The organism is Microbacterium sp. AC132, assembly GCF_979258525.1.
This window is the reverse complement of sequence record NZ_OZ409862.1, coordinates 3,435,030-3,659,166: the sequence shown is the minus strand read 5'-3', so window position 1 is coordinate 3,659,166 and position 224,137 is coordinate 3,435,030. Positions and strand designations below refer to the sequence as shown.

219 protein-coding genes, 5 tRNA genes and 11 pseudogenes (2 of these 235 only partly in view) are annotated in these 224,137 nt (G+C 66.9%); 103 read left to right on the top strand and 132 right to left on the bottom strand.

The window, feature by feature from the left end:
• The 3 genes and pseudogenes from smc to ACZZZQ_RS17770 form a co-directional block, all read left to right on the top strand.
• Positions 1-1,655: the 3' portion of a chromosome segregation protein SMC gene (smc, locus tag ACZZZQ_RS17780; protein ID WP_463508044.1), read on the top strand. Its footprint begins 1,885 nt before the window's first position; only the last 1,655 of its 3,540 coding nucleotides appear in the window; its start codon lies off the left edge, out of view; the stop codon is at positions 1,653-1,655.
• A 24-nt stretch (positions 1,656-1,679) separates the two neighbouring features.
• Positions 1,680-2,551, top strand: a pseudogene (gene ftsY, locus ACZZZQ_RS17775) (signal recognition particle-docking protein FtsY).
• 44 nt (positions 2,552-2,595) lie between these two features.
• Positions 2,596-3,096, top strand: a complete 501-nt coding sequence (locus ACZZZQ_RS17770) for a DUF2004 domain-containing protein (RefSeq protein ID WP_463508043.1) — start codon at positions 2,596-2,598, stop codon at positions 3,094-3,096.
• Positions 3,097-3,112: 16 nt separating this feature from the next.
• Here ACZZZQ_RS17770 and lipA read toward each other — a convergent pair whose 3' ends face one another.
• Positions 3,113-4,102: a lipoyl synthase gene (gene lipA / locus ACZZZQ_RS17765; protein ID WP_053095923.1), complete on the bottom strand. Its 990-nt coding sequence runs from the start codon at positions 4,100-4,102 to the stop codon at positions 3,113-3,115.
• A complete protein-coding gene (gene lipB / locus ACZZZQ_RS17760; protein ID WP_053095925.1) occupies positions 4,099-4,752 on the bottom strand; it encodes a lipoyl(octanoyl) transferase LipB in 654 nt (217 codons plus the stop codon). The genes lipA and lipB overlap by 4 nt, the downstream gene beginning before the upstream one ends.
• Positions 4,753-4,845: 93 nt before the next feature.
• Between lipB and ACZZZQ_RS17755 the strand changes: the two are divergent.
• The 3 genes and pseudogenes from ACZZZQ_RS17755 to ffh form a co-directional block, all read left to right on the top strand.
• Positions 4,846-4,968 (top strand): annotated as a pseudogene (locus ACZZZQ_RS17755) (TetR family transcriptional regulator); the annotation flags it as partial.
• Between the two features lie 88 nt (positions 4,969-5,056).
• On the top strand, positions 5,057-5,467 hold the full coding sequence (locus tag ACZZZQ_RS17750) for a hypothetical protein (RefSeq protein WP_463508117.1): 411 nt from the start codon (positions 5,057-5,059) through the stop codon (positions 5,465-5,467).
• Positions 5,468-5,480: 13 nt separating this feature from the next.
• On the top strand, positions 5,481-7,034 hold the full coding sequence (gene ffh, locus ACZZZQ_RS17745) for a signal recognition particle protein (protein ID WP_463508042.1): 1,554 nt from the start codon (positions 5,481-5,483) through the stop codon (positions 7,032-7,034).
• Between the two features lie 9 nt (positions 7,035-7,043).
• On the opposite strand, the gene ACZZZQ_RS17740 is transcribed toward ffh, so the two are convergent.
• A complete protein-coding gene (locus tag ACZZZQ_RS17740; RefSeq protein ID WP_463508041.1) occupies positions 7,044-7,952 on the bottom strand; it encodes an EamA family transporter in 909 nt (302 codons plus the stop codon).
• Between the two features lie 78 nt (positions 7,953-8,030).
• On the opposite strand from ACZZZQ_RS17740, the gene ACZZZQ_RS17735 reads away from it, so the two are divergent.
• The gene (locus tag ACZZZQ_RS17735) at positions 8,031-8,966 is read left to right on the top strand and encodes a LysR family transcriptional regulator (protein ID WP_463508040.1); all 936 of its coding nucleotides are present in this window, start codon (positions 8,031-8,033) and stop codon (positions 8,964-8,966) included.
• 2 nt (positions 8,967-8,968) lie between these two features.
• Here ACZZZQ_RS17735 and glpK read toward each other — a convergent pair whose 3' ends face one another.
• The 3 genes from glpK to ACZZZQ_RS17720 form a co-directional block, all read right to left on the bottom strand.
• Entirely contained in the window at positions 8,969-10,483 is a 1,515-nt protein-coding gene (gene glpK / locus ACZZZQ_RS17730) for a glycerol kinase GlpK (protein WP_053095934.1), read from the bottom strand.
• A gap of 29 nt (positions 10,484-10,512) precedes the next feature.
• Entirely contained in the window at positions 10,513-11,265 is a 753-nt protein-coding gene (locus ACZZZQ_RS17725) for an MIP/aquaporin family protein (protein WP_053095936.1), read from the bottom strand.
• 92 nt (positions 11,266-11,357) lie between these two features.
• Positions 11,358-13,067: a glycerol-3-phosphate dehydrogenase/oxidase gene (locus ACZZZQ_RS17720; protein WP_463508039.1), complete on the bottom strand. Its 1,710-nt coding sequence runs from the start codon at positions 13,065-13,067 to the stop codon at positions 11,358-11,360.
• Between the two features lie 100 nt (positions 13,068-13,167).
• On the opposite strand from ACZZZQ_RS17720, the gene ACZZZQ_RS17715 reads away from it, so the two are divergent.
• Entirely contained in the window at positions 13,168-14,139 is a 972-nt protein-coding gene (locus ACZZZQ_RS17715) for a sugar-binding transcriptional regulator (protein ID WP_053099094.1), read from the top strand.
• A gap of 2 nt (positions 14,140-14,141) precedes the next feature.
• Here the strand turns inward: ACZZZQ_RS17715 and ACZZZQ_RS17710 are convergent, their stop codons facing one another.
• Positions 14,142-15,293, bottom strand: a complete 1,152-nt coding sequence (locus ACZZZQ_RS17710; RefSeq protein WP_072592271.1) for a glutamate--cysteine ligase — start codon at positions 15,291-15,293, stop codon at positions 14,142-14,144.
• Positions 15,294-15,502: 209 nt separating this feature from the next.
• Here ACZZZQ_RS17710 and rpsP point away from each other — a divergent pair, with 209 nt between their 5' ends.
• Genes rpsP through trmD form a run of 4 tightly spaced genes read left to right on the top strand, consistent with a single transcriptional unit; the run spans position 15,503 to position 17,508 of the window.
• Entirely contained in the window at positions 15,503-15,937 is a 435-nt protein-coding gene (gene rpsP, locus ACZZZQ_RS17705) for a 30S ribosomal protein S16 (protein ID WP_053095939.1), read from the top strand.
• 6 nt (positions 15,938-15,943) lie between these two features.
• Positions 15,944-16,174 (top strand): RNA-binding protein, encoded by a 231-nt coding sequence (locus ACZZZQ_RS17700; protein ID WP_053095941.1) that lies wholly within the window; start codon positions 15,944-15,946, stop codon positions 16,172-16,174.
• A complete protein-coding gene (rimM, locus tag ACZZZQ_RS17695) occupies positions 16,167-16,778 on the top strand; it encodes a ribosome maturation factor RimM (RefSeq protein WP_053095943.1) in 612 nt (203 codons plus the stop codon). Before ACZZZQ_RS17700 ends, rimM begins: the two co-directional genes overlap by 8 nt.
• A 19-nt stretch (positions 16,779-16,797) precedes the next feature.
• Positions 16,798-17,508, top strand: coding sequence for a tRNA (guanosine(37)-N1)-methyltransferase TrmD (gene trmD, locus ACZZZQ_RS17690; protein ID WP_053095944.1), 711 nt, complete (start codon positions 16,798-16,800; stop codon positions 17,506-17,508).
• On the opposite strand, the gene ACZZZQ_RS17685 is transcribed toward trmD, so the two are convergent.
• Positions 17,505-18,077: a histidine phosphatase family protein gene (locus tag ACZZZQ_RS17685; protein ID WP_320488174.1), complete on the bottom strand. Its 573-nt coding sequence runs from the start codon at positions 18,075-18,077 to the stop codon at positions 17,505-17,507. The two genes, trmD and ACZZZQ_RS17685, sit on opposite strands and share 4 nt — an antisense overlap.
• An 87-nt stretch (positions 18,078-18,164) precedes the next feature.
• On the opposite strand from ACZZZQ_RS17685, the gene ACZZZQ_RS17680 reads away from it, so the two are divergent.
• Both ACZZZQ_RS17680 and ACZZZQ_RS17675 read left to right on the top strand, forming a co-directional pair.
• The gene (locus ACZZZQ_RS17680; protein WP_056278669.1) at positions 18,165-18,902 is read left to right on the top strand and encodes a class I SAM-dependent methyltransferase; all 738 of its coding nucleotides are present in this window, start codon (positions 18,165-18,167) and stop codon (positions 18,900-18,902) included.
• Positions 18,899-19,375, top strand: a complete 477-nt coding sequence (locus ACZZZQ_RS17675) for a pyrimidine dimer DNA glycosylase/endonuclease V (RefSeq protein WP_053095948.1) — start codon at positions 18,899-18,901, stop codon at positions 19,373-19,375. Before ACZZZQ_RS17680 ends, ACZZZQ_RS17675 begins: the two co-directional genes overlap by 4 nt.
• Here the strand turns inward: ACZZZQ_RS17675 and map are convergent.
• Complete coding sequence (gene map / locus ACZZZQ_RS17670; protein WP_053095949.1) at positions 19,355-20,137, bottom strand: type I methionyl aminopeptidase; 783 nt, start codon at positions 20,135-20,137, stop codon at positions 19,355-19,357. The genes ACZZZQ_RS17675 and map overlap by 21 nt on opposite strands.
• A 121-nt stretch (positions 20,138-20,258) precedes the next feature.
• On the opposite strand from map, the gene ACZZZQ_RS17665 reads away from it, so the two are divergent.
• From ACZZZQ_RS17665 to ACZZZQ_RS17610, 12 genes and pseudogenes are all read left to right on the top strand, one after another.
• Complete coding sequence (locus ACZZZQ_RS17665; RefSeq protein ID WP_463508038.1) at positions 20,259-20,747, top strand: MFS transporter permease; 489 nt, start codon at positions 20,259-20,261, stop codon at positions 20,745-20,747.
• Positions 20,748-20,926: 179 nt separating this feature from the next.
• Positions 20,927-21,274 (top strand): 50S ribosomal protein L19, encoded by a 348-nt coding sequence (rplS, locus tag ACZZZQ_RS17660; protein ID WP_053099097.1) that lies wholly within the window; start codon positions 20,927-20,929, stop codon positions 21,272-21,274.
• A 118-nt stretch (positions 21,275-21,392) separates the two neighbouring features.
• Positions 21,393-22,127 carry a signal peptidase I gene (gene lepB / locus ACZZZQ_RS17655; RefSeq protein ID WP_053095952.1) on the top strand — a complete coding sequence of 245 codons (735 nt, stop codon included), beginning with the start codon at positions 21,393-21,395 and terminating at the stop codon, positions 22,125-22,127.
• Positions 22,124-22,783: a ribonuclease HII gene (locus ACZZZQ_RS17650; RefSeq protein ID WP_053095954.1), complete on the top strand. Its 660-nt coding sequence runs from the start codon at positions 22,124-22,126 to the stop codon at positions 22,781-22,783. Before lepB ends, ACZZZQ_RS17650 begins: the two co-directional genes overlap by 4 nt.
• Positions 22,784-22,830: 47 nt before the next feature.
• Positions 22,831-23,157 (top strand): DUF2469 family protein, encoded by a 327-nt coding sequence (locus ACZZZQ_RS17645; RefSeq protein WP_042541663.1) that lies wholly within the window; start codon positions 22,831-22,833, stop codon positions 23,155-23,157.
• A gap of 101 nt (positions 23,158-23,258) precedes the next feature.
• The gene (locus ACZZZQ_RS17640; RefSeq protein WP_053095956.1) at positions 23,259-23,621 is read left to right on the top strand and encodes a YraN family protein; all 363 of its coding nucleotides are present in this window, start codon (positions 23,259-23,261) and stop codon (positions 23,619-23,621) included.
• Complete coding sequence (locus ACZZZQ_RS17635; protein ID WP_463508037.1) at positions 23,618-25,147, top strand: YifB family Mg chelatase-like AAA ATPase; 1,530 nt, start codon at positions 23,618-23,620, stop codon at positions 25,145-25,147. Before ACZZZQ_RS17640 ends, ACZZZQ_RS17635 begins: the two co-directional genes overlap by 4 nt.
• A gap of 245 nt (positions 25,148-25,392) precedes the next feature.
• On the top strand, positions 25,393-25,887 hold the full coding sequence (locus ACZZZQ_RS17630; RefSeq protein ID WP_463508110.1) for a DNA-processing protein DprA: 495 nt from the start codon (positions 25,393-25,395) through the stop codon (positions 25,885-25,887).
• Between the two features lie 732 nt (positions 25,888-26,619).
• Positions 26,620-26,892, top strand: a pseudogene (locus ACZZZQ_RS17625) (FAD-dependent oxidoreductase); the annotation flags it as partial.
• 33 nt (positions 26,893-26,925) lie between these two features.
• Positions 26,926-27,360 carry a hypothetical protein gene (locus tag ACZZZQ_RS17620; RefSeq protein ID WP_463508109.1) on the top strand — a complete coding sequence of 145 codons (435 nt, stop codon included), beginning with the start codon at positions 26,926-26,928 and terminating at the stop codon, positions 27,358-27,360.
• 129 nt (positions 27,361-27,489) lie between these two features.
• Positions 27,490-28,059, top strand: a complete 570-nt coding sequence (locus ACZZZQ_RS17615) for a TlpA family protein disulfide reductase (RefSeq protein ID WP_463508036.1) — start codon at positions 27,490-27,492, stop codon at positions 28,057-28,059.
• Positions 28,056-28,817, top strand: coding sequence for a cytochrome c biogenesis CcdA family protein (locus ACZZZQ_RS17610; RefSeq protein WP_463508035.1), 762 nt, complete (start codon positions 28,056-28,058; stop codon positions 28,815-28,817). Before ACZZZQ_RS17615 ends, ACZZZQ_RS17610 begins: the two co-directional genes overlap by 4 nt.
• Before the next feature lie 94 nt (positions 28,818-28,911).
• On the opposite strand, the gene ACZZZQ_RS17605 is transcribed toward ACZZZQ_RS17610, so the two are convergent.
• The 20 genes from ACZZZQ_RS17605 to ACZZZQ_RS17510 all read right to left on the bottom strand — a co-directional run bounded on the left by ACZZZQ_RS17605 (position 28,912) and on the right by ACZZZQ_RS17510 (position 46,289).
• Positions 28,912-30,270, bottom strand: a complete 1,359-nt coding sequence (locus ACZZZQ_RS17605) for a M23 family metallopeptidase (RefSeq protein WP_463508034.1) — start codon at positions 30,268-30,270, stop codon at positions 28,912-28,914.
• Between the two features lie 193 nt (positions 30,271-30,463).
• On the bottom strand, positions 30,464-31,147 hold the full coding sequence (locus ACZZZQ_RS17600; RefSeq protein WP_463508033.1) for a copper resistance CopC family protein: 684 nt from the start codon (positions 31,145-31,147) through the stop codon (positions 30,464-30,466).
• Complete coding sequence (locus ACZZZQ_RS17595) at positions 31,144-33,105, bottom strand: cytochrome c oxidase assembly protein (RefSeq protein ID WP_463508032.1); 1,962 nt, start codon at positions 33,103-33,105, stop codon at positions 31,144-31,146. Before ACZZZQ_RS17595 ends, ACZZZQ_RS17600 begins: the two co-directional genes overlap by 4 nt.
• Positions 33,106-33,181: 76 nt before the next feature.
• Positions 33,182-33,553, bottom strand: coding sequence for a DUF3515 family protein (locus ACZZZQ_RS17590; protein ID WP_463508031.1), 372 nt, complete (start codon positions 33,551-33,553; stop codon positions 33,182-33,184).
• A complete protein-coding gene (gene lnt, locus ACZZZQ_RS17585; RefSeq protein WP_463508030.1) occupies positions 33,538-35,142 on the bottom strand; it encodes an apolipoprotein N-acyltransferase in 1,605 nt (534 codons plus the stop codon). Before lnt (ACZZZQ_RS17585) ends, ACZZZQ_RS17590 begins: the two co-directional genes overlap by 16 nt.
• Positions 35,126-36,076: a cytochrome c oxidase assembly protein gene (locus ACZZZQ_RS17580; protein ID WP_463508029.1), complete on the bottom strand. Its 951-nt coding sequence runs from the start codon at positions 36,074-36,076 to the stop codon at positions 35,126-35,128. Before ACZZZQ_RS17580 ends, lnt (ACZZZQ_RS17585) begins: the two co-directional genes overlap by 17 nt.
• A 25-nt stretch (positions 36,077-36,101) precedes the next feature.
• On the bottom strand, positions 36,102-36,437 hold the full coding sequence (locus tag ACZZZQ_RS17575; protein ID WP_463508028.1) for a DUF6804 family protein: 336 nt from the start codon (positions 36,435-36,437) through the stop codon (positions 36,102-36,104).
• Complete coding sequence (gene lspA / locus ACZZZQ_RS17570; RefSeq protein WP_463508027.1) at positions 36,434-36,946, bottom strand: signal peptidase II; 513 nt, start codon at positions 36,944-36,946, stop codon at positions 36,434-36,436. The genes ACZZZQ_RS17575 and lspA overlap by 4 nt, the downstream gene beginning before the upstream one ends.
• A 19-nt stretch (positions 36,947-36,965) precedes the next feature.
• Complete coding sequence (locus ACZZZQ_RS17565) at positions 36,966-37,634, bottom strand: copper resistance CopC family protein (RefSeq protein ID WP_463508026.1); 669 nt, start codon at positions 37,632-37,634, stop codon at positions 36,966-36,968.
• Positions 37,627-38,541: a cation diffusion facilitator family transporter gene (locus ACZZZQ_RS17560; RefSeq protein ID WP_313366409.1), complete on the bottom strand. Its 915-nt coding sequence runs from the start codon at positions 38,539-38,541 to the stop codon at positions 37,627-37,629. Before ACZZZQ_RS17560 ends, ACZZZQ_RS17565 begins: the two co-directional genes overlap by 8 nt.
• 9 nt (positions 38,542-38,550) lie before the next feature.
• Positions 38,551-39,537, bottom strand: coding sequence for an NAD(P)-binding domain-containing protein (locus ACZZZQ_RS17555; protein ID WP_463508108.1), 987 nt, complete (start codon positions 39,535-39,537; stop codon positions 38,551-38,553).
• Positions 39,537-40,202 carry a DsbA family protein gene (locus tag ACZZZQ_RS17550; protein ID WP_134352971.1) on the bottom strand — a complete coding sequence of 222 codons (666 nt, stop codon included), beginning with the start codon at positions 40,200-40,202 and terminating at the stop codon, positions 39,537-39,539. The genes ACZZZQ_RS17555 and ACZZZQ_RS17550 overlap by 1 nt, the downstream gene beginning before the upstream one ends.
• Positions 40,203-40,273: 71 nt before the next feature.
• Complete coding sequence (locus ACZZZQ_RS17545; RefSeq protein ID WP_463508025.1) at positions 40,274-40,747, bottom strand: hypothetical protein; 474 nt, start codon at positions 40,745-40,747, stop codon at positions 40,274-40,276.
• Between the two features lie 66 nt (positions 40,748-40,813).
• Entirely contained in the window at positions 40,814-41,149 is a 336-nt protein-coding gene (locus ACZZZQ_RS17540; protein ID WP_168442832.1) for a hypothetical protein, read from the bottom strand.
• Positions 41,150-41,359: 210 nt separating this feature from the next.
• A complete protein-coding gene (locus ACZZZQ_RS17535; protein WP_045278977.1) occupies positions 41,360-42,226 on the bottom strand; it encodes a F510_1955 family glycosylhydrolase in 867 nt (288 codons plus the stop codon).
• A gap of 60 nt (positions 42,227-42,286) precedes the next feature.
• Positions 42,287-42,886 carry a DUF305 domain-containing protein gene (locus ACZZZQ_RS17530; RefSeq protein WP_029259139.1) on the bottom strand — a complete coding sequence of 200 codons (600 nt, stop codon included), beginning with the start codon at positions 42,884-42,886 and terminating at the stop codon, positions 42,287-42,289.
• Positions 42,887-42,971: 85 nt separating this feature from the next.
• Entirely contained in the window at positions 42,972-43,433 is a 462-nt protein-coding gene (locus ACZZZQ_RS17525) for a DUF6153 family protein (protein ID WP_051671013.1), read from the bottom strand.
• 51 nt (positions 43,434-43,484) lie between these two features.
• A complete protein-coding gene (locus tag ACZZZQ_RS17520; protein ID WP_200935185.1) occupies positions 43,485-45,596 on the bottom strand; it encodes a heavy metal translocating P-type ATPase in 2,112 nt (703 codons plus the stop codon).
• Positions 45,597-45,652: 56 nt separating this feature from the next.
• Complete coding sequence (locus tag ACZZZQ_RS17515) at positions 45,653-45,976, bottom strand: heavy-metal-associated domain-containing protein (protein ID WP_029259143.1); 324 nt, start codon at positions 45,974-45,976, stop codon at positions 45,653-45,655.
• Between the two features lie 31 nt (positions 45,977-46,007).
• Positions 46,008-46,289 (bottom strand): metal-sensitive transcriptional regulator, encoded by a 282-nt coding sequence (locus ACZZZQ_RS17510; RefSeq protein ID WP_029259144.1) that lies wholly within the window; start codon positions 46,287-46,289, stop codon positions 46,008-46,010.
• 234 nt (positions 46,290-46,523) lie between these two features.
• On the opposite strand from ACZZZQ_RS17510, the gene cmtR reads away from it, so the two are divergent.
• The 5 genes from cmtR to ACZZZQ_RS17485 are packed head-to-tail and all read left to right on the top strand — an operon-like array spanning position 46,524 to position 50,195.
• Positions 46,524-46,883 (top strand): Cd(II)/Pb(II)-sensing metalloregulatory transcriptional regulator CmtR, encoded by a 360-nt coding sequence (gene cmtR, locus ACZZZQ_RS17505; RefSeq protein WP_134352973.1) that lies wholly within the window; start codon positions 46,524-46,526, stop codon positions 46,881-46,883.
• Entirely contained in the window at positions 46,880-48,796 is a 1,917-nt protein-coding gene (locus tag ACZZZQ_RS17500; protein WP_134352974.1) for a heavy metal translocating P-type ATPase, read from the top strand. Before cmtR ends, ACZZZQ_RS17500 begins: the two co-directional genes overlap by 4 nt.
• The gene (locus ACZZZQ_RS17495; protein ID WP_262002263.1) at positions 48,796-49,401 is read left to right on the top strand and encodes a cadmium resistance transporter; all 606 of its coding nucleotides are present in this window, start codon (positions 48,796-48,798) and stop codon (positions 49,399-49,401) included. Before ACZZZQ_RS17500 ends, ACZZZQ_RS17495 begins: the two co-directional genes overlap by 1 nt.
• Positions 49,398-49,931 carry a signal peptidase II gene (locus ACZZZQ_RS17490; RefSeq protein ID WP_262002264.1) on the top strand — a complete coding sequence of 178 codons (534 nt, stop codon included), beginning with the start codon at positions 49,398-49,400 and terminating at the stop codon, positions 49,929-49,931. Before ACZZZQ_RS17495 ends, ACZZZQ_RS17490 begins: the two co-directional genes overlap by 4 nt.
• 54 nt (positions 49,932-49,985) lie before the next feature.
• The gene (locus ACZZZQ_RS17485) at positions 49,986-50,195 is read left to right on the top strand and encodes a hypothetical protein (RefSeq protein ID WP_029259149.1); all 210 of its coding nucleotides are present in this window, start codon (positions 49,986-49,988) and stop codon (positions 50,193-50,195) included.
• A gap of 175 nt (positions 50,196-50,370) precedes the next feature.
• On the opposite strand, the gene ACZZZQ_RS17480 is transcribed toward ACZZZQ_RS17485, so the two are convergent.
• Positions 50,371-50,682: a thioredoxin family protein gene (locus ACZZZQ_RS17480; protein ID WP_081860107.1), complete on the bottom strand. Its 312-nt coding sequence runs from the start codon at positions 50,680-50,682 to the stop codon at positions 50,371-50,373.
• A gap of 461 nt (positions 50,683-51,143) precedes the next feature.
• On the opposite strand from ACZZZQ_RS17480, the gene ACZZZQ_RS17475 reads away from it, so the two are divergent.
• Complete coding sequence (locus tag ACZZZQ_RS17475) at positions 51,144-51,488, top strand: hypothetical protein (protein WP_463508024.1); 345 nt, start codon at positions 51,144-51,146, stop codon at positions 51,486-51,488.
• Positions 51,489-51,763: 275 nt separating this feature from the next.
• On the opposite strand, the gene ACZZZQ_RS17470 is transcribed toward ACZZZQ_RS17475, so the two are convergent.
• Entirely contained in the window at positions 51,764-52,207 is a 444-nt protein-coding gene (locus ACZZZQ_RS17470) for a hypothetical protein (RefSeq protein ID WP_463508023.1), read from the bottom strand.
• Positions 52,208-52,366: 159 nt separating this feature from the next.
• Here ACZZZQ_RS17470 and ACZZZQ_RS17465 point away from each other — a divergent pair, with 159 nt between their 5' ends.
• Both ACZZZQ_RS17465 and ACZZZQ_RS17460 read left to right on the top strand, forming a co-directional pair.
• Positions 52,367-52,651 carry a helix-turn-helix domain-containing protein gene (locus ACZZZQ_RS17465; protein ID WP_082297799.1) on the top strand — a complete coding sequence of 95 codons (285 nt, stop codon included), beginning with the start codon at positions 52,367-52,369 and terminating at the stop codon, positions 52,649-52,651.
• Between the two features lie 214 nt (positions 52,652-52,865).
• Positions 52,866-53,108, top strand: coding sequence for a helix-turn-helix transcriptional regulator (locus ACZZZQ_RS17460; RefSeq protein WP_463508022.1), 243 nt, complete (start codon positions 52,866-52,868; stop codon positions 53,106-53,108).
• Between the two features lie 2 nt (positions 53,109-53,110).
• Here ACZZZQ_RS17460 and ACZZZQ_RS17455 read toward each other — a convergent pair whose 3' ends face one another.
• From ACZZZQ_RS17455 to ACZZZQ_RS17440, 4 genes are all read right to left on the bottom strand, one after another.
• The gene (locus ACZZZQ_RS17455; protein WP_463508021.1) at positions 53,111-53,533 is read right to left on the bottom strand and encodes a hypothetical protein; all 423 of its coding nucleotides are present in this window, start codon (positions 53,531-53,533) and stop codon (positions 53,111-53,113) included.
• Positions 53,530-54,240: a hypothetical protein gene (locus ACZZZQ_RS17450; protein ID WP_463508020.1), complete on the bottom strand. Its 711-nt coding sequence runs from the start codon at positions 54,238-54,240 to the stop codon at positions 53,530-53,532. Before ACZZZQ_RS17450 ends, ACZZZQ_RS17455 begins: the two co-directional genes overlap by 4 nt.
• A gap of 1,382 nt (positions 54,241-55,622) precedes the next feature.
• Complete coding sequence (locus tag ACZZZQ_RS17445) at positions 55,623-56,501, bottom strand: hypothetical protein (RefSeq protein WP_463508019.1); 879 nt, start codon at positions 56,499-56,501, stop codon at positions 55,623-55,625.
• A 905-nt stretch (positions 56,502-57,406) separates the two neighbouring features.
• Complete coding sequence (locus ACZZZQ_RS17440; protein ID WP_463508018.1) at positions 57,407-58,933, bottom strand: tyrosine-type recombinase/integrase; 1,527 nt, start codon at positions 58,931-58,933, stop codon at positions 57,407-57,409.
• Positions 58,934-58,996: 63 nt separating this feature from the next.
• Here ACZZZQ_RS17440 and ACZZZQ_RS17435 point away from each other — a divergent pair.
• Positions 58,997-59,641, top strand: a pseudogene (locus tag ACZZZQ_RS17435) (DNA-processing protein DprA); the annotation flags it as partial.
• A gap of 35 nt (positions 59,642-59,676) precedes the next feature.
• Complete coding sequence (locus ACZZZQ_RS17430; RefSeq protein WP_053095992.1) at positions 59,677-60,579, top strand: tyrosine-type recombinase/integrase; 903 nt, start codon at positions 59,677-59,679, stop codon at positions 60,577-60,579.
• A gap of 16 nt (positions 60,580-60,595) precedes the next feature.
• Here the strand turns inward: ACZZZQ_RS17430 and ACZZZQ_RS17425 are convergent, their stop codons facing one another.
• On the bottom strand, positions 60,596-61,123 hold the full coding sequence (locus tag ACZZZQ_RS17425; RefSeq protein WP_463497102.1) for a murein hydrolase activator EnvC family protein: 528 nt from the start codon (positions 61,121-61,123) through the stop codon (positions 60,596-60,598).
• Between the two features lie 305 nt (positions 61,124-61,428).
• Between ACZZZQ_RS17425 and rpsB the strand changes: the two genes are divergently transcribed.
• The 9 genes from rpsB (at position 61,429) to ACZZZQ_RS17380 (ending at position 68,147) form a co-directional block, all read left to right on the top strand.
• Positions 61,429-62,373 (top strand): 30S ribosomal protein S2, encoded by a 945-nt coding sequence (gene rpsB, locus ACZZZQ_RS17420; protein WP_053095994.1) that lies wholly within the window; start codon positions 61,429-61,431, stop codon positions 62,371-62,373.
• Between the two features lie 44 nt (positions 62,374-62,417).
• Positions 62,418-63,245: a translation elongation factor Ts gene (tsf, locus tag ACZZZQ_RS17415; protein ID WP_053095995.1), complete on the top strand. Its 828-nt coding sequence runs from the start codon at positions 62,418-62,420 to the stop codon at positions 63,243-63,245.
• 90 nt (positions 63,246-63,335) lie between these two features.
• Complete coding sequence (gene pyrH / locus ACZZZQ_RS17410; RefSeq protein ID WP_056278675.1) at positions 63,336-64,052, top strand: UMP kinase; 717 nt, start codon at positions 63,336-63,338, stop codon at positions 64,050-64,052.
• 66 nt (positions 64,053-64,118) lie between these two features.
• Positions 64,119-64,673: a ribosome recycling factor gene (gene frr / locus ACZZZQ_RS17405; RefSeq protein ID WP_053095997.1), complete on the top strand. Its 555-nt coding sequence runs from the start codon at positions 64,119-64,121 to the stop codon at positions 64,671-64,673.
• Positions 64,674-64,678: 5 nt separating this feature from the next.
• The gene (locus ACZZZQ_RS17400) at positions 64,679-65,818 is read left to right on the top strand and encodes a phosphatidate cytidylyltransferase (RefSeq protein WP_320488199.1); all 1,140 of its coding nucleotides are present in this window, start codon (positions 64,679-64,681) and stop codon (positions 65,816-65,818) included.
• A complete protein-coding gene (locus tag ACZZZQ_RS17395) occupies positions 65,818-66,402 on the top strand; it encodes a DivIVA domain-containing protein (protein WP_072591233.1) in 585 nt (194 codons plus the stop codon). The genes ACZZZQ_RS17400 and ACZZZQ_RS17395 overlap by 1 nt, the downstream gene beginning before the upstream one ends.
• 48 nt (positions 66,403-66,450) lie before the next feature.
• Positions 66,451-67,134, top strand: coding sequence for an aggregation-promoting factor C-terminal-like domain-containing protein (locus ACZZZQ_RS17390; protein ID WP_320488201.1), 684 nt, complete (start codon positions 66,451-66,453; stop codon positions 67,132-67,134).
• Positions 67,135-67,143: 9 nt separating this feature from the next.
• Positions 67,144-67,431: a hypothetical protein gene (locus tag ACZZZQ_RS17385; protein WP_082297804.1), complete on the top strand. Its 288-nt coding sequence runs from the start codon at positions 67,144-67,146 to the stop codon at positions 67,429-67,431.
• Positions 67,432-67,433: 2 nt separating this feature from the next.
• On the top strand, positions 67,434-68,147 hold the full coding sequence (locus ACZZZQ_RS17380) for an alpha/beta hydrolase (RefSeq protein WP_463508107.1): 714 nt from the start codon (positions 67,434-67,436) through the stop codon (positions 68,145-68,147).
• Here ACZZZQ_RS17380 and ACZZZQ_RS17375 read toward each other — a convergent pair.
• Complete coding sequence (locus ACZZZQ_RS17375) at positions 68,144-69,205, bottom strand: AI-2E family transporter (protein ID WP_053096001.1); 1,062 nt, start codon at positions 69,203-69,205, stop codon at positions 68,144-68,146. The genes ACZZZQ_RS17380 and ACZZZQ_RS17375 overlap by 4 nt on opposite strands.
• A 179-nt stretch (positions 69,206-69,384) precedes the next feature.
• On the opposite strand from ACZZZQ_RS17375, the gene ACZZZQ_RS17370 reads away from it, so the two are divergent.
• Both ACZZZQ_RS17370 and ACZZZQ_RS17365 read left to right on the top strand, forming a co-directional pair.
• Positions 69,385-71,403, top strand: coding sequence for a glycosyl transferase (locus ACZZZQ_RS17370; protein ID WP_463508017.1), 2,019 nt, complete (start codon positions 69,385-69,387; stop codon positions 71,401-71,403).
• Positions 71,400-72,329, top strand: a complete 930-nt coding sequence (locus ACZZZQ_RS17365) for a tetratricopeptide repeat protein (protein ID WP_072591237.1) — start codon at positions 71,400-71,402, stop codon at positions 72,327-72,329. The genes ACZZZQ_RS17370 and ACZZZQ_RS17365 overlap by 4 nt, the downstream gene beginning before the upstream one ends.
• A gap of 68 nt (positions 72,330-72,397) precedes the next feature.
• Here ACZZZQ_RS17365 and glgB read toward each other — a convergent pair whose 3' ends face one another.
• The 3 genes and pseudogenes from glgB to glgX form a co-directional block, all read right to left on the bottom strand.
• Entirely contained in the window at positions 72,398-74,602 is a 2,205-nt protein-coding gene (gene glgB / locus ACZZZQ_RS17360) for a 1,4-alpha-glucan branching protein GlgB (protein ID WP_463508016.1), read from the bottom strand.
• Positions 74,599-76,661, bottom strand: a pseudogene (locus ACZZZQ_RS17355) (alpha-1,4-glucan--maltose-1-phosphate maltosyltransferase). Before ACZZZQ_RS17355 ends, glgB begins: the two are co-directional and overlap by 4 nt.
• A gap of 76 nt (positions 76,662-76,737) precedes the next feature.
• A complete protein-coding gene (gene glgX, locus ACZZZQ_RS17350) occupies positions 76,738-78,810 on the bottom strand; it encodes a glycogen debranching protein GlgX (RefSeq protein WP_400340975.1) in 2,073 nt (690 codons plus the stop codon).
• Positions 78,811-78,905: 95 nt separating this feature from the next.
• On the opposite strand from glgX, the gene ACZZZQ_RS17345 reads away from it, so the two are divergent.
• Genes ACZZZQ_RS17345 through ACZZZQ_RS17330 form a run of 4 tightly spaced genes read left to right on the top strand, consistent with a single transcriptional unit; the run spans position 78,906 to position 84,019 of the window.
• Positions 78,906-80,081 carry a cysteine desulfurase family protein gene (locus ACZZZQ_RS17345; RefSeq protein WP_056278682.1) on the top strand — a complete coding sequence of 392 codons (1,176 nt, stop codon included), beginning with the start codon at positions 78,906-78,908 and terminating at the stop codon, positions 80,079-80,081.
• A gap of 9 nt (positions 80,082-80,090) precedes the next feature.
• Positions 80,091-81,188, top strand: a complete 1,098-nt coding sequence (mnmA, locus tag ACZZZQ_RS17340) for a tRNA 2-thiouridine(34) synthase MnmA (RefSeq protein ID WP_072591240.1) — start codon at positions 80,091-80,093, stop codon at positions 81,186-81,188.
• A gap of 42 nt (positions 81,189-81,230) precedes the next feature.
• Complete coding sequence (ligA, locus tag ACZZZQ_RS17335) at positions 81,231-83,546, top strand: NAD-dependent DNA ligase LigA (protein WP_463508015.1); 2,316 nt, start codon at positions 81,231-81,233, stop codon at positions 83,544-83,546.
• Entirely contained in the window at positions 83,543-84,019 is a 477-nt protein-coding gene (locus ACZZZQ_RS17330) for a hypothetical protein (RefSeq protein WP_171821915.1), read from the top strand. The genes ligA and ACZZZQ_RS17330 overlap by 4 nt, the downstream gene beginning before the upstream one ends.
• A 102-nt stretch (positions 84,020-84,121) precedes the next feature.
• Here the strand turns inward: ACZZZQ_RS17330 and ACZZZQ_RS17325 are convergent, their stop codons facing one another.
• Together ACZZZQ_RS17325 and ACZZZQ_RS17320 are read right to left on the bottom strand one after the other, a co-directional pair.
• A complete protein-coding gene (locus tag ACZZZQ_RS17325; RefSeq protein WP_463508014.1) occupies positions 84,122-85,966 on the bottom strand; it encodes a DEAD/DEAH box helicase in 1,845 nt (614 codons plus the stop codon).
• A gap of 47 nt (positions 85,967-86,013) precedes the next feature.
• Complete coding sequence (locus ACZZZQ_RS17320) at positions 86,014-87,714, bottom strand: long-chain-fatty-acid--CoA ligase (RefSeq protein WP_463508013.1); 1,701 nt, start codon at positions 87,712-87,714, stop codon at positions 86,014-86,016.
• A 67-nt stretch (positions 87,715-87,781) separates the two neighbouring features.
• On the opposite strand from ACZZZQ_RS17320, the gene gatC reads away from it, so the two are divergent.
• From gatC to ACZZZQ_RS17290, 6 genes are read left to right on the top strand one after another with little or no spacing between them, the layout of a single operon-like run.
• Positions 87,782-88,081, top strand: a complete 300-nt coding sequence (gatC, locus tag ACZZZQ_RS17315; RefSeq protein ID WP_053096012.1) for an Asp-tRNA(Asn)/Glu-tRNA(Gln) amidotransferase subunit GatC — start codon at positions 87,782-87,784, stop codon at positions 88,079-88,081.
• Positions 88,078-89,595 (top strand): Asp-tRNA(Asn)/Glu-tRNA(Gln) amidotransferase subunit GatA, encoded by a 1,518-nt coding sequence (gatA, locus tag ACZZZQ_RS17310; RefSeq protein ID WP_053096013.1) that lies wholly within the window; start codon positions 88,078-88,080, stop codon positions 89,593-89,595. The genes gatC and gatA overlap by 4 nt, the downstream gene beginning before the upstream one ends.
• A complete protein-coding gene (gatB, locus tag ACZZZQ_RS17305) occupies positions 89,595-91,109 on the top strand; it encodes an Asp-tRNA(Asn)/Glu-tRNA(Gln) amidotransferase subunit GatB (protein ID WP_447647755.1) in 1,515 nt (504 codons plus the stop codon). The genes gatA and gatB overlap by 1 nt, the downstream gene beginning before the upstream one ends.
• Before the next feature lie 47 nt (positions 91,110-91,156).
• Complete coding sequence (dinB, locus tag ACZZZQ_RS17300) at positions 91,157-92,413, top strand: DNA polymerase IV (protein ID WP_463508012.1); 1,257 nt, start codon at positions 91,157-91,159, stop codon at positions 92,411-92,413.
• A 37-nt stretch (positions 92,414-92,450) separates the two neighbouring features.
• Positions 92,451-92,768: a hypothetical protein gene (locus tag ACZZZQ_RS17295; protein WP_053096016.1), complete on the top strand. Its 318-nt coding sequence runs from the start codon at positions 92,451-92,453 to the stop codon at positions 92,766-92,768.
• Complete coding sequence (locus ACZZZQ_RS17290; RefSeq protein ID WP_072591246.1) at positions 92,752-93,333, top strand: nucleoside/nucleotide kinase family protein; 582 nt, start codon at positions 92,752-92,754, stop codon at positions 93,331-93,333. Before ACZZZQ_RS17295 ends, ACZZZQ_RS17290 begins: the two co-directional genes overlap by 17 nt.
• 1 nt (position 93,334) lies before the next feature.
• On the opposite strand, the gene ACZZZQ_RS17285 is transcribed toward ACZZZQ_RS17290, so the two are convergent.
• From ACZZZQ_RS17285 to orn, 6 genes are all read right to left on the bottom strand, one after another.
• Positions 93,335-93,826, bottom strand: a complete 492-nt coding sequence (locus ACZZZQ_RS17285; protein WP_463508011.1) for a DUF2017 family protein — start codon at positions 93,824-93,826, stop codon at positions 93,335-93,337.
• Entirely contained in the window at positions 93,823-94,116 is a 294-nt protein-coding gene (gene clpS / locus ACZZZQ_RS17280) for an ATP-dependent Clp protease adapter ClpS (protein ID WP_053096019.1), read from the bottom strand. Before clpS ends, ACZZZQ_RS17285 begins: the two co-directional genes overlap by 4 nt.
• Complete coding sequence (locus tag ACZZZQ_RS17275; RefSeq protein WP_053096020.1) at positions 94,113-94,460, bottom strand: metallopeptidase family protein; 348 nt, start codon at positions 94,458-94,460, stop codon at positions 94,113-94,115. The genes clpS and ACZZZQ_RS17275 overlap by 4 nt, the downstream gene beginning before the upstream one ends.
• Positions 94,461-94,496: 36 nt before the next feature.
• A complete protein-coding gene (locus ACZZZQ_RS17270; protein WP_463508010.1) occupies positions 94,497-95,126 on the bottom strand; it encodes a LysE family transporter in 630 nt (209 codons plus the stop codon).
• Positions 95,127-95,251: 125 nt separating this feature from the next.
• Positions 95,252-95,327: transfer RNA gene (locus ACZZZQ_RS17265), tRNA-His, on the bottom strand.
• Between the two features lie 36 nt (positions 95,328-95,363).
• Positions 95,364-95,990: an oligoribonuclease gene (gene orn, locus ACZZZQ_RS17260; protein WP_053096022.1), complete on the bottom strand. Its 627-nt coding sequence runs from the start codon at positions 95,988-95,990 to the stop codon at positions 95,364-95,366.
• 59 nt (positions 95,991-96,049) lie between these two features.
• On the opposite strand from orn, the gene ACZZZQ_RS17255 reads away from it, so the two are divergent.
• Positions 96,050-96,125, top strand: a tRNA-Arg gene (locus tag ACZZZQ_RS17255).
• A gap of 24 nt (positions 96,126-96,149) precedes the next feature.
• Here the strand turns inward: ACZZZQ_RS17255 and ACZZZQ_RS17250 are convergent.
• On the bottom strand, positions 96,150-96,419 hold the full coding sequence (locus tag ACZZZQ_RS17250; protein ID WP_053096023.1) for a hypothetical protein: 270 nt from the start codon (positions 96,417-96,419) through the stop codon (positions 96,150-96,152).
• Positions 96,420-96,621: 202 nt separating this feature from the next.
• Here ACZZZQ_RS17250 and ACZZZQ_RS17245 point away from each other — a divergent pair, with 202 nt between their 5' ends.
• The 4 genes from ACZZZQ_RS17245 (at position 96,622) to ACZZZQ_RS17230 (ending at position 100,011) form a co-directional block, all read left to right on the top strand.
• Complete coding sequence (locus tag ACZZZQ_RS17245; RefSeq protein WP_463508009.1) at positions 96,622-97,167, top strand: single-stranded DNA-binding protein; 546 nt, start codon at positions 96,622-96,624, stop codon at positions 97,165-97,167.
• Positions 97,168-97,248: 81 nt separating this feature from the next.
• The gene (locus ACZZZQ_RS17240; RefSeq protein ID WP_072591251.1) at positions 97,249-97,752 is read left to right on the top strand and encodes a DUF6993 domain-containing protein; all 504 of its coding nucleotides are present in this window, start codon (positions 97,249-97,251) and stop codon (positions 97,750-97,752) included.
• A gap of 83 nt (positions 97,753-97,835) precedes the next feature.
• On the top strand, positions 97,836-99,515 hold the full coding sequence (ettA, locus tag ACZZZQ_RS17235) for an energy-dependent translational throttle protein EttA (RefSeq protein WP_053096025.1): 1,680 nt from the start codon (positions 97,836-97,838) through the stop codon (positions 99,513-99,515).
• A gap of 7 nt (positions 99,516-99,522) precedes the next feature.
• Entirely contained in the window at positions 99,523-100,011 is a 489-nt protein-coding gene (locus tag ACZZZQ_RS17230; protein WP_056278694.1) for an acyl-CoA thioesterase, read from the top strand.
• 29 nt (positions 100,012-100,040) lie between these two features.
• Here the strand turns inward: ACZZZQ_RS17230 and ACZZZQ_RS17225 are convergent, their stop codons facing one another.
• Entirely contained in the window at positions 100,041-100,928 is an 888-nt protein-coding gene (locus ACZZZQ_RS17225; protein WP_053096027.1) for an acyl-CoA thioesterase, read from the bottom strand.
• A gap of 51 nt (positions 100,929-100,979) precedes the next feature.
• Here ACZZZQ_RS17225 and ACZZZQ_RS17220 point away from each other — a divergent pair, with 51 nt between their 5' ends.
• Positions 100,980-101,645 carry a hypothetical protein gene (locus tag ACZZZQ_RS17220; protein WP_187249618.1) on the top strand — a complete coding sequence of 222 codons (666 nt, stop codon included), beginning with the start codon at positions 100,980-100,982 and terminating at the stop codon, positions 101,643-101,645.
• Positions 101,646-101,657: 12 nt separating this feature from the next.
• On the opposite strand, the gene ACZZZQ_RS17215 is transcribed toward ACZZZQ_RS17220, so the two are convergent.
• From ACZZZQ_RS17215 to pepN, 4 genes are all read right to left on the bottom strand, one after another.
• On the bottom strand, positions 101,658-103,316 hold the full coding sequence (locus tag ACZZZQ_RS17215; protein WP_072591253.1) for an FAD-binding dehydrogenase: 1,659 nt from the start codon (positions 103,314-103,316) through the stop codon (positions 101,658-101,660).
• Positions 103,313-103,804 carry a globin gene (locus ACZZZQ_RS17210; protein WP_222839269.1) on the bottom strand — a complete coding sequence of 164 codons (492 nt, stop codon included), beginning with the start codon at positions 103,802-103,804 and terminating at the stop codon, positions 103,313-103,315. The genes ACZZZQ_RS17215 and ACZZZQ_RS17210 overlap by 4 nt, the downstream gene beginning before the upstream one ends.
• Positions 103,759-104,832, bottom strand: a complete 1,074-nt coding sequence (locus tag ACZZZQ_RS17205; RefSeq protein ID WP_187249620.1) for a mechanosensitive ion channel family protein — start codon at positions 104,830-104,832, stop codon at positions 103,759-103,761. The genes ACZZZQ_RS17210 and ACZZZQ_RS17205 overlap by 46 nt, the downstream gene beginning before the upstream one ends.
• A 73-nt stretch (positions 104,833-104,905) precedes the next feature.
• Positions 104,906-107,458: an aminopeptidase N gene (gene pepN / locus ACZZZQ_RS17200; protein ID WP_463508008.1), complete on the bottom strand. Its 2,553-nt coding sequence runs from the start codon at positions 107,456-107,458 to the stop codon at positions 104,906-104,908.
• A gap of 124 nt (positions 107,459-107,582) precedes the next feature.
• Between pepN and ACZZZQ_RS17195 the strand changes: the two genes are divergently transcribed.
• The 5 genes from ACZZZQ_RS17195 to ACZZZQ_RS17175 are packed head-to-tail and all read left to right on the top strand — an operon-like array spanning position 107,583 to position 112,448.
• A complete protein-coding gene (locus ACZZZQ_RS17195) occupies positions 107,583-108,767 on the top strand; it encodes a ferrochelatase (protein ID WP_372983567.1) in 1,185 nt (394 codons plus the stop codon).
• A gap of 37 nt (positions 108,768-108,804) precedes the next feature.
• Positions 108,805-109,290 (top strand): ribose-5-phosphate isomerase, encoded by a 486-nt coding sequence (locus tag ACZZZQ_RS17190; protein ID WP_053096034.1) that lies wholly within the window; start codon positions 108,805-108,807, stop codon positions 109,288-109,290.
• Position 109,291: 1 nt separating this feature from the next.
• A complete protein-coding gene (locus ACZZZQ_RS17185; RefSeq protein ID WP_463508007.1) occupies positions 109,292-110,290 on the top strand; it encodes an Fpg/Nei family DNA glycosylase in 999 nt (332 codons plus the stop codon).
• Between the two features lie 23 nt (positions 110,291-110,313).
• A complete protein-coding gene (locus tag ACZZZQ_RS17180; protein ID WP_463508006.1) occupies positions 110,314-110,955 on the top strand; it encodes an FMN-binding negative transcriptional regulator in 642 nt (213 codons plus the stop codon).
• Complete coding sequence (locus ACZZZQ_RS17175) at positions 110,952-112,448, top strand: amidohydrolase (RefSeq protein ID WP_463508005.1); 1,497 nt, start codon at positions 110,952-110,954, stop codon at positions 112,446-112,448. Before ACZZZQ_RS17180 ends, ACZZZQ_RS17175 begins: the two co-directional genes overlap by 4 nt.
• A gap of 57 nt (positions 112,449-112,505) precedes the next feature.
• Here the strand turns inward: ACZZZQ_RS17175 and ACZZZQ_RS17170 are convergent, their stop codons facing one another.
• Positions 112,506-112,991, bottom strand: a complete 486-nt coding sequence (locus ACZZZQ_RS17170) for a Dps family protein (RefSeq protein WP_053096038.1) — start codon at positions 112,989-112,991, stop codon at positions 112,506-112,508.
• A gap of 140 nt (positions 112,992-113,131) precedes the next feature.
• Here ACZZZQ_RS17170 and ACZZZQ_RS17165 point away from each other — a divergent pair, with 140 nt between their 5' ends.
• Both ACZZZQ_RS17165 and ACZZZQ_RS17160 read left to right on the top strand, forming a co-directional pair.
• Positions 113,132-113,668 carry a gamma carbonic anhydrase family protein gene (locus tag ACZZZQ_RS17165; RefSeq protein ID WP_463508004.1) on the top strand — a complete coding sequence of 179 codons (537 nt, stop codon included), beginning with the start codon at positions 113,132-113,134 and terminating at the stop codon, positions 113,666-113,668.
• 29 nt (positions 113,669-113,697) lie between these two features.
• Positions 113,698-113,771, top strand: a tRNA-Ile gene (locus ACZZZQ_RS17160).
• Here ACZZZQ_RS17160 and ACZZZQ_RS17155 read toward each other — a convergent pair.
• From ACZZZQ_RS17155 to ACZZZQ_RS17130, 6 genes are all read right to left on the bottom strand, one after another.
• Complete coding sequence (locus ACZZZQ_RS17155) at positions 113,753-114,379, bottom strand: hypothetical protein (protein ID WP_463508003.1); 627 nt, start codon at positions 114,377-114,379, stop codon at positions 113,753-113,755. The genes ACZZZQ_RS17160 and ACZZZQ_RS17155 overlap by 19 nt on opposite strands.
• Complete coding sequence (locus tag ACZZZQ_RS17150) at positions 114,376-115,209, bottom strand: endonuclease/exonuclease/phosphatase family protein (RefSeq protein WP_463508002.1); 834 nt, start codon at positions 115,207-115,209, stop codon at positions 114,376-114,378. Before ACZZZQ_RS17150 ends, ACZZZQ_RS17155 begins: the two co-directional genes overlap by 4 nt.
• Positions 115,206-116,036, bottom strand: coding sequence for a glycosyltransferase family 2 protein (locus ACZZZQ_RS17145; protein ID WP_463508001.1), 831 nt, complete (start codon positions 116,034-116,036; stop codon positions 115,206-115,208). Before ACZZZQ_RS17145 ends, ACZZZQ_RS17150 begins: the two co-directional genes overlap by 4 nt.
• Before the next feature lie 77 nt (positions 116,037-116,113).
• Positions 116,114-116,446, bottom strand: a complete 333-nt coding sequence (locus ACZZZQ_RS17140) for a DUF7882 family protein (protein WP_056278704.1) — start codon at positions 116,444-116,446, stop codon at positions 116,114-116,116.
• 86 nt (positions 116,447-116,532) lie between these two features.
• Positions 116,533-117,471: a helix-turn-helix transcriptional regulator gene (locus ACZZZQ_RS17135; RefSeq protein WP_053096041.1), complete on the bottom strand. Its 939-nt coding sequence runs from the start codon at positions 117,469-117,471 to the stop codon at positions 116,533-116,535.
• A complete protein-coding gene (locus ACZZZQ_RS17130; protein ID WP_463508000.1) occupies positions 117,452-118,204 on the bottom strand; it encodes an exonuclease domain-containing protein in 753 nt (250 codons plus the stop codon). The genes ACZZZQ_RS17135 and ACZZZQ_RS17130 overlap by 20 nt, the downstream gene beginning before the upstream one ends.
• An 80-nt stretch (positions 118,205-118,284) precedes the next feature.
• On the opposite strand from ACZZZQ_RS17130, the gene ACZZZQ_RS17125 reads away from it, so the two are divergent.
• A complete protein-coding gene (locus tag ACZZZQ_RS17125; protein WP_053096042.1) occupies positions 118,285-119,184 on the top strand; it encodes an alpha/beta fold hydrolase in 900 nt (299 codons plus the stop codon).
• Here ACZZZQ_RS17125 and ACZZZQ_RS17120 read toward each other — a convergent pair.
• Entirely contained in the window at positions 119,156-119,629 is a 474-nt protein-coding gene (locus tag ACZZZQ_RS17120) for an Lrp/AsnC family transcriptional regulator (protein ID WP_053096043.1), read from the bottom strand. The two genes, ACZZZQ_RS17125 and ACZZZQ_RS17120, sit on opposite strands and share 29 nt — an antisense overlap.
• 168 nt (positions 119,630-119,797) lie before the next feature.
• On the opposite strand from ACZZZQ_RS17120, the gene pdhA reads away from it, so the two are divergent.
• The 3 genes from pdhA to ACZZZQ_RS17105 are packed head-to-tail and all read left to right on the top strand — an operon-like array spanning position 119,798 to position 123,287.
• Positions 119,798-120,913, top strand: coding sequence for a pyruvate dehydrogenase (acetyl-transferring) E1 component subunit alpha (gene pdhA, locus ACZZZQ_RS17115; RefSeq protein WP_320488242.1), 1,116 nt, complete (start codon positions 119,798-119,800; stop codon positions 120,911-120,913).
• Positions 120,914-120,915: 2 nt separating this feature from the next.
• Positions 120,916-121,926: an alpha-ketoacid dehydrogenase subunit beta gene (locus ACZZZQ_RS17110; RefSeq protein WP_463507999.1), complete on the top strand. Its 1,011-nt coding sequence runs from the start codon at positions 120,916-120,918 to the stop codon at positions 121,924-121,926.
• A complete protein-coding gene (locus tag ACZZZQ_RS17105; RefSeq protein ID WP_463507998.1) occupies positions 121,923-123,287 on the top strand; it encodes a dihydrolipoamide acetyltransferase family protein in 1,365 nt (454 codons plus the stop codon). Before ACZZZQ_RS17110 ends, ACZZZQ_RS17105 begins: the two co-directional genes overlap by 4 nt.
• Here the strand turns inward: ACZZZQ_RS17105 and ACZZZQ_RS17100 are convergent.
• Positions 123,280-123,873, bottom strand: coding sequence for a TetR/AcrR family transcriptional regulator (locus ACZZZQ_RS17100; protein ID WP_053096047.1), 594 nt, complete (start codon positions 123,871-123,873; stop codon positions 123,280-123,282). The genes ACZZZQ_RS17105 and ACZZZQ_RS17100 overlap by 8 nt on opposite strands.
• A gap of 112 nt (positions 123,874-123,985) precedes the next feature.
• Here ACZZZQ_RS17100 and ACZZZQ_RS17095 point away from each other — a divergent pair, with 112 nt between their 5' ends.
• From ACZZZQ_RS17095 to ACZZZQ_RS17075, 5 genes are read left to right on the top strand one after another with little or no spacing between them, the layout of a single operon-like run.
• The gene (locus ACZZZQ_RS17095; protein WP_463507997.1) at positions 123,986-125,539 is read left to right on the top strand and encodes a carboxyl transferase domain-containing protein; all 1,554 of its coding nucleotides are present in this window, start codon (positions 123,986-123,988) and stop codon (positions 125,537-125,539) included.
• 5 nt (positions 125,540-125,544) lie between these two features.
• Complete coding sequence (locus ACZZZQ_RS17090) at positions 125,545-127,467, top strand: acetyl/propionyl/methylcrotonyl-CoA carboxylase subunit alpha (protein WP_463507996.1); 1,923 nt, start codon at positions 125,545-125,547, stop codon at positions 127,465-127,467.
• 2 nt (positions 127,468-127,469) lie between these two features.
• Positions 127,470-128,618, top strand: coding sequence for an acyl-CoA dehydrogenase family protein (locus ACZZZQ_RS17085; protein ID WP_230100808.1), 1,149 nt, complete (start codon positions 127,470-127,472; stop codon positions 128,616-128,618).
• A gap of 41 nt (positions 128,619-128,659) precedes the next feature.
• The gene (locus tag ACZZZQ_RS17080) at positions 128,660-129,145 is read left to right on the top strand and encodes a MaoC family dehydratase (protein WP_400341005.1); all 486 of its coding nucleotides are present in this window, start codon (positions 128,660-128,662) and stop codon (positions 129,143-129,145) included.
• Positions 129,142-129,948: an HpcH/HpaI aldolase/citrate lyase family protein gene (locus tag ACZZZQ_RS17075; protein WP_463507995.1), complete on the top strand. Its 807-nt coding sequence runs from the start codon at positions 129,142-129,144 to the stop codon at positions 129,946-129,948. Before ACZZZQ_RS17080 ends, ACZZZQ_RS17075 begins: the two co-directional genes overlap by 4 nt.
• A 26-nt stretch (positions 129,949-129,974) precedes the next feature.
• On the opposite strand, the gene ACZZZQ_RS17070 is transcribed toward ACZZZQ_RS17075, so the two are convergent.
• Positions 129,975-130,562 (bottom strand): histidine phosphatase family protein, encoded by a 588-nt coding sequence (locus ACZZZQ_RS17070; protein WP_053096051.1) that lies wholly within the window; start codon positions 130,560-130,562, stop codon positions 129,975-129,977.
• Entirely contained in the window at positions 130,559-131,398 is an 840-nt protein-coding gene (locus tag ACZZZQ_RS17065; protein WP_053096052.1) for a Sir2 family NAD-dependent protein deacetylase, read from the bottom strand. The genes ACZZZQ_RS17070 and ACZZZQ_RS17065 overlap by 4 nt, the downstream gene beginning before the upstream one ends.
• A gap of 97 nt (positions 131,399-131,495) precedes the next feature.
• On the opposite strand from ACZZZQ_RS17065, the gene ACZZZQ_RS17060 reads away from it, so the two are divergent.
• Positions 131,496-132,299, top strand: a complete 804-nt coding sequence (locus ACZZZQ_RS17060; protein ID WP_463499907.1) for a TrmH family RNA methyltransferase — start codon at positions 131,496-131,498, stop codon at positions 132,297-132,299.
• A gap of 23 nt (positions 132,300-132,322) precedes the next feature.
• Here the strand turns inward: ACZZZQ_RS17060 and ACZZZQ_RS17055 are convergent, their stop codons facing one another.
• Positions 132,323-133,150 (bottom strand): SGNH/GDSL hydrolase family protein, encoded by an 828-nt coding sequence (locus tag ACZZZQ_RS17055; protein ID WP_053096053.1) that lies wholly within the window; start codon positions 133,148-133,150, stop codon positions 132,323-132,325.
• A gap of 147 nt (positions 133,151-133,297) precedes the next feature.
• On the opposite strand from ACZZZQ_RS17055, the gene ACZZZQ_RS17050 reads away from it, so the two are divergent.
• Both ACZZZQ_RS17050 and ACZZZQ_RS17045 read left to right on the top strand, forming a co-directional pair.
• Positions 133,298-135,040 carry a DEAD/DEAH box helicase gene (locus ACZZZQ_RS17050; RefSeq protein WP_463507994.1) on the top strand — a complete coding sequence of 581 codons (1,743 nt, stop codon included), beginning with the start codon at positions 133,298-133,300 and terminating at the stop codon, positions 135,038-135,040.
• Between the two features lie 125 nt (positions 135,041-135,165).
• Positions 135,166-136,263, top strand: a complete 1,098-nt coding sequence (locus ACZZZQ_RS17045) for a VIT1/CCC1 transporter family protein (RefSeq protein ID WP_072591270.1) — start codon at positions 135,166-135,168, stop codon at positions 136,261-136,263.
• A 122-nt stretch (positions 136,264-136,385) separates the two neighbouring features.
• Here the strand turns inward: ACZZZQ_RS17045 and ACZZZQ_RS17040 are convergent.
• Positions 136,386-136,468, bottom strand: a tRNA-Leu gene (locus ACZZZQ_RS17040).
• A gap of 113 nt (positions 136,469-136,581) precedes the next feature.
• Between ACZZZQ_RS17040 and ACZZZQ_RS17035 the strand changes: the two genes are divergently transcribed.
• Together ACZZZQ_RS17035 and ACZZZQ_RS17030 are read left to right on the top strand one after the other, a co-directional pair.
• A complete protein-coding gene (locus tag ACZZZQ_RS17035) occupies positions 136,582-137,877 on the top strand; it encodes a M20/M25/M40 family metallo-hydrolase (protein WP_056278716.1) in 1,296 nt (431 codons plus the stop codon).
• Positions 137,878-137,922: 45 nt separating this feature from the next.
• Complete coding sequence (locus ACZZZQ_RS17030) at positions 137,923-138,747, top strand: undecaprenyl-diphosphate phosphatase (protein ID WP_463507993.1); 825 nt, start codon at positions 137,923-137,925, stop codon at positions 138,745-138,747.
• Between the two features lie 18 nt (positions 138,748-138,765).
• On the opposite strand, the gene ACZZZQ_RS17025 is transcribed toward ACZZZQ_RS17030, so the two are convergent.
• Entirely contained in the window at positions 138,766-139,614 is an 849-nt protein-coding gene (locus ACZZZQ_RS17025; RefSeq protein WP_053096058.1) for a PAC2 family protein, read from the bottom strand.
• Positions 139,615-139,705: 91 nt separating this feature from the next.
• On the opposite strand from ACZZZQ_RS17025, the gene ACZZZQ_RS17020 reads away from it, so the two are divergent.
• The 9 genes and pseudogenes from ACZZZQ_RS17020 (at position 139,706) to lnt (ACZZZQ_RS16980) (ending at position 149,420) form a co-directional block, all read left to right on the top strand.
• Entirely contained in the window at positions 139,706-140,389 is a 684-nt protein-coding gene (locus tag ACZZZQ_RS17020) for an HAD family hydrolase (RefSeq protein ID WP_072591272.1), read from the top strand.
• Positions 140,386-141,405 (top strand): tRNA (adenine-N1)-methyltransferase, encoded by a 1,020-nt coding sequence (locus tag ACZZZQ_RS17015; RefSeq protein ID WP_053096060.1) that lies wholly within the window; start codon positions 140,386-140,388, stop codon positions 141,403-141,405. The genes ACZZZQ_RS17020 and ACZZZQ_RS17015 overlap by 4 nt, the downstream gene beginning before the upstream one ends.
• Positions 141,406-141,415: 10 nt before the next feature.
• Complete coding sequence (locus ACZZZQ_RS17010; RefSeq protein WP_053096061.1) at positions 141,416-142,333, top strand: hypothetical protein; 918 nt, start codon at positions 141,416-141,418, stop codon at positions 142,331-142,333.
• Positions 142,333-143,328 (top strand): helix-turn-helix transcriptional regulator, encoded by a 996-nt coding sequence (locus tag ACZZZQ_RS17005; protein ID WP_295102629.1) that lies wholly within the window; start codon positions 142,333-142,335, stop codon positions 143,326-143,328. Before ACZZZQ_RS17010 ends, ACZZZQ_RS17005 begins: the two co-directional genes overlap by 1 nt.
• Positions 143,325-144,314 carry a helix-turn-helix transcriptional regulator gene (locus ACZZZQ_RS17000; RefSeq protein WP_295102627.1) on the top strand — a complete coding sequence of 330 codons (990 nt, stop codon included), beginning with the start codon at positions 143,325-143,327 and terminating at the stop codon, positions 144,312-144,314. The genes ACZZZQ_RS17005 and ACZZZQ_RS17000 overlap by 4 nt, the downstream gene beginning before the upstream one ends.
• Positions 144,315-144,341: 27 nt before the next feature.
• Positions 144,342-144,599, top strand: coding sequence for a Sec-independent protein translocase subunit TatA (gene tatA / locus ACZZZQ_RS16995; protein WP_053096064.1), 258 nt, complete (start codon positions 144,342-144,344; stop codon positions 144,597-144,599).
• 54 nt (positions 144,600-144,653) lie between these two features.
• Positions 144,654-145,412, top strand: coding sequence for a twin-arginine translocase subunit TatC (gene tatC / locus ACZZZQ_RS16990; protein WP_463508106.1), 759 nt, complete (start codon positions 144,654-144,656; stop codon positions 145,410-145,412).
• A pseudogene (locus tag ACZZZQ_RS16985) lies at positions 145,409-147,885 on the top strand (DEAD/DEAH box helicase). The gene tatC and the pseudogene ACZZZQ_RS16985 overlap by 4 nt, the downstream one beginning before the upstream one ends.
• A gap of 11 nt (positions 147,886-147,896) precedes the next feature.
• Positions 147,897-149,420: an apolipoprotein N-acyltransferase gene (gene lnt, locus ACZZZQ_RS16980; protein WP_463507992.1), complete on the top strand. Its 1,524-nt coding sequence runs from the start codon at positions 147,897-147,899 to the stop codon at positions 149,418-149,420.
• Here lnt (ACZZZQ_RS16980) and ACZZZQ_RS16975 read toward each other — a convergent pair.
• The 4 genes from ACZZZQ_RS16975 to ACZZZQ_RS16960 all read right to left on the bottom strand — a co-directional run bounded on the left by ACZZZQ_RS16975 (position 149,417) and on the right by ACZZZQ_RS16960 (position 152,105).
• A complete protein-coding gene (locus tag ACZZZQ_RS16975; RefSeq protein ID WP_053096068.1) occupies positions 149,417-149,800 on the bottom strand; it encodes an RNA polymerase-binding protein RbpA in 384 nt (127 codons plus the stop codon). The genes lnt (ACZZZQ_RS16980) and ACZZZQ_RS16975 overlap by 4 nt on opposite strands.
• 125 nt (positions 149,801-149,925) lie before the next feature.
• Positions 149,926-150,699 (bottom strand): glycerophosphodiester phosphodiesterase family protein, encoded by a 774-nt coding sequence (locus ACZZZQ_RS16970; RefSeq protein WP_463507991.1) that lies wholly within the window; start codon positions 150,697-150,699, stop codon positions 149,926-149,928.
• Positions 150,696-151,622 carry an SPFH domain-containing protein gene (locus ACZZZQ_RS16965; RefSeq protein ID WP_053096070.1) on the bottom strand — a complete coding sequence of 309 codons (927 nt, stop codon included), beginning with the start codon at positions 151,620-151,622 and terminating at the stop codon, positions 150,696-150,698. The genes ACZZZQ_RS16970 and ACZZZQ_RS16965 overlap by 4 nt, the downstream gene beginning before the upstream one ends.
• 9 nt (positions 151,623-151,631) lie before the next feature.
• Positions 151,632-152,105 carry an NfeD family protein gene (locus ACZZZQ_RS16960; RefSeq protein ID WP_053096071.1) on the bottom strand — a complete coding sequence of 158 codons (474 nt, stop codon included), beginning with the start codon at positions 152,103-152,105 and terminating at the stop codon, positions 151,632-151,634.
• A 120-nt stretch (positions 152,106-152,225) separates the two neighbouring features.
• Here ACZZZQ_RS16960 and ACZZZQ_RS16955 point away from each other — a divergent pair, with 120 nt between their 5' ends.
• Positions 152,226-152,990: an SDR family oxidoreductase gene (locus ACZZZQ_RS16955; protein WP_056278725.1), complete on the top strand. Its 765-nt coding sequence runs from the start codon at positions 152,226-152,228 to the stop codon at positions 152,988-152,990.
• Between the two features lie 63 nt (positions 152,991-153,053).
• On the opposite strand, the gene ACZZZQ_RS16950 is transcribed toward ACZZZQ_RS16955, so the two are convergent.
• A complete protein-coding gene (locus ACZZZQ_RS16950) occupies positions 153,054-153,653 on the bottom strand; it encodes an HdeD family acid-resistance protein (RefSeq protein ID WP_053096073.1) in 600 nt (199 codons plus the stop codon).
• 137 nt (positions 153,654-153,790) lie between these two features.
• On the opposite strand from ACZZZQ_RS16950, the gene ACZZZQ_RS16945 reads away from it, so the two are divergent.
• The 3 genes from ACZZZQ_RS16945 to ACZZZQ_RS16935 are packed head-to-tail and all read left to right on the top strand — an operon-like array spanning position 153,791 to position 157,024.
• Positions 153,791-154,231: a helix-turn-helix transcriptional regulator gene (locus ACZZZQ_RS16945; RefSeq protein ID WP_463507990.1), complete on the top strand. Its 441-nt coding sequence runs from the start codon at positions 153,791-153,793 to the stop codon at positions 154,229-154,231.
• A 5-nt stretch (positions 154,232-154,236) separates the two neighbouring features.
• Positions 154,237-154,647: a VOC family protein gene (locus ACZZZQ_RS16940; protein ID WP_056279056.1), complete on the top strand. Its 411-nt coding sequence runs from the start codon at positions 154,237-154,239 to the stop codon at positions 154,645-154,647.
• A 25-nt stretch (positions 154,648-154,672) separates the two neighbouring features.
• Entirely contained in the window at positions 154,673-157,024 is a 2,352-nt protein-coding gene (locus ACZZZQ_RS16935; RefSeq protein ID WP_463507989.1) for an ATP-binding cassette domain-containing protein, read from the top strand.
• Between the two features lie 66 nt (positions 157,025-157,090).
• Here ACZZZQ_RS16935 and ACZZZQ_RS16930 read toward each other — a convergent pair whose 3' ends face one another.
• Positions 157,091-157,936 carry a class I SAM-dependent methyltransferase gene (locus ACZZZQ_RS16930; protein WP_463507988.1) on the bottom strand — a complete coding sequence of 282 codons (846 nt, stop codon included), beginning with the start codon at positions 157,934-157,936 and terminating at the stop codon, positions 157,091-157,093.
• Positions 157,937-158,036: 100 nt separating this feature from the next.
• Between ACZZZQ_RS16930 and ACZZZQ_RS16925 the strand changes: the two genes are divergently transcribed.
• Positions 158,037-158,363, top strand: a complete 327-nt coding sequence (locus ACZZZQ_RS16925) for a hypothetical protein (protein ID WP_463507987.1) — start codon at positions 158,037-158,039, stop codon at positions 158,361-158,363.
• Between the two features lie 120 nt (positions 158,364-158,483).
• Here ACZZZQ_RS16925 and ACZZZQ_RS16920 read toward each other — a convergent pair whose 3' ends face one another.
• Genes ACZZZQ_RS16920 through ACZZZQ_RS16905 form a run of 4 tightly spaced genes read right to left on the bottom strand, consistent with a single transcriptional unit; the run spans position 158,484 to position 160,917 of the window.
• On the bottom strand, positions 158,484-159,593 hold the full coding sequence (locus ACZZZQ_RS16920; RefSeq protein ID WP_372983547.1) for a GNAT family N-acetyltransferase: 1,110 nt from the start codon (positions 159,591-159,593) through the stop codon (positions 158,484-158,486).
• Positions 159,594-159,627: 34 nt separating this feature from the next.
• A complete protein-coding gene (locus ACZZZQ_RS16915; RefSeq protein WP_463507986.1) occupies positions 159,628-159,960 on the bottom strand; it encodes an ArsR/SmtB family transcription factor in 333 nt (110 codons plus the stop codon).
• A gap of 27 nt (positions 159,961-159,987) precedes the next feature.
• Positions 159,988-160,533, bottom strand: a complete 546-nt coding sequence (locus tag ACZZZQ_RS16910; RefSeq protein WP_463507985.1) for a GNAT family N-acetyltransferase — start codon at positions 160,531-160,533, stop codon at positions 159,988-159,990.
• Positions 160,534-160,548: 15 nt separating this feature from the next.
• A complete protein-coding gene (locus ACZZZQ_RS16905) occupies positions 160,549-160,917 on the bottom strand; it encodes a VOC family protein (protein WP_053096079.1) in 369 nt (122 codons plus the stop codon).
• Between the two features lie 96 nt (positions 160,918-161,013).
• Between ACZZZQ_RS16905 and ACZZZQ_RS16900 the strand changes: the two genes are divergently transcribed.
• Together ACZZZQ_RS16900 and ACZZZQ_RS16895 are read left to right on the top strand one after the other, a co-directional pair.
• Positions 161,014-162,339 (top strand): MFS transporter, encoded by a 1,326-nt coding sequence (locus tag ACZZZQ_RS16900; RefSeq protein ID WP_463507984.1) that lies wholly within the window; start codon positions 161,014-161,016, stop codon positions 162,337-162,339.
• A gap of 79 nt (positions 162,340-162,418) precedes the next feature.
• Positions 162,419-162,568, top strand: coding sequence for a hypothetical protein (locus ACZZZQ_RS16895; protein ID WP_285365548.1), 150 nt, complete (start codon positions 162,419-162,421; stop codon positions 162,566-162,568).
• Between the two features lie 16 nt (positions 162,569-162,584).
• Here the strand turns inward: ACZZZQ_RS16895 and ACZZZQ_RS16890 are convergent, their stop codons facing one another.
• From ACZZZQ_RS16890 to polA, 6 genes are all read right to left on the bottom strand, one after another.
• Positions 162,585-163,325, bottom strand: a complete 741-nt coding sequence (locus ACZZZQ_RS16890) for a formylglycine-generating enzyme family protein (protein ID WP_053099112.1) — start codon at positions 163,323-163,325, stop codon at positions 162,585-162,587.
• An 11-nt stretch (positions 163,326-163,336) separates the two neighbouring features.
• Positions 163,337-164,095, bottom strand: a complete 759-nt coding sequence (locus ACZZZQ_RS16885) for an SGNH/GDSL hydrolase family protein (RefSeq protein WP_056278756.1) — start codon at positions 164,093-164,095, stop codon at positions 163,337-163,339.
• A 37-nt stretch (positions 164,096-164,132) separates the two neighbouring features.
• Positions 164,133-165,485 carry an MFS transporter gene (locus tag ACZZZQ_RS16880; protein WP_072591281.1) on the bottom strand — a complete coding sequence of 451 codons (1,353 nt, stop codon included), beginning with the start codon at positions 165,483-165,485 and terminating at the stop codon, positions 164,133-164,135.
• A 42-nt stretch (positions 165,486-165,527) separates the two neighbouring features.
• Complete coding sequence (locus ACZZZQ_RS16875; RefSeq protein WP_056278758.1) at positions 165,528-166,562, bottom strand: LLM class flavin-dependent oxidoreductase; 1,035 nt, start codon at positions 166,560-166,562, stop codon at positions 165,528-165,530.
• A 53-nt stretch (positions 166,563-166,615) separates the two neighbouring features.
• A complete protein-coding gene (locus ACZZZQ_RS16870) occupies positions 166,616-168,292 on the bottom strand; it encodes a DUF885 domain-containing protein (RefSeq protein ID WP_053096084.1) in 1,677 nt (558 codons plus the stop codon).
• A 102-nt stretch (positions 168,293-168,394) separates the two neighbouring features.
• Positions 168,395-171,028: a DNA polymerase I gene (gene polA / locus ACZZZQ_RS16865; RefSeq protein ID WP_463507983.1), complete on the bottom strand. Its 2,634-nt coding sequence runs from the start codon at positions 171,026-171,028 to the stop codon at positions 168,395-168,397.
• Between the two features lie 45 nt (positions 171,029-171,073).
• On the opposite strand from polA, the gene ACZZZQ_RS16860 reads away from it, so the two are divergent.
• Entirely contained in the window at positions 171,074-171,502 is a 429-nt protein-coding gene (locus ACZZZQ_RS16860) for a hotdog fold thioesterase (RefSeq protein ID WP_056278760.1), read from the top strand.
• Here ACZZZQ_RS16860 and ACZZZQ_RS16855 read toward each other — a convergent pair.
• The gene (locus ACZZZQ_RS16855; protein ID WP_463507982.1) at positions 171,477-171,962 is read right to left on the bottom strand and encodes a GNAT family N-acetyltransferase; all 486 of its coding nucleotides are present in this window, start codon (positions 171,960-171,962) and stop codon (positions 171,477-171,479) included. The two genes, ACZZZQ_RS16860 and ACZZZQ_RS16855, sit on opposite strands and share 26 nt — an antisense overlap.
• A gap of 81 nt (positions 171,963-172,043) precedes the next feature.
• Positions 172,044-172,664 (bottom strand): ANTAR domain-containing response regulator, encoded by a 621-nt coding sequence (locus tag ACZZZQ_RS16850; RefSeq protein WP_042536652.1) that lies wholly within the window; start codon positions 172,662-172,664, stop codon positions 172,044-172,046.
• A 101-nt stretch (positions 172,665-172,765) separates the two neighbouring features.
• Here ACZZZQ_RS16850 and ACZZZQ_RS16845 point away from each other — a divergent pair.
• Positions 172,766-172,848: transfer RNA gene (locus ACZZZQ_RS16845), tRNA-Leu, on the top strand.
• A 16-nt stretch (positions 172,849-172,864) separates the two neighbouring features.
• On the opposite strand, the gene ACZZZQ_RS16840 is transcribed toward ACZZZQ_RS16845, so the two are convergent.
• The 45 genes and pseudogenes from ACZZZQ_RS16840 to ACZZZQ_RS16620 form a co-directional block, all read right to left on the bottom strand.
• Positions 172,865-173,407, bottom strand: coding sequence for a hypothetical protein (locus ACZZZQ_RS16840; RefSeq protein ID WP_463507981.1), 543 nt, complete (start codon positions 173,405-173,407; stop codon positions 172,865-172,867).
• 76 nt (positions 173,408-173,483) lie between these two features.
• Complete coding sequence (locus ACZZZQ_RS16835) at positions 173,484-174,143, bottom strand: esterase/lipase family protein (protein WP_463507980.1); 660 nt, start codon at positions 174,141-174,143, stop codon at positions 173,484-173,486.
• A 136-nt stretch (positions 174,144-174,279) separates the two neighbouring features.
• Positions 174,280-175,731, bottom strand: a complete 1,452-nt coding sequence (gene pyk, locus ACZZZQ_RS16830; protein ID WP_053096089.1) for a pyruvate kinase — start codon at positions 175,729-175,731, stop codon at positions 174,280-174,282.
• 55 nt (positions 175,732-175,786) lie between these two features.
• On the bottom strand, positions 175,787-177,253 hold the full coding sequence (locus ACZZZQ_RS16825) for a glutamate synthase subunit beta (protein WP_463507979.1): 1,467 nt from the start codon (positions 177,251-177,253) through the stop codon (positions 175,787-175,789).
• Positions 177,246-181,768: pseudogene (gene gltB, locus ACZZZQ_RS16820) on the bottom strand (glutamate synthase large subunit). The gene ACZZZQ_RS16825 and the pseudogene gltB overlap by 8 nt, the downstream one beginning before the upstream one ends.
• Before the next feature lie 135 nt (positions 181,769-181,903).
• Positions 181,904-182,932, bottom strand: a complete 1,029-nt coding sequence (gene lgt / locus ACZZZQ_RS16815) for a prolipoprotein diacylglyceryl transferase (RefSeq protein WP_463507978.1) — start codon at positions 182,930-182,932, stop codon at positions 181,904-181,906.
• 10 nt (positions 182,933-182,942) lie between these two features.
• Positions 182,943-183,745 (bottom strand): annotated as a pseudogene (gene trpA / locus ACZZZQ_RS16810) (tryptophan synthase subunit alpha).
• Entirely contained in the window at positions 183,742-185,010 is a 1,269-nt protein-coding gene (trpB, locus tag ACZZZQ_RS16805) for a tryptophan synthase subunit beta (protein WP_463507977.1), read from the bottom strand. Before trpB ends, trpA begins: the two are co-directional and overlap by 4 nt.
• Positions 185,010-185,780: an indole-3-glycerol phosphate synthase TrpC gene (gene trpC / locus ACZZZQ_RS16800; protein WP_072592282.1), complete on the bottom strand. Its 771-nt coding sequence runs from the start codon at positions 185,778-185,780 to the stop codon at positions 185,010-185,012. The genes trpB and trpC overlap by 1 nt, the downstream gene beginning before the upstream one ends.
• 2 nt (positions 185,781-185,782) lie before the next feature.
• On the bottom strand, positions 185,783-186,028 hold the full coding sequence (locus tag ACZZZQ_RS16795) for an HGxxPAAW family protein (protein ID WP_053096098.1): 246 nt from the start codon (positions 186,026-186,028) through the stop codon (positions 185,783-185,785).
• Between the two features lie 48 nt (positions 186,029-186,076).
• Positions 186,077-186,667 (bottom strand): Trp biosynthesis-associated membrane protein, encoded by a 591-nt coding sequence (locus ACZZZQ_RS16790; RefSeq protein ID WP_053096100.1) that lies wholly within the window; start codon positions 186,665-186,667, stop codon positions 186,077-186,079.
• Between the two features lie 7 nt (positions 186,668-186,674).
• Positions 186,675-187,022, bottom strand: a pseudogene (gene hisI, locus ACZZZQ_RS16785) (phosphoribosyl-AMP cyclohydrolase); the annotation flags it as partial.
• On the bottom strand, positions 187,019-187,780 hold the full coding sequence (hisF, locus tag ACZZZQ_RS16780; RefSeq protein ID WP_053096104.1) for an imidazole glycerol phosphate synthase subunit HisF: 762 nt from the start codon (positions 187,778-187,780) through the stop codon (positions 187,019-187,021). The pseudogene hisI and the gene hisF, both read right to left, overlap by 4 nt.
• Positions 187,780-188,622 (bottom strand): ATP phosphoribosyltransferase, encoded by an 843-nt coding sequence (gene hisG, locus ACZZZQ_RS16775; RefSeq protein WP_053096106.1) that lies wholly within the window; start codon positions 188,620-188,622, stop codon positions 187,780-187,782. The genes hisF and hisG overlap by 1 nt, the downstream gene beginning before the upstream one ends.
• 38 nt (positions 188,623-188,660) lie before the next feature.
• On the bottom strand, positions 188,661-188,924 hold the full coding sequence (locus tag ACZZZQ_RS16770) for a phosphoribosyl-ATP diphosphatase (protein WP_017202142.1): 264 nt from the start codon (positions 188,922-188,924) through the stop codon (positions 188,661-188,663).
• Complete coding sequence (gene rpe, locus ACZZZQ_RS16765) at positions 188,921-189,601, bottom strand: ribulose-phosphate 3-epimerase (RefSeq protein ID WP_053096108.1); 681 nt, start codon at positions 189,599-189,601, stop codon at positions 188,921-188,923. The genes ACZZZQ_RS16770 and rpe overlap by 4 nt, the downstream gene beginning before the upstream one ends.
• Positions 189,602-189,604: 3 nt before the next feature.
• Positions 189,605-191,167, bottom strand: a complete 1,563-nt coding sequence (locus tag ACZZZQ_RS16760) for an RsmB/NOP family class I SAM-dependent RNA methyltransferase (protein ID WP_400341022.1) — start codon at positions 191,165-191,167, stop codon at positions 189,605-189,607.
• Positions 191,164-192,083, bottom strand: a pseudogene (gene fmt, locus ACZZZQ_RS16755) (methionyl-tRNA formyltransferase). Before fmt ends, ACZZZQ_RS16760 begins: the two are co-directional and overlap by 4 nt.
• A 68-nt stretch (positions 192,084-192,151) precedes the next feature.
• Entirely contained in the window at positions 192,152-194,134 is a 1,983-nt protein-coding gene (locus ACZZZQ_RS16750; protein ID WP_463507976.1) for a primosomal protein N' family DNA-binding protein, read from the bottom strand.
• Positions 194,135-194,141: 7 nt separating this feature from the next.
• Positions 194,142-195,335, bottom strand: a complete 1,194-nt coding sequence (metK, locus tag ACZZZQ_RS16745) for a methionine adenosyltransferase (protein ID WP_187249656.1) — start codon at positions 195,333-195,335, stop codon at positions 194,142-194,144.
• A gap of 93 nt (positions 195,336-195,428) precedes the next feature.
• Complete coding sequence (gene rpoZ / locus ACZZZQ_RS16740) at positions 195,429-195,686, bottom strand: DNA-directed RNA polymerase subunit omega (RefSeq protein WP_042536631.1); 258 nt, start codon at positions 195,684-195,686, stop codon at positions 195,429-195,431.
• A gap of 65 nt (positions 195,687-195,751) precedes the next feature.
• On the bottom strand, positions 195,752-196,660 hold the full coding sequence (gmk, locus tag ACZZZQ_RS16735) for a guanylate kinase (protein ID WP_463507975.1): 909 nt from the start codon (positions 196,658-196,660) through the stop codon (positions 195,752-195,754).
• Complete coding sequence (gene pyrF, locus ACZZZQ_RS16730) at positions 196,653-197,498, bottom strand: orotidine-5'-phosphate decarboxylase (protein ID WP_463507974.1); 846 nt, start codon at positions 197,496-197,498, stop codon at positions 196,653-196,655. The genes gmk and pyrF overlap by 8 nt, the downstream gene beginning before the upstream one ends.
• The gene (carB, locus tag ACZZZQ_RS16725; RefSeq protein WP_463507973.1) at positions 197,495-200,782 is read right to left on the bottom strand and encodes a carbamoyl-phosphate synthase large subunit; all 3,288 of its coding nucleotides are present in this window, start codon (positions 200,780-200,782) and stop codon (positions 197,495-197,497) included. The genes pyrF and carB overlap by 4 nt, the downstream gene beginning before the upstream one ends.
• The gene (gene carA / locus ACZZZQ_RS16720) at positions 200,782-201,927 is read right to left on the bottom strand and encodes a glutamine-hydrolyzing carbamoyl-phosphate synthase small subunit (protein WP_463507972.1); all 1,146 of its coding nucleotides are present in this window, start codon (positions 201,925-201,927) and stop codon (positions 200,782-200,784) included. The genes carB and carA overlap by 1 nt, the downstream gene beginning before the upstream one ends.
• Positions 201,924-202,451: a PH-like domain-containing protein gene (locus tag ACZZZQ_RS16715; RefSeq protein WP_320488322.1), complete on the bottom strand. Its 528-nt coding sequence runs from the start codon at positions 202,449-202,451 to the stop codon at positions 201,924-201,926. Before ACZZZQ_RS16715 ends, carA begins: the two co-directional genes overlap by 4 nt.
• Positions 202,448-203,752 carry a dihydroorotase gene (locus tag ACZZZQ_RS16710; RefSeq protein ID WP_463507971.1) on the bottom strand — a complete coding sequence of 435 codons (1,305 nt, stop codon included), beginning with the start codon at positions 203,750-203,752 and terminating at the stop codon, positions 202,448-202,450. The genes ACZZZQ_RS16715 and ACZZZQ_RS16710 overlap by 4 nt, the downstream gene beginning before the upstream one ends.
• Positions 203,749-204,714: an aspartate carbamoyltransferase catalytic subunit gene (locus ACZZZQ_RS16705; protein WP_053096128.1), complete on the bottom strand. Its 966-nt coding sequence runs from the start codon at positions 204,712-204,714 to the stop codon at positions 203,749-203,751. Before ACZZZQ_RS16705 ends, ACZZZQ_RS16710 begins: the two co-directional genes overlap by 4 nt.
• The gene (gene pyrR, locus ACZZZQ_RS16700; RefSeq protein WP_056278772.1) at positions 204,711-205,241 is read right to left on the bottom strand and encodes a bifunctional pyr operon transcriptional regulator/uracil phosphoribosyltransferase PyrR; all 531 of its coding nucleotides are present in this window, start codon (positions 205,239-205,241) and stop codon (positions 204,711-204,713) included. The genes ACZZZQ_RS16705 and pyrR overlap by 4 nt, the downstream gene beginning before the upstream one ends.
• A 68-nt stretch (positions 205,242-205,309) precedes the next feature.
• Positions 205,310-205,843, bottom strand: a complete 534-nt coding sequence (locus ACZZZQ_RS16695) for a hypothetical protein (protein ID WP_463507970.1) — start codon at positions 205,841-205,843, stop codon at positions 205,310-205,312.
• Between the two features lie 52 nt (positions 205,844-205,895).
• A complete protein-coding gene (locus tag ACZZZQ_RS16690) occupies positions 205,896-207,473 on the bottom strand; it encodes a Rieske 2Fe-2S domain-containing protein (protein ID WP_463507969.1) in 1,578 nt (525 codons plus the stop codon).
• A 75-nt stretch (positions 207,474-207,548) separates the two neighbouring features.
• Entirely contained in the window at positions 207,549-210,848 is a 3,300-nt protein-coding gene (locus ACZZZQ_RS16685) for a DEAD/DEAH box helicase (RefSeq protein ID WP_463507968.1), read from the bottom strand.
• A 56-nt stretch (positions 210,849-210,904) separates the two neighbouring features.
• Entirely contained in the window at positions 210,905-211,315 is a 411-nt protein-coding gene (nusB, locus tag ACZZZQ_RS16680; protein ID WP_053096135.1) for a transcription antitermination factor NusB, read from the bottom strand.
• Between the two features lie 3 nt (positions 211,316-211,318).
• Positions 211,319-211,879 (bottom strand): elongation factor P, encoded by a 561-nt coding sequence (gene efp / locus ACZZZQ_RS16675; protein WP_053096137.1) that lies wholly within the window; start codon positions 211,877-211,879, stop codon positions 211,319-211,321.
• Between the two features lie 75 nt (positions 211,880-211,954).
• Complete coding sequence (gene aroQ / locus ACZZZQ_RS16670) at positions 211,955-212,392, bottom strand: type II 3-dehydroquinate dehydratase (RefSeq protein ID WP_372983530.1); 438 nt, start codon at positions 212,390-212,392, stop codon at positions 211,955-211,957.
• Positions 212,389-213,477, bottom strand: coding sequence for a 3-dehydroquinate synthase (gene aroB, locus ACZZZQ_RS16665; protein WP_463496985.1), 1,089 nt, complete (start codon positions 213,475-213,477; stop codon positions 212,389-212,391). Before aroB ends, aroQ begins: the two co-directional genes overlap by 4 nt.
• Entirely contained in the window at positions 213,474-213,992 is a 519-nt protein-coding gene (locus ACZZZQ_RS16660) for a shikimate kinase (protein WP_320488332.1), read from the bottom strand. The genes aroB and ACZZZQ_RS16660 overlap by 4 nt, the downstream gene beginning before the upstream one ends.
• The gene (gene aroC, locus ACZZZQ_RS16655) at positions 213,976-215,151 is read right to left on the bottom strand and encodes a chorismate synthase (RefSeq protein ID WP_463507967.1); all 1,176 of its coding nucleotides are present in this window, start codon (positions 215,149-215,151) and stop codon (positions 213,976-213,978) included. The genes ACZZZQ_RS16660 and aroC overlap by 17 nt, the downstream gene beginning before the upstream one ends.
• Positions 215,055-216,071 carry a hypothetical protein gene (locus tag ACZZZQ_RS16650; protein WP_463507966.1) on the bottom strand — a complete coding sequence of 339 codons (1,017 nt, stop codon included), beginning with the start codon at positions 216,069-216,071 and terminating at the stop codon, positions 215,055-215,057. The genes aroC and ACZZZQ_RS16650 overlap by 97 nt, the downstream gene beginning before the upstream one ends.
• Positions 216,068-217,606 (bottom strand): endolytic transglycosylase MltG, encoded by a 1,539-nt coding sequence (gene mltG / locus ACZZZQ_RS16645; RefSeq protein ID WP_463507965.1) that lies wholly within the window; start codon positions 217,604-217,606, stop codon positions 216,068-216,070. The genes ACZZZQ_RS16650 and mltG overlap by 4 nt, the downstream gene beginning before the upstream one ends.
• Entirely contained in the window at positions 217,606-218,082 is a 477-nt protein-coding gene (gene ruvX, locus ACZZZQ_RS16640) for a Holliday junction resolvase RuvX (RefSeq protein WP_463507964.1), read from the bottom strand. Before ruvX ends, mltG begins: the two co-directional genes overlap by 1 nt.
• Positions 218,079-220,739 carry an alanine--tRNA ligase gene (gene alaS, locus ACZZZQ_RS16635; protein ID WP_363520662.1) on the bottom strand — a complete coding sequence of 887 codons (2,661 nt, stop codon included), beginning with the start codon at positions 220,737-220,739 and terminating at the stop codon, positions 218,079-218,081. Before alaS ends, ruvX begins: the two co-directional genes overlap by 4 nt.
• Positions 220,740-220,818: 79 nt before the next feature.
• Positions 220,819-221,007 carry a hypothetical protein gene (locus ACZZZQ_RS16630; RefSeq protein WP_053096155.1) on the bottom strand — a complete coding sequence of 63 codons (189 nt, stop codon included), beginning with the start codon at positions 221,005-221,007 and terminating at the stop codon, positions 220,819-220,821.
• Positions 221,008-221,113: 106 nt separating this feature from the next.
• Positions 221,114-221,743 (bottom strand): 30S ribosomal protein S4, encoded by a 630-nt coding sequence (rpsD, locus tag ACZZZQ_RS16625; RefSeq protein ID WP_052677824.1) that lies wholly within the window; start codon positions 221,741-221,743, stop codon positions 221,114-221,116.
• A 161-nt stretch (positions 221,744-221,904) separates the two neighbouring features.
• Positions 221,905-223,235 (bottom strand): annotated as a pseudogene (locus tag ACZZZQ_RS16620) (replication-associated recombination protein A).
• A 112-nt stretch (positions 223,236-223,347) separates the two neighbouring features.
• Between ACZZZQ_RS16620 and ACZZZQ_RS16615 the strand changes: the two are divergent.
• On the top strand, positions 223,348-223,644 hold the full coding sequence (locus ACZZZQ_RS16615; RefSeq protein ID WP_053096157.1) for a hypothetical protein: 297 nt from the start codon (positions 223,348-223,350) through the stop codon (positions 223,642-223,644).
• Between the two features lie 65 nt (positions 223,645-223,709).
• Here ACZZZQ_RS16615 and ACZZZQ_RS16610 read toward each other — a convergent pair whose 3' ends face one another.
• Positions 223,710-224,137, bottom strand: the end of a protein-coding gene (locus tag ACZZZQ_RS16610) for a uroporphyrinogen-III synthase (RefSeq protein ID WP_053096159.1). It continues 700 nt past the right edge of the window; only the last 428 of its 1,128 coding nucleotides appear in the window; its start codon lies off the right edge, out of view; it ends in the stop codon at positions 223,710-223,712.

Below are 224,137 nucleotides of genomic sequence, written 5' to 3'. Positions count from 1 at the left end.
CCGCCGGCGACGTCGTCACCGCTCAGACTCTGCGCACGGGTTCCGGCGGCGAACGCTCGCGCCTCGAGCTCGCCGCCGAACGAGACGCGGCGAACGACCGCCTGGCCGAAGTGCAGGTCATCGTCGATTCGCTGCGGGAGGCGCGTGAGGACGCGAACGAGTCCGTCGAGACATCCCGTCGTCTGGCGAAGGACGCGCTCCGGGCGCTCCGCGAGCACGATGCCGCGCTGGCGACGCACGCCGAGCAGGTCAACCGCATCACGGTCACCCACGAGTCGGCGGTCGCCGAGTGCGAGCGACTCGAGAACGGGCTCGCGCAGGCGCAGAGCGCGGTGCAGGAGGCCGAGGCCGCGTCGGAGGCAGCCAAGGCCGAGTGGGACGCCGCTGTCGCGGCGCCGCGGCCCGTGCTCGACGCCTCAGCGCGTGACGGACTGCTCGAAGCGCTCGAGATCGCACGCGAGGGCGAGGTCAGGGCTCGCCTGGAGATCGAGACGCTGCGTGAGCGCGTGCGCGCTGCCCAGTCCCGGGTCGTCGGTCTCGAGCGGCAGCGCGAGCAGGAGCGGGACGCGGCTGCCGAGGCAGCGCGCCGGGCCGTCATCCGCCGTGCGCAGCGCGAGGCGGCATCCGGCGTCGCGCTAGAGCTCCCGCGCATCCTCGATTCGATCGATCGGTCCGTCACCGAGGCACGCGTCGCGCTGGCCGAGGCGGAGTCGGCGCGATCGGCGCAGAACCAGGAGTTGACGGCTCTGCGCGCGCAGGAGACCTCGCTCCGGGAGAGGTTGGCCGGCCTCACCGAGAGCGTCCACGGTCTCGAGCTGCAGATCCATGAGAAGAAGCTGCACCTCAACAGCCTCCTGGAGCGGGTGGCGTCGGAGCTCGCGCTCGACGAAGATATTCTCGTTGCGGAATATGGTCCCGACCAGCTCCTTCCGCGCGACCCCGCTGCGGAGACCGCCGATGACGAGCAGCTCGACACGGCGATCCCGTTCGATCGACGGATTCAGCAGCGCCGACTGGCTGATGCGGAGCGCAAGCTCGCTCAACTCGGACGCGTGAACCCGCTCGCGCTGGAGGAGTTCGCGGCACTCGAGCAGCGCCATGCATTCCTCACCGAACAGCTCGCCGACCTGACCCAGACCCGTCAGGATCTGCTCACGATCATCGCCGATCTCGACGAGCGGATGCAGACGATCTTCGCGAGCGCGTTCGAAGACACGAGGATCGCGTTCGGAGAGGTCTTCCCTCTGCTGTTCCCCGGCGGATCCGGAAGCATCTCGCTGACGGATCCCGAGAACATGCTCACCACGGGCATCGAGGTGTCGGTGCGTCCGGTCGGCAAGAAGATCGAGCGGCTCTCCCTGCTCTCGGGAGGTGAGCGCTCCCTCGCCGCGGTCGCGCTGCTCGTCGCCATCTTCAAGGCGCGCCCGAGCCCCTTCTACATCCTCGACGAGGTCGAGGCGGCGCTCGACGACGCCAATCTCGGCCGCCTGCTCACCGTGTTCGAGCAGCTTCGCGAGAGCTCGCAGCTGCTCGTCATCACGCACCAGAAGCGAACCATGGAGATCGCGGACGCTCTCTACGGTGTGTCGATGCGTCAGGACGGCGTCTCTGCGGTCGTCGGGCAGCGCGTGGGCGACCGCGCGGCCGCCGTCTGACGGCGCTACCCGTAGGCTGGAGTCATGGCGGAGAAGTCGTGGTCCCTCACTCGCGCGCTGCGCGGGATGTTCGTCAAGCCCACTATCGACGAGACGACGTGGGAGGACCTCGAGACCGCTCTCATCACGGCTGACTTCGGTCCCGACATCAGCGAGAGGGTCGTCGAGGAGCTTCGAGAGAAGGTCGAGCGCTACCGCACGACCGATCCGCAGGATCTCCAGCGGATGCTGCGCGAGACGCTCGAGGAGCACTTCGCGAAGTTCGACACCACCCTGAAGCTCACCGAGCGACCGGCGGTCGTGCTCGTCGTGGGCGTCAACGGCGTCGGCAAGACCACGACGATCGGCAAGTTCACCAAGTTCCTCCGCGGGTTCCAGCGCAGCGTGGTGGTCGGCGCAGCCGACACGTTCCGTGCGGCGGCCGTCGATCAGCTCGCCACCTGGGCGCAGCGCGGGGAGCGGCGATCGTCCGTCCCCAGCAGGAGGGCCAGGATCCGGCATCCGTCGCCTACCAGACGATCGAGTTCGCCCAGCGTGAGGGCATCGAGATCGCGATCATCGACACGGCCGGTCGTCTGCACACCAAGGGCGGGCTGATGGATGAGCTGGGAAAGATCCGTCGCGTGATCGAGAAGCAGGCGCCGATCAGCGAGGTCCTTCTCGTGCTCGACGCCACGACCGGGCAGAACGGAGTGATGCAGGCCGAGGCCTTCCTCCAGCATGCCGGCGTCACCGGTCTCGTCCTGACCAAGCTCGACGGATCGGCGAAGGGCGGTTTCGTCCTCGCCGTGCAGGAGCGCACCGGCATCCCCGTCAAGCTCCTCGGGCAGGGCGAGGGCATCGATGATCTGACCGGATTCACCCCCCATGTCTTCGTCAAGTCGCTCGTCGGCTGACGACGGGACTACCGCCGCGAGCACGAGGCTGGTTTCATAGCGTTATGGCGATCGAACACGACTACTTCGGACTCCTGTCCTCAGGGCCCGACGGCTCGATCTTCTGGTCCGAGACGGTGGAGCTCGGTGACCAGAGCGTCACCGTCGACCTCACGGCTCCCGACCAGGACGATGTCTCTGCCGACGCGCTCGACATCGCCGCTTCGCTCATCGCGGGGATCGAGAACGTCGACGCGGTCTCGCGGCGGGGCATGCTCGCGGAGGTCGACGATCGCACGAGCGAGGTCACCGAGTACATCCTTCAGCAGCAGGAGGCGTATGGTGACGAGCTCGAAGACATCCTCGTCGACGTGAGCGGTGACGCCGCCGTCGACATCATCCGATCGCTCCGGCTCATGAGCATGACGATTCTCGCCGACGAGCACGGTGGATCCGAGCCCTTCGCCGTGTTGGAGTACGCGCTCGACGCCACCACCACCGACGACGTCCTGCTCGTGAACCTCGGCTCCGACGGCAGCGTGCAATCCGTGATGAGCGCGGACTGACCGTTCCCGCCTCAGTTCAGACGGCTTGGGCGAAGCCGAGGTCTGCACTCTCGGCGATGTGCGCCAGGTGCGGCGGGATCTCGCGTCCTTTCGACACCATCGACTGCGCCCACAGCCGGCCGGCGCGGTAGGACGAGCGCACGAGGGGGCCTGCGAGCACGCCGAGGAAGCCGATCCGCTCGGCCTCCTCCTTGAACTCCACGAACTCCGTCGGCTTGACCCAGCGTGCGACAGGCAGGTGACGAGGAGACGGCCGCAGATACTGCGTGATGGTGATGATGTCGCAGCCGGCGTCGTGCAGGTCGTTCAGCGCCTGGACGACCTCCTCCGGTTCCTCGCCCATTCCGAGGATGAGGTTGGACTTGGTGATCAGTCCCGCGTTGCGTGCCTGGGTGATCACATCGAGCGAGCGCTCGTACCGGAATGCAGGGCGGATGCGCTTGAAGATGCGCGGCACGGTCTCGACGTTGTGGGCGAAGACCTCGGGGCGTGCGTCGAAGATCTGGCCGAGGAAGGCCGGATCGGCGTTGTGCTCGTTGGCGAGCAGCTCTACTCCGGTGTTCGGGTTGAGCTCGTGGATCTTCCGGACGGTCTCGGCATTCAGCCAGGCTCCGGTGTCCGGGAGGTCGTCGCGGGCGACGCTGGTGACCGTCGCATAGCGGAGGTTCATCCGCACGACGCTCTCGGCGACCCGGCGCGGCTCGTCCGTGTCGTAGGCGTCGGGCTTGCCGGTGTCGATCTGGCAGAAGTCGCACCGACGGGTGCACTGCGACCCGCCGATGAGGAAGGTCGCTTCTCGGTCCTCCCAGCATTCGAAGATGTTCGGACACCCCGCCTCCTGGCACACGGTGTGGAGGTCCTCGCTTTTCACCAGCGAGTGGAGTGCGGTGTACTCGGGCCCCATCTTCGCCTTCGTCTTGATCCATTCCGGCTTGCGCTCGATGGGCGTCTCGGCGTTGCGGATCTCGAGGCGGAGGAGCTTGCGTCCCTCGGGTGCGGCGGTCATCTGGAGGCTCCTACACGGTCGGCGGTCGAGTATTCGGCGAGGAAGGCGGCGGACACGGAGGCGCTGATGTCGGCGGGGGAGACGTCAGCACCGACCACCTCGCTCACCGTCGTCACGCCCGCGTCGGTGATCCCGCACGGGATGATGCCGCCGAAGCCCGCGAGAGTGTTGTCGCAGTTGATCGCGAAGCCGTGCATCGTGACGCCCTGCTGCACACGCACCCCGATCGCCGCGACCTTGTCCTCCGAGAGCGGGCGGCGGACCCATACGCCGCTGCGTCCCTCGACCTGGTACCCGTCGACGCCGAGCGGACGGAGCACGTCGATCAGGATGCGCTCGAGGCGGCGGACGTGAGCGACGACGTCCATCGGCTCGGGCAGTCGGACGATCGGGTATCCCACGAGCTGGCCGGGGCCATGCCAGGTGATCTTCCCGCCGCGGTCGACGTCGATCACCGGAGTGCCGTCGTGGGGGCGCTCCTGCGGCTCGGTCCGCTTGCCGGCGGTGTACACGGCCTCATGCTCGAGGAGGATGAGCGTGTCCGGACGGGTGCCGGACACGACGTCGGCATGGATGCTGCGCTGCAGATCCCAGCCCACGGTGTAGGGGACGTACGTCGGGGCGAGACCCGCCGTCAGTATCTCGAGCATGGAGACCACTCTCGTCAATAGATGGATTGCGTCTAAGAATACTCCTCCGCACTGACGGCGGCGCGCCGCAGCGACGCGCGGTAGCGTGTTGACATGAGCAGCACGAGCCGAGCAGGGCGGCCGAAGGCGTCTTCGCGGGAGACTCTCGCCGAGGCTGCCTGCGAGCTGTTCCTGGAGCAGGGGTACGACGCCACCTCGGTCGCCGACATCACCCAGCGAGCCGGAGTGAGCCGCTCGAGCTTCTTCAACTACTTCTCGTCGAAGAGCGACGTGCTCTGGTCCGGTCTCGACGACCGCATCGGTCGTGCGGTCGAAGATCTGGTCGCGGTGCACGAAGATCGTGACGGCGCGCACGTCGAGACGCATCCTCTCGGCTCTCGTCGACGACTTCGCACCCGACAGCCTCGCACTCGCGATCAACAACTCGTCCGCGATGGGGCTCGACGACGAACTCGAGCAGGACGCCGCACGGCGACAGGCGCGTCTGGCTGCGACCCTCGCCGATCTCGCCCGGCGCTCCGGCGTCCCCGCGCTCACCGCCGACATCGCGGCAGCGACGTGGGCCGCCGCGGTTCTCGCTGCGGTGCGAGCCTGGGCCGAGAGCGGCGCAGGTCGCGGTTCGGTCAGCGATCGATTCGCCGACGCTGTGCGCGCGATCGCGCGGTTGCCGTGGACCGCGGCAGCGAGCGCGGAGAACGGGTCAGGATTCGCGTAAACTCGGTGTCACCATGGCTACCTTTGGCACGCTCTCCGATCGGCTCACCGAGACCTTCCGCAACCTTCGCACGAAGGGAAAGCTCACTGCGGCCGACGTCGACGGCACAGTGCGCGAGATCCGGCGCGCGCTGCTCGACGCCGACGTCGCGCTCACGGTCGTCAAGGACTTCACCGCGAAGGTGCGCGAACGTGCCCTCGGCGACGAGGTCAACAGGGCACTGAACCCGGCCCAGCAGGTCGTGCAGATCGTCAACGAGGAGCTCGTGCAGATCCTCGGAGGCGAGCAGCGTCGTCTCCAGTTCGCCAAGACCGCGCCGACGGTCATCATGCTCGCAGGACTCCAGGGTTCGGGTAAGACGACGTTCGCGGGCAAGCTCGCGAAGCAGCTCGAGGGGGAGGGGCACACTCCTCTGCTCGTCGCGGCGGACCTCCAGCGCCCGAACGCCGTGAACCAGCTCCAGGTGGTCGCCGAGCAGGCCGGTGCCACCGTCTACGCACCCGAGCCGGGCAACGGCGTGGGCGACCCGGTCAAGGTCTCGCGCGACGGTGTCGAGCATGCGCGACGTCACCAGCACGACGTGGTCATCATCGACACCGCCGGACGCCTGGGTGTGGATGCCGAGCTCATGAAGCAGGCATCCGACATCCGCAAGGCCACCGACCCCGACGAGGTTCTCTTCGTCATCGACGCCATGATCGGCCAGGATGCGGTGAACACCGCTCGTGCGTTCCAGGAGGGTGTCGACTTCACCGGCGTCGTGCTGTCGAAGCTCGACGGAGATGCCCGCGGTGGTGCGGCGCTGTCCGTCGCCTCCGTGACCGGACGCCCGATCATCTTCGCATCGACCGGTGAGCGCCTCGAAGACCTCGAGCCGTTCCACCCCGATCGCATGGCCAGCCGGATCCTGGATCTCGGCGACATCCTCACCCTCATCGAGCAGGCCCAGCAGGCCTTCGATGAGGAAGAGGCCGTCAAGATGGCCGAGAAGCTCGCGACCGAGCAGTTCACACTCGAAGACTTCCTCGACCAGCTTCAGCAGATGAAGAAGATGGGATCGATGAAGAAGATGCTGGGAATGCTTCCCGGCATGGGGCAGATGAAGCAGCAGCTCGAGGACTTCGACGAGCGCGAGATCGATCGCACCGAGGCGATCATCCGCTCCATGACTCCCGGTGAGCGCCGCAATCCGAAGGTCCTCAACGGCTCTCGTCGCCTGCGTATCGCCCGCGGTTCGGGAATGACGGTCACGGATGTCAACCAGCTCGTCCAGCGCTTCGATCAGGCCGCGAAGATGATGAAGACCGTCGCGCGCGGCGGCACCCCGAACATCCCCGGCATGGGGTCGATGCCCGGCATGGGCAAGCCCGGCGCGTCGTCGAAGCGCAGCAAGAAGGGCAAGTCCTCCGGCGGTTCGCGTTCGGGCAACCCCGCCAAGCGCGCCGCCGAGAACGCCGGCCTCGCTCCGACGTCGACTCCGACGGGTTCGGGTTTCGGTCTCGGGGGCGCGAAGGCGCCGAGCGAAGCCGACCTCGCGGAGATCCAGAAGCTCTTCGGCAAGAGCTGAGGCGTCCCTTCAGAGTCGGCGCGCGGGCAGCGCCGGTTCCGGAACACGTGACGACCGGCGGGGTCGCCGGAGCGCGGTCAGCTGTCCTCCGACGAGGGCGACCAGGACGAGAACGACTCCGACGACCTGAGCCGTCGTGAACCTCTCGCCGGCGACGAGTGCGCCCAGCAGAGTCGCCACGACGGGGGAGAGCAGAGCGAGCAGCCCGGGTGCGATCACCGGCAGCTGCTGGATGCCTCGAAACCACAGTATGTAGGCGAGCAGGCCTCCCACCGATCCGAGCCAGACGTACCCGAGCGCTGCTCCGCCGTCGACGGTCGGGGGAGTGCCTTCGAACAACAGGGCGAGGGGCAGCAGGATCAGCCCGCCCGCAGTCAGCTGCCACCCCGCGTAGGCGACGGCCCCCACGCCTGCCGGGCGCCCCCAGCGCTTGGTGAGGATCATGCCCACCGAGGTCGCAGTCACCCCGCCGAGTGCCGCCAGGATGCCGAGGGCATCGAGCTGGGCTGCTGGTCCGAGCACGACGAGAGCGACGCCTCCGGCACCCACGGCGGCAGCGATTGCCGTGACAGGGCGGATGCGGTCTCCGAGCAGCAGAGCACTCAGTCCGAGGATGGTCAGCGGTTGGACACCCGCGACGGCGGCGGCGACTCCGCCGGGCAGCCTTTCCGCGGCGATGAACAGGAGCGGGAAGAATGCGCCGATGTTGAGGGTTCCGAGTGCGAGAGATCTCAGCCACCAGGCTCCGCGCGGCAGAGCGCGACCGATCGCCATGGCGACGAGTCCCGCAGGAAGCGCGCGGAGGAGTCCTGCGAAGAGGGGATGACCGGTCGGGAGCAACTCCGTCGTCACGAGGTAGGTGGTGCCCCACGAAAGAGGGGCCAGCGCGGTGAGCAGCAGCAGGGCGAGGCGGTTCATTCCTTCAGCCTGAATGCCCATCAGCCATGAGTCCAACGCATGGTTCTCACTTGACACATGAACTGCGATCATGAATGCATGGATCTGCAGCAGTTGAGATACGTCGTCGAAGTCGCGTCGTCCGCCAGTTTCACGCGCGCCGCCGAGCGCTGCTTCGTGACGCAGTCGGCGCTGAGCCACCAGATAGCTGCTCTCGAGCGGGAACTCGGGCAGCGGCTGTTCGTCCGATCGAGCCGCAGCGTACGCACCACCGAGGCGGGTGAGGCATTCCTCGTCCATGCGATTCGGGCGGTCAGAGCAGCGCACGATGCGCGTGACGCTGCGGCTGCCACGGCCGGCCGCGTCGTGGGCACCCTTCATCTCGGTGTCATCCCCACGGGCAGCGCCGTCCCTGTCCCGCAAGCGATCGCACGGTTCCGCGCCGCTCATCCGGATGCCGCGGTCGAGCTCACGGTCGGCAACAGCGACACGCTGGTGGAGGCCGTTCGGCGCGGCGACCTCGATGTCGCTCTGCTGGGACTGCGAGAGGGCGTCGAGCCTCGGAGCGTGGCATTTCGTGCACTCGCCCGCGAACGCCTTGTCGTCGCGGCATCCCCTGCTCACCGCATCTCCGGGCATGTCGGCGTCAGCCTCGCCGACCTCGCGGATGAGGTCTTCGCGGACTTTCCCGCGGGCACATCTGGCCGCGCCCAGGCGGACGCTGCCTTCGCGGCAGCCGGCATCACACGTGACGTGCCCTTCCAAGCGGACTCGTCTGAGCTGATATTGGGTCTCGTCTCCCAGGGGCTCGCGATCTCACTGCTGGCACCGGGGGTGATCGCTACGTCGTCCTTCGACGTCGCGGCGGTCGATCTCGTCGATGGTCCCGTACGGGTTCAGTACGTCGCCTGGGACGATCGCGCCCCGCGCAACGTCACGTCCGCCTTCCTCCGCGTCGTCGAGTCGATGACGTCGCGCCGGAATCATGAAGCGGGCCCGGAGGAATCCTCCGGGCCCGCCCACTCAGGTATCTGAGGTCACTTCACGTCTTCGTCGACCCAGTCCATCGACTTGCTGACGGCCTTGCGCCACAGACGCAGCTGGCGATCGCGCTCTCCGTCTTCCATGGAGGGCTCCCAACGGCGGTCCTCCTGCCAGTTGGCGGAGAGGTCGTCGAGTCCGTTCCAGAATCCGACGGCGAGACCGGCCGCGTAAGCGGCGCCGAGCGCTGTCGTCTCCGCCACGACGGGGCGAACGACCGGCACACCGAGCACATCGGCCTGGAACTGCATGAGCGCGTCGTTCGCGACCATCCCGCCGTCGACCTTGAGTTCCGTGAGGTCGACTCCGGCATCCGCGTTGACGGCGTCGAGCACGTCGCGGGTCTGGAATGCGACCGCCTCGAGCGCTGCGCGAGCGATGTGATTCTTGTTCGCGTAGCGGGTGAGGCCCACGATGGCGCCGCGGGCGTCCGGACGCCAGTAGGGCGCGAACAGACCGGAGAACGCCGGGACGATGTACACGCCGCCGTTGTCGTCGACCTGCTTCGCGAGTTCTTCGACCTCGGGAGCGGAGCCGATGATGCCGAGCTGGTCGCGCAGCCACTGGATCAGGGATCCGGTGACGGCGATCGAGCCCTCGAGCGCGTAGTGCGTCGGTCCGTCGCCGAGCTTGTAGCCGACAGTGGTGAGCAGGCCGTTCTTCGAGTGGACGATCTCCTCACCCGTGTTGAAGATCAGGAAGCACCCGGTGCCGTAGGTGTTCTTGCTCTCGCCCGTGTTGAATGCGGCCTGGCCGAAGGTCGCGGCCTGCTGGTCGCCGAGGATGCCGGCGATCGGCGTCTCGCGCAGCAGTGACGAGTCCTCGGCTGCGCCGTAGACCTCGGAGGAGGAGCGGATCTCGGGCATCATCGAGCGGGGAACGCCGAACGCCTCGAGGATGTCGTCGCGCCACTCGAGCGTCTCGAGATCCATGAACATCGTGCGCGAGGCGTTGGTGACGTCCGTCACGTGGACGCCGCCGTCGACACCGCCGGTGAGGTTCCAGAGCACCCAGCTGTCCGTCGTGCCGAAGACGAGGTCGCCGGCATCCGCCTTCTCGCGAGCGCCCTCGACGTTCTCGAGGATCCAGGCGATCTTGGTGCCGGAGAAGTAGGTGGCGAGGGGGAGGCCCACGATGGGCTTGAACCGCTCGACCCCGCCGTCGGCCGCGAGGCGGTCGACGATCTCCTGCGTACGGGTGTCCTGCCAGACGATGGCGTTGTAGACGGCCTTGCCGGTGGTCTTGTCCCAGACCACAGCGGTCTCGCGCTGGTTCGTGATTCCGACCGCGGCGATGTCGTGGCGCGTCAGGTCGGCGCGACTCAGTGCGAGTCCGATGACCTCCTGCACGTTGCGCCAGATCTCAGCGGGGTCGTGCTCGACCCAGCCTGCCTTGGGCAGGATCTGCTCGTGCTCCTTCTGACCGGTCGCGACGATGCTGCCCTTCTTGTCGAAGATGATCGCGCGGCTGGAGGTGGTGCCCTGATCGATGGCGATGATGTAGTCGGCCATTGTGTTCTCCTTTGAAGTCAGGTTCGGGTTCAGGCGAGGTTGAGCAGTACCGGCGCAGCGACGGCGGCGAGGACACCACCGATGAGCGGACCGACGACCGGGACCCACGAGTAGGACCAGTCGCTGGAACCCTTGCCCTTGATCGGGAGGATGGCGTGGGCGATGCGGGGGCCGAGGTCGCGTGCCGGGTTGATCGCGTATCCGGTCGGTCCACCGAGCGATGCACCGATGGCGACCACGACGAGTGCGACGGGAAGGGCGCTGAGCGGGCCGAGGCCTCCGGGGACGCCGATCTCGATGTCGCCGTAGTCAGCGAACGCGAAGACCGCGAACACGAGGACGAACGTGCCGATGACCTCGGTGACGAGGTTCCAGCCGTACGAGCGGATCGCGGGACCGGTCGAGAAGACGCCGAGCTTGTTGGCGGGGTCGGGCTCCTCGTCGAAGTGCTGCTTGTAGGCCAGCCAGGTGAGGATCGCACCGACGATCGCGCCGAGCAGCTCAGCACCGGTCGCGACCGCGAACTGAGAGAAGTCGATCTTGCCTGCGACGAGAAGGCCGATGCCGACAGCAGGGTTCAGGATGGCGCCGGAGTAGGCGGAGGCGAGGACACCCACGAAGACCGCGAGACCCCATCCCCAGTTGACCATCAGGAAACCGCCGCCGAAGCCCTTGTTCTTGGCTAGTGCGACATTGGCGACCACACCACATCCGAGGAGGATCAGCAGCGCTGTGCCGACGAACTCCGAGAGGAAGTAGAGACCGAGATTCACTTCAGTCATGTCTTCATTGACCTTTCTTGAGTGCCAGGGCCCCTTAGCCCTGGCACTTGTTGGGAATTACACCGCGTGGAGGGCGGTGTTCGGATGTCTCGTCAGCCGCGTGCGCGTGACGAGATCTGGAGTCCATGGCGTTCGTTCAGCAGCGCCCGCGTCTGCTCGAGTTCGGCATCGTGCCGTGCGCGATCCCAGTCGAGCAGAGGAGACAGCGCGTCTGCAAGCTCTTCGAGCACATCCGCGTCGGCGTTGCCGGTGAAAGCGATGCTGGTGCGGCGCAGAACGACGTCCTGCAGTCGCGCGACCATCTCGTTCTCGACCATCCATGCCAGCTCACGCGTCGAGAGGTCGCCGCCGACCAGAGGCGCGTCGTCTCCCTGCTCGATGAACTCCCAGACCTGCGCGGCGCGGGTTCCGTATCGGGCGAGAAGACGCTCGGCGCGATCGCCGGCTCCGGGCAGGTTCTCCTGGATCCAGATGCGACGTGCCTTCTCGGTGCGCGGGAAGTCACGGCCTCCGCCGATGGCGCGTCCGGCGGTGGACACGGTGCGGGTGCGACCGATCAGACCGAGCACCACGTCGGAGAGCGATTCGCCGAGGGCTCGGAAGGTGGTCCACTTGCCTCCGACGAGGCTCACGAGAGGGGCGGCACCCTTCTCGTCGACTTCGATGCGATAGTCGCGAGAGACGAATCCCGGTGCGGTGTCCTCGTGCCGGGGGAGCGGACGGATCCCCGAGAAGTTGAAGACGATCTGCTCGCGGGTCACGTCGATCGTCGGGAAGACGTGGTGGATGAGGTCGAAGAAGTAGTCGATCTCCTCCTCGGTGCACACCGGGACCTCGCGGGGGTCTGCATCGATGTCGGTCGTTCCCACGAGAACGCGACCCTTGAGCGGGTAGATCAGGACGATGCGACCGTCGGAGTGCTCGAAGAAGATCTCGCGTCCGCGCGTCGCCTCGAGGAGCTCGGGGTGGTCGAGGACGATGTGGGATCCCTTGGTGCCGCCCATGAAACGCGTGTCGTTGCCCAGCGCGTCGTTGGTGAGATCGGTCCACGGACCGGATGCGTTCACGACGACATCGGCGGTGACGGTGAACTCGGTCCCGCTCTCACGATCGCGGAGGACGACCTTCTCGCCGTCCCGCGCGATCGCCTCGACGTAGTTCAGTGCAACGGCGCCGGGGTGTGCGGAGCGTCCGTCCTGCAGGACGTCGAGCGCGAGGCGCTCCGGGTCGTGCATCGACGCGTCGTAGTAGGTGGCCGTGTACTTGATGTTCGGGTCGAGCGAGGGGAGCTCGGCGAGCGAGCGCTTGCGACCCAGGAACCGGTGACGGGGCACCATGCCGCCGTCGCGGGAGAACGTGTCGTAGATCGTCAGTCCGACCTTGATCAGGAACGCTCCACGCTCCTGGGGCTTGCCGCTCTTGTGCGTGAGGAAGCGCAGGGGAGCGGACAGGATGCCGGAGAAGGTCGAGTAGATGGGGATCGTCGTCTCGAGCGGCTTGACGTAGTGCGGGGCGATCTTCAGCAGCCCGTTGCGCTCTTCGACCGATTCGCGCACGAGTCGGAACTCGCCGTTCTCGAGATAGCGGATGCCGCCGTGGATCATGTGGCTCGACGCCGCCGACGCGCCGGAGGCGAAGTCGCCTCGCTCGACGAGCAGTACGTCGACGCCCTGCAGCGCCAGATCACGGAACGCGGAGATCCCGTTGATCCCGGCTCCGATGACAAGGACGCTCGTGCGTCCGGACTCACGGACGGCGCGGACTGCCGCGCGTTCCGGTGATGAGTGTGTCGACTCGATCATCTTCGACCCTTCTCTGTGCGTGCTCCCAGCTTCGACCTGATCGCCCACCACGCGCAAGCCCGTTGCACATATGTGCAAAGATCGACTCGAGGAGGTCGTCATGCGCCAGTCTGACGCGGGATCGCGCGATTCCAAGCTGATCGCCGCGCTCACCGCGGCACAGCTCTACTACATGCAGGACAAGACCATGGAGGTGATCGCGCAGGAGCTGAAGACCTCGCGATCATCGGTGTCGCGCCTGCTCAGCTTCGCCCGCGAGAGCGGACTCGTGGACATCCGCATCAATTCCCCTCTCGAGCGACTCGGCATGCTGGAGCAGCGCATCCGGGACAGGCATCGCCTCGTGGCCCACGTCGTGCCCATCCCCGAGATCGTCAGCGAGGTCGAGAGGCTCGAGCGGGTGGCCCTGACCGCAGGGCGACTGCTGTCGCAGTTCGTCGACTCGAACATGATCGTGGGTGTCGCGTGGGGATCCACGATCAGCGCGGTCAGTCGTGGTCTCACGCAGAAGGAGACGCACAACACGACGTTCGTGCAGTTGAACGGTGCCGGGAACACGCAGACCAGCGGGGTCGAGTACTCGAGCGACATCCTCCAGCGCTTCGGCAGCGCGTTCGGTGCGCAGGTGCAGCAGTTCCCCGTGCCCGCTTTCTTCGACGATCCCTCGACGCGCGAGGCGATGTGGCGAGAGCGGAGCACTCTGCGGGTGCTCGACCTGCAGTCGAAGATGGACATCGCCGTGTTCAGTCTCGGCTCTCCGGCCGCGGAGGTTCCCAGTCGCGTGTACGTCGGCGGCTATCTCGGTCGCGACGACTACCGGAGCCTCCGGGAGGACCATGCGATCGGCGACGTGGCCACGGTCTTCTTCCGCGCGGACGGGTCCTGGAGGGACATCCGTGTCAACGCACGGGCGACGGGTCCGGGTCTCGACAGGCTGCGGCGGGTGCCCCGACGCGTGTGCGTGGTGTCCGGTGTTCCGAAGCTCGCCAGCCTCCGCGCCGCCATCGCCGCCGACCTCATCACGGACGTGGTGCTCGATGAAGGACTCGCGCGCAGGCTCGTCGAGGACTGACCCTACGGCTCGTCGGTCGAGGATTCCGGGCCGGAGCGGAACTCTCGGATCAGATGCTGGACGACTGCACCGAGGTCGCCGCCCGTCGCGTTCGCGATCGTCAGCTGACGCTCGTAGCTCGCGCCGTCCGTGAGGATCGTCTCGATGCTGCCGAACTCACGCACGCAGCCGAGTTCGACCGCGACCGGGGCGAGCTCCTCGAGCACCTCCGAAAGATGCTCCCGCACGGGACGCTGGGTTCCGGCGGCGTCGACGATCACCCGCGCGTCCAAGCCGTAGCGCGCGGCGCGCCACTTGTTCTCCCGGTGGTACCAGGCGGGCATCTGCGCGAGGGGGAGTCCCTCGTCCATCTGACGCGAGAGATGCTCGACCAGGACCTGCACGAGCGCGGCCACTGCCGCGAGCTCCGGCAGCGTGGAGAGCCCGTCGCATGCCCGCACCTCGATCGTCCCCCACCGCGGTGCGGGCCGGATGTCCCAGCGCACTTCGGTGGCGTCCGCCATCACACCGGTGCGCACCATGTCGTCGAGGTAGGCCTCGTACTCCGACCAGTCCTGCAGCGGCCACGGGAGCCCCGCAGTGGGCAGCTGCTGGAACACCAGAGCACGGTTCGAGGCGTATCCGGTGCGCTCACCGGCCCAGAACGGACTCGAGGCGGAGAGAGCCTGCAGATGCGGGAGATAAGCGGCGAGGGCGTTGATGATCGGGATGACCTTGCGCTGATCCTCCACGCCGATGTGGACGTGGATCCCCCAGATCATCATGTTCCGACCCCACCACTGGGTGCGCTCGATCAGGGTGTGGTAGCGCGTCTTGTCGGTCACTTCCTGGTGGTACCACTGCGCGAACGGGTGACTGCCGGCCGAGAGCAGCTCGATGCCGGCCGGATCCGTCGCCGCACGAACAGCGGTGATCGCGTTGGCGATGTCGTCCACGGCATGGGCCACGGAATCGCCGATGCCGCTGGTGACCTCGATCGTGTTGGTGAGGAGCTCGCCCGTCACGGTATGCCGTTCTTCTGCACTCTCATCCTCGAGTGCCGACAGCAGCTCGGGGGCGCGGCCGACGAGATCACCGCTCACCGGATCGGCGAGCATGATCTCCCACTCGAGACCGACGGTGGACCGGGCCGATGGCGCGAAATCGAGCTTCACGAGCACAGTCTGACACGCGCTGTCGGCGACACGGCAACCGTCGTGTCGCCGCGTTTCGCTCCTGGGCCGCGGATCTGGCAGAATAGAAGGTCGGACGACGTGCTCGACCCTCTATCCAGCACTCGTCCTCCCTATTTGAGCTTCCGCCGGGTGTGCACCCCACTCTCCAGGCGATCGGTTCGTTACCTTCCACACAATTCAGGAGAATCGTGGCTGTCAAGATTCGTCTCAAGCGCCTGGGCAAGATCCGTGCGCCGTACTACCGCATCGTCGTCGCCGACTCGAAGACCAAGCGCGATGGTCGCGTGATCGAGGAGATCGGCAAGTACCACCCCACCGAGGAGCCCTCGTTCATCGAGATCGACTCCGACCGTGCGCAGTACTGGCTCTCCGTCGGCGCTCAGCCGACCGAGCAGGTCGCTGCTCTGCTCAAGATCACGGGCGACTGGGGCAAGTTCAAGGGTGACAAGGACGCGAAGTCCACGCTGAAGGTCAAGGAGCCCAAGGTTCCGTTCGAGATCGACGCGTCCAAGAAGTCCGTCGTCAAGCCCAAGGCCGAGAAGAAGGTGGAGGCCCCCGCTGAGGAGGCTCCCGCCAAGGCCGACGCGGAGGCCGCAGAGGCTCCCGCCGCCGACGCAGAGTAATTCGTCGTGCTCGCCGCCGCGCTCGAACACATCGTCAAGGGGATCGTCGATCACCCTGAAGATGTCCGCATCAACGCTTCCACGACGCCGAGAGGCGACCTGCTCGAGGTGCGTGTGCACCCCGACGACCGTGGTCGAGTGATCGGGCGCGGCGGCCGCACCGCAAAAGCACTGCGCACGCTCATCGCCGCTCTCGCGGATGGGCGGCGTGTCCGGGTCGACGTCGCGGATGACTGACGTGGTGTCCAAGGACCGCAACCAGGGCAAGAACCAGCTGCGGGTGGGGCGCCTCGTCAAGGCCCACGGCCTCAAGGGCGCTCTCAAGCTCGAGCTGTACACCGACAACCCGGAACGCCGATTCACTCCGGGAGCCGAGTTCACGTTGCAGGTGCCTGAGGCATCTCCGTGGCACGGCAAGACCGTCGTCGTTCGCGAATACCGCGTGATGAACGGCAACCCCGTCGTCTTCCTCAAGGATGTCGACGATCGCGAGGGCGCAGAGACTCTCGTCCGAGCCATCCTCTGGATCGATCAGGACAACGACGAGGTCGAGGACAACGCGTGGTTCGACCATCAGCTCGTGGGTCTCGACGTCGTCCGTGACGGCGTCGTCGTGGGCAAGGTGGCTCGCGTCGAGCATTTCCCTGCGCAGGATCTGCTCATCGTCAGGTCCGGCGAGCAGGACATCATGGTGCCGTTCGTCCAGGCGATCGTTCCCACGGTCGACATCAGCGCCGGGCGCGTCATCGTCACGCCGCCTGCGGGCCTCTTCGAAGAGCTCCCTGACGCGTCCGATGCGACGGAGGCGGGGGAGTCCTCCGACTCCGACGCCACTGACTGATCCCTCGTTCGGCCCGCCAGTGCGCATCGACGTCCTCTCGATCTTCCCGTCGTACTTCGACGGTCTGACGCTCTCCCTGCTCGGGAAGGCGCAGAGTACCGGCATCCTCGACCTGCGTGTCCGAGACCTCCGCGAGTGGACGTCTGATCGTCACCGCACCGTGGACGACACCCCCTACGGGGGCGGGGCGGGGATGGTGATGAAGCCGGAGCCCTGGGGGCTCGCGCTCGACGAGCTGGCATCATCTGCTCCGTCCGAAGAGGGCAGTCGGCCCACGATCATCTTCCCCTCGCCCGCAGGCGAGGTCTTCACGCAGGCCACCGCACGCGATCTCAGCACTCGCGACCACCTCATCTTCGGATGCGGTCGATACGAGGGGATCGACGAGCGGGTGTTCGAATACGCCTCATCGCTCGGCGAGGTGCGGCTCATCAGTCTCGGCGATTACGTCCTCAACGGCGGGGAAGTGGCGACGATGGCGATGATCGAGGCCATCGGTCGCCTGATCCCCGGTGTCGTGGGAAATCCGGCGAGCCTCGTCGAGGAGTCTCACGAGGACGGACTCCTCGAGTACCCGTCTTACACGAAGCCGTCGGTGTGGCGAGAGCGACCGGTGCCGGACGTGCTGCTGAGCGGCAATCACGGCGTGATCGCTTCCTGGCGGCGGGATCAGCAGATCGAACGGACGCGACGTCGGCGCCCGGATCTGCTGCCGGACGACGACCGCTAGACGATCCGTTCGATCCCCGAGTCGATCTCGAACACCACGCCCTGAGGGTGCCGCAGCGAGAGCGCGGATGCGGGGGCCAGGCCCCGGAGCTCCGCACGCAACAGCCGACCGATCATCTCGTGACTCACCAGCAGCGGGATCCCGGACGAAGCCCACCCGCACACCGACAGTGCCCGGCGGGCACGTCCCTTCGCCTGGGCGTAGCTCTCACCTCCGGGAAATGCCCAACCATATCGGTTCTCAGCCCGGTCCTCGCGGGCGGTGGGGAATCGTTCATCGATCTCGGACCAGGTCAGGCCGGCCATCTCACCGTGATGGAGCTCGGCGAGCTCCGGTACCTCCACGAGATCTGCGCCGATCCGATCGGCGACGATGACCGCGGTCCGGAGCGCGCGGCCGAGCGGGCTGGAGCACACGGTGGTGATGCCTCGGTCGACGAGGCGCGCGGCGACGCTCTGCGCCTGAAGGATGCCGTCCTCGGTCAGAGGCGAGTCGAGTTGTCCGTGCAGCCGATGATCGAGGTTCCAGCAGGTCTGCCCGTGCCGCACCAGGAACAGGTGTTCTGGCACATGCCGATCCTCCGGAATCATGGACTCAGGATGGCATAGCCGCGTCGCCTCCGTACTGGCGGAATCGGCGGCTGATAGCGTCGCACCATGGTCGATGAGGTGCTGGCGAAGTCGTTCGAGACGATCGGGGCGGATTACGACCGCTACCGTCCCGGATTCCCCGTGGAGGCGGTCGAGCTCATCGCACCACAGCGCATCGGGACTGCGCTGGACCTCGGCGCGGGCACCGGGAAATTCACGGAACTGCTGTCGGCCCGAGCGGAACGCGTGATCGCTGTCGAGCCCTCCGAGCAGATGCTGTCGGTTCTGCGAGCCAAGCTGCCGGATGTGGAAGGCCTCATCGGCAGTGCCGAGCGGATTCCGTTGCCGGACGGCACGGCGGATGTCGTCGCCGTCGCGCAGGCGTTCCATTGGTTCGATCGGGAGTCGGCCTGTGCGGAGATCTCGCGCATCCTCACGCCGGGCGGAACTCTCGGGCTGGTCTGGAACCACTCGGATCCGTCGAGTTCGTGGGATCGAGCAGCGCACCGTATCGCGCACCCCGCGGTCGCTGACACGGACGGAACGACCAGCACCGCCGCGGCGGAGCTCCCCGGATTCACGTTCGTGACGAGCGAATCGATCCACTGGACGGAGCAGATCAGCCGCGAGGCATACCTCCGTCGCTGGTCGACGGTGAGCACCTTCCTCGTGGCCGACGACCATGCCCGTTCGGTGATGTCGACCGCCATCGAAGCGGTGCTCGACGGGGACCCGGACACACGCGGGCGCGAACAGCTCGAGTTGCCGATCATCACCGACGTGTTCGTCTATCGGCGCGCATGAGGATCTGGTCACTGCACCCGCAGTACCTCGATCGCCAGGGTCTGGTGGCCTGCTGGCGGGAGGCGCTGCTCGCTCAAGCGGTGCTCGCCGGGCGAACCCGTGGCTACACCGGTCACCCCCAACTGGAGCGGTTCCGTGCCTATCCCGATCCGCTCGATGCCATCGGCGCGTACCTTCGGGGCGTCGCCGTCGAGGCGGACGTGCGCAGCTATACCTTCGACCGATCGCGAATCGATCGACCGGATGCGAGAGGTGAGTCGATCCTGTCCGTGACCACCGGCCAGCTCGCGCTGGAATGGTCGCATCTCAGCGCGAAGCTCGCGGAGCGCAATCCCGACGTGCTCGGACTCTGGTCCGCGGTCTCGGTGCCCGAACCGCATCCTGCTTTCCACGTCCTCGAGGGTCCGGTCGCCGCGTGGGAACGCGCGCTGCCGCCGGCTGAGCCCCGCGGGTCAGCGAACGCCGAGGAATGACCTGTCGGTGAGGACGATCGGGCCATCGGCCGTCACGGCCACGGTGTGCTCCGAATGCGCGCCCCTGGAACCGTCCACACTCCGCAGGGTCCATCCGTCGGGATCGGTCACGAGTTCGTCCGTGGTCTCGAGCAGCCACGGTTCCAGCGCGAACACGAGGCCCTCGCGCAACGGGAATCCACGTCCGGCGCGACCGTCGTTGGGGACGTGGGGGTCGCCGTGCATGATGCGTCCGACACCGTGACCGCCGAAGTCGGTGTTGATCGAATACCCCTCGCCGTGTGAGATCGCGGCGATGGCGGCTGAGATGTCACCGATCCGGTTGCCGACCACGGCAGCGTCGATGGCCGCAGCGAGAGCGCGCTCTGTCGTCTCGATGATGCGGAGGTCCTCGTCGCGGGGAGTGCCGACGACGAAGGACACCGCGGAGTCGGCCACCCATCCGTCGACGGAGACGGCGAAATCGAGCGACACCAGGTCGCCGTCTCGCAGCGTGTAGTCGTGGGGGAGGCCGTGCAGTACAGCGTCGTTGATCGAGGTGCAGATCACCTTGCCGAAGGGACTGGCGCCGAAGGACGGGTGGTAGTCGATGTAGCAGGACTCCGCTCCGGCCTTGCGGATCATGTCGTGCGCTCGGCGATCGATCGACAGCAGGTTCGTGCCGACCTTCGTCTCGTCGCGCAGGGTTGCCAGGGTCTCGGCCACGAAGCGACCGGCGGCGCGCATCTCGTCGATCTCGGCAGGGGTGCGCAGTTCGATCATCGGGTGTCCTCTCGTCCTCTCCATTCTCCCCGATCTCCGGGTGACGGACGTCCGCCTCGAGGCCGCGTGCTCAGAGCGAACACCTGGATCATCGGCCGCACGCCGTCGTACGATTTGTGACATGTGGTTGCGTCAGGCGTTCTTCCGGTGGCTCATTCCGGCAGCGTTCCTCCTGCCGCTCTGGTTGCTCGTGGGGTGGGGCGTCTTCCAAGGCGGTTGGGCCATCCTCTGGGTCCTCTTCATCGCGGTCCCCTCCGTGTTCGTCGGCCAGCTTCTTCTCACACTCCTGACTCGGTCTCGCCCGTCGGTGCGGGTCGAGAGGGCAGTCTCGTGGTGGGATGTCGGCGGTTTCACGCTCTGGCACGGGCTGACCATCGCTGTCGGATGCTTCATCGACGGCGCGTTCGGCTGGCTTCTCGCCGCCGCCGTCGTCGTCGGCATCGGTCTGGTCTGGCTGCAGCTCTGGCAGCTGTGGAACGAGGCGAAGGGAAGCGGAGCACGGATCCGCGAGACCATCTCGTGGTCCACCGTTCCCGGCGTCGACGAGCCCGCGGCGGAGACCCGCGTGCGAGAGGTCTTCGTCATCCGGGAGAAGGACTCGCCGGAGTGACGGCAGCGCAGGCGACGTTTTGGCCGTGTGCGGCATCCATGGCAGAATGAGTGTTTGTGCCGTGACCGGTTCTGCCTCAGGGGAGCCCACGGACGCTTCGGCGCCGTTCAGCACACACTTGTTCTTATTCCTACTTACAGCATGCAACCGACCTGAGGCGAGTGCAGAGAGAGACGATCATGCAGATCCTCGACGCCGTCGACGCAGCATCCCTGCGTTCAGACGTTCCCGTCTTCCACCCCGGTGACACGGTCAACGTGCACGTGAACATCACCGAGGGCACCCGCTCGCGTATCCAGGTCTTCAAGGGCGTCGTCATCGGCCGCCAGGGCGACGGCGTGCGCGAGACCTTCACCGTTCGCAAGATCAGCTTCCAGGTGGGCGTCGAGCGTACGTTCCCGGTGCACTCCCCGGTGATCGACCACATCGAGGTCGTCACCCGCGGTGACGTGCGTCGCGCGAAGCTCTACTACCTCCGTCAGCTGCGGGGCAAGAAGGCCAAGATCAAGGAGAAGCGCGACAACTGACGCGCAGGCTCTCCACAGCACCCCGGGACACGATGTCCCGGGGTGCTGTGTTCTCCCCGGGGTGTGCGACCCTTGATACTGCCGTCTCCGTGCGGTGCGAGACTGTGAAGGAAACCCCATGACGACTGACTCCGCCGCCGCGTCCGCTCGACCGACGAAGCGGCGTCGTGGGTTCCTCGTGTTCCTGCGCGACGTCCTCGTGATCGTCGTCATCGCGGCGCTCGTCTCCTTCGTCGTCAAGACCTTCATCGTCCGCTCCTTCTACATCCCGTCCGCGTCGATGGAACGAACTCTCCTGGTCAACGATCGGATCCTCGTGGACGAGCTGACGCCGCGGTGGACCGCCTACGAACGCGGCGACGTCGTGGTCTTCAAGGACCCGGGCGGGTGGCTCGACGGCCAGCCGCAGACTCCTGCGCAGCCGCCTCTCGTCGAGGCTTTCGACTGGATGCTCAACGTCGTCGGGATCTCGGCCACGGATTCGCAGGATCACCTCGTCAAGCGTGTGATCGGTCTCCCGGGTGACCACGTCGTCTGCTGCAACGCGCTCGGACAGATCACGGTCAACGGAGCGCCCATCGACGAGCTCAGCTACCTCAACCTGCCAGACGGCGACACTGCAGCGTCGAACGATCCGTTCGACGTGGTCGTGCCGGATGGGTCGCTGTGGCTCCTCGGAGACAACCGCGATCGCTCGCGCGACTCGCGGGCGCATCAGGATCTTCCGAGCGGCGGCTTCGTCCCGATCGAGAACGTCGTGGGCAAGGCGTTCTTCACCACGTGGCCCTTCGACCGTCTGGGCACGATCGACGGCCACCATGACAGCTTCAACGGCGTCCCGGATCCGGAATGACCGTCGTCGCTCCGAAGCTCACTCTGGAGCGCAGGCTGCTGAGCGAGTGCGATCTGATCATCTCCCTCGATGAGGTCGGACGCGGTGCGCTTGCCGGGCCGGTGGCGGTCGGAGCTGCCGTGATGGATGCGGCAGGGGCGCGCCGCCGCGTTCCCGAAGGGCTTCGGGATTCGAAGCTGGTCACCGAGCGGCGTCGGCCCGATGTCGCTGCGCGAGCCGCGGCATGGGTGCAGGCTTCTGGAGTCGGTTGGGCCAGCGCGGCCGAGGTCGACGAGGTGGGCATCATGCGAGCGCTCGGTCTGGCGGCGTCGCGCGCCGTGCAGAGCGTCGTCGATTCGGGAGTTCGCCTCGACGGGGCTCTGGTGCTCCTCGACGGCAACCACGACTATGTCTCGCGGGTGCATCCGGTGCCTCTACGGGTGCGACCGGTCGTCAAGGGCGACCGCGACTGCGCGTCGGTCTCGGCGGCATCGGTGATCGCGAAAGTGGCGAGGGACACCTACATGGCGGAGCTCCACGAGGGTCATCCCGCGTACCAGTGGGACCGGAACAAGGGATACGCGAGCCTCGAGCATCGCGATGCGATCCGCAGCCTCGGGCTCTCTCCACACCACCGATCATCCTGGGCGATCGCGGATGTCCCGACTCTGTTCTGAGCCTGCGTGCGGCATCGACGCGTCGCCGACTCTAGGATGGAGTGATCATGGATGAGGAAGCCTTCGACGACTACGACCGCGAGCTCGAGCTGGCGCTGTTCCGCGAATACCGCGATGTCGTCGCGCAGTTCCAGTACGTTGTCGAGACGGAACGCCGGTTCTACCTCGCCAACGAGGTGAACGTCGTGCGTCGTGACACCGAGCACGACTTCTACTTCGAGATCTCGATGAGTGACGTCTGGGTGTGGGACATCTATCGTGCCGACCGCTTCGTGAAGGCTGTGCGCGTGCTGACGTTCAAGGACGTCAACGTCGAAGAGCTTCAGCGCCGCGAGTTCGAGCTGCCCCAGGAGCTGTCGCTCGACGGGGAGTGACCACTTCTGCACAGTCCGGCTTTCTGATGGGCTGTCCCCGCACTCCGCAACGTCCCCACTCCTGAAGCGCGGTCGTCGATCCCGATCGACAGGCTGTCTTCATGGCAGCGAAAGACGAGCTCGGTAGATCCGGCGAAGAACATGCGGTTCGGTATCTGACCGGCATCGGATATGTGGTCCTCGACCGCAACTGGCGATGTGCGCAGGGCGAGATCGACATCGTCGCCTGTCGCGGTCACCACCTCGCCATCGTCGAGGTCAAGACACGACGGACGATCTCCCACGGACACCCGTTCGAGGCCGTGGATTCCCGCAAGATCCGACGACTGTGGCAATTGGCTCATGCGTGGGCGGCCGACCATCCCGAAAAGGCGGTCGGCCTCGTGATCCGGATCGAGGCGATCGGGATCATCGGAGCCGACCCGCAGCACAGCACCCTCGAACATCTCGTGGACGTGTCGTGAAAACGGCCCGCACGTGGGCGGTCGCGCTCACCGGGGTCGACGGGCACATGGTCGAGGTCGAAGCCGACATCTCGAACCAGACCCCCGACTTCAAGATCATCGGCCTGCCGGACAAAGCGCTCGGCGAGGCGGTTCAGCGGGTTCACAACGCCTGCAAGAACACGCAACTCGATCTTCCGCGCCGCCGCCTCACGGTCAACCTCTCGCCCGCCAGCCTCCCCAAGCAGGGAGCCGGTTTCGACCTGAGCATCGCGGTCGCCGCTCTCGCGGCAGGGGGAGCGCTGTCGACGCGGTCGATCGCGGGAACGGTGCATCTCGGCGAACTCGGACTCGACGGCCGGCTCCGTCCCGTGCCCGGGGTGCTCCCGTCCGTCTTCGCCGCTGCGCGTGCGGGGTTCGACACCGTGATCGTGCCGTGGGGCAACGAGGCGGAGGCGAGGCTGGTGCCCGGAATCGAGGTTCGCGCAGCAGCGAGTCTTTCGCAGGTCGCCGTCTGGCACGGCGCGGAGATCGAAGTGCTCGATGCCGATCCGGTCGCCTCGGCGACACTCGCGCCGGAGCATCGCGAGAGGCTGGACCTCGCGGACGTCGTCGGCCAGGACGAGGCGGTCGAGGCGCTGATCGTCGCGGCAGCAGGAGGCCATCACATGCTGCTCAGCGGCCCGCCAGGCGCAGGCAAGACCATGCTCGCGCGGCGACTCCCCGGCATACTTCCGAGTCTCTCCGACGACGAGGCTCTCGAAGTGGCCTCGATCCGCTCACTCACCGGCGACGCTGTGCGGGCTCTCGACGCCACGCCGCCGATGGAGTCGCCTCACCACAGCGCCTCGGTTGCGGCGCTCGTCGGAGGCGGCACGAGGTCTGTTCGTCCTGGCGCCATCTCTCGAGCGCACCGAGGTGTGCTCTTCCTCGACGAAGCAGCGGAATTCTCGAGAGTCGCGCTCGACGCACTGCGGCAGCCGCTCGAGTCCGGCGTCATCGAGGTGAGTCGATCGGGCGTCACCGCGCAGTTCCCGGCACGCTTCCAGCTGGTCCTGGCGCTCAATCCGTGCCCGTGCGGCAATTACGGGGTGCGCGGTGCGGAATGCACATGTCCGTCGTTGGCGATCCGGAGATACTCGACCCGACTCTCCGGTCCGCTTCGCGACCGGGTCGATATCGAGCTGCATGTCTCGCGCGTGTCTGCTGCTCGGGCCATGATCGGCGACCGTACGGAGGTGACGAGCGAGCGAGCTCGAGCGAGAGTCATGCAGGCGCGTGAGCGGGCCGTCTCGCGGTGGCGGGGGACACCGTGGGTCCGCAACAGCGAGGTTCCGGGCGCCCGATTGAGACAGCTCGATCTGCGGATCGCCGCAGAGGCAAGGGCGCCCCTGGATAGGGCTCTCGAGCGGGGAGCTCTCACTCTTCGCGGCTATGACAGGGTTCTGCGGCTGGCTTGGACCATGGCGGACCTCGCCGAGGTCGACAGTCCAGGTCGGGAAGAAATAGGACGGGCACTGTTCTTGAAGAGGGGATACCTATCGTGATCGAGTCTCTCAGAGGCGATGCGGCGGTGCGGCGATCGCTGCGACAGGTGCGACTAGTCGATGACCTGGACGAGGCGCTGGCACGAGTGTCGTGGTCAGTCCTCACCGAGCCGGGGGACGGAGTCGCCGGCGCGCTCATCGCGGAGCGGGGCGCAGTGGCATCACTGGGGCTGGCGATCGGCGGAGGGGCCGTGGCGAGTTCGGAGGTCAGTGAACGGACTCTCGCCGAGGGACGAGCCAGGTGGATGGTCCGCGCGGATGCGCGCAGCGTTCTCGATGCGATCCGTGCAGCAGCCGAGGTCGGCGCTCGGCTGCTTCTGCCGGGGGACGACCTCTGGCCGAGATCTCTCGACGACCTTGGGGTGCATGCGCCGACAGTGCTCTGGGTTCGCGGAGACGCGGCGCTGCTCACGGCTCCGAGCCGAGTCGCGATCGTGGGCGCGAGGGCGGCCAGCGGTTATGGAGAGATGCTCGCCGGTGACTTCGCCGGCGAGCTCGCAGCCACCGGCACGGTCGTCGTATCCGGCGGAGCGAACTTTCTCTCACCTACAACCTGTTGTTGCTTGCCCGGAGCGAACATCGCTCGGTCCGCAACCTCCTCTCTTCGCCGGTTTGAGGCCTGGTGGCTCGTTCCTGACGCGAGCAGTACCCCTAACTCGATGTGGCGGGGATCGCCCGCTACTGCCATGGTGGGAGCTAGGGGGCGACTTGCATGTCCTCGTGAGTTGCGGAGGGCTTAATGCGGTTGTGTCACATTGAGATCCGGAACGTTGCCCGATTTCCTGACTTGAGTTTCGAAGTGCGCGATCTTCTCGTTCTCGTCGGAGTGAACGATGTAGGGAAAACATCGCCACTTGACTGCTTGAATCTGTTGCGGGGATGGTCGAACTCGACGTCACTAGACGTGGCCGGGCCAATGGAACAAGTGCCACACCGCTGTGTCGAGGCTCAAGTCGGCCTCCGGGATGCTCCGTGTTCGATCTGATCGGGCTCTTCGCGGGGCATGTAAGTCGATGGCTCGGTTGGACGACGCTCGACATCCGAGCAATATACAGCGTGAAGAAGCAGGCGCGCGCTGAGGGGATTGACGTAAGTCAACGCGTTCTCCGGAACCACCTCGACGCCGTTCGATTCATCGAGGCGCTGAGCACTGCGGAGGGTCGTGCTCGCGTCCGTGAGTCGCTGACGGCGGTCACCCAAGGCGATAGGCAGCAAGCGAACCGCCTCTTCGTTCTCCTGGATGCGGCGATCACCAAGCGATCGGAGCCCGTCGCGGCCACAATGTCGGTCGGGGCTGCGATTCAACGCACGGTAGCGGACGTCAACGACGATCGGGCGCTCTGGGAGAACCGTTTAGCAAAGCTGAAGCCAATTCGTGCCCTAACGGCAAGGGAGGCCAGCGGTGTGTGGTCGCAAATGCCGATGTTGCTGCGATTGCTTGATCGCGGCGAGCGGCGCACCATCGCGTCGAAGCTGTCACCCGTGAAGCCGGACGAATCTCCGTTGTCGGAACCCGCGACGGTGAACCGTTCTCCCGCACCGCTGACGTGGTGCTCGTCGTCGTCGGCGTGCGACCCAACACCCGCCTTCTCACCGCAGCCGGCGCAACCACCGGCGCGGGCGGCGCTGTCATCGTCGACGAACAGATGCGCACCGGCCTACCGAACGTGTGGGCGGCCGGCGACGGGGTAGTCACCCACCACCGCCTGCTCGGCGTCACATACCTTCCTCTCGGCACCACGGCGCACAAGCAAGGACGCGTCGCAGGAGAGAACGCAATCGGTGGGGATACACGGTTCGCAGGGAGCCTCGGCACGCAGGTCGTAAAAGTCTTCGACGTCGTCGCCGCACGCACAGGGCTCCGCGACCACGAAGCGACAGCCGCCGGCTTGGCCCCGCACAGTCACACCACGATCGCAGACGACCACAAGCGGTACTACCCGGGCGCCACATCAATCAGCATCCGCATCACCGGAGACACCAACGACGGCCGTCTGCTCGGCGCGCAGCTCGTCGGCACCCGCGGTGCAGAAATCTCCAAACGCGTCGACACCTACGCCACGTCCCTGCACCACGGGATGACCGTCGCAACGATGAGCGACCTCGACCTTTCCTACACGCCACCGCTCGGCTCCCCCTGGGACGCCGTGCAAATGGCAACCCAAGCATGGGAGCGCGAAACGCGCTTATCGGCGGCGTTCAAAGTGTCCTAGCGGCGCTTGGATTGCGGTCGCGACATCGCGACATAGTTGGGGCTCGGCGGAGGCATAGGTGATCTGCATAGAATGCGAAATGTGCCTCGAGACCCACGCTTTCGTACCGTTAGTGGTGCGGCGGGAATCATGCTCGCTGCGGTGTTCGCGATCGGTCTGAGCGGGTGTGCGCCGGATCCGGTCAGCGATTCCTTCCTCAAGGGTGAGAACACCGGGTATGTAGCCGCCGACGGCGCGATCGTCGAGATCCCGATCGCGGAGCGGAGCGAACCGGTCGACTTCAGCGGCATCACTGAAACTGGTGATGATTTCGACAGCGCCGACAACGCCGGCAAGGTCACGGTGGTGAACTTCTGGTACGCGGGGTGCGCGCCGTGCCGCATCGAGGCGAAGGATCTCGAAAGCGTCTGGCAGGAATACGGCGGCGAGGATGTAGCTTTCATCGGCATCAATACGCGCGACCAGGCCGACACTGCCCAGGCTTTCTCTGACGAGTTCGGCATCACCTACCCGAGCCTGATCGACGTGAACACGGCCGAGGCGAAACTCGCTTTCTCCAAGGCCGTGCCGATCCAGGCGACGCCGACCACTCTCGTGCTCGACAGACAGGGCCGTGTCGCCGCCCGCATCATCGGACCCATCGACGGCACCTCGATCCTCTCGACCCTCGTCAAAGACGCTCTAGCGGAGACGTCATGAACGCCGACATCATCATCGGGTCCGGTGCGCTCTGGCTCGCAGTCCCCGTCGCGATGCTCGCCGGTCTCGTGTCGTTCTTGTCGCCCTGCGTGCTCCCGCTGGTCCCCGGCTACCTCGGCTTCCTCGGCGGAGCGGTCGCGCCGCGCTCGAAGGGTGACGCGACGAACGCAGTCGCGCCTGAGCGCCGTCAGCTCGTGGTCGGCGTGCTGCTGTTCATCCTCGGCTTCAGTGTCGTCTTTGTTCTCATCACTGCGCTGGGCGGCACGGCCGGCGTGTTCTTCCTACGCTGGGGTGACCTGGTCACGCGTATCCTTGGAGTCGTCGTCATCCTGATGGGGCTCGTCTTCCTCGGGTTGTTCAGTTTCGCCCAGCGGGAGGTCCGCTTCCACGTCGGCTCCCGGGCCGGGATCGTAGGGGCGCCGCTACTCGGAGTGGCACTCGGTATCGGCTGGGCGCCGTGTATGGGGCCGACGCTTGCCGCGATCATCGCGCTTTCGTTCAACGCCGGCGACCCTGTCCGGGCTGGCTTCCTTGGTCTCGCGTATTCGCTTGGCCTCGGCATCCCGTTCCTGCTGGTCGCGTTCGGGTTCGGTTGGGCGGCGAAGACGGTCGAGTTTCTCCGTCGTCACATCCGGGTGCTGAATGTCTGCGGCGGCATCCTGCTGATCGTCCTCGGCCTCCTGATGGTGACAGGGCTGTGGACCGACATCATGTCGCGGCTGACGGCGGTGATGGGCAGCGTCATCCTCCCTCTCTGAGATCCCTAGCAAGGATGTCGGGAGTGCCGACTGGAGCAGCCCTCTCTACCCCACTGCTCATGTCGACGGCGCTTCGTGATCCCGTGTCGCAGCCTTAGATATAGACGCCGCGGTCTTCCATGAATCGGACGGGGTTGATGTAACCACCATTGATGTAGACCTCGAAATGCAGATGGCAACCAAAGGAGCGTCCAGTGTCACCCGCGTAAGCGATGACCTGGCCGGAATTGACCCACTGCCCCCGGCCGACGACGATGCCACCGGGTTTGATGTGCGCGTACCCGGTGCTGACGCCCGCGCCATGTTGGATGCGGACGTAATTGCCGTAGTTACCGTTGGCGCCGGCGTAGTCCACTGTTCCGGAGTTGGCGGCGTAGATCGCCGCTCCGCAGCCGTTGGCCATGTCCGCGCCGTAGTGGTAGCTCGAGGAGCAGCCCTGCGACCCGCAGATCGGGGTCCGCGGGCCGTAGCTTGAACTTCGGCCGCCCCCGTGGGGCCGAACCCAACCGCCGCTCCCGGCAGAGCCCCCGCCGCCACCGTTGCCGCCACCGTTGGCTGCCGCTTCGGCGGCCTCTCGTTCGCGACGGGCTCGCTCTTCGGCCTCGCGTGCGGCTACACCCGCCTGGTAGCCAGCGACCGTCTGCGTGGTGGTGTCTTTCAGCGCGGCGAGCTGCGCCTGCATCGTCTCGAGGTTCGCGGCTTGCTCGTCGAGCGCGGCCTGTGCGGCGTCGGCCGCTTCTTGTGCGGCAATCATCTTCTGCTCCGCGACCTGCTGCAGCCGGTCCCGTTCGTCGCGGGCGACCTTCGCCTGATCGGTCAGCGATTGGGCGGTGTTGCGCGCCGAGATTGCGTCATCGTAGACCGACCGGTTGTACTCGAGCAGCTTGTCCATGGTGCCCAGCCGGGACAGGAGCTCATCGGCGTTGGCCGCGGAACCGGAGAAGAACAGTTGCAGTGCTGAATCGTCCCCACCGTTGCGGTACAGCTGTGCCGCAACTTGACCGGCCCTTCGCGCAGAGGTTTCGGCAATCGCTGATTGTTCGTCGGCCTGCGCCTGCAGGATCTCGGCTTCCGTGATCGCAGCGAAGTATTCCTGTTGTGCTGCGTAGAACTCGTCGGAGGCTGTATCGGCGGCCGCCTGAGTCTCAGCGACCTTCTGCGTCAAGGACTGGATCAGCCCTTCGATCCGGGTGATCTCGGCAGCCTTGGCAGCTTCATTGTTCTTGGCGCGCTGGACATCGTCCCAGCTCGGGTACGACGCAGCGTACGCAGCTGAGACGCCGGAGCCGATACCGAAGGCAACGAATGCAGCGACGCCGAGGGCGCCGAGTCCGAAAGCGCCACGTCGAGTAACACTCAGCTTCCAGAATGAGTCGCGTTCGGCGGGCGTGGGTGCACACCCACATTCTTCAGCCGCCTCCGTAGCAGCCGCGGAGACGCTTCGTCCGTTCACTGTGCCCTCTCCTCGAGCTCGGCTTCGTGGATTCTGCTGCCATGGGCGCGCAGATTGGCCATGCTCGCGTTGCCCGCCGTCTGGTCTATCGTCCGTTCGTGGGGGCCGAAGTCGCGCCGACTCGCCCGTGATCTCTGATCTGTGGCCCATATCTGACGCACCGAACTTGAGTTCGACTGCCCTGACACGAAGCTCACTCTTTCGGGTCCGTGTGGCCGTCGGCGCTCAACCCGTTGCGTTTCTTCTTCTTTACTTGCCGTACGACAACGGTGGCGGTGATCACCGCGGCACCTATGACAGCAACGGCGATGATGAGCGGGATCGCGATTGAATCCACCTCGTTCTCGCCTGCAGATGCCGCCGGGGGAGGGGTGTCCGCTGCTGGAGGTTCGGTGGTTGGCGCGGCGGAGGGCGACGCCTTTGCCGGTTGGATCCGTGATTGTTCGTTCCCGCATGCGGGTGTGTCCCATCCAAGTCCCGGCTCGATGCCGGTGGGAGCGTATGTGAACGTGAAGCTCTCGGAGATGGGGTGACCGTCGCTGGAGACGGCGTTCCACAGCACGGTGTAGACGCCCGGTTCTCCGAGTGCGACCGGGGTGGTGAGGATATTGCGGTCGATGGTGGAGCAGCTGGATTCGTAGAAGAGGCCGTCGGGTCCTTGCACTTGGGCGAAGCTGGCCTGGCTGAAGTCAATGAGCTCCCCGCTGAACGTGAGAGCGATGTCGTCAAGTTGGGCGACGGTTTCGTCTGCCCCGGGCACGGTGTCCAGGAGGTTGTCGTGCGCGAGAGCAGCGGGGGCCGGTGTAGCCAAGATTCCCAGTGTGATGAGGGCAAGAAGTGTGCTGGCGAGCCAGCGGGTGCGGTGGGTGGAGGTCACAGGTGTGGATCCTTTCGTACGGCGGGCACGGGGGTGCTACCGGTAAGTCGGTTGTTGCGTTTCGTGTGGAGAACGGAGATGCCGGTGAGGATTGCGAGCGTTCCCGCGATCATCAAGGTGGCGCCTCCGGCGAGGGCCTGGTCCTGGAGAGGGGTGGGTCCCCACGTCCGCCCCATGGCGCCAAACCACTCCGCGACGATGAGGTCGGAGCGAGTGATCGTGGCGATGCCGAAGAAGGCCGCCACGCCTGTGAGCGCAATGAGTGAGGCGAAACGCCACCGCCCCTCGGGGGTCGTGGACGTGCTTAGGGAAAGCGATCGTACGAAGAGGCACCCGGTGACGAGGAGCTGGCTGATCATCCATTCCGCTCCGAGCTGGTCGTAGAGCGACCAGCGGAACAGGTCGGAGTAGTGGATCAACCACAGCGATGTGGCGAAAAGAGACGCCGCGACGACGGGGCGCAGAGTAAACCGTGCCAGCGGGCTGTGGGCGGCCCAGAGAAGCCATTCCCGCGGTCCTCGGCTTCCATCCTCCCGTGGATGGATGACCAAGGTTGCGAGGGTCACGGGCGCCGCGAAGACAAGGAGCAAGGGGATTGCGAGACTGAGGAGAGCGAAGGAGAGGAATCGCATACTGATGAGCGAGTCGTCGTAGGCGGCGAGCGGTCCACTGGTCGTCCACAGAAGCACCCCCATCCCCGCAATCCAGCTAATCGTCCGCCTGGCTGGCCACGGATACCCGCGGCGCCGTGCGCGTTGGACGCCGACGAGGTAGAAGACGATTCCGAAACCCGCGACGAGCACCCAGAGCAGGTCGGGGCTCCACGCCGTGAACCATCTCTGCAGCGTGAGTTCGATCGGGACAGGTGCGTCGGTGAGGATCTCCGCGGCGGTGGTCTGCGGGAGTGTGACCGTATCGGCGGGGGCGGCGGTGCGGGCGAGAGCTGCGGCGGCCCCGCTCGCGATACCCATGAAACCAAGTTCGACACACACGATCATCCAGAAGGCGCCACGGCCCTCGCTGGCTTTCGCGAGGAGTCGACGGCGGTAGGCGGCACCCAGGACGCCCATGATCAGAAGCGCGCCGATCTTTGTGAGAAGGATGATGCCGTATGGTGAGGCCAAATCCTCCCACCGGCCGAGGGCAGTGAGCGTCCGCGCGTATCCCGAGACGGCGACGCCGATGAACGCGATGAGCGCCACCGTCGAGTACCGGCGGAGCAGGTTCTCGAGTTCACGCGGAGAGCTGATCGGTCGCGCGACGACGAGCAGGATGAGACCTCCGAGCCATATTGCCGCTGAAATGACGTGCAGGACGAGGGACATGACCGCGGGATCGTGGTTGGCGAGCTCACCCGAATGACCTTGGGTGGCCATGGGTATCAGGCTGATGATCGCAAGCACGGTTGTGATCATCACCGCCCCATAGCTGCGCACAGCGAATGTGAGGACTGTCACGACCGAGGCGAGGATCGCGGTAATGAGCCATGATCGTCCCAGCTCGGTGTCGAGGAGGAAGCGGCCGAGCTGCGCACCGAACTCGGCGCCCAGGCTCACTTGCGGATTGAATGAGGACAGGAAGGTGAGGAAAGCCACCACCCCGCTTGCGATGGTGAGGATGGCGGCGCCGGCAGAGGCTATATCGAGCGCGACGGTGAACGGTTTCTCTCCCGAGGGGAGAGCAAACACCGCCAGTACCAGAGGCCCGAGCATCGCCGCACCGGAAAGATTGACAAACAGCTTCGCGGCCGGGAGCCCCCATCGCACGAGCGCTCCAGGGTCGCTGGTGAGTCTCGGTGCAGCTCCTCCACCGATCACGAGCCCGACCACCACAGCGACGAGTGCGGCGACAACGAGAATCGTCGGTCCAACGATCCGGAGAACAACGGGATTCATGGAGTGGTATCTCCCGTCACAGTGCCAGGAGCGTCCGGGTCTTCCGTCACAGGTGCCGTGCATTCACCGGTCTTGGGGAGCTGCTGGATCGCCCCGGCGAGAGATTCAAGAACCGCATCTGCCGACAGGGTGGTCGTGTCTACGTACACCTGGGCAGCTGGATCTCGGCCGTAGGTTGTGAGCCGCAGATTCGGGGTCTCCTCCTCGTCGACGATCCAGTCGACGCCCCCAAGCTGACACATTGCAGCGTGGTGGGGGCCGGGGGCTCCAACCCGCAGGTGAGGAGCACGCTGCTGGGGGTGCCCCATCCTGCGGTGGCCTGAGCGTCCGTCCACACGCGAGCCTGGTCGCCAATCGAGTCCGGTAGTCGTACGGTGACCTCTGCGCACAGCGGGTCATTCGCGTTTGCTGCGGGCTCGAGGTGGACGGTGGGTGCGCAGCTGCTGAGCACAAGCAGTGCGCACAGTGCTGCGACAGAGGTCAGAATCTTGAGCTTCACAACTTCATCCATCCGTCTTCTTGGGAGTCAGCATGCGATCGCCGCTGTCGGACCGACATGATGAGCAGCGCTAGTACGGTTCCGATACTGAGTGTCCAGCCGAGCCACGGCATCAGCACGACGGCGAGGGTCGTGCCGGTGCGGAGGGGGACCTCGGTGATCTTCGCCGCGGTCGTGTCCACCGCAACCTGAGCCAACACTTTTCCATCGCGGCCGATGACTTGACTGGTCCCGGTGGTGGAGACGTTCACCGCAGTTCTCCCGGTTTCGAGCGCGCGCATGCGGGCGATGGCCAGCTGTTGGAGGTTCTCGTCGGTGCCTCGGAAATCCGCATTGTTGGTCTGAAACACGAACATCTGCGCGCCAGAGGCCCCGCTCTGGTGGATGACGTCGTCGTAGATGACGTCGAAACAAATCGCCAGACCGATGGGCACATCGCCAACGTGCACGAGGGGTGTGTTGGAGCCGGGCGTGTACTCGCGTTGTATCAATCCGATGAGGTCGGGGGCGACCGCTTCGTAAAACCAACGGTCCGGGACGTATTCGCCGAAAGGGACGGGGTTGGCCTTGTCGTGGAGCTGCTGCGGCCCGGCGCTGGTCCACAGCATCGTGGTGTTGAACGTGTCGGCTCCACGAGTGGTCGCCGCGTTCACCAGTGCCGGAGCGCCGGCACCCTGCACGAGTCGATCAAGGCGGCCTGCGACGGCGACATCGCGCAGGGGATCGGCGTCGACGGCGCCTTCTGGCCAGACGAGAAGGTCCATCTCACGGTCCAGAAGAGGAGCGGTCGCTTCTTCCTGCGCGCGCATGATGTCGCCTGTTGTCCTGGTGTCGAAGTAGCCGCTAGGCCCGTTGCCCTGCACCCATCCGACGCGCATCATTCCCGCTTGCTCGGTGGGGAACAGAGGGACGGCTATCGCGGCAACGACGATGACCGCCGCTGCTGCTGCTGGCTCCCATCGGCGGAGGATGAGGGCCTCCACGACGCTCGCGCAGACGAGAACCGTCAGGAAGGACAGCCCGGTGGTCCCCACCCATGAAGCGGCCTCCGCGAGCGGGCTCTCGGCGAGGCTGAAACCGACGCGCGCCCACGGGAAACCGGTGTACGGCGTACTCCCCATCAGCGTTTCTCGCAGCACCCACACCCCGGCGACCAGCACGGGAGTGATCGCGCGATACCCGTATCGCGCCCGGGTAGTGGCGACACGATAGGCAAGTGCGATCAGCACGCCACCGGCACCGAACACCACGGATTCCAAGCCAGCCAGCGCGACCCACGGGATCGGCCCCAGAAACCGTGACACCCAAACCAAGTGGGTGAAGTAGAAGGCCGCGCCGTAAACGAGGGAGATTAGGAACGCCCCGGGGAGAGAACGTCCGCGGAGCGTCCACAGCCCGATGGTTACGCTCACGAACGCGGCAGGCCACCACCCGTATGCGGGGTAGGCAAAATCCAGCATTCCTCCCGCGATGGCGGACGCGACAATCGCTACGGGGAAGGGCACCGCGGCTGGCAGGCGCGCGTTGTGCTCTCTGGGGTTGCCGCGCCTCGATCGAACGGAGAGGGCGTGTCTCACCAACGGGTCAGCGGTCACGGTCATGAGAGCTCAGTTTTTTGAGGTAGGCGTTGTACGAGTCGAGGTCGGCGTTCCCGTGCACGTCGGCGTACCGGTCCGCCGCCGCAGCACGAGCGGTGTCGCTGCGGAACCAACGATGCATCACGTAGATCAACATCAGCACGGTCGGCGCTTCACCGTAGGACCATGCCAGAGCACCGGCTAGCTGCTGATCGGCGAGGGGATCGATGCCCAGCGCCTCTGTGGGGGCGACGAATGAGCCGACCAGGATCGTACTGGCCATCATGAGGAACACCCCGAAGAACGCGTGCAGCGCGGCTTCAGCAAACACGTCCAGTGCACGCGCACCATGACCCAACCTGACCGGCAGAGGATCGGAGGACAAGATGGGGATGGTGAACAGCATGCCGGCGAGGAGGAACCCGACCTCGAGCGCGACGTGACCTCCGGGCGCGGTGAGGATGACGTCGGCAGCACCCGCAAGGTAGATGCCGTAGAACGCGAACAGGTAGAGCGGGACAGTGGCCCACGGGCTGAGTACCCATCTCGCGGCCGGGCTTCGAAGAGCACCGTGGGCCACTGTGAGGACTACCCGTCCCGCTCCGTGATGCGGTGTTGCTCGCAGAAGAAGGGTTCCGGGTGAGCCGAGGACCAGTAGCGGCGGCACCATCATCATCAGAGTGAGCTGCTGGAACATGAAAACGGACACCAGCGCCTGGCCATACGTTTCAACGCCCAGACCGGTGACCGCCGCGAGGAGAACGCACCCAAGAAGGAAGCTGACCGTCCGCCACACGGGCCAACGACGCCCGTGCGTCCACAACCGGATCGCTCCGACGAGATACAGCGCAGCGAGGATCCCCGCGACGATGGGTAGCACCGGAAGCGGAATGTCGGCCGGTGCGAGGAATGTCTGCAGAGACGGGGGACTGCTGGGGATCTCGCCGCTCACACGCATGGTCGTGACACGAAGATCGCGCAGTTCACTTCCGGACCACCTTGATCGTCGCCCCCGCTGCCAGGAACACCACGGCCGCGATGGGCTGTGCTGTGGTCCACACGACACCGGAGAACGGGAACGGCATCACCGGATTCCAGAGCACGGCGATCGCGAGGAAGACCGGGATCCACCACCAGTGGCGTGCCTGTAGCGCAAACCACGCGACGATCAGCCCGAAAATTGAGGCGATGAAGAGGACGAGGGGCGCCCAATTCGTCTGGAAGAGCGCCGGGGCGAGGAACAGGATCGCGGCGGCGACGAGGCTGGGGGCCAGGGCGTTCCGCTGGTACGTGGAGGGGACACGTTCTTTGGGACTCATGGGTGAACCGTTTCTTCGGCGGGTACAGTGTCGACTGGATCGGGGCGGGACGTGGGGTCTTGCCGGCGACGGCTTGTGCGCAGACCCGCGACGATGAGGCACACGGCGCCTATGCCGAGAGCGACATCGGCGAGGTTGCCGATGAACAGGTTCCCGTAGGCGAGGAAGTCGGTGACGTGCCCGATCCCGAACGCGGGCGGCGAGAACAAGCGATCGATCAGGTTTCCGATCGCTCCGCCCACGATGAAACCGAAACCAACCGCCGACCACACGTTCCGGGCTCGGGTAGCGGCACCGATGAGGGCCGCGGTGACAGCGAGCCCGACGACGGTGATGACCCATGTGGAGCCTTCCCCGAGCGAGAAGATCGCCCCGGGGTTGAAGGCCAGTTGAAGACCGAGCCAGTCACCGATCAGCGGTATACGCGCATCTTGCCGCAACGTGTTCAGAGCAAGAGTCTTGGTGCCTTGATCGATCAGGATGACGATGGCGGCGACGATGAGCATCACGGCCGACCGGCGGACTCGATCACGCATCGGCGTCTTTCTCCGTAGCTGCGGCATCCTTGGCGGCCTGTGCGCGGTCGCGCTGGTGGCGCTGGCGCCCGGCCATAACTACTCCCACGACGCCGATCCCCAGAATCAGTGCCAGACCCGAGAGGAAGAACAGGGGTAGCAGTTCGAAAGCACCGCCGCCGGATGCCGTGCCACCGTATGTTTGGGCGGGTCGGGCCGGTTCCGGCTCCTCGGTTGGGGAGGTTTCAGGGGTGGGGCTTGTGGTCGGAGTGCTGGGTTCCGTGTCCGTCGCGGGCGTGACCGTGTACACATACTCCCCGTTTATCGGGTGTCCGTCGGCGGAGACGGTCTTCCAGCGGACGGTGAAGATGCCGGTTGCGGCGTCCGGGGAGAGGTGTTGGGTGATCGAGTCACTGCTCACCGTTGGCGGGTCGACGGCGACGTTTGCTCCGCTTTCATCGATAACCTCGACGACCGTTGCGTCGTCACCACCGGTGACGGTCCCGGTGAACATCAGAGAGATCTCGTCGGGGGAGCCGTTGATGGTCGAGTCGGCGGTGGGGTACGACGAAACGAAGTCGTCATGAGCGGCGGCCGGAGATGCAGTCCCAAATAGGACGGATGCCGACAACAACAGGGTGGTGAGGACGGCAGTGGTGCGTGCCGAGAGGCGTTTATGCATGGGTGTCGTGCTCTCCGGGGTGGGATTCGGGTTCGATCTGGAAGGTGGAGTGTTCGATGCTCACGGCGAAATGTTCGCTGACGCATTGCTGAAGTGATGTCAGTAGTGCGGCGGAAGCTTCCATCGTGACGGTGTCATCGACCACGACGTGGGCGGTGAGCGTGGGGAGGTCGGTCGAGACCTGGGTCGCGTGGAGGTCGTGCACAGCGACCACGTGCGGAAGGGCAAGGATGTGGCGGCGGACGTCCTCGAGGTCGAGGCCGGCGGGTGTGGACTCCATCAACACTCGGCCGGATGCTCGCAACAGGATGAGGGTGCGGGGAATGATGAGCAGCGCGATCAAGACGCCCGCGACGGCGTCCGCCTGATACCAACCGAAAACGGCGATGAGGATGGCGCTGGCGATGACGCCGACGGAACCGAGGGCATCGTTGACGACCTCGAGGAACGCGGCGCGCATGTTGAGATTACGTCCGCGGCCGCTGAACAACACGAGCATGGAGGCGATGTTGGCGACGAGACCGACGATGCCGAAGAACAGCAGACTTCCCGAAGCGATCTCAGGGGGCTCGAACAGCCGTCGTACGCCTTCCACGAGCGCGAAGATGCCCACTCCGAGCAGCAGAGCTGCTTGAGCGAGCGCTCCGAGCACCTCCGTGCGTTGAAGGCCGAAGGTGTATTTGGGAGTCGGGGGACGGTTCATCAGATGCGCAGCCGTGACGGCCATCGCCAATCCGATGACATCGGTGAGCATGTGTGCAGCATCAACGAGCAGTGCGAGGCTGCCTGTGATGATCGCGCCGATCACTTCGATGATGAAGACCGAGGAGGTGATCGCGAACGCTATGACCAGGCGATTGCGGGGAGTGGCGTCACCAATACCGTGACTGTGCCCTGTTTCTGTCATGGTGCTCCTTTAGGGTCGTCCAACGATGAGCCGGGCGACGGTCGCCGCATCGCGACTCATCCCAGCGAGGGTGTCAGCGTCCGCGCGGGAGTATCGCGGCATGCCAACAGTGAACAGTCCGGGGATGCGTGCACTGACGTGCAATGGCTGCCCGGGCGGCTCCGAATCGGGCAGCCATGTGTCTGCTGGCCTGTATCCGGTCGCAAGGATCACGGAATGCGGCTTCATGGACGCCCCATCGGCGAACATCACGGTGTCTCCGTGAATCTCCGTTACGGCGGCGGCATGAGTGACGTCTGTCGAAGCTACGCGGGGGCGTGCCTCGGACATCGGACCCTTACGTCGCAGCCTTGACCAGATGGGCCGCTCTGATACTCGTGAGGGTTCCGCTCGAGTGGAGAGGGTGACGTCGTGGGAGGAAGCGAGTTCTTCAGCAATCTCCACTCCGCTGTATCCGCCGCCAACAACCAACACGGGGCCGGGGGGTACCTGCGCGGGGTAGAGGTACTGGCTGGAATGCAGCACAAAACCGGGTACTGCTAGTTCCTGGCGCCACCCCGGTATGCGCGGCACGGCGGCAGCTCCCGTTGCGCAGACCACATTTCGGGTTTGCACTTCCCCGGCGGAGGTCGACAGATGCAGCGTGGATCCGTCGCCCAACCGGTTGACTCCAAGAGCTCGTGTGCTCCACACGGTTTTCACACCGATGGCTTTCTCCACCGAAGACAGGTAGTCGGACATCTCATCCGCACTCGGATGACGGTCTTCATCGCCCGGGAAAGGGAACCCGCGGACGACACTGTGGCGTGCCGCACTGCGTAGTTTCATCGACTGCCGCCGTGTGACCCAGCTTCGTTGACCGGGGGTTGCAGAATCGATGATCACGAAGTCTTTCTGTGGCTCAAACCCGGAGGACCTGAGCGCGGCGGCTGTCGCCAATCCGGAGTGCCCGGCGCCAACGATGATGACGCGACGGTGCGATAGCGAATGCGCCATCATTCAGCACCGTTCACCGCGGCTTCAATGCTGTCCTCCAGATCGGTCCACGTCTCCAGTACGACAGGCTCCCCATCGATGAAGAACGAGGGGGTACTGCTGACACCGAGCTGCTCACCCTCGTCTAGATCAAATTGAACCCGTTCTGCTGTCGCAGGATCAGCGACAGCCTCATCGAACGCGGCCATGTCCAATCCGAGTTCCTCCGCAAACCCCCGGAACAGGTCCGCCCGCGACTCTTGAGCCTCACCCCATTGAGGCTGCGTCTCGAACAGGCGGTGATACATGTCTTCGAGGCGGCCCTGCTGCGCTGCGGCTTCGGCAGCGATCGCGGCGTTCTTCGAGTTGAGGTGACCCGGCAGCGGGAAGTAGCGGATCACGTAAGTGATCTCGCCATCGAACTTGCCGCGGAGATCCTCGACGAGGGGATAGAAAGCACCGCAGGCCTCGCACTCGAAATCGAGGAACTCGACAACCGTCACCGCCCCTTCCCCTCCGTCATCGAGGACATGCGAGTTCTCACGGACGACCTGTGGACCATCAGCGGGCCCCGTCTCGGGTGCGGCAGCTTGATTCTGATTGATGAGGACGAAGACCAGCGCGACGACCAGCAACACCACGGCAAAAGCCACGGTGACAAGTACCGCTTTCACGGAAGATTTCATAGACACTCCAAACACACACAACGAACGAGGACGACCAGGGGAGCGCCATCGAAAAGATGGCGCCGCCAGGGTCAGGTCCGCGACAGAGAAAGCTGTGTGAGAGAAGGAGGCAATGCGAACAGGCGCCCCGTCATGGCCGCCAGTGATGGTGCGCGCGGCAAACGTTCGCGAATGCGAGAAGAGGGGACGTGACGGAGGAAGGTCCGCGTGACGATGAGCACCAAGAAGCAGCAGATGATACCCAAGAGGCACCCGGCAACACCGATCATGATGTCGTTTGCTGTGTCCCCGGTCACGAATTGTTCGGCGGTCGCGCCGGCAACGCTTTCACCCGAACCCGCCGAGACATGGCCGGCGGAAGGCGTTCCTAGTGACGACGAGGATGTCGTGCTCAGATACGGAGTCGCGTCCGTCGCGTCACGGTGGCCGCCCGGCCATGCTCCGACAACGAGAAGAAGCGCCAGCCCGAGGGCTGTAATGATCTTCGTTATCAGGAAATCGTCGGCGCGGCTGACGCAGTTGCGAGTGCGACCGTGAACGACCATGACCTCAGGATGCTACCAGCCCCACCAATCAAGATTCCTTGCGAACTCGTGAGCCACGCGCTGGTTCTACCGGCGAAACGAGGAAGTCTTGGGACGTCCGCTGAGCCAGCCCATCGCCCATTCAACTGGGCCAGTTCCGGCGAAGCGCCACCACAGCCAACCCACCACGATCATGCCCGGAACGATCACCAGCCAGCCCAAGTAGAAGTTCTCTGCAGAGCGGCCATACGCGTTACTCCAGAGCGCGATGAGGCCGCCATGCAGCAAGTACAGGGACAACGCCACCCGACCGCACGCGCACAGGGGAACAAAAGGGGTCTGCTGCTCGGCGCGCAGCTCGTCGGCACCCGCGGTGCGGAGATCTCCAAGCGCGTCGACACCTACGCCACGGCTCTGCACCACGGCATGACCGTCGCAACGATGAGTGACCTCGACCTCTCCTGCACGCCCCCGCTCGGCTCCCCATGGGACGCCGTGCAGCTCGCAACGCAGGCATGGGAGCGCCAAACTCGGACGAGCACTTTGGTGTAAGTAACCCCTGGGATCGGCTACCTCAGCCCAAGTCGTTGCTGCGATCCGAACCCGGGAAAGATTGTGACCGTTCGGGGCGGCCTAGCGGGGCAGCGCAGTGAGTCCGCTCTGATCGAAGACCAAGATGTCGCCGCCGTTCGTGATGGTGATCGCTTGTGCGGAGCCGTGGGTTGTGCCGGCGGGAACCCACTCCGCGCCTGATGCGGGTCTGACCCAGATCTGTCCGCCGTTGCCGACACCGACGAGGCGCTTGCTATCGGGTGAAGCGGCGAGGAGGTAGAGCAGCGGTGCATCGTTCACGGTGGTGAACGTGGCGCCCTCATCCGCGCTGACTTGCAGCCCGTCGGGTGTGGCGGCGAACAGTTGCCCTGCGGCGTCGATGGCGAGGTTGACCGCGACGACTTCCCCGGCGGGCGACCATGTCTGTCCGGTGTCGTCGCTGCGGAGCAGTTCGATGGAGTCTGACGCAAGCCCGTACAGGCTCTCGTCCGGGCCGGCGGCGAGAGCGTGGAAGTCCTTCTCTCCGGTGAGCGAGACCGGTGACCAGGATCGGGCGCTGTCGTCGCTTCGGATGATTCCGAGGTTGGGGGAACCGAGTTCGGGGGCAGTCGTTCGCCCGGGGTGTCCAGACGCGATGAGGGTATCCCCGATGGCGGTGAGGCCCATCGCGTCAAAGTCGGTGTTCTGGACGCGGTCGCCAATTTCGCCGTCAAGCGTGGCCGTGTAGATCCCGTCGTGGGCGCCCAGTAGGTAGCCGTCTCCTGAGGGGTCAGGCACGATCGCGTGGACGTGTTCGATGGTGGTGGCGTGGTCGTGTCCGGTGGTCGGCTCGGCAGGTGCTGTGCACCCGGCGAGCACGATGCTGGCCGCGATTGTCGTAGCGATCGTGAGTGCTCCGCGACGTCGCAGGCGGGAAGTAGGCAGGGTGAAGTTCTTGAGGGTTCGCATGATGGTGTCCGCAAACAGATCTATGGGTGGGGTGCGGGAGTCCCGCACCCCACCCGTGGATCACGGAGTTGCGAGGATCTCCTTCATGGTGGCGATCTCTTCCGTTTGCGTGTCGATGATGGTCTCGGCCAGTGCGACGGCGTCGCTGTTCTGACCGTTGTCGACTTCGTCTTGCGCCATGTCGACGGCACCCTCGTGGTGCTGGATCATCTGCTCGAGGAACAGACGCCCCGCATCGGGACCGGCGGCATCTTCGAGGGCCTGCATGTCCTCTTCGGACATCATGCCGCTGCCGTGATCCATGCCCTCCATGCTGTCCATCTCCGCGCCCCAGTCTTCGAGCCACTGGTCCATCTGCTGGATCTCGGGCTCCTGAGCGGCTTTGATTTCTTCGGCGAGAGAGACGACGCGCTCGTCAACGCCGTCCTTGCTGAGGAGGACGTCGGACATCTCGATGGCCTGTGCGTGGTGTTCCTTCATCATGCTGGCGAACATGATGTCGGCGTCATTCGCATCTGCTGTCTCTGCGGGCGCGGACGAGCTGCCGCCGTGGTCCATGCCTTCCATGCCGTTGTCGGATCCGGTGGTTCCCGCGCAGCCGGCGAGGGCGAGCAGTGCGGTGAGGGTGAGTGCGGCGATCGCCGCGGGTCGAATCTTCATGAGGGTTCTCCAAGGGTCAGTGATGGGGCCCGGCGGCTGCCGGTGCCCGAGGGTGCGTTGCCCGCCAGAGCGGGCTAGCGCGTGATCACGTGCGACTGATGCAGAGAACCGTGAGAGATGGAGGCGGGGGAAGGGCGTGAGCGCGGGCGGGCCCGCGTGTTGTCGCGGGCGCGCGGGTCGCAACCAAGAGGGTGTGCCGCCAGCCGAGCCCGATCCGCCTGAGAAGGATGGTGGCCACCAGGAGCGCGAGGACGCACGCCATCCACGTCATCGAATCTCCGGCCCCACACGTCGCGCATCCCGCCTCCTGTGTCGGCGCGGCTGGCACGAGGGCGGTCGCGGAGGCGTCGGGGTGATGGGCGGATACTTCGGCCTGAGTGCTGACGGTGACGGTGTCATGGTGACCGGCGGCCGTCGCATGCGAGTTGAAGGAGTGCATCGCCAGTAGGCCGGCGATAATGCCCACGGCGATCGCGAGGACGGCCAGGACGGTGTGGGTGAGCGTGCGCGGTCCGCGCACCTGTTGTGAGACCTTGATCAGCGACATACTCACCTCCCGTTCGCCCCAGCCTACGTCCGTCGACCTAACTGTTTCTCGCTACTTACCGGCCACGGCGTCCGGGCGCAGATCCAGTCGGCGCAGCAGCTGCGCGTTGAGCGCGACGACGATGGTTGACAGGGACATCAGCAGCGCGCCCACGGACATCGGGAGCACGAACCCGATCGGGGCGAGCACTCCGGCGGCGAGGGGGACGGAGAGCAGGTTGTAGCCGGCGGCCCACCAGAGGTTCTGCTTCATCTTCCGGTAGCTGGCCCGCGACAGTTCGATCACCGAGAGCACCGACCGGGGGTCGTCGCTGGCGAGGATGACGCCCGCGGACGCGATCGCAACATCCGTCCCGGCGCCGATGGCGATGCCGACGTCGGCCTGCGCGAGCGCGGGGGCGTCGTTGACACCGTCTCCGACCATCGCGACCTTGCGCCCTTCGCCTTGCAGCTCTTTCACCTTCGAGGCCTTGTCTTCGGGTCGGACCCCGGCGAAGTACCGGTCGATGCCGAGCTCGCCCGCGACGGAGGCTGCGACCGCGTCCGCGTCACCGGTGATCATGACCACCTGCACGCCACGCTCGTGGAGGGCCTCGACGGCGTGACGCGACTCCGAGCGGATCTCATCCGCCAAGCGCAGGGCACCCGCGACCTGTCCGTCGACGAGCACGTGGAGGATGATCGCACCCTCACGGCGCCACTCGTCGGCGACCGGTAGCTCGGAGGCGTGTTCCTGCTCGAGCATGTACGGGCCACCGACCTGCACCACGCGCCCATCGACACGTGCACGGACCCCGACCGCCGGGGACGATTCGAAATCGGCTGACGAGGGGACCGTGAGGGTCTTCTCTTTCGCCGCGTTGACGATCGCGCGGGCGAGGGGGTGTTCGGAGTCTGCTTCCGCGGCCGCGGCCCAGGCCAGCAGCTGGTCAGGGTCGGTCCCGGAGACGGGGTCGATCGCGGTCACGGCGGGGGTGCCCTTGGTGAGCGTGCCGGTCTTGTCGAACAGGACGGTGTCGACGGTGCGCATGCTCTCCAGCGCGAGACGGTCCTTGATCAGCACGCCTCCGCGAGCGGCACGCTCGGTGGCGATCGACACGACGAGCGGGATCGCCAGACCGAGCGCGTGCGGGCAGGCGATCACCAGCACGGTGATCGTGCGGATCACGGCGGCGTCGGGCATGCCGACGATCGTCCAGACGATGGCGGTGATCGCGGCGGCGCCGAGCGCGAACCAGAACAGCCACCCGGCGGCCTTGTCTGCGAGCCGCTGCGCGCGCGAGGATGAATTCTGCGCTTCGGTCACCAGCTTTTGGATCCCCGCGAGAGCGGTGTCGTCGCCGATCGCGGTGATCTCGACCCGCACCCCGGAATCGGTGGCGACGGTGCCGGCGATGACCTGGTCGCCGTCGCTGCGGCGCACGGGCCGGGACTCGCCGGTGATCATCGACTCGTCCATGCTGGCCGAGCCCTGCACGATCCGCCCGTCAGCGGGCACCCGCCCGCCTGGGCGCACCACCACCACGTCACCCACCAGCAGATCGGACGGGGCGACCGTCACGGTCGTGTCGCCTTCGATCTTTTCCGCCTCGTCGGGCAGCAGTGCAGCGAGGGAATCCAGTGCTGAGGTGGTCTGTGCGAGGGAGCGCATCTCGATCCAGTGGCCGAGCAGCATGATCACGATCAGCAGCGCCAGCTCCCACCAGAAGTCCAGCTCATGATGGAGGAGGCCGAGGCTCGCGCCCCAGGATGCGAGGAACGCGACCGTGATCGCGAGGGCGATCAGGAGCATCATTCCGGGCTTGCGGGCACGAAGTTCACTCACCGCGCCGGTGAGGAACGGGGCCCCACCCCAGATGTACATGACCGTCCCGAGAACCGGGGACACCCACCCAACCCAGGCGGCTTCCGGCAACGGGTACCCGAGCAGCATCGAGAACATCCCCGAGAACCCGACAACCGGGACCGCAAGGACCAGCATGATCCAGAACAACCGCCGGAACTGGCCCACGTGATCGCCGTGGCCCGCGTGACCGCCGTGGCCCGCGTGACCTTGAGGAGCGCCGTGGTCGTGGCTCATCGCCGCGTGGTCATGCTGCGCCGTCGGCGCGGTGCCGGGATTCTCGTGTGCGATGTGATGGGTGTGCTCGTCGTGCTGGCTCATCAGAACTCCTTGTTCGATGCGCCCGGGGTCGAGCCGGGTGCGGACGGATAAGTGAATCAGGCCTGGCTGGTCGCGAGGCTGTAACCGGCCTCTTCGACCGCAGCCCTCACGGCAGCGGGATCGACAGGGGCTGCGCTGTGGATCGTCACGCGGGACGAGCCGCCGGCGTTCAGGTCGACAGCGACGAACGCGACACCGTCAAGCGCGCTCAGTTCCTCACTGACGCTCGACACACAGTGCGAGCACGTCATTCCCGTGACCAGTACCTCTTCCGAGACCGGGGCCGCCACAGGAGCGGATGCCTCGATGTTCGATGGGGCTGCGCAGCATGCGCAACCAGCGTTTGCGTCCTTCAGTCCGAGTTCGATGCGGTCAGTCATAGTGAATTTCTCCAGATCGTTAGACGTGTGGTTATGAACGGACCAGGCGAGCGATGGCGTCGTTAGCTTCGCGGACCTTCTCCGCCGCAACCTCGCCACCCTCAGCGCTTGCCTGAGCGACGCAATGGCTCAGATGGTCACCCAGGAGCGACAAGGCCACCGTTTCGAGCGCCTTCGTGGCCGCAGCGACCTGCGTCAGGATGTCGATGCAGTACTTGTCCTCATCGACCATCCGCGAGATACCTCGCACCTGACCCTCAACCCGACTCAATCGCTTGCGCAGATCCGCCTTGTTGTCGGTGTAACCGTTCATACCCACAACATACCCCCTGGGGGTATGTAACTCAACAGGCACCGGCCTATTCCCGAACGACAGCCTCCGGCTGCAGTTTCGCGGGACGATCGCTATCGAGCGCCCGGCGGCATGCGGCGTCGTCCACCACAGCAGGATCGCGCACCTCACGACTGGTTGACGCGGCGACGAACAGAACGCCATAACATTCGATCGAATTGATAACCAGTCAGCGGTCACTGTATAGTTCAGTGCATGCTGACCATTGCTTCCCGTCTTGATGTGATGAACCGACTCGGCCGGGCCATGGCTGATCCGACCCGTTCCCGGATCTTAATGACGTTGCTCGACGGACCGAGCTATCCCGCTGTGCTCTCGCGCGAACTGGAGCTGACGCGCTCGAACGTGTCGAACCACCTCACCTGTCTACGCGATTGCGGCATCGTCGTTGCCGAGCCGGAGGGCCGTCAGACCCGATACGAAATCGCCGACCCACACCTAGCTGCTGCCCTCGTCGCACTGGTGGACGTGACGCTGGCTGTCGACGAGCACGCCCCGTGCGTGGACTCGGCGTGCACGGTGGCGGGCTGCTGCGGAGCGGGAGCTGACGCGTGAGCGCGGCGTGTGGCTGCGAGCACGAGCCTGCCGCCACGGCGGGAGAGGAACACGAAGAGGCTGAGCGGCCCTGGTGGAAAGACCGCGGGATCATGGTGCCGATCTTCTCGGGTGTCGCGTTCCTGGGGGGTCTGATCCTCGAATGGTCCGGCTTCGAGATCCCGGCGTTGGTGCTGTTCTGGGTCGGACTACTGCTGGGTGCGTCGACGTTCACGCCGAGCGCGATCCGGAAACTATTCAAGGGCAAGCTCGGCATCGGGTTGCTGATGACGATCAGCGCGATCGGCGCAGTCATCCTCGGGTACGTGGAGGAGGCTGCAGCTCTGGCATTCTTGTACTCGATCGCTGAGGCGCTCGAGGACAAGGCGATGGACCGCGCCCGCGGCGGGCTAAGGGCACTGCTGAAGCTCGTGCCGGAAACAGCGACGGTGCTGCAGGGCGGCACCGTCGCGCAGGTACCGGCGAGAGAGTTGACGGTTGGCCAGGTCATGGTGGTCCGCCCGGGTGAGCGGATCGCGACCGATGGGATCGTGCGTTCTGGGCGCTCCAGCCTGGACACCTCGGCGATCACCGGGGAGTCGATCCCGGTCGAGGTCGAGCCCGGCGATGCGGTGTCGGCCGGCGCGATCAACAATGCCGGCGTGCTGGAGGTTGAGGCGACGGCTGCGGGTACCGATAACTCGCTCACGACGATCGTGGAGCTGGTCGAGAAAGCGCAGACCGAAAAGGGCGAGCGTGCCCGTCTCGCGGACAGGATCGCCCGTCCACTGGTGCCCGGCGTTCTGATCCTCGCGGCGCTTGTCGCGATCATCGGTTCGCTGCTGGGTGACCCCGAGGTGTGGATCACCCGCGCGCTCGTCGTGCTCGTCGCGGCCTCCCCGTGTGCGCTGGCGATCTCGGTGCCGCTGACGGTCGTCGCTGCGATCGGTGCCGCGAGCAAGTTCGGTGTGATCATCAAGTCCGGCGCCGTTTTCGAGCGCTTCGGTACGGTCCGGCACGTCGCCGTCGACAAGACCGGAACCCTTACCCGCAACGAACCCGTGGTCACCGCCGTACTCACCGCGAACGGTGTAACCGAGGTCCAGGCGTTGGCGTGGGCGGCTGCGCTGGAGCAGCACAGCACACATCCTCTTGCCTCAGCGATCACCGCCGCAGCTCCGGGGACACCGGCAGCTGCAGATGTGACCGAGCAGGCCGGCCACGGTATTGACGGCACCGTCGACGGATCGAGAATCACCGTCGGCAGTCCCCGCTGGCTGGACGCCGGCGACCTCGTTGAGCGGGTCGCAACGCTGGAAGAGCAGGGCATGACCGTCGTCATCGTGCACCGAGACGGGTCACCGGTCGCCGCGATCGGCGTCCGCGACGAGCTGCGCCCTGAAGTCCCCCAGGTAGTCCGGACACTCACCGGCCAGGGCGTCGGGGTGACGATGCTCACCGGCGACAACGCCCGGACCGCTCGTGCACTGGCTGCGCAGGCCGGGATCAGCGATGTGCGAGCGGAGCTGCGCCCGGAGGACAAGGCGACCGCGATCGGGGAACTGTCGAAGGCGGGACCGGTCGCGATGATCGGCGATGGCATCAACGATGCCCCCGCCCTCGCTGGCGCAGACGTCGGCATCGCGATGGGCGCGACCGGCTCCGACGCAGCGATCGAATCCGCCGACGTGGCCTTCACCGGCCATGATCTACGCCTCATCCCGCGGGCGTTCGATCACGCCCGCCGCGGTCGACGGATCATCAACCAGAACATCATCCTGTCGCTGCTGATCATCACCGCCCTGCTCCCGCTCGCGCTCTTCGGCGTCCTGGGGCTCGCGGCTGTCGTCCTGGTCCACGAGGTCGCCGAGGTCATCGTGATCCTCAACGGCCTGCGGGCCGCCCGCACCCGCACGCCACGACTGGGACGCTGATGCTCGCCACCATTGGATCAGCGATCGGCCTGTTCGCGGCAACCAACATCGACGACATCGTCGTGCTCACCGTGCTTTTCCTCGCCTCCAGCCGAGGGAAACCCCGGCCGTGGCAGATCGTCGCAGGCCAGTACCTCGGGTTCATCACCCTCGTCGTCATCAGCGTGATCGCCGCACTCGGCCTCACCATCGTCCCGGACGAATGGGTCGGCTTCCTTGGCCTGATCCCGCTCGGCATCGGCATCTGGACGCTCATTCGCGGCCTGCGCCGCAACGGCGATGACGATGACGACGCCAAGATCACCGCGGTCGGACTGTGGGGGGTCGCGGGTATCACGATCGCCAACGGGGCGGACAACATCTCCCTCTACACGCCGATCTTCCGCACCAGCACTCCCGGCGACGTCGCGATCATGATCGTCGTGTTCCTCATCCTCGTTGCCGTCTGGTGCGCGGCCGGCCGGCTCATCGGCACAAACAAGGCAGTCACCGAGGGGTTGGAGCGCGTCGAGCACTGGCTTGTACCGGCAGTGTTCATCGGTCTGGGCCTGTTCATCCTGATCGAATCCGGCGTCATCGTCCGTCTGATCGAGGTGCTCGGGTGACCTCCTCCCAGGCAGAAGGCCACCCGCCCGCTGCGCGAAAGCTGCCGTCGGCGCGGCGGTGGCAGCTCACTGGCGGAGCGCTCCTGATCGCCGCGATTGTCGTGCTGATTGATCAGGGAACGAAGGTGTGGGCCGAAGCGACCCTCACTGAGCGTGAGCGCATCCCCCTAATCGGTGACCTGTTGGGTTTGCAGCTCGCCTACAACCCCGGAGCGGCATTCTCCTTCGGGGAAGGCTTCACCTGGGTGTTCGCGCTGCTAGCCGTCGCCGCCACCGTCACAGCAATCGTGTTCGCGTTCCGAGTACAACGCCTGCGATGGGCAATCGTCATCGGCGCGCTCGGAGGAGCTGCCGCCTCACACGCAGGCGACCGCCTTTTCCGCGATCCCGGATTCGCCCGCGGACACGTCGTGGACTTTCTCGCCTACGGAAACTGGTTCATCGGGAACATCGCCGACATCGTGATCTTCGCCGCAGCGATCACCGGAGCGCTCCTCATGATCCGCGCCGGCGATGAGACCACAAAGTGAAACCGCTTTGAGAAGCGGGGACAACCCATCAACTCGCCCTCTACATCGGCGCTATTGCTCGGCGCGCAGCTCGTCGGCACCCGCGGTGCGGAAATTTCCAAGCGCATCGACACCTACGCGGCAGCGCTGCACCACAGCATGACGATCGCCGCAATGAGCGACCTCGACCTCTCCTACACGCCCCCGCTCGGCTCCCCCTGGGATGCCGTGCAGGTCGCAACACAGGCATGGGAGCGCGAAGTCCGGACAATCGCCGTGGTGTAGCTCGCCCGTGCGTGCGGCTTCTGAGTGTGGGGACTACGTAGGCGGGCGGTCACGTCGTAAGCGAAGCGCGACCCACAAACCGCATCGTCGACAGATGAACGCACCGTCGTCTCCGAGGGCGTGCAGCTTCCTTCGTGGTAGATGCCGGCCGCAGCACGTGCAGGCGACATCGAGCTCAGTCTCCATAGGCCCTCATTGCCTCTCGGATCTGTTCAACCGTTGGCATCCCGGCCAACCCAGCAGGTGTGCTGTAGATGCGGCAAGCCAACTCACTACTACGATCCGACCCCGGGAAGAGATCGTTTCCGTCCACCGTGATCGTCGGGGAGCCCGCAAATTGAACCCCGGCGGCGTCTTCCTCTGTTCGGATGAGTCGATAACGCAGGCTCAATCCGTCGTGGCCTGTTTCGCTAAGCGCCTCGGCAACACGACGACTGGCCTCAACCCAGCTAGGGCAATCAGCGATATGCAGCAGCTCAATCTCCACGACTCAATCATCCTCGATTCTCTGCTGATGTCGTGACCCATTTGTGGTGGAGGGCTATCACCGAAAACGATCGTTTACGGCGCGCTCGTCGACGTGGCCGACCCGGTGCACGACACGCCGAAGAGCGACCCGCGGTAACCCCCTGCCGAAACCTCCACGCACCGAAACTGGTGGTGTATGGTTTCCGGCCGGGACCCCGTTAGGCCTAGGGCATCACCTTGCGTTGCGCCGCTTAGTTCTATCAACTCGAGTTCCGAGGCGGCTCGTCGACTCCGGCGGCCACGGAATCTACGCTCACCATCTCCCCAAGTGAAGTCGTTGTGAACTCGTGTGTCCCCTGTGAACTCCTGTGTACTTGGGCTCACGAGTACGCCTATGTGAAGCGAATTAACGGTTGCCGAGTTGCTGGGGACTCCAAGTGCGAACTTCAAGAGTCCGTCCAGCACGAGTAGGATCACACCATGCGCGCCTCTTATAGCGAACAACTCGTTCGCCGATTGATCGCGGTGCTGGGGCCGACGCTCGTATCGACGCTGGCTGGTTCGAGAGACACGCGAGCCGCGGTCAGCTGGGTAGAAAACGGTGGCCATCTCGATGCTGAGACCATCGCACGTCTCGAATGCGCCGAGGCGGCATGGCGCACAGTCAGCGACGCCGAAGGCGACCACATGGCGCGGTTGTGGTTCATCGGCGCCAATCCGTTCCTTCGCGGCCAGGACACTGCGATCACCGCGATCCGCGATGGACGCCTCGATGAGGTCGCCAACGCTGCTCAGGCGCTCGCGGATGGCTCCTTCGCCGGTTAGCTAGCTAGTTGGCACGTTCGTCGTCGATGAGCGCCTGAAGCGCTGCATCCAACTCCGTCCGCGCCGCTTCCGGAGTGAGCTCCCGTGTGAGGATGCGCTGAGCCCGATCAAGGTCTTCGGGTGTCAGCTGGTGCGCTCCGAGCTCGTGACCCTTCTGAATAGCGGCGAGGGCTCTCCGCACCTCCGACGGCGTCAGCGGCTCAGCGCACACTCGAGATCTCCAATGTGTTCTCCTTCGACGTTAGAACGGTGACGCTTGGGGGAGCCTGCGTTCGTCAATCGCTGTCGCGCGACTGCTTGGTGCGTGCGCGAGACTGCTCGCGAAAGCGTCGACCGACTCTGAGGCTCCGCGCGACTTCCTTGTCATACCCGATGAAGCCGCGGCGGCGCCACTCGATCACCACATGTCGACGGAAGTCATTGATTCTGCGGCGGCGATCCAATGCGTCCCAGTCGCTCGGAAGGCGAGACGGAACTCCGCCTGTTTCGGGAAGCAAGTGCTCGAACAGCTCCCGGAAAGTTGGGCCCTGCGATTGGCGACGGCGGTACTGAGCGATGAAGATTGCTGCTGCCAAAGCCCATTCGTCTGCCGCCTCGTTGCAGGTGAACTCTTCGAACGCAGAGTGCCATGCGGCGGGCGGCGGATGGTTCATGCTCCGCCACCAAACTGTCCAAGGCACGTTCGCCACGATCACCGTCACAATCGCGGTCGCACGCATCGGGCCTGCCCTGCGGTGCGACCGCGGTGTCCGAAGGGCGGGCAGCACACGTGCAGAGTGGAACGGATCCGGCGTAAGTCGATTGTTTCGTATGGCCAACCGAAATTATGCCACACAAACTAGGCCACACGGGTGCGGCCTTGAAGCAACTCTTGAAGGGTGGTCGCGAGAGATGTGCAGGTCGAAGCCGAGTGGGCTGACTTCGCACTCCGTTTCGCGATTCACCTTCGGCAGCTCCGAACCAGTGCAGGCCTGAGCCAAGAGGACGTGGCTTATCGATCCGGAATCGCGCGATACACCTACCAGCGTTACGAGCGTGGCGAGTCCAGAGCAGGTGTCCCAGCGAACCCGCCGCTGAGATCCCTTCTTGCCATGGCTCAGGTACTCGGCGTCGATCTTGCGCAGATGACTCCGGATGGCGTTCCGGACCTTCGCAGCCGGTAACGGCTATCGGTCGCGCAGGTGGACGATGTTCCTTGCTGTGATCGCATCGCTCCGCAGTGCTTCGTTCTCTGCTGCGAGCCGTTGTAGGTGTGCGATTGCTAGCTCGAGGTCGCGTCTGAGCGCGGCATACGCATAGGCCCATACCGGTAAGCGATTCTCGAAACGCTCGAGATATGAGCGGGATGAAGCCGGCGCAGACGACGAGTGGGGCGTCTTGGTCCGGCACCATGCTGTCCAACTGCGACGGTTACGGCTTGAATCCGATTTGGATCAGGAAGAAGTCGCCAGCCGTGCCAACCTCAGCCGCTTCATCTATAGGCAGTACGAGAAGGGTGAGTCGCGCAGAGGCACCCCGTCGAACCCCGTTCTGCGGTCAATCATCGCGATCTCGCAGGTTTTCGATGTGCCGCTGGAGCAACTCCTTCCGGTCACGTTCCCCGACCCTCGAAATCGATAGTCCTATCGAATCGGTGTGACCCGCGCCCGGCCGGAACCCGATCGGAGCCGATCGCGCTCGTCGGTGACGATCAGGAGTGCGGCGGCGTACGCTTTGACCTGCGCTGCGAGGGCATCACGTTCCCGAACGAGTCGTCGATTGCGTACCTCTTCTTTCGCGACGCGCGCTCGAAGGCGCTCTACCTCGGGTTTTGTGCGATTGATTTCGCTGGCGCGAGCGAGAAAGGCCCGGGCGATTTCCGGATTGTCGTGGGTGAGGCGATGGCGCTTGACTCCTGCAACCTCCACCAGCCGCAGGCCGGTAAGGGGGCCCGCCACGCGACCTTCGAGGAGGTCGTACGCAGCTCTTTGCAGTCGTGCTCGGATCTCATCGCGTTCGGTCGATGCGTTCGGACCGCTCGCGCTCGACGAGTCGCTGATGCTCATAAGCTTCGCTCTCCCTGGTGGGCTTCGATGATCTGCTGCTTCTCGTGTGTGAGCTGCAAGGCGCGGTTGTGCCGAATGGGTGGTGCTAGCGTGTCTTGCTCGATGTCGGAGATCGCGGCGCGTAAGTCGTCAATGTCGTCGTCAGTGCGAGCGATGTTTTTGCAGGCGCTGCGGCAGTCGCCGAGCACGGGGCCGGCGGTAGATCGGGCGCACAGTGCCGTCTCCATATTGAAAACGCAGTGCACCCCATCGCCTTGGAAAACCTGCAGGGAGGGGTCTGTGAGCATCGTTTCTGCCTGGCGTCTGGTGGGCATGGTACGACCGACGTACTTCGCGACGGCGCGCGCGGTTCGTCCGCGTAGTTCTGTGGCCGCGGGTCCGCTAACACGCCCGCCGGCCTTGAAGTAGCGGTCTAGATCGGCAGCATCGTCCACGCGCTCAAGCCAGCGCTCGAGCGCGAGCTCCGAGGGAAAACCCGATGCGTAGTTGCCTGCATAGCCCTGCGTGATCTGTGTCGCAACATGGCCATACTGAACTGCCGCTGCGACAAGCCCTCCGGGGCGCCGGACGATGTGCCACGCGAGCGTTCGCCGAAATCTGCTGCCCGTTAACGGGCCGGCGGGATCGCGCGGAATGTTGTCCGGTCGGTGGGCATCTCTGCAGTAACGGTTGACCCACTCGATGAAACGCGCGATGTCCGTCGTCATCCGCGCTGACGTTTTCGCAGTCCCAGCACGCAAGTTGCCTGAGGGAGTCGATCCTCGGCGAGTGGGCGGTCGCAGCGTTTTCGGGAAGAGAAGTTCACCGTCGTGCAGCAACTCCAGGACTCGCACAGCGCGGGCTCCCACTGGATGAATGACCCACGGTGCCGGTCTAACCTCACCATGGTCCATCCTCGCTCCGTCAGAGCCTGTGGCAGACTTCCATCGGACGCCGCGTAAAGTCCAGAGTCCGCCATCGGAATCGAATTCGAGGCAATCCCGGCGGATACTCAGGACCTCGCCCGGGCGCATGCCCGTGAGGTATGAGATGGCGACAAAGCAGGCCGTGGTGAGGTGGGCCGATAGCGGTACGGCATCACCCCATCGGATCGAGGGACCCATCCACGGTTTGCCGTCCAAGAGCCCCGTGGTAAGGGGGCGAAGGTACGATGCGTTGTCGACCGGCAGTTCACTCGCCGCTACAAGAGCCCGGTCTGGGCCCGAGTGCCCAGAGCCGAAATAGCCGGTCAATCGACCCAAGTGCGCCCAGTTGACGTCGGACCGATCGGTGTGGCCCGGGAGCCCCTTCTCTTGCGAACGAAGATCCTCAAGGACGCCACTGAGCTTCGTGCGTCTCATGCCTGGCAGCTTCGATGGGTCCGGCCCGGGAACGCGGTGCCGATACTCGTTGGTAAGAAGCTCCTTATAGTCGCGGTATCCCGCGGTGATGTCGTCGGCGAAGTCCTCAACGAAGCGAAGCGCCCACGACATCAAGGGCGCCAACGTCGCATCATCGATGCGTGGCGTGAGGTTGGTGGACGAAGTAGGCCCTAGACGGAGCAAGTCTCGGGGGTGATAGTCCTCCCACGGCGATCCCGGCGGTAGGCGAACCTTGAGAGGTACCAGGTCTCGGTACCTCCATAGCCGACGCGTCTCGGTGATGATCCCACGCATCGCGGTATCAGGCAGTCGACGTCCAGCCATCTCTACCAACAGCTCATCTAGGTTGCGGGGCGTTAAGTCCTGGAGGCCAGTCAGTTCGCGAGTATCCATCCAGTGAAGGATTCGTTTGAGCGGTGCTTGCATGAGCGGTATCGAAGTCAGGGTTCGCCGTCCCGTGGTGGGGCCATTTTGAATGGGGCGCGCCGTCTCCTCGTTGATCAAGATCCAGAAGTAGGTCTTCATCGGGGTGCGCCATTCGGGCGAGTATGACGCAAAGTTCAGCTGCTGCTTGATGCTGTGATCAGCAAAATTGCTCACGCTGAAATCCCAGACGTCATCACGAAAGCGGGGAAGGGAGCTATCGGGGACATCGGGTCTGGTTGGCCGTCTATGAAACACTGGTGCGTCGGGCGAAATCACATCGATAGCCCGAGACTGATGCATGGTCATCGCAGATCCAACTTCCCGTCTAAGAGCAACTCAACAAGATGCTCTTGTTTTGTGGTTGCAAGTGCCGCGTATCTATCGACATCGATCTGCTGTCGCTGCAGCAGATCTGTCAGCTGTTCGTCTGGAATACGGAATCGGGCTTCCCATTCGGCCTCCGACGCGACGCTGCGACGGTCGCGTAGCCTTTGACTGAGCAGCGCCTGTACCGGGAAATGTCTTGGTTCTGATCGGGCGTTCGGGCAACCAAGGCACAGCATGAACGATGCAGTACACGGGCTCCCAGAAGGGCTGTCCGGGCCGTGATGGTTGTCGACGCACGCCGTCGCAACAGTGTCGAGTTGCCCCTGCACGAGCAAGCGCAACTGTTCCTCGCCGATGCCCAGTCGGGCGGCGGCTGGCGCTGGGTCGACGGCGATCGACGCTAGTTCGGATGAGCTGAGGGTTACTACCGCACTCCTTGCTTTCAGGCGGCGTACCTCTTTTTCAAGAGTTTCGGAGACGAGAACGCGACTCTCGCGAACGCTGCTGGGTTCCGTCCTCTGGTAGTGATCTGCGAGCGTGGCTGCGGTGTGGCCGACGGGCTTTTGATGTCGCATCAGATAGAATCGCCGTAAGCGGCGTGCGTCGACTCGCGGCAATTCCGTCCCATCAGGGGCATGCAGAGTCAATTGTTCGAGGATGCCTTGCGGGAGCGGACGAAACGGTGCCGGTGAATTCGGTCCCTTGGGGCTGAAGGCCACAAGGAGAAGATCACTGCCAGCGAAACGCCGCGTGCGACGACAGAGCTCAGTTGCGATCGTGTGGAGCCCGAAGTCTGATTCGAGGTCGAGCTTCCGCGGGAAGATTGGATCGGAGCCAACAAACGCAAGATCCATCTCCGATCTTTCTGGCCCGCGGCGAGGCTTCGACGCGCGAGCGAGGGTCACAGGAGTCTCGTCGCGTTGGTTATCGGCTCGTTGATGCGCTGACGGGAGCCGAAGCACCGTGGTCAAATTTTGCCCAGTCGCGCAGATCATCAGGACTGCAAGTGCAGCGACATCCGAGAAGGAGGGCAATAGATCTCTCGCCGCTTGCGCGGCCCCGACGTCGCCGACGTTGTGGCGAACCATCCCTCGGCGATCGCGAGGTACATCGCCCGACTTGGCGACATGGTCTAGAAGTGCCCCGCGCATTCGGTCGCCGTCAAATGCAGTCGTAGCTCGCGCACGCCAGCCTGCCAGCTCGTTCTCGGCTGCGCGGACCCGCTTCACCGCCTGGCGAACGTGTCTACGAGCCGCCCGGCGTATCTGCCGATACTCAGTTTCAGAGTAGGCACTGACTTTCGTCTTCTCGACGCCGAGCGGAAGCGGCGCAAACAATGCCTCGCGAAATTGAGCGGTTAGCGTCGTTTCCCCACGAAGAAGCCCGCGCCACGAATGAAGTAGAGACAAGCTGTAGCGGCTGCGCATCAAACGCAGCTCGCGCAAGTGGACTGGACTGAGTTCTTGAGGCGATCCGGGAACCGGCGACTCTTTGGAGAGCAGTCGGAGGATGGTTCTAGCGTGGGCGTGGATGGTTTGGGCCGACTCCTCAGTGCGCCGGGTTCCTCCCGGTCCGCACACGCGTGCAAAGCCTTCCGCAAGGGCGAGTTGCATCGGACGCATCCCAGGTAGCGTGTCAAATCTGAAAGTGCGCGCCGCTCCGCCGCCTTCCGGTCGAAATTCGACTGTTAAGAGGTTGCCGTCGTCATGCAGCGCCGGTGGTCGGGAGTAGCCGCCCTCAGGCATCGTAGCGTGCGCCATCATTCCCAGCTCCCGTCGTCCGCAAATCGAACTCGGGGATCCTTCTGGAGTAGACCGAAGAGTGCGTCAGAATCAAGGGCGGTTCGCCCATACTCGAGAAGCAGCTTCGCCTCGAGGTTTCGGAACGGTTCCAAGTAGGTATCCCTTGTCGTGGAGACGTCAGCGTGTCCAAGCATCGTCTGCACAAGTGACCATGTATCTCCAAATTGTTCGCGGAAGTCTCGCTCGTGATCGGCATCCATCACGGATCCTTGTCGTGACCAGATCGTTCGACCAACGGCGAACCAGCGGAGTGCGAAGCTGTGCCTCAGCATGTGTGGGTGGCAGACAAGCCCGTCGATTCCGGCTCGACGAACGCGAGCGTTGGCACGCTCGAAAGACTTGGTCCATGCGCCCTTTCTCCGCGGAGTGCCGTCTTCGTTGAGCCAGAGCATCGCTGGTGCATAGCCACACCCGTTCACAACCAAGAGGCGACTTCGTTCGGCAGGACTGAGTTCATTCAACCGAACTGAGGAAGTACACGACTCGTCTTGGCGATCGCTAAGAATCACTATCTCCTTGCTTCGAACTTCGCGGATGACGTGAGAGAACTGGTCGCTTTCATACAATCCTGCGTCGCGTCCGCGCCGCACTGCTTGAGCTCGCTCAGTTTCCATATACAAGGCAACTGCATCCAGAGCGTCCTCACGAAGCCAGAAGGCATGCCCTCTTCCGCCCTTGGCGCAGGCGTCCCCGAGCCTGAATGTGGAATAGCCACGGCTCGAGCGACAGCTGATTTCTTCGGTAAGAATGCTGCTCCATTCCTGCACTCGAAGCCCGCTGCCGTATAGGCCATCGACGAATGCGGCATCCCTGGATTGAGAACGAGGCCTCCACCGAACTCGCTCCTCTCCGTCCGCCGTTAGACCATGTATCCCCACGTTCCTCCAGCGAGCTACCGCACCGGGTGTCAACCACTTCACCGACGCGCGTCGAACTGCCGTCGGCCTCAAGTCAGTCGTTTCGCCGCCCACCTGGGAAGTGAACGAGGAGCGGGCGCGCGCGTTCGAACTGTTGGATACAAACAGCGGAGGACCGTCTAACCGTCCACGAGCCCATCTATAGAACTCGCTGAGCGCGGCAAGGTCGCTTGCCCAAGACGAGCCGGATATCCTCTTTGGGTTCTCGGCATCGTGCCTACGCCAGAATTTGAAGTCCAGGACGGCCTCCTCGTCTGCGAGGTTCCAGGCCACACCGCGACGGTGCAGGAATTCAACCCAGACTGCAAGTGAGCGTGCGTATCTTCTGTTCGTGTCTTCGGCCCTGTTACGCATCTTTGCTCCAGCGAAGAAGCTGTTCACGGCACTGTGAAGTTCACCGGCTTCGCTGATCAGGAAGGGGCGCGACGCTAGCCGGGTAGGCAAGCGGACCGTCGCGGCACTTCGTTCGGAGAGGTCCAGCGCTCTTGAGAACACCGGCTCATCGATCGTGCGCACGGAGCGCGGTACGAAAAAGAGCTTCCAGAACCGGTCCGCTTGGGTCGTCATGGTGCGAGCATCCCGTAGTGTCGTCGGATCCCATCGCAACACGCAGGAGAGGGTAGAAGAACGTACGGCATCGACGGGGCAGCCCATCGGGCCGCCCTCGGCGTGAGCGGCAAGACCGTAGCCTTCCTCGCCGGGGGAGTCGATCGCGCGTATCCCCAAGGCCATCAGCAACTGCTGCGGAGAATAGTGGAGACCGGAGCCGTGGTGAGCGAAGTGCCCTGCGGCACCGCGCCGACGAAGTGGCGATTCCTCTCGCGCAACAGACTCATCGCCGCTCTCGGCGACGCGACGGTCGTGGTGGAGGCAGGGTGGCGGAGCGGTTCACTGAACACCGCAGGACACGCGGCTGCGCTCGGACGGCCGCTCGGTGCGGTGCCTGGGCCTGTGACCTCCGCATCGTCGGCCGGCTGTCATCGGCTTCTTCGTGAATACGACGCGAGATGCGTCACGACCACCGCCGAGATACGCGAGTTGTGGGGTGACGCCGCACCCGGGACGACCGTTGGCGGAGCCACGGACCCGGATCGGTCTCGGGTGCTCGACGCCCTGAGCAGTCGCTCCGCACGACCCGTTCTCGAGCTGTCCCGAAGATCGGGGCTCGCTCCCGAGAGGATCGGTGCCCTCCTCGGGCTCCTGGAGCTGGATGGGATTGTCACGCGCGTCGAGAGCGGATGGCGGAAACGGCCGGACGGAGAGCGGCGCGGCTGACACCGCGCGTATTCGCGCTCCTGCACACTTGATCCATGCAGTTCCAGGCAGCAGCACACGCCTTCACCGAGCATCTCTCCCGAGTGCGTCGGCTGTCTTCAGCGACTGTGCGGGCCTACCGATCTGATCTCCGTGATCTCGCGGAGACCGTCGGCGATCGCGAGCTCGAAGACGTCACACTCGAGACACTGCGCGACTGGCTGTGGCGCGCGACTCAACGGGGGGACGCGCGGTCAACACTCGCGCGGCGCGCCGCGGCGGCGCGGTCCTTCTTCAGCTGGGCGCAGGAGCAGCAGCTCGTCGCACACGATCCGAGTCTCCGGCTGGTAGCCCCGAAGCGGGGGCGGACGCTGCCCGTCATCGCCTCTCAGGACGCGATGACGACTCTTCTCGAGGCGCAACGGCACGCCGCCGCCGCCGGTGATCCGATCGCGCTCCGCGACCATGCGATTCTCGAGCTGCTGTACGGGGCAGGGATCCGAGTCTCCGAGCTGTGCGGACTCGATGTCGACGATCTGGACCTCGACCGGGGCACGGCGCGCGTGCTGGGGAAAGGCGCGAAAGAGAGGGTGGTGCCCTACGGTGCTCCTGCACGTGATGCCACCGGTGCCTACCTGTCTCGAGGGCGCCCCTCACTCGCCGCACGAGCTGCCCGACCGTCGCCGGCTCTGCTACTCGGCAGTCGAGGCGCGCGGATCGGACCGCGCGCGGTCTATTCGCTCGTCGCCGACGTGCTCGCACCGTTCATCGGGGCGGACACGGTCGGCCCGCATGCGCTGAGACACACTGCCGCGACCCACCTCCTGGACGGCGGCGCGGACTTGCGAGCGGTGCAGGAGATCCTCGGCCATGCGAGTCTCGGCACGACCCAGATCTACACCCACGTGTCCGCCGAACGGCTGACCGCGACGTATCGCCTCGCACACCCGCGCGCCTGAACACCCGGTCACCGATTCATGGGGTCGTGCAGCAGGGGAGCAGCACCGCCCTGGGTACGGCGCCGAAGAGGAGCATCGGGTTGATGTACGCGCCATCCATTCGCACACCGAGGTGCAGAGTGCCGGGCGCCGCGTGGCCACCGGCAGCCACGGTGCCGATCACCTGCCCCGATGAGATCGCGTCTCCCGGCGAGAGCTCGGAGGACAACGGCTCGAACGTCGACACGTAGCCACCGGGGTGCTCGATCGTGATCAGAGGCCTGTCGACGACGGTTCCGCGGAATGCGATCGTCCCGTCGGCGGGAGCGCGGATCACAGCCCCCGGCGTCGTCGCGAGGTCCATCCCTCGATGGCCGGCACCGTACTCGTGCGCGGGAGCGCGATACGGCGACGCGATCGCGCGGCGCTCATCGGTCGGCCAGAGCCAGACGGGATACTTCACACCTTCCGCGGATGACGCGCGCGCACGCGCCGGGATCGGAGCGACGAGAATCAGGACGACCAGCAGAAGGAACGCGATGGTCGCGCGTGCGCGTGAGTTCATGAGGCAATGGTCCGTCGTTCCCGCCGGCGGAGGGACGCGTCATCGCAACCCCCGCGATCCATGTGGGGAAGACATGGCTTCGGTGCATCGTGCAGGAGGAGTGAGGCCGCCGCATCCTGTATGCTGTTGGAGCACCTCGATCTCGGGGTGACTACGCGTGCCCAGAGCGACTTCGGTCGTGGCATCCACTCCCACTGGTCCTGATTCCACTCAGGCGGGTGTGCGCCGGGCACCAGGGAGTTCGGTCGTCCGATCGACTCGACAACCTCAAGGGCGCAGAATCGCGCCGGAACAAGGAGACGACCATGGCTGTGGTCACCATCCGCCAGCTGCTCGACAGCGGCGTGCACTTCGGACACCAGACCCGTCGGTGGAACCCGAAGGTCAAGCGCTTCATCCTCACGGAGCGCAGCGGCATCCACATCATCGACCTCCAGCAGTCGCTCGGCTACATCGACAAGGCCTACGACTTCGTCAAGGAGACCGTCGCGCACGGCGGCACGATCCTCTTCGTCGGCACGAAGAAGCAGGCGCAGGAGATCCTCGCGGAGCAGGCCACGCGCGTCGGCCAGCCCTACGTCAACCAGCGCTGGCTCGGTGGACTCCTCACCAACTTCCAGACCATCGCGAAGCGTCTCGCTCGCATGAAGGAGCTCGAGGAGCTCGACTACGAGAACCCGGCTGCCTCGGGCTTCACCAAGAAGGAACTCCTTCTCAAGAAGCGTGAGCTCGACAAGCTCCACAAGTCGCTCGGTGGTATTCGCAACCTCACCAAGACGCCGTCCGCTCTCTGGGTCGTCGACGCCAAGCGCGAGCACCTCGCCATCGACGAGGCCAAGAAGCTCGGCATCCCGGTGATCGGCATTCTCGACACCAACGCCGACCCGGACGACTTCCAGTACCCGATCCCCGGCAACGACGACGCCATCCGCTCCGTCTCGCTGCTCACCCGCATCATCGCGGATGCAGCGGCAGAGGGCCTGCAGCAGAAGCACAACCCCGAGACGGGTGACGCTGAGCCGCTCGCCGACTGGGAGAAGGAGCTCCTCGAGGCTCCCGTGCAGGAGTCGGCTGACGCCGCAGAGGTCGATGACGCCGCAGCTGACGAAGCTGCCACCGTCGAGACCCCCGCTGCCGACGAGACCGCTGCTGACGAGGCCGGCGCCGAGGCGCACGACGAGGCCATCGCTGCCGCTTCCGGCGAGGAGACCGCTGAGGTCGCCGCCGCCGAGGCAGCAGACGCCAAGTAATTCCGCGACCACCACACACATCACGAAGCAAGGAGCCACCACACATGGCCAACTTCACCATCGCCGACCTCAAGGCGCTGCGTGAGCAGCTCGGAACGGGAATGGTCGACACCAAGAAGGCGCTCGAGGAGGCCGACGGAGACGTCGAGAAGGCCACCGAGATCCTGCGTCTCAAGGGTGCCAAGGGCAACGCGAAGCGTGCCGACCGTTCGACCAGCGAGGGCCTCATCGTCGCTCGCGAGCAGGACGGCGCAGTGACGCTGATCGAGCTCGCCTGCGAGACGGACTTCGTCGCGAAGAACGAGCGCTTCATCGCACTGGCCGACAAGGTCGCCGACGCTGTCGCGGCCGTGAAGGCCGACTCGGTCGAGGCCGGACTCGCTGCCCAGGCAGGCGACAAGAGCGTCGAGCAGGTCATCTCGGAAGAGGCTGCGATCATCGGCGAGAAGGTCGAGCTTCGTCGCGTTCGCACGATCACCGGCGACAACGTCGAGGTCTACCTGCACCGCACGAGCAAGGACCTCCCGCCGCAGATCGGCGTCGTCGTCGCCTACACGGGTGACAACGCCGAGACCGCTCGCAGCATCGCGCAGCACATCTCGTTCGCGAACCCGTCGTACCTGTCCCGCGAGGACGTCCCGGCTGACGCCGTGGAGAAGGAGCGCGAGATCGTCACCGAGATCTCCCGCAACGAGGGCAAGCCGGAAGCGGCTCTGCCCAAGATCGTCGAGGGCCGTGTCTCCGCGTTCATCAAGCAGGTCGCACTGCTCGAGCAGGACTACGCGAAGGACAACAAGCTCTCCGTCGCCCAGGTGGCGAAGGACGCCGGTATCACCGTGACGGACTTCGCGCGCTTCAAGGTCGGCGCGTAACACCGTCGAAGGGGTTCGGATCACATGATCCGAACCCCTTCTTCATGCCCAGAAGGCACTATCTTGAATCGGGACGAGAGGAACACCCCCATGACCGAAGGCAACGGACGCCGTCGCGTTCTCCTGAAGCTCTCCGGTGAGGCGTTCGGCGCCGGACAGCTCGGCGTCAACCCCGACGTCGTCAGCCAGATCGCCCGTGACATCGCCGCGGCCGTCGACCGCGTAGAGATCGCGATCGTCGTCGGCGGCGGCAACTTCTTCCGCGGAGCGGAACTCAGCCAGCGCGGAATGGACCGGGGGCGAGCCGACTACATGGGCATGCTCGGCACGGTGATGAACGCCCTCGCGCTGCAGGACTTCCTCGAGCAGGCCGGAGCGCCGACCCGCGTGCAGTCCGCGATCTCGATGACGCAGGTCGCCGAGCCGTACATCCCGCTGCGGGCCGAGCGGCACATGGAGAAGGGCCGCGTCGTCATCTTCGGCGCCGGAGCGGGCCTCCCGTACTTCTCCACCGACACGGTCGCCGCGCAGCGCGCGCTGGAGATCGGGGCGCAGGAGGTGCTCGTGGCCAAGAACGGCGTCGACGCCATCTACACCGCGGACCCGAACAAGCACGCCGACGCCGAGCGCATCGAGCGCGTGACCTACCGCGATGCCCTTCAGCGCGGCCTCAAGGTGGTCGACTCGACCGCGTTCAGCCTCTGCATGGACAACAACATGGACATGAGGGTGTTCGGCATGGAGCCCGCGGGCAATGTCACGCGTGCGCTTCTCGGAGAGCCGATCGGCACTCTCGTCACCGCCTGAGTCCCTGACGGTGCTCACGCGCCGCGCCCGATAGAATTTCAGAACACCCCGACGATAGGAGTCACCGTGATCGCGGATGTCCTCGCTGAAACCACCTCCCGTATGGCACGAGCGGTCGAGGCCGCCAAGGAGGACTTCTCCACGGTGCGCACGGGTCGCGCCAACCCGCAGCTCTTCCAGAAGGTGCTCGTCGACTACTACGGAACGCCGACGCCGCTCGCCCAGCTCGCCTCTCTGGCGAACCAGGAGGCGCGCACCCTCATCATCACTCCCTACGACAAGAGTGCTCTGAAGGGGATCGAGCAGGCGATCCGGGACATGCCGAACCTCGGCGCGAACCCCACGAACGACGGCAACCTCGTCCGCGTGACGATGCCCGAGCTCACGGCTGAGCGCCGCAAGGAGTACGTCAAGCTGGTCAAGACCAAGGCCGAGGACGCCAAGGTGCACGTGCGCGGCATCCGTCGCAAGGCCAAGGACGAACTCGACGGTCTCAAGAGCGAGCTCGGAGAAGACGAGATCTCTCGCGGAGAGAAGGAACTCGACGCCCTCACGCGCCAGCACGTCGACCTCATCGACGACGCACTCAAGCGCAAAGAGGCTGAGCTCCTCGAGGTGTAGGCGGCATGTCCGACGAACGCACCGATGACGGCACCGACAAGCCGCAGACGCGCCGGGAGGCGCGCGACTCGTCGACCTCGACCGGCGCCATCCCGCTGGTCGACGGCGCCTTCCCGGCGTTCGACGCGACGAGCATCCCGCCACGTCCACCTCTCCCCGCCGAGGAGCGCGCGATGACGGAGCCCCCGTTGGACACAGCTGATCACAACGCGATCAGAGAGCAGTGGCGTGCCGCACGTGACGAGTTCGGGACCCACGTCACGAATGCTCGCGGGCAGCTCGACCAGGCGAACGAGCGCATCAAAGAGCGCACAGGGCGTGACCTGATCCTCGCGACGCTGATCGGGCTGGCGTTCGGCGCAGCCCTGCTCGCCTCGCTGCTGTTCATCAAGGTCCTCTTCGTGCCGTTCGCGTTGGCAGCGGCGCTTCTCGGGGTGTACGAGCTTTCCCTGGCACTGCGCGCGTCCGGACGGCGGATCGACGTGATCGCTCAGTTCGTGGCGGCGACGCTGCTCGTGCTGTCCGCGTTCTTCCTCGACCTGTGGTTCGTCTGGGTGATGCTGTTCTTCGCCGTCGCATTCGTGATCGTGTGGCGGTTGGTCGCCCAGATGGTCGCCAAGGACGGGAGAACCTACGGCGATGTGCTGACGGATGCCGTCATCGGAGGCTTCGTTCAGATCTACGTGCCGTTCCTCGCGGCGGTCGCCCTGATCCTGCTCAAGCAGGAGGGTGGCCAGTGGTGGGTGCTGAGCTTCATCGCCATCGCCGTCGTGGCGGACACCGGCGCGTATGCCGCCGGGCTGGCCTTCGGCCGGCATCCGATGGCCCCGCGAATCAGTCCCAAGAAGACGTGGGAAGGGTTCGGTGGAGCCGTGGTGGGTTCCATCACGGCGGGTGTCCTCCTCGCGATCTTCCTGTTGCATCTGCCGTGGTGGATCGGCGTGATCTTCGGCGTCGCCATCCTGCTGTCCGCGACCCTCGGCGACCTCGGGGAGTCCATGCTCAAGCGTGATCTCGGAATCAAGGACATGAGCTCCTGGCTGCCCGGTCACGGCGGGCTCCTCGATCGACTCGACAGCATCCTTCCGTCGACGGTGCCCGCGCTGTGCCTGTATTTCCTCTTCTCCTCCTGGGTGGTGCTGTGATGGTCTCCGACGACGTGCGAACATCGGACGGTTCGGTTCAGCCTCCGGCCGCGTTCTCTGTGACGACCGGTCGCGTGCGCGGCTATCACCGCGCAGCGGTCGACACGTTCCTGGCAGCCGCTCGGGCTGCATTCGAAGGCGACGCGGACGATCTCGGCGCAGCCGACGTACGGGTGGCGTCCTTCCCGCTCGTGAAGAACGGCTATGTCGTGGCAGAGGTCGATGCGGCGCTCGGGAGAGTCGAGGACGCACTGGCGGCTCGCGCGCGTGACCGGGCCGTCCGGTCGCAGGGCGCGGGGGCATGGGTCGAGCAGGCACGAGACGATGCCCAGATCATCCTCGACCACCTCGCGCGTCCGAAGCGTCAGCGTTTCGCGCGCACGGGCGTCCTCACCTTCGGGTATCGCATCGACGAGGTCGACCATGTGGGCACCCGCATCGCCCGCTATCTGCGAGACGGCGAACCGCTGACGGCCGAGCAGCTGCGTTCGGCGGCGTTCCGCATGCAGCGCGGCGGGTACCGGGAAGAGCAGGTGGATGCCCTTCTCGACGCTACCGTCGATGTGATCCTGGCGGTTCGCTGAGCGTTCTGATGGCCGACTCACGCCTCACGGGGTAGACTGCCACTCATCGTGAACTCCCGAAACGACATCACACCTCATCGCAATGACGTCACGCCGGTGCCTGCATCGGCGGCGCTTTCGGCGCGCAGCGGTAGCCGCCGACGGGGCGTCGTCGGTTTCGTCAGCGCCCTCGCGGTCGTGGGTTTCGCGGCCGCGATGGTCGCCCCGACCGGCGTCGCGCTGGCTCAGCAGCCTGAGACGGAAGGCCCCGAGTCGGCGTACTCAGCGGCGCTCACGGAGACGCAGAATCTCACGGTGACCGCAGAGGGTGCCGCTATCGCACCGGTTCAGCGTGGATCGTTCTCGGTCTACGTGACGCCCAAGCCGACTCCCACCCCGACCCCGACGACCGCGTCGTCCGGGTCATCCGGGTCATCGAAACCCGGTCCCAGCGCTCCTCTGTACTACACCGGCGGGGGAGCCCCTGCGGAGTGGATGGCTGCGGCGGGCATCGCGGAGTCCGACTGGGGCTTCGTCGACTACATCGTCTCCCGCGAGAGCGGCTGGAACCCGAACGCGACGAACAAGTCCTCTGGAGCGTGTGGGCTCGTCCAGGCTCTGCCATGCAGCAAGGTTCCCGGCAATGGCTACGACCCGGTGGACAACCTGCGCTGGGCAACGGGATACGCCACGGGTCGATACGGAAGCTGGGCGGGCGCCCACGCCTTCTGGACGAACAACCACTGGTGGTGAGTCGGCCTCATGGCCCGCTCTCGCAGACGCCGTCCGACGCGCCCTGACACCGACGATTCGCTCGATCGACTCCTCTCGTCCTGGAAGCGCACGGAAGTCCGTCGTGGGTCCGAGTGGACCGTCCAGCCGGTGTCGGCAGCTCAGGCTCTGAAGGAGTACATCTGTCCTGGGTGCGGGCGATCGGTTGTTCCCGGAACCGCTCACCTCGTGATCTGGCGCGCAGACGGGGTGCTCGGTGACGCCGCAGACCTCGCGGCACGCAGGCATTGGCACACACACTGTTGGAGGATTGCGTGAGCATGGAGATCCGTGGACCGATCGAGCTGCCTGCGCGGCGCGAAGACATCGCACTGGAGACCGCAGACGAGCTGACACTGGTCGGAGAGCTGGCGATTCCCGAGTCGTCGGCGCCCGTGGCCACGCTCGTCACGCTGCATCCTCTCCCGACGGCCGGCGGGTTCATGGACTCGCACATCATCCGCAAGGCTGCCGCCCGTCTGCCTGCGCTGGCGGACCTCGCTGTGCTGCGCTTCAACACGAGAGGGACGACCTCTCCGCGTGGCACCAGCGATGGCGCGTTCGATGGGGGAGAGGCGGAGCAGTTCGACGTCGCGGCGGCGATGGGCTTCGTGCGCGAGCGCGGTCTTCCGCGCCCATGGCTGCTCGGCTGGTCGTTCGGCACCGAACTCGCGCTGAAGTACGGTCGGGAACACGATGTCGAGGGGATCATCCTCCTGTCCCCGCCACTTCACCGCGCCACAGACGCCGAGGTGGCGGAGTGGGCCGACTCCGATGCTGACGTCGTGGTGCTGGTACCCGAGCTCGACGACTACCTCCGCCCGGCCGAAGCACGCGAGCGCTTCTCCGCGATTCCGCATGCGAAGCTGATCGCCGTCGAGGGTGGCAAGCACCTCTGGGTCGGGGAGAGCCAGACTCGGAGAGTCCTCACCGAGATCGTCGCTGCCGTGAACCCGGCAGCTCTTCCGCTGCCGACGGAGTGGCCCGCCGACTAGAGCTCGTTCATGCGAGGGATCAGCACCTGCCGGTAGAGGATCAGGATGCTGGCCGCCACCGGAATCGCGATCAGCGCGCCGAGCAGCCCCAGGAGGCTTCCGCCCGCCAACGCCGCGACGACGACAACCGCTCCGGGTACGGACACGGCCCGGCTCATGATGCGCGGCGAGATCACGTACGCCTCGATCTGCATGTAGATGAGGTAGTAGATGGCGGCGGCGATCGCTGTCGCCGGTGATCCCAGGCCGGGGATCAGGCACACGAGCACGATGATGGTCGACCCCGTGAGGGTGCCGACGAGTGGAATCAGTGAGAAGAAGAAGGCGACGACGGCGAGCACGGCCGGGAACGGCGCATCGATGATCGTGAGGAAGATCATGCTCAGGATGCCGTTGATGACGCCCTGGGAGACCTGGCCCATGACGTAGTAGCCGACCGAATCGGTGATCTGCTCGGCCAGGTCGATGAAGCGCTCGCGCTTGGATGCAGGAGCGAGCTGGTAGACGGCGCGCTTGAGCGACGGTGTCGAGGCCGTCAGATAGATCGTCAGGATGAGGATGATGAACGCGCCGAACAGTCCGCTCAGCAGTGCCCCGCCGGCGGCGAGCACGCCCTGCCCGATGGACCCCCCGATCTGGGCGAGGTTCGTCTCCAGCCAGTCGGTCACATAGGCGAAGACGTCATCCACCTTGAGATTGGGGAACGTGTCGACCATCCACTGGCGCAGGTCGAGGAGAAATGTCCCGCGTTGGACGATGGCCGTGATCTCGGCGATGAGCTGCGAGATCTGGTCGACCAGCACGGGGATGACGATCAGGATGATCCCGGCGAAGATCCCGAGCACCGCGAGGATCGTGATGAGCACGGCGAGCCAGCGGGGGAGACGCCTGCGCTCGAGGAAGGAGACGAGCGGGTCCAGGCCGAGACTGAGGAAGAGAGCCGTACCGACGTAGAGCAGCACGGTCGACAGGCTCTCCACGCTTCCGATCAGCAGGATTCCCAGTCCCACGCCGAGCGTCGCCACGAGGGCGGTGCGGAACGGGTTGTGGATCTTCATCGTTGCTCCTCGGAATGGGGGACTCTGCAAGCGTATCCACCGCACCACGACCCGCCGGGACGACGTGCCGCACGTGGTGCCGCATGCCCCTCGTGGGCAACACACAGGTGATTTCGCTAGTCTGAAATGTCGAGTGTTGCGACTCGGGCGTGCGTCCGGGCCGTGTGAGGAGACTATTCGTGCGTTTCGTATGGGCCGTCGTGGCCTTCGTGCTGGCTGCGGGACTGATCGCTGCGGGCATCGCGCAGCGAACCATCTTCATGGGTCCGTCGACTCAGGAAGTCTCAGTCGCTGCAGAGGAACCCGCCCCGTTTGTGCTGATGGACGGCGACGTCCTTCGTGAGCACCCGGGATCTCAGACCTTGCTGGTGCGCGGAGAGGGCGAGATCTTCGCCGCCTATGGCCGCACCGCCGACATGGAAGCGTGGCTTGCCGACTCGTCGTACAACCGCGTGACGGTCGGCGACGACGGTGACCTGGAGGTCGAGCTGGTCCCCGCCGGATCAGCACCGGAAGGTGATGGGGCCTCCGAAACCCCCGCCCCTGCCGAGACCCCGGCCGCGGCCGAGACTCCGGCACCGGCGGAGACGCCCGCCGAGGGCGATGCAGCCGCAGAGCCGGGCCGCAACCCCGCCGGCTCCGACCTCTGGCTGGACTCCTTCACCGAGACCGACACACTCATCGCAGACAACATGCAGTTGCCCGAGGGCGTGAGTCTGATCATCGCGTACGACGGCACCGCCGACGCACCGGACGACATCGTGGTGTCCTGGCCGCTGGACACGTCCACCCCTCTCGCCGGACCGCTCATGGCGGCGGGCGCGGCGATGCTTCTCGTCGGACTCGTGCTCTACGTCCTCGCGATCCGGCACCAGCGTCGCGGGCGAGGACCGCGGCGCAAGGGCCCCGGCCCCCTTCCGGCCACCGAGCCGATCGACGTGGCTCAGCTGCCGCCATCGGAACGCGCGGCGATCGACGACACCTCGACCACCGCTGCCGGGGATGAGCCCGGTCGGACCGGCGCAGACTCTGACGCGGCAGCCGCCGGTGACCCGGGGGCAGTCGACGCCGCCGGTCTGAAGAACCCAGACCCCGATCGGAAGACGGAGATGCGTGCGCGACCCGTGAACCGTCGACGGCGCCTGCTCGCGGTCCCCGCCCTCGCCGTGACCGCGTTGCTCGCGAGCGGCTGCTCGCCTGACTCATGGCCGCAGCTCGGAGAGGGAACGCCCTCGCCGTCTCCCAGCGCGACGGTGATCGCCCCGGACAATCAGAAGCCCCCGGCAGTGACGGAGGCTCAGGCGAAGCGGATCCTGCAGGAAGTGTCGACGACCCTGTCCGACGCGGACGCGTCGATGGACATCGCTCTGGCCGGCACTCGTCTGGACGGCCCGGCGCTCACGGCTCGCACCACCGAGTACGCGCTTCGGACAGCTCTTCCGGAGACCGCACCGCCCGCCGCACTCCCGACCGATGACGTCGAGGTCGTGCTTCCCGAAGCCACCGACCGGTGGCCGCGCACGGTGCTCCTGCTCTCGAAGAGCGCTGACGACGACACCGTTCCCCCCGTCATCCTGACCATGACGCAGCAGGATCCGTGGTCGAACTACAAGGTCACGAACATGGCCGAGATGTCTGCGGATGCCGTCTTCCCCGACGTGGCTGCAGCGTGGCTCGGCACCTCGCTCGTTCCCGACGATTCCGCATTCCTCAGCATCCCGCCGGGAGAGCTTGCGGAGACCTTCGCCGACGTCGTCGACGCGGGCGAGGCCAGCCCTTCCTACGGCATGTTCGACGAGATCTCGCAGAACCTCGCCCAGTCGATTCGCGACAGCCGGCAGGCGGTCGTGCAGACGCTGGCGGACAACGGAGCGGCGGAGACTTCTCAGACCGCCTTCGACATCCTCCCGGCCGATTCCGAGCCGGTCTCGATGACCACGCTGGACAGCGGTGCGATCGTGGCCGTCTCGCTCATCGACACCGAATCGGTCACCCCGACGTCACCGGACGCCGTCATCCGACTGGAAGACGCGAATCCGCAGGCGAAGGCGCTGACGGGTGTCACGGAGTCCGCGAAGGGCTTCACGACCAAGTACGAATTCCAGCTGTTCTTCTCCGTTCCCGCGCAGGGCTCGACGGAGCAGATCCGACTCATGGCGGTCCGACAGGACCTACTCTCCGTCGAGGTGATCAAATGACCGATATCTCTCCCGCCGCGCTCCGTGGAGCCGTCGACCTCTCCTCTCTGCGAAACCGGCCCGCGGCTGCTGCCGCCGGAGCGCAGAGCCCTGCTCCCGGGGCCGTGGACATCGTCGTCGATGCGACCGACGAGTCGTTCGGTCAGATCCTCGAGCTCTCCCGGACAGTGCCGGTGGTCGTCGACCTCTGGGCCGAATGGTGCGGGCCGTGCAAGCAGCTGAGCCCCATCATCGAGAAGGTGACGCGTGAACTCGGCGGCAGGGTGCTTCTCGCGAAGGTCGATGTCGACGCCAACCCGCAGCTGGCCCAGGGATTCCGCGCGCAGTCGATCCCGATGGTCGTGGCACTCATCGCCGGTCAGCCGGTTCCGATGTTCACCGGTGCAGTGCCCGAGCAACAGGTCAGAGAGGTCTTCGCGCAGCTGCTTCAGCTCGCTGCTCAGAACGGGGTGACGGGCACGTTGAACGTCGGAGAGGCGCCCGAGGGCGAGCAGACGCCGGAGGAGCCGCCGATGCCGCCGCTGCACGCGGAGGCTTTCGCCGCGATCGAGAACGGCGACTACGCCGCGGCGGTCGTGGCATACGAGAAGGCTCTCGCGGAGAATCCGCGCGATGAGGATGCGATCGCAGGCCTGGGCCAGGTCCGTCTGCTCGACCGCGTCCAGAAACTCGATCTCCAGGATGCTCGGGCCGCGGCCGCAGCCGGACCCCTGGACATCCAGGCCCAGTTCGATGTCGCCGACCTCGACCTCGCGGGAGGCCATGTCGAAGATGCGTTCGGAAGGCTTCTCGACCTGTTCGCCCAGCTGCCCTCGGATGAGCGAACGCCCGTACGGGAACGTCTTCTCGAGCTGTTCGGCCTGATCGGCGTCGCAGATCCACGCGTCATCACCGCGCGCAACAGACTGTCTTCACTGCTGTTCTGAGCTGAGAGTGCAGCGAGACGGCCCAGGCTCTGTCGGGCCGGGGCCGTCTCGCTGATCGGCAGAGGCTGTCAGCCGCGGCTGATCGTGGGCACGTGCGGGTCGCTCTCGTGGCGCAGCCAGATGGTCGACAGTGCGGGAACCGTGATCGTCGCCACGGCCGGTCCGTCGTCCTCCGAGTGCGCGACGACCATGCCGAGATTGCCGGATCCGCGACCGCCGTATTCTGCGGCGTCCGTGTTGAGGATCTCCTGCCACACGCCGGGGATCGGCAGCGCGAGGCTGTAACCGCTGCGCTCGACGCCGGCGAAGTTGCTGATCACCACGAGACGGCCGCCATGTGCGTCGCGGCGTTCGAAGGCGATGACATTGGGATCCCAGCTCGGGGCGCCGAGGCGTGAGAACGAGGATCCGTCGTTGTCCCGCTCCCAGAGCGGGGCCTGAGCGCGATAGGTGCGGTTGAGCTGTCCGACGAAATCCTGCAGCTGCGCGTGCGACGGCTGGTCGAGGAGCCACCAGTCGAGCTGGCGGGATTCCGACCATTCGGCGAGCTGCCCGAACTCCTGCCCCATGAAGAGGAGCTTCTTTCCGGGGTGACCCCACATGTATCCGAGGTATGCGCGGACATTGGCGAGCTTGTGCCAGTGGTCGCCGGGCATCTTCGAGACGAGGCTGCCCTTTCCATGCACGACCTCATCGTGGCTGATCGGCAGCAGATAATTCTCCCCGAACGCGTAGACGAACGAGAAGGTCATCTCACCTTCGTGGTGCGCGCGATACATCGGGTCTCGTTCGATGTACTGGAGGGAGTCGTTCATCCAGCCCATGTTCCACTTGAACCCGAAGCCGAGACCCGCGTGGTCGGTGGGTGCGGTCACACCGGGGAAGCTCGTCGATTCCTCAGCGATCATCAGCACGCCGGGGTGCAGGCGGTAGGCGGTCGCGTTGACCTCCTGGAGGAAGCGGATCGCTTCGAGGTTCTCCCGGCCCCCGTGGATGTTCGGCTCCCATTCGCCTTCCTTACGCGAGTAGTCGAGGTACAGCATCGACGCCACGGCATCCACTCGCAGGCCGTCGACATGGAACTCGCTCAGCCAGAACAGTGCGTTCGCGACCAGGAATCCGCGCACCTCAGGGCGACCGTAGTCGAAGATGAGCGTTCCCCAGTCCTGATGCTCACCGCGACGAGGGTCGGGGTGCTCGTACAGCGGCTGTCCGTCGAACCTCGCGAGGGCGAACGCGTCTTTGGGGAAGTGCCCGGGCACCCAGTCCATGATCACGCCGATTCCGGCCTGATGCAGCTGGTCGATGAGGTATCGCAGGTCATCCGGGCTGCCGAAGCGACTGGTCGCCGCGTAGTACCCGCTCACCTGATAGCCCCAGGAGCCGCCGAACGGATGCTCGGCGAGCGGCATGAACTCGATGTGCGTGAAACCGGCCTCGGTGACGTGTGCGATCAGCGGTTCTGCGGCATCGCGGTAGCTCAGGCCTCCGCGCCAGGAGCCGAGGTGCACCTCGTAGACCGACAGCGGCTGAGCGACCGCGTGAGTCGCTGCCCGGCGGGTCATCCACGCGCCGTCTGACCATGCGTAGTCCGACCGCGTGACCACCGACGCGGTCTCGGGCGGCACCTGCGCGGCCTGCGCCATCGGGTCTGCCTTGAAGATCCAGGAGCCGCCGCGGGTGCGGATCTGATACTTGTATGTCGTTCCGACGGCGAGATCGGGGATGAACAGCTCCCAGACGCCACTCACGCCCATCGAGCGCATCGCGTGCGCTTCGCCGTTCCACCCGTTGTGATCTCCGACGACTCGCACGGCTGTGGCGTTCGGGGCCCAGACGGCGAATGCGACGCCGTCTTCGCCGTCTGCGACCGTCGCGTGCGCACCCAGCACCTGCCACAGCCGCTCGTGCCGCCCTTCGGCGATCAGATGGAGATCGACGTCGCCCAGAGTCGGGAGGTGCCGGTACGGGTCGCCGGTGATCGTCTCGTCGTCGTCGCCGTACGCGGTGGCGATGCGATACGCCACCGGGGCACCGTCGTGCTGGGCCTCCCAGATGCCGTGTGCGACGTGATCGAGCTCCAATCGGCTCCCGTCCTCGAAGACGGCTGCGACCGAGGACGCGAGAGGTCGGCGAGCGCGGATCACCGTGACGGTCCGGTCACTCGTATCCGTGAACGGGTGGGAGCCGAGCACTGCGTGCGGGTCGTGATGGGCGCCGGCTGCGACAGCCGCCCAGTCCGGTGATGTAGTGGCATCTTCGACGTAGCTCATGCTCGTCTCCTCACCTTCAGAATGTGCACCGGCTCGGCGAAGGCGTCGAGGCGCACGTAGTTGTGATCGGCCCACGTCCACACGGCACCGGTCAGGAGGTCCTCCACCTCGAACGGCTCGCCAGGTGGTACGCCCCAGATCGTGGTGTCGAGGTGCACGGTGGTCTCACGCACGGAGTGCGGATCGACGTTGGCGACGACGAGGATCGTATCGGAGTGGCCCGTGCCGGTGAACGCCGCATCGAGGTGCTTGCTGTAGACGAGCACCGAGTCGTCGTCGCTCCAGTGCACGGAGAGATTGCGGAGCTGTCGAAGAGCCGGGTGCTCACGGCGGATCTCGTTCAGTCGGCGCAGGAGAGGCGCAAGCGAGTCACCCGATGCCTCCGCGCCCTCCCAGTCCCGGAACTTGAACTCGTACTTCTCGTTGTCGATGTTCTCCTCGGAACCGGGCCTCGCCACGTTCTCGAAGAGCTCGTACCCGGCGTACACGCCGTACACAGGGGCGGCGGTGGCGGCGATGCAGGCGCGGATCCGATAGGCGGCGCGGCCGCCGAACTGCAGGTACTCCGTGAGGATGTCGTGCGTGTTCACGAAGAGATTCGGCCGCATGTAGTCGCTCGTCTCGTGCGAGACGCTGGTGAGGAACTCCTCGAGCTCCGCCTTGGTGTTGCGCCAGGTGAAATAGCTGTAGCTCTGTTGGAACCCCACGGCCGCGAGCGCACGCATCACGGCGGGTCGAGTGAACGCCTCGGCCAGGAAGATCACGTCCGGGTCCTGGGCGTTCACGGTCGCGATGAGCCATTCCCAGAACTGCAGCGGCTTCGTGTGCGGGTTGTCGACGCGGAAGATCTTCACGCCTTCGCGAACCCAGTGCTGCACGATGCGGAGCATCTCCTGGTAGATACCGGCGGGATCGTTGTCGAAGTTCAGCGGGTAGATGTCCTGGTACTTCTTGGGCGGGTTCTCTGCGTAGGCGATGGTGCCATCCGGGAGAGTGGTGAACCACTCGGGGTGCTCGTCGACCCACGGGTGGTCCGGAGAGGCCTGCAGCGCGAGATCGAGAGCGACCTCCAGCCCTTCGTTCTTCGCCGCCCTGACGAATGCGCGGAAGTCGGCCGGCTTGCCGAGCTCCGGGTGGATCGCGTCGTGGCCGCCGTCAGCGGAGCCGATGGCATACGGTGAGCCCGGATCGCCTGGCTCCGTCGTCAGAGTGTTGTTGCGTCCCTTGCGGTTGGTCGTTCCGATCGGATGGATCGGCACCAGGTAGATGACGTCGAAGCCCATGGCGGCGACAGCGGGAAGACGTTTGGCGGCTGTCCTGAACGTACCGCTCTTGACAGTGCCGTCCCTCAGGCGTTTCGCGCCCTCCGAGCGGGGAAAGAACTCATACCAGGCCCCGACGCCTGCGGCGGTCCGCTCCACGAGCAGAGTGTGCGTGGCAGATGCTGAACGCAGCGTCATGAGAGGCCGCTCATGGAAGAGACCGCCCAGCTCGGCGTCGGTCGAGACCGCGGTGGTGGTCTCTGCATCGCCCCCCGCCAGTGCGGTGGCGAGTTCGCTGATGCGTCTGCGCTGAGCCGCAGGGCGATCCTTCTCTTCGCTGCGCGCGCGAGAAGTTCGGCGCCGAGGGCTGCCATGACCGGCACATCGACGCCTGCGGCGACCTTCACTTCGGCGGCGTGCGCCCAGGTCGCGAAGTCGTCGGAGAACGCCTCGAAGCGAAACGTCCACTGTCCCTGCATGTCCACAGCGACCTCCGCTGCCCAGCGATCGCTCCCATCGAGCAAGGGCGTCAATCGGTGCAGGGACTCCTCGCCGTTCGGGGCCGTCAACCGGAGCTGCACCCCGATCAGGTCGTGCCCTTCACGGAAGGCGACGACGCTGAACGGCACCACCTCGCCGACGAACGCCTTGGGCGCGAAGCCTCCGGGGACGGACGGTGCGCCGCCCACCAGAGGAATTCGCGTCGCGACGAGTCCGTCGCCGTCCGAGACGGCGCCCAGCGGGCGCGACGGGATCTGCGCGGGGCTTCGGAGAGCCTTCGGACTGATGCTGCTCATACGTGCGGCCACCCCCCGAATGTACCGCTCGCGGCGTGAAGCGGGTAGCTCGCGGAGGGCCCCGGCGCGCCGCCGTTCATTCCACGCGGAAGAGTCGCATGGAGGTGCCGGGGATGGGCAGGACGTCGCCGGGGGCGAACACCTCGCCGCCGTCTTGCGGGCGGTCGTCGGCGCTCGACCACAGCGAGACGAAACGCGTCGCCTCCTCGAGGTCGTCGGGCAGACGCACGTCGATGGGCGACTCCGTCCCGTGCACGATGAGGAGGATCCGATTGGCCGATTCGCGATCGGGGGTCGAGGCCGCCACATACTGCAGAGTGCGGTTACCAGGGTCCGTCCACTGCTGGCTCTCCATCGTCTCGCCGTTCTGGTCGAACCAGTCCATGACAGAGGCGTTGGGGATGTGCTCACCGAGTCGGGCGTACCGGCTCGGACGCAGGGCGGGATTCTCGGAACGGAGCTGGATGAGTCGAGCGACGTGTGCGCGCAGGTCCTCCTGCCACGGTTCCGCGTCCCAGCCGAGCCACGTCATCGACGAATCCTGGGCGTAGGCATTGTTGTTTCCGCGTTGCGTCCGACCGACCTCATCGCCGGCCGTGAGCATGGGGATCCCGGCGGACAGCAGCAGGGTGCCGAGCAGGTTGCGCATCGCCTTTCGCCGGGCAGCGAGGATCGCAGGGTCGTCGGTCGGCCCCTCGATACCGTGATTGAAAGCCCGATTCATGTCGGCACCGTCGCGATTCTGCTCGCCGTTCGCCTCGTTGTGCTTGACGTCGTACGACACGAGGTCGTGCATGGTGAATCCGTCGTGCGCGGTGACGAAGTTGATGCTGGCCAGCGGCCCCCGAACATCGGCGAAAGTGTTCGACGAGCCGGCGAGACGCGTCGCGAAGCCCCCGATGCCGACCGGAGCGGACGCACGACGCGCATAGTCGATGTCGCTCAGCCAGAAGTTCCTGACCCGGTCGCGGTAGCGGTCGTTCCACTCCATCCAGCCGTTCGGGAAGTTGCCGGTCTGCCAGCCGCCCATACCGACGTCCCACGGCTCGGCGATGAGCTTGGTGTCGCGGAGGATCGGATCGTTCGCGATGGCGGTGAGAAGCGGGTGCTCGGGCGTATAGGTGTGCGAGCCGTCGCGCGCGATCGCGGCCGCGAGATCGAAGCGGAATCCGTCGATCTGCATCTCCTGCGCCCAGTAGCGCAGCGAGTCGAGCACGAGGCGCGCTCCGGCATCGGTCGAGGTGTCGAGCGTGTTGCCGCAGCCGGTCGTGTCGATGTACGCGCCTGATGCGTCTTGTCGGTAGTAGCTGGCGTTGTCGATGCCGCGCAGACTGGACCGAGGTCCACCGAGGCCCTCTTCCGACGTGTGGTTGTACACGACGTCCAGGATGACTTCGAGTCCGGCTTCGTGCAGCAGTCGCACCATGCCTTTGAACTCGGCGAGAACGGCCTCGGGGCCGCCCTTGCGTGCGTCCTCCGTGGCGTAGGCGTTGTGCGGTGTGAAGAAGTTGAGGGTGTTGTAGCCCCAGTAGTTCGTGAGGCCGCGCTCGAGCAGGCGAGGCTCCGGAACGAACGCCTGGACGGGCAGGAGCTCGATCGAGGTGATCCCGAGCGAGTGGAAGTACTCGATCATCGCGGGATGCGCGAGTCCGGCGTATGTGCCGTGCAGCGCCGGGGGCACATCGGGCTGACGCTTGGTCAGCCCCTTCAGGTGCCCTTCGTAGATCACGGTGCGGTCGAGCGGTATCCGTGGCTTGACGGACTCTCCCCAGTCGAACCCGTCGACGATCACCACGGAGCGCCACTCCTCGTAGCCGTCGCCCTGCGCGAGACCGCGAGAGTAGGGGTCGAGGAGCAGAGTCTCGGGGTTGAACGTGTTCCCCGGCCCGTGTGGCCCTCCGACGCGGATCGCATACCGGGTGCCGGGCTGGAGCAGTTCTGTCGTCACCTCCCAGATGCCGCCGGGAAGGCGTGCGAGATCGACCTGGTCGATGACCCAGTCGAGGTCGGTGGCATCGAAGACGACGAGTTCGATGGAGGACGCGTTCTGTGACCAGACGCGGAGGGTTCCGACGCCGTCGTGAAGGCGCACACCGAGGTTGTCGAGTGCAGTACCGCCGGGCACGGTGATGTCTCGGATCGCGGGCATGAGTACACCATAGAGGTCTGCGCTCGGGTCTCAGGACAGCATGCACTCAGTTCCATGTGCACGCCACTGCGCGGAAAATGGGGGAGAGTGGAGGGATGCAGCACTATCTCGACCACGCCGCGACGACGCCGCTGCGTCCCGAGGCGCGGGAGGCGTGGCTCGAAGCGAGCGAGATGGTCGGGAATGCGTCATCGACGCACGGTGCCGGCCAGGACGCGCGGCGCCTGCTCGAGGAGGCACGCGAGCGCTCGGCCGCAGTGCTCGACTGCGACCCCATCGAGGTCGTGTTCACCTCCGGGGGTACGGAGTCGATCAATCTCGCGCTTCAGGGGTTGTGGCAGGCGCGGCCGGCGGAGTCGGATGCCATCGTGATGCCGGATGCCGAGCACCACGCGACGATGGACACCGTCGAGGCCCTGGTGGCGGCAGGGGCGGTGCTGCGCGCTGTTCCGGTATATCGCTCGGCGGCCATCGACGTGGACGAGTTCACTGCCCAGCTTCCGGGCGCGGCGCTGGCGACCGCGCTCGTCGCCAACAACGAGGCCGGGACGATCAACGACGCCGCGATGCTGGCGTCGTCGACCGCGCAGGCGCTCGTTCCCCTCCATCTCGATGCGGTCGCGGCCCTCGGCCACCTGCCTCTGTCGTTCCGCGCGCTGAGAGGCGATGCGCCCGACTCGGTCGGTCTTGTCGCGATGAGCGTGGCCGGACACAAGATCGGTGCGCCGGTCGGCGTCGGAGCCTTGGTGGTCGCTCGCACCGCGCGGCTCTCCGCACTCCTTCGCGGCGGCGCGCAGCAGCGCGGACTTCGCGCCGGAACGCAGGACGTGGCCGGTGCCGCGGCCTTCGCCACCGCGCTCGAGCTCGCCGAGTCGGAGCGAGAGACGGAGACCGCGCGGCTGGCGACGATGCGCGACCGGCTGATCGACGGCATCCTGGCGCGGGTGCCGCAGGCCGAGCTTCTGGGAGACGGCTCGCGACGGCTCCCCGGCAACGCCCACATACTGTTTCCCGGAGCGGTGGGGGAGAGCCTGCTCTTCCTTCTCGACATGGCAGGCATCGCCGCGTCGACCGGGTCGGCCTGCCAGGCGGGTGTGGCGGAGCCATCGCATGTCGTGATGGCGATGGGGCGCAGTGAGCAGGACGCGCGCAGCGCGCTCCGATTCACGCTGGGACGCACATCGACGGACGCAGACGTCGATGCCGTCCTCGCATCCATCGGCGAGGCCTACCTGCGGGCTTCCGGCTCCGGCTCAGCCGCACGCTCGTAGACTGGTCCCATGAGGATTCTTGCGGCCATGAGTGGCGGAGTGGACTCCGCAGTCGCGGCCGCACGGGCCGTGGACGCGGGGCACGACGTCGTCGGCGTGCATCTCGCGCTGTCCCGGGCGGGCGGCACGCTGCGCACCGGAAGCCGGGGATGCTGCACGATCGAGGATGCGCTCGATGCGCGTCGCGCGGCCGATCTCCTGGGCATCCCGTTCTACGTCTGGGACTTCTCCGAGCGCTTCCGCGACGACGTGATCGCCGATTTCGTCTCGGAGTACCAGGCAGGGCGCACCCCCAATCCCTGCATGCGCTGCAATGAGAAGATCAAGTTCGCCGCCCTTCTCGAGCGCGCCATCGAGCTCGGTTTCGACGCGGTGTGCACCGGGCACTACGCGACGCTGATCCCCACGGACGCCGGTCTCGAGCTGCACAGAGCCGCGGACAACGCCAAGGATCAGTCCTATGTGCTCGGCGTACTCACCGCCGAGCAGCTCGCGCACACCTACTTCCCGCTCGGAACGACTCCGTCCAAAGCGGTCGTGCGTGCCGAGGCGGAGGAGCGTGGGCTGAGTGTCGCGCAGAAGCCCGACAGCCACGACATCTGCTTCATCCCCGACGGTGACACGCGAGGCTGGCTGGCCGAGAAGGTCGGTACCGCCACCGGTGAGATCGTCGACCGCACGGGCTCCGTCGTCGGCTCGCACGAGGGCGCGCACGCTTTCACGGTCGGTCAGCGCCGTGGTCTGAAGCTCGGCGTCCCGGCCCCCGACGGCAAGCCCCGCTTCGTACTCGAGGTGCGGCCGGTGTCCAACACGGTGGTCGTGGGGCCGAAGGAGGCTCTCGCGACGCGTGAAATCTCGGGCGATCGATTCAGCTGGGCGGGCGCAGCGCCCGTCGACTCCGAGTTCGACTGCGAGGTGCAGATCCGCGCCCACGCCGAGCCGGAAGCAGCCCGGGCATTCGTCTCGCCCGAGGGCGTGCGCGTCGTGCCCGAGCAGCCGCTCAACGGGGTCGCGCCGGGCCAGACCGCCGTGCTGTACGTCGGAACGCGCGTGCTCGGCCAGTTCACGATCGACCGCACCGTGTCCGCAGTGCCGGTCGACGCATAGCGCCTGCCTCTCGATGTCGGCGCCCGCTCGTAGACTGGCGGGGTGCCGGAGAACATCTCGCTGGAAGACGCTCGTATCGAAGCGGACGAGCTGACCACTCGAATCCTCGAAGCGAAGGACGCGTACTACGGGCGCGACACTTCACTCGTCGACGACCTCACCTACGACGGGTGGATGCACAGGCTCGAAGAGCTGGAGCGGATGCATCCCGAGCTGCAGGGTCAGGACTCGCCCACTCAGATGGTGGGGGCGGCCGAGGCCACCGGGCTCGCCACCATCGAGCACGCGGAGCGGATGCTGAGTCTCGACAACGTGTTCTCGATCGACGAGCTCAGGGATTGGGCCGCCAAGACGCGCGCCTCTGCGGGGCGAGCTGTCGACTGGCTCACCGAACTCAAGATCGACGGCCTCGCGATCAATCTCCGCTACGAGAACGGGCGGCTGACGTCGGCGGCGACGCGGGGAGACGGGCGCGTCGGTGAGATCGTCACCGAGAACGCGCTGCGCCTTCCCGAGATCCCCCTCGAGCTCAGCGGCGAAGGTCACCCGCCCATCGTCGAGGTGCGCGGCGAGGTGTTCATTCCCGTGGCCGCCTTCGAGCGCCTGAATGCCGCACAGGCGGAGTTCCGCGACCGGGCATACGCCGATGCTCTCGCCCGCTGGGAGGCTCGGAGCGGAGCGAAGAAGCCGTTCGACGAAGAGAAGGCGCGAACTGCTGCGGCTCGGCGGTTCCCCTCGTTCGCGAATCCGCGCAACGCGGCGAGTGGTGGCCTGCGTCAGCAGATCGACAAGAAGGACGGGCTCGAACTCGAGGCGGGGATGCTGCGCATCGAGTCGCTCGCGCTGTACGTGCACGGCATCGGGGCCTGGGAGAATCCGCCGGTCGCCGCACAGAGTCAGGTCTACGACAAGCTGTCGGACTGGGGGCTGCCGACCAGCCCGCACACCAGGGTGTGCACGAGCATCGACGACGTGGTTGCGTTCGTCGAGTACTTCGGCGAGCACCGGCACGATATCGAGCACGAGCTGGACGGGATCGTCGTCAAGGTCGACGAGCTGTCCCTCCACGACGAGCTCGGCGCCACCAGTCGGGCGCCTCGCTGGGCGATCGCGTACAAGTACCCGCCCGAAGAGGTGCAGACGAAGCTGCTCGACATCGTCGTGTCTGTGGGTCGCACCGGCAGGGCGACGCCGTTCGCGGTGATGGCTCCCGCCCAGGTCGCGGGGAGCGTCGTCAGGCAGGCGACGCTGCACAACAAGGACGTGGTGAAAGCCAAGGGAGTGCTGATCGGCGACACCGTCGTCCTGCGCAAGGCGGGCGACGTGATCCCCGAGGTCCTCGGGCCGGTCGTCGAGAAACGCGACGGTACCGAGCGGGAGTTCGTGATGCCGATCGAATGCCCCGAGTGCGGCACGCCCCTGCGTCCGATGAAGGAGGGCGACATCGATCTGCGCTGCCCCAACGCGCGCTCGTGTCCGGCCCAGGTTCGCGGTCGTGTCGAGCACATCGGTTCGCGGGGCGCCCTCGACATCGAAGCGCTCGGAGAAGTCACGGCTGCCGCGCTCACCCAGCCGACCTCGCCGGCGACACCGCCTCTCGAGACCGAAGCCGGACTGTTCGCGCTGACGCTCGATGAGATCGTTCCGATCGAGCTCGTCGTGCGCGATGCCGAGACGGGGCTGCCCAAGGAGGACGAAGACGGTCTCGTGAAGACGAGGGCGCCATTCCGACGCAACCCGACCGCCACAGAGAAGAAGTCGGGGCTGGAGGGCCCCCAGCCCTCCTCTCAAGCTGTGACTCTGCTCGCGGAACTCGAGAAGGCGAAGACCAAGGACCTTTGGCGGCTGCTCGTCTCACTGAACATCCGTCACGTCGGGCCGGTCGCGGCGAGGGCGCTGGCGCAGTGGTTCGGTTCGCTCGACGCGATCCGCGCGGCCTCTCGCGACGAGCTCGCCGCTGTGGAAGGAGTCGGCGGCATCATCGCCGACTCCCTGCTCGCGTGGTTCGATGTCGACTGGCACCAGGACATCGTTCGTCGCTGGGCCGAGGCAGGCGTCCAGTGGGCCACGCCCGGTCATCCCGGTCCGGGCGCGGCAGTCGTCCAGGGCGGTGTGTTGGACGGGATCACGGTCGTCGCGACCGGTTCGCTCGACGGGTACACCCGAGATGGAGCGCAGGAGGCCATCCTCAAGGCGGGCGGTAAGGCCGCGTCGAGCGTCTCCAAGAAGACGGACTTCGTCGCGGCCGGTCCCGGAGCGGGGTCGAAGCTGGGGAAGGCGGAGGAGCTCGGCATCCGCATCCTCGATGCCGCTCAGTTCCACATCCTCGTCACGGAGGGGCCGGACGCTCTGGGATGAGGCGATATGGACCGCTGATCGCCGTCTCCGGCGCGATGGCTGTGGGAGACCCGGGTCGGAACCACCTGCGTCTGACGCCTGATGCGCTGCTGATCCGCCACGGCACAGAGAACCGGGGGATCATTCCCTGGTCGCAGGTGCAGCGAGTGATCCTCGACGTGCCCACCACGCGGTTCCGTCTGCCCGGCCTCATGAGCACGCTCGTCCTCGGCGCCCTGACGTTCCTCGCCGTGTCCGATCTCGGATTCGACCCTGAGGATGGCGCGGTCGAGCTCCTGGCCGACGGGGAAACGTCGATCGCACCGCTGAGCCGTCACCACGTCGGCGGCTACTGGACACCGACGGTGGACGGGGCGCACCGGCTGCTGCAGCATCTCATCGACAACCCGGAGCAGAGAGCGTTGCTCGCGCGCCCTGAACAGCTCATCGACGTGGCCGCGCGTCTCGCTCGCCACAGGCCTTCAGGAGCCTGACGCGCAGGCTGGCCCTTCAGGATGGCTGCCCATCGGTGCACGCGAGCGCGCCGTGCCCGGACTTTCGTCCGGGCACGGCGCGCTCGTGCGTTCTACGGCTGATCAGCCCTTGTGCCGGGGCTTGCGGAACGGCTTCTCGCCTCGCTCATCGGTGCGAGCAGGACGGTCGTCACGGTCGTAGCGCGGACGGTCATCGCGACGCTCGAACCCACCGCGGGCGCCGTCACGAGGGCCGTCGTTACGACGGGCTCCAGGACCACGGTCGGGCTTGATCTCGATGAGCCGACCCGAGATGCGGGTGTCCTTCAGCTTCTCCAGGACGGACGAGTCGAGGTTCGCCGGCAACTCGACGACAGTGAAGTCCGGCCGGATGTTGATCGCGCCGAAGTCATCACGACCCAGGCCGCCCTCATTCGCGAGTGCGCCGACGATCTGACGGGGCTCGACGCGGTGACGGCGTCCGACCTCGATGCGGTACGGCTTGTAGTCGCCGCGCCCACGGCGCTCGCGCGGTTCGCGGGTCTCGCGACGCTCGCGAGTGTTGCTCTCGCGCGGCGGACGGTTGTCGTACTCGACCGCTTTCGACAGGGCGTCGTCGGCCGGGTCGAGCAGCAGAGGAGTATCGCCCTGGGCGACGACAGCGAGCGCAGCTGCGACATCGGCCTCGGGCACATCGTGGTTGCGCACGTAGTGGTCGATGATGTCGCGGAACTTCTCGATGCGGGTGCTATCGCTGAGCGCGGTCGTGATCGCGTCGTCGAAGCGGGCGAGGCGCGTGGTGTTCACGTCGTCGAGGCTGGGCAGCTGCATCTGAGTGGGCTGCTGACGCGTGGCCTTCTCGATCGACTTGAGCAGGTAGCGCTCACGCGGGGTGATGAAGCTGATCGCGTCTCCGGTGCGTCCCGCGCGGCCGGTGCGGCCGATGCGGTGCACGTACGACTCGGTGTCGGTGGGGATGTCGAAGTTGATGACGTGGCTGATGCGCTCGACGTCGAGACCGCGAGCGGCCACGTCGGTCGCGACGAGGATGTCGAGCTTGCCCGCCTTGAGCTGGTTGACGCTGCGCTCACGCTGGACCTGCGGCACGTCGCCGTTGATGGCGGCGGCGGAGTATCCGCGGGCACGCAGCTTCTCGGCCAGCGTCTCGGTCTCGTTCTTCGTGCGGACGAACACGATCATGCCGTCGAAGTTCTCGACCTCGAGGATGCGAGTGAGCGCATCCACCTTCTGCGCGTACGACACCACGAGGTACCGCTGCGTGATGTTGGTGCCGGTGGCGGTCTTCGACTTGACGCTGATCTCTTCGGGCTCACGCAGGTACTTCTGCGCGAGTCGGCGGATCTGCGGGGGCATGGTCGCTGAGAAGAGGGCTACCTGCTTCTCCTCGGGCGTCTGCGCGAGGATCTGCTCGACGTCTTCGGCGAAGCCCATCTTGAGCATCTCGTCGGCTTCATCGAGCACCAGGTACTGCAGCTGGGACAGGTCGAGGGTGCCCTTGGCGAGGTGGTCCATGATGCGACCGGGGGTGCCGACGATCACGTGCACGCCGCGGCGCAGCGCCGACAGCTGCACGCCGTAGCCCTGTCCGCCGTAGACGGGGAGGACGTGGACACCCTTCATCTTCGACGCGTACGACTCGAACGCCTCGCACACCTGCAGAGCGAGCTCGCGGGTCGGAGCGAGCACGAGAGCTTGCGGGGTCTTCTGGGACACGTCGAGGCGCTCGAGCACGGGGAGCGCGAATGCCGCGGTCTTTCCCGTTCCGGTCTGCGCCATACCGACGACATCGCGACCGGAGAGCAGGGTCGGGATCGTGGCGGCTTGGATGGGGGAGGGGGTCTCGTAGCCGAGGTCCTTGATGGCCTTGAGGACGGGGCCGGTGATGCCGAGCTCCTCGAATCCAGGGGTCTCGGGGGCGTCGGTGGGCACAGCGTCTTCAGGAGTCACTGACCAAGGGTAGCGCTTCGCGGGATTCCGCGCCTGTGAGGGCGCCCTCAGGAGCCGGAAGTCAGAGTGAGCAGTCTCTCCTTGACCTGGCGACGCAGCACCTTGCCGATCAGCGATTTGGGCAGCTCGTCGACGATGAACAGACGCCGCGGAACCTTGTACGGGGTGAGGATGCTGCGCGCATACTCGCGGATCGCTTCGACGTCGACGTCTGCCCCCGCGTCGACGACGATCGCGGCGACGACCTCCTCGCCGGAGTGGTCGCTCGGCAGACCGACCACGGCAGCGTCCACGACCTGAGGATGCTGACGCAGAGCGCTCTCGACCTCGGTGGGGGCCACATTGAAGCCGCCGGTGATGATCAGCTCCTTGATGCGGTCGACGATCCGGATGAAACCCGCCTCATCGACCGTCACGATGTCACCGGTGCGGAACCAGCCGTCGACGAAGACGGCCTCCGTCTCCTCCGGCTTGCCGTAGTAGCCGGAGAACACCTGGGGTCCGCGCACCAGGAGCTCACCCGCGGATCCTTCCGGAACGTCGACGGTCGGGTTCTCGGGATCGACGACGCGGCATTCGGTTCCCGGAAGAGGAAGTCCCACGGTGCCGGGCACGCGGTTGTCAGCTACGGGGTTGGCCATCAACACGGGGGAGCACTCGCTGAGTCCGTACCCCTCGACGAGGAAGCCATGCGTCGCCGCCTCGAACGGCACCACGAGTTCGTGCGGCAAAGCCATGGCACCGGAGATCGCGACCTCGATGCCGTCGAGCGAGACATCCTTCGCTTTCGCCGCCGACAGCAGGCGGTCGGCGATCGGGGGCACGAGGGGAAGGAAGGTGGCGGGGTGCTTCTTCATCACGTCGAGCACGAGATCCGGATCGAACTTCGGGAAGAGCACCAGGCGCGCACCCATGGACATCGCGAACGTCAGGCAGAGCGTCAGACCGTAGGCGTGGAACATCGGCAGCACCGCGTACACGACGCAGCCCTTGCCGCGCTGGATCGACGGAACCCATGCCTGCGACTGCGCGGCGTTCGCGAGCAGGTTGCCGTGGGTCAGGGCGGCGCCCTTGGGGGTTCCCGTCGTGCCGGACGTGTACTGGATGATCGCGAGGTCGTCGGTGGCGGGCTTCGGGTGCGCGGCAGGGATCGGGGCGGACTGCACCAGCGAGTCCCAGGTGACGGTTCCTCGCACCTTCTCGGTCAGAGCGGCGCGAGACTCACGGGCCTTCGCCACCGGCAGCCGCAGCGCCACACGAGTGAGGAGGGGCATCGCGCGCGTCACATCGACGGAGATGAGGTTCGTCACGGCGAGGTCGGCGGGGAACTCCTGCACCGTGGCGACGACCTTGTTCCACACGATCGCGTGCTTCGCGCCATGGTCCTCGAACTGCTTCCGCAGCTCGCGCGGAGTGTAGAGCGGGTTGTGCTCGACGACGACGGCGCCGAGACGGAGCACCGCGTAGAACGCCACGATGTGCTGCGGACAGTTCGGAAGCACGATCGCCACGGGATCGCCCGCCCGCACGCCGAGGTCGCGCAGTCCTGCGGCTGCTCGGTCGATCGCATTCTGCAGTTCTGAGTACGACGTCTCACGACCGAAGAACTGCAGGGCGAGGGCATCCGGGTAGTCGCGGGCGGACGCGGCGACGATGTCGACCAGCGATCCGGACACGGGGGAGAGGTCTTCCGGGACGCCTGCGGCATAGCTGGCGATCCATGGGCGAGGAGGCTGGTACGAGCTCACCCGCCCAGCATAAGGCGGCTTCGCCGGACTGCAGGGACCCGGTGAGCACGGCAACTAGACTGGGGCCGTGTCTGAAATCACCCCTGATCTCGTGCGTCATCTCGGCGTGCTCGCGCGCATCCAGCTCAACGACGACGAGGTGTCCCGACTCACGGGCCAGCTCGATGCCATCGTCGACAACATCGCGAAGGTGTCGGAGGTCGCAGGCCCCGACATCGCAGCGACGAGTCATCCGATTCCGCTGAGCAACGTCTACCGCCCCGATGTGGTGGGCGAGACCCTCACACACGAGCAGGTGCTCCAGAACGCGCCGGATCAGGCCGACGGCCGATTCCGCGTCACCGCGATCCTGGGAGAAGAGCAGTGAGCGACATCATCCGCATGACTGCGGCGGAGCTTGCCGATAAGCTCGCCAGCCGCGAGATCTCGAGCGTCGAGGCCACTCGCGCTCACCTCGACCGCATCGCAGCCGTCGACGGCGACGTTCATGCCTTCCTGCACATCAACGAGGGTGCGCTCGAGGCGGCCGCCGCTGTCGACGCCCAGCGTGCGGCGGGTGAGCAGCTCGGCCCGATCGCCGGCGTGCCGCTCGCGATCAAGGACGTCCTCGTGACGACCGACCAGCCGACGACGAGCGGCTCGCGGATCCTCGAGGGCTACCGCTCGCCGTACGACGCCACGGTCGTCGCCCGCTCGCGCGCGGCGGGGCTGATCCCGCTCGGCAAGACCAACATGGACGAGTTCGCCATGGGGTCCTCGACAGAGCACTCCGCCTACGGTCCCACCCGCAACCCGTGGGACCTCGACCGGATCCCCGGCGGTTCCGGCGGCGGATCGGCGGCAGCGGTCGCCGCTTTCGAGGCTCCGCTGGCACTCGGCTCCGACACCGGCGGCTCGATCCGTCAGCCTGCTCATGTCACCGGCACGGTGGGCGTCAAGCCGACCTACGGCGGCGTCAGCCGCTACGGGGCCATCGCACTCGCCTCCAGCCTCGACCAGGTCGGACCCGTCACGCGTACAGTGCTCGACGCGGGTCTCCTGCACGATGCGATCGGCGGGCACGACCCGAAGGACTCCACGTCTTTGCGTGACGTGTGGCCCTCATTCGCTGACGCGGCCCGTGAGGGCGCGCGCGGTGACGTGCTCAAGGGGCTCAAGGTCGGTGTCATCCGAGAGCTGCCGGACAGCGGGTTCCAGCCCGGTGTCGCGGAATCGTTCCGCAGCGCGCTCGCGATGATGGAGGCGCAGGGCGCGGAGATCGTCGAGATCGGCGCTCCGCACTTCGAGTACGGCGTCGCGGCCTACTACCTGATCCTGCCTGCAGAGGCGTCGAGCAACCTCGCGAAGTTCGACTCGGTGCGCTTCGGCCTGCGCGTCACGCCCCACGGCACCCCCACCGTCGAGGACGTCATGTCCGCCACGCGTGACGCCGGGTTCGGCGACGAGGTGAAGCGACGCATCATCCTCGGCACCTACGCGCTGTCGGCCGGCTACTACGACGCGTACTACGGCAGTGCTCAGAAGGTGCGCACGCTCATTCAGCAGGACTTCGCGAACGCCTTCGCGGAGGTCGACGTCATCGCGACGCCCTCGGCTCCGACCACTGCGTTCAAGATCGGCGAGAAGATCGACGATCCGCTGCAGATGTATCTGAACGACATCACCACCATTCCCGTCAACCTCGCGGGCGTTCCCGGCATCTCGGTCCCCAGCGGACTCGCGTCGGAAGACGGATTGCCCGTCGGCATCCAGTTCATCGCACCGGCGCGGGAGGATGCGCGACTCTACAAGGTGGGCGCCGCCGTCGAGACGCTGCTCGTCGATTCGTGGGGAGCGCCGCTTCTCACGCGTGCACCCCAGCTCGTGGGAGGGACCCGTTGATGGCCACCGCCAAGCTCATGGACTTCGACAAAGCGCTCGAACTGTACGAGCCCGTGCTCGGGTTCGAGGTCCACGTCGAGCTCAACACGCACACCAAGATGTTCTCGGACGCGCCGAACCCGGCGAACGAGCTCTACCACGCCGCCGAGCCCAACACGCTGATCGCGCCGGTGGATCTGGGCCTGCCCGGATCGCTCCCGGTCGTGAACGAGACGGCGATCCGTTCGTCGATCAGTCTCGGTCTCGCTCTCGGATGCTCGATCGCACCGTCGAGCCGCTTCGCCCGGAAGAACTACTTCTACCCGGATCTCGGCAAGAACTACCAGATCTCCCAGTACGACGAGCCGATCGCGTTCGAGGGTTCCGTCGAGGTGGAGCTCGAGGACGGCACGATCGTGCAGATCCCCATCGAGCGCGCCCACATGGAGGAGGACGCCGGCAAGCTCACCCACATGGGTGGCGCGACCGGACGCATCCAGGGAGCCGAATACTCGCTCGTCGACTACAACCGTGCCGGTGTGCCGCTCGTCGAGATCGTGACGAAGACGATCTTCGGCACCGAGCACCGCGCCCCCGAGGTCGCCAAGGCATACGTCGCGACGATCCGTGACATCGTGCGCAGCCTCGGGATCTCCGAGGCGCGTCTGGAACGAGGCAACCTGCGCTGCGACGCGAACGTGTCGCTGCGTCCCCGCGGACAGGAGAAGCTGGGCACCCGCACCGAGACGAAGAACGTCAACTCGATGCGCTCGGTCGAGCGTGCCGTCCGGTACGAGATCCAGCGTCAGGCGCAGATCCTCGCCGATGGCGGGACCATCACTCAGGAGACGCGACACTGGCACGAGGACACCGGGACGACCTCGCCCGGTCGTCCGAAGTCGGATGCGGACGACTATCGCTACTTCCCTGAGCCCGACCTCCTGCCGGTGGAGCCTGCAGCAGAGCTGATCGAAGCCCTGCGTGCCGAGCTCCCGGAACAGCCCGTCGCCCGTCGACGCCGTCTGATGGCCGAGTGGGGCTTCACGGACCTGGAGTTCCAGGACGTGCGCAACGGAGGGCTGCTGGAGGTCGTCGAAGCGACGATCGCCGCCGGCGCGACTCCGGCGACGTCCCGGAAGTGGTGGACGGGCGAGATCACGCGCCTCGCCAACTCGCAGGAGAAGGACGTCACCGAGCTGGTCTCGCCCGAGAACGTCGCGGCCCTGCAGAAGCTCGTCGACGCCGGAACGCTCACCGACAAGCTCGCGCGTCAGGTGCTCGAGGGCGTCATCGCGGGCGAGGGCACGCCTCAGGAGGTCGTCGACGGCCGCGGACTCGCGGTCGTCTCGGATGACGGTGCGCTGATCGCAGCGATCGACGACGCACTCGCAGCGCAGCCCGATGTGCTGGCCAAGATCAAGGACGGCAAGGTCCAGGCCGCCGGGGCCGTTATCGGCGCTGTGATGAAGGCGATGAAGGGCCAGGCGGACGCCGCCCGTGTCCGCGAACTCGTCCTCGAGCGCGCTGCGCAGTAACCGGTTCCCCCGGGCCTCATGTCCGAGGCCCGGGGGAGAATGGTGTCATGGGTCACGGTGACGGCAGAGGGCGCATCGTGTCGTCCGCGGATGCCGACGACACCGGCACGAGCATCCTGCACGTCGATATGGATGCGTTCTACGCGGCCGTCGAGGTGCTCGATGATCCGAGCCTGCGAGGACTGCCGTTGATCATCGGAGCGCCTGACGGTCGCTCGGTGGTGTCGAGCGCCTCGTACGAGGCTCGTCGCTACGGCGTTCGCGCAGCTATGCCGGTCTCTCAGGCTCTGCGCCTGTGTCCTTCTGCGCGCATCGTCCCTCCGCATTTCCATCGATACCACGCCGTCTCGCGACAGGTCATGGCGATCTTCGAGTCGTTCACGCCTCTCGTCGAGCCGCTCTCTGTCGACGAGGCGTTTCTCGATGTGCGGGGCGTCCGACGTCTGTGGGGGAGCCCTGCGAGAATCGCGCACCTCGTTCGCGAGCGAGTCAGAGAAGAGGTCGGGATCACCTGCAGCGTCGGCGTCGCTGCGACCAAGCATGTGGCGAAGATGGCCTCGACGATCTCGAAACCTGACGGGATGCTGGTCATCGCCGCATCGGAAACCCAGGACTTCCTCGATCCGCGCCCAGTGCGTGCGATGTGGGGTGTGGGCCCGAAAGCCGCCGAAGCGCTGGAGGGACGAGGAATTCGCACAGTGCGGGACATCCGCACCTCGTCGCGGGCGATTCTCGACCGTGCCGTCGGACCGGCTCTGAGCGCTCGGCTCTCGGAACTCGCCCGCGGGGAGGACCTCCGTGCAGTCGAGACCGAGCGGGTGGAGAAGAGCATCGGGCACGAGGAGACGTTCGACACGGACATCATGGACCGATCGTTCCTCAGGGCTGAGCTGCTGCGCCTCGCGGACCGCGTCGCGGCGCGTCTGCGGAAAGCAGAGTGGGAGACCTCGACCGTCGCCATCAAGATCAGGTTCGACGACTTCCGCACCATCAGCCGTTCACAGACGCTCCCGGAACCCACCGCGGTGGGGCAGCGCATCGGCGAAGCGGCTCAGACGCTCTTCGATCAGATCGAGCGACGCGATCCTGTGCGGCTCGTCGGGGTGCGCGCAGAGAAGCTGCGCCCCGCCGGCGGTGGCGGGTTCGGCCTGTGGGACGACGATGAGGACTGGCGACGCGTCGAGGGCGCGGTCGACGACGCCGTGGCACGGTTCGGGAGCGCCACGATCAGTCGAGCGCGCCACATAGGGCGCGGTGACGGCCGCGGCGCTGCCCAGCATCCCAAGGCCCATGGACTGGATTGACGCTTGTCGCGGACGATTCCTGGACTAGCGTGGAGCCATGCCCAACATTGCACTGGAACTCGGAAAGCAGGCCGCCGCGTTCGGCGTGAAGAGCGCGTACGGCGAACAGCAGGATGTCGATGGAGTGAGCATCACTCCTGTCGCTTTCACCTACTCCGGCTTCGGCGGAGGCAGCGGTGACGGCGCCGAAGGCGGTGGTGGCGGCGGTGTCTCCGTGCCGGTCGGCGTCTACGTCCGCCGCGAGGAGGGACTCCGATTCGAGCCCAACATCGTGACGCTGCTCGTCGTCGCCGTGCCGTTCATCTGGGTCACCGGGCGCGCGCTCTCTCGCATCATCCGTGCACTCAAGAAGTGACGACCCGGTCGCTGTCGCGCTCGAGCGCGCAGCGACCCGGATCGTCGAGGACATCCGGATGCTGTCTGCGGCCAATCCGGTCGTCCTCATCGACGGTCGCAGCGGTGCCGGTAAGACGACTCTCGCCCGGATGCTCGTCCAGCGCTGGCCGATCGCCGGACGGGTGCAGCTCGTCGCTCTCGACTCCATCTACCCCGGTTGGGACGGCCTCAGCGACGGAGTGGAGCGAGCACTGAACGGTATTCTGCGTCCGCATGGTCGCGGGTACCTCGGGGAGTGGCGACGCTGGGACTGGGCGAAGGGCGCCGAGGCTGAGACTCACGCGGTAGACCCCTCGCTGGGCGTGCTCATCGAGGGGAGCGGGATACTGACGCCGGCCACCGCGGCGATCGCGGACGTGCGCGTCTGGATCGAGTCCGCCGAAACCGGCCGCAAGGCGCGGGCTCTGGCGCGGGATGGGGAGACGTACCGGCCTCATTGGGAGCAGTGGGCGCGGCAGGAAAGCGATCACATCGCGCGCGATGATCCCCGCTCCCTGGCGACCAGGGTCGTCGAAGTGCCGTAGCTCAGAGGAGGCGGTCCGCCGCTTCGACAGTCAGCTCGAGACGATATCCGAGCCAGTCGTAGACGCCGTACCTCGGGTCGTCGGGATCATGATCGTCATCGTTCTGGATCCCGAGACGCTCGGCGATGACGAGTCGGAGGGCGGTGAGCGTGCGCATCCACGCGTCGACATCAGACAGGGGGATGTCGAGATCGTGCTCTGCGAAGGCTTCGTCCCGGGGCATGTCGCCGAGGTCCCCGCGCATCCCGGCGAGTGCGGTACGGACGATGTCCGCGTCCAGAGCGCGTCGATCCAAGAGATCGTCTCGGGTCGCGTCACGGAACGCGCGCGACGAGCCTTCGTCTTCGGGATAGGGGTCTGGAATCAGGCGACCGATCGCGGGATCCTCGACGTCGCGGTTCGCTCCCACGAGTTCACGGAAGTCGTCGACCAGGTGCACCAGCTGCGCACCCTCGACGCGGGCCATCCGCACCCGTACGATCAGGTCGGTCACCTCGAAGCCTTTCGGACGGTCGCCCAGAGGCCGTAGTCGTGCATCGCCTGCGCGTGCACCTCCATCGTCTCGCGCGGGCCCGTAGCGACGATGGCCTGACCGTCGTGGTGCACCTGTCGCATCAGCATCGTGGCTCGCTCGAGCGAATATCCGAAATAGGTGCGGAAGACCCGCACGACGTAGCTCATCAGATTCACCGGGTCGTTCCACACGACGACCTCCCAGGGCTCGAGCGGGGCGGCCGAGAGATCGAGCTGTTCGTCGATGTCAGGTGTAGCGAGGGGACTCATGCCCACCCCAGCGTGTGGAGCTGCTCGTCGTCGATGCCGTAGAAGTGCGCGATCTCGTGCACGAGGGTCGTATGGATCTCGTCGCGAAGCTCGTCATCGCTGTCGCAGGCGGCCAGATGAGACTCGCGATAGACGACGATCCGATCCGGGAGCTCCCCGGAGCCGTACTGCGTTCGCTCCGTCAGGGCCAAGCCGTCATAGAGTCCGAGCAGGTCGAGGCTTCCATCCTCCGGACGATCCTCGACGACGAACACCACGTTCTCCAGCCCGTCGACCATCTCGTCGGGCAGGCGATCGAGCTCGTCGATCACGAGCTCTTCGAAGTCCGCTGCATCCATCTCCATCAGCTCCAGCCTATTGCCGGCTGGGGGAGCTGCGTGTCAGTGGAGGAAGACGAGGAGGCCCGCGACGGCGATGAAGAGGACGCCGAAGACACTGTTGAGCGTCCGCTGCCCCCGCGAGGATCTCGTGAGCCTGCGGAACGGTCCGGCCGCTGTGGCGAAGAATCCCCACATCACCACGATGTCGACGATGATGACGGTGCCGATGAGAGTGAGGTACTGGGGGAGTTGGGGCTCGTCCAGTCGGATGAACTGCGGGATGAAGGCGAGGAAGAAGACGATCGCCTTGGGATTGAGCAGGTTGACCCAGAATCCGCGTCTGATCATCGACCAGTGGCCCTCGTGCAGGTCGACGACCGTCCCGTCTTCATCGGCGGCACGTCGAGGCCTCGTGAGGATCAGTCGGATTCCGAGGAAGATCAGGTACGCCGCGCCGGCATACCTGATCACGTTGAAGAGGACTTCGGACTGCGAGACGAGAAGCCCCAGGCCGGCGGCGACGATCACGACATGGAGGATGAGAGCCAGCTGCTGCCCGAGGATGCCCCAGATCGATCGGCGCCAGCCCTGACTCAGAGCGTTCGACATCGTGTTGATCGCACCGGCGCCCGGTGTGAAGCTGATCACCACGCAGGCGGTCAGAAGCGAGAACCACACGGCGAGCGACACCCCGCAATCCTAGGGGCAGCTCAGCGTGCTCTCGATCACGGCCGCCTGGGCTTCAGGACCGCGGCGTCATCCGAAGAGGAGAACAGCAGAAGGTCCGAGTCTCTCGACTCGGACCTTCTTCTGAGTGGGGTGAGTAACGGGACTCGAACCCGCGACATCCGGCACCACAAGCCAGCGCTCTACCAGCTGAGCTATACCCACCATGTGCCAATCGCGATTGGCAACCAGACGAGTCTATTACATGTTCGGGGTGAACTCTGACACGGTGCGAGTGGCGATGTCGCGAGCGTCGTCACTCGACGGTCCGGGCTCGTCGACGAAGACCGCCTCACGGTAGTACCGCAGCTCGCGGATCGACTCGAGGATGTCCGCGAGGGCGCGGTGTCCGCCGTCCTTCGCCGGCGCCTGGAAGAACACCCGCGGGTACCACCGCCGCGACAACTCCTTGATGCTGGAGACGTCGACGTTGCGGTAGTGCAGCCACTGGTCCACCTGGCTCATGTACTTCGCCAGGAACATGCGGTCGGTGCCGATGGTGTTGCCTGCGAGCGGAGCCTTGCGTTCGAGGGGGACGAACCGCTTGATGTAGGCGAGGGTCTGCTCCTCGGCCTCGGCCAGCGAGACGCCATGCGGGATCTCTGTGATCAGCCCGGAGGACTCGTGCATCTTCGTCACGAAGTCGTTCATGTTCTCGAGTGCTGCGTCGCTCGGTCGGATCACGATCTGGAAGCCGGGATCGACCGGACGCAGTTCGAAATCAGTGATGACGACGGCGATCTCGACGAGCTCGTCGACGGAGAGATCGAGACCGGTCATCTCACAGTCGATCCAGACGAGGCGGTCGTTCTCTGAGGCAGATACCATGTCGCCATCCTATCGACGGCTCCGACATCCGAGTCGGGCGCGGTACGGTAGTTCTGTGCGCCTCCGTAGCTCAGGGGATAGAGCAGGAGCCTTCTAATCTCTTGGTCGCAGGTTCGAATCCTGCCGGGGGCACCATCGCCTGGGCCCGTGTGCGGAGGCTCATCCGTTCCGCAGCGCGGCCACCGCATCGTCTGCGCTCCAGAAGTCTCCGACGAGTCGGAAAGACGACGTGGCGAGGTGGAGGCGTTCCGCCCGATACCTGACCCCGAGGGGATCCGGGACGAGGCGCAGATGCCCGAGGACCCGGTCCTTCGCGTCCTGCACCCGCCAGAGATGGGCTGAGGCGCGCACAAGGTGCTCCTTCTTCGCCGACAGCCGCGGCGTCGCGTGGGGAACCTCGGGGACGGACGTGATCAGGGTGGCGGACATCGAATCTCCTTTCCTGATTCGAACGTATGACCGACCACCGACATTGCGCGGGTGGCATGATGCGGCGGCAAGCGCAGTTCTTCTGCACATGCGGACGTCGATTCTGGTTGTTCAGGATCTGGTGTTCCGCGTGCGCAGGAAGCACCGCCGGAGCGCACTCTGTAGCGAGCCGGACGCACGTTCCGGGCACAGAGGAGCGAACATGTACGACACAGTGACGATCGTGGGAAACGTTGCGACCGATCCCACCCAGGGGCGCACGACCAGCGGGATCCCTGTCACGAACTTCCGACTCGCCAGCACTCACAGGCGGTTCGACGAATCGACGCGGACCTGGATCGACGTGGTCACGAACTGGTATTCGGTCGCGGCTTTTCGCCAGTTGGGAGAGCATGCCAAGGCCTCGCTGCGGGCGGGCGACAGCGTGATCGTCACCGGGAGGATGAAGATCCGCGCCTGGGAGAACAACGGCAAGCAGGGGACCAGCGTCGACATCGACGCGGATGCGATCGGCCACGACCTCCGCTGGGGCACGACCGCGTATCGCCGTAGTTCCAGATCGACCGTCGACGCGCCTCCGCGAGGTGGCGCGGCGCCGTCGGATGCGGTCAGCGACGACGCGGGGAGCCTGGGCTCGAGCGATGAGATGAAGGACATCGACACGTCGTGGGCCGCGAACGACGCCGAGCCTGCGGGATCAGGCAGCGACCTCGTGGGTTCGTTCCCCCCAGGTTCCGGTGCGTCCTGAGGGCGGGTGAGGACTGCGTCCGACGCACTCGATCGTGGTGAGCCGGACGCGTGCGGAGGAGGACGCCCGTAGACTCGGTTCGTGCTTCGACGACCGGACTCCTCCGCACCGCGTTCAGCGATCGCAGTCGGCATTGGCACGACTCTGGTGCTGCTGCTGACGGCGTGCGGTCCGACAGCCTCGCCCGCACCGGCACCGGGTCCGACCGACGCCGCTGCGTCGCCGGGGCCGTCGGCATCTCCGGCAGGTCCCGTGTTCGTGGCGGACGGCAGTGCGGAGGACAACCTGCCGCTCTTCGCAGCCGTGACCGACGGCGTATGGGCATCCGAGCAGAGGGTTTCCGGCCGCGCGTATATCGATGCCCTGACGGCGGCCGGCTTCGACAAGGCCGCCATGCAGGTGACCGCAGACGTCACGACGGTCGGAAACCCGGTCGAGAGCCTGCAGTTCGCGGTGCGTTGGGGCGACGCGGAGTGCCTCGTCGGCCAGGTGGGACCGTCGACCGGCGAGCCCGTCGCCGTCGTGATGCCCCAGCTCGCAGAGGGGCGCTGTCTCGTCGGTGCGACGCGGGCAATCGACTGGTGATACGGCGGCTCCGGTAGCGAGCCCTGCGATCGCCGGTAGGCTGGAGTGTCGATCTTCGACGCCAACAGAAGGAGCGGTTTTCGGTGGCTGAGTACATCTACTCGATGGTTCGTGCGCGCAAGGCGGTGGGCGACAAGCTCATCCTCGATGACGTCACCATGGCATTCCTCCCCGGTGCCAAGATCGGCATGGTGGGTCCGAACGGCGCCGGCAAGTCGACGATCCTCAAGATCATGGCCGGCATGGACACGCCGTCCAACGGCGAGGCGAAGCTGTCTCCCGGCTTCTCCGTCGGGATCCTGATGCAGGAGCCCGAGCTCGACGAGAGCAAGACCGTCATCGAGAACATCCAGGACGGCATCGCCATCAAGGCGAAGGTCGACCGCTTCAACGAGATCTCGATGCTGATGGCCGACCCGGATGCGGACTTCGACTCGCTTTTGGCTGAGATGGGCACACTGCAGGAAGAGATCGATGCAGCCGATGGCTGGGACCTCGACTCGCAGCTCGAGCAGGCGATGGACGCCCTCCGCACGCCGCCGGCCGATGCCGCCATCGCGCCTCTCTCCGGTGGAGAGAAGCGCCGAGTCGCGCTGGCGAAGCTCCTGCTCCAGAAGCCCGATCTTCTGCTGCTCGACGAGCCCACCAACCACCTGGACGCCGAGAGCGTGCTCTGGCTCGAACAGCACCTGCAGGCGTACAAGGGCGCGGTGATCGCGATCACCCACGACCGGTACTTCCTCGACCACGTCGCCGAGTGGATCGCCGAGGTCGACCGTGGTCGGCTCATCGGGTACGAGGGCAACTACTCGACCTATCTGGAGAAGAAGGGCGAACGCCTCGAGATCCAGGGCAAGAAGGACGCCAAGCTCGCCAAGCGCCTCAAGGAGGAGCTCGAGTGGGTGCGTTCGAGCGCGAAGGGCCGTCAGACCAAGTCCAAGGCACGTCTCGCGCGGTACGAGGAGATGGCGACCGAGGCAGAGCGGACCAGGAAGCTGGACTTCGAGGAGATCACGATCCCGGCGGGTCCCCGACTCGGGAGTGTCGTCATCGACGCGAAGAACCTGAAGAAGGGGTTCGACGGGCGTTCGCTCATCGACGGCCTCAGCTTCAGCCTTCCGCCGAACGGCATCGTCGGCGTGATCGGCCCGAACGGTGTGGGTAAGACGACGCTGTTCAAGACGATCGTCGGCCTCGAGCCGCTCGACGCGGGCGATCTCAAGATCGGTGAGACGGTCAAGATCAGCTACGTCGACCAGTCCCGGTCGAACATCGACCCGGACAAGACGCTGTGGGAGGTCGTCTCCGACGGGCTCGACTTCATCACCGTGGGCAAGACGGAGATCCCCTCGCGCGCGTACGTCTCGAAGTTCGGCTTCAAGGGACCGGACCAGCAGAAGAAGGCCGGTGTGCTCTCCGGTGGTGAGCGCAACCGACTGAACCTGGCCCTCACCCTGAAAGAGGGCGGCAACCTGCTGCTGCTCGACGAGCCCACCAACGACCTGGACGTCGAGACGCTGAGCTCCCTCGAGAACGCGCTGCTCGAGTTCCCCGGCTGTGCAGTCGTGATCACCCACGACCGGTGGTTCCTCGACCGCATCGCGACGCACATCCTCGCGTACGAGGGTACCGACGAGAAGCCCGACCAGTGGTACTGGTTCGAGGGCAACTTCGAGGCGTACGAGGAGAACAAGATCCAGCGCCTCGGTGCAGACGCGGCGAAGCCGCACCGCTCGACGCACCGCAAGCTCACGCGCGACTGACCGCCCGATGTCCGACCTGACACCGGGATCCCGGCTGCACATCCCGATCCACCTCCGCTGGGGGGATCTGGACGCATTCAATCACGTCAACAACACCTCGATGCTGAAGCTCCTCGAGGAGGCGCGCGTACGCGCGTTCTGGCGTGCGGGTCCCGGTGAGCAGGCGCCATCCACCGCTGTGCTCGACTCAGGCATCGACGAGGGAACGCTGACGCTCATCGCTCGTCAGGAGATCGAGTATCTCGCACCGGTGCCGTATCAACGGCGCCCGCTCGAAGTGCAGATGTGGTTCGGCAAGCTCGGCGGCTCCAGCGTCGAGGTCTGCTACGAGGTGCACAACGACCCGACGGCGGAACCTCGCACGATCTATGCGCGCTCCACCGCCATCATCGTGCTCGTCGATGCGAAGACCGGACGACCCACGCGGCTCACGCAGGAGATGCGCGAGGCCTGGGAACCGTACGTCGGGCCGTCCATCGAGTACGCCCACCGGTGAGGTGAGCTGACTCGTCGGCGCCGGCCGGATCACGCCGGTGCGGGCACCCTGACCATGATCTCCTGCGCGACCGAGGCGACGAGGTCGCCCGACTGCGTGTAGATGCGTCCCTGGGCGAGTCCACGGCCGCCGCGCGCGTTCGGAGACTCCTGAAGATAGAGCAACCACTCGTCGACACGTGCGGGACGGTGCCACCACATCGCGTGGTCCAGGCTCGCCACCTTGAGCCCGGGCAGGCCCCAATAGACGCCATGGGCCCGGAGGATCGATTCCTGGATCGTCATGTCGCTCAGGTATGCGAGAGCCGCCCTGTGGATGCGCTGGTCATCGGGAAGCGGCGCCTTCATGCGCATCCACACACCCTGTTGAGGGACGCGGTCGTCTGCGCTCGGCAGAAACAGAGGCGAGTCGATATGGCGCACGTCGGCCGCGCGATCACTGAGCATCCGCACGACGCCGGACGGCAGACCGTCGACGCGCTGCTCATCGGGGAGCAAGGAGTCGGGACCGGGGACATCGGCGGGCATGGGGACGGCATGCTCGAGTCCCGGATCCTCGTCCTGGAAGGACGCGATCATCGAGAAGATCGGTACGCCGTTCTGATAGGCCTGTGATCGGCGAGTCGAGAAGGATCGCCCGTCGTGAATGCGATCCACAGCGATCGTGATTCCCTGACTCGCGTCGCCCGGCCGCAGGAAGTAGCCGTGCATGGAGTGGACGGCCCGATCCTCCGGAAGCGTACGCTCCGCGGCGAGCAGGGTCTGCGCGAGCACCTGGCCACCGTAGATCCGTCCGGACGGCATCGGATGCGACGAACCGGTGAAGATGTCCTCGGTGGTGCGAGCCTGCGTCGAGTCGAGATCGAGCACGTCGAGGAGTTGTTCGACGGTGCGGATCGCGTGGGCGTCGGCGGTCATGACTTCCTTCCCGCGACTGCGGATGCATCTGGCGTTGCTAGTTTAGAGGGTGTGCCCCACCAGCTTCTTCTCGCAGACGCCGAGACCGCCAAGGACGTTCTGACCTTCCTCGGACGAGCGACCCGCATCTCCGATGAAGGGGTTCGGCTGCAGGCAGCGAGGGGAGTTCTCGCGCTGACGGGCGCCGCGCTCTCTCCCCACGGCCTGTTCGATCAGACTCCGACCGTGCTGGCGATGCGAGTCGTCCAGGCGGACCCCGAACTCGAGTGCGACGTCGTCGTCGCCGCGCTCACAGCGACGGACGACGAGCGCGCCCTGACGTTGCCAGAGACCGGGCTCTCACCCGCGTGGGCCGGGGTCGCCCCGCCGCGCGGTCCCTGGCAGGCGACGTCGACCCTGCCGGCATCCGTGATCGCCCGACGCGCCCAGTGGGGGATCAGCGCCGTTGCTCGTGGAGCGACGCCGGGCGCGGGCGAGGAGGCGGTCAGAGCCCTCCGTGCGGCCATCTGGGGCGAGCCCGATGACGATCTCGGCGGTCTGCCGCGCGGAGTGGCATTCGCGGCGGACGCGTTCGGCTTCATCTCCGGCGAGGAGGACGTTCCGGTCATGCAATCGGGGCGATGGACTCGGCTCGCCTTCCGTCGCGGACACGTTCTCTCCCGAGGTCCCGTCGCGTCGGGCCTGACCGCAGTCAGGGGTACGGGCTCCGCACAGTAGACGCGTACGAGCTCACCGCGCGGCAGCGCGCCCGGCCTGACGACCCGAGAAGAGACATCCGCCGAGGAACGTGCCCTCGAGTGCGCGGTAGCCGTGCATCCCGCCGCCGCCGAAGCCGCTCGCCTCGCCCGCGGCATACAGGCCGGGGATCGGTTCGCCGTCGGCTCCGAGAGCACGGCCGTCGAGATCGGTATTGATTCCGCCGAGTGATTTCCGCGTGAGGACGTGCAGTTTCACAGCGACGAGCGGACCTGCTGCCGGATCCTGGAGCCGGTGCGGTGCGGCGGTGCGGATCAGCCTGTCGCCACGATATCCGCGCATGGAGCGAAGCATGCCGATCTGGGCGTCCTTCGAGAACTCGTTGTCCATCTCCAGGTCGCGCGCCACGACCTCCCGTCGGACGTGGTCGATGTCGAGCGATTCGCCGCCGGGATGCCGCTTCATCTGCTCGAGCAGGGACTCGAGATCGTTCTCGACGATGAAGTCCTCACCCTCGTCGAGGAATGCCTGCACCGGGCCGGTCGGTCCCTTCGCCAGTCGGGACTTCACCAGCAGACCGACGTCCTTGCCCGTCAGGTCGGGGTTCTGCTCACTTCCCGAGAGGGCGAACTCCTTCTCGACGATCTGACGAGAGGTGATGAACCACGAGTGGTCGTAGCCGGTGCGGCGGAGGTGGGCGAGCGTGCCCAGCGTGTCGAAGCCAGGAAACAGGGGGACAGGCAATCGCGTCCCCGTGGCATCGAGCCACAGCGACGAGGGTCCGGGGAGGATGCGGATGCCGTGGGACGGCCAGACCGGATCCCAGTTCGTGATGCCTTCGACGTAGTGCCACATCCGGTCACCGTTCACGAGGCGAGCCCCCGCCGCGTCCGAGACGGCGTGCATCGATCCGTCCACGTACGCGGGCACCCCCGTCAGCATGTGCTCGGGCGGCACGCCGAGGCTCGCAGGCCATGCCGCACGAACGAGATCGTGGTTGCCGCCGATGCCGCCCGAGGAGACGATCGTCGCTCCGGCGCTGATCTCGAAGTCGCCGATCGCGGACCGTGACGACTCGACGCCGCGAAGCGCGGGGCTCGACTCCAGGATCGTTCCCCGTACGCCGGTGACGGCTCCGTCGGTGGTGACGAGTTCGGTCACCCGGTGGCGGGGCAGGATCGTGATCCGGCCCTCGCGCTCACCCTGTTCGACTGCTGCGGCGAACGGAGCCACGACACCGGGCCCGGTGCCCCAGGTGATGTGGAATCGCGGAACCGAGTTGCCCGGACCGAGTGCACCGTATCCGCCTCGCTCGGCCCATCCGACCACGGGGAAGAACGTGACGCCGCGTTCGCGCAGCCACGCGCGCTTCTCACCGGCCGCGAACTGGAGGTAGGCCTCGGCCCACCGGCGCGGCCAGTGATCCTCCGGGCGGTCGAAGGAGGCCGTTCCGAACCAGTCCTGGGTCGCCAGCGCGAGCGAATCCCGGATCCCCATCCGTCGCTGCTCGGGCGAATCGATGAAGAATAGTCCGCCGAACGACCACCACGCCTGCCCGCCGAGATTCGTGCGCGGCTCCTGGTCGACGAGGATCACGCGACGCCCGGCATCCAACGCCTCACTCGCCGCGACGAGCCCGGCAAGCCCCCATCCGATGACCAGTACGTCTGCAGACAGGGGCGTGGTCGTCATGTGCTCTCCGTTGATTCCTGACGTGATCGCGTCTCGAGCGTGGGACGCCCGGCGGAGGGTGCGCCGATGCCGGACGGCTCGAATGTGTTCACCATGGCATACGCGGCTCGTTCCAGGTAGTCCCAGAGCGTCGATTCGTGGAGTGGCGACAACTCCGCCTCGTCCACGGCCGTTCGCATGTGCCGGAGCCACCGGTCACGCGCGTCGGGGTCGACGTGGAACGGCATGTGGCGCATCCTGAGGCGGGGGTGGCCACGAGTCTCGCCGTACGTCGTGGGGCCGCCCCAGTACTGCTCGAGGAACAGGAGCAGGCGTTCCTCGGCGGGGCCGAGATCCTCTTCGGGATACATCGGCTTCAGGACAGGATCGAGTGCGACCTCGCGGTAGAAGACCGACACGATCTTCGCGAAGGTGTCGCGACCGCCGACCTCGTCGTAGAAAGTCACTTCTGGGGGCTCCCGTCGTCGTTCGTCTTCTTGCGTCGCCAGATTCCCCTGTCCGGGATCACAGGCACGCCGGTGACCGCGTTCGGACGGGTCTTGGGCGGATTCGCACCTCGAACCCGGCGTGCACCGTCGAGACCGGTGGGCACGACCGTCGTCATGCTCGGGAGCGCGATCTCGTTCTCGAGCAGGGCCGACCGCAGACGCTTGCGCAGCTCCTGCGCGACGTCGTCCTTGGCGTTCGCACGAGCCTTGATGACGAGACGGATGACCAGGGCGTCGCCGTCGATCGACTCGAGACCCCACAGCTCCGGCTTCTCGACGATGCGAGTTCGCCACTTCGGATCCTTGGCCAGCGCCAGCGCGGTGTCCAACATGGTCTGCTCGGCCTTGTCGAAGTCCGAGTCGACGGGCACACCGACGTCGATGATCGCGCGCGCCCAACCCTGGGACATGTTGCCGATGCGGAGCACCTCGCCGTTGCGGACGTACCAGAGGGTGCCGTTCACATCACGGACCTGGGTGATGCGCACACTCACGTACTCGACGACGCCTGACGCGAGACCGAGATCGACGACGTCGCCGATGCCGATCTGATCCTCCGCGACGATGAACATGCCGTTCAGCACGTCCTTGACGATGTTCTGAGCGCCGAAGCCGAGGCCCGCGCCGACCGCCGCAGTGAGCAGGGTGAGGGAACCGAGCAGGGTGGGGGACAGATGGTTGACCACCAGCACGATCGCGATCACCACGAGCATCACATTGACGATGTTCTGCAGGATCGTCCCGAGAGTTCGCGTCCGCTGCACGAGGCGCATGTCGGCGAGCGGAGATCGCTCGAGGGCCTGGGTGTCGTCGACGTCTGCCTTGCTCTTCGCACTGTCGACGATCCGGTGCACGACGCGTCGGATGACCACCCGGAGGACCAGACCGATCAGGATGCATCCGCCGATGATCGCGACGACCCCGAGAGCTTGGAGGCCCACGTCCCGGAGCACGGTGACAGCATCCATCCACCAGTCGGGGAGTGGGGTCTCTGCAGGGTCAGGGTTCGTATCGAATGGCTGCATCATCCCCTCCAGAGTAGCGATCAGGCCTCTGCGCGGGCTGGATGCACCGCACAGAGGCCTGATCGGGAGAGACGGGTCAGTCCTCTGCGTCGCGAGACTGCGCGGCGAGCGACCGCTCGACGTCTGCGAGGTTCTCGAGCACGAGACGACGGAGTGCCGGTGCGGCGTCCTGATTCGCGGACAGCCAGGCCCGCGTCGCATCGCGCAGTTCGACATCCGCGATGGCGGTGGGGAACAGGCCGACGATGAGGTACTGCGCGATCTGGTAGCTGCGGGACTCCCAGATCGGCACGAGCATGTCGAAGTACGCCGGAACGAACTCGCGGAGCGATTCGGCGCCCGCCGGGTGGACGAAGCCGAGTGCGGCCGAACGCACGATCGTGTTCGGAGCGTCGTCACGATCGATCAGCGAGGCCCACGCGGCCTTCTTCGAGGCGGAGTCCGGCAGCGCGGCACGGGCCTGCGCGGCGAACTCGCCGCCCTTCGAGGTGTTGTCCGAGGACAGCGCGGCATCGATGGATGCTGCGTCCGTCGCTCCGATCGTGGCGAGGCCCACAAGGAGCTGCCAGCTGAGGTCCGCGTCGATCTCGAGACCGGGAAGCGTCTCCTCGCCGGAGCGCAGTCGACCCACGATGCCGGCGTGCTCGGGAGTGACGAGCGCGTTCGCGAAGGCCGTCACGAACTGGAGCTGGCTGTCGCTGCCCGATTCGGCGGATTCTGCGAGTGTCCAGAGACCGTCGGCGACCTTCTGGCGGGCCGCCAGGCGGTCCTCCGGCGTGACGTAGAGCGTCGCAGCCGTGCGCAGTTGCGCAAGGGTCGTACGGACCGTGGTCGACTCCGTCTCGCGGCCGATGTTCCCCAGCACCAGATCGATGTAATCGGATGCGGCGGTCTCGGCGTCGCGGGTCTGATCCCACGCCGCTCCCCACACGAGCGAGCGTGCGAGGGGATCACGGATGTCTGCGAGGTGCTCGATCGCCGTGGCGAGGGAACGGTCATCGAGGCGGATCTTCGCGTAGGCGAGATCGTCATCGTTGAGCAGCACCAGGTCGGGGCGCTTGAGGCCGTGCAGCTCGGGGACCTCGGTGCGGTCTCCGTCGACGTCGACCTCGGCATAGTGCGACCGCACGAGTGCGCCGTCCTGGAGGTTGTAGAAGCCGATGCCGAGGCGGTGAGGGCGGATGGTGGGGTAGTCCGCGGGAGCAGTCTGCGTCACGGCGAACCGCGTGATGGTGCCGTCGACGTCGTCGGCGATCACCGGTTCGAGCGTGTTCACGCCCGCGGTCTCGAGCCACTTCTTCGACCAGGTGCTCAGATCCCGACCGCTGGTGGCCTCGAGCTCAGCGAGCAGATCGCTCAGCTCGGTGTTGCCCCACGAGTGCTTCTGGAAGTACTGCGAGACACCCGCGAAGAACTCCTCGATGCCGACCCAGGCGGCGAGCTGCTTGAGAACCGAGCCGCCCTTCGCGTAGGTGATGCCGTCGAAGTTCACCTGCACGTCTTCGAGATCGTTGATCTCGGCCACGATCGGGTGGGTGGACGGAAGCTGATCCTGACGGTAGGCCCAGGTCTTCTCCATCGCGTTGAACGTGGTCCATGCTTCGGTCCACTCGGTGGCCTCGGCGGTCGCGATCGTCGACGCCCACTCGGCGAACGATTCGTTCAGCCAGAGGTCGTTCCACCACTTCATCGTGACGAGGTCGCCGAACCACATGTGTGCGAGCTCATGCAGGATCGTGACGACGCGACGCTCCTTGACGGCGTCGGTCACCTTGCTGCGGAAGACGTAGGTCTCGGTGAAGGTCACCGCGCCCGCGTTCTCCATGGCGCCGGCGTTGAACTCCGGGACGAAGAGCTGGTCGTACTTCGCGAACGGGTAGGGGACGCCGAATTTCGACTCGAAGTATGCGAATCCCTCGCGGGTCTTGTCGAAGATGTAGTCGGCGTCGAGGTGCTGCCAGAGGCTCTTGCGTCCGTAGACGCCGAGCGGGATCACCCGGCCCGAGGCGCTGGTGAGCTCAGAGAACGTCGCTTCGTAGGGCCCGGCGACGAGCGCCGTGATGTACGAGGAGATACGCGGGGTGGGCTCGAAGCCCCAGGTGGCGACCGAGTGGTCGTCGTGCACGATGGGCTCGGGCGTGGGGGAGTTGGAGACGACCTTCCACGACGCCGGTGCGGTGACCGTGAACTGGAACGTCGCCTTGAGGTCGGGCTGCTCGAACACCGCGAACACGCGTCGGGAGTCGGGGACCTCGAACTGCGAGTAGAGGTAGACCTCGCCGTCCACGGGATCGACGAACCGGTGGAGTCCCTCTCCGGTGTTCGTGTAGAGGCAGTCCGCGTCGACCACGAGGACGTTCTCGGCCTGCAGACCGGCGAGTGCGATGCGCGAGTCGGCGAAGACCTCGTCGGGGTCCAGCTGCTCGCCGTTCAGCGAGATCTCGCGCACGTCGCGGGCGATCAGATCGATGAAGGTGGTGCTCTCCGGCGTCGCGGTGAACCGGACGACGCTGCGGGAGCCGAAGACCTCCGCACCCTTCGTCAGGTCGAGCGAGACTTCGTACGACTGAGTGTCGATGACGTCGCGGCGCTCCTGCGCTTCGATGCGGGTGAGGTTCTCTCCAGGCACAGCTGTACTCCCAGGGGTGAGGGGATGCTGCCGCAACCCAGCGCAGTTGGCGCCCACGGCAACCATGACAGCCTACGCCAGCACGGCGGCCTGTCTCACGTCTGGAAGGTGAAAGGATGGAGGGGTGACCGCGATCGAGCCGAACCACGTCCTCTTTGCCTCTGCTGCCGCTGCCGAAGGTGCGCCCTACGTATCGACGCCGACGGCGTACGACGGCATCCTGCTCGCCGGATTCGGAGGGCCCGAGGGACAGGACGACGTCATCCCGTTCCTCCGTAACGTCACGCGCGGTCGCGGTATCCCCGATGAACGACTGGAAGAGGTGGCGCATCACTACCGTCACTTCGGTGGCGTGAGCCCGATCAACGGTCAGAACCGCATCCTCAAGGAGGCTCTGGAGGGCGAGCTCGCACGCCGCGGCATCGATCTTCCGGTGTACTGGGGCAACCGCAACTGGAGTCCGTACCTCGAGGAGGTCGTGACCGAGGCGGCCGCCGACGGGAAGACGACCCTGCTCGCGTTCGCCACCAGTGCCTACAGCTCGTTCTCGAGCTGCCGGCAGTATCGCGAGGACTTCGCACGCGTGCTCGAGGAGACGAAGCTCGGCGACACGGTGACGATCGACAAGATCCGTCCCTTCTACGACCACCCCGGATTCGTCGAGTCGTTCGAGACGGGCGTCCGCGAGGCCGTGGAGGCGTTCCTCGGACAGGGCATCGCCCCCGCGGACATCCAGATCCTGTTCTCGACCCACAGCATCCCGACGGCCGACGCGGAGCGCTCCGGTGCGCGGGACATCGACTGGGGCGAGGGCGGCGCCTACGCGGCGCAGCACCTCGCGGTCGCCGCGTGGGTCATGGATCGAGTCCGCGAGAGCATCCCCGAGGCGGCCGACGTGTCGTGGGAGCTCGTCTACCAGTCCCGTTCGGGTCCCGCCTCGCAGCCGTGGCTGGAGCCGGATGTGTGCGACGTGATCGGCGAACTCCCCGAGCGCGGTCGGAAAGCCGTGGCGGTCGTGCCGGTCGGTTTCATGAGCGACCACATGGAGGTCCTCTGGGACCTCGACACCGAGGCGGCCGAAGCGGCGGAAGAGGCCGGACTGGCTTTCACACGCACTCCCACGCCCGGGGTGGCACCGTCATTCGTCACCGGCATCGTCGACCTGATCGTCGAGCGGCTGGAAGGCCGCCCCAACGAGGAGCGCCCTCACGTGACGTCGCTGCCGGGTGCGTTCGACGTGTGCCGTCCGGGCTGCTGCGAGAACGTCCGCGCCGGATTCAAGCCGGCCGCCGCCGGCGTGGCCCCGTGAGCACCCGCTGACCCGCGGCGCTTCTAGGATGGATGCCATGCGCATCCATATCGCCACCGATCACGCCGGTCTCGACTTCTCCACGCAGCTACAGGATCACCTCCGCGGCGCGGGACACGAGGTCGTGGATCACGGGCCGATCGAGTACGACGCGCTCGACGATTACCCCGCATTCTGCATCCGTGCGGCGCAGGCCGTCGTCGCGGATCAGGCGGCCGGTGTCGAGACGCTCGGTGTGGTGTTCGGCGGCTCCGGCAACGGCGAGCAGATCGCCGCGAACAAGGTCGAGGGTGTCCGTGCCGCGCTGGTGTGGAACACGTCGACCGCCGAGCTGGCCCGCCAGCACAATGACGCGAACGTGATCTCGATCGGGGCGCGGCAGCATTCCTTCGACGAGGTCACCTCGTTCATCGACACCTTCATCGCGACGCCGTTCTCGGAGGACGAGCGCCACATCCGCCGAATCGGTCAGATCGCGGACTTCGAGCGCAACGGCTCGCTGCTCCCGGATCCGAGAGCCTGAGATGCCCGAGGGACATTCGGTCCACCGCATCGCGCGCCAGTTCGACCGTAACTTCGTCGGGAAGCAGATGCTCGCCTCGAGCCCCCAGGGACGATTCGCCGAGGGGGCGGCCGTCCTGAACGGTCGTGAGGCGATCAGCGTGCAGGCGGTGGGGAAGCAGATGTTCCTCCAGGCCGAAGGCGATGTGTGGCTTCGGGTGCACCTCGGCCTGTACGGAGCGTGGGACTTCGCCGGCGACATCCTGGTCGACCCGACGATCGCCTCTGCGAACGGCCGCATGGGCCAGACGAACCAGCGCGGAACTGTGGTCGACGAGGAGATCCTCGACGATGCCGGAGAGAACTCGCTCGCCTCGATCGGCGCACCTCGCCGGACTCGGGTGCACGTGCGCATGTCGGAGCAGACGAAGGGGCTCGCCGACGAGGGACTCGAGTGGCCCCCACCGGTCGTCGGACAGGTTCGACTGCGTCTGATGACCGACATCACGGCTGCCGATCTGCGCGGCCCCACGGCCTGCGTGCTCCAGAGTCCGGAGGAGATGCTCGCAAGCGTCGCCAAGCTCGGCCCGGATCCCCTCGTGGGGGATCCCGCGCAGAACGAGGAGCGCTTCGTGCAGGCGGTGCGTAAGAAGCAGACGGTGATCGCACTTCTGCTGATGGATCAGGCCGTGGTCAGCGGCATCGGAAACGTGTATCGGGCGGAGATGCTGTTCCGACAGCGGCTGAACCCCCACACGCCCGGCCGCGAGGTGCCCGAGGAGGTCGTGCGAGCACTGTGGCGCGACTGGGTGCGGCTGCTGGCCGTCGGTGTGGAGACCGGCCAGATGATGACCATGGATGATCTGCCGCCCGACGCCTATCGGGCGGCGATGGCGAGCCGCGACGATCGCCACTGGGTCTACCATCGTGCCGGTCTGCCGTGTCGTATCTGCGGCACCGAGATCGCCCTCGAGGAGATCGGCGCCCGCAAGCTGTACTGGTGCCCGCGCTGCCAGGCCTGACCGGTCAGCCGTAGGCTGAGAGGATGCGTCAGAACCCCAGTTTCACGCTCGCTGATGTGGCCGAGATCCGTCGGGTCATCGATGCCGATCCGTGGGCGACCATAGTGAGCGACGGACCGGACGGCCTCGTCTCCTCTCACTACGTCGTGCTGCTCGACCAGGATCGCGATGATCTCACGGTCGTCGGTCACGTCGGCCGGCCCGACGACATGATCCACGGCTTGGGCGAGAGGGAACTGCTCATCGTGTTCCAGGGGCCGCACGGCTACATCTCACCGGGCTGGTATGGCGATGTCCCGTCCGTTCCGACGTGGAACTACACGGCCGTTCATCTTGCCGGAGTTCCCGAGATACTCAGCGACGAAGAGAATCTCGCCGTTCTCGATCGACTCGTCGACCGTTTCGAGGGGCGGATGCCGGAGCCACGGCAGATGTGGGAACGGCCGAACGACCCCGCGTTCATCACACGGCTGGCCGCAGGGACGGTGGGATTCAGGCTCACCCCGACACGCGTCGTCGCCAAACGCAAACTGAGTCAGAACAAGCCGGCCGAGACAGTGGAGACCATCATCGCCGAACTCGAGGCCGATGGGCCGTACGCACAGCCCGCCCTCGCCGCCGAGATGCGTCGCGCCCAGCAGGCGCGCGTCGGAGCCCGCTCGTGACCGGAGCCGCAGACAGCGTGGCCACCCTCTCGGGCGTCCGGATCTCAGGACCGGGCAAGGAGTTCCTGATCGACGACGAGCCCGTCGACATCTTCATCGAAGACGGCCGGATCAGCGACATCGCCCCCGCCGGAGCGCTGCCGCCACAGGGGCGCATCCTCGACGGCAACGGAGCGTGGGCCGTGCCGGGCCTCTGGGACAACCACGTGCACACGGTGCAGTGGGCTCTGGCCGCCGAACGCGTCGCTCTCGGTGGCGCGGGCTCCGCGTCGGAGGCGGCTGCGATCATGTCCTCCGCGGCGCCCCTCCCGGACGGGCGGAAGGTCGGCAGCGGGTTCCGTGATGCGATGTGGCCCGATCAGCCCTCGCTCGCACTTCTCGACAGCGCCACGGGAGAAGTGCCCACCTATCTCATCAACGCGGATGTGCACAGCACGTGGCTCAACTCGGCGGCGTTGCGGCTCGAGGGCTTCGACAGTCCGGACGGGATGCTCAGAGAGGAGCAAGCCTTCGAGATCTCCCGTCGCCTGAACGCCGTCGACCCGGAACGCGGCGACAGAGCGGTCCGCGACGCGGGGGACAGGGCCGCCTCTCGAGGCATCACCGGCCTGGTGGACTTCGACATGGCCTGGAACGCCGATGCCTGGCCGCGGCGTATCGGCGCCGGGTTCGCTGCCCATCGTGTCGAGTTCGCCATCTACCCTTTCGACCTCGGACGTGCGATCCGCGCCGGGCTCCGGTCGGGCGAGCTGCACGAGGCGGCGGACGCACCGGAAGCCGGGCGCGGCCTGATCCGGATCGGGCCGCTGAAGATCATCAGCGACGGCTCGCTGGGCACGCGCACTGCGGCCTGCTCGCATTCGTATCCTGGCGATCCCGAGAACTTCGGGGTGCTCAATGTGCCGACCGCCGAGCTCGCCGAGCTGCTCACGACAGCCACCGGCGCAGGGCTCTCGGTCGCGGTGCATGCGATCGGTGATCGCGCCGTCACCGGGGCGCTGGACGCCTTCACGGTGGCGGGTGCCGTCGGAACCATCGAGCACGCTCAGCTGGTGCGGCACTCCGACCTCGCGCGGTTCGGCAGGCTCGGCGTCATCGCGAGTGTGCAACCGCAGCACGCGCTCGATGACAGGGATCTGGTCGGCCGGCACTGGGCCGGGCAGACGTCGATCGGCTATCCGCTCAGTGCCCTCCGAGACGCCGGTGTGGAGATCCGCTTCGGATCCGACGCTCCCGTGGCTCCCCTCGATCCCTGGCAGGCGATCGCCGCTGCGGTCACCCGCACGGACGATGATCGCGACCCCTGGCACCCCGAAGAGCGACTGACGAGGGAACAGGCGATCCAGGCGAGCGTCCGCACGGCTCTGCGTCCGGGGGAGGCCGCAGACATCGCCCTGTGCGGCTACGACCCGCTCTCCGCATCAGGTGCGGATCTGCGAGGGATGCCGGTCATGGCGACGATGGTCGCCGGGCGGCTGACCTACGGCGGATGAGCGCGAGAACGAAGAAGGGCACCGGAAGCCCGGTGCCCTTCTTCGTCGCGTGGGTGCTCAGGCTGCGATGTGCGACACGAGGAACCAGCGGTCCTTCTCGAGCCCGCGCATGATCTCGATCGCGACGTCCTGGCTCGTGAGGTCGACCTCGTCGAGCCCGTCGATCGCTGCCTTCACGTCGACGAGGATCGCGTCGATGTCGGAGATGACGGCGCGCACGAGCTCATCGGACTGGGTGAAGCCAGCCGGAACCGACGTCGCACCGCCCTTGGCGGCGACGGCGCTGATGCGCGCGTCGATCGGGAGACCGAGGGCGACGATCCGCTCGGCGGCCGTGTCGGCGAAGTCGCCGGCGTGCGCGACGATGGTGTCGAGAAGCTCATGAACTCCGACGAAGTTGGCGCCGCGGACATGCCAGTGCGCCTGCTTGCCGTCGATCGTCAGCGCCTGGAGACCGAGCACGACGGGGGAGAGGAACTGAGACGCTGCAGCGGCCACGGTCGGGTCGCTGGCGGTGGTGGAAACGGTCTGTACCTTGCTCATTGTGACTCCTCCGGAGTTGTCTCTTCGTGCCTGATGAGGACAACGCTACTCGTCTGAAATCATTCCGCAAGCAAGCGAAGGCTCGGCTTAGTGGCCCGGAATCACGCGGAAATCCGGGCTTGGGAGGATAGTCTCACCTTATGAGCATCGCTGCCGGAGCCTCCGTCCTCGCCCTGGCGGGGAAGTCCCCGTGGATCGCCGCCGACGCGTTCATCGCCGAGGGCGCACGCATCGTGGGAGACGTGTCGCTGGCCGAGGGCGCGAGTGTCTGGTACAACGCGGTCCTTCGAGGCGACTCTGCCTCCATCGTGGTCGGACGGGACAGCAACGTCCAGGACAACGTCTCGGTCCATGTCGACGCGGCGCATCCGGTCGTCATCGGCGCGAAGGTGTCGATCGGTCACAACGCGGTCGTCCATGGGTGCACGATCGGAGACGGTTCGCTCATCGGCATGGGAGCCGTCGTGCTCAGCGGGGCCGTCATCGGCGCCGGCTGTCTCATCGCCGGTGGAGCCGTCGTGCTCGGAGGCACAGAGGTGCCAGACGGATCACTGGTGGCCGGGGTGCCCGCGAAGGTGCGCCGAGCGCTCAGCGACCAGGAGCGTGCTGACATGATCGCGAACGCCGACGTCTACCTCGCGCACGTCCGGAGCCACGCCGCGGCGACGCCGATCTGATCGGATTCGACCGATAGGCTGGTCCTCACGGGGCGGTGGCCAAGCTGGTTAAGGCAGTGGGCTCATAACCCAACGATCGCGGGTTCAAGTCCCGCCCGCCCTACTCCTGCTCCGCTCCGCGGCGACGTCATCGGTCGACCGCTGTCGATCGAGGGACGACGTCGCGAGGACTGTTCCGGCGGCGATCCCGCCCAAGGCGCCGAAGACCATGTCGCCGATCGTGTCCTGGTAGGTGACGAAGATCTCGTCACTGAGGTAGGCCCAGCCGAGCCACTCGATCATCTCCCACACCGCGCTCAGCGCCAGCGCAAGGACGGGCGCGAGGATCAGCGAGGTGCGTCGGCTGGCGCCCGAGTCGCGAGTCAGGGGCACGACATCTGCCCGGGTGAGGATCAGTGCGGCGACGACCGTGAGAACCCCCGTGCAGATCAGGTGCAGGAGCAGGTCCCATCCGGGGATCGACCGGTACAGGTCGAGCACATTGCTCCACGCCGCCACGAGCACGGTGGCGCATACAGTGAGGTCGAACCACCCGCGCATGCCCAGAACTCGCGGCAGCATCAGAGCGGGAAGCGCAAGCGCCGCGATGCCGGCGTCGGTCGGGGCGAGCCATACCAGCGCGACGGCGACCCCGATGATGCCCACCGCCCGCACGAAGTCGGCCGACCACTCCGTGACGGTGCGCGGCGGTCGCAGGAAGTCCTCTTTCACGGTGTCCTCCCCGTCAGGCGCAGGAGCGCCTGCACCGGGCGATGATCCGAGGGTGCGATCCCGTCGAAGACGTGTGCGTTCACTGCAGCGGCACGGACTCGGACATCCGGACTGACGAGCAGCCAATCGATGCGTCGACCGCCGACCTTCGGACGCCGATATCCGCTGAGGGTGCTCCACAGGGGCGTCAGCCGATCGTCTGCCGCGCCCCAGGAGTCGCTCAGATCGGCGCGCGAGACGAGTGTGCGCAGGGCCTGGGAGCCGGGGCCCGCATTCAGATCTCCCATCACGACCGTCGGAAGGGCGCGCGCGCGAACCAGTGCGGCGATGATTTCGGCAGAACGTCGCCGAGACCGAGGCGAGAGATGATCGAGATGGGTGTTGACGACCAGGAACCCGACCCCTGTCGACCTGTCCCTGAACTCCGCGGAGACGACGATGCGAGGAAAGAGCGCTCCCCATGACAGGCTGCCCGGCTCGTCGATCCGTGTCGAGAGAGCGTGCTGGTCCCACCCGCGCAGTTCCAGCCGCGATGCGTCGTAGAGGATGGGTGTTCCCTCACCCGTGCCATCGCGGTTCCTCCCTCTGCCGACGAACCGATGGTCCCGCCCGAGCGCGTCGGCGACGGCCTTCAGCGATCGGGGGAGCACTTCCTGCAGTCCGAGGACGGTCGGCCGCTCCGAGCGGACCATCTCGGCGACCGCAGGCTCGCGATGGCTCCAGCGGTCACGCTTCCGACGCAGGGCGCCTTCCATCGCGCGACGGATGTTGAACGACATCACGTGCAGGTCCGGTGCAGCAGCGGGACCGATCAGCGGCACGACCGTCACCGGGCGCTCCGTCCCGCGGTGCTGAACAGGCGGCGGCGGACGATGAGCCGTCCCCAACGCACGGGTGGGAAGTCGCGGGGCCAGTGCACGAGCACGCTACGGACGCCTCGGTGCACGCGTCGACCGAACTGTCCTGCGGTGAGCGGCCTCATCGACATCCCCATCGTGGTGTGCGGGAGCCGCGCGATGCGGTGGTTCTCGCCGAGGTGGAAGGCGAGGTCGAGGTCGTCGTGGATGTCGGGGTCTCCTCGGTGCACGTCGGACCGCACGGCCTGCCAGGCCTCCCTGCGGAACGCGAGATTGGATCCGAAGAGGGGCAGATGTCCGAGAGTGACGCTCAAGAGGGTCATATAGGCGCCGAGATAGAGCCGCGAGAGCGGCGTGCGCAGGGCTGCCGGCCCGTCCGTGAATCGCGCGGCCCCGGTGATCGCCCCGAGGTGCTCGTCGTCGTCGAAGGCCGAGACGATGGCCGTGATCCACTGAGCATCCGGTTCGCAGTCCGCGTCGAGGCGCAGGATCAGTTCGCCGAGAGCCGCGTCATACCCGGTCGACGCTGCAGCGGGAATGCCGGGATCGAGACACGCCAGCACGCGCGCACCCCAGGCGAGGGCGACGGAGGCCGACGAGTCGGATGAGCCGTTGTCGACGACGATGATCTCGTCGGCCGGCTGGTCCTGGGCGTGCAGAGCGCTCAGGCAGCGCGCCAGCAGCTCGGCATCGTCCTTGACCGGGATGACCACTGACGTGGTGAGCCGTGTGCCCTGATTCGCCGTCGACGGAAGGCCATCGACCGTCTCCATCGTGTGCCCCTCGGTGTGTGCCGTCATCGGTTCGATCGTGGCATCACCCGACGTCGGGCGCGAGGGACTTGACACCGGCGGGTGCGTGCCGATGCCTGTGGACGTCAGCGAGTGCCCGCGGCGTCGAGGTCGGGCGAGGGGTCGATGACCTCGTCGACGAGCGTGATGCCCCCGCTCGAGTTGGCCGAATGAGCGAGATCCTCGATCCATCGGCGGCTGAGCTCGGGCGTCTCGCTCTCGTCGAAGACGAACCGCAGCGGGATCGACGGATGCAGCCAGACCGTCGAACGGCCTTCGGTGTCACCGTCGGGATGCTTCCACGTGAGTGTGAAGCTCTCGTTGCGACGCAACTTCGTCGCGACGACGACCTTGAGATGCGCGAGCGCCCGATCTTCGATATGGATCGGCTCCGAGCCGCCGTAATAGAGAGAACCCATATCTCGGAATATATGTCTCAGTCGGCGCCGCTCTCGGCGTGCTGGTCGCGGCGCGCGACACGTGCGAACAATCTGTTCGCATAGTGTCATCGACGGTGCTTCGCCGCCGTCACAGAAGGAAGCACGCCGAAGCTCTCGCGATACGCCGCGGCGAAGCGAGACGGATGCGAGAAACCCCACCGGCGGGCCACCGCGGCGACCGTCGTCGGTGAGCCCGTACGCAGGTCGCGGTGCGCTCCATCGAGGCGCGCCTGCCTCAGCGACTCCGCCGGCGTCGTGTCGAGCGCGCGCCGAAAGGCGTATTGAAGGCCTCGCGTCGAGATGTGGACGGCAGCGGCGACGTCGTCGACCGTGATCGGCCGGTGCGAGTTCTCGGCGATGAAGGCGAGGGCGCGACGCACCGTCGCCGGCGCCGGCGTGCTCTGCGCCGGCCGATGCCGTTGCAGGCGACTCGTCGTCGCGAAGGCCGCGAGCGTCGTCGCCGCGGCATGGCGAGCCAGTTCGCTGCGCACGAGATCGTCATCGTCCGCATCGTCGACGAGATCCGCGGCGCTCATCTCGAGATACGCGAACATGCGATCCCAGGCAGCCCCGGCGTGCGCGGAGCGCGGAGCGAGATCGCCCACGCGGACGGATACGCCGTCGTCGCCACTGATCCTCTTCGCGAGGTGGGTCAGGGTGTCCCGCTCGAAGACGAGTGCCGTGACCCTCGCTCCCGCATCCCAGCGGGCGCGCACTCTCGGACCATCGGAGATCCAGGGGAGACTCGCATCGAGATCTCCTCGATCGGAGTACACCCGGGCATCGGGCCCATCGACACGGCAGACCAGCACCTGGTCCTGTGGTTCGGCTGTCGAGCGCACCTCGGCGGCGAGGTCGTAGCGCACGAGACTCACGGCACCGAGATCGGCAGAGTGCCAGTCGAAGCGGAAGCGTTGCGGGTCGACGTCGTGCAGTACGGCGGACGGGACGAACTGCTTCCAGGTGCTCTCGACACGCGAGACGTCACTGGTACGGAATCGCATCGTGGGGCACCTCCTGGACGGTTCGACGTGCACGGACCGGCCAGGTTCCGTCGAGGCGCTCATCAGGTTCGATGCGGCCCATCCGGATGAAGTACTCCGTGAGGCTCGCCGCCTGAGAGCGGGCCCACCCGATCTGGCGTGTGTGCAGCTCTTCCAGGGTATCCGGAAGCACGAACTGGCGGGCCAGAGCCTGCGCGACCCGGCCTGCGGCCACGGCATCCGCCGCCGCTTCGTGGGCGTCCTCGAGGCGCACCGCATAGAGGGCTGCGACCACCTCGAGCGTGCGCTTGCCCGGACGATAGCGGTCATAGGCCTTGTCGATCACGAGCGGGTCGATGATCGGTGAAGGGTCCTCCAGTGGCGGGATGCCGTGGCGGTGCGCCTCGTGCGCCAGGAGGGAGAAATCGTATGCGGCGTTGTAGGCCACGATCGGCACACCTTGAGAAAGCAGGGATCGCAGGGCCGCCGTGACCTCTCGGACCACCTCGGCGCCCTGCCGTCCGTGGCGGCGCGCGTGCTCGGTCGTGATCCCGTGCACGGCGGTGGCGCCGTCCGGAATCGGCATGCCGGGATCCGCGAGCCAGTCCCGTGCGGCGATCTCGCGGCCGCCGGCGTCGAGGAGCCCGACGTGTGCGCTGACGATGCGGTCGTGCTCCACGTCCACACCGGTCGTCTCGAGGTCGAACACGCCTACGCGAGTGATCCAGTGCGGGAGCGAGGGTGCCGGGGGCATGATCTCACCGTAGAACCGGGCTCCGACATCGGGGCGGAGGCACACGGGGATCCCGCATGCGACGACCCTAGACTTGATCCATGCCCGCGCCCTCTCCGTATGCCGACCGTCTGAGCCGACTGCCGGTCGTGCGTCATGAGGTCGAGGTCAGAGGCGGGACGACCGTGTACTGGGAGTACGGTCCCTCCGATGCAGATGTGACAGTCGTCGCCGTGCATGGATTCCGAGGCGAGCACCACGGTCTCGAGCCGGTTCTCGCGTTCCTTCCCGAGGTCCGGGTCATCTCTCCCGACCTTCCCGGCTTCGGAGAGACGGCGCCCGTCGCCGGGCGCTCGTACGATCTCGATGAGTATGTCGCGTGGCTGACCGAGTTCGCCGCTGCGGTGGCCCCCGGGGCGGTGATCCTCGGGCACTCCTTCGGATCGATCGTCGCCTCCGCGGCCGTGGCGGCAGGGCTCGAGACTCCGCGGCTGATCCTCATCAATCCGATCGGCGCACCCGCCCTCGAAGGCCCCAAGGGCATCATGACGCGGCTGGCCGTGCTGTACTACTCGCTCGGGGCGCGGCTGCCCGAGCGCCTGGGCACTGCTCTGCTGCGGAATCGACTGATCGTCAGAGTCATGAGCATCACGATGGCGAAGACGTCGGACCCGCAGCTGCGACGTTTCATCCACGATCAGCACGACACCTACTTCTCGCGCTTCGCCGACCGCGATGTCCTGCGGGACGCGTTCGTGACGAGCGTGTCGCATGATGTGAGCGAATTCGCCCGCTCGATCCCGACGCCGACTCTGCTCATCGCCGCTCAGCGCGACGACATCACACCGATCGAGGTCGAGCGGGAGCTCGCCACCAGATTCGATGACGCGACCCTCGTGGAGATCGCCGAGGTCGGACACCTGATCCATTACGAGACGCCTGCCGAGGCTGCAGGCGCCGTACGACGATTCCTCAGGATTCCCGTCTCGCGAGCCCGATGAGGCCGGCAACCCGGAAGGGGATGACCTCGCCCATGGCCAGGGAGGTCTCAGTCCGCTCGACTCCGTCGATCGACAGGATGCGCGCATCGGTGTCGAACAGGTGGCGGGCGTCCCTGCACGCGACGCGTGCAAGCAGATCGATCGATCCGCTGAGTCCGTGCGCCTGCACGACCTCGGGAATGCGCGCCAGTTCGTTGATGATCCGCGGCAATTCGGTCTGACGCACGCCGATGCTCACGAACGCCTGAAGGGGGAACCCCAGGACGTCGGTCGAGAACGACCGCTCGTACGACTGGAAGATTCCTGTCTGCTCGAGTCGCGCCATGCGCGCCTGGATGGTGTTGCGGGAGAGTCCGAGATTCTCCGCCAGCGCCACGATCGTCACGCGAGGGTCATCGGCGAGTGCGGCGAGAAGTTCCAGATCAATGCGGTCAAGTCCGGCCATAGTGCCAAACGATAGCAGGCACGATGTACCCCAGATTTGGCAACATGCTCAAGCCGCTCTCGATTGCTTGAGCGAGGTGATGAGCGGACGTACTCTCAAGTGAACCGGCGCTGAGGCCGGGGCCGCGCGTAGAACCCGTGACGACGGCCACGAACGAGGAGGACGACGATGTCACCCCAGATCACTCCGATCGCCGACATGGCGCAGGATCTCGAACTCGCGGAGCGCATCCTCGCGCCGGACGGCGAGCGCGTCGCGAACACTCGTCTCGACGGGTTCGTCGCCGACGTCGACGGTGCCGGACTGCGCGCGCTTCACCGCGACATGGTCATCCTCCGGCGCATCGACGCGGAGGGGGTGGCCCTCCAGCGTCAGGGCCAGCTGGGGCTCTGGGCGCCATGCCAGGGGCAGGAGGCGACCCAGATCGGAACCGCGAGGGCGCTCGCACCGCAGGATTACGTCTTCCCGAGCTACCGCGAAACGGGTGTCATCTATGCACGGGGCGCGCAGCCGGGCGACTTCGTCCGTATGTGGCGTGGTGAAGAGGGCGCGGGTCACGACCCCGCAGCGCTCCGCGTCGCTCCGTTGCAGATCATCATCGGAGCGCAGACGCTCCACGCGGTGGGGTATGCGCTCGGCATCCGTCACGAAGATGCGGACGAGGTCGCCGTCACCTACTTCGGCGACGGTGCCACGAGCCAGGGAGATGTGAACGAGGCGATGATCTTCGCGTCCTCGTATCAGGCTCCGGTGGTGTTCGTCTGCCAGAACAACCACTGGGCCATCTCGGAGCCGGTGTCGGTGCAATCGCAGTATCCGATCGCCGGACGCGCGCCCGGCTTCGGCATCCCGAGCCTGCGCGTGGACGGCAACGACGTGCTGGCCTGCATGGCCGCGATGCGCTGGGCTCTCGCGCACGCGCGGTCCGGACAGGGCCCCGCCTATATCGAGGCCGTCACATATCGCATGGGTCCGCACACGACAGCCGACGACCCGACCCGCTACCGCAGCGACGACGAACTCGAGGCATGGCGTGAGCGTGACCCGATCGCCCGGCTGGAGGCACACCTGCGCTCGATCGGCGAGCTCGACGACGAGCAGCTCGCGGACACGCAGAGAGCGGCGGACGCCGCGGCTCGAGACATGCGCGCCGAGTGCCTGGGCATGGTGACGCGTCCTCCGCTCGCGGTGTTCGACGGCGTCTACGCAGAGCCGCACTCCGGCCTCGAGCGGCAGCGCGACGAGTACGCCGCCTACCTCGCGTCGTTCGACGGCGAGGCGTGAGCATGACTCAGATCACTCTCGGAAAGGCGCTCGGAGCAGGTCTACGACGGGCGATGCGCGACGACGACAAGGTCGTGCTGCTGGGCGAGGACATCGGCAAGCTCGGAGGCGTCTTCCGCATCACGGATGGACTCCTCGACGAGTTCGGGCCCCAGCGTGTCATCGACACGCCCCTCGCTGAATCCGGCATCGTCGGCATGGCGGTCGGGTTGGCGTTCCGTGGCTATCGCCCTGTGGTCGAGATCCAGTTCGACGGTTTCGTCTATCCGGCTTTCGACCAGATCGTCGCGCAGGTGGCGAAGCTGCACTACCGGACGCAGGGCCGGGTGAAGATGCCGATCACGATCCGCATCCCCTGGGCGGGAGGCATCGGTGCTGCCGAGCATCACTCGGAATCGCCTGAGGCGTACTTCGTGCACACCGCAGGGCTCCGTGTGATCGCGGTCTCCAATCCGGAAGACGCCTATCGGAGTCTTCGCCAGGCGATCGCGTCGGACGACCCGGTGATCTTCTTCGAGCCGAAGCGGCTCTACCACCACAAGGGCGATGTCGATCTCGACGCCCCGCTCGCGGATGCCGCACCCATGGGACTCGCGCGAGTCGTCCGCACAGGCGATGATGCGACGCTCATCACCTACGGGGCGATGGTGACGACCGCGCTGCAGGCCGCCGAGGCCGCCGAAGACGATGGCATCTCGCTCGAGGTCATCGATCTGCGTTCGCTGTCGCCGGTCGACTACGACACCGTGGCGACGTCGGTCCGCAAGACCGGACGTGTCGTCGTCGCGCACGAGGCGTCGCGAGAGGCCGGTATGGCGGCTGAGGTGATCGCGAGCGTCACGGAACGCTGCTTCGAGTACCTCGAGTCGGCGCCGTTGCGCGTGACCGGACACGACGTCCCGTATCCGCCGTCGAAGCTCGAGAAATACCATCTGCCGGATCTCGACCGACTGCTGGACGCCGTCGACCGGGTGCTCGACCGTCCGAACAGCCTGACGGGAGCAGACGCGTGAACGCGGAGTTCAGACTGCCCGACCTCGGAGAAGGACTCACAGAGGCGGAGGTCGTCCAGTGGCTCGTCGCTCCCGGCGATGTCGTCGCGCTCAATCAGACTCTCGCCGAGGTCGAGACCGCCAAGGCGATCGTCGAGTTGCCTTCTCCGCACGCAGGCGTCGTCACAGCCCTGCATGCTGCGGCGGGGGAGACCGTCGCAGTGGGCGCGCCGCTGATCGAGTTCGATGTCGAGGGCGCCGACGACGCTTCGTCTGCCGCCTCGGATGGCGGCGGTGCTGAGGAGAAGGCGCAGCCCAACCTCGTGGGCTACGGAGCTGCGCCATCAGCATCCGGGCGACCGGCCCGACGTGCCAGACGTGCGGTCGGCGGAGGGGCGGCGACCGACACGGCCGTGCTCGAAGCGGCGCCGCACGACGCGTCGCCGACCGTGAGCGTCGAGGTCGTCGCCGAGCGGCCGCGCTCCACTCCGCCCGTGCGTGCGTATGCCAAGCGTCTCGGGATCGATCTCGTGCTGGTGGCGGCGACGGTGGGGGATCGCGTGATCACCCGCGGGGATGTCGACGACTACGCGTCTCGCACGGCGACGACCGCAGAACAGGTCGATCCCGCGCCTCCCCGACCGCGGGTTCCGGACGATGCCGCGAGCCTCCGTGATGGCTCTCGGGAGACGCGGATCCCCATCCGCGGAGTTCGCAAGCACACGGCTGCGGCGATGGTCGAGAGCGCGTTCACCGCACCGCACGTCACGGTCTTCCACACGGTGGATGTCACGGCGACGATGGACCTCATCGCCTCGCTGCGGGGCGACCGCTCACTCTCGGAGCATCGGATCGGTCCGCTTGCGGTGGTGGCGAAAGCGGCCTGTCTCGCCTTGAGTCGCACGCCCGGGCTCAATGCCCGATGGGACGAGTCCGCGGGCGAGATCGTGCAGTTCGGATACGTGGACCTCGGGATCGCCGCAGCGACCGAGCGGGGACTCATCGTGCCTCACATCCGCGACGCCGAGTCTCTGACACTGACGGAGCTCGCCGATGCGGTGGCATCTCTCGCCGTCACCGCGCGGGAAGGACGCACATCTCCTGTCGAGCTGGCGGGCGGCACCTTCTCCATCTCGAACATCGGTGTGTTCGGCATCGACGCGGGCACCCCCATCCTGCCTCCGGGGCAGTCGGGAATCCTCGCCGTCGGCGCCGTCCGGCGCCTTCCGTGGGAGTACCGCGGTGAGATCGCCCTTCGCCAAGTGATGACTCTCAGCCTGTCGTTCGACCACCGCATCGTCGACGGGGCGGAGGGAGCGAGGTTCCTCAAGGACGTCGCGGACGTGTTGGAGGAACCTGGGAGGGCGATGCTGCTCAGGTAGTCGCTCGGAGCGCTGATTCCGCCATCGCGGCGAGCACTGTCGCGGTGGCGGAGCGCTGCCGGGACGCCGCGCGCGTGCTGTGCGGTGTCGAGTTGATGAGCCCGAAGCACGCTTGCACCCGCAGACGAAGCTCGTCGGCGTCGGCATCGACCAGAGGGCTCAGGGTCTCGATCCAGAGCTCGATGTATGCGCGCTGCAGCCGGCGGACCTCGGCATGATCCTGAGCGGCGAGATGCGCGACGTCCCGGTCATGCACTCGGATCACATCCGCGTGACCCAGCGCGAACTCCACGTGGAAGGCGACGAGCGCGCGGATGCGCTCCTCGGGTGTGGACCCGCCCGCCGCGACACTCGTGCCGCCCGAGACCAGGTCATCGCTCACCTGGACGAGCACGGCGCCGAGCAGCGCCTGCTTGCCGGCGAAGTGGCGGTAGACCGCCGGTCCGGAGACGCCTACGGCGGCGCCGATGTCTTCGAGGCTCACACCGTTGTATCCGCTCTCGGCGAAGAGTCGTGCGGCTTCTCGGAGGATGGCGTCAGACCGCTCCGCCTTGGCGCGGTCTCGCGCAGTGGGAGGGCTTGTCATCTCAGTTAATCCTCGCTAACCTGATGCGATCGGTTAGTGAACACTAACCGAGAAAGCATCGAATGCGCCAGGGCGATGACGCCGGCGCGATGTGGTCGAGGAGGACGTCACGATGCCCGCAACCCAGCAGTCTCTCGCTGCCGAGCTGCACGAACGACTGGCCGTCGCCGCTCAAGGGGGGCCGCAGGCATCCCGGGAACGGCACATCGCGCGCGGCAAGCTCCTCCCGCGTGATCGCGTGACCAGACTCCTCGACGAGGGCAGCCCCTTCGTCGAGATCGCCCCGTTGGCGGCCGACGGACTGTACGGGGGAGAGGCGCCAGCCGCGGGAGTCATCGCGGGGATCGGCCTCGTCCACGGCAGGCACGTGATGGTCGTGTGCAACGACGCGACAGTCAAGGGCGGAACCTACTATCCGCTCACGGTCAAGAAGCACCTGCGCGCACAGGAGATAGCGCTCGAGAATCGACTTCCGTGTCTCTACCTCGTCGACTCCGGCGGCGCCTTCCTCCCCAAGCAGGACGAGGTGTTCCCGGACCGCGAGCACTTCGGACGCATCTTCTTCAACCAGGCCAGGATGTCCGCGGAGGGGATCCCGCAGCTCGCCGCCGTGCTCGGTTCGTGCACGGCGGGCGGAGCCTATGTCCCCGCGATGAGTGACGAGACCGTCATCGTGCGTGGCCAGGGGACGATCTTCCTCGGCGGCCCTCCGCTCGTGAAAGCGGCGATCGGTGAGATCGTGTCAGCGGAGGAGCTCGGCGGCGGCGAACTGCACGCCCGGCGCAGCGGGGTGGTCGACCATCTCGCCGAGGATGACGAGCACGCACTCGAGATCCTGCGCGACATCGTCGCCACCCTGCCGTCGCCCCTCGCTCCGGTCTGGGACGTGGTCGAGTCGCGTCGGCCGTCCGAACCCGGCTCGCTCTATGACGTCGTCCCGGTCGACGTCAACACCCCGTACGACGTGCACGAGGTGATCGATCGGCTGATCGACGGCGGCACGTTCCGCGAGTTCAAGAAGGAGTACGGCACGACCCTCGTCACCGGCTTCGGGCGCCTGCACGGGCACCCGGTCGGGATCGTCGCGAACAACGGAGTGCTCTTCAGCGAATCCGCCCTCAAGGGCGCGCACTTCATCGAGCTCTGCGACCAACGCGGCATCCCTCTGGTGTTCCTGCAGAACATCTCCGGCTTCATGGTCGGATCGGATGCCGAGGCGGGCGGCATCGCGAAGGACGGAGCGAAGATGGTCACCGCTGTCGCCAGCACCCGCGTGCCGAAGCTCACCGTCATCATCGGCGGATCCTTCGGGGCCGGCAACTACTCCATGTGCGGACGTGCATACTCGCCTCGCTTCCTGTGGACGTGGCCGGCCAGCCGTATCTCGGTGATGGGCGGCGCCCAGGCGGCCTCCGTTCTCGGGACGGTGAAGGACGACCAGCTGACGGCTCGCGGACAGGCGTGGAGTACCGACGAGAGGCTCGCGTTCGAACAGCCCATCCGGGAGCAGTACGAGACCCAGGGTGAGCCGTACTACGCCACCGCGCGCCTGTGGGACGACGGCATCATCGACCCCGCCCAGACCCGTGACCTGCTGGGGCTCGCCCTCGATGTGGTCGCGCGAAGCCCTCTGCCCGAGCCGCGTTTCGGCCTCTTCCGGATGTGACCGCAATGACGAACAGTGTCCCCACCTCCCATCGTTTCGACAGCGTCCTCGTCGCCAATCGAGGCGAGATCGCACGCCGGGTCATCCGCACTCTCAGTGCGATGGGCATCCGCAGCGTCGCCGTCTACAGCGATGCGGATGCCGACGCCCCCCATGTGCGCGAGGCCGATCAAGCCGTGCGGATCGGCCCGGCGCCGGTCGCCGAGTCGTACCTCGACATCGATGCGGTCATCGCCGCAGCCCGCGCGACCGGAGCGCAGGCCATCCATCCGGGCTACGGATTCCTCTCGGAGAGCGTCGGGCTGGCCGAGGCATGCGCGGAGAGCGGCATCATCTTCATCGGTCCGTCGGTCGACGCACTCCAGATCATGGGAGACAAGGCGAAGGCCCGCGACCATGTCGTGCGATCCGGGGTCCCGGTGGTGCCGGGTTTCGATGCGAGAGGACTGTCGGACGCGGAGATCGCTGACGAGGCCGACGCTGTCGGCTACCCGCTGCTCGTCAAGCCGAGTGCGGGCGGCGGCGGCAAGGGTATGGAGGTCGTCGAGGCGGCATCCGGGCTCAGCGCCGCACTGGCGTCCGCTCGACGGGTGGCGCGTTCGGCGTTCGGTGACGACTCCCTGATCCTGGAGCGGCTCATCCGACGCCCCCGGCACATCGAGGTGCAGGTGTTCGGCGACGCTCACGGAACGGTGATCACCCTCGGCGAGCGCGAGTGCACGCTGCAGCGACGTCACCAGAAGGTGATCGAGGAGGCTCCCTCTGCGGGGATCCCCGAGTCGACGAGGGACCGACTCCTCGAAGCCGCCACGCAGGCCGCACAGAGCGTCTCGTACGTCGGCGCCGGAACCGTGGAGTTCCTCATCGACGCCGATGTTCCGGACCAGGTCTTCTTCATCGAGATGAACACCCGTCTGCAGGTCGAGCACCCCGTCACCGAGGAGGTCACCGGCCTCGACCTCGTCGCCCTGCAGATCCACGTCGCGGCAGGCGGACGTCTCGACCCTGCGCCGGGTCTGCACGGTCACGCCGTCGAGGCGCGCGTGTACGCGGAATCGCCGGAGCGCGGGTTCCTGCCCTCGACCGGACGCGTGCTGCTGTTCGATCCGCCGCGCGGCGTGAGGGTCGATGCGGCCGTGGAGACGGGCAACGACGTGACCGGATTCTACGACCCGATGATCGCGAAGATCATCGCGTTCGCTGACGACCGGACCACCGCGCTCCGCCTGCTCGATGAGGCTCTGAGCAGGACCGTCGTGCTGGGTGTGGACACGAACATCGGGTTCTTGCGCACACTCTGCCGCGATGAGCGGGTCACGGCCGGGGACCTCGACACGGGACTCATCGAGACGCTTCTGCCGCTCGTCGAGGAGCCGCCATCGCCGTCGATGCTGGCCGCCGCACGGCGAACCGTCTCGGGCACGGATGACGCGGTCGGCGCGACCAGGGCGAGTCAGCGAGCGGGCGCGGTGTGGCAGGACCTCACGCAGGACGATCGGCGCGAGATCTCCTTCCGGACCGAACGCGGCGAGGTCATCCCCGCGCCTGCATCCAGCGGCTCGCGGTCGCGCGCCATGGCTGCGGTGGACGACGACGGTGCGGTCTGGGTCAGCGAGGACGGACGCACCGTGCGCCTGGAGCCTCTCGATCGCCGAGCCCTGTTGCTGCACCGTCTGCAGCAGAGGGAGCAGAGCGAGTCCGCGAACGGTCCGGATGCGAGAGCCCCGATGCCGGGAAGCGTGGTGGCCGTGCATGTCCGCGACGGCGACGTCGTGACCGCCGGCACGCCGCTCGTCTCGATCGAGGCGATGAAGATGGAGCACCCGGTGCTGGCGCCCCAGGACGGGACGGTGCGCCTCATGGTCGCCGTCGGCGATCAGGTTCGACGCGACCAGCCGGTCGCGCACATGACGACGGAGGAGAAGTGACGATGCATGAGCTGACCGATGAAGAGCGCGAACTCGCGGCGATGGTGCGCGAGTTCGCCGAGACGGTCGTCGCGCCGCAGTCCTACGAGGCGGACCGCACGCACACGCTGTCGATGGACGTGGTCGCCCAGATGGGTGACCTCGGGCTGTTCGGCCTGCCGTTCCCCGAGGAGTACGGGGGTCAGGGCGGCGACTACATGGCGCTGGGCATCGCGATCGAGGCGCTCGGACGCGTCGACCAGTCCATCGCCATCACGCTCGAAGCCGGAGTCAGCCTCGGTGCGATGCCCGTCTTCCGCTTCGGCACCGAGGAGCAGAAGCAGGAGTACCTGCCGGACCTGCTCGCCGGCCGTGCGCTCGCGGGCTTCGGCCTCACCGAGCCGGAGGCCGGGAGCGACGCGGGAGCGACCCGGACCACCGCCCGGCTCGACGGCGACGAATGGGTCATCGACGGGTCGAAGCAGTTCATCACCAATTCAGGAACGCCCATCACGCGTTTCGTCACGGTCACCGCGGTCACCGGGAACGAGGGGGGCCGCAAGCAGATCTCGACCATCATCGTGCCCAACGGCACACCCGGTTTCACCGTCGAGGCGCCGTACGACAAGGTCGGGTGGAACGCGTCCGACACGCATCCGCTCAGCTTCACCGGGGCACGGGTCCCCGCCGGCAACCTCCTGGGCGAGCAGGGGAGCGGCTTCCGCAACTTCCTGAGCATCCTCGACGAGGGCCGCATCGCGATCGCCGCGCTGTCGACCGGCGCCGCGGAGGGCTGCCTCGAGGCAGCCGTCGAGTATGCGAAGAGTCGCACCATCTTCGGCAGCGCCCTCAGCACGCGACAGAACGCGCAGTTCACCCTCGCGCGCATGCGTGCCCGAGTGCACACGGCACGGCTCGCCTGGCACCACGCGGCACGGCTCCGTGACGCCGGGCGGCCGTTCGCGGAGCAGGCGGCGATCGCGAAGCTCGTGGCGGGCGAGGCCGCGATGGACAACGCCAGGGACGCGACGCAGATCTTCGGCGGCAACGGCTTCATGAACGAGTTCCCGGTGGCCCGTCACTATCGCGACTCGAAGATCCTCGAGATCGGCGAGGGCACCACCGAGGTGCAGCTCCTCGTGATCGCGCGAGCGCTGGGGCTCGCCGGGTAGCGTGGCAGGATGCCATCCGCTCAGCGAACCGAGGAGGTGAGGTGATCGTGCACGACATCGTCCAGCGCGGTCTCTTCTTCGAGGAGTTCGTCACCGATGCCCGATATCTTCATCGCCCTGGGCGCACCGCGACCGAGGCCGACAACGTCCTCTTCACGACGCTCACGATGAACACCCAGGCGCTGCACCTCGACGCCGCCTTCGCCGATGGGCAGCAGCCGTTCGGTGCGCGTCTGATCAACTCGATGTGGACGCTCTCGACCATGGTCGGGGCATCCGTCGCGCAGCTCACGCAAGGCACCCTGGTGGCGCAGCTCGGGTTGGGCGAGATCGCCTTCCCGCATCCGCTGTTCGCCGGTGACACGCTGTACACCGAGAGCGTGGTCGTCGACAAGCGGCTCTCGACGTCACGAGCGGGGCAGGGGATCGTGACCATCGCGCATACCGGACGCAACCAGGACGGCACAGTCGTCGCCACCGCGACCCGAACGGTGCTCGTGCACTGCCTTCCCGAGGGGGAACGATGAGCTTCGATCTCGGACCGGCACTGCTCTTCTGCCCTGCCGATCGACCCGAACGGTTCCGCGGCGCCCTCGAGAAGGCGGACGCTGTCATCCTCGACCTCGAAGACGCGGTGCTGGCCGAGGCGAAGGCCGCAGCTCGCGACAATCTCGTCGATGCCGACCTGGACCCCGGTCGTGTGATCGTCCGCGTGAACGCACCGGGTTCCGACGCCCTCGTCTCAGACCTCGCCATGCTCTCTCAGACCGACTTCCGCACCGTGATGGTCGCGAAGACCGAGAGCGCTGAGAGCCTCACTGCTTTCGACGAGAGGTTCTCGTTGATCGCCCTGTGCGAGACGGCGAAGGGGATCCACGCGGCAGATCGCATCGCAGCACATCCGCAGGTCGTCGCGATGATGTGGGGCGCGGAGGATCTCGTCGCCTCCCTCGGCGGCACATCGAGCCGCACACCGGAGGGTGGCTATCGAGACATCGCGCGCTATGCCCGCTCCCGCGTTCTCCTCGAAGCGGGGGCACAGGGCAAAGGCGCCATCGACGCCGTGCACATCGAGATCGGCGATGTCGCAGGTCAGGAGGCCGAGGCTGTCGACGCTGCCGCGTCCGGGTTCATCGCGACCGCGTGCATCCACCCGAGTCAAGTGGCGGTCATCCGCGCGGCGTACGCTCCGGACGACGCGACGCTCGAGTGGGCCCGCCGGGTTCTCGCCGCCTCAGCGAGCGAGCGAGGCGTGTTCCGCTTCGACGGACGCATGATCGACGAGCCCGTGCTGAGGCATGCTCGGTCGCTGCTCGGTCGCACCCGCTGATCGAACGATCTCTGGCGGTCGGTCGTTCAGACCAGGATCGCCTGGTCGATGAGACGCAGAGATCCGGGGGAGGCCTCGAAACGGTGGGCGGAACCGTTCGCGAGCACCTCGCCGACGCGGGGCAGCGTGCCGCCGGAGACGTGGTTGATCAGTGACCGGATCACGCCGCCGTGCGTCACGACGATGACGGACTCCGCCACCGGTGCGGAGCGACGGCGAGCATCGCGGGCGATCGCGTCGAGGGCGACGAGCGCCCGTTCGGCGACACCTTCCAGGGTCTCCGCGCCGGGAACCGGCGAGAGCCAGTCGCCGTACTTCTCGATGTAGTCGGAGACGAGCATGCCCTCGCCCTCACCGAACTCGCGCTCGCGCATGTCCGGCACCAGCACGGGAGCCCCGAGGCCCAGGCTTTCGGAGATGATCTCTGCCGTCTCCCGCGCCCGCTTCAGCGGGCTGGCGTAGATCGAGTGATGTGTCACGCCCTCGAGACGATCCGCGGCGGTCCGTGCGTCCGCACGGCCCTTCTCGTTCAGGGGGATGTCGGTGGAGCCCTGGATCCGTCGGGCGAGGTTCCAATCCGTCTGGCCGTGGCGGATGAGCGTGAGCAGAGTCATTCAAGGAGCTCCTGGATCGCGGGGAGCACGTCGCTGGTGCCTGCGGCGATGGTGGCATCGGCCCAGACATCCGCGCGCGTCGGCTCGCGGTTGATGATGATGAGGGGGATGCTGCGGCGTCGTGCGCGCTCGACGAGGCGCACACCGGAGTTGACGACGAGGGATGAGCCGGCGACGATCAGCGCATCGCTCGCCCGGAGCAGCGACTCCGCGGCCTTGAAGCGCCCCTGCGGCACGTACTCGCCGAAGAACACGACGTCGGGCTTCAGCATCCCTTCGCACACCGTGCACACCGGCACGATGAAGCCGTCGGTGCTCTCGGGGAGCACGTCGCCGTCGGGAGCGAGCGCCACATTCTCGGGGACGGAGATCCACGGATTGCGCTCTTCGATCTGCACTGCGATGTCGCGGCGATCGAAGACCTGGCCGCACTTCAGGCAGAGAACCCTGCGCATCGTGCCGTGCACTTCGATGACGTGCGAGCTGCCCGCGCGCAGATGCAGTCCGTCGACGTTCTGGGTGATGACGCCGGTGACGTGTCCGGAGGACTCCATGGCGGCGAGAGAGAGATGGCCGGGGTTCGGCTCGGCGCGGGCGAACGCCCGCCAGCCGAGATGCCCGCCGACCCAATAACGACGCCGCGCCGTCTCATCGGCCAGGTACCGCTGGATCGTCATGGGATCAGTCCGGTTGCGCGACCCTTCGCCGCGGTAAGCGGGGATTCCCGAGTCCGTGGAGATCCCGGCGCCCGTGAGCAAGGCGATCTTCCGACCGCGCAGGAGTTCGGCGGTGCGAGCGATGGTGGTCGACAGTTCAACCGGACTCGATGCGCTCACAGGACCTCCCTCTGCGAGTCTACGGCGTGCGCAGGCCGCTCGACGCGTCGCGGCCGACCGCGACGGCGACTCGGAGAGCGATGGCAGACTGGGGCTCGTGGAACTGCTGCGCGTGACGAATCCCGATGATCGACGACTCGACGACTATCGCGCACTGACCGACACCGCGCTCCGAAGTGTGAGCGACCCGGCCGGCGGGCTGTACATCGCCGAATCGACGAAAGTCATCGCGCGAGCCGTCGCTGCGGGGCATCATCCGCGATCGGTCCTCGTTCAGGAGCGGCGGGTGGAGGACATCCGAGCGATCGTCGGAGAACTCGATGTACCTGTGTACGTCGTCCCGGACGACGTGGCGGAGGCGCTGACCGGTTTCGCTGTGCACCGGGGCACGATCGCCTCGATGCATCGTCCTGACCTGCCGACGGTGCGTGAGGTCATCGACTCCGCCACGCTCGTGCTGATTCTCGAAAACGTCGGCGATCACACGAATGTCGGCGCCGCATTCCGTGCGGCCGCCGCGCTCGGAGCGGATGCCGTGCTGGTGTCTCCCGGGGGAGCCGACCCCCTGTACCGGCGCAGCGTGCGTGTCAGCATGGGAACGGTGTTCCAGGTGCCGTGGACCCGGATCACGGACTGGGCGTCCGCCGTCACCGACCTTCATGCCGCAGGGTTCGACGTCGCAGCCCTCGCGCTGAGCGACGACGCGGTGACTCTCGACGCCTACGTCGCGTCCCGCCCCGAGCGCGTCGCTCTCGTCATGGGATCCGAAGGCGACGGACTCTCACGCACCGCCCTCGACGAGGCAGACACCGTGGTGACGATTCCCATGTCGGGAGGCGTCGACTCGCTGAACGTGGCGTCTGCCGCGGCCGTGGCGCTGTGGGCGCTCGGACGCCGCTGACGGGATGGGATGGGATGAGATGGTCAGTCGGACGACGGGAAGATGATCGGCGAGGGCTCGGGACGCTTCGCGACGATGTGATCACCGGATGACTCATGGCGAAGACGCCGCAGCACCCACGGAACCAGATGCTCCCGCGCCCAGCCGAGGTCTTCGGAGCGCGCCTCCCGCCAGGTGCGCAGCGGAAGCGGCTCGGGCTGCATGGACTCGAGGTCGTTGGGCACGTTGAGCGCGCGCAGCGCCATGCGGGCGACCTCATGATGGCCCAGCGAGTTGTAGTGCAGACGGTCGTCATCGAAGAACCGCATGTCCTGCACGACCTTGAGCGCCCACTGGTCGGCGACGATGCAGTCGTGGCGCTCGGCGATCGCGCGGACGTTCTCGTTGTAGATCGCGACCTTGCCGCGGAACGCTCGGAAGACAGGAGTGAAGGCGGTGTCGATCCCGGTGAACAGCAGCACGGCGGCACCCGTCGACGACAGGCGTGCGACGGCGTCCTCCAGCTGGACGGCGATGGCGTCGGGGTCGGTGCCCGGACGGATCACGTCGTTGCCGCCCGCGCAGATCGAGATCAGGTCGGGATGCAGCGCCACGGCGGGTTCGATCTGGTCGCGCACGATCTGGGCGATCAGCTTGCCGCGCACGGCGAGGTTGGCGTACGCGAAGTCGTCGACCTGACGCGAGAGCACCTCGGCGACGCGGTCGGCCCAGCCGCGGTGGCTGCCGGGCTGCGAGGGGTCGGGGTCGCCGATCCCCTCGGTGAACGAGTCGCCGATCGCGACGAACCTCCGCCAGGGGTGCGGATTCTCGTTGTCGAGTTCCGGGGTTCGGATCGAATCCTGGTCTGTCATCCAGCTCTCCTTCGCGAACGAACGCGGCCCATCTGGGGCGGCCACGCAGTGACCGAGCCTACTCGGGTGCGTGGGCTGCGGGGAGGACGCGCGCGGCGGATCGCGTGAGCGTGCCGAGTGTCGGCGGCAGCGATTATCGTTGACTCGATGCTTTCTCCGTCCTTCCCCCAGCGCGCCCCCTGGGGCACTGCGAACAAGCTGCGCGCCTGGCAGCAGGAGGCGCTCGAACAGTACTTCCAGGCGGATCAGCGTGACTTCCTCGTCGCGGCGACACCCGGTGCAGGCAAGACGACCTTCGCGCTCACCCTCGCGGTCGAGCTCATGCGCATGGGGGAGGTCAACCGGATCATCGTGGTCGCGCCGACCGAGCATCTCAAGACGCAGTGGGCCGATGCAGCAGCGCGGGTGCACATCCGTCTGGATCCCCGGTTCCGCAACAGTCATTGGGCGCCGGCGCGGCATTACCACGGCGCCGTCGTGACCTACGCGCAGGTCGCGGCGAAGTCATCGGTCCACCGTCATCTGACCGAGGATGCGAAGACCCTCGTCGTCCTCGACGAGGTGCATCACGGCGGCGACGCCCTCAGCTGGGGTGATGCGATCCGAGACGCGTACGGTCCGGCGAAGCGTCGACTGCTGCTGTCTGGAACGCCCTTCCGCAGCGACACCGCACCGATCCCGTTCGTGGAGTACCACCCTGACGAGTCCGGTGCACGGATCTCCCGCACCGACTACAACTACGGCTACGGTCGCGCCCTGGCCGACGGCGTCGTCCGCCCCGTGCTGTTCCACATGTACGCCGGCAAGATGCGATGGCGCACGAGCACCGGAGACGAGCTCGAGACGCATCTCGGGCAGGACAACACCAAGGACGTGACCTCGCAGGCCTGGCGCACGGCTCTCGACCCCGAGGGCGAGTGGATGCCGGCTGTGCTGTCCGCAGCCGATCGTCGCCTGACCGAGATCAGGCATCACGTTCCGGATGCCGGCGGCCTGGTGCTCGCGACAGATCAGACCGTCGCGCGTGCCTACGCCAAGATCCTGCACAGCATCACCGGTCAGCAGCCGACGATCGTCCTGTCCGATGACGCGACGGCCTCCGAACGCATCGAGAAGTTCAGCAACAGCGAGGACCGCTGGATGGTCGCGGTGCGCATGGTGTCCGAGGGGGTGGACGTGCCGCGTCTCGCGGTCGGCGTCTACGCCACGTCGTCGTCGACGCCGCTGTTCTTCGCTCAGGCCATCGGCCGATTCGTGCGAGCACGCCGCCGTGGCGAGGCCGCGAGCGTATTCCTCCCTCAGGTGCCGGTCCTGATGGGTCTCGCGAACGAGATGGACAAGCAGCGCGATCACGCGCTCGACCGTCAGTCGAAGGACGACGACGGGCTCGAGGACTCGCTGCTCGACTCCGCGAACCGCGAGGACGACGCGTCCGACGCGCTGACCCAGGAATTCAGCTATCAGGCGCTCTCGTCGGTGGCCCACTTCGACCGGGTCGTGTTCGAGGGCCAGGAGTTCGGTCAGCTGGCCGAGCCGGGCACCCCCGAAGAAGAGGAGTTCATCGGCTTTCCCGGTCTTCTCGAGCCCGAGCACGTGCACGAGCTCCTGATGCAGCGACAGGCGCGGCAGACGCGACTGCGAGAGACGAGAGAAGCCGAGGCGGGTCCCACCGAGGCGACGACGCTCCCTGCGCCCCTGCACCGCACGCTGCGCGAGCAACGGCAGCTGCTGAACAGCCTCGTGGGGCTGTACGCCCGTCAGAAGGGCGAACCACATGGCGCGGTTCATGCCGAGCTGCGCCGGATCTGCGGTGGACCTGCAGTCGCCCAGGCGACCGTGACGCAGCTGCAGTCCCGTATCGACGTACTCCGCAAGCGCGTCCGCTCCTGAACCCTGGCGTCGGTTCGGATACCCGAAAAGCTGGCAATACCGTCGCCGGGTGCGATGGAGACGGGCTCCCGAAGCTAGCGTTGAACGGTTGCCCCCAGAACGGGGACCGTCGATCAGGAGACTTCATGACAGCCCCCGCTGCCGCCGAGCCCACCGCCGCAGACCGCCGCCGCTGGGCGCGGTACCTCGTCGAGGAACGCGCCGAAGGACACGTGTACCAGAAGCTCGCGAGCCGACGCACGGGGGAGGAGCGTGAGATCCTTCTCAGCCTCGCCGACGCCGAGCGGCGCCATGAGCAGCACTGGCTCGATCTGCTCGGCGCGGAACCGGTCCGATTGCCACGCGCCGGCATCCGCTCCCGCCTCCTCGGCTGGATGGCGGGCCGCTTCGGATCCATCTTCGTGCTGGCCCTCGCGCAGAGCGCCGAGGCACGTTCACCGTACGACTCGGAGCAGTACGCGACGCCGGCGATGCGCGCTGACGAGAAAGTGCACTACGAGGTGGTTCGCGGTCTCGCTGCGCGGGGCCGGCGTCGCCTGTCGGGCTCGTTCCGCGCAGCGGTCTTCGGGGCCAACGACGGCCTCGTGAGCAACCTCGCGCTCGTGCTCGGCATCGGCGCTACGGGCGTCAGTTCGGGTTTCGTCCTGTTCAGCGGCATCGCAGGCCTGCTCGCCGGCGCGCTGTCGATGGGAGCGGGGGAGTTCGTGTCCGTGCGGTCTCAACGAGAGTTGCTCGCGTCGACGGAGGCCAACGAGGATGCTGCCGCATCCGCCGCCGACCTCGACATCGATGAGAACGAGCTCGCTCTGGTATACCGGGCGCGCGGGATCGGCCAGCAGGAGGCTCTGGAGCGCGCACGGCGCATCGTCGATGCCGCGCGCGCCGGCGTGGAACGCACCGCCACAGGGCCGGTCCACGTCCATGCCGGAGACGACCACGAGATCGTCGGCAGCGACTGGACCGCTGCGATCTCGAGCTTCCTGCTCTTCGCATCCGGCGCGATCATCCCCGTGCTCCCGTGGCTCTTCGGGCTCGAGGGGACCACAGCGGTGGTCGTCGCTCTCGTGCTCGTAGGCATCGCGCTCCTGTCGACGGGAGCGATGGTCGGCATCCTGTCCGGAGGGCCGCCCCTGCGTCGTGCGCTGCGTCAGCTGGCGATCGGTTTCGGAGCCGCAGCGGTCACGTACGTGCTCGGTCTGGTGTTCGGCGTCGGCGCGGTCTGACAGGCGCCGGCCCGACCGCGTCGGACTGGACTCGACGATCCACGCGAGTCCTGTCCGATGACACGGCGACATCGGAAACGAAGAAGGCCCCGGATATCATGTGGATATCCGGGGCCTGTCTGTGCGCGGAGGGGGACTTGAACCCCCACGCCCTTACGGGCACTACGACCTCAACGTAGCGCGTCTACCATTCCGCCACCCGCGCAGGTGTTGGATGTTCGTTGCCGAACGAAGATTTACATTAGCACGAGCTTCGGGGCACTCAGAAACCGACGGCGACGCCCGGGCGCGCCACGGCCTTTCGATAGCCTGGACTCCATGACTGACGTGTCTCTGCCCGAGGTGGTTCGCATCGCGCGCGACCTGATCCGATTCGACACCTCGAACTTCGGCGGGGGCAACGCGAAGGGCGAGCGGGAAGCGGCCGAGTACGTCGGCGCCTATCTGCAGGATCTCGGCCTCGAAGTCGAGTACTACGAGCCCATCCCGCGGCGCACGAACGTCATGGCGCGGGTGCCCGGACGCGACCGGAGCAAGCCGGCGCTCGTGGTGCATGGCCACCTCGACGTCGTCCCGGCCATGGCCGAGGACTGGACCGTCGATCCTTTCGCGGGCGTCGTCAAGGACGGCATGCTCTGGGGGCGGGGCGCCGTCGACATGAAGAACATGAACGCGATGATCCTGACGGCGGTCGGCGACCTGCTGCGAGCGGGCGAGCAGCCCGAACGCGACCTGGTGCTCGCCTTCTTCGCCGATGAGGAGAACGGCGGAGTGGAGGGATCGGCTCTCGTGGTGCAGAACCGCCCCGAGTGGTTCGAGGGCGCGACCGAGGCGATCAGCGAGGTGGGCGGCTATTCGATCACGGTCGACGATCGCCGCGCCTACCTGCTGCAGGTGGGGGAGAAGGCGCTCATCTGGATACGCCTCGTGGCGAAGGGCCGCGCCGGCCACGGAAGCCGTCTCCACGATGACAATGCGGTCACGAAGCTCGCGGAGGCCGTGGCGGCCCTGGGACGCACGCGGTGGCCCCTGCGACTCACTCCCACCACCGAGGCACTGCTGCAGGGCTTGAGCGATCTCACCGGACGCTCCGTCGACGACCCGGATGCCCTCGCGGCGGCTGCGGGGCCCGCCGAGGCCTTCCTCCGTTCGTCGTTCCGCACGACGACGAACCCGACCGCCCTGTCCGCCGGATACAAGCACAACGTGATCCCCGAGCGTGCCGAGGCGCTGATCGACGTGCGGGTGATCCCCGGAACCGAAGACGACGTGCTCGCCGAGCTGCAGCAGATCGTCGGCGACGAGATCGAGATCCAGACGGTGGTGCGGGACATCGGCATGGAGACGCCTTTCGACGGCGAGCTCGTCGAGGCGATGGTCGCGAGTCTCGGCCGGCATGACCCCGGTGTGCCGGTCATCCCGTACCTGCTGGGTGCAGGAACCGACAACAAGGCGCTCGCATATCTCGGAATCACCGGGTACGGGTTCGCGCCGCTGCGGCTTCCCGCAGACCTCGACTTCACCGGGATGTTCCACGGGGTCGATGAGCGGGTGCCCGTAGAATCGCTTGTCTTCGGTCAGCGGGTGCTGGCCGATCTGCTGCGCACGTATTGAGCTCTCGGCTCCACGCCCGCGCACCACGACTCAGAAAGCTCCTCCATGCACTTGTTCGAAGCGCTCATCCTCGGCATCGTCCAGGGACTCACCGAGTTCCTCCCGATCTCCTCCAGCGCCCATCTGCGCATCCTCGGCACCTTCCTGCCGTCGGGCGAGGATCCCGGCGCCGCGTTCACCGCGATCACCCAGATCGGCACGGAGGCGGCGGTCGTGGTGTTCTTCTGGCGCGACATCGTGCGGATCATCGCGCAGTGGTTCCGGTCGCTGACCGGCAGGGTCCCGCGCAGCGATCCGGATGCGCGCATGGGATGGATGATCATCATCGGCAGCATCCCGATCGTGGTCCTGGGGCTGCTCTTCCAGGACCAGATCGAGACGGTCTTCCGCTCCCTCTGGATCGTCGCGATCATGCTGATCGTCTTCGGCATCCTGCTCGGGATCGCCGACCACGTCGGCGCGAAGCGGCGCAAGCTCGATCAGCTCACCTACCCGCACGGCATCGCATACGGCTTCGCGCAGGCTCTGGCGCTGATCCCCGGAGTCTCGCGCTCCGGTGGAACGATCACGATGGGACTCTTCCTCGGCTACGAGCGTGCCGCAGCCGCTCGCTACGCGTTCCTGCTCGCGATCCCCGCCGTGTTCGGCAGTGGCTTCTACCAGGTGTTCAAGAGCTGGGACGAGCCGTCGTTCTTCTCCTTCGGAGACACGCTCGCGGCGACGGGCATCGCATTCGTCGTGGCGCTCGGCGTGATCGCCTTCTTCATGAACTACATCTCGAAGCGGAGCTTCCTGCCGTTCGTGATCTACCGCATCCTCCTGGGCACCGTCCTCCTGGTGCTGCTGGGGACCGGCGTCATCGCGCCGTGATGACGAGGGCCCGGGCGACTACCGCTTGTGGTCGCCGGGGCCGTCGCCACGGCGCTTGAGATAGCGCTCGAAGGCCTGAGCGATGGCATCGCCCGACGCATCGGGGGAGTCCCACGTGTCGCGCGTGCGCTCGAGCTGATGGATGTACTCCGTCATGTCCTCGTCGTCCGCGGCGGCGGCATCGATCGATGCCTCCCAGGCGGCGGCCTCGGTGCGCAGGTGGTCTCGAGGCACATCCACGCCGGTCAGCTCCTCGAGCCGATCGAGAAGAGCGAGGGTCACCTTGGGCGACGGCGTGGCGGAGGCGACGTAGTGCGGCACGCTCGCCCACAGACTGGCGGTCGGAATGCCGGCGCTCTCGGCGAAGTGCTCGATGACGCTGAGAATTCCGACGGGGCCTTCGTAGAGCGAGCGCTCGAGGCCGTGCGCCTCGCGGACCTGCTCGTTCTGGCTCGAGGCGAAGATCGAGATGGGGCGGGTGTGGGGCACGTCGGAGAGCATCGCGCCGAGCGTCACGAAGCCCGTGATGTCGTCGCGGAGAGCGACGTCGATGAACTCCGACGCGAAAGCCTGCCAGGTGCGCGCAGGCTCCACGCCCGTGAGGATCCAGAATTCGGGACCGGGACCGGGGTCGCGCGGGCGCCAGAGTCCGGCTTCGGGCCAGGTGAGCTGGCGACGCCCTTCGGCGTCCATCTTCGTCGCAGGGCGCGTGTACTGGTAGTCGAAGTACAGCTCCGGGTCGATCGAGTGCACGAGGTCGTAGTCCGTCGTCTCGCGCAGTGCGGCGACCGCGCCGCTCGCGGCTTCCCCTGCGTCGTTCCACCCGTCGAAGGCGACGATGACGATGCGTGAACCGAGGCCATCCATCGTGGGCTCCCTTCGTGCATTCCGGATCGGTATCCCTCCAGGCTAGTCCGACGGCGCGGGGACGGGGTGGAGCCACGGGTAACATGGTTCGGTGAGCAGACAGCCCCGCGCGATCCTCTGGGACATGGACGGAACACTCGTCGACACCGAGCCGTACTGGATGGCGGCCGAGACCGCGCTGGTCGAATCCTTCGGCGGCACGTGGACCCACGAGGATGCGCTTCAGCTCGTCGGCAACGGACTCATCGACAGCGCGATCATCCTTCAGAACGCGGGCGTCGACATGGATGCCGAGGCGATCATCTCGCTCCTCACCGACGGCGTGCAGGATGCACTGCGCACGCAGGGAGTGCCCTTCCGCCCCGGCGCCCGCGAGCTGCTGCAGGACCTGAGGTCAGCGGGGATCCCCACAGGACTCGTCACGATGTCGCTGCGTCGCATGGCGCTGAGCGTCGTCGACCTGATCGAGTTCCAGGCCTTCGACATCGTCGTCGCCGGCGATGATGTGACCAACCCGAAGCCCCACCCCGAGCCCTACCTCCACGCGGCATCCCTGCTCGAGATCGACATCGCCGATGCTGTGGTCATCGAGGACTCGCCGACCGGGCTCCGCGCGGGCATCGCATCCGGCGCCGTCGCCCTCGGCGTGCCGCATATCGTCTCGCTCGATCACGTGGGCGCGCATGAGCTGTGGCCGAGCCTCGAGGGGCGCACCGCCGCCGACCTGATCGAACTCTTCGACCGAAAGACCTCCATGACGGGAGCCACCCGATGACCGACACCACCTCACAGCGGCCGAGCGGGCCGTTCCGCGAGGGCGATCGGGTGCAGCTGACCGGCCCCAAGGGTCGCCTGCACACCGTGACCCTCCGAGAGGACGGCGAGCTGCACACGCACCAGGGCGTGCTCCGGCACCGCGACCTCATCGGTCTGCCCGACGGCTCAGTGGCCGCGAACAGCTCGGGACACGAGTACCTCGCGCTCCGGCCTCTGCTCCGCGACTTCGCGATGTCGATGCCGCGCGGCGCCGCGATCGTCTACCCCAAGGACGCCGCGCAGATCGTGATGCAGGCCGACATCTTCCCCGGTGCCGTCGTCGTGGAAGCGGGTGTCGGGTCCGGTGCCCTTTCGCTCTCGCTCCTGCGGGCCATCGGTCCGGTCGGCCGGCTGGTGTCGTTCGAGCGTCGTGAGGACTTCGCCCAGGTCGCACGGGGCAACGTCGAGACCTTCTTCGGCGAGACGCCGGACACCTGGGACGTCGTGGTGGGAGATCTCGCGGATGCGCTGCCGGCGGAGTTCCCGGCGGGCACGGTCGACCGTGTCGTACTCGACATGCTCGCGCCGTGGGAATGCATGGATGTCGTCGCCGACGCACTCACCCCCGGCGGCGTCGTGCTGTGCTACGTGGCCACCGCCACGCAGCTCTCGCGGGTGGCCGAGTACATCCGGAGCACGGGCCTGTTCACGGATCCCGAGGCGTCCGAGACGATGGTTCGCGGCTGGCACGTCGAGGGTCTCGCCGTGCGACCCGATCACCGGATGGTGGCGCACACCGGCTTCCTCCTCACGGCTCGTCGGCTGGCGCCGGGCGCCGTGGCCCCTCAGGTGAAGCGCAGGGCATCGAAGAGCAGCTACGGCGATGCTGATGTCGAGGCGTGGACGCCGGGGGCTGTCGGCGATCGCGAGATCAACGACAAGAATCTGCGCAAGCGGGCGAGAGAGGCCGCGAAGGCCGCTGAGGGCGCCCGTCTCGCCGCCGGTTCGCGCGAATCCGAGCCACCGACGGAATAGACTGGAGCGCGTGCGTAAAACGTCCGCCGTTCTGGCAACCATCAGCCTCGCCGTCCTCACTCTGACCGGATGCGCCTCGGCGCCCTCGTTCGCCGGTGATGCGTGCGATCGGGCGGCGGCATCGACCGCATCCGTGAAGGATTCGGTCACCGTCGAGGGCGACCTCGGAGAGGCTCCGGACGTCACCGTGTACAGCCCGGTGAAGGCGGACGAGACGTCCTTCGCCGACGTGGTGACCGGAGAGGGAAACACCCTCACCACCACCTCCCAGCCGATGGTGCTCGACATCGCCTTCTATGGCGGCGAGAGCGGCGAGAAGCTGTACGAGTCCGAGTTCAACGGCGACCCGAGCCGTGTGCACAGCATCTCCTACTGGGCAGAGCGGTCCGCCGGTCTCGAGACCGTTTTGGAGTGCGCGACCGGAGGCAGCCGGATCGTCGCGGTGCTGACCCCCGAGGACTTCGGCGAGGCGAATGTCGAGGCCTTCGGTCTCGAAGAGGATGAGAACGTGGTCGCCATCATCGACCTCCAGGATGTCTACCTCGCTCACGCCGAGGGCTCATCGCAGTTCAACGACGCCCGGGGCCTGCCGACGGTCGTCCGCGCTCCCGATGGCACCCCCGGAGTGATCATCCCCGACAGCGACGCCCCCACCGAGACCGTCACTCAGACGCTCATCAAGGGTGACGGGGAGAAGGTCGAGAAGGAATCGACCATCGTGACCAACATCATGGCGCTCGGATGGGACGACAAGACGGTCACCTCGAGCACGTGGGGTGCCGAGCCCAACATCGGCCCCGCAGCGAAGGAGCTCGTCGGCGCGACGGTCGGCTCCCAGCTCCTGGTCGTCGTGCCCGAGGCAGACGGAAACCCGGCGACCGCGATCGTGGTCGACATCCTGGGCGTCGTTCCCGTCCCGGAGCAGTGATGGCGGCCCGTATTCCCGCGGAAGAGCGCCTGACGAATCTCGTCGTGGCGCTCATGGCCACGGAGATCGGGCTCACCAAGCAGCAGATCCTCGACAACGTGTCGGGTTACCGTCAGCGCGCCGATGCGGGCGTGCGCTCGGATGCACTCGAGAAGATGTTCGAGCGCGACAAGGATGAGCTGCGCACTCTCGGCGTCCCCGTCGAGACGATCGGGGATCAGGCCGATCCGAATGACCTCCGCGAAGCGCGTTACCGTATTCCGCAGGCGGAATACGACCTGCCCAGCGATATCGAGTTCACGGCCGCCGAGCTCGCCGTGCTGCAGCTGGCGGGGAGCGTGTGGAGCGCCGAGTCCGCATCCGGCGACGCCAAGGCCGGCGTGCGCAAGATCCGGGCGCTCGGGATCGACGGCGACGAACCGATCATCGGGTTCGCGCCGCGGATCACCGCGCGCGATGCCGCTTTCCCTCCATTGCAGGATGCGATCGAGAAGAGCCGCGTGGTCGTCTTCGACTACCTCAAGCCGGGGGAGGGCGCACCGCGGCGCCGCAGCATCCGCCCGCTCGCACTCGTCGACTATGAAGCGAGATGGCACGTGTTCGGCGTCGATGTGGACATCGAGCAGGACCGCATGTTCCTGCTCAGCAGGATCGTCGGCGATGTGAAGATCACGGCGAAGGCATTCGACCCTGCGCTGCGCGAGGGCGCGGGGGAGCGTGCCCTGGCCGGTCTCGAGCGCGTCGCCGCTCAGAACTCTGCGCTGCTCGAGGTCACACCCGGCACCGAAGCGTCGCTGCGGCTCGGACGCCGGGCGACTCCGGCGGCGACCCAGGGCATCCTCGTCCCGTTCGTGGACCTGCACATCTTCGCCGACGAGCTCGCGTCGTACGGTCCCGAGGTGCGGGTTGTCGAGCCTGTGGAGCTCCGCTCGGCCGTCGTCGATCGCCTGACCGCGGTCGTAGCGACGAATTCGGATGCGGGGGAGGTCCGATGAGCGCCCAAGGCAAGCCGCTGCTCGCCGCCGACCGAGTCCGCGTCTATCTGACTCTGGTGCCCTATCTCCTCGAGCACGGACAGGTCTCGCTCGCCGAGGCGGCTGCCGAGTTCGGTGTGACCTCGACGGAGATGCGGCAGATGGTCGAGAAGCTCACGGTCATCGGACTGCCCGGTGATTCCGGCTTCTGGCAGCAGCCGCAGGAGATGTTCGACATCAACTGGGACCTCCTCGACGAAGAGGACATCATCGAGATCACCAACGACGTCGCTCTGCGCCGGGTTCCTCGATTCACGGCCCGAGAAGCCGCCGCGCTCCTCGCGGGCCTGCAGATGGTCGCCGCCGTGCCGGCGGTCTCCGACTCGGGATTGGTCAGCGGCCTCATCTCGAAGCTCTCGCGCGGCGCGGCCGATGCGCCGGCCGAGGTCGTCGTCGCGCCGAGCGCCGTCGACGAGGTCCGCCAGGTGGTGTCGAGGGCCGTGCAGAACGGCGTCGCCGTGTCGTTCACGTATCAGGCGCCGGATGCCGCGCCCACGACGCGCACCGTGGATCCCGTGCAGGTGCTCATCACCAACGCGCAGTGGTATCTGCAGGGGTGGTGCCACATGCGACAGGCCATGCGCACCTTCCACCTGGATCGCGTGAGCGATGCCCGGCTGACCGACATCCCGATCACGCACGCGGGCGAGCACGTCCCTGAGGCCTTCTCGGCCGTCGAGGACGAGGGGGAGGTGCGAGTGCGGGTGCCCGAGCGGATGGCGCCCCTGCTCGGAGACTTCCTGACGGCCGACAACTCCGACGCCAGCGATGGGATCGTCACCGTTCGGCTGCATCTCGCAGACCCTCGGGGAGTGAAGCGACTGGCGGCGAAGTTCGGCGGCGCCCTCGAAGTGGTGGATCCCGGCGTCGCTCGAACTGCGGCGCGGGAATGGGCTGCGGCCGGACTCGCCCTGTATCGCCACCCCGAAGGCGACAACGCCCGTTAGACTTTCACCAAACGACGAAGGAGAATCATGGGCGCTTTCGGTTGGCCACATCTGCTGATCATCCTCGCCGTCATCCTGCTGCTCTTTGGTGCGGCGAAGCTGCCGGCACTGGCGAAGAGCCTCGGTCAGTCCGCCCGGGTGTTCAAGGGCGAGATGAAGGCGATGAAGAACGAGGACGCGACTGATGCCGCAGATCCGGCATCCCCGACCACCACGACCTCGGTCGCAGACACCACGGTGACGGCTCGCGACACGGATCCGGGTCAGCCTCCTCGATCCGCCTAGTTCGTGTCCGCTCTCGATTCCGCCGACCAGGAGACGCCGGGCCGTGACAGGCGGATGTCTCTCGGCGCGCACCTGATCGAGCTCCGTAAGCGTCTGTTCATCGCGGCAGGTGCCCTGGTGGTCGGCATGATCATCGCCTTCTTCGTGACGGAGCCGATCATCGAGCTCCTCTCGGTGCCGATCCGCACGATCGCTGCAGAAGCCGGGCGCGAGTACACGGGTCTCAACTTCACGACCGTCACGAGCGGGTTCGATCTGCGGATGCGGATTGCCTTCGCAATCGGACTCCTGATCTCCGCGCCGGTGTGGCTGTGGCAGGTCTGGGCCTTCGTCATGCCGGGGCTCACGAAGAAGGAGACCCAGTACACCTGGGGATTCCTCGGGGCGGCCATCCCGCTGTTCTTCGGCGGTTGCACGGTCGCGTTCTTCGTGCTTCCGCATGTGATCGAAGTCATGGCGTCGTTCGTCCCCACCGGCATGGCGCAGTTCTTCGACTACTCCACCTACTACGACTTCGTCTTCAAGTTCCTGCTCGTGCTCGGCATCGCCTTCGTGCTCCCGGTCTTCCTCGTCGCGTTGAACGTCGCGGGAATCGTATCCGGCCGCGACATCCTGAAGGGCTGGCGAGTCGCCATCCTGGTATGCACGATCTTCGCCGCCGTCACGACTCCGCCTGCTGATGTGTTCTCGATGCTGCTGCTGATGGGATCGATGATCGTGCTGTACTTCGCGGCGACCCTCATCTCGATGCTCTTCGACCGACGCAAGCGCAAGCGCGACGCCGCTGCAGGCATCGAACCCGTGGCCGTATGAGCTCGCCGGCCGAACGATACGCCGCGGCTCGACAGGCGGCAGGGCACCCGGCGACCGTCGCCTTCGCTGCGAACCAGAAGTTCGAGCTCGACCCCTTCCAGGTCGAAGGATGCCACGCACTCGAAGACGGCCAGAGCGTGCTCGTCGCCGCGCCGACCGGTGCAGGCAAGACGATCGTCGGCGAGTTCGCGATCCATCTCGCGATGCAGACTCCACGGGACAAGGCCTTCTACACGACGCCGATGAAGGCGCTCTCGAATCAGAAGTTCCGCGAGCTGGTCGATGTGTACGGCCCGGACGACGTCGGTCTGCTCACCGGCGACACGAACATCAACGGCAACGCCCGGATCGTCGTGATGACGACCGAGGTGCTGCGCAACATGATCTACGCCGACTCGGCCGCGCTCCGGGACCTCCGCTACGTCATCATGGACGAGGTCCACTACCTCGCGGATCGTTTCCGCGGGGCAGTGTGGGAGGAGGTGATCATCCACCTGCCGCAGCACGTACGGCTGGTCTCCTTGAGCGCCACCGTCTCGAACGCCGAGGAGTTCGGGGACTGGCTCGACACCGTGCGCGGGGACACCGAGGTGATCGTCTCGGAGATCCGTCCGGTTCCACTCGAGCAGCACGTGCTCGTCCGTGATGATCTGCTGCCGCTCTTCGACGATCGGGCGGGGATCGCGACCGCACAGGTCAATCAGGAGCTGATGCGGATCCGCTCCTTCACCGGCTCCAACTACGACAACAATCGTTCGGCGCAGGAATATCGCAGCAATCGCCATGCCGGCCGACAGGCGCAGCGCCCGCCACGAGGCGGACGTCGCCCCGTCCGTTCCGCGAACGTGCGTCGGATCGAGCGCATGGATCGCCCGGACGTGGTGCGGCTGCTCGAGCAGGCCAACCTCCTGCCTGCCATCTTCTTCATCTTCAGCAGAGTCGGGTGCGATGCGGCGGTGCAGCAGGTCCGGAGATCGGGCGTGCGGCTGACGTCGACCGAGGAGCGCGCGGAGATCCGAGCGATCGTCGAGGACCGGACCCGTTCGCTGCAGGATGAGGACCTCGGTGTGCTGGGCTACTGGGAGTGGCTCGAGAACCTCGAGCGCGGTGTGGCTGCGCACCATGCGGGTCTGCTGCCGGCCTTCAAGGAGGTCGTCGAGGACCTCTTCAAGCGCAAGCTCGTCAAGGTCGTCTTCGCCACCGAGACCCTGGCTCTGGGCATCAACATGCCCGCGAGAACCGTCGTTCTCGAGAAGATGGAGAAGTTCAACGGCGAGGCCCGAGTCGCGATCACATCGGGGGAGTATACGCAGCTCACCGGTCGCGCGGGACGACGCGGCATCGACGTCGAAGGTCACGCGGTGGTGCAGTGGACCGAGGGCATGGATCCGCAGGCGGTCGCGGCCCTCGCCTCTCGCCGCACCTATCCGCTGAACTCCAGCTTCCGGCCGACGTATAACATGGCCGTCAACCTGATCGATCTGTTCGGCAAGCCCCGGGCCCGCGAAGTGCTCGAGTCGTCTTTCGCGCAGTTCCAGGCCGACCGCGCAGTCGTCGGACTGGCGAGACAGGTCCGCGAAGCGGAGGAGTCGCTGGACGGGTACAAGGCGGCGATGGTCTGCGATCACGGCGACTTCCTGGACTACGCCTCGATACGCCGCGAGCTGAGCGATCTCGAGAAGAAGAACCGCCAGGACTCGAACGCGCCGCGCACATCGCGCGACAAGCGCATGAAGCAGATCCACAGCCTCCGCACGCGCATGCAGCGTCACGGATGCCATCGATGCCCTGATCGCGAAGCCCATGCGCGCTGGGCCGAGCGGTACTGGAAGCTCAAGCGTCAGAACGATCGCATCCGCCGACAGATCGAGACGAGGACCGGCACGGTGGCTCGCGTCTTCGATCGCGTCGTCGAGGTGCTCGAGACCCTGGACTATCTCCACCGAGACGACGAGGGGGAGACAACGCTCACCGAGGCCGGGCGGACGATGCGCCGGATCTACGGCGAACGCGATCTGCTGGTGGCCGAATCTCTCAGGCAGGGGCTGTGGAACGGTCTCGACGCGCCGTCCCTCGCTGCGATGGCCTGCTGCCTCGTCTACGAGCCTCGTCGCGACGAGGCGAACGCGGGGAGCGGGACCTGCCCCGCGGTGCCTTCCGCGCAGCGTACGAGAAGACGACGACCCTGTGGGCCGAGCTGGACGACCTCGAGAAGGACCACCATCTGCCGGGATCCGAGCCTCTGTCGGCGGGCCTCGCCGGTGCGATGCACTCGTGGGCGCGAGGAGGGATGCTGGACCGCGTCCTCGTGGACGCAGACATGGCAGCCGGCGACTTCGTGCGATGGGCCAAACAGACGATCGATCTGCTCGATCAGCTCTCGATCGTCGCGGAAGACGGTGCGCTGGCCCGCAACGCCCGCGTGGCTCTGGACGGCGTCCGTCGCGGCATCGTCGCCTATTCCTCGATGTGAGAATAGGAAGGATGCCCGAACCCCGCGTGCCGCAGCGCCCCCTCCTGCCGCTCTCGCTCGCCCTCCCCGCTGCGGCGATGGCCGCGCTCCTGATGAATCTGTCCTATCCGTCCACTGCGGTGTGGGTGCTGGCTTTCCCGGCCACAGCGCTGCTGCTCGTGGCGCTGATCGGTCGACGGGCCGGCGGAGCTCTGGCGGTCGGACTCGTCTACGGTGTGCTCTTCTTCGGACTGCTCGTGTCCTTCACATCTCGCTACCTGGGCCCGCTGCCCTGGGCGGCGCTGAGTGTCCTGGAAGGCGTGCTCACGGCGGTGGCCGTGATCCTGATCACCCTCGCCTATCGCTGGATGCCCCGAGCCTTCCCGAGCGTCTGGGCGCGGCTCCTGCTCCTTCCGGCCGTGGTGGCGGCGCTCTGGGTCGGGCGCGAGGTGTTCGTCGGCTCCTGGCCCTATGGAGGGTTCCCCTGGGCTCGTCTGGGCATGAGCCAGGCCGAGAGCCCGCTGGCTCACGTCGCGTCCTGGACCGGCGTGAGCGGTCTCAGCTTCCTGATGGTGTTCCTCGTCGCCCTCGTGATCCAGGTGGTGCGCGAACGACTCTGGCGCCGGCCGGCTGCGCTGATCGCACCGGTCGTCGTGACCGTGGTTCTGCTGCTCACACCGCTCTTCCCCACGACCACCAGCGGATCGCTGCGCATCGCGGCAGTGCAGGGGAACGGGCCGAGCGGGTATTTCGACGAGCGCGAGCCCTACTCGCTCATCGACGCGCAGACCGACGCGACCGAACCGCTCTACGGCGAGGACGTCGACCTGCTGGTCTGGCCCGAGGGGTCGCTCGACTTCGATCCGTTCCAATCGGACTCTCTGGCGAGAAGAATGAGCGCGATCGCCTCGCGTGTCGGCGCACCGCTGCTGGCGAACGCCGCCACGGAACGAGACGGTCTGTTCTACAACGCGTCGATGCTCTGGACGCAAGAGGGCGCCGACGGGCAGGTCCATGACAAGCGGCATCCGGTCCCCTTCGGGGAGTACGTCCCCGACCGCGCCTTCTTCAACGCGCTCGCACCCGATCTGATCGGTCTGATCCAGCGCGAGTACACCCCGGGCTCGAATCCGCCGGTCATCGACGTCGACGGTGTGAAGGTCGGGCTGGCGATCTGCTTCGACGTGATCTACGACGACGTGATCAGCGAGGGCATGGCAGACGGTGCCGAAGTGCTCGTCTTCCAGACGAACAACGCGGACTTCCGTGGGACGAATGAGAATCTGCAGCAACTCGCCGTCGCGCGGATGCGTGCGATCGAGACCGGCCGCAGCGTCGTGAACATCTCGACGGTCGGCACCAGCCAGGTGATCCGCGCGGATGGCACGACGGTCTCGAGCCTGGATGCAGGAAAGGCCGGAGCGTTGCTCGAAGATGTCGAGCTGCGCTCCGGCCTGACTGCTGGAGTCGTCCTGGGACCCTGGATCCAGGGTCTTCTGGTCTGGGGCGGACTGGGCGCGCTGGCCTTCGGGTGGTTGCGCGCCCGCGGGCGCTAGGCGCCGATCTTCTCGCGGGTCGGGTCTTCACCTGCGCCGCGGCGGGCGCGGATGAAGGCGAGTCGCTCCTCGAGGAGCTCCTCGAGCTCTGCGCGGGTACGACGCTCGAGAAGCATGTCCCAGTGTGTGCGGGCGGCCTTCTCGTCCGTGGCGTCGAGCGTGACGGCCTGGCCGTCGACGTTCAGGCGCGCGTCCGCTCCGCAGGAACGGCATTCCCACGTCTGGGGCGGCTCTGCGTCCGCCGAGAACATCAGGTTCGTGACATGGCCGCAGGTGTCACAGATGTAGGTGGTTTCACGGCGCTCCATGAAAACGACGCCCTCTTCGCTCTGTAGGCTCTGGGCGCCGAGTCGGATGCCGCGTAGGCTGCGATCTGCCATTGTGTGGTCCTCTCGTCGCTGTCAGGTATAACGCTCCAGCCTGTGCGCTTCATCCATACGAGCGCGTTCTCGGCGCTATTCACAGCGGAATCCCAGCGCCACAGCGTAATGGCGGCGTGGCGGTCTCAGCGGCCGATCGTGACCAGCGCGAGATCGGCGCGGTCGGTGACGATGCCGTCGACACCGAGCCGGACGAGTCGTCGCATGGAGTCCGCGTCGTTCACCGTCCACACATGAACCTCGACGCCGCGCCGGTGCGCCGCTCGGAGGAGTGCAGGCGTCAGCACCTTCACGCCGCGATGCCGCTCAGGAATCTGCAGCACGTCGATGTCGAGCAGAGCGCGGCCGGGGGAGAGGCGCAGAGCGGAGAGAGCGCGGACCGCGGCGATGGTGCGGCTGCCGCCCGACGTCGCCGGTCTGAGCGGAGCCCCCGCGCGCAGGACCGCTGCGATCGTCGCACGTCGGTTCGCATCGGAGAAGCTGGTCACGAGAACTCGATGCGTGTGGTCCGCCAGGAGGGGGCCGAGGGGTGCTGCCGCGTCGACGGTCTTGACGTCGATGTTGAAGCGCGTGGTCGGGAAGGCGGAGAGTGCGTCAGCGACCGTGAGCAGCCCGCCGTGGTCGGAGAAGATCGCCGAGAGTTCGCGGGTGCGCACCTCACCTACGGGACGGGGATCGTCGGCCAGTCTGTGCAGGGTCGCGTCGTGGAAGAGCACGACGTCACCGTCGGCCGTCACTCGGCAGTCGGTCTCGATGTACTCTGCTCCGGCGGCATGAGCGGCGGCGACGGCGGCGGCCGAGTTCTCCCAGACACCGGAGTCCCCGCCCGCCGCGGTGATTAGACCGCGGTGAGCGAGGACTCGGGGGTGACGCGCCTTGACGAAATACGGGTGCGTCACGCGCCCGGCAGGTTCGTCGGGGGCTGTCCCGGTCGCGGGGTGAACGCGGTGCCGATGCCCTTGAGCGCCTCGGTCAGCTCGCTCGGGATGATCCAGAGCTTGTTCGACTGGCCTTCGCTGATCTTCGGAAGCATCTGCAGGTACTGGTACGCGAGCAGCTTGTCGTCAGGCTCGCCCTGGTGGATGGCGGTGAAGACGTTCTGGATCGCTTCGGCCTCACCCTGGGCGCGCAGCACGGCGGCCTGCTTGTCGCCCTCTGCGCGGAGGATCTCCGCCTGTCGCGCACCTTCGGCCTCGAGGATCGCCGACTGCTTGGTTCCCTCAGCCGTGAGGATCGCCGCTCGACGGTCCCGCTCGGCGCGCATCTGCTTCTCCATCGAGTCCTGGATGGAGATGGGCGGGTCGATGGCCTTCAGCTCGACGCGGCCGACGCGGATTCCCCACTTGCCCGTCGCCTCGTCGAGCACGACGCGAAGCTGTCCGTTGATGTTGTCGCGACTGGTCAGGGCCTCTTCGAGGTTGAGTCCACCGACCACATTTCGCAGTGTCGTCGTCGTCAGCTGCTCGACGGCGCCCAGATAGTTGGCGATCTCGTATGTCGCAGCGCGAGCATCGGTGACCTGGAAGTAGACGACGGTGTCGATCGAGACCACCAGGTTGTCCTCGGTGATCACGGGCTGCGGCGGGAAGGACACGACCTGCTCGCGCATGTCGATGAGGGGACGCAGCCGGTCGATGAACGGCACCAGGATGTTCAGACCCGGCGTCAGTGTCTTGTGATATCGGCCCAGGCGTTCGACCACGCCGGCCGTGGCCTGGGGGATGATGCGGATGGAGCGAGCCAGCGTGACCACCACGAAGATGATGATCGCGATGACGAGGATCCACCCGATCGCTGCGGGGATGAACGATGCATCGTCCAAGAGACTCTCCTAGTCGTTGACGGGACGGACGGTCGCGGTCGCGCCGTTGATCGTCATGACGGCGATCGGTGAACCTTGCGGGATCGGCACGGCTCCGGCGGTGCGGGCGGTCCAGGTGTCGCCGTTGCTCAGCTTCACCTGGCCGGAGATCTGGGTGATGTCCTGCAGCGCGATGCCTCGGAGATCGAGAAGCGCGTCGACGTTGGACTTGGTCGGGTCCTCGCCCCGATGCAGGCGTTTGATCAGCGGCGGACGCAGGAACAGGATGAAGAGCGCGGCCGCCGCGGCGGCGATCAGCACCTGTACCCAGACCGGGATGCCGAGGAAGTCCGTGACGAGCCCGACGACGCTGCCGAAGCTCAGCATCAGGAAGGTGAAGTCGAGAGTCAGCATCTCGATCACGAGGAAGATGGCGATCAGGATCAGCCAACCGATCCATGCCCATTGGTCGATGAACTGAACGAATGTCGCGAAGTTGTCCATGCGGCCTCCTTTGCGGTCAACCTATCACGCAGGTCGAGCCCGGTCCCGGCTGGACGGGGCCGGCTTGATAGTCTGAAAGCGCCGTGTCATCACGGCGAATCACGCATCAGAGGAGTCACTGTGACCGACGTTCTTCCCGCAGGTTCTCTCGAGGGCAAGGTCGCCCTCGTCACCGGCTCGTCTCGAGGCATCGGGGCGGACACCGTGCGCTACCTCGCCGAGGCCGGCGCCGACGTGGTGATCAACTTCCGCAACAAGGCCCCACGTGCAGAGAAGCTCGCCGGGCAGCTGCGCGAGCTGGGCCGCCGCGTGCTGGTCGTCGGTGCCGACCTGACCGACCCCGCGTCCGTCGGCGAGATGTTCGATGCGGTGAAGGCCGAATTCGGACGCCTCGACGTCCTCGTCCTCAATGCCTCCGGCGGCATGGAATCGGGAATGGCCGAGGACTACGCCCTGACCCTCAACCGCGACGCGCAGCTGAACGTCCTCGATGCGGCTGTTCCGCTGCTCGGCGACGGCGCGCGGGTCGTCTTCGTCACGAGCCACCAGGCGCACTTCATCCGCACCACCCCGACCATGCCGGAGTACGAGCCCGTCGCCCTGTCGAAACGCGCCGGAGAAGACGCGCTCCGCGAGCGGATCCCCGGCCTCGCAGAGAAGGGCATCGGCTTCACCGTGGTGTCCGGAGACATGATCGAAGGCACGATCACCGCGACTCTGCTCGAGCGCGCCAACCCCGGAGCGATCGCGGAGCGGCGCGAATCCGCAGGCAAGCTCTACAACGTGTCGGAGTTCGCCGCGGAGGTCGCTCGCGCGGCAATCGACGCTGTCCCCGCCGACAACACGCGTCTCGTCGGCGATGTGAGCGCATTCGCCGCGGAGTGAGCGGCTGATACCACCGAAAGAGCCCCGTCCGCGTGGACGGGGCTCTTCGCGTTACGGGGAGGATCAGAGCGCGGAGTCGGCCTTCGCCGATGCCACGAACTCCTTCGCGTCCTTGCCCAGTGTGATCGCGCGCACGATCTGCACGATTCCGAGGACGACGAGCGAGATGCCGAGCACCAGCCAGAGCACGGCTGCCGCGTACAGGGGCGAGAAGAGGACGACGATACCGGCGATGATGCTCAGCAGAGCGTAGAGCAGCGTCCAGACTCGCGAGCCGTCCTTTCCGAGAAGCGACAACGCGACCACTCCGTCGACGATCCAGCTGATGCCGATGAAGATGACGACGACGAGCGCCAGAGTGGCAGCGGCCACGCCGAGGTTCGCGAACGCGATGACGCCGGCCACGATGTACACGAGGCCCAGCACGATGTGGCCGACTCGAGCCCACCCGCCCTTCACGCGGGAGAAGATGCCGAGCCCGATGTAGACGAGGCCCGCGATCACGAGGTAGGTGGCGAAGATGCCCGTCACGATGACGGCGGACTTGGCGGGCCAGACGAGCAGGACGATGCCCGCGATCAGTGCGATGACACCGGAGACGGCCAGGACGACTCGAATGGACTTGAACAGCGATTTCGCTTCGGAAGCGAGGGAATCAGTCATGGTGGGGACCCTTTCTGAGAAAATCCTGTGAGGGATGCTGACAGAGTAGCGCTGTCCGGTGACGGATGGGGGAACCCGATATCGATATGTCGCCGACGTTCACACTCCGTCACGCGCGGTCATGGCAAAATCAGGGGGTGACCTCGGACGATGACGCGCGGCTCCGCGAGCTCGTCGTGATGCGCAAGGTGCGGGATCGGATCGACCGCGAGTTCGCCACGCCCCTCGATGTGGAGGCGCTCGCCCGCGGAGCACACATGTCGGCCGGCCATCTCAGCAGGCGCTTCAAGGAGACCTACGGCGAGTCTCCATACTCCTATCTGATGACGCGGCGGATCGAGCGCGCGATGGCTCTGCTGCGCCGCGGCGACCTCAGCGTCACCGAGGTGTGCTTCGAAGTCGGATGCTCATCGCTGGGCACGTTCAGCACTCGATTCACGGAACTGGTCGGTGTCCCACCCCGCGTGTATCGTGAGCGCGCCGCCGACGTCGACGGCATTCCGACGTTCCAGGCGAAGCACGTCATCCGACCGATCAGGAATCAAGAAGCGCCGCGCACGGGCGCGCACCTAACGTGAGTCTCATGAACATCAGCATCCACTACGCATTCCTTCCGCACACCGATGCCGAGGCGGCTCTCGGCTTCTACCGTGACGCCCTCGGCTTCGAGGTGCGCAACGACGTCGGCTACGACGGCCTGCGGTGGCTCACGGTCGGTCCCGCGGGGCAGCCGGAGACGTCGATCGTGCTGCACCCGCCGGCAACCGATCCCGGGATCACGGACGCCGAGCGCCAGACGATCCTCGAACTCATCGCGAAGGGCAGCTACGGCGCGCTGACTCTCGCGAGCGACGATCTCGACGCGGTGTTCGAGCGACTTGTCGACAACGGCGCCGATGTGGTGCAGGAGCCCATGGATCAGCCCTACGGCGTGCGCGACTGCGCCTTCCGAGACCCCGCAGGCAACCTGCTCCGAATCAACCAGGCCGGCTGACCCCGGTCGCTACTCGAGGATCACCATGACGACGCACCCCGCTGACGGCCACGACATCATCCGCGTACAGGGTGCGCGCGAGAACAACCTCAAAGAGGTGAGCGTCGACATTCCCAAGCGTCGCCTCACCGTCTTCACCGGAGTCTCCGGATCCGGCAAGAGCTCGCTGGTCTTCGACACGATCGCCGCCGAGTCACGGCGCATGATCGACGAGACGTACAGCGCGTTCGTCCAGGGCTTCATGCCGTCGGTCCCGCGTCCGGACGTCGACGTGCTCGAGGGACTCACGACCTCGATCATCGTCGATCAGGAGCGTCTCGGCGCGAATCCGCGATCCACCGTCGGAACGGTCACCGACGCGAACGCCATGCTGCGCATCCTCTTCAGCAAGCTCGGTGACCCCTACATCGGAGGCCCGACGGCGTTCTCGTTCAACATCCCGACTCAGAAGGCCAGCGGAGTGATGACGGGGCCGGGCGGCGAGAAGAAGATCGTCAAGGACGCCATCTACCTCGGCGGCATGTGCCCTCGATGCGAGGGAAAGGGAGCGGTGTCGGATCTCGACCTCGCGCAGATCGTCGACGAGTCGAAGTCTCTCGACGAGGGAGCGATCATGGTTCCCGGCTACACGGCGGACGGCTGGATGGTGAAGGGCTTCTCCGCATCGGGCTTCTATCCCGCCGACAAGCCGGTCTCGGAGTTCACCGAGAAGCAGCGACAGCTCTTCCTCTACGGCGAGGTCACCAAGGTCAAGATCTCGGGCATCAACATGACGTACGAGGGGTTGATCCCCAAGATCACGAAGTCGATGCTCTCGAAAGACCTCGACGCGCTGCAGCCGCACATCCGCGCCTTCGTCGAACGCGTGGCGACGTTCGCGACATGCCCGGAGTGCGATGGCACCCGCCTCACCGAAGGAGCGAGGTCCTCCAAGATCGACGGCATCAGCATCGCCGATGCCTGCCGCATGCAGGTGACCGATCTCGCCGAGTGGGTGAGAGGCTTGGAACTTCCGGGGGCGGCGCCCCTGCTCGAGGCGCTGAGCGCGAACCTCGACGCGTTCGTCACGCTCGGCCTGGGATACCTGAGCCTCGAGCGTCCATCGGGGACGCTGTCCGGGGGAGAGGCGCAGCGCATCAAGATGCTGCGTCACCTCGGCTCGTCTCTCACCGATGTCACGTACGTGTTCGACGAGCCGACCATCGGCCTCCACCCGCATGACATCCAGCGGATGAACACCCTCCTGCTGCGCCTGCGCGACAAGGGCAACACCGTGCTGGTGGTGGAACACAAGCCGGAGACCATCGCCATCGGAGACCACGTGGTGGATCTCGGTCCCGGCGCCGGAAGCGCCGGCGGTGAGATCTGCTTCGAGGGGACCATCGAGGGATTGAAGGCCAGCGGAACCCGCACCGGCGCCCACCTCGACGATCGAGCCGCGCTGAAGGATTCGGTGCGCAGTGCCACCGGCGCGATCGAGATCCGAGGCGCCTCGGCCAACAACCTGCAGAACGTCGATGTCGACATCCCCACCGGGATCCTCACCGTCGTGACCGGGGTCGCGGGTTCCGGCAAGAGCTCCCTGATCCACGGGTCCGTGTCGAAGCGCGAGGGGGTCGTGGCGATCGACCAGGGCGCGATCAAGGGATCACGGCGCAGCAATCCCGCCACCTACACGGGCATGCTCGAACCGATCCGCAAGGCGTTCGCCAAAGCCAACGGCGTCAAGCCGGCCCTGTTCAGCGCGAACTCCGAGGGTGCCTGCCCGACCTGCAAGGGCGCCGGTGTCATCATCACCGAACTCGGGTTCATGGACACGATAGAGACACCCTGCGAGGACTGCGGCGGCAAGCGCTTCCAGGCTGCCGTCCTCGAGTACAAGCTGGCGGGCAAGGACATCACAGAGGTGTTGGATCTCCCGGTCGCCGAGGCACGGGTGTTCTTCTCCGAGGGGGAGGCGAAGCTGCCGGCGGCAGCGACGATCCTCGGACGCCTCGAAGATGTGGGCCTCGGTTACCTGTCGCTGGGACAGCCGCTGTCCACTCTGTCCGGAGGCGAACGCCAGCGCATCAAGCTGGCCATCCAGATGGGGGAGAAGGGCGACACGTACGTGCTCGACGAGCCGACCACGGGGCTCCACCTCACTGACGTCCAGAACATCCTCGGACTGCTCGATCGACTCGTCGAATCCGGAAAGACCGTGATCGTGATCGAGCATCACCAGGCTGTGATGGCGCACGCCGACTGGATCATCGACGTCGGTCCCGGCGCGGGCCACGATGGCGGCCGCATCGTCTTCGAGGGAAGCCCCGCAGAACTCGTGGCTGCGCGATCGACGGTCACGGGCGAGCATCTGGCAGAGTACGTCGGCGCGTAGAGCGGGCGGCTGGCGCCATGTCACGAGCCGTGTCGCCAGATGAGTACGAACCTTCGCGACGAGCGATCAGTCCTTGCGTGCGACCACGGTGTACGTGCAGGGGAGAAGGTTCCGTTCCGTTTCAGGCCAGGCATACCCGCCGGGGACCTCGACCATCCGAGGACTGAACCGCCAGGGGAGTGTTCGCCCCTCGTCGAAGTGCAGAAGACGAAGGCCCGCTTTCAACAGCGACCCCAGGATCTCCGAGAGCGGGTGCGGCCATTCGTACGTGCGCGGGTGCGCGACCTTGCCGTCTCCGGCGTAGGTCGATTCGTCGTCCCATCGCTGCGCCCTGCCGTCGCCGAAATACGGGTAGCGAGTTACGAGCGTCGGCGCATCTTCGTCGAGCGCGTACAGAGCAGGATGTCCGTCGCGGATGAAGAACGTGCCTCCCGGACGCAGCAGGCCGACGATCTGCGCAGCCCAGCGGTCGAGGTCGTCCAACCAGGTGATCGTGCCGATGCTCGTGTAGACGACATCGAAGTCACCCGTCACGGCTGCGCGTGCGTCGAGGACGTCCGTCTCGATCCATGTCGCCGAAACCCCCGTGCGCTCGGCCAGCGCTACGGCCGCGGCAAGGGCCGGCGCCGAGAAGTCGACGCCGGTGACGGTCGCTCCCGCACGGGCCAGCGAGACGGTGTCGGTACCGATATGGCATTGCAGATGGCACAGGTCGAGTCCCGTGATCCTGCCGTCGGGCACGAATCGGCGAAGCACCGGGAGATCGGCACTGACGACGTCGCTGAGATGCGAAGGATCGTCGAACGCGTCGAGACCGTAGGCGACCTCATGCAGCGGGACGCGATCGTTCCAGTTGTCCTGATTGGCGTCGCGGGCGACCGTCCAATCGATGTCGATGTTGCTACCGTTCACGCCTAGAGCCTAGCGATGCGCTCGCATCGTTCTCGTAGCAAATAACGAGTCGCGGATCAAGGGAGATCTTGTCGACGGCGACATCCTCTAGAAAAGCAGCATGCAGAAGATCATCTACGCCGGAGATGAGTACCTCACTGGAGATGCGATCGCCGATGCGCTGCTGGCTTACAGCCGAGCACTGGGAGACGATGAGCGTGCCGAGATCGTAGAGATCCCGGTGCGGGAGAACGACGGCGGCACAGCAGTCGCGAAGTTCCTCATCGGTCCAGCGAGCCAGATCGTGTCCAAGGAGGCCACTGGCGAGGGTCCGGAGATCGAGGATCCCGAACTCGTCGAGCGACTGCGACAGTGCACCCGTTCTATCGAGTCTCCGACGAGTCAGCCGCTGGAGATCGAGTATCCACCCGGATACGACCTCGAATGACACCGGCCGTCCCGCGGCGTTCTGGACGACGGCGCAGCGGGAGCCATCGAATGGGTAATAGCCGATAATGCACATTATGTCAGTTCGACGGAGAAGCGCCCTCTCCCGGAGGCCTGCGCGTCACCAGGGCGTACCCCTCAGATCGACGTCCCCCGGCGGCCATCGCGAGTCAGATGCGTCGTAGATCAGTATGGGAGCTCCGAAGGGCTCGGTCGCGTCGGAACCGTCGGCGATCGATATGTGACGTTCTAGCGCGCGGATCCGCCTCCAGCCGGTGCTCTCATAGAAAGGCACGACCGCCTCACGGCATCCGAGGTATCCGAAGTCGACCAGCGCGTCGTCCCGCATCGCCTGCTGGGCACGCGCCATCACCCGTCGCCCGACCCCACTGCCGCGCCAGTCGGAATGCACGAGGACTCCCCCGGTTCCGGCGACGACGATCTCGTGGCCGCCTGCACTGATCGTGCGTCGCTGAAAGCCGACATGCGCGATCACGATCCGGCCGATCGACAGCATCACATGAACATGCGCCGGCGAATACCCGTACGGGCGGTCAGGATTCCAGGCGCCGTGCGTCACGCGGTACTCGGAGTCGAAGAGTTTGCCGAGCGCTGACAACTGCGATGTGGAAAGATCCTGATGCTCGACGAGCTCGGTGCGTTCGACTGGGGTGTGCTCGGTCCCGAGGTCGCGGACCGTGATGAGGGTGCGACCGTGCTCGCTGACGCGGCCCGATCGGCCCGAATCCACGAACCCCAGCTTGTCGAGCACGCGACGCGAACTCACGTTCCACTCCCAGACTCCCGCCCACGCACGGCGATAGCCCGCTTCGGCAGCCCACCGCAGGACCGCCGTCGCGGCCTCCGTGGCATATCCGCGATTGTGCACGGCCTGGAGGAGCTCGAACGCTACCTCGGGCTCCTCATCGTTGCCGTTCGCGTCGAAGACGAGCCCGCAGTATCCGTAAACCTCCCCTGACACCGCGTCCTCCACTGTGAGCAGGCTCGATCGCTCCGAGGCCGGATCGGTGATGTGCGCGGCGATGTCGGACGCCGTCGGGTGTCCGGCTGCGTCCAGCTTCCGGTGCGCCGGCACGCGCTCATCCCGCTCGGTCCAGAGCGTGTGGAAGACGGTCGCGTCGGTGGCGGTCTGCGGCCGAAGGATCAGGCGCGCCGTCCGCAGGCGACCAGGAAGGGGTCTTGCGCCCGCTCGGCCGGATGTGTTCGTCACGGGGCCTCGGGGGTCCCAGCCACCAGCGTGTCGATCATCGGGGCTCCTCCAGTCCTGCAGCGACCGCTTCGAGTCGATCGGTACGGGAATCCCAGATTCGGCGCTGATCGTCGAGCCAGTCCCCCACGGTGGCGAGTCGATCGCGGTCGAGGCTGCAGGTGCGCACGCGTCCGCGTTTGGTCGTGCGGATGAGACCATTCCCCTCCAGTGTGCGCACGTGCTTCATGAAAGAGGGCAGCGTGATCGCGAACGACTTCGCCAACTCCCCCACGCTCGCCGGACCCGATCCGAGAATCCGGATCACTTCCCGCCGCGTCGGGTCCGCGAGCGCGAGGAACACTCCGTTCGCGTCGTCATGGTTAGCCATAGAGCAAAGTATTCTGCACCTGGACGGTTAGCGCAAGGGCAAAGTGTCGCGGTGTCGCACCATGCACACGAGGGCCTCGCGATCCTCCCAGGATTCGACACGCAGGAAGTCCCGGGATTCATACAGACGGATCGCCGCATCACGCCAATGCCAGACGGACAGCCGGACAGGGGAACCCGCGACCTCCAGGGCGGCATCGAGCAGAGCACCGCCGACGCCTCGTCCCCGCACGCTCGGATCCGTCCAGAACCTCTTGACCTCTGCTTCTCCGGCGACCGGCCGGATGACGACCACTCCCACGGGCTGATCGTCCAGCTCTGCGATGAGCACAACGCACCCGGCGTACGCCAGAGCGGGGTCATCAGCCTCCTGCCTGTACCGCGGCGGCAGCGTGCCGGGCGGGGATGGCACTGCGATCCCGTGCTCCCGCTTCTCGTCCTCGGTCTGTAGGAGGTACGTCCGCACGAGATGGGTCACCGCAACCGCGTCGGAACCGTGCAGGTTCGTCCGCCGGATGCGGACAGAGGCGCGCTCGGGGCGTATGAGTGTGTCGAGATCAGGCTGTTCGGTCACAGGTTCATTCTGCCCTCAGCGTGAGGACCAGACGCCGAGCTCGTTGCCGCTGGGGTCGAGGAAGTGCAGGCGGCGGCCGCCGGGGAACTCGTACGGACCTTGCACGACCGCACCACCGGCCTCGGTGATCGCCACCTGGGTGGCATCCAGATCGTCGGAGTACAACAACACGAGAGGGCCACCGGGCGGGCGTCCCTGATCGGAGAGGAGCAGTCCGCCGACTTCGGATCCGTCGCCTGTGGGTGAGGCAATGCCTGCATAGGCGGGACCGTAGTCGACGAAAACCCATCCGAAGGCGTCGCGGTAGAAGCGCTTCGCCGTCTCGAGATCATTGACGACGAGTTCGACGTAGTTGATGGCGTGGTGCACGGGTGCGGGTGTCATGCGGCCACGCTAGCGACAGCATCCGACATGCGCCAGACAACCGAGAGGGCGGGCTGCGCGACAGGGGAGGTCGCGACCAGGAGTACCGTGGGAGGAGTGCATCAGGTTCCCCGCTCCCCCGTGACCGCCCCGGGATGGAGAGCCTGGCTCATCTGGGGTGTCGGCGTCGCGGCGTACGTCCTGGCGATCACGAACCGCACCTCCCTCGGCGCCGTCGGGGTGGAGGCCGCGGATCGATTCCACGCCGACGCGTCGACCCTCGCGCTGTTCGCCGTGGTCCAACTCGCCGTCTACGGCGGAATGCAGATTCCGATCGGCATCCTGCTCGACCGTTTCGGCTCGCGCCCGATCATGACGATCGGCATGCTGCTCATGGCTGCAGGTCAGCTCACCATGGCCCTCTCCCCCGGCATCGGCATCGCGATCTTCGCGCGCATCCTGCTCGGCGCCGGCGACGCGGCGATCTTCCCGGCCGTGCTGCGGCTCGTGGCGACGTGGTTCCCTGCGCAGCGCGGGCCGATCATGGTCCAGTTCACCGGCATCATCGGGCAGGCGGGACAGTTGATCGCACTCGTGCCCCTCGCCGCCCTCCTGCACGCGACGACGTGGACGATCACCTTCGGCAGCATCGCGGGGCTCGGCGTGCTGTTCACCATTCTCGTCGCGCTCGTCATCCGCAATCACCCGGCGGAGCGTGGGGCCGACGTGACGGTCAACACCGACACGGGTGTCATCCGCGTCGTCACGTCGGCGATCGACACCGGTGTCGGCATCCGCGCCGCGTGGGCGCACCCCGGCACCCGCCTCGCGTTCTGGTCGCACTTCACGACACCTTTCGCGGGCACGGCGTTCATCCTCCTCTGGGGAATGCCCTTCCTGACCGCAGCGCAGGGGCTCGACACGGCGCATGCTGCGGGCATCATCTCGGTGTATGTGATCGCCGGAATGGCACTGGGCCCCATCATCGGAGACCTCTCGCGTCGGCTGCCGAATCAGCGTTCGCTCGCACTCGTCCTTCCGGCCGTCGGGGTGCAGGTCGTCGCATGGGTCGCCGTCCTCGCCCTGCCCGAACCGGCTCCGCTCTGGCTGCTCTACGTCCTCGCCGTGGCGCTCGCGACGGGAGGCCCGGCGAGCATGATCGCCTTCGACCACGCGCGCACGCACAACCCCTCGCATCGTCTCAGCACGGCCACAGGAGTGACGAATGCCGGTGGCTTCATCGCCGCTCTCATCGCGATCTTCCTCATCGGTCTCGCACTCGACCTGCAGGGCGCGGGGACGCCGGAGACCTACTCGCTGGAGGCGTTCCGAGTGGCGTTCCTCATGCCCATCCCGCTGTGGATCCTCGGTGTCACCTTCATCGTGATCGAACGCAAGCGCACCCGCATCCGGATGGGGCTGGATCCTGAGCGGCGACGCTGAGGAATCCTCGGATGGTGCTCATGCCCCCGAGCTTCACCTTCTCGAACGAGGACTCGGAATCGGAATCGGAAGGATGCTCGTGCAGGGCATCGTCGATGATCTGCAGGAGACCTCGACCGTGAAGCGCATCATGCTCGCCACCAGCGATGCGGACGGCCTCTACGCGAAGTTCGGCTTCTCCGAGCCGGAGGGACCGAGCCGGTACATGATCAGGCCCATGTCGCGATGAGACGGCCTCGAGCGATTCAGCGCCCTGGGCGCCGCAACGGCGTCCAGCCGAACGGCACCGGGCCGTCGAACGCTGCTCTCTCCTGGTCGGCGCGCGTCGACCACCCCTGAGCTTCTCCCGGAGTCTCATACGCGCCGCGCGCGACTCGAAGCCCGACGTCCTCATGGTGCATGCGGGGTCCTCCCCCGCGACGCACCGAGGCGCGGACGCTCCACGAATCGTCTGCGAAGCCGCCCCCGCGGAACACGCGATAGTCGTCGTATCGCGCGGGATCCAGCAGATCCCAGCACCACTCCCACACGTTGCCGAGCATGTCGAACAGCCCGTTGAGGTTGGGCAGCTTGCCGCCGACCTCCTGGGGAGCCGACACACCGTCGGCACTCGTCCACGCGGCCTCGGCGAGAGGTGCATAGTGCGGCCCCGTCGACCCTGCCCGGCACGCGTACTCCCATTCGGCTTCAGTCGGGAGACGATAGCCGTCTGCGGTCACGTCCCACGTGACATCCTCGCCGTCGAATCGGTAGACCGGGTCGAATCCCTCCCACTCCGATGCGGCATTGCAGAAGTGGATCGCGCGCAACCAGCTCAGGTCCGCGGCCGGTCGACGGGGATGGCGTGAGGAGATCGGAAGTATCTCCGCCAGCTGCTCCTCGGTGATCGGGAAGACGCCGATCTCGAAATCCTCGAGACTGACGGTGCGTTCCACCTTTCGGCGCGCATCATGCAGTGTGACCGACCCGCCCCGGATCGGTCGCATCTCGATATCGGTCACGCCTGCGGCACCCTCTCGACCCAGTCGGGGTACTTCGCGGCACGTCCGTCACCGGACGAGGTGCGCGTGACGCGTCGCCTGACCCACGGGCCGACGAACTCTCGATAGTAGGCGAGCCCCGCGGGGCCACCCGCGGTGAGGGCTGTCGGTGACCACCAGGTCGACGGAGGCTCGTAGCCCAGCCCCTGCAGCACCCGTGCGGCGACTCGGTGGTGACCGGCGGCGTTCATGTGCAGGCGGTCCTCGGACCAGTACTTCGCATCTGCCAACTCGCGGTCGGGCCAGTTCAATGCGCGCACGACATCGTCGCGCCCTTCGACGCGTCGAAGCACGGCATCCGAGAGCTGGTCGCCTCGCCGCTGCACGAGCGATCCCATCGGGAGCTGGCCGCTCGGATTCGCTCCGGAGAGGAGGATCAGGGTGACGCCTTCTTCGTCGCAGCGGCGCAGGACCCGGCTGAACGCGTCAGCGATGTGCTCGAGGTCGGTCCGCGGCCGCAGCATGTCGTTGCCTCCGCCGTTGAACGACAGGTGGGTCGGGCGCAGCGCGAGCGCCGGCTCCAGCTGCTGCTCGACGATCGGCCAAGCCAGCTTGCCGCGGATGGCGAGGTTGGCATAGCTGATCGAATGGCCGGCGGCATCGGCCCACCCCTGAGCCACGAGATCGGCCCAGCCTCGCTCGCGGCCGTCGGGCAGCACATCACCCACTCCCTCGGTGAAGGAATCTCCGATGGCCACATAGCGAACGTCTGTCACCTCGACAGCCTATTCCCGCTCGCCGACACCAGGCGCATCAGCGGTCGTCGAGCGCCATCCCGCCGCGATCGACCAGGCCCCACGCCGCCGCGGCCGCGACCACGAAGCACGCGCCGAACACCGCGAACAGCACCGGCGCGCCCCCGGCGACGAGAACGACCGGCACCGCGAGCGGAGCGATGATGGACGCGATACGCCCCACTCCGGCGGCCCATCCCGCGCCGGTGCCGCGAAGCGAGGTCGGGTAGATCTCCGGGGTGACCGCGTACAGCGCACCCCATGCGCCCAGGTTGAAGAACGAGAGAGCCATGCCCGAGGCGATGATCGCGGCTTCGGTCGTCGACGTGCCGAAGAAGACGGCCGAGACCGCCGAGCCGATCAGGAAGACCGACAGCGTCGTGCGTCGACCCCACACCTCGATGAGCCACGCGGCGACGGCGTAACCCGGAAGCTGCGCGAGCGTGATGATGAGAGTGAAACCGAACGAGCGGACGAGATCGAAGCCTGCATCGACCAGGATGCTGGGGATCCAGATGAAGGCGCCGTAGTACGCGAAATTCACGCACAGCCAGACGACCCATAGACACAGGGTGCGCACGCGGAACTCGCCGTTCCACAGTGTCGTCAGACGAGCTCGCGTCGTCACGGCGATCGCCCGCGACATCGGCTCGCGTCTGATCGCAGGCCCCGGCTCGACACCGGCGTCGGCCTCGAACGCCGAGACGATGCGATCGGCCTCGGCGATGCGCCCGCGCGACGCGAGCCACCGAGGCGATTCCGGCAGTCCCCAGCGCACGATCAGTGCGTAGACCGCGGGGATCGCGCCGAGGGCGAACGCCCAGCGCCAGCCGGCGTCGGACGCGGGGATCACGAAGAAGCCGATCAGTGCGGCCGCCGTCCATCCCACTGCCCAGAACGCCTCGAGTATGACGATCAGTCGGCCTCTGATGCGCGCCGGCGCGAACTCGCTCACGTACGTCGACGCCACGGGAAGCTCGGCGCCGAGCCCCAGCCCCACCAGGAAGCGCAGCACGAGAAGCGCGGCGAGGCCGCTCACGAGCGCACTCGCTCCGGTGGCGATGCCGTAGATGAGCAACGTCAGAGCGAAGACCTGGCGCCGTCCGAGCCGGTCGGCGAGAAGTCCGCCCAGCGTTGCGCCGATCGCCATTCCGATGAAGCCGACGGAGGCGATCCACCCGGCATCCGCCTTCGTCAGGCCCCACTGCTGGGTGAGTGCGGCGAGGATGAACGAGATGAGTCCCACGTCCATCGCATCCAGAGCCCACCCCACGCCTGATCCTGTGAGCAGACGAAGGTGGCGGCGCGTGAACGGAAGCTCATCGAGACGCCCGGCGATGGACGCCCGGCTCGGCAGCGCGGTGTTGGCCATCCCCTCATCGTAGAGGGGAGCGCCGCGCTGCCGAGTCCCGCGTCAGTCCTGGGCGGCCAGCAGCTTGCGCACCCGAGGGATGACCTCGGACCCGTAGAGCTCGATGCTGCGCATCATCGAGTCGTGCGACAGCGTGCCGGTGGCGTACTTCATGTCGAATCGCCCGAGTCCGAGCGTCGTGACGGTGTCGGCGATCTTGGCCGCGACCCGGTCGGGAGAACCGACGTAGAGGGCACCCGCGGGACCGACGTCGTTCTGGAACCGCGCCCGGCTGTAGGGAGGCCACCCGCGCTCGCGACCGATGGTGTTGTTCATCGCCTCGAAACCGGAGTACGCGGCCTCCCACGCCTCCTCGTCGGTATCGGCGATGTGACCAGGCGAGTGCACCGCGATCGGATGCGACGTCGTGCCGAAGGATGCGATCGAGCGGTGGTAGAGGTCGACGAACTGACGGAATCGCCCCGCAGGACCTCCGATGATCGCGAGCATCAGGCCCAGTCCGTGGCGGGCGACCCGCACGACGGATTCGGGGCTGCCGCCGACACCCACCCAGGTGCGCAGACCGTTCTCCGTCTTCGGGAAGACATTCGCGTTCTCGAGCGATGCGCGCATCGAGCCGGACCAGGTCACCGGCTCCTCCTTGAGGAGCTCGACGAAGAGGTCGAGCTTCTGCTCGAAGAGCGCGTCGTAGTCGCGGAGGTCGTATCCGAAGAGCGGGAAGGACTCGATGAACGATCCGCGCCCGAGCACGACCTCGGCGCGTCCGTTGGAGAGCGCGTCGAGTGTCGAGAACCGTTCGAAGACGCGCACCGGGTCGTCGGAGGAGAGCACGGTGACGGCGGTGCCGAGGCGGATGTTCTCTGTGCGCCCTGCGATGGTGGCGAGCACCATCTCCGGGGACGACACCGCGAACTCCTCGCGGTGGTGCTCCCCCACACCGAAGAAGTCGACACCGACGCTGTCGGCTCGCTCCGCCTGCTCGACGATGTTGCGGATCGTCTGCGCGCCGGTCAGGAGCTCGCCGTCGTCGCCTCTCGTGATGTCTCCGAAGGTGTCCAGTCCGAACTCGATGCTCATGTCAGCCCTTTCTATTCAGCCGAATGAACAGCGCACACCGGCGCGGCATTCCCTCAGCGATTCAGAAGTGCCGTGCGGAGCGTGTCGAGTCCGACCCCGCCCATGTCGAGCGCGCGCTTGTGGAACTCCTTCACATCGAAGTCCGCGCCACGCTCCGCCTGATACGCGTCGCGCACCTGCTCCCAGATGCGCTGCCCGACCTTGTACGACGGAGCCTGCCCCGGCCAGCCCAGATACCGGTTGACCTCGAACTGCACGAACTGATCGGACATGTTCACGTTCTTGCGCATGAAGTCCAGGGCGTAGTCGGCATCCCACGTGCCCTGACCGTCGAGACGAGGTTTGCCGAGGTGTACGCCGATGTCGAGCACGACGCGGGCTGCGCGCATCCGCTGACCGTCGAGCATGCCGAGCCTGTCCGCCGGGTCGTCGAGGTAGCCGAGCTGCTGCATCAGACGTTCGGCGTACAGCGCCCATCCCTCGGCGTGTCCCGACGTCCCTGCGAGCAGACGGCGCCAGGAGTTGAGCTCCGCGCGGTTGTAGACCGCCTGGGCGATCTGCAGGTGGTGCCCCGGGACGCCCTCGTGGTAGACGGTCGTCAGTTCCCGCCAGGTGTCGAACTCGGTGACGCCTTCGGGCACCGACCACCACATCCGGCCGGGGCGCGAGAAGTCGTCGGTGGGGCCGGTGTAGTAGATGCCGCCCTCCTGCGTCGGAGCGATCATGCACTCGAGGGTGCGGATCGCCTCCGGGATGTCGAAGTGCGTCGCGCCGAGCTCTGCGACGGCACGGTCGCTCGTCTCCTGCATCCAGCGCTGTAGAGCATCGGTGCCCACGAGCTTGCGGGACGGGTCGGCCTCGAGATGGGCGACAGCCTCTTCAACGGTGGCTCCGGGCAGGATCTCGTTCGCGATCGCGGTCTGCTCCGCGACCATGCGGGCGAGTTCTTCGCGGCCCCATTCATAGGTCTCGTCGAGGTCGATCGTCGCTCCGAGGAAACGTCGCGAGTTGAGCGCGTAGAGTTCTCGGCCGACGGCGTCCGTCTCAGTCGCTGCCGGTGCCAGCTCGTCCGCGAGGAAGCTGCGGAGCTCGTCGTAGGCGACCCGAGCGGCGGCCGAGTTGTCGGCAAGAGTACGGGCGAGCGATGCGGGGAGATTGCCTTCCTGAGGCGCTGCCTCGGCGACGAATGCAGCGAAGAATCCGTCGTCGGCGGTATAGCGATCGATCTGCGTCGCGACTTCCACGACCTGACGGCGTGCAGGGGTCACTCCGGCGGCGATGCCTGCACGAAGGGTCTCGGTGTAGCCCCGGAGCGCATCAGGGACCGCGGCGAGGCGGGTGGCGATGACGCTCCAGTCGTCCGCCGTCGCGGTGGGCATCAGGTCGAAGGCCGACCGCACGTCCTGCGCCGCCGACGCGATGACGTTCAGGTCGCGCAGGTGCCAGTCGGCATCGTGCAGTTCGAGGTCGAGACTCAGCTCGGCGGCCAGATCGGTCTTGGTGACCTCATCGATCGCGTCCACGGGTTCGAGCGCTTCGAGCGCGGCGAGGGTCGAACGAGTCGCTCGCACGATCTCCTCGTGCCCCTCGGGGCTCAGGTCGCCGAAACGGTCGTTGACGTCGTCCCGGCCGATGTAAGTGCCGAGCGTCGGAGCGAGCACCGCGATGGTGTCGACCCACTCATCGGCGACTCTGTCGATGGCAGACGGTGTGCGAGAGGAAGAGGTCATCCCTCCAGCGTAGCCCTGCGCCCCGGCGCAGGATATTGGTACCCGTCGCCGGGGCTGTCGGCCCTCGCGGTCGCATCCGTCGTCACGGACGCGCGGTCGGAATCAGTGCGCCGCCTCGTTCCAGTCCTGCCCGCGCCCGACCTGCACGTCGAGCGGCACGGTGAGATCCGCCGCATCGCCCATGCGAGTCCGAACGATCCGCTCGGCCGCGTCCCACTCCCCCGGTGCGACCTCGACGACGAGTTCGTCGTGGATCTGCAGCAGCGCACGCGAGGCGAGTCCCTCCGACCTGAGGTCTTCGTGGATGTGCAGCAGCGCGATCTTCATGATGTCGGCCGCGCTGCCCTGGATCGGTGCGTTGAGCGCCGCGCGCTCGGCGTTCTCGCGCAGCACGCGGTTGGGGCTCGCGAGGTCGGGGAAGGGTCGCCGCCGCCCGAAGATGGTCTCGGTGTAGCCGACCTCTTTGGCCTTCATGACAGATGCCCGGAGGTAGTCGCGTACCGCTCCGAACCGCGCGAAGTACTCGACCATCAGCTGCTTCGCCTCGGACTGCTCGATGCGGAGCTGCTTCGACAGGCCGAACGCGGAGAGACCGTAGACGAGGCCGTAGGACATCGCCTTCACCTTCGTGCGCATCGCGGACGTCACCTCGCTCGGTTCGACCCCGAACACTCGCGCGCCGACGAAGCGGTGGAGGTCCTCACCGCTGTTGAACGCCTCGATGAGGCCTTCGTCGCCGGACAGATGGGCCATGATGCGCATCTCGATCTGCGAGTAGTCCGCGGTGAGCAGCGACTCGTACCCCTCTCCCACCTGGAACGCGCTGCGGATGCGACGCGACTCCTCGGTGCGCACCGGGATGTTCTGCAGGTTCGGGTCTGTGCTCGACAGGCGCCCGGTCTGGCTTCCGGTCTGCACATACGTCGTGTGCACACGGTGATCGGTTCCGATCGCGGTGTCGAGCGACTCGATGATCTGACGGAGCTTCGTGGCCTCGCGGTGCTGCAGCAGCAGACCGAGGAAAGGATGCGGATGCGACTCCTGGAGATCGGCGAGCACCGCAGCATCCGTGGAGTATCCGGTCTTCGTCTTGCGGGTCTTGGGCAGCTGCAGGTCGTCGAACAGCACCTCCTGGAGCTGCTTCGGAGATCCGAGATTGAATTCGCGACCGACGATCCCGAACGCCTCCTGTGCGAGGCGGTCGGCGCGCGTCGCCAGCTCGCCCGAGAACGTCGAGAGGACGTCGTGCGACACCGCGACTCCCGCGACCTCCATGTCGGCCAGGGTGAGCAGGGTCGGAAGCTCGATGTCGGTGAGCACAGCGGCGACCGACTCGGGGATGTCGTCACGCAGAGCCGTGGCGACGCGGAGCGCGAACCAGGCCTCCTGCGATGGGGTGGCGCCCTCCGTCTCCGGCACGAGCTGCGAGGGATCCGCCTCGGGGAGCTTCTCTCCGAGATAGCGTTCGACGAGGTCGGACAGGGTCTTGTCGGGGAAGCTCGGTCGCAGCAGCCAGCCGGCGAGACTGGTGTCGTAAGCGAGTCCCTGGAGCCGGATGCCGAGGCGCAGCAGCGCCTTCACCTGGGGCTTCGCATCATGCAGCACCTTGGGGCGCGTCGACTCGAGCCATGGTCTCAGCACCTCGATGTCGTCATCGTTCCAGTCGAGTTCGCGGAGCTCGCTCGCGGTCGCGGCGCCGAGACGCGTCGGTGCCCCGCCCTGCACGACGATACGCAGTGCGACGTCGTCCGTCTGCGCGTCGGCCCAGCTGACGAACTCGGCTGCGGTGACCTGAGTCGGTTCGGGCAGCACCACCGTCGCGGCCGGATCGTCGGCGACCTCGCCGGCGCCGACTGCTTCGAAGACACGGGGCAGCAGGGTGCGGAACTCGAGGCGGGCGAAGATGTCGCGCACGGCCTGAGCGTCGATCGGGGCGACCGCGAGGTCGTCGGGAGCGACGGGAAGCTCGACGTCGCGCAGCAGTCGGTTGAGCCGACGGTTACGGCGCACGTCCTCGATGTGATCGCGCAGGTTGCCACCCACGACCCCCTTGATCTCATCGGCTCGCTCGAGCAGGTCGTCGAGCGAACCGAACTGCGTCAGCCACTTGACGGCGGTCTTCTCCCCCACCTTGGGCACGCCGGGGAGATTGTCGCTCGTCTCGCCCACGAGAGCCGCGATGTCGGGATACTGCTCGGGCCGCACTCCGTAGCGTTCCTGCACGGTCACCGGGTCGTAGCGCTTGAGCTGCGAGACGCCCTGCACGGACGGGTACAGCAGCGTGACGTCGTCGGTGACCAGCTGGATCGTGTCGCGGTCTCCGGAGACCACCAGGACGTCGTATCCCTGCTCCGCGCCCTGCGTCGAGAGCGTCGCGAGGATGTCGTCGGCCTCGAAGCCCTCTTTGGTGAGCACGGGGATCGACATCGCCGCTAGGCAGTCCTGCAGCAGCGGGATCTGACCCCGGAACTCCTGCGGGGACTCCGACCGCGTCGCCTTGTATTCGGGGTACTGATCGGTGCGGAACGAATGACGGGAGGTGTCGAACGCGATCGCCATGTGCGTCGGCTGCTCGGCCTTGATGAGGTTCACCAGCATCGACAGGAAGCCGTAGATGGCGTTCGTGTGCTGATTGTCCTTCGTCGTGAAGTTCTCGACCGGGAGGGCGAAGAAGGCACGATAGGCGAGCGAATGGCCGTCGACGACCATGAGGGTAGGCTTTGCGGAGTCCGTCACCCTGTCAGCCTAACGAGGACGACAGACACCCGCTGAGGAGGAACCATGAGCGACACTGCTACCAGTGCAGGACTCGACTGGGCGACAGCCCGCGGAATGGGTGCTCTCGCTCAGAAGATGGGCATGGAGTTCCTCGAGTTCACCACCGAGCGATGCGTCGCGACGCTCCCGGTCGAGGGGAACACACAGCCCGTCGGCCTCATGCACGGCGGTGCCTACGTGGTTCTCGGCGAGTCGCTCGGCTCGATGGCGGCGAACCTGCACGCCGGCCCGGGCCGACTCGCGGTCGGGGTGGACATCAACGCCACCCACACGCGCTCCGCCACGTCGGGTGTCGTGACGGGCGTCTGCACACCCGTCCATCTCGGCCGCAGCATCACCGTGCACGAGATCGTCGTGACCGACGATCAGGGGCGTCGTTGCTCGACCATCCGGATCACCAACATGATCAAGGACGCTCCCGCGGCAGGCTGAGCGGCTCGACCAGCAGCAACTGGAACAGCAGGTGATCCTGCCACTCCCCCGCGATGCGCAGGTACTGCGGCGCGATGCCGATGCGCTCGAAGCCGTTGTCGGCGAGCACACGCTGTGAACCAGAGTTGTGCAGGAGGGTCGCTGCCTGCAGCCTGTGCAGCTGCACCTCGTCGCGGGCGTACTCGGCGACCCGGTGGACGCCGCGGGAAGCGAGTCCCCGCCGCAGACGCGTCCTGTCGACCCAGTAGCCCAGGTCCGCATTCCAGAAAGCCCCGCGGACGATGTTGTTGAGGTTGATCCTTCCGCGGATCTCACCATCGGACGACTCGATCACGAACCGGATGTTCCGACCGGCCGACGCTTCGATGACGCACTGCTCCGCATGGAACTCCTGCCACTCCGGAGTGAAGAACTCCGGAGCCCTGAGCGGTTCCCACGGCGCGAGATGGTCGCGATTCACGGAGTAGGCTCTCGCGAGGGCCGCGCCGTCGCCGATCCGGACCGGACGCAGAACATGCTCTGCGTCGAGTGGAAGCAAAGGCTACTTCTTCGGAGCGAGCTGCTCGATGATCGCCTTCGCCACGTCCTGCATCGTCAGACGGCGGTCCATCGATGCCTTCTGGATCCAGCGGAACGCCTCGGGCTCGGAAAGGCCCATCTTCTCGTTGAGCAGTCCCTTGGCCCGGTCGACGAGCTTGCGGGTCTCGAAGCGCTCGACCATGTCGGCGACCTCGGCCTCGAGCGTGATGATCTGCTCGTGGCGAGCGAGAGCGATCTCGATGGCGGGCAGCAGGTCGTTCGGCGTGAACGGCTTGACCACATAGGCCAGGGCGCCGGCCTCGCTGGCCCGTTCGACGAGTTCCTTCTGGCTGAATGCCGTGAGGAGGACGACGGGTGCGATGTTGCCCTTGTGCAGCTTCTCGGCGGCGCTGATGCCATCGAGCTGCGGCATCTTGACGTCCATGATGACGAGATCGGGGCGCAGCTCGGTCGCCAGCGCCACGGCGGTCTCTCCGTCGCCGGCCTCGCCGACGACATCGAAGCCGTTGTCGCGGAGGATCTCGACGATGTCGAGACGGATCAGCGACTCGTCCTCGGCGACGACGACGCGTCGGGGTGCGGATGACGTGGGCTGCTCGGCTGCCTGTTCTTGCTCGGTCACAGATCCATCCTAGTGGAGAGCGCCTCTGAGGTCCCCCGATGCCGCGGCGCGTGAGGATCGACACTGATCCGCTGCGCTAAAGTCGAAGACGCGACACACGAGCCGGCGTGGCGGAATGGCAGACGCGGAGCACTCAAAATGCTTTGTCCGAAAGGGCGTGTGGGTTCGAGTCCCACCGCCGGCACATCAGAGAACAGCCCTCAGACGAGTGACCAGATCTCATCGTCGATGAGAAGGTAGCGATCCAGTACGGGCCGCATGGCCGCGTGCAGTTCGCGCTCCGCGACGGCAGGATGCTCTGCGAGCACGACCCCTGTCGGCACCGCCGCACGGATGATCGCGTCGAGGTTCTCGTCGGAGGCGTCAACCGGGGCTCCGTCACGCAGCACGGGCATGTAGGTGCCGCCACCGTAGATGCGGGCTCCGTCGTCCGCCGCGATCGTCTCGGCGATGCGAGTCTGCGCGAGCGGCACCGGCACGCACGCGATCGCGTCGCACGTTCGGAATCGACGCTTGAGGCGGTAGCGGACTCCGATGCTGCCGGGCTTCGCCGACGTCATCGGATCAGCCATCACCGCAGCAGGGTCGACCGGGGCCACCGAACGACCCGCACCGGGCACGCCGCACGGCGGCCGGGCGCTGTCGAGGCGCGCGTCCGTGGCGGGTTCGATGGTCGCTTCATCCATGGGCACGGCGCCCGCGTGGTCTGTCACGGCGTGCGCCAGCACCAGAGTATCCGTCATGCGCTGAGAATCCGTCATGTCGAGGCGGCGCCGACCGGTCACGAGACGTCGCTCGCGGGCGCCGAGGCCGACCGGCTCAGGGTTCGGAGAGAGACGCGACCTCGCCGAGGACGCGGGGATCCGCGAGGATCCGGAAGTGCCCGCCTGTGTCGAGCCGGACGTTCCGGCGCGCACCCGGCAGTTCGCTGCCCTCGGGGATATGCGGATCGAAGGTGGCGTACACCGATACGATCCGTTCGTTCACGTCCTGATGCCGAGCGAGCTCCACGATCGAGGGATGCGAGGGGGCGAAGGCCCACAGGGACGGGACAGGGAGTATCCGTGCGTACCGGGAACCGCCGAAGGGAGTCGCGACCGCCAACATGCCGCGTACTCGAGTCCCCGCCGGGCCGGCCATCGCGAGCTTCCCCGCGAGTCCACCCTTGCTGTGCGCGACGAGCAGCACGTCGGACAGGTCCGCGCGCTCGAGGAAGGCCGTCACGACCCGCGCTGCATCCCGCACGGGACGCTGATTGCGTCTCAGGGCATCGACCACGTATATCGGATGACCGCGATCATGCAGGGCCGTGATCAGCGGTTGCATGAAACGCCATGTCTCGTAGACCCCGGGAAGGATGACGATCGGAGCGGCATGACCCCCGGCGAACGAAGACGGATCGCGGCGGTCGAAGGCCGAGCGCACCTGCCAGTAGGCGGCATAGGCGTAGTCCGCGATCCACCAGCGGGCCCGTCTCACGAGATCGATGATGTCCCCTCCCCTGGTGGCCGCGCCGCATCCGTCACGCCAGACGATACCAACCGCCAGGCCTCCGCGGAGAAGGATACGACGAAGGGGCGGAACCGTGGCTCCGCCCCTTCGCCTCTTGCCTGGATCAGACCGTGGCTTCCTTGTAGATCGGAGCCGCGCCGTTCACGGCGTCTCCGACCTTGTGCACGCGGATGTCGTTGGTCGAGCCGACGATTCCGGGAGGGGAACCGGAGATCACGACGACCTTGTCACCCTCGACGGCGAGGCCGCTGCTGAGCAGATAGTCGTCGACCTGCAGATACATCAGGTCCGTGTGCTGGACCATGTCGACGAGCTTCGAGCGGATGCCCCAGGTGAGCGCCATGCGACGGCGGATGCTCGGCTCGGGTGTAAACGCGATCATCGGGATACGCGAGCGCAGACGCGAGAGACGACGCGCCGAGTCACCGGACTGGGTGAACACGCAGAGGAACTTCGCGTCGACGAACTCGGCCACTTCGAGAGCGGCGAGAGTGATCGCACCACCCTGCGTGCGCGGCTTGTTCGTCAGCGGGGCGATGCGCTCGAGTCCGTGCTCTTCGGTGGACTCGATGATGCGAGCCATCGTCTCGACGACGACGACCGGGTAGTCACCCACGCTGGTCTCGCCCGAGAGCATCACGGCATCCGCGCCGTCGAGCACGGCGTTGGCGACGTCGGAGGTCTCGGCGCGCGTCGGCACCGGGCTGTTGATCATCGACTCGAGCATCTGAGTGGCGACGATGACGGGCTTCGCGTTGCGGCGTGCCAGTTCGACAGCGCGCTTCTGGACGATCGGCACGGCCTCCAGAGGCAGCTCGACCCCGAGGTCGCCACGGGCGACCATGATCGCGTCGAACGCGTCGACGATCTCCTCGAGAGCGTCGACGGCCTGCGGCTTCTCGACCTTGGCGATGACGGGGACCTTGACGCCCTCCTCTGCCATGATCTCGTGCACGCGGCTGACGTCTTCGGCGTTGCGGACGAACGACAGGGCGATGAGGTCGGCGCCGATGCGCAGGCCCCAACGGAGGTCGTCCTCGTCCTTCTCGCTGAGCGCGGGGACGTTGACGGCGACGCCGGGCAGGTTGATGCCCTTGTTGTTCGAGACGGCGCCCGCGACGATCACGCGCGTCGTGACGGTGACTCCGTCGGTCTCGACGACCTCGACGCGGACCTTGCCGTCGTCGATAAGCAGGAAGTCGCCCGGCTTGACGTCGTTGGGCAGGCCCTTGAACGTCGTGCCCGAGATCTCCTTGTTGCCGATGATGTCTTCGGTCGTGATCTTGAAGATGTCGCCTTCGGCGAGCTCGTAGGGACCGTTCTCGAACTTGCCGAGACGGATCTTCGGCCCCTGAAGGTCGACGAGGATGGCGACGGCGCGGCCCGCATCGTCGGCAGCGCGACGGACGTTGGCGTAGTTGTTCTCGTGCACGGAGTAGTCACCGTGGCTGAGGTTCAGACGGGCGACGTCCACTCCGGCGTCGATGAGTGCACGCACGGTCTCGTACGTGGAGGTGGCGGGGCCCAGGGTGGCGACGATTTTCGCGCGTCTCAAAGATTGCTCCAGGGTAGTGGGGGATGGAAATCAGGCGACGGTGCCGCCGCTCAGCCTACGCGGGCTGGAGACCGATAGCGACTTCATGTGGTCGCACCGGCTCGGGCAGCACGGTGGTCCCCATGAGGAATCGGTCGACGTTCGCCGCAGCCGCGCGGCCCTCGGCGATCGCCCAGACGATCAGCGACTGTCCGCGACCGGCATCGCCGGCGACGAAGACGCCGGGAACCGTGGACTCGTAGCTGTCATCACGTCGGAAGGAACCGCGGTCGGTCACCTGCGGGAGGGTGTCCTCGGAGTAGCCGTCCTGCTCCGGACCGGTGAAGCCCATCGCGATCAGTACGAGATCTGCGGGGATCTCGCGCTCCGTCCCGCTCTTGGGAACCCGGCGGCCGTCGATGAACTCGGTCTCGGCGACGCGGAGCGCGCGCACCTCGCCCACATCGTTCGAGAGGAATTCGACGGTCGAGGCGAGGAAGACCCGCTCGCCGCCCTCTTCATGTGCCGAGGAGATCTCGAACAGCGTCGGCATCATCGGCCAGGGCTGGTGGCCCGGTCGCTCGGTGCCTGGCTGCTTGCCGATCGCGAGGTTCGTGACGCTGATCGCGCCCTGACGGTGTGCGGTGCCGATGCAGTCCGCACCGGTGTCACCGCCACCGATCACGATGACGTGCTTGCCCTCGGCGGTGATCTGCTCCGGCACCTTGTCACCGGCGACCGCGTGGTTCGACTCGACCAGGTACTCCATCGCGAAGTGCACTCCGTCGAGGTCGCGACCGGGGATCGACAGGTCGCGCGGAACCGTGGATCCGGTGGCGATCACGATGGCGTCGTAGCGGGCGCGCAGGTCGGCCCATGAGATGTCCTTGCCGATCTCTACTCCGGCGCGGAAGCGTGTTCCCTCTTCCTGCATCTGGCGAAGGCGCGACTCGAGCTGCCCCTTCTCCATCTTGAAGTCGGGGATCCCGTATCGCAGCAGGCCGCCGATGCGGTCGTCGCGCTCGAACACCGCGACCGTGTGACCGGCGCGCGTGAGCTGCTGAGCAGCGGCGAGACCGGCAGGGCCGGACCCGACGACCGCGACGGTCTTGCCCGTCAGGCGGGCCGGTGGCTGCGGTTCGACCCAGCCCTTGGCGAACGCCTCGTCGATGATCGAGACCTCGATCTGCTTGATCGTGACAGGAGGCTGGTTGATGCCGAGCACGCAGGAGCTCTCGCACGGTGCCGGGCACAGGCGACCGGTGAACTCCGGGAAGTTGTTGGTCGCGTGCAGGCGATCGATCGCCGCACGGCCCTCGCCGCGCCAGGTCAGGTCGTTCCACTCGGGGATCAGGTTGCCCAGCGGGCAGCCCTGATGACAGAACGGCACGCCGCAGTCCATGCAGCGACCTGCCTGCCGCTTCAGGACGGCCTGGTCGCCGGGCTCGTAGACCTCTTTCCAGTCCATGATGCGCACCGGCACAGGGCGACGCGGGGGAAGCTCACGTTCTGTGACCTTCAGAAAACCTTTGGGATCAGCCACCGGTCACCTCCAGGATGCGGTTCCAGACGATGTCGCCGTCGGGGTCGATGCCCTCGGCGACTGCTTCTTCGCGCATGCTGCGGACTGCCGCGTAGTCGCGAGGAAGCACCTTCGTGAACTGGCCTGCGGTCTCATCGAACCGTGCCAGGATGTCGGAGCCGAGCGGCGAGGCCGTGCGCTCCACGTGTGCCACGATCAGGCTCCGCAGCACTTCGAGGTCGGCTCGGTCGAGCGGTTCGAGCCGGAGCTCGCCGCTGCCGAGCGACTGGGCGTTGATCTTGCCGCTGTCGAGCGAGTGGATGTAGGCCACTCCCCGGACATGCCGGCGCCGAGGTTGCGACCCGTCGAGCCGAGGATCACCGCGACGCCGCCCGTCATGTACTCGAGCGCGTGGTCGCCCACTCCCTCGACGACGGCTGTCGCGCCGGAGTTGCGCACGAGGAATCGCTCGCCGACCACCCCGGAGAGATACATGGTCCCGGACGTCGCGCCGTAGCCGATCACGTTGCCGGCGATCACGTTCTCGTGCGGAGCGATGGCAGCCCCGCGAGCGGGACGGATCGAGATGTCGCCGCCCGAGAGCCCCTTGCCGACGTAGTCGTTCGCGTCGCCCTCGAGTCGAAGCACGATTCCAGAAGGCAGGAAAGCGCCGAGCGACTGACCGGCGGTGCCGTGCAGCGTGACGTCGATGGTGCCGCTGGGAAGCCCCGCGGCGCCGTGTCGGGAGGTGACCTGGTGACCCAGCATCGTCCCGACGGCGCGTTCGGTGTTCGCGATCGGCAGCTCGACCACCACCGGTTCGCCGTTGAGGAGCGCCGGCTTGGCGATGTCGATGAGCTGCACGTCGAAGTGCTTCTCGAGCTCGTGATCCTGCGTGCGGCGGCTGCGACGCGGCTCGCTCGCCGGGAATGCCGGTCCCTCGAGCACGGGGCTCAGGTCGAGGCCCTCCGCCTTCCAGTGCTGGAGTGCGGCGTTCGCCTCGATCAGCTCGGTGCGGCCGACGATCTCATCGATCGAGCGGTAGCCGAGCTCGGCCAGGATCTCGCGCACCTCTTCGGCGATGAACTCCATGAAGTTCACGACGAACTCCGGCTTGCCGGTGAAGCGCTCGCGGAGCACGGGGTTCTGCGTCGCAACGCCCACCGGGCAGGTGTCGAGGTGGCAGACGCGCATCATGATGCAGCCGCTGACGACGAGCGGAGCCGTCGCGAACCCGAACTCCTCCGCGCCCAGCAGAGCGCCGATGATGACATCGCGTCCCGTCTTGAGCTGGCCGTCGACCTGCACGACCACGCGATCGCGCATGCCGTTGAGCATCAGCGTCTGCTGGGTCTCGGCGAGCCCGAGCTCCCACGGCGTTCCCGCGTGCTTGAGCGAGTTCATCGGGCTCGCGCCCGTGCCGCCGTCGTGACCTGAGACCAGGATGACGTCGCTCAGAGCCTTCGCGACACCCGCCGAGACCGCGCCGATGCCCGACTGGCTGACGAGCTTCGTGTGGATCCGCGCCTCGGGGTTGGCCCGCTTCAGGTCGAAGATGAGCTGCTTCAGGTCTTCGATCGAATAGATGTCGTGGTGCGGCGGGGGCGAGATGAGTCCCACACCGGGTGTTCCGCCGCGCGTGCGCGCGACCCACGGATACACCTTCTGCGGAGGCAGCTGACCGCCCTCGCCGGGCTTCGCACCCTGGGCGAGCTTGATCTGGATGTCGTCGGCCTCGGTGAGGTACAGGCTGGTGACACCGAAGCGTCCCGAGGCGACCTGCTTGATCGCGCTGCGGCGCTCGGGATCGAGCAGACGGTCGGCATCCTCCCCGCCCTCACCCGTGTTGGACTTGCCGCCGAGCCTGTTCATGGCGATCGCGAGAGTCTCGTGTGCCTCTTTCGAGATCGATCCGTAGCTCATCGCGCCGGTCGAGAACCGCTTGACGATCGCCGAGACCGGCTCGACCTCGTCGAGCGGCACCGGCTTGCGCGTACCGGTCCGCAGCGAGAACAGACCGCGCAGAGTCTTGAGCTCCGCCGCCTGATCGTCGACCATCCTGGTGTACTCGCGGAAGATGTCGTAGCGGCGCTCGCGTGTCGCGTGCTGCAGCTTGAACACCGTCTCCGGGTTGAAGAGGTGCGGGGAACCGTCGCGACGCCACTGGTACTCGCCACCGGTCCAGAGGCGCTCGTGAGCGCGAGCAGCCTCATCCTCCGGGTAGGCGTAATCGTGACGAGCCTGATTCTCGATGAAGATCTCTTGGATCCCGATGCCGCCGAGCTTCGACTCGGTGCGGGTGAAGTACTTGTCGATGAACTCCTCGCTCAGACCGACGGCCTCGAAGACCTGTGCGCCGGCGTACGACGAGACGGTCGAGATGCCCATCTTCGACATGATCTTCAGAACGCCCTTGCCGAGCGCGTAGATCAGGTTGCGGACGGCCTTCTCGGGGCTGATGCCGGTGATGTAGCCGGTGCGCACCAGGTGCTCCACGGTCTCCATCGCGAGGTACGGGTTCACCGCCGACGCGCCGTATCCGATCAGCGTCGCGACGTGATGCACCTCGCGGACGTCACCCGCCTCCACGATCAGACCGACCTTCATGCGGTTCTCACGACGGATCAGGTGGTGATGGATGGCCGAGACCATGAGAAGCGAAGGGATCGGGGTCAGATCCTTGTTCGAGTCGCGATCCGACAGGATGATGAACTCGGCACCGCTCTCGATGGCCTCATCGACCTCGTCGCACATCTCGGTCAGACGCTTCTCGAGCGTGTTCGAGCCGGCGTCGAAGTGGTACAGGCCCCTGATCGTCACGCTGGAGCGATCGGGAAGAGCCTTGTCGATGTGACGGATCTTCGCGAGCTCGTCGTTGTCGATGACCGGGAAGTCGAGCGACACCGTGCGGGTGTGGTCGGGACCCCAGGTGAGCAGATTGCTCTCGGGGCCGAGACCGAGCTTCAGACTCGTGACGACCTCTTCGCGGATCGAGTCGAGCGGCGGGTTGGTCACCTGCGCGAACTGCTGAGTGAAGTAGTCGAAGAGCAGGCGGGGACGCTCGCTGAGCACCGCGATCGGAGTGTCGGATCCCATCGCGCCGAGAGGCTCGACACCGTTCTGGCCCATCGGGGTCAGCAGGATGCGCACCTCCTCCTCGGTGTAGCCGAAGGTGCGCTGACGGCGGGTGATCGATGCGGGCGGGTGCACGATGTGCTCCCGCTCGGGAAGGTCCGCGAGCCGCACGGAACCGGCATCCAGCCATTCCTGCCACGGGTGCATGGTCGCGAGATCGTGCTTGATCTCCTCGTCTTCGATGATGCGTCGCTGCGACGTGTCGACGAGGAACATCTTGCCGGGCTGCAGGCGTCCGCGACGCTTGATCCGCTCGGGTTCGAAGGTGAGCACACCGGTCTCCGAGCCGATGACGATGAGGCCGTCGGTCGTCTCGGTCCAGCGCCCGGGGCGGAGCCCGTTGCGGTCGAGGGTCGCGCCGACGACGGTGCCGTCGGTGAAGATGAGCGCCGCCGGGCCGTCCCAGGGCTCCATCTGGTTCGAGTGGTACTCGTAGAACGAACGAAGCTCCGGAGAGATGTCGGACTGCTTCTCGTACGCCTCGGGGACCATCATCATGATGGCGTGCGGCAGGCTGCGGCCGGTGAGGGTGAGCAACTCGAGCACCTCGTCGAACGACGCGGAGTCGCTGGCACCGTCGGTGCAGATCGGCAGCAGCGGCGCGACATCGCCCAGCAGCTCGGATTCGAGCTGCGACTGGCGAGCCCGCATCCAGTTGCGGTTGCCGCCGACCGTGTTGATCTCGCCGTTGTGCGCGAGCATGCGCAGCGGTTGAGCGAGCGGCCAGGAGGGGAACGTGTTCGTGGAGTAGCGGGAGTGCACGACCGCGAGCTCTGACATGAAGCGCTCGTCCTGCAGGTCGGGGTAGAACGGCTCGAGCTGCAGCGTCGTGACCATGCCCTTGTAGCCGAGAGTGCGGGCCGACAGCGTCACGAAGTAGGCGCCGAGCTCGTGACCGGCGCGCTTGCGCAGTCGGTATGCGACGCGGTCGAGGGCGATGCCGGTGAGCGGGGCGTCAGAGTGCGTCGCTCCCCCGGCGCGCACGAAGAGCTGCTCGAAGGCGGGACGCGCCTCGTCGGCGAGCTTTCCGAGGTTGTCGTTGACCGTCGGAACCTCGCGCCAGCCGAGGACGCGGAGTCCCTCCGAGCGGGCTATCTTCTCGATGCCGGCCTTCTGCTGGCGGCGCTCGCTGGAATCGCGCGGCAGGAATGCCAGGCCCGCGGCGTACTCGCCGACCGGGGGCAGTTCGAAGTCGGTGACGGCGCGCAGGAACGCGTCCGGCATCTGCGTCAGGATGCCCGCGCCGTCTCCGGTGCCGGCATCCGAGCCGATCGCCCCGCGGTGCTCCAGGTTGCGCAGCGCTTCGAGCGCGAGCGCGATGATGTCGTGGCCCGCCTCGCCGCGGAGGGTCGCGACCATGGCGAGGCCGCAGGCGTCCTTCTCGAACGCCGGGTTGTACATGCCCTGCTTCGGGGGGTAAGCGCCGGAAGCGCCGTAGGGAGGCTGAAAATACACCAGTACCGTCCTCAGATCTTCGGATGACCCGGGGGCGTCATTGGCCGGGTGGATGCGATGGGGTCCGCACGGACCGGTGGGCTATCGAGCGCCTTCCGAGTCCGTGGGAGCGGTGCTTGTGGCGCTGGCTCCTGCGGCGACTTCTTCGGACGGAGGCTCACTCACGTCCACGAAATCGGAGGGATTGTTCTGCGATTCTACATCAGCGTCGAGGTCCTTCCGGCCGCGGCCGGGCTTGTAGGGCGACGGCTCGAGACCGGGGTGACGGCGAGACTGGACGATGAGGATCACGATGCCCACGATGATGCCGATGATGGCGGCCCACACGTTGCTGCGGAGACCCAGGATGATCTCGCTCGGATCGATGCGGATCGACTCCCAGACCACACGTCCGGCGCTGTACCAGATGAGGTAGATGGCGAAGAGCTTTCCCCACTGGAACGCGGTCGCCTTGCGGCTCAGCCAGAGCAGCACGATCACGCCGAGACCGTTCCAGATCACCTCGTACAGGAACGTGGGGTGGAAGAGCGTGCCCTCGGGAAGGCCGGGAGGGAACGCGGAGTTGTCGGAGGGGATCTCGAGGCCCCACGGCAGGTCGGTGGGCAGACCGTAGAGCTCGTTGTTGAACCAGTTGCCGAAACGGCCCATGGCCTGTGCGAGCAGGAGCCCGGGTGCCAGTGCGTCGGCGAAGGTCCAGAAGCGGATGCCGGTCCAGCGGCATCCGAGGTACGCGCCCACTGCGCCGCCGATGAGGGCGCCGAAGATGGCGATACCGCCCTCCCAGATGGCCCAGACGGATCCGGGTTCGAAGGGATTCCAGGTGTTCCTGCCCTCGCCGAAGTAGAAGTTCGGGTGGGTCAGGACGTGGAAGATGCGCGCGCCGATGATGGCCAGCGGAACGGCGAGGATCGAGATGTCGATCACGACCCACGGCTCTGCACCGCGCTTGGTGAGGCGGTGGTTGGTGAGCAGTACCGCCGCGATGATGCCGGCGATGATGCAGAGCGCGTAGAAGTGGATCCGGAGCGGGCCGAGGTCGATGTAGGAGACCGTGGGGCTCGGGATGCTGGCGAGCACGCCGCTGAAGGTGCTGTGGAGCGCGAGGGACATGAGTGCGATTCTAGTTCTCGTGTACGGGGCGTGCCGACGACGTGCCGACCGCCAGGTTTCGGGTGACCTCTGCGAGGGCGGGGATGCCGCCGTCGCGGAGGGCGCGGACGAGTGCGGTGCCGACGATGGCGCCGTCCGCGTATTCGGAGACTCCGGCGATCTGCTCGGCGGTCGAGATACCGATCCCGACGCAGGCGCGGATGTCGCCGTGCTCGCGCAGGCGTCCGACCAGGGTGCGCGCAGCGCGGTCGAGCTCGGTGCGCTCACCGGTGATGCCCATGGTCGAGACGGTGTAGACGAAGCCGGTGGACGACTTCACGACGAGGTCGAGGCGCTCGTCGGTCGAGGTGGGCGCGGCGAGGAAGACGCGGTCGAGGCCCGTGCGCTCGCTCGCTGCGATCCACTCCCCTGCCACGTCAGGGGTGATGTCGGGCGTGATCAGGCCCGCTCCCCCGCGGCCAGCAGGTCGTCCGCATAGCGGTCGACGCCGTACTGGAACACCGGGTTCCAGTACGTCATGACCAGGACGGGCACGTCGGTGGCGTCGGTGATCGCGCGCACGGCCGTGAAGAGGTCCTTCATCTTGAAGCCGTTCGCGAGAGCCGCGGTGGTCGCCTCCTGGATCACGGCGCCGTCCATCACCGGGTCGCTGTAGGGCGGTCCGAGCTCGATGATGTCGACGCCGTTCTCGGCGAGGGCGATGGCGGCGCGGATGCTCGTCTCGAGGTCGGGGTAGCCGACGGGGAGGTATCCGACGAAGGCGCTGCGGCCCGCGTCATGGGCGGCGGCGATCGCCTGTTCCACGCGGCTCACAGCTCCGGCTCCCCCTTCGACGCGGCTGCTTCGGCGTCGCTCTCGTCGGCGACATCGTGCGCGAGCGCCTCGGCGTCGTAGAGGTCGAAGTAGCGGGCCGCGGTGTCCATGTCCTTGTCGCCGCGACCCGAGAGGCAGATCGCGAGCACGGCGTCCGGACCCATCTCGCGTCCGAGGCGCAGGGCGCCCGCGAGGGCGTGGGCGGACTCGATGGCGGGGATGATGCCTTCGGTGCGGCTCAGCAGGCGCAGCGCCTGCATCGCCTCATCATCGGTCGCCGGGATGTACTCGGCTCGACCGATGTCGGCGAGCCAGGAGTGCTCCGGCCCCACGCCCGGGTAGTCGAGACCTGCGGAGATCGAGTGCGACTCGACCGTCTGGCCGTCTTCGTCCTGGAGGACGTAGGTCTTCGCGCCGTGCAGGATACCGGGACGCCCGCGCTCGATGGAGGCCGCGTGGCGAGGTGTGTCGACGCCGTCGCCGGCCGCCTCGACTCCATAGAGCTTCACGCCGGCGTCGTCGAGGAACGCATCGAACATTCCGATCGCGTTCGAGCCGCCTCCGACGCACGCGATGACCGCGTCAGGCAGTCGGCCGACCTCGTCGAGCAGCTGCTGGCGAGCCTCTTCGCCGATGATCTTCTGGAAGTCCCGAACCATCGCGGGGAACGGGTGCGGCCCCGCCGCGGTGCCGAAGATGTAGTTGGTCGTCTCGACGCTCGCCACCCAGTCGCGGTATGCGTCGTTGATCGCGTCCTTCAGCGTGCGCGATCCGGAGGTGACCGCGATCACCTCGGCGCCGAGCAGTCGCATCCGCGCGACGTTGAGCGCCTGGCGCTCGGTGTCGACCTCGCCCATGTAGATGGTGCAGTCGAGGCCGAAGAGAGCGGCAGCGGTAGCCGTGGCGACGCCGTGCTGGCCTGCCCCCGTCTCGGCGATCACGCGGGTCTTGCCGAGGCGCTTCGTCAGCAGCGCCTGTCCCAGCACGTTGTTGATCTTGTGCGAGCCGGTGTGGTTGAGGTCCTCGCGCTTGAGGAACACTCGCGCTCCGCCGGCGTGCTCGGCGAACCGGGCGACCTCGGTGAGCGGCGACGGGCGCCCGGCGTAGGAGCTGAGCAGAGAAGCCAGCTCCTCGCGGAAGACCGGATCGACGATCGCGTCGGCGTATGCCGCCGAGAGCTCGTCGATCGCGGCGATCAGCGACTCGGGCATGTAGCGTCCGCCGTAGTCGCCGAACAGTGGACCGTGCTGGTCTCGCAGGCTCATCACGCCTCCAGGAAGCTCTTGAGTGTGGCGACCGGGTCGCCCGTGACGAGCGCCTCCCCGATCAGGACGACGTCAGCGCCCGCTGAGCGGTAGTGCCTGACGTCTTCAGGTGTGAGGACCGCGGATTCCGCGATCTTGACCGCGGTCTCAGGGATCCGGTCGACGAGACGGCCGAAGAGATCGCGGTCGAGCTCGAGGGTCTTCAGGTCGCGCGCATTGACGCCGATCAGCGATGCCCCGAGATCGATCGCGACCTCGAGCTCGTCGGCCGAGTGCGTCTCGACGAGCGGCGTCATGCCGAGCTCGGTGATGAAGCCGAAGAGCTCACGGAGCACATGCGGCTCGAGCCCCGCGACGATCAGCAGCACGAGATCGGCACCGGCGGCTCGTGCTTCGAGGACCTGATATCGATTCGCGATGAAGTCCTTGCGCAGCACGGGAAGGGACACGCGCGCGGTGACAGCTTCGAGATCGGCGAGGCTGCCGCCGAACCGGCGTTCCTCGGTCAGGACGCTGATCGCCGACGCGCCGCCCGTCTCGTACAGCGACGCCTGGAGAGCGGGATCCGGGATCTCGGCCAGGGCGCCACGCGACGGGCTCGCGCGCTTCACCTCGGCGATGATCTTCACGCGCTCGGCGGGAGCGAGGAACGCCAGGGCGTCCTTGGCGGCGGGGCGTGCGAGAGCATCGCGTTCCACCTCGGCCAGTGGCCTGGTGAGAGCGCGACGCTCAGCGTCTGCGACTGCGCCGGCCGTGAGGTCGGCGAGCACCATTAGTGCGCCTTCGGCGAGTACTTGGGGCCCTTCACGCCGTAGCCGGCCCTCGCGAGCAGCCAGCCCACGAGCGCGCCGATCGGGATGATGGCCGCGCCGACCCAGATCAGGGCGACCCAGACGGGGCTGAACTCGGCGAGGCAGAACGCCAGCGTGCCGATCGTGAAGCCGGCGAGCATGATGATGACGCCCGTCCATGCGGCAGGCGAGTGTCCGTGGCCGGGGTCAGCGATCGGGTTGGTCATGGTCTCCTCCGGGGGACGACGTGCTGGTTCGGGTCAAGTCTATCGGGGTCATCGCGTCGGGTCGGTTCCGCGAGACAGGTCGTCCCACGAATCGATCGCGTCCACGGGGCCGGCGGTCGCGTCCACATGTGCGGCATCGGTGCGGTAGCGGCGGCCGCCGCGCTTCCAGCGGCGCCACGTGACGAGCACGACGAGGGATGCCGCGAGCAGGATGACCCAGCCGATGAGCGTCATGACGGGCCAGGCGGAGAGCTCGATGCCGGCGACCACGTCCGTGATCGCCGAGCTCCCGGCGAGACCGGTCGTCTCGGTGACGGTGGGGCCGACGGCGCTCAGCGGCTCGGTCAGCACCAACTGGAGCGTCGTCCACCCGAGGAAGAGCGCGGCAGCGGTGGCGAGCACGCCGAAGATCAGCCGGAGCACGGGACCGACGATCGAGAGCGCGATGCCGAGCGCCAGCACGGCGAGGCTGAGAGGCGCGAGCAAGGGCAGCGCGGACGCCCCTGGCACGAGGATCGCCTCTCCCGCATCGGTGCGCGCGACGGTCAGCCAGGTCTGCGTCGACGAGATGATGCCGATCGCACCGGAGAGGAGGAACCCCGAGACGGCGATCGACCGGCCTCTGCGTGCGAGCGTCATTCTGCGGAGCCCCCTCGACGGCCTGCAGGTCGGTCGTGTCGAAGCAGGTACGCGTGCCCGTGTGACAGGCCGGTCCCGTCTGGTCGACACGCAGCAGGATCGCATCGCCGTCGCAGTCGAGCCGCGCCTCGTGCACCACCTGGATGTTGCCCGAGGTGTCGCCCTTGCGCCAGTACTCCCGGCGGGATCGAGACCAGTAGACCGCACGTCCGGTGGTGAGGGTACGTCGCAGCGCCTCGGCATCCACCCAGGCGAGCATCAGGACCTCTGCAGTGTCCCACTGCTGCACGATCACCGGTGCGAGACCGTCGTCATTGAAGGCGACCTGCGCGATGCGCTCTTCGACGTCGCTCATCGGACGAGCACTCCTTCCGCACGCAGTGCATCCTTCACGTCGCCGACCGTGAGCGCGCCGGTGTGGAACACGCTGGCTGCCAGAACCGCATCCGCCCCGGCCTTGATCGCCGGAGCGAAGTCTGCGGCCTTGCCTGCTCCGCCCGACGCGATCACGGGCACCGAGGCTGCCTCGCGCATCAGCTTCACCAGCTCGAGATCGAAGCCGTCTCGCGTGCCGTCGGCGTCGATCGAGTTGACGAGCAGCTCGCCCGCGCCGCGTTCGGCGGCCTCTCGCGCCCAGTCGAGTGCGTCGAGGGTGGTCTGCGTGCGTCCGCCGTGGGTGGTGACCACGAAGCCGGATGCGGTCGTGTCGGCCCGCTTGACATCGAGCGACAGCACGAGCACTTGCGCCCCGAAGCGGTCGGCGATCTCGCCGATCAGCTCGGGGCGCGCGATCGCAGCGGAGTTCACCCCGACCTTGTCGGCTCCGACGGACAGCAGGCGTGACACGTCGTCGACGCTGCGGACTCCCCCGCCGACCGTCAGCGGCACGAACACCTGCTCGGCGGTGCGCTGGACGACGTCGTAGGTCGTCGCGCGTGCATCGACCGTCGCGGTCACGTCGAGGAAGGTGATCTCATCGGCGCCCTGCGCCGCGTAGTGGCGGGCAAGCTCGACCGGGTCGCCCATGTCGCGCAGGTTCTCGAAGTTGACTCCCTTGACGACGCGGCCGGCGGCGACGTCGAGGCAGGGGATGACGCGACTCGCGAGCGCCATCAGAGCCTCGCGTTGTGGATCGCCGTGACGAGGATCGCTCGGGCACCGAGAGCGTAGAGCGCATCCATCACGGGGTTGACCCGCGCGCGGGCCACCATGACCCGCACCGCGACCCACTCGGGGTCGCGCAGGGGCGAGACGGTGGGAGACTCGATGCCGCCGGCGATCTTCACGGCGTCGTCGAGCAGAGCGAGCGGCAGGTCGTAATCGATCATCACGAACCGGCGGGCCACCATGACGCCGCGGAGACGGCGGAGAAGCGTCTCGGATCCCTCGGCATCCTGCGGACCGGCGATCAGCACGGCCTCGGACTGCAGGATCACAGGACCGAAGACGTCGAGCCCCGCTTGACGCAGTGTCGTGCCCGTCTCGACGACGTCAGCCACGGCGTCGGCCACACCGAGGCGCACGGCGGACTCCACCGCACCGTCGAGCGGCACGAGGTCGACCGCGATTCCGCGCTCATCGAGGAACGCGTCGACGAGACCGGGATACGACGTCGCGATGCGCAGACCGTCGAGCTCGGACACCTCGGTGTAGCGCCCCGAGGGCGCGGCGAAGCGGAAGGTCGAGCCGGCGAAGCCGAGCGCCTCGATCTCGCGCGCGCCGGGCATGCGGGCGTCGAGAAGCAGGTCGCGACCCGTGATGCCGACATCGATGGCGCCGGAGCCGACGTACGTCGCGATGTCCTTCGGACGGAGGTAGAAGAACTCGACGTCGTTGTCGCTGTCGACGACGTGGAGCGTCTTGGGGTCACGGCGACCGGCGTAGCCGGCCTCCGCGAGCATGTCGGCGGCCGTCTCGGAGAGAGAGCCCTTGTTGGGAACAGCAATGCGCAGCATGGGATGCCTTCAGATCGAAGCGAGTGGGGCGGAGCGCTTCACAGATGTCGGTAGACGTCCTGCAGGCTCAGGCCCTTCGCGAGCATCATCACCTGCACGTGGTACAGCAGCTGCGAGATCTCCTCTGCAGCGGCCTCGTCGGACTCGTACTCGGACGCCATCCAGACCTCGGCAGCCTCCTCGACGATCTTCTTGCCGATCGTGTGCACGCCGCCGTCGAGCTCTGCAACCGTGCCTGATCCCTCGGGGCGGGTCTCGGCCTTGACGCTGAGCTCGGCGAACAGCTCGTCGAAAGTCTTCACGATTCCAGGCTAGCGGCTCTGGCGCGGTCTCTGAGCCGGGTGACGGCCGCCTCGACGTCGTCGGCGCCGTAGACCGCGGATCCTGCGACGAAGGTGTCTGCGCCGGCGGCGGCCGCCGCCTCGATCGTCGCATCGGAGATCCCGCCGTCGACCTGCAGCCAGACGTTCGACCCTCGCCGCTTCGCCTCGTCGGCGAGAGCGCGCAGCTTCGGCATCGTCTCGGGCATGAATCCCTGCCCGCCGAACCCTGGTTCGACGGTCATCACGAGGATCTGGTCGAACTCCTCGAGCACGCTGTAGAGACCGTCCGCGGGTGTGTCCGGCTTGATCGCCACTCCGGCCCTCGCCCCGATGCTGCGCAGAGTGCGGGCCAGCGAGATCGGATCGGCGGCGGCCTCGAGGTGGAACGTGACGCTCGCGGCACCGAGCTCCGCATACGCGGGAGCCCACCGCTCGGGGTCGGTGATCATCAGATGCACGTCGAGCGGGATCGGGCTGGTCGCCTGGATCCGCTCGACCATCTGCGGCCCGAACGTGAGGTTCGGGACGAAGTGGTTGTCCATGACGTCGACATGCGCGAAGTCGGCAGTGGCGATCTTGGCGAGATCACGCTGCATGTTCACGAAGTCGGCGGCCAGGATGCTGGGGTTGATGCGCGGTGCGCGGGGCAGGTCCACTCTCTAGTCTCCTTGCTCGGCGCTGGCGTCGCGCTGATCGGTGTCGGCTCGTCGGAGGAGCGCGAGGAACATCGCATCGGTCCCGTGCCGGTGTGGCCACAGCTGGACCCGCCCGGTGCCGTCGCTGCCGAGATCGATCGGTGAGGTCACGACACCCTCGAGGACCGCACGCGCATCGAGCTCCGTGATGTCGGTGCGGCCACGGAGCACCTCCTGGACGACGCCCGTCGTCTCGGCGAGATGCGGCGAGCAGGTCGCGTACGCGACGATGCCGCCGGGCGCCAGCGCGTCGAGGGCCGCCGAGAGCAGTTCGACCTGCAGCGGCACCAGCTCGGCGACATCACCGGGGGTCTTGCGCCATCTCGCCTCGGGCCGCCGCCGCAGAGCCCCGAGTCCCGTGCACGGCGCATCGACGAGGATGCGATCGAACTGGCCCGCGTGGGAGGTGCCGAACGTGCGGCCGTCCTCTTCATGAACCACGACATCGGCGGGCACGGCGCGCAGGGCGTTGCGGACGAGTCGCGCACGGGTGGGCACCACCTCGTTCGCCTCCAGCGACACATCGTGCTGTCGCGCGACCGCCGCGAGCAGCGCCGTCTTGCCGCCGGGGCCTGCGCACAGGTCGAGCCAGCGTTCGCCGGAACGGATCGGCGCAGCTTCGGCGAGAGCCAGTGCGACGAGCTGCGACCCTTCATCCTGCACACGCACCGTGCCGCCCGAGGAGGCGATCACGTGGTGCGGGTCGCCGCCCGGAGATCCGTAGGCCGTCGGCGCATACGGTCGACGTGGCTCCCCGGGCTCGGCGAGGCCGGGCAGAGCGACGAGAGTGACCTCCGGCGAGGCGTTGTCGGCGTCGAGGAGGTCGTCGAGCTCCTCGACGCGACCTTCAGCGGCCAACGCGCGACGCAGGGCACGGATGACCCAGACGGGGTGAGCGGAGCGCAGCGCCAGCCGCTCGTCGTCCGACCGCGCGGAGGACTCGATGCGCTGCTCCCACTCCCCCGGCGTCTCGCGGGAGATTCGCCTCAGCACGGCGTTCGCGAAGCTGGATGCACCGCGGCCCTGGGTGGCGGCGACGATGTTCACCGACTCGTTGACGGCCGCGTGCGACGCGACGCGGGTCGCGAGCAGCTGATGGGTCGCGAGTCTCAGCGCGTCGAGCACACCGGCGTCGATCTCCTCGACAGGCCTGTCGGCGGCCGCGGCGATGATCGCGTCATACGTTCCGCGGCGTCGCAGTGTGCCGTAGGCGAGTTCTGTGGCGAGAGCGGCGTCCTGTGGAGTGAGTCCTGCGTCCGCGATCGCGGCCGGAAGGATCAGGTTCGCGTAGGCATCCGATTCCGACACCGCCCGCAGCACGTCGTAGGCCACGCGCCGCGCAGGCTGCACCGTGCGCTGCGGCGCCGTGCGCTGCGGGCCACGGGACTGTCCGTCGCGCTTCCCGCCCCGAGCCTGGCCGTCACGTGGACGCTGATCGCGCGGCGTGCTCGGTCCCGAACGGGATCCGCGGCCGGATTCGCCGCGACGCGGCTCGCGACGTGCGCCGTCGTCCTGCCGCCCGCTCATGCGCCGGCTCGCAGGTTCTCGGTGTCGCGCTGCCCGCGCCACCAGTCGACCGCGCTCATCGCGCCCTTGCCCGAGGGCTGCACCCGCGTGACCGCGAGCGGGGCCGAGGCCGTTCCGATGAGGAGAGCGGACTTGGTCGCGGTGAACGCGCCCGGCGCGAGGGCGACGTCGCTTTCCGAGGGAGTGGCCTCCAGCACCTTGAGGCGGATCCCGTCGACGGTCGTGTGGGCGCCCGGTTCGGGGGTGACTCCACGGAACCGCGCGAACACCTCGCTGAGCGGGCGGGTCCAATCGAGCAGACCATCGTCGAGAGTCAGCTTCGGGGCCAGCGACGCCTCCCCTCCTGGGGCACAGCGCGCGTAGTGCCGTCGGCGATGGCCGCGACCACTTCCGCCGTCAGTTCGGCGCCATCGAGAGCGAGTGCGTCGAGAGCGGCATCCGCCGTCGCCTCGGGAGCGACCGCGACGACCCGCGTCGCGAAGACATCACCGGCATCGAGCGCGGGAACGAGCTGGAACACACTGGCACCCATCTGCGCATCGCCGTTGATCAGAGCGCGCTGCACGGGTGCGGCACCGCGCCACTGCGGGAGGAGCGAGAAATGCAGATTGATCCAGCCCTTCGTCGGTGCGGAGAGCAGCGGCTCGCGAACGAGTCCGCCGTACGCCACGATCACACCGAGCTCGACATCGAGCGCGGTGATGGCGGTCGTCGCGTCGTCGTCGAGACGAGCCGCCTTGATGACCGGCAGTCCGAGCTCGTCGGCGGCGTGAGCGACAGGCGACGGCGTGAGCACCCGCTTGCGGCCCAGCGGCGCATCCGGGCGGGTGACGACCGCAGCGATGTCGTGCTCGGCCGCGAGACGGCGGAGTGTGGGGACGGCTGCCGACGGTGTGCCGGCGAAGACGAGACGCATGAAGGTGCTCCGGAGGGATGCGGGGGTGGATCGGGTGAAATCGGAGAGCGCGAGGTGGTTCTTCGCGCTCAGAGTTCCGGATCGAGGATATCGAGTCGAACCGTGAGGGCGCTCCGAGTCGACTTGCCCTTGCCCCGCCGGTTGCTGACCGCTTCGGCGACGACCGCGGCCCGCAACGTGGTGGCGACCCTGGCACCTGCGCTGTAGTCGAACCGGATCAGGGCCCGGACACGCGGCGGGTAGTCGTCAGACTCGATCGGCACCGGGCCGAGTACCGCGTCGGAGGGCAGAGCGAGCTCCTGCAGCGACGCCAGCGCTCTCGCCACGGATGCCGTCGACCCCTCGACCAACGCGACCCTCGCAGCCGGCGGCATGTGCAACGGCGCACGTTCGGAGAGCTCGGTCCTCGCATAGGCGGACTGGCTCCAGGTGGCAAGCGCTCGCGCGATCGCTCCGTCGACGCCGACCAGATGGATGGGAGCACCGGGAGCCGCGAGTGCAGCCGCGTTCGACCACCAGCGCAGACAGGACTCGCCGATCCGCAGGTCGGGAGCCTGGAGCATCCTCGGTCCGTCGAGCAGGACCACGGCACGGTATCCGCCCTCCGCCAGCGGCTCGGCCCCCCGTGTCGCGACGACGAGGGCCGGCTTGTCGGCGACGCGCTCGACCGGATGAGCGCTGTCTGCCACGATGACCCGGATTCCGGGGAACGCCTTGCCCAGCTCATCCGCCGTCCGCTCGCTGCCCGAGGACGCGAGGCGCAGCTTGGTCGACGAGCACGTCGGGCACGCCCACGCTCGGGCTCCCCTGCCGCACCAGGCGCACACCGGCACGGCACCACGGTGCTTGGCTCCGAGCGGTCCGCCGCAGTGGGCGCACCGTGCAGGCGCCCGGCATTCGGCGCAGACCAGCGACGGGGCGAACCCCGGTCGAGACACCTGCACCAGCACCGGTCCCTCGGCTGCAGCATTGCGTGCGGAGAGGAACGCGGACGACGGCATCCGCTGTGCAGTCGGAGCATCCATCTCCTGGGGTGTGCTGAGGATCACGCGCGGCAGCACCCGACGCGCGGCCCGGACATCCTGCAGCCATCCGTGGGCGACGAGGCGTTCGACGTCGGTGGTGCGGGTGTGGCCGACGAACAGCAGTGCGGATCCCTCCTGCTCCTGACGGAGGAGAGCAGCGTCCCGTGCGTTGATGTACGGCGCGAGCGGCTCGCCGAGGAGAGGATCGCCGTCGTCCCACACAGCGACGACGCCCGCACGAACCGGCGCGTACACCGCAGAACGATTGCCCACCACGATGCACGGCGCGTCCTCGAGCGAGCGCAGGAACGCGCGGTACCGATCGGGGTTCGTCTGGCGCGAGTCGAAGCGCACGACGGCCTGGTCAGGGACATACGAGCCGAGAGCGGCGAGCAGCTGATCGAGGTCGCGGTGGTCAGGCACGACGAGAACACTCGAACGGCCTGCTGCCAGCGTCCGCGCCGCTGTGGACGCGAGAAGAGCCGCCCACCCGGGATCGTCCTGATGGCGCACGGGGATCGCCTCGACCGCGGCCCGGCCGCCCGCATCGAGCACATCGGCGAGCGAGTCGTAGGACGCGATCAGCTCGGATGCGGCCGAGAGCGCTTCGTCTGATGGGGCGAGCTTCGGGGAGTCGTCGCTCCAGGCCTTCTCCACCCGCACCTGGCGCTTCGGGATGACGAGCCGCAGGACGTCGGAGGCGGAGCCCGCAGCGCGATCGGCGGCGCGGCGCGCGAGGCGGTAGAGACGCTCCGGAAGCACCGCCACAGGGGATACGACGCTGTCGACCTCGGACAATGGCCTGTCGCCATCGTGTTCGGTGTCGAGTTCGACGACGTAGCCGTCGATGACACGACCGGCGGTACGCAGGGGCACACGCACGCGCACGCCCAGAGGGACGTCTCCGAGCTCCGCAGGCACGGCGTAGTCGAAGAGACGATCCAACTGTGGAAGCGGCGAGTCCAAGAGCACGCGCGCGATCCTCCGACTCTGCGATGTCAGAGGAGAAGGGACGCCATCAGGCATGCGGCCCTCAGAGTCCTGCAGCGCGCCGCAGCTCTTCCGCGCGGTCGGTGCGCTCCCACGTGAACTCCGGCAGCTCCCGTCCGAAGTGCCCGTAGGCGGCGGTCTGCGCGTAGATCGGGCGCAGGAGGTCGAGCTGCTCGATGATCGCCTGGGGACGCAGATCGAAGACCTCGTCGATGGCGCGCGTGATCACCTCGTCGGACACCTTGCCCGTGCCGAATGTCTCGACGTAGAGACCGACCGGACGAGCGACCCCGATCGCGTAGGCGACCTGGACCTCGAGACGGTCGGCGAGTCCTGCGGCGACCGCGTTCTTGGCCACCCAGCGCGTGGCATAGGCGCCGGAGCGGTCGACCTTCGACGGATCCTTGCCGCTGAAGGCACCGCCACCATGTCGCGCCGCTCCGCCGTAGGTGTCGATGATGATCTTGCGTCCGGTGAGTCCGGCATCGCCCTTGGGGCCGCCCGTCACGAACGGACCGGCGGGGTTGATGTAGTACGTGAGGTCGCCGAGATCGAGCCCCGTGGAGGCCAGGATCGGATCGATCACGTGCTCGCGCACCTGAGCCTTGAGGTCGTCCTGCGAGATGTCGGGGTGGTGCTGGGTCGACAGCACGACGGCATCCACGGTCTTGGGGGTGAAGCCCTCATATCCGAGAGTGACCTGGGTCTTGCCGTCCGGGCGCAGGAACGGCAGCGCACCCGATCGTCGGACCTCGCTGAGCCGCTCCGCGATGCGATGCGCGGTCCACGCAGCCATGGGCATGAGCTGCGGGGTCTCGTTCGTCGCGAAGCCGAACATGATGCCCTGGTCGCCAGCGCCGAGGCCGTCGAGAGGATCGCTGGAGCCCCCGTCACGGTGCTCCTGGGCGTTGTCGACGCCGTGGGCGATGTCGGTCGACTGCTCTCCCACCGAGATGCTCACACCGCAGGAGTCTCCGTCGAAGCCGGTCTCGCTCGAGGTGTAGCCGATGCCGTTGACCACCTGGCGGACGATCGTCGGGATGTCGACGTACGCCTCGGTGCGGATCTCGCCGGCGACGTGGACGAGACCGGTGGTCACCAGCGTCTCGACGGCCACCCGGGAGCCGGGGTCTTTCGCGATGAGTCCGTCGAGGATGCTGTCCGAGATCTGGTCGCAGATCTTGTCGGGGTGCCCCTCGGTGACGGACTCGGACGTGAACAGACGCAGCGCGCTCATCAGGGCTCCAGAACGGAATCGGACAGCAGGAAGGGGGTGGCTCCCATGATGGACCGCACCGCCGACATCAGTCGGCGGTGCGGTCATCGGACGTCACTCGGCGTGACGGAGGCGGAGCTTGTCCTCGTTGATCTCGTGCAGAGCGATGGTCAGCGGCTTGTCCTCGACGGACGAGTCGACGAGCGGCCCGACGTTGTCGAACAGGTTGCCCTCGTGGAGGTCGGAGTAGTAGTCGTTGATCTGACGGGCGCGCTTGGCGGCGTAGATCACGAGCTCGTACTTCGAGTCGACCCGGTCGAGCAGGTTGTCGATGGGGGGATCGATGATTCCGTTGGTGTGGTGTCCGGCCATGGTGGGACCTCCTGATCAGGCGACGGGATCGTCGCGAAGACGGTGAAGCGGGCGCGCGAAGACGCTCAGCGCGCAGAGCTCGAAGACAATTCTACGACCTCCGCGGCCGCAGCGGCGACGTCCTCGTTCACGATGAGGTGGTCGAACTCGTTCTGCGCCGCCAATTCGACCTTCGCGGTGCGCAGTCTGCGAGCGCGTTCCTCCGCGCCCTCCGTGCCTCGTCCGACCAGCCGCTGGACGAGTTCGTCCCAGGTCGGAGGCAGCAGGAAGATGAGCGTGGCAGCAGGCTCCGCCTTGCGCACCTGGCGCGCGCCCTGCAGGTCGATCTCGAGCAGCACGGTCTTGCCTGCAGCGAGAGCGGCGTCGATCGGAGCCCGCGGCGTGCCGTAGCGCGACTTGTTGTGGACGACGGCGTACTCCAGGAGTTCGTCGTCTGCGATCAGACGGTCGAACTCCGCATCGTCGACGAAGTAGTAGTGCACGCCATCGATCTCGCCAGGTCGCGGTGCGCGCGTCGTCGCCGAGACCGACAGATGGATCTCGGGGTTGTGCTCACGGATGTGGGCGGCGACGGTGCCCTTGCCGACTGCCGTGGGCCCGGCGAGCACGAGCAGACGGCTTCGTGCGCCACGCGGCTCGAGCAGCGGGAAGCGCGCGTCGAGCCACTGCGAGAGCGCCACCCGCTGGCGGACGCCGAGCCCTCCCAGTCGCTTGACCGGCGAGATGTGCAGCTCTGCCAGGATGCGGTCGCGCTTGCCCGCGCCGATCGCGGGGAGAGCGAGCAGGAAGTCCGTGATGCGCATGGACCCCTCGACCGAGTCCGGGTCTGCGGTCGCCCGATCGAGCACGGCCTGCGGTGTCACGACACGCGTGCTCAGATCGCGCTTGAGCGATGCGCGGGCGCGGCGTCGTTCGACCGCCTTGCGTGCGGCGGCAGCGCGGTCGACCTCGGGGACGGGACGGGACTCAGCCACGGCCGGCCTCCCTGTACTCTGCGACGCGGGCGTCGATGGCGGCGGCGAGACCGGCGGGTCCGGCCGAGAGGATGCTGCGGCTCTCGCTCGCGATGACGGCGGCGCTCATCGAACCGAACCGGCGGTGCAGGTCTGACGGCGTCGCACCCTGCGTGCCGAATCCCGGAGCGAGGATGGGTGCCACCGGTGCGAAGGCGGCGATGCCGGCATCCGTCCAGTCCACGGTCGCGCCGATGACGAAGCCGAAGCTGCCCCACTCCCCTGCGGGCGTGTGCTCGGTGTTGCGCGCCGAGACGACCGAGACGATGTCCGCCGAGACGGCACGGCCGGTCTCGGAGATCGAGCGCTGCAGCACCTCGGCTTCGGGGTTGCTCGTGGCAGCCAGCACGAACAGACCCTTGTCGTGCTGATCGGCGAGGGCGAAGGCGCCGTCGAGCGCGCCGACACCCAGGAACGGGTTCACGGTGAGGGCGTCGGTCTCGAGCGGAGACCCCGGGGTGAGCCAGGCAGCCGCGTAGGCGTCCATGGTCGACCCGATGTCGCCGCGCTTGGCATCCGCGATCACGAGGAGGCCGGCGTCCCTCGCAGCCGCGATGACCTCTTCGAGCGCCGCGAATCCTGCGGATCCGAAGCGCTCGAAGAACGACACCTGAGGCTTCACGATCGCGGCACGGCCCGCCGCGGCCTCGACCGTGCGCAGCCCGAACTCCCGGACGCCCGAGGCGTCGTCGCCGAGGCCCCAGGATCCGAGCAGGGCGGCGTGCGGGTCGATGCCCACGCACAGCGGGCCGTGCGCCGCGAGGGCGACACGGACCCGTTCGCCGAAGCGTGCGCTCACACTGCGGCCTTCCGGTCGAGGGCGTACTCCTGCAGGCTCTTCACCTGGAAACCCTCGTGCGCTGCGTCCATACCGCTCACGGCGGCGCCGAGCACCGCCATCGTGGTGAACAGCGCCTTGTCGGCCGCGACAGCCGCCGCGCGGATCTCATAGCCGTCTGCACGCGCCGCGCCCCCGGACGGCGTGTTCACGACGATGTCGATCGAGCCGTCGTTGATGAGGTCGACGATGTTCGTCGCGCCGGACTCCTGGGTCTCGCTGTACTTCTCGACCACCGTCACCGCGATGCCGTTGCGCGAGAGGATCTCGGCAGTGCCCTCGGTGGCCACGATCGTGAACCCCAGCTGCTGCAGGCGATGCGCCGGCAGGATCACGGCGCGCTTGTCGGAGTCCGCGACCGAGATGAACACCGTGCCGGAGGTCGGCATTCCGCCGTACGCGGCCGCCTGGCTCTTGGCGAACGCGGTCGGGAAGTCGCGGTCGATGCCCATGACCTCGCCGGTCGAGCGCATCTCCGGGCCGAGGATCGAGTCGACGGTCTTGCCGTCGGCCGTACGGAACCGCTTGAACGGAAGCACGGCCTCCTTGACCGAGACGGGGGCGTCGAGGGGCACTCGCGAGCCGTCCTGCTCGGGCAGCATGCCCTCGGCGCGGAGCTCCGCGATCGTCGACCCCACCATCACACGGCTCGCGGCCTTGGCCATCGGGATGCCCAGCGCCTTCGAGACGAAGGGCACGGTGCGGCTCGCGCGCGGGTTCGCCTCGATCACGTAGAGGACGCCGGCGCTGATCGCGAACTGCACGTTGAGCAGGCCACGGACGCCCACGCCCTTCGCGATCGCGAGTGTCGCCTCGCGCACCCGGTCGATGTCGGTGCGGCCGAGCGAGACGGGCGGAAGGGTGCAGCTCGAGTCGCCCGAGTGGATGCCGGCCTCTTCGAGGTGCTCCATCACGCCGCCGATGAACAGTTCGGTGCCGTCGTAGAGGGCGTCGACATCGAGCTCGATCGCGTCATCGAGGAAGCGATCGACGAGCAGGGGCTTGCCCTCCTCGATGATGACCTCGCCCGCCGTGCGCACGAAGTACTCGCGCAGCGACTCGGAGCTGTAGACGATCTCCATGCCGCGTCCGCCGAGCACGAAGCTCGGACGCACGAGCACCGGGTATCCGATCTCCTCGGCGACGGCCACCGCGCCGTCCGCGTCCACAGCGGTGCCGTGGCGCGGGGCGATGAGGCCTGCCGTGTCGAGCAGCTGCGAGAACAGCTCGCGCTCCTCGGCGATGTCGATGGCCTCGGGGCTGGTGCCGAGCACCCGGTAGCCGGCTGCCTCGATGCCCTTTGCGAGCCCCAGCGGCGTCTGGCCGCCGAGCTGGCAGACGACTCCGAGGATGGTGCCGCTCGCGGCTTCCGCGTCGAGCACCTCCAGCACGTCCTCCAGCGTGAGCGGCTCGAAGTAGAGCCGGTCGGACGTGTCGTAGTCGGTGGACACCGTCTCGGGGTTGCAGTTGACCATGATGGTCTCGAAGCCGGCATCCGAGAGGGCGAACGACGCGTGCACGCACGAGTAGTCGAACTCGACGCCCTGGCCGATGCGGTTCGGACCCGATCCGATGATCACGACCTTGGTGCGATCCGACGGTGTGACCTCGGTCTCGAAGTCGTAGCTCGAGTAGTGGTACGGCGTGAGAGCCGGGAACTCGCCGGCGCAGGTGTCGACGGTCTTGAACACCGGACGGATGCCGAGTCCGTGGCGCACGCCGCGGATCTCCGCTTCCTTCTCGCCGCGGAGCTCCGCGATCTGCGCGTCGGAGAAGCCGTGCTCCTTGGCGTAGCGCAGCGTGGCCGCGTCGAGCTCCGGCGCCGTGCGCACGATCTCGGCGACCTCGTTGATCAGGACGATCTGGTCGATGAACCAGGGATCGATCGCCGTGGCCTCGAACGCCTGCTCGACCGTCGCGCCCTTGCGCAGCGCCTGCTGGAGAGTGACGATCCGACCGTCCGTCGGGACCTTCGAGATCTCGAGCAGCTCGTCGACGGAACGGCTCTCCGCGCCCCAGTGGAAGCTGGAACCGCGCTTCTCGAGCGAGCGCAGCGCCTTCTGCAGCGCGGTCGCGTAGTTGCGGCCGATCGCCATCGCCTCGCCGACCGACTTCATGGTGGTCGTCAGCGTCGCGTCAGCGGCCGGGAACTTCTCGAACGCGAACCGCGGAACCTTGACGACGACATAGTCGAGCGTGGGTTCGAAGCTCGCGGGGGTGACACCCGTGATGTCGTTCGGGATCTCATCGAGACGGTAGCCGAGCGCCAGCTTCGCGGCGAGTTTCGCGATCGGGAACCCCGTGGCCTTGGAGGCCAGGGCGCTCGAGCGCGAGACGCGAGGGTTCATCTCGATGACGATGATGCGCCCGTTGCTCGGGTCGATGGCGAACTGGATGTTGCAGCCGCCGGTGTCGACGCCCACCGCGCGGATGATGTCGATGCCGATGTCGCGGAGCTTCTGGTATTCGCGGTCCGTGAGCGTCAGAGCGGGAGCCACGGTGATCGAGTCGCCCGTGTGCACGCCGACGGGGTCGACGTTCTCGATCGAGCAGACGACCACCGTGTTGTCGGCGGTGTCGCGCATGAGCTCGAGCTCGTACTCCTTCCAGCCGAGGATCGACTCCTCCAGGAGCACCTCCGTGGTCGGAGAGTCGCGCAGACCGGCACCGCCGATGCGACGCAGATCCGCCTCGTCGTAGGCGAAGCCGGACCCGAGACCGCCCATCGTGAACGAGGGGCGCACGACGAGCGGGTAGCCCAGCTCGGCCGCTCCCTCGAGCAGGTCGTCCATGGTGTGCGCGATGATGCTGCGGGCGACGTCGGCGCCGGCATCGAGGACGAGCTGCTTGAAGATCTGGCGGTCCTCGCCCTTGTTGATGGCTTCGAAGCTCGCACCGATCAGCTCGACGTCGTACTTCTCGAGGATGCCGTGGTTGTGCAACTCGATCGCGGCGTTCAGGGCCGTCTGCCCGCCGAGGGTCGGCAGGATCGCGTCGGGACGCTCCTTCGCGATGATCGTCTCGATGACCTGCCAGGTGATCGGCTCGATGTACGTCGCGTCGGCGAAGTCGGGGTCGGTCATGATCGTCGCCGGGTTGGAGTTGACCAGGATGACCCTCACGCCCTCCTCGCGCAGGACGCGGCAGGCCTGGGTGCCGGAGTAGTCGAACTCGCACGCCTGACCGATGACGATCGGGCCGGAGCCGATGACGAGAACGGAGTTGATGTCGTCGCGCTTGGGCATTACTTGGTGTCCTTCTTGCTGGCGATGACCATGTCACGGAACCGGTCGAAGAGATAGTTGGCGTCGTGCGGTCCGGCCGCAGCCTCCGGGTGGTACTGCACCGAGAACGCCGGGATGTCGAGAGCGCGGAGGCCCTCGACCACGTTGTCGTTCAGGCCGATGTGGCTGACCTCGACCTTGCCGTAGCCCTGGGGGCTGTCGAACGAGCCCTCCAGCGGCGCATCCACGGCGAACCCGTGGTTGTGCGCGGTGATCTCGACGCGTCCGGTGGACTTGTCGAGTACGGGCTGGTTGATGCCGCGGTGCCCGAACGGCAGCTTGTAGGTGCCGAGACCCAGCGCCCTGCCGAGCAGCTGGTTGCCGAAGCAGATGCCGAAGAAGGGCAGCCCGTCGTCGAGCACCGAGCGCAGCAGCTCGACGTGGTCGCCGGAGGCTGCGGGGTCGCCAGGGCCGTTCGAGTAGAAGACGGCGACGGGATCGATCGCACGGATGTCATCGATCGTGACGTTCTGAGGCAGGACGTGCACCTCGAAGCCACGGGCCGCCAGGTTGTCGATCGTGGCCTGCTTGACGCCGAGGTCGAGGACGGCGAGATTGCCGACCCGCTCCCCCATCGCCGTCGTGACCGTGGCGACGTCGACCGAGACCTGCGCCGAGAGGTTCTGGCCGGCCATCTGAGGCGCCTCGCGCACGAGGCGCAGCTGCTCGTCGGCGTCGATCTGCGCGCCCTCGCCCGAGAAGACGCCGCCGCGCATAGACCCGGCAGAGCGGATGTGCCGCGTGATCGATCGGGTGTCGATGCCGCTGATGCCGACGATGCCGTCCCGCTCGAGGATCTCGTCCAGCGAAGCGGTCGCACGCCAGTTCGAGACGACTCGTGAGGGGTCGCGCACGATGTAGCCGGCGACCCAGATGCGACGGGACTCGGGGTCCTCGTCGTTCATGCCGGTGTTGCCGATGTGCGGGGCCGTCTGCAGGACGATCTGGCCCGCGTACGACGGGTCGGTGAGCGTCTCCTGGTATCCGGACATGCCGGTCGAGAAGACGACCTCGCCGAAGGTGGCGCCCAGCGCGCCGTATGCACGGCCGACGTGGCGGGTCCCGTCTTCGAGGACGAGGACGGCGGGTTCGGGGAGGGCTGTCATGACGTTGCTCCTGTGTCGGGGGCGGCGGTGTCGTCCGTGGCGGGGACGAGGCGCTGCAGTTCTGAGATGAAGTTCTGGGGATCGCCGTCGGTGACCCGGAGATACGAGTCGACGATCGTGTCGTCGTCCGCATTCCAGGCGACGCGGACGAGTCCACCCGGTTCGACGACGCGGTCGATCGTCACCGTGGCGCGGTCGACGCTCGCGAGTCGTGCAGAGGCGAGGAAGACGGTCGGCGCACCGTCGAGGCAGAGTGCGAGTCCGCGATCGGTGACCGCAGCCTCTCCCCTGGCGCGATAGGCGAGCGGCCGGATGGCGAGGCGCTCCAGCGGCTGATCGTGCTTCGTCGTCGAGACGTAGAGCACCTCGTGACGGTCGAGGACCTCCGCATGCTCCGGCACGCCCAAGGGAGCCGCCAGACCCGAGTCGCGTCGGAGTCGTCGGCGCCACGCCGTGAACATGGCGACCAGGACGAGTGCCGCCACGGCGATCGTGATCGCGATGGCGATGTCGCGCGTGCTCATGCGTTCAGCTCCTCGACCACGGATCCGCCGTCGACCGTCAGCAGCCCGCGGTGGATCGTGAACTCGACGCGGCCGGGGAGGTCGCGACCGAGGTACGGCGAGTTCACACTCCGACCGTGCAGGTCGGATTCGGTGAAGACGCCGGCGGCGGACGGGTCGTAGAGGGTGATCTGCGCAGCAGCACCGGCCTGCAGGGGCAGCCCATGATCGGACAGACGTCCGATCCGTGCGAGGGCCGCACTCATCACCCGGGCGACGTCCTCCCAGCCGATCAGGCCGGTCTGCACCATCGACTGGTGCACGACGCGCAGGGCGCTCTCGAGTCCGACCATGCCGTTGGCTGCGGCCTGCCACTCGCACGACTTGTGCTCGCTCGGGTGCGGGGCGTGATCGGTCGCCACGATGTCGATGGTGCCGTCGGCGAGGCCCTCGCGCACCGCCATGACATCTTCCTCACGGCGCAGCGGCGGGTTGACCTTGTAGCGGGCGTCGTAGCCGCGCACCAGTTCATCGGTGAGCAGGAGGTGGTGCGGGGTGACCTCGGCCGTGACGTTGATCCCCCGCTTCTTCGCCCAGCGGATGATGTCGACAGAGCCTGCGGTCGACAGGTGGCACACGTGCAGTCGGGATCCGACATGCTCCGCGAGGAGCACATCGCGAGCGATGATCGACTCCTCCGCGACCGCCGGCCATCCGGCGAGTCCGAGCTCGGCCGACACGGTGCCCTCGTTCATCTGGGCGCCCTCGGTGAGGCGTGGATCCTGAGCGTGCTGCGCGATGACTCCGTCGAACGACTTCACATACTCGAGTGCGCGCCGCATGATCAGCGGATCGAAGACGCAGAAGCCGTCGTCGCTGAAGACGCGCACCTGGGCGCGCGAGGTGGCCATCGCACCGAGTTCGGCGAGGCGCTCGCCCTTCTGCCCCACGGTGACGGCGCCGATGGGCTGCACGGTCGCGTACCCGGCGGCCTCGCCCAGGGCGAGCTCCTGCTCGACCACACCGGCCGTGTCCGCGACCGGCGAGGTGTTCGGCATCGCGAACACCGCCGTGAACCCGCCTGCCGCCGCAGCACGGGTCCCGGTGAGGATCGTCTCGGAGGCTTCGTAGCCCGGCTCCCGGAGGTGGGTGTGCAGGTCGACGAGTCCGGGAAGGGCCACCAGGCCGTCGGCGTCGATGACTCGCGCACCGGAGCGGCTCAGTCCGGTGCCGATCTCGGAGATCTGCCCGTTCTCCACGATGATGTCGGCGCGCTCGGCACCGAGAAGCTGTGCTCCGGTGATGACGAGGGTCTCGCTCACTGGTCTCCCCCTCGTTCGTCGTCTCGTTCTCCTGCAAGGAGCAGGTACAGCACCGCCATGCGGATGGACACCCCGTTCGTCACCTGTTCCAGCACTGTCGAGCGCGGGGAATCTGCGGCTTCGGAGGATATCTCCAACCCTCGGTTCATGGGTCCGGGGTGCATCACAATGCTACCGTCCGGAAGGCCGGCCACACGCAGTGCGTCCAGACCCCATCGCCTGGAATACTCCCGCTCAGTGGGGAAATATGCAGCGCTCATCCGTTCGAGCTGGATGCGGAGCATCATCACGGCGTCCGGACCGTCCGCCAGAGCCTGATCGAGGTCGTAGACGACCTTCGCAGGCCAGAGCGAGACGTTCTGCGGCACCAGGGTGGGCGGCGCGACCAGGGTGACCTCGGCGCCGAGCGTGGCGAGCAGCCAGACGTTCGACCGTGCGACGCGGGAGTGGAGCACGTCGCCGACGATCACGACCCGGATGCCGGCGAGATCACGACCGCGGCTGTCGGCGCCGAAGCGCCGTTTGCGGATCGTGAACGCGTCGAGGAGAGCCTGGGTCGGATGCTCGTGCGTGCCGTCGCCGGCGTTCACGACTCCGGCGGAGATCCACCCGCTGGTCGCGAGGGTCTGCGGGGCGCCGGAGGCTGGATGGCGGATGACGACCGCATCCGCTCCCATCGCCTGCAGCGTCTGGGCGGTGTCCTTGAGGCTCTCGCCCTTCGACACGCTCGAGCCCTTGGCTGCGAAGTTGATCACATCGGCTGAGAGGCGCTTTGCAGCGGCTTCGAAGGAGATGCGGGTGCGGGTCGAGTCCTCGAAGAACAGATTCACGACCGTCTTGCCGCGAAGGGTCGGAAGCTTCTTGACCTCGCGCGACTGGGTGTCGGACATGTCTTCGGCGACATCGAGGATGCGTAGAGCCGACTCTCGGTCGAGGGTGCGGGTATCCAGCAGGTGTCTCATGCTTCGATCGTCACCTCTTCGGTGCCGTCGTGCTCGGTCAGCCGGACGTTGACGCGCTCCTGGCGAGACGACGGGATGTTCTTGCCGACGAAGTCGGGGCGGATCGGGAGTTCCCGGTGGCCGCGATCGACGAGGATCGCGAGGCGGACGATCGACGGGCGACCGATCGACTGCAGCGCGTCGAGTGCGGCGCGGATGCTGCGGCCGGAGAACAGCACGTCGTCGACGAGGACGACGGTCCTGCCGTCGATCCCGCCGGCAGGGATGTCCGTGGGCCGCGGAGAACGCGTCGGCTGCGAGGCGAGGTCGTCACGGAAGAGGGTGACGTCCAAAGCCCCCACGGGAACGGTGGTCTGCGCGATGGCGCCGATCGCTGCGGACAGGCGGTGGGCGAGAGTGACGCCGCGGGTCGGAATGCCCAGCAGGACGAGGTTCTCAGCCCCTCGATTGGATTCGAGGATCTCGTGCGCGATACGGGTGAGAGCCCGCGAGATATCGGCTTCGTGCAGCACGGTTCGTGCAGACATCGGCCGCTCCCTTCTCCGCCTCACAGGACGGTGTTAAAGGTTGCTTGATGGCACCAGTCTAGCGTGCGTCAGTGCCAGCCGAGGACCTCTCGGACGACCGCCTGCGAGACGGGGGAACCGTCATCCGGGACTCCGGCGAGCGATTCGTGCGAGAGCATCGCGCCTTCCAGGCCCGCTGCCGCGGTGATCTGCTCGAGGGCGTCGCGCACGCGAGGAGCCGCGGCTCTCGAGTAGGGCGGCGCACCGCGACGCGAGGTGTGGGGAAAGACGATCAGCTCCGACACGAGGGGTCCGACGGGACGGGAGGCGACGACGACCAGCGTCGGCGACAGCACACGCTGGAACGCCCGGGGGACGGGGAACGGGAGTTCGTCGATCACGAACCCGAGCAGTGCGCGCCTCTTCGACTTCTCCTCGTCCCCGATCTCCAGCGCGACGGCCGTCCACTCGGATCCGCGGCCTCTCAGCTTCTCGTCGAAGCCATCATGCCGTTGCTCGAAACCGGCGTCCTCGAGGAATTCCACGGCCACCCGGATCAGCCGTTCCGGCGTGGAGCGGGTGATCCATCGAGCCCCGCGGAGAGGCCCCGTGAACATCGGCATCGGCGTTCGAGCGTCGCGCCCCGATCCGTGCGGGTGCGAGGAACGAACCACGTCAGCTGGCCTCGCGAAGCACTGCGTCGGTGACCTCGTCGATCTTCGTGGAGCGGATCGGGTGGCCGCTCGTCGACAGGCAGCGGCCTGTGTTGAGGTCCCACTTCCAATCGTGCATGCTGCAGGTCAGGATGCCGTCGTCGTCGACCTTTCCGGTCTTGGTCAGGTCGGCGCGCAGGTGGGGGCAGCGACGCTGCACGACCCAGTCGCCGATCTCGGCATCCTCGGTCTGGTCCGTCTGCTCCTGATACCAGTTCTCGACGTACTCGATGCGATCGACCGAGAGGCACTTGAGGAACGTCGTGAGGAACTCGTTGAACTTTCCGCTGCGCCCCACCTCGAACTGCATCGAGAGGAAGATCGAGTTCGACCAGTCGATCTCGTGGTCGCGGATGTTCGTCGAGACGAGGTCGGCGGGGATCGTGTACCAGTAGATGCACTCCTCGCCCGCGTACTCGCGAACCTTCGCGCGGGGGAAGTCCACGACCATGTCGAGGTCGCCGATCCTGAAGCGCACGCATCCCCCGACTCCGAGCCGGATGGTGCGCGACTTCTTCAGCAGCGGCTCCCACCAGGTCTTCAGCTCCTCGAGCATCTCGGCGGCGGGCATGACCTCGGCGCGCGACGCCTCCTCGTCACGGATCTCCCGCTGTCGGGAGGCGCGCTGCTCCTCGAGGTAGTCCCACTTCTCGTCGAAGATGTGGGCGAGCTCGGCCTCGGTGTAGAGCGACTGCTCGGTGGACACGGAGCCGCCCTCGACGGTGACCACCGTGCCCGGCACGAACAGATGTCCGTCGTACTGGGGCGAGAGCTCCTTCATGTGGGCCAGGAACTGCTTCTGGTCGGTGAAGATCGATTCGCCGTTGCGCCCGACGCCGTTGAAATCGAAGAGCTCGTCGCGCAGGAACATCGGCGGACCGGCCATCGGGAAGACGTGAGGCGCGTCCACCTTGTCGATGTAGTACATCGCCCGCTTGTTCTGCGCGTCGCGCTTGAGCTTCGCGAAGTTCTGCTTCGCATCCAGCGGCAGGTCATAGACCATGGGCCACCAGATCGCACCCGAGACCTGCGTGAAGTACGCGTCGGGCTTGCCGAAGTGCAGCAACGTGTCGAGATCGAGCGGGTGCGAGTCGTTCTGGTTGAGCACCGAGCCGGTGCCGTCGTCGACGCTCAGCGACGAGTCTCCGATGGGTCCGTCGCTCGGAGCGCGCAGCGGAGTGATCATGATCTTCAGATCGCCGCGCTCGATGATCTCGCCGGCCGGGGCGTAGGTGATGTTCGTGTAGCCCAGCGCCCTGATGTCCTGCTCGAGGTCATCGATCGGGTACTCGGGCAGCAGCACCTCGATGTCCTTGCGGATGTAGCGCTCGAGGAGCCGGGGATCGAAGTGGTCGCGGTGCCGGTGCGAGATGTACAGGAAGTCCGCTTCGCGTCCGAAACGCTCCCAGTCGAGCCCGCGGTTGTCGGGGAACGGGAACCACGAGCCGAAGAACGAGGGCCCGAGAACCGGGTCGCAGATGATGTTCCCGCCGACCGTCTCGATGAACATCCCGGCGTGGCCGAGTCCCGTGATCCGCATGCATTCCTCCTGAAGTGAACCGTTCGATTCTACCGACGGGGTCCTGGGCGGACGCGGTGACCCGGCCGGGAGAAATCACGCGCCGTCGAACAGACCCTTGATGTCGTCTGCGGTGAGGGACTGCGCGAACAGCTCGTCGTCGTCCATCACCGCGGTGAAGAGCCTGGCCTTGCGGCGCTGCAGCTCGAGCACCTTCTCTTCGATCGTGCCGGTCGAGATCATCCGGTAGACGAACACCTGATTGGTCTGACCGATGCGGTGCGTCCGGTCGATCGCCTGCTCCTCGGCCGCGGGATTCCACCACGGATCGAGGAGGAACACGTAGTCGGCTTCCGTCAGCGTGAGTCCGAACCCACCCGCCTTCAAGCTGATGAGGAAGACCGGCTGCTCCCCCGACTTGAAGCCGTCGATCACCTGCTCTCTGCGGCGCGTCGAGCCGTCGAGATGCGCATACGGGATGCCGGCGGCCTCGAGCCGGGCAGCCGCGAGGTCGAGGAACGACGTGAACTGGCTGAAGACCAGAGCACGGTGCCCTTCGGCCTGCAGTTCGGCGACGCGCTCGAGCAGTGTGTCGAGCTTGCTCGACCCGATCTCGGCGTCGGCCTCGTCGACCAGCGCGGGAGCGAGACTCAGCATGCGCAGCAGGGTGAGCGAGCGGAACACGATGAAGCGGTTGCGATCGAGGTCGTCGATCAGCCCCAGGACCTTCTGCCGTTCGCGCTGCAGCACGACGTCGTAGAGGGCCCTGTGCGCCGGACTCAGCTCGACCTCGAGCAGTTGCTCCTGCTTCGCCGGCAGGTCGGGAGCGACGAGCTCTTTGGTACGTCGCAGCATCAGGGGTCTCACTCGACGACGCAGCTGAGCGAGGCGCCGCGCGCGGTACTCGCCGCCCTCCTCGTTCTCGGGCACCTTGCCCTTCTCGATCGGCTGGATGTAGCGGTCCTTGAACTTCCGAGCCGAGGGGAACAGGCCGGGGGCGGCGAGCTTGAGCAGCGACCACAGCTCGGAGAGGCTGTTCTCCATCGGGGTTCCCGTGACCGCGTACGTGACGTCGGCATGGAATGTCGAGATGGCGCGGTGGAGCCGCGTCTTGGGGTTCTTGACGAACTGGGCCTCATCGAGGATCAGTCCGGCCCACTCGATCTCGCGGAACTCCTCTTCGTCTAGTCGGGCGACCGTGTACGAGCTCACGACGAGATCGCTCGACCGGGCCGCCGCCCTCAGGACGTCGGCCCGTTTCCCGCTCGTGCTGTCGACGATGGAGACACGAAGCCCGGGAGTGAATCGGGCCGCCTCCGACCGCCACGTGCTCAGGACAGACGTGGGGGCCAGCACCAGGAACGGTCTCGTCTCGCCGGCATCCCGCGTGTGCTGGACGAACGTGAGGAGCTGCAGGGTCTTGCCCAGGCCCATGTCGTCGGCGAGGACCCCGCCCAGTCGGTGACGCCACAGGAAGACAAGCCAGTCGAAGCCGGCCTTCTGATAAGGGCGGAGATCGGCCTGCACTCCCGCAGGAACGGGCGTCGGCGGAACCCCCGTGGCCTGACGGAGCCCGTCGGCCGTGGCGCGCCAGCTGACAGCCGGCTGGGCCTCGTCGGCGAGGTCTTCGAACTCCTCCCACAGATCGGTCTGGTAGCGGCTGATGCGCGGACCGGTCTCCCACTCGTCGAGCTCGCCCGCCTCCTCGATGAGATCACGCAGACGATCCAGCGACGGGTGGTTGAGCGAGAAGTAGCCGCCGTCGGAGAGGAGCAGCTTCTTGCGCCCCCTGCTCAGCGCCGTGAACAGCGGTCCGAACGGGATGAGTCGACCGTCGATCGTCACGAGGATGCCGAGATCGAACCAGTCCGAGTCGGTCGATTCGACGGTCGTGACTTTGACCTCAGGATCCCCCGTCAGCTCGCGATACGCCTTGCGTTCTCCGTGGGACTCGACGCGGACGCCCACAGCCTCGAGCGCGGGAACGCCTTCCGCGATGAACGCCGCCGCATCGATGTCGTGGAACGAACCGCTCGGGCGGAAGCTCGTCGTGCGGAACTCCTGCCATGCCGCCTCGATCGCCGCGCGTCTGGTCGTCTCGCTCTCGGCATCTCGCACCGCTGCGTCATTCCACGCGAACGGCACTCGGCCGAACGGACCGTACGACCACTCGAATGCGTAGCTGACGACGTCGCCGCGCTCGTAGCTGACCGTGAGCACCGCCTCCGGTTCGGGCACGTCGGGAAGCGCGACCTCCCCGACCGTGCGCACGGTGCTGCGCCGGGCCAGAAGCGGATAGGCGTCGGCGATGAACGCCTGCTCGTCGTCCGCCGGCACGAGGATAGGGTCGGAGGCCGCGAGCAGGGCACGTGTCTGCTCGCTCAACGACACTTCGGCGAGGACGACCTCGATCCGCGCACCCACGAGGCTCGCCGCGTAGACACCCGTACGACCGATCGGATGCACCTCGCGGGCGGGAATCACTCGATCGTCGATGCGCACGTCGGCGGCGACCTCCAGAGCACCCTCCTCGGTGCGACTGATCTTCGCGGAGACGTCGGCCGCGGATGCGATCCGCACCGAGGCGCTCTTCTGACTGGGAACGAGAGGGATTCCGACGTCGGTGGCCGATCGGAGGTGCCTCCACAGCAGCGGCGACTCGACCTGGTCGAGGACGAGCCACTCGCCGGCATTGCCGGAGAGCAGCGAGTCCCGCGAGATGCTGAGGAGATCCCCGAACCAGCGGTTCTGGTCGCGACCGAACTGCGAGGCGTCGCGACGGACCGCATCCCAGCCTGCGCCGCCCTGGATCCATGCACCGGTCTGCGCGCTGCGCATCATCGGGCGGATCGCCAGAAGCAGCTCACCGCTCGGGCGGGCGAGATCGCGCGCGGTCGCCGCCCGGACGGGGCGCGGCCCCCAGTGGTTCTCGCTCCGAGACTCACGGTGACGCAGTTCGATGCCGAGAGCGAGGCGCTGCGGGTGCTGCGACACCGCAGGGTCGAGCAGGGTCCGCCACGACGCCACTGCGGCGGTGCGCGGTGCGGCGGGCTTCTGCTCCGCGTCGGGCTGCCGCTGGAGAGCCGCGGCCTGCTGCGAGTACTCGTGCACATTGGACGCGAGCAGCGTGGCGACCACGTGCTTGCAGCCGCTCCGCACCGGGCAGGTGCAGCGGGTCGTCCGAACCCGTCTCGTCCCGTTGGACGAGAGGAAGACGATCTCGGTCACATACTGGGCGTCCGAGCTGCCGCGCACATGGCCCTCGAGTTCGAGCAGATCCTCGTGCCACACCACGTCGAGCACATTGCCCTCGCGGAAGTACGCGAGACCGCGCTGGTAGCCCCCGACATCGGTGATCTGCATGAGGTCGCGAAGATCGACGTGCGGCGCGGGCATGGCCCCATCCTTCCCGCGGCCTCCGACATCTCGGAGACCGCGTCCCGAGTCGTCGCTCAGGCCGCGCGAGAGACGCGTGCGAGCACGCCGTGCACGAACGCGCCCGAATCGTCGGTCGAGAACTCCTTGGCGAGTTCGACCGCCTCATCGATGGCGACAGCGGTCGGCACCGCGTCATTGAACAGGATCTCCCAGACGCCGATGCGCAGCAGCGCGCGATCGACCGCGGGCATGCGCTCGATCCTCCAATCGCGGCTGTGGGTCGTGATCTGCTCGTCGATCTCGTCGTGGTGGTCGATGATGCCGTCCACCACCTCACGGGCGTAGAGCCAGGAGGCCTCGCGAGCGGGTTCGCTCGCGGCGCGCTTGGCCTCTGCGGCCAGGGTCACCGCGATCTCGTCTCCACGGACGTCGGCGGAGAACAGGATGTCGAGTGCGCGCTTGCGCGCTTTCGTACGGGCGCTCACGCCTTACTTCTCGCGACCGAGGTAGTCGCCGGTGCGCGTGTCGACCTTGACCTTGGTGCCGGTCTCGACGAAGAGCGGCACCTGGATCTCGTAGCCCGTCTCGAGCGTGGCCGGCTTCGTTCCCGCCGACGAGCGGTCGCCCTGCACACCGGGCTCGCTGTAGGTGATCTCGAGGATCACGGACGCGGGGAGATCGATGTACAGCGGGTTGCCGTTGTTGAGCGCGATCGTGACCTGCTGGTTCTCGAGCAGGAAGTTCTTCGCGTCGCCGACGGTCGCAGCGGGGACCGTGATCTGGTCGTAGTCCGTCTGGTCCATAAACACGTACCCGTCACCATCGGTGTAGAGGTAGGTGAAGTCGCGACGGTCGACGTTCTCGATCTCGACCTTGGCGCCGGCGTTGAACGTCTTGTCGACGACCTTTCCGGTCATGACGTTCTTCAGCTTGGTGCGCACGAAGGCGCCACCCTTGCCGGGCTTGACGTGCTGGAACTCGACGACGCTCCAGAGCTGCCGCTCGATGCTCAGGACGACGCCGTTCTTGATGTCTGCGGTAGATGCCATGCGCTGGACTTTCCGTTTCTCGAGTCTGGGGGCCGCTCGCGTCCGGTCTGGACTGGGGTGGGCCGAGAGTCGATTCTACGGGATCAGCGCTGCGAGCTGCCGCACGGCGCTCGCGTAGCCGTCGACACCCTCGCCGATGACCCGCACCGCAGCGACATCGTGCAGGTACGAGTGGTGCCGGAACTCCTCACGTGCGTACACGTCGGAGATGTGCACCTCGGCGAACGGCAGCGCGACTCCCGTGAGCGCATCGCGCAGCGACACGCTCGTGTGCGTGAGCCCGCCCGGATTGATGATGATCGCCGCGCAGTCCGCGCGCGCGGCATGGATCTCGTCGATCAGCACACCCTCGTGATTGCTCTGCACAGCGCGGATCTCGAAGCCCTCGGCTGCGGCCGCCTGAGCGGTGAGTCGCTCCACATCGGCGAGCGTCGCCGTGCCGTAGACCTCGGGCTCGCGACTGCCGAGCAGGTTGAGGTTCGGCCCGTTGACGAGCAGGATGCGGCGGGTCATTCGCCGATCTCCTGGTACGCGGCGAAGAGCAGCGACTCATCGGGTGCCTGCAGCACGGTGGGCTTCGCGATGTCGTCGAGGAGGATGAAGCGCAGCATGCCGCCGCGGCTCTTCTTGTCGCGCTGCATCGTCGCCAGCAGCTGCGGCCACGCACCGGCACGGTAGCCGGTCGGAAGGCCCAGCGACTCGAGGATCGTGCGGTGGCGCTCCGCTGCGGAGTCCGACAGTCGCCCCGCGAGTCGCGACAGCTCGGCGGCGTACAGCATGCCGATCGAGATCGCCGCGCCGTGCCGCCAGCGGTAGCGCTCGGCATGCTCGATGGCGTGGCCGAGCGTATGGCCGTAGTTGAGGATCTCGCGCTGCCCCGCCTCGCGGAAGTCGTCCGAGACGACCTGGGCCTTCATGTCGATCGCGAGCTCGACCGCACGCCGGAACTCCGGTGTGGTCGAGTCGACGGCGCGCACCGGATCGGCTTCGATGATGTCGAGGATCTCCGGTGCCCAGATGAACCCCGCCTTCACCACCTCGGCGAATCCGGCGGTCGCCTCGTTCGGGCTGAGGCTCGCCAGCTCGTCGAGATCGCCGATCACCGCACGGGGAGCCCAGAACGCTCCGACGAGGTTCTTGCCCTCAGCCGTGTTGATCCCCGTCTTGCCGCCCACGGAGGCATCGACGAGGCCGAGCACGGTGGTGGGCACCTGCACGAGCTGCACGCCGCGAAGCCAGGTCGCCGCGACGAATCCGGCGAGGTCGGTCACGGCGCCTCCGCCGTATCCGACGACCGCGTCCGAGCGCGTGAAGTCAGCCTGCCCCATGACCTGCCAGCAGAAGGCGGCGACCTCGATGCGCTTGCCCTGCTCGGCATCCGGCACCTCGGCGAGCAGGACCTCCCGCGGACCGTTCTCGACATCGGCGAGCAGCCTGTCACGAAGCTCTGCCGCACGCGCGGCCAGGGTCGGCGGGTGGACGACCAGCACCTTGCGGACTCCGGGATCGAGTGCCGCGGACACCCGATCGAGGATCCCCCGCCCGATGGCGATGTCGTAGGGGTTCTCGCCCGTCACGCTGATGGTTGTCGTAGTCATCCCAGTTCTCTCCTCCACGCCGCGATGTCGTCGGCGATGCGCTGCATGGGGCGCCGCGACGTGTCGAACGTCACGGATGCCACCTCGTCATACCAGTCTCGACGTTCTTCGAAGATCTGCGTCCATCGCCCGACAGGGTCGTCGCCCGCGAGCAGCGGTCGGCCGCCGCTCTGTATGCGGTCAGCCACCGCTGCGGGGGTGACCGTCAGGAAGACGACCGGGTGGTCGAGCAGCAGCCTCCTGGTCTCAGGGTCGGTCACCGCTCCCCCGCCCAGCGAGATCACGCCGCCCGCACGCAGCGCCTCTGCGACCTCGGCCCGTTCGAGCGCGCGGAAATGCGACTCCCCGTGCTCCTCGAAGATCAGGGGGATCGGGCCGTGCACCGCGACCACCCGCTTGTCCGTGTCGACGAACGGGACGCCGAGCTTGCGCGCGACACGACGACCGACGCTGGTCTTGCCCGCCGCCATCGGGCCGACGAGCACCAGCGACAGCAGGTCAGCCGCGCTCGTCATGCGCGATGAGCGCTGCCTCGGACGCAGGCGTCGTCCGCAGCTCGGCCGGGATCGCAGCGAGGTAGGCGTCGAGGTTGCGGCGCGTCTCGCCGATGCTGTCGCCGCCGAACTTCTCGAGCACGGCGTTGGCGAGCTCGACGGCGACCATGGCCTCGGCCACGACGCCTGCCGCAGGCACGGCGCACACGTCGGATCGCTGATGGTGCGCCGTGGCATCCTCGCCGGACGCGATGTCGATCGTGCGCAGCGCGTGCGGCACGGTGGCGATCGGCTTCATGCCTGCACGGACGCGCAACACCGTGCCCGTCGACATCCCGCCCTCGGTGCCTCCGGCGCGGTCGGAGCCGCGCGAGATGCCGTCTGCCGTCGCGAACAGCTCGTCGTGAGCCGCGGATCCGCGTCGTCGTGTGGTCTCGAAGCCGTCGCCGACCTCCACGCCCTTGATGGCCTGGATGCTCATGAGAGCCTGCGCCAGCCGCGCGTCCAGACGGCGATCCCAGTGGACGTGCGAGCCGAGTCCGGGCGGAAGACCGTAGGCGAGCACCTCGACGATCCCGCCGAGCGTGTCGCCGTCCTTCTTCGCGTCATCGACCTCGGCCACCATCAGGGCGGAGGTCGACGCGTCGAAGCAGCGCAGCGGATCGGCGTCCAGCCGGTCCACGTCGTCCGGGGTCGGCAGCGCGGCGCCGTCGGGCACGCGCACCGGTCCGATCGAGAGGGTGTGGCTGACGAGACGGATGCCCAGCTCGCCGAGGAACGAGCGCGCGATGGCGCCGAGCGCCACCCTGGCCGCCGTCTCTCGGGCGCTGGCGCGTTCGAGGATGGGTCGAGCCTCGTCGAAGTCGTACTTCTGCATGCCGACGAGATCGGCGTGTCCCGGCCGCGGGCGGGTCAGCGGTGCGCTCCGGCCACGCGACCTGTCTGTCAGCTCGACCGGCTCCGGGTTCATGACCTCGATCCACTTCGGCCACTCCGTGTTGCCGATGCGAAGAGCGATCGGGCTTCCGAGCGTCTTGCCGTGGCGGACGCCGCCCGAGATCGTCAGCTCGTCCTGCTCGAACTTCATGCGGGAGCCTCGACCGTAGCCGAGTTTGCGTCGTGCGAGATCGGCCTGGATCGCCTCGGAGGACACCGGGACGCCCGAAGGCAGACCCTCCATGACGGCAATGAGTTCTGGGCCGTGCGATTCGCCGGCCGTGAGCACGCGGAGCATTGGTCTAGTCTCCCACGCGTTTCGCCTCGGATCGTGCCGCGTGACGGCCGGTGACTACAGGGCGGCTTCCATCGCGGCGACCACGACCTCCTCCGCGGGGAGCGGAACGCTCTGGTCTCCGTGCAGGAAGATGCGGATCTGGCGCACGGCCTGACGCAGCAGCATCGCCTCCCCGGAGACGGCCCGCCCCCGCGCCACACCGATGCGAGCGCCGACGGCCAGGGTGAGTACGCGACGTCGAACAGCGCGCCCCCGCTCTCGCTGAGGCGCGCTGACGTCGCCTCGTCCAGCACGGAGCCTCCGGGGAGCGTCGCGACGGTGAGCCCGACATCGTCGGCGTCGGCATCGAACGTCGAGGTCGTGATCGAGACGCCGAGTCTCCGTCCGAGAGCCACCAGTCCGGCTGCCCGTTCGGGACGGCGCGCCCGCACATCGACAGTGCGGGCCCCGGCCTCGACGCACGCGACCAGAGCCGAGGATGCCGTGGCGCCGGCGCCGAGGATGCGGACATCACCGATTCCCCGAAGGTCCTGCTCGCCCAGGGCGTCGAGGATCCCGCCGACATCGGTGTTGAAGCCGCGGATGCCGTCGGTGAGCAGCAGCGTGTTCACTGCTCCGGTGAGGTCGGCATAGCGGTCGTGCGTGACCGACGCGCTGTGCGCCTTCTCCTTCAGCGGCATCGTGAGCGAGAGCCCCCGCCACGAGTCGTCCAGAGTGGCCAGAGTCGTGTCGAACGCCACGTCGTCGACCTGGCGACGCGTGTACTCCCAATCGAGGCCCAGCGCACGGTAGGCGGCCGCGTGCAGCTGCGGAGACTTGGAGTGCGCGATCGGGTCGCCCCAGACTGCGAGCCGCGCGGAGCTCATCCGGCCGAGCAACCCCCGTCGGGGTTCTCCTGACACCACTGCTCCCACTTCTCGACTCCCTGCAGGTGCTCCTCGTAGGTGACCGAGAACTGGGTCTCTCCGGTGGCGAGGTTCGTCGTCACGAAGTAGAGCCAGGGGCCGTCTGCGGGGTGCATGGCCGCGTCGATCGCAGCGAAGCTCGGGCTCGCGATCGGCGTGACCGGCAGGCCGGTGTGCACGTAGGTGTTCCAGGGATTGTCGTCCTCGAGCGCCTCGGCCGAACTCGACACGACGCCCTCGTGCAGCGAACCGTAGCCGTACTGCGCCGTCGAGTCCATCTGCAGCTTCATGTCGATGTCGAGGCGGTTCTCGATCACACGAGACACCTTCGGGAAGTCTGCGGTGAGGCCCTCACGTTGGATGATCGAGGCGATCGTGAGCACGCGTTGAGCGTCCTCCGCCGGCACCCCGGCCTCTGTCAGCGATTCCTTCGTGCGGTCGACCATCCGCTGGATGACCTGGGTGGCGGTGACTCCCGGATCGAACGTGTAGACGGCCGGGAACAGCCACCCCTCGAGGCTCTGCGCGGTCACGCCGTAGGTCGCAGGGTCGGCGTCGACCGCCGCCTGGAGCTCCTCGATGGGCATGCCGAGCGATTCGGCCATGTCGGGCAGGGAGGATTCGATGGTCGCGCCCTCGCCCACGCTCGCCGAGTTCTCGCGCTTGTTGGCGGGGTCCTGCAGCGCCTCGAGCGCCGCCTCGGCTGTCATCTTCTCCTTCAGGCTGTAGATGCCCGGATAGAAGGTGACCGCGACGTTCTCGGTGACCAGGTAGTCGTAGAAGACGTCCTCCGTGCGCGTGACGCCCGCTTCGTAGAGCGCGGTGGACACGGGAGCGCCGGTGTCGCCCTCATGGATGGTGACGAGCACCTCGCCGGATGCGAGCCCGGGCTCCCAGTCCTTGGGGTCGCCCCATCCGAGCGCCTCGCTGATCTTGTCGCCGTAGGTGCCCCACGCCCAGAATCCCGCGCCGACGATGCCGCCGATCACGGCGAGGACGATGACGAGCGCCACCAGGCAGCCCGTGCGGCGCTTCTTCTTCGCGGGCGCTGGGTGGCCGGCATCGTGTTCCGGATGCGCGTGGAAGAGGTCTTCGAGGCGTCCGCCTGCTGCCGCGCTCCCCGACGCGGCGCCCACCGCGGCGCCGGCGGGCGCTTCCGACCCCGAGCCGGATTCGGCTCGGTCCGCGGCCGCCTCGCCGACGGAGGACTCGCTGTCGGAAAGTCGGGGGGCAACGGGCTCGTCCGCGGACAGTACGGGCATCGCCCTGGTCGACGCATCGTCCGACGACGAGCGGTCCGCGGGGGTGCCGGCTGGCCCGGCCGGAGCCCCCGGCTGCGCAGCCGCGGCTTCACGCGCCGCCCGGCGCGACCCTGGAGCGGGCGGGGTGTTGTCGACCGTCGGGATCTGCGGCGACGGGTCGGGAAGGTTCTCGAACAGATCGCCCAGACGGGCATCCGGATCGTGCTGAGGCGAAGCGCTCTCGCGTTCGGGCATTATCGGGGGGACTCCTCGTCGAGCGGAATCGTGGCACCGGGCGGGTTTCCGGTGCTCTTCTCCGTGTCGATCGCCTGCTGCAGCAGGATCACCGCGGCGATCTGATCCACAATGCTACGAGACTTCTTCTGTGTTCTGCCCGAAGAACGCAGAGCGGCGTGTGCGGTGACGGTGCTGAGGCGCTCGTCGACGAGCCGGACGGGAGTGCCCGTCTGCGCCTGCAGAGCCGCGGCGAACTCGCGCGCGTCGGTCGTCGACGCGGTATCGGTGCCCTGCAGATTGACTGGCAGCCCGACCACGAACTCGAGCACGTCGAAGTCCTCGGCGATCGCGGCGATCCTGTCGATCGACGTGTCGTTGCGCTGCACGGTCTCGACCGGCACCGCGAGCATGCCGTCCGGATCGCAGCGGGCGACGCCGACCCGGGCACGCCCGACATCGACACCGAGCCGCACGCCGCGGCGGAAGCCGCTCACGCTGACTGCAGCTCCTGCGACACGGCCTCGAGCGCTGCCTGCAGGGCGGCGACATCCGTGCCACCACCCTGAGCGACGTCGTCACGACCTCCGCCGCCGCCGCCGAGTACGGAGGCGGCGCGCTTCGCGAGGGCACCGGCCTTCGCTCCGGCGGTGCGCGCGGCATCGTTCGTCGCGACGACCACCACCGGGCGTCCGTTCACGACAGCGCCGAGAGCGACGACGGCGGGGTCGGAACCGAGACGGTCGCGGACGCCGAGGACGAGCTCGCGCACATCGTCGGCCGACGCCACCTCACCGAGCGACTGCGCGGCCACACGGAACGCGCCGACGCGGTTCGCGGCATCGGCGATGGCCGGGACACGGCCCGCGCGCTCCTTGGACTCGAACTGGGCGATGCGCTTCTCGGCCGCCTTGAGGCTGGCGGAGAGATCCGCGATGCGCTCGGCGAGCTGGTCGCGAGGGGTCTTGAGCGAGGTGGTCAGCTGCGACACGAGCGCGCGTTCTGCAGCGAGCTCGCGGAACGCGTCCTGGCCGACCAGCGCCTCGATGCGGCGGTTCGACGCGCCGACCGACGACTCGCCGACGACGCTGACGAGGCCGATCTCGGCACTCGTGGTGACGTGCGTGCCCGCGCAGAGTTCGCGCGACCACGGACCGCCGATGTCGACCATCCGCACGACGTCGCCGTACTTCTCACCGAAGAGCGCCATAGCACCGGCCTCCTTCGCCTCGTCGAGCGTCACGATGCGAGTCGTGACCTCGAGGGCGTCGTTGACCGCGCGGTTGGTGATCTCCTCGATCTCGGTGCGCGTGTCGGCCGAGAGAGCCTGAGACCACGAGAAGTCGAAACGCATGTACCCGGCACGGTTGAGCGAACCGGCCTGCGTGGCGGTCGGTCCGAGCGTGTCACGCAGCGCCGCATGCACGAGGTGCGTCGCCGAGTGCGCCTGCCTGGCGGCGCGTCGGTTGGCGGCGTCGACGACCGTGGTCGCGGGGTCGTCCACGGCTACAGCCCCGCGAGTGACCTCGACCGTGTGGCTGATCAGACCGGGCACCGGACGCTGCACATCGAGCACCTCGAGCTCGTAGCCCGGCCCGACGATGACGCCCTTGTCGGCGACCTGACCGCCGGACTCGGCGTAGAGAGTCGTCTCGGCGAGCACGACCTCGGCGATCTGTCCCTCTGAGGCGGTGCGGGCCGGCTGTCCGTCGACCAGGATGCCGAGGATGCGCGAGTCGACCTCCAGCTCGGAGTAGCCGTCGAAGCCCGTCTCGCCCAGCGCACGGAGATCGCGGTACACCGAGACGTCCGCGAGCTGACGCTTGCGATTGCGTGCGTCAGCTTTGGCGCGCGAGCGCTGCTCCTGCATCAGGGTGTCGAACGCCTCACGGTCGACCGCGAGACCGGCTTCCTCAGCGACCTCGAGCGTGAGATCGATCGGGAAGCCGTACGTGTCGTGCAGCAGAAACGCCTCGGAGCCGCTCAGCGCCGCCCCGCCGCCCTTCTTCGTCTCGTCCAGCGCGAGATCGAGGATCGTCGACCCCTGCGCCAGAGTGCGCCGGAAGGTCTCCTCCTCGGCGAAGGCGGAGGCCGAGAGAGTCGACCATTCCTTCTCGAGCACCGGGTATGCCGACTTCATGGCATCACGGGACGTGGCGAAGAGCTCGGGGAAGACCGGCTCGTCGACGCCGAGCAGACGCATCGAGCGCACCGTGCGCCGCATGAGGCGGCGGAGGATGTATCCGCGGCCCTCATTGGACGGGCGGACGCCGTCGGACAGCAGCATGAGGGACGAGCGCACGTGGTCGGCCACGACACGGAAGCGCACGTCGTCTTCGTGGACGGCACCGTAACGGCGGCCGGAGAGCTCGACCGCGCGATCGAGGACCGGGCGCACCTGATCCGTCTCGTACATGTTCTCGACGCCCTGCTTGAGGAACGCGACGCGCTCGAGTCCCATGCCGGTGTCGATGTTCTTCTGTGGCAGCTCGCCCACGATGTCGAACTCGGTCTTGCCGCGGATGTTGTCGATGAAGTCCTGCATGAACACGAGGTTCCAGATCTCGAGGAACCGCGAGTCGTCGGCCGCGGGGCCGCCGTCCTTGCCGTACGCGGGACCTCGGTCGAAGAAGATCTCGCTGTCGGGGCCACCGGGACCGGGCTGACCGGTGTTCCAGTAGTTGTCCGCACGCCCCAGACGCTGGATGCGCTCCGGCTTCAGGCCGATGATGTCGCGCCAGATGGCCTCAGCCTCGTCGTCGGTCTCGTAGACGGTGACCCAGAGGTCTTTCTCGTCGAAACCGAGGCCGCCGTCTGCCTCCGAGCTCGTCAGCAGCTCCCACGCGTAGCGGATCGCGCCCTCTTTGAAGTAGTCGCCGAAGGACCAGTTGCCCATCATCTGGAAGAAGGTGCCGTGACGCGCGGTCTTCCCGACTTCTTCGATGTCGTTGGTGCGGATGCACTTCTGCAGGTCCGCGATGCGCGGGTGCGGCGCGGGCACGACTCCGGTGAGGTACGGGATCATCGGCACCATTCCTGCGACCGTGAACAGCAGCGACGGATCGTCGCTGACCAGAGAGGCCGAGGGGACGATGACGTGGTCGTTCTTCTCGAAGAAGTCGAGATAGCGCTGCGCGATCTCCGCAGTTTTCATAGGGGTGCCAGGTGTCCTTGCGTACAGGGTGTGGAGGGGCGGGACGATGATGCGGCAGCGGCCGGGAGACCGCGCGCGATCAGTCGTCCGCGGGGTCTACGAGTCGCGCCTGCTGCTCGCGGTACGAGTCGCCGATGATGCCGGTGAACTCGTTGAAGCGAGCGTCGACCTCGGCGAGGATGTCGTGACCGCGCGGGTCCTTGTTCATGAAATGCGCAGCGACGAATCCGCCGATCACACCGATCAGGAACCACAGCACGTTCTTCATGTCGTCATCCTTGCCTCTGACCCGCGAAGGCGCGGTGTCACCATCGTATGCGCAAACGACAGAAGGCGTCGGGTGACCCCGACGCCTTCTGCGGAAAAGCTGGAACTCAGCGAGCTGCGTAGTACTCGACGACGAGCTGCACTTCACAGGTCACGGGGACCTCGGCGCGCTTCGGGCGACGAACCAGGCGAGCCTGGAGCTTGTCGAGCTCGACCTCGAGGTAGCCGGGAACGGGAGGCAGGACCTCGGCGTGACCGCCGGCCGCTGCGACCTGGAAGGGCTCGGTGCCCTCGCTCTTGGCCTTGACGTGGATGAGCTGACCCGGCTTCACGCGGAAGGACGGGCGGTCGACGAGCTGACCGTCGACGAGGATGTGACGGTGCACGACGAGCTGACGAGCCTGCGCGGTGGTGCGGGCGAAGCCCGAACGCACGACGAGGGCGTCGAGACGCATCTCGAGCAGCTCGACCAGGTTCTCACCGGTCAGGCCGTCCTGACGGCGAGCCTCGTTGAACGTGTTGCGCATCTGCTTCTCGCGGATGCCGTACTGCTCGCGCAGACGCTGCTTCTCACGCAGACGGACGGCGTAGTCGCTGTCTGCCTTGCGCTTGGTGCGGCCGTGCTCACCCGGAGCGTAGGGACGCTTCTCGAGGTAGCGGGCGGCCTTCGGGGTGAGCGGGATGCCGAGGGCACGGCTCAGACGTACCTTGCGGCGGTCCTGGGACTTCGTGGTCACGAAGTGTTCCTTCCGATGACGTGGTCGCGTCTTTCACGACTCACGGACGTATCGTCCGCGTTCTGCCTTGGAGCGCACGCCGGGGCGCCAGCAAGGTGTGGTGTGAACGAGGAGATGCCCGAAAACACGGTTTCGAGCCGATCAAGTCTAACAGATTCGCGTCAGCGCCCGTCGAGGATGCGTCTGATGCGCTCGAGGCGAGCCGAGATGTCGCGCTCGGCACCCAGGTTCTTGGGTTCGTAGTACCGCTTTCCGCGCAGTTCGTCAGGGAGGTACTGCTGCGGCAGGATGCCGAACTCGCTGTCGTGCGGGTAGACGTATCCCCGGCCGTGACCGAGCCGCTTCGCGCCCGGATAGTGCGCGTCTCGCAGATGCAGCGGGACGCGTCCGAACCCCCCGGAGCGGATGTCGGCGATCGCCTGGTCGATTCCCACGTACGCCGCATTCGACTTGGCTGTCGTGGCCAGATAGACGGTCGCTTCGGCGAGCGGGATCCGCCCCTCCGGCATTCCGATGAACGCGACGGCGTCCGCGGCCGCGACCGCGATGGAGAGCGCCTGCGGGTCGGCGAGGCCCACGTCCTCGGAGGCCGAGATGACCAGGCGCCGAGCGATGAAGCGAGGGTCCTCCCCCGCCTCGATCATCCGCGCGAGATAGTGCAGGGCCGCATCCGGGTCGGATCCTCGGATCGACTTGATGAACGCGCTGATGACGTCGTAGTGCTCGTCTCCCTGACGGTCGTATCGCAGCAGCGCCTTGTCGACGGCCTGAGCGACGTCGTCCGCCGTCGCGGCGGGCACCGCGCCTTCTTCCCCTTCGAGAGGGCTACGGCCGCTGCCGCCTCGAGTCCGGTGAGCGCACGCCGCGCATCGCCCGACGCCAGCCGGATCAGCGCCGCGCGCGCGTCGTCGGCCAGGGTGACCGCGCCATTGAGTCCGCGCGCATCGGTCACCGCCCGATCGACCAGGAGCCCGATGTCGTCATCCGTCAGCGGCTGGAGCGTGAGGAGCAGCGATCGCGACATCAACGGCGAGATCACCGAGAACGAGGGATTCTCGGTGGTCGCCGCGATCAGCAGCACCCAGCCGTTCTCGACGCCCGGGAGCAGGGCGTCCTGCTGCGCCTTGGTGAACCGATGGATCTCATCGAGGAAGAGGATCGTCGTCTGGCCATAGAGGTCGCGCTGGGTGATCGCCTCCTGCATGACCTCGCGCACGTCCTTCACGCCGGCGGTGATCGCGGAGAGCTCGACGAACCGGCGGCCCGATGAGCGTGCGATCGCCTGCGCCAGAGTGGTCTTGCCGGTGCCGGGCGGACCCCACAGGATGATCGAGACGGCACCCGGGGATGTCGCGGCAGGGTCGGCGAGTGCGACGATCGGGGAACCCGCGCGCAGCAGGTGCTTCTGACCGGCGACCTCGTCGAGCGACACGGGGCGCATTCGCACGGCGAGAGGCGTCTGCCCGGAGAGCAGTGCGGAGGCGGAGGTCATCCGTCCAGGCTAACGCGGGGCACCGACACTTCGGGTGGGAACGGCGTGACGCGATCTCGACGGTAGGCTCTCAGGCGACGTTGCACATTCACGTCCAGTAAGGGAGCACGCAATGGCCGGACGCGGGAAGAGCACGCAGCAGTCGCGCACCGAGGTGGAGCGCGCACGTCTGCACACCGCCCGCAAGACGTGGCATGAGGGTCAGATCCGGCGTCGCACCCGCGACAACACGATCGCCGTCGTCGCCGGAGTACTCATCGTCGCCGGAGCCGTGGTGAGCCAGGTCGTTCACGCGCAGGTGAATCCCCCGGCCCCCTCGCCTTCGCCTACCGTCGAGCCGACGGAGGCGCCCGTGCCGACAGACCCCGCGACGCCGGAGCCTGCACCCACTGAGGCCCCCGCCGGATAGACCACGGTCCCTGTGGGTGGCGGACACGGGCGTTCACTGCCCGCACTCCCCCGCGCGCACCTCGCTCAGTACTCGGTGACCGCCAGGCGGTAGCCGCGTTTCACCACCGTGTGCACGAGTTCGTTGCCGCCGAGAGCCTCCCGCAGCCGTGCGACGGCCACCTCGACCGCATGTCCGTTGCGCTCGGCGCCGGGGAGCACGCCCCCGAGCTCGGCGCGCGAGAGCACACGCCCGCCCGCAGAGGCGAGCGCCTCGATCAAGGCGGCAGCCGACCGCGAGAGCGGGATGAACACGCCGTCCACGAGGACTCCGCCGCTGCGTACCTCGACCAGACCCGCGTCGGTCGGCAGTGACGGTGCCCTCCCGCCGCCGAAATGCGCGATGACCGTTCGAGCGAGGGATCCGAGTCGTCCCCGGTCGGCGATCGTGGTGCGGAGGTTCGCGCCGTGCAGCGGCGCGGCCGTGATCGGGCCCACGCACGCCAGGAGGAGGC

Bases quoted from the DNA above. Each gene is read 5' to 3' on its own strand.
- ACZZZQ_RS17545 (WP_463508025.1), bottom strand. From the start codon at position 40,747: ATGGTCGTTCACGGTCGCACTCGCAACTGCGTCAGCCGCGCCGACGAT.
- ACZZZQ_RS17180 (WP_463508006.1), top strand. From the start codon at position 110,314: ATGCGTCAGAACCCCAGTTTCACGCTCGCTGATGTGGCCGAGATCCGT.
- pyrR (WP_056278772.1), bottom strand. From the start codon at position 205,241: ATGTCTGCACGAACCGTGCTGCACGAAGCCGATATCTCGCGGGCTCTC.
- ACZZZQ_RS16685 (WP_463507968.1), bottom strand. From the start codon at position 210,848: ATGCCCGCGCCGCACGTCGATCTTCGCGACCTCATGCAGATCACCGAT.
- ACZZZQ_RS17525 (WP_051671013.1), bottom strand. From the start codon at position 43,433: ATGTCGCTGATCAAGGTCTCACAACAGGTGCGCGGACCGCGCACGCTC.
- aroQ (WP_372983530.1), bottom strand. From the start codon at position 212,392: ATGACCCGCCGCATCCTGCTCGTCAACGGGCCGAACCTCAACCTGCTC.
- ACZZZQ_RS16715 (WP_320488322.1), bottom strand. From the start codon at position 202,451: ATGAGCACGCGCGACATCGCCATCGCGATCACGATCGCCGTGGCGGCA.
- ACZZZQ_RS16880 (WP_072591281.1), bottom strand. From the start codon at position 165,485: ATGGCCAACACCGCGCTGCCGAGCCGGGCGTCCATCGCCGGGCGTCTC.
- ACZZZQ_RS16975 (WP_053096068.1), bottom strand. From the start codon at position 149,800: ATGGCAGATCGCAGCCTACGCGGCATCCGACTCGGCGCCCAGAGCCTA.
- mnmA (WP_072591240.1), top strand. From the start codon at position 80,091: ATGAGGATTCTTGCGGCCATGAGTGGCGGAGTGGACTCCGCAGTCGCG.
- ACZZZQ_RS17085 (WP_230100808.1), top strand. From the start codon at position 127,470: ATGCATGAGCTGACCGATGAAGAGCGCGAACTCGCGGCGATGGTGCGC.
- alaS (WP_363520662.1), bottom strand. From the start codon at position 220,739: ATGAAAACTGCGGAGATCGCGCAGCGCTATCTCGACTTCTTCGAGAAG.
- rimM (WP_053095943.1), top strand. From the start codon at position 16,167: ATGACTGACGTGGTGTCCAAGGACCGCAACCAGGGCAAGAACCAGCTG.
- rpoZ (WP_042536631.1), bottom strand. From the start codon at position 195,686: ATGGCCGGACACCACACCAACGGAATCATCGATCCCCCCATCGACAAC.
- ACZZZQ_RS17045 (WP_072591270.1), top strand. From the start codon at position 135,166: ATGACAGCCCCCGCTGCCGCCGAGCCCACCGCCGCAGACCGCCGCCGC.
- ACZZZQ_RS17055 (WP_053096053.1), bottom strand. From the start codon at position 133,150: ATGACAGACCAGGATTCGATCCGAACCCCGGAACTCGACAACGAGAAT.
- ACZZZQ_RS17590 (WP_463508031.1), bottom strand. From the start codon at position 33,553: ATGGATGAAGTTGTGAAGCTCAAGATTCTGACCTCTGTCGCAGCACTG.
- ACZZZQ_RS17110 (WP_463507999.1), top strand. From the start codon at position 120,916: ATGACTCAGATCACTCTCGGAAAGGCGCTCGGAGCAGGTCTACGACGG.
- ACZZZQ_RS16915 (WP_463507986.1), bottom strand. From the start codon at position 159,960: ATGGCTAACCATGACGACGCGAACGGAGTGTTCCTCGCGCTCGCGGAC.
- ACZZZQ_RS17090 (WP_463507996.1), top strand. From the start codon at position 125,545: ATGACGAACAGTGTCCCCACCTCCCATCGTTTCGACAGCGTCCTCGTC.
- ACZZZQ_RS17130 (WP_463508000.1), bottom strand. From the start codon at position 118,204: ATGCCCCCGGCACCCTCGCTCCCGCACTGGATCACTCGCGTAGGCGTG.
- dinB (WP_463508012.1), top strand. From the start codon at position 91,157: ATGGGTCACGGTGACGGCAGAGGGCGCATCGTGTCGTCCGCGGATGCC.
- ACZZZQ_RS17650 (WP_053095954.1), top strand. From the start codon at position 22,124: ATGACCGTCGTCGCTCCGAAGCTCACTCTGGAGCGCAGGCTGCTGAGC.
- ACZZZQ_RS16750 (WP_463507976.1), bottom strand. From the start codon at position 194,134: ATGCCTGATGGCGTCCCTTCTCCTCTGACATCGCAGAGTCGGAGGATC.
- ACZZZQ_RS17030 (WP_463507993.1), top strand. From the start codon at position 137,923: ATGCACTTGTTCGAAGCGCTCATCCTCGGCATCGTCCAGGGACTCACC.
- ACZZZQ_RS17450 (WP_463508020.1), bottom strand. From the start codon at position 54,240: ATGACGACGGACATCGCGCGTTTCATCGAGTGGGTCAACCGTTACTGC.
- ACZZZQ_RS17475 (WP_463508024.1), top strand. From the start codon at position 51,144: ATGCGCGCCTCTTATAGCGAACAACTCGTTCGCCGATTGATCGCGGTG.
- ACZZZQ_RS17205 (WP_187249620.1), bottom strand. From the start codon at position 104,832: ATGATGCAGCCATTCGATACGAACCCTGACCCTGCAGAGACCCCACTC.
- lnt (WP_463507992.1), top strand. From the start codon at position 147,897: ATGCCCGAACCCCGCGTGCCGCAGCGCCCCCTCCTGCCGCTCTCGCTC.
- ACZZZQ_RS16890 (WP_053099112.1), bottom strand. From the start codon at position 163,325: ATGCGACCGATCCGGGGCGGGTCGGTCACACTGCATGATGCGCGCCGA.
- metK (WP_187249656.1), bottom strand. From the start codon at position 195,335: ATGAGCGCGCTGCGTCTGTTCACGTCCGAGTCCGTCACCGAGGGGCAC.
- glpK (WP_053095934.1), bottom strand. From the start codon at position 10,483: ATGGCCGACTACATCATCGCCATCGATCAGGGCACCACCTCCAGCCGC.
- ACZZZQ_RS17170 (WP_053096038.1), bottom strand. From the start codon at position 112,991: ATGAGCAAGGTACAGACCGTTTCCACCACCGCCAGCGACCCGACCGTG.
- pdhA (WP_320488242.1), top strand. From the start codon at position 119,798: ATGTCACCCCAGATCACTCCGATCGCCGACATGGCGCAGGATCTCGAA.
- carA (WP_463507972.1), bottom strand. From the start codon at position 201,927: ATGACAGCCCTCCCCGAACCCGCCGTCCTCGTCCTCGAAGACGGGACC.
- ACZZZQ_RS17125 (WP_053096042.1), top strand. From the start codon at position 118,285: ATGCCCGCGCCCTCTCCGTATGCCGACCGTCTGAGCCGACTGCCGGTC.
- lepB (WP_053095952.1), top strand. From the start codon at position 21,393: ATGACGACTGACTCCGCCGCCGCGTCCGCTCGACCGACGAAGCGGCGT.
- ACZZZQ_RS16870 (WP_053096084.1), bottom strand. From the start codon at position 168,292: ATGACCTCTTCCTCTCGCACACCGTCTGCCATCGACAGAGTCGCCGAT.
- ACZZZQ_RS17075 (WP_463507995.1), top strand. From the start codon at position 129,142: ATGAGCTTCGATCTCGGACCGGCACTGCTCTTCTGCCCTGCCGATCGA.
- ACZZZQ_RS17445 (WP_463508019.1), bottom strand. From the start codon at position 56,501: ATGGATCTTGCGTTTGTTGGCTCCGATCCAATCTTCCCGCGGAAGCTC.
- ACZZZQ_RS17565 (WP_463508026.1), bottom strand. From the start codon at position 37,634: ATGCATAAACGCCTCTCGGCACGCACCACTGCCGTCCTCACCACCCTG.
- ACZZZQ_RS17275 (WP_053096020.1), bottom strand. From the start codon at position 94,460: ATGGAGATGGATGCAGCGGACTTCGAAGAGCTCGTGATCGACGAGCTC.
- ACZZZQ_RS17665 (WP_463508038.1), top strand. From the start codon at position 20,259: ATGTGGTTGCGTCAGGCGTTCTTCCGGTGGCTCATTCCGGCAGCGTTC.
- ACZZZQ_RS17145 (WP_463508001.1), bottom strand. From the start codon at position 116,036: ATGACGGCACACACCGAGGGGCACACGATGGAGACGGTCGATGGCCTT.
- ACZZZQ_RS17595 (WP_463508032.1), bottom strand. From the start codon at position 33,105: ATGCACGGCACCTGTGACGGAAGACCCGGACGCTCCTGGCACTGTGAC.
- ACZZZQ_RS17395 (WP_072591233.1), top strand. From the start codon at position 65,818: ATGGTCTCCGACGACGTGCGAACATCGGACGGTTCGGTTCAGCCTCCG.
- ACZZZQ_RS17250 (WP_053096023.1), bottom strand. From the start codon at position 96,419: ATGTCCGCCACCCTGATCACGTCCGTCCCCGAGGTTCCCCACGCGACG.
- gatB (WP_447647755.1), top strand. From the start codon at position 89,595: ATGGCCACCGCCAAGCTCATGGACTTCGACAAAGCGCTCGAACTGTAC.
- ACZZZQ_RS17135 (WP_053096041.1), bottom strand. From the start codon at position 117,471: ATGCGATTCCGTACCAGTGACGTCTCGCGTGTCGAGAGCACCTGGAAG.
- ACZZZQ_RS16875 (WP_056278758.1), bottom strand. From the start codon at position 166,562: ATGAGCATCGAGTTCGGACTGGACACCTTCGGAGACATCACGAGAGGC.
- ACZZZQ_RS17675 (WP_053095948.1), top strand. From the start codon at position 18,899: ATGAGGATCTGGTCACTGCACCCGCAGTACCTCGATCGCCAGGGTCTG.
- ACZZZQ_RS16950 (WP_053096073.1), bottom strand. From the start codon at position 153,653: ATGACTGATTCCCTCGCTTCCGAAGCGAAATCGCTGTTCAAGTCCATT.
- ACZZZQ_RS17555 (WP_463508108.1), bottom strand. From the start codon at position 39,537: ATGGCGCATTCGCTATCGCACCGTCGCGTCATCATCGTTGGCGCCGGG.
- ACZZZQ_RS17005 (WP_295102629.1), top strand. From the start codon at position 142,333: ATGGCGGCCCGTATTCCCGCGGAAGAGCGCCTGACGAATCTCGTCGTG.
- ACZZZQ_RS17015 (WP_053096060.1), top strand. From the start codon at position 140,386: ATGACCGACACCACCTCACAGCGGCCGAGCGGGCCGTTCCGCGAGGGC.
- ACZZZQ_RS16905 (WP_053096079.1), bottom strand. From the start codon at position 160,917: ATGACACCCGCACCCGTGCACCACGCCATCAACTACGTCGAACTCGTC.
- ACZZZQ_RS16760 (WP_400341022.1), bottom strand. From the start codon at position 191,167: ATGAGCGGGCGGCAGGACGACGGCGCACGTCGCGAGCCGCGTCGCGGC.
- tatA (WP_053096064.1), top strand. From the start codon at position 144,342: ATGGGCGCTTTCGGTTGGCCACATCTGCTGATCATCCTCGCCGTCATC.
- ACZZZQ_RS17190 (WP_053096034.1), top strand. From the start codon at position 108,805: ATGCGCATCCATATCGCCACCGATCACGCCGGTCTCGACTTCTCCACG.
- ACZZZQ_RS16940 (WP_056279056.1), top strand. From the start codon at position 154,237: ATGAACATCAGCATCCACTACGCATTCCTTCCGCACACCGATGCCGAG.
- ACZZZQ_RS16650 (WP_463507966.1), bottom strand. From the start codon at position 216,071: ATGAGCTCCGCGCGGCTCGCAGTCTGGGGCGACCCGATCGCGCACTCC.
- ACZZZQ_RS16840 (WP_463507981.1), bottom strand. From the start codon at position 173,407: ATGACGGATACTCTGGTGCTGGCGCACGCCGTGACAGACCACGCGGGC.
- ACZZZQ_RS16925 (WP_463507987.1), top strand. From the start codon at position 158,037: ATGCAGAAGATCATCTACGCCGGAGATGAGTACCTCACTGGAGATGCG.
- ACZZZQ_RS16960 (WP_053096071.1), bottom strand. From the start codon at position 152,105: ATGGACAACTTCGCGACATTCGTTCAGTTCATCGACCAATGGGCATGG.
- ACZZZQ_RS16860 (WP_056278760.1), top strand. From the start codon at position 171,074: ATGAGCGACACTGCTACCAGTGCAGGACTCGACTGGGCGACAGCCCGC.
- orn (WP_053096022.1), bottom strand. From the start codon at position 95,990: ATGGTATCTGCCTCAGAGAACGACCGCCTCGTCTGGATCGACTGTGAG.
- ACZZZQ_RS17330 (WP_171821915.1), top strand. From the start codon at position 83,543: ATGAGGCGATATGGACCGCTGATCGCCGTCTCCGGCGCGATGGCTGTG.
- ACZZZQ_RS17000 (WP_295102627.1), top strand. From the start codon at position 143,325: ATGAGCGCCCAAGGCAAGCCGCTGCTCGCCGCCGACCGAGTCCGCGTC.
- ACZZZQ_RS17630 (WP_463508110.1), top strand. From the start codon at position 25,393: ATGGTCCGCGCGGATGCGCGCAGCGTTCTCGATGCGATCCGTGCAGCA.
- cmtR (WP_134352973.1), top strand. From the start codon at position 46,524: ATGCTGACCATTGCTTCCCGTCTTGATGTGATGAACCGACTCGGCCGG.
- ACZZZQ_RS17535 (WP_045278977.1), bottom strand. From the start codon at position 42,226: ATGCGAACCCTCAAGAACTTCACCCTGCCTACTTCCCGCCTGCGACGT.
- efp (WP_053096137.1), bottom strand. From the start codon at position 211,879: ATGGCATCTACCGCAGACATCAAGAACGGCGTCGTCCTGAGCATCGAG.
- ACZZZQ_RS17215 (WP_072591253.1), bottom strand. From the start codon at position 103,316: ATGACGACCACGCCCCTGTCTGCAGACGTACTGGTCATCGGATGGGGG.
- ACZZZQ_RS16630 (WP_053096155.1), bottom strand. From the start codon at position 221,007: ATGAAGAACGTGCTGTGGTTCCTGATCGGTGTGATCGGCGGATTCGTC.
- ACZZZQ_RS17470 (WP_463508023.1), bottom strand. From the start codon at position 52,207: ATGCGTGCGACCGCGATTGTGACGGTGATCGTGGCGAACGTGCCTTGG.
- ACZZZQ_RS17365 (WP_072591237.1), top strand. From the start codon at position 71,400: ATGACCGATATCTCTCCCGCCGCGCTCCGTGGAGCCGTCGACCTCTCC.
- ACZZZQ_RS17740 (WP_463508041.1), bottom strand. From the start codon at position 7,952: ATGAACCGCCTCGCCCTGCTGCTGCTCACCGCGCTGGCCCCTCTTTCG.
- ACZZZQ_RS16935 (WP_463507989.1), top strand. From the start codon at position 154,673: ATGACGACGCACCCCGCTGACGGCCACGACATCATCCGCGTACAGGGT.
- ACZZZQ_RS17580 (WP_463508029.1), bottom strand. From the start codon at position 36,076: ATGCGTGTGAGCGGCGAGATCCCCAGCAGTCCCCCGTCTCTGCAGACA.
- ACZZZQ_RS17425 (WP_463497102.1), bottom strand. From the start codon at position 61,123: ATGAACTCACGCGCACGCGCGACCATCGCGTTCCTTCTGCTGGTCGTC.
- ACZZZQ_RS17720 (WP_463508039.1), bottom strand. From the start codon at position 13,067: ATGATCGAGTCGACACACTCATCACCGGAACGCGCGGCAGTCCGCGCC.
- clpS (WP_053096019.1), bottom strand. From the start codon at position 94,116: ATGAGTCCCCTCGCTACACCTGACATCGACGAACAGCTCGATCTCTCG.
- aroC (WP_463507967.1), bottom strand. From the start codon at position 215,151: ATGGAGGGTCTGCCTTCGGGCGTCCCGGTGTCCTCCGAGGCGATCCAG.
- ACZZZQ_RS17455 (WP_463508021.1), bottom strand. From the start codon at position 53,533: ATGAGCATCAGCGACTCGTCGAGCGCGAGCGGTCCGAACGCATCGACC.
- lipA (WP_053095923.1), bottom strand. From the start codon at position 4,102: ATGACCGCCGCACCCGAGGGACGCAAGCTCCTCCGCCTCGAGATCCGC.
- carB (WP_463507973.1), bottom strand. From the start codon at position 200,782: ATGCCCAAGCGCGACGACATCAACTCCGTTCTCGTCATCGGCTCCGGC.
- ACZZZQ_RS17380 (WP_463508107.1), top strand. From the start codon at position 67,434: ATGGAGATCCGTGGACCGATCGAGCTGCCTGCGCGGCGCGAAGACATC.
- ACZZZQ_RS17120 (WP_053096043.1), bottom strand. From the start codon at position 119,629: ATGGCCGGACTTGACCGCATTGATCTGGAACTTCTCGCCGCACTCGCC.
- ACZZZQ_RS17715 (WP_053099094.1), top strand. From the start codon at position 13,168: ATGCGCCAGTCTGACGCGGGATCGCGCGATTCCAAGCTGATCGCCGCG.
- ACZZZQ_RS17735 (WP_463508040.1), top strand. From the start codon at position 8,031: ATGGATCTGCAGCAGTTGAGATACGTCGTCGAAGTCGCGTCGTCCGCC.
- ACZZZQ_RS17575 (WP_463508028.1), bottom strand. From the start codon at position 36,437: ATGAGTCCCAAAGAACGTGTCCCCTCCACGTACCAGCGGAACGCCCTG.
- ACZZZQ_RS17070 (WP_053096051.1), bottom strand. From the start codon at position 130,562: ATGACTCTGCTCACGCTCATCCGCCACGGCCAGACGGATTGGAACCTC.
- lnt (WP_463508030.1), bottom strand. From the start codon at position 35,142: ATGACCGTGACCGCTGACCCGTTGGTGAGACACGCCCTCTCCGTTCGA.
- ACZZZQ_RS16790 (WP_053096100.1), bottom strand. From the start codon at position 186,667: ATGACGCTCGCACGCAGAGGCCGGTCGATCGCCGTCTCGGGGTTCCTC.
- map (WP_053095949.1), bottom strand. From the start codon at position 20,137: ATGATCGAACTGCGCACCCCTGCCGAGATCGACGAGATGCGCGCCGCC.
- ACZZZQ_RS17440 (WP_463508018.1), bottom strand. From the start codon at position 58,933: ATGACGACCCAAGCGGACCGGTTCTGGAAGCTCTTTTTCGTACCGCGC.
- glgB (WP_463508016.1), bottom strand. From the start codon at position 74,602: ATGAGCTACGTCGAAGATGCCACTACATCACCGGACTGGGCGGCTGTC.
- ACZZZQ_RS17430 (WP_053095992.1), top strand. From the start codon at position 59,677: ATGCAGTTCCAGGCAGCAGCACACGCCTTCACCGAGCATCTCTCCCGA.
- pyrH (WP_056278675.1), top strand. From the start codon at position 63,336: ATGACCGAAGGCAACGGACGCCGTCGCGTTCTCCTGAAGCTCTCCGGT.
- ACZZZQ_RS17100 (WP_053096047.1), bottom strand. From the start codon at position 123,873: ATGACAAGCCCTCCCACTGCGCGAGACCGCGCCAAGGCGGAGCGGTCT.
- hisG (WP_053096106.1), bottom strand. From the start codon at position 188,622: ATGCTGCGCATTGCTGTTCCCAACAAGGGCTCTCTCTCCGAGACGGCC.
- trpB (WP_463507977.1), bottom strand. From the start codon at position 185,010: ATGAGCCTGCGAGACCAGCACGGTCCACTGTTCGGCGACTACGGCGGA.
- ACZZZQ_RS17610 (WP_463508035.1), top strand. From the start codon at position 28,056: ATGAACGCCGACATCATCATCGGGTCCGGTGCGCTCTGGCTCGCAGTC.
- ACZZZQ_RS16695 (WP_463507970.1), bottom strand. From the start codon at position 205,843: ATGCCGATGTTCACGGGGCCTCTCCGCGGGGCTCGATGGATCACCCGC.
- ACZZZQ_RS17680 (WP_056278669.1), top strand. From the start codon at position 18,165: ATGGTCGATGAGGTGCTGGCGAAGTCGTTCGAGACGATCGGGGCGGAT.
- aroB (WP_463496985.1), bottom strand. From the start codon at position 213,477: ATGACTACGACAACCATCAGCGTGACGGGCGAGAACCCCTACGACATC.
- ACZZZQ_RS17385 (WP_082297804.1), top strand. From the start codon at position 67,144: ATGGCCCGCTCTCGCAGACGCCGTCCGACGCGCCCTGACACCGACGAT.
- tatC (WP_463508106.1), top strand. From the start codon at position 144,654: ATGTCTCTCGGCGCGCACCTGATCGAGCTCCGTAAGCGTCTGTTCATC.
- ACZZZQ_RS16795 (WP_053096098.1), bottom strand. From the start codon at position 186,028: ATGACCAACCCGATCGCTGACCCCGGCCACGGACACTCGCCTGCCGCA.
- ACZZZQ_RS17640 (WP_053095956.1), top strand. From the start codon at position 23,259: ATGGCAGCGAAAGACGAGCTCGGTAGATCCGGCGAAGAACATGCGGTT.
- ACZZZQ_RS17295 (WP_053096016.1), top strand. From the start codon at position 92,451: ATGCCCAACATTGCACTGGAACTCGGAAAGCAGGCCGCCGCGTTCGGC.
- ACZZZQ_RS17165 (WP_463508004.1), top strand. From the start codon at position 113,132: ATGAGCATCGCTGCCGGAGCCTCCGTCCTCGCCCTGGCGGGGAAGTCC.
- ACZZZQ_RS17530 (WP_029259139.1), bottom strand. From the start codon at position 42,886: ATGAAGATTCGACCCGCGGCGATCGCCGCACTCACCCTCACCGCACTG.
- ACZZZQ_RS16615 (WP_053096157.1), top strand. From the start codon at position 223,348: ATGGCCGGACGCGGGAAGAGCACGCAGCAGTCGCGCACCGAGGTGGAG.
- tsf (WP_053095995.1), top strand. From the start codon at position 62,418: ATGGCCAACTTCACCATCGCCGACCTCAAGGCGCTGCGTGAGCAGCTC.
- lipB (WP_053095925.1), bottom strand. From the start codon at position 4,752: ATGCTCGAGATACTGACGGCGGGTCTCGCCCCGACGTACGTCCCCTAC.
- ACZZZQ_RS17615 (WP_463508036.1), top strand. From the start codon at position 27,490: ATGCTCGCTGCGGTGTTCGCGATCGGTCTGAGCGGGTGTGCGCCGGAT.
- ACZZZQ_RS17025 (WP_053096058.1), bottom strand. From the start codon at position 139,614: ATGGATGGCCTCGGTTCACGCATCGTCATCGTCGCCTTCGACGGGTGG.
- ACZZZQ_RS17185 (WP_463508007.1), top strand. From the start codon at position 109,292: ATGCCCGAGGGACATTCGGTCCACCGCATCGCGCGCCAGTTCGACCGT.
- ffh (WP_463508042.1), top strand. From the start codon at position 5,481: ATGGCTACCTTTGGCACGCTCTCCGATCGGCTCACCGAGACCTTCCGC.
- ACZZZQ_RS17560 (WP_313366409.1), bottom strand. From the start codon at position 38,541: ATGACAGAAACAGGGCACAGTCACGGTATTGGTGACGCCACTCCCCGC.
- rplS (WP_053099097.1), top strand. From the start codon at position 20,927: ATGCAGATCCTCGACGCCGTCGACGCAGCATCCCTGCGTTCAGACGTT.
- hisF (WP_053096104.1), bottom strand. From the start codon at position 187,780: ATGGCGCTCGCGAGTCGCGTCATCCCCTGCCTCGACGTCGCCGCCGGC.
- ACZZZQ_RS17375 (WP_053096001.1), bottom strand. From the start codon at position 69,205: ATGAAGATCCACAACCCGTTCCGCACCGCCCTCGTGGCGACGCTCGGC.
- mltG (WP_463507965.1), bottom strand. From the start codon at position 217,606: ATGCCCGAACGCGAGAGCGCTTCGCCTCAGCACGATCCGGATGCCCGT.
- ACZZZQ_RS17520 (WP_200935185.1), bottom strand. From the start codon at position 45,596: ATGAGCCAGCACGACGAGCACACCCATCACATCGCACACGAGAATCCC.
- rpsB (WP_053095994.1), top strand. From the start codon at position 61,429: ATGGCTGTGGTCACCATCCGCCAGCTGCTCGACAGCGGCGTGCACTTC.
- ACZZZQ_RS17550 (WP_134352971.1), bottom strand. From the start codon at position 40,202: ATGAAATCTTCCGTGAAAGCGGTACTTGTCACCGTGGCTTTTGCCGTG.
- ACZZZQ_RS16690 (WP_463507969.1), bottom strand. From the start codon at position 207,473: ATGCGGATCACGGGACTCGGCCACGCCGGGATGTTCATCGAGACGGTC.
- ACZZZQ_RS17495 (WP_262002263.1), top strand. From the start codon at position 48,796: ATGCTCGCCACCATTGGATCAGCGATCGGCCTGTTCGCGGCAACCAAC.
- ACZZZQ_RS17400 (WP_320488199.1), top strand. From the start codon at position 64,679: ATGTCCGACGAACGCACCGATGACGGCACCGACAAGCCGCAGACGCGC.
- glgX (WP_400340975.1), bottom strand. From the start codon at position 78,810: ATGCCCGCGATCCGAGACATCACCGTGCCCGGCGGTACTGCACTCGAC.
- ACZZZQ_RS17050 (WP_463507994.1), top strand. From the start codon at position 133,298: ATGCTTTCTCCGTCCTTCCCCCAGCGCGCCCCCTGGGGCACTGCGAAC.
- ACZZZQ_RS17035 (WP_056278716.1), top strand. From the start codon at position 136,582: ATGACTGACGTGTCTCTGCCCGAGGTGGTTCGCATCGCGCGCGACCTG.
- ACZZZQ_RS17245 (WP_463508009.1), top strand. From the start codon at position 96,622: ATGTACGACACAGTGACGATCGTGGGAAACGTTGCGACCGATCCCACC.
- ACZZZQ_RS17515 (WP_029259143.1), bottom strand. From the start codon at position 45,976: ATGACTGACCGCATCGAACTCGGACTGAAGGACGCAAACGCTGGTTGC.
- ACZZZQ_RS17770 (WP_463508043.1), top strand. From the start codon at position 2,596: ATGGCGATCGAACACGACTACTTCGGACTCCTGTCCTCAGGGCCCGAC.
- ACZZZQ_RS16660 (WP_320488332.1), bottom strand. From the start codon at position 213,992: ATGACGAGCGCGGCTGACCTGCTGTCGCTGGTGCTCGTCGGCCCGATG.
- lgt (WP_463507978.1), bottom strand. From the start codon at position 182,932: ATGTCCCTCGCGCTCCACAGCACCTTCAGCGGCGTGCTCGCCAGCATC.
- ACZZZQ_RS17725 (WP_053095936.1), bottom strand. From the start codon at position 11,265: ATGACTGAAGTGAATCTCGGTCTCTACTTCCTCTCGGAGTTCGTCGGC.
- ACZZZQ_RS17645 (WP_042541663.1), top strand. From the start codon at position 22,831: ATGGATGAGGAAGCCTTCGACGACTACGACCGCGAGCTCGAGCTGGCG.
- ACZZZQ_RS17230 (WP_056278694.1), top strand. From the start codon at position 99,523: ATGTCCGACCTGACACCGGGATCCCGGCTGCACATCCCGATCCACCTC.
- ACZZZQ_RS17225 (WP_053096027.1), bottom strand. From the start codon at position 100,928: ATGACCGCCGACGCCCACGCGATCCGCACCGTCGAACAACTCCTCGAC.
- ACZZZQ_RS16705 (WP_053096128.1), bottom strand. From the start codon at position 204,714: ATGAGACACCTGCTGGATACCCGCACCCTCGACCGAGAGTCGGCTCTA.
- ACZZZQ_RS17140 (WP_056278704.1), bottom strand. From the start codon at position 116,446: ATGGGTTCTCTCTATTACGGCGGCTCGGAGCCGATCCATATCGAAGAT.
- ACZZZQ_RS17510 (WP_029259144.1), bottom strand. From the start codon at position 46,289: ATGAACGGTTACACCGACAACAAGGCGGATCTGCGCAAGCGATTGAGT.
- ACZZZQ_RS17345 (WP_056278682.1), top strand. From the start codon at position 78,906: ATGCAGCACTATCTCGACCACGCCGCGACGACGCCGCTGCGTCCCGAG.
- ACZZZQ_RS17095 (WP_463507997.1), top strand. From the start codon at position 123,986: ATGCCCGCAACCCAGCAGTCTCTCGCTGCCGAGCTGCACGAACGACTG.